Below are 185,901 nucleotides of genomic sequence, written 5' to 3'. Positions count from 1 at the left end.
ATAAAGAGATAAAGAGATAACTTTAACTAGAAAGGTCAGTGGGATTGAGAGAGTAGAGTCAGCAATAACAACCTAGTTAGCGGAAAGCCGCGATGTGAAATGCAAATGACTAGGTCTGTCTTGGTGTTGCTGCTACGAATGAAACGTGGCGATGTTTCTAGTGGAGGAGCGTTTGTGCTCTAGAGGACTGTGAAATGTCCTAGCTTCTGTCCACTTTCTGAGATTATGGTTCCGATACTCTCTCTTTCGTTAAACTCAAAGTCGATGAGATAACTGTTGTGTTGCAGCCTTGGCAATATGTGGCGATGCAAAATGTCACTGTTTAATTGTCGTATCTCGGTGACCCAAGAGATATTTTCTTTCAATAAGTCTATTTGGATTTTGAGCATTTATGGCCTCTAAATTTGTTGAGCGATTTCTCGCGTGATAGTTGGTACCAATGGATTTGTCGTGTTGTTCTTTTAGACATAATGTGCCTCGTGTTTATTACAATAATATTGAGATTAACCAGATAGCTTTGCGGCGATCAATGGATCCGTAGTGCAAAACCAAATGGGGTGTTGGGACAAAAAATGACGCTATTGAATGACTATCGAAGTAAAGCTGACGCAGAGATGGTGTAACGATGTATCGTGAACTGTCTTTGTGGGAACTTGGACTGGGATGTTGCATTAACAGCTCATGTTTTGAGCCAGGTGGCGTAATATACGCCTCGTTTTTTAATTTTCAAGCATTATTTCGATTATTTTCAAAATAAATGTTCTGTTTTTCCTATGCAACGGTGTTGAGAGCACGTTTCGCATAATTATTATTTGTTCGACACAGCAAACCAGCCAGTAATTTCTATACTGATCATTAAGTTATCGATACGACTAACTCAGTTAAGTGATTAAGGATGATTGAATGAAATGGATTGGCACATTTATAGCTGCTAGCTGCTCATTGAGTGCGTGGGCGAATGTCGAGCACTTTGTACGTTACCAATATCAAGATCAAGTGAGTTACGGTCAGCTCAAGGGCGAGACTATTACGCCCATCAAGGGTGGCCTTTTCGCACAGCATAGTCTATCTGACAAAACAGTCGCGCTTGCGGATGTTGAAATACTGCTTCCGACTCAGCCAGAGAAGGTTTTTGCCGTCGGTATGAACTTTCGTAGTCATGCTGCCTCACACCCTGATCTACCTCCACCGATGTTCTTGAAGCTGCCTTCTTCTCTTGTTCTGTCTGGGCAACCAGTACATGCGCCTTTTGATGCACGTAATGTGCACTTTGAAGGTGAATTGGTGCTGGTGATAGGGAAAACACTGCATAAAGCGGATCAAGAAGAAGCAGAAGCAGGCATCTTTGGTGTTACTGTGGGTAATGATCTCACGGAGCGTTCTTGGCAGGGCAGTGACTTGCAATGGCTAAGAGCCAAAGCCTCTGACGGCTTTGGACCTATCGGTAAGACGATTGCTAGAGGTGTTGATTACAACGATGTCGAGTTAACCACGCGATTAAATGGTTCTATCGTCCAACAAGAAAACACCACCTTTATGATCCACAGCCCGAAGAAAGTCGTCAGTTATTTAAGCCACTACTTCACCTTGAAACCCGGTGATTTGATCTTTATGGGGACGCCTGGAAAAACTAAAGCGCTTAAAGATGGCGACATGATCTCTGTGAGTATTAAAGGAGTAGGGGAAGTCACCAATACGATCTATTTCTAACCGATTGACAATCAAACGGTTAGAGTGGATTTACAATGTAAATTGTTACTAATTGTTCAAATGGTGTACATGTTGTTCTGGGTGTCATAGAACTGTAACACAATTGGTGAATGCTAAGCGCCATGGATATTCTGACCGTTTTTACTCTCTATTTGCTGTATGGCTTAGCGTTTTTCGCTATCGGTTTTTCTATTATTTTTAGGAACTACAAAAACAGCCAAATCAGCATATCAAAACTCCTGCCTATTCTGGCCGCGTTTGGCTTTATCCATGGTATACACGAATGGTCAGAACTCTATTTTATTTTGATAGAGCACAAACAGTATGAGACTCAAAATGTAGAGCTTTTTAAAGTCGTTAAACTGTGGCTCTCTTACCTACTGCTTGGTGCGTTCGGTTGGAAGATGTTTGATCTGATTGATCGACCTTGGGTTAAGTGGGCAAAGCTTGCCATTATCGCTCTACTGTTGATGTTTATTAACAGCCTTATCGATCGCTATGACGAGCAAGCCTTCATTGTCTATATCACGACCAGTTCACAGCACGTAAGGCTATTATTTGGTCTTGGTTCTGGTGTATTAGCAGGGATGATGCTGATCATCTATGCCAAACAATTCTATGATGCAGACCACCAAGCGGCTACGCCTTTTGTGTACACAGGTGCCGCTGTGATCTTCTATGGTATTACATCCGGATGGCTGTCGTCTGAATTTGGTGTTTGGGTGATCTTTGCGCGAACACTCTGCGCCATCGCGATTCTGTTTTTCCTATGGAAGGCACTGCGAATATTCGACAGAGAGCGAGAGCAGCAAATTGAGTCGATGCTGCATGATTCCTATCAAGATGCCAAAATGAAAGAGTTGGGTGAGCTAACATCCGCGGTCGCGCACGAAGTGAAAACACCACTCAGCAGTGCGTTGATGAGCTGTGATCTATTACAGGCCCGTTTGCCAGACAATGAAGACGTTAACCGACAACTGGTTCGTATTCGTGGCGGGATTGAAAAAGCCGCTCACATTAGTCACGAAGTGTTGAACTATGCTCATCATAGAGAAATGAAAAGAGAACCAGTTAATGTTTCGCAGTTATGCCAATCGGCGTTGTCGCTGGTTGAGTATCGCTTGTCGGATTTTATGGTCTCTTGCCAAATACCAGACAGGCTGCATGTCCTTGGCGATAAAGTGTATCTCGAAGAGGTGTTGGTAAATGTGTTGGTGAATGCGATTGATGCTTCTGAAGATTTCAAATCGATTACCATTAGTGCCAAAGAGCTTGGAACCAACATTGTTATTGAGCTTGAAGACTCAGGCAAGGGCATAGCCGAAGAGCTATTAGACAAGGTATATCAGCCTTTCTACACCACAAAACCGGTTGGAAAAGGCACAGGGATGGGGCTGTCTATCTCTAAGCAGATCATCTTACAACACCATGGTCAGCTGATATTAAAGAACACCAATTTTGGCTTGCAGGTGCAAGTGATTTTACCAAAGGCGATGAAATGACATTGAAACTCTTGCTCGCAGAAGATGATCAGCAGTTACGAGAAGTATTAGAGGAAGCGCTGGCTTTGGAAGGTTTCGAAGTCGTCTCCTTTGATAATGCAGAAGACGCCTTAGACTGCGCAACGGAGCAATATTTTGACCTAGCATTGTTTGATGTTGTGATGGGCGGGATGACGGGTATCGAAGCTTTATCTAACCTGCGCAGAACTCACCCAAAGATGGGTGTGGTGATTACAACGGCTTTTGCAACGGTTGATTTAGCCGTCGATGCCATGAAGAAGGGCGCGGATGAGTTTTTGACTAAGCCATTTAATTTGGCCACGCTCTCTGTGACCCTAAAGCGTGTTCATGCGAGTAAGGCTCCACAAACGCCAGTCGAAGAACGCAGTAATGACCAAGTTTTCAGTGCGCTCGCCAATCCGATTCGCCGTGCCGTGCTCAACCACCTTGGTATTCACAAGAAACTCAAATTTATGGACCTTTGTCGTGTTGTTGGCGTAGAAGACCATACTAAGTTTAACTTTCACCTTAGACAATTAGTGAAAAGTGGCTTAGTGAAAAAGGGCGAGGGGAAGATCTATTCACTGACTCAGAGTGGTAAGGAAGTCCAAGCCAACATGCTGCAATAGCACACGTTTCAAACGTACTGCACTTCAACCCCTTCTATCGTTCGAACCTTTCAACCATTTCCTTGCCAAGGAATTGTGTTATCTAACCGACGCAATTCCTTCCTCAATATCGTGCTATATGAGTATTTTTCGATCCTAAGTGGTGACCTAAAACCATGACACAACGGGCATTATTCTCTTTTGTAATACTCATTTTTACATTTCTAAATGACAAAGTTGTTGCACAGCAAACTTCCCGAGAATATTATTGATAATAATTCTCAGTTGCGTTACAAATTTGTTGTCAGATTAATGACATACTTTAAATAATCGTTATCTCGCAGTTGTTCGGTTGGCCTCACGTCAATCGCTTTCGTGTGTTTCATGGAAACCGAAATAACAGCAAAGGAATAGAAATGAACAAAATACTTAATTCAGCTCGTAAGCTAATGAGTGGCTTGGTACTGGTTTTAGCTTCGTCTGTACTTATGACAGCACACGCAAAAACAGTGACAGTAGAACACATTAAAGGCACAACCGAGGTATCGGGCGTACCACAGCGTGTTGTCGTTCTTGGTCACGGTAGCTTAGACGTATTGGATCAAATCGGTGTCGCTCCAGTTGGCGCGTCACACATGCTAATGCCTGATTACCTGCAGTCTTACCAAAAGACAACTCAAAACACGGGTTCTCTAAGCGAGCCAGACTTCGAAGCTATCTACATGCTTAAACCGGATCTGATCATCGCAGAAAACCGTATGCTAAAGGTTTACGACCAACTGGCAAAAATTGCTCCAACGATCATGTTCTACGTAGAAGGTGACAAGTACTGGGCAGATACGCAAAGAAACTGGCGCACACTAGGCGACATTTTTGAAAAGCAGTCTGAAGTTGAAGCTCTGATTGAAAAAACACAGCAACAAATCACTGCTGTGAACCAAAAAGTCACTCAAGATGAAACAACGGCAATGATGCTAATGAACAACGGCAGCAACATCGCGATGTTTAACAAAGGCAGCCGCTTCTCAATCATCTTTGATGACTTTGGATTTGTTGAGTCTAAGAGTGCAAAAGTAGCACCGATAAAAGGCAGCCACGGTAACCTTATCTCTTTTGAGTACATTGCAGATGCAAAACCGGAAGTGATTTATGTGCTAGACCGCGAACAAGCGATTGGTCGTTCAGAAGGCCGTGCAAAGCAGTTGTTTGACAATGCGCTAGTGGCTCAAACGCCAGCGGCAAAGCTAGATAACATCGTATTCATCGATTCAAGTGCATGGTACTTGGCAGGTGGTGGTGTAACAGCGACTCAACGTATGCTGAATGACATCGACCGCACAGTTAAGCAGTAAGTCATTATCAAAATACTGGGCTTATAAGTTCTTGCTTATAAGCCCTTTTTGACTGTTTATTACCTTTTAACTTTCTAGAACCTATGTCATTTTTTAGAACCTATGTCATTTTCTAGAGCTTTGGTAATTATTTAGATCCTTTGTAAGTTTCTATCACGGGACACTCCCAACTTTTCCTTAGTAATTATTTATGTTTAAACCCATTGCAGCCGCTGTTTTCCTCGTTGTTTTATGCGTTGCTTCCTTGATGATCGGTGTCGCTGAAATCAGCTTCAGTGATTTCTTCAACGGCAACGATCACGCCAACTCCATTTATGTTGTCAGCCGAATCCCTCGACTCCTTGCTATTGTGTTAGCCGGTGCCGGATTGAGTGTATCAGGGCTTATCATGCAGCAGATCGTGCAGAACAAGTTTGCTGCGCCATCCACTATGGGCACCATTGATTGTGCGATGCTTGGCTATATTGTTGGCTTGGTTGTATTGGGCAGCGCAGCGCAGTGGCACTACTTAGGGTTCATCTTCTCATTTGCTGTTTTGGGTACCATGATATTGGTGCGCTTCCTACAGCATTTGAAATTCAAAAATGCCGTACTAGTACCGCTGATCGGTATCATGTATGGCAACGTTATTTCGTCTCTGACCACCTTTATTGCTTACAAATATGACCTTGTGCAGACCATGTCCGCTTGGACAATGGCGAATTTCGCGAGTGTGCTGCAGGGTAGCTATGAAATCCTATACCTTGCTGTGCCGGCTTGTATCTTGGCATACATTTTCGCAAGCCAATTTAGCGCAGCCAGTATCGGTGAAAGCTTTGCTCGTAACATTGGTCTGAACTACCAAAAAATTGTGTTTATCGGCGTTGCGCTGGTGGCGGTGTGTGCGTCATCTGTGGTGATGATCGTGGGAGTTATCCCATTCCTTGGCTTGATTGTGCCAAATATTGTTTCGCTGATGATGGGCGACAATATGAAAAAGATCCTACCTTGGACCGCTTATTGGGGCGTGATCTTAGTATTAGCGTGTGACTTGCTCGCAAGGGTGATTATTTTCCCTTATGAAATTCCGATTTCTATGGTTATCAGTATTTTTGGTGGCTTGATCTTTATTTACCTAATCCTGAGAGACAAGTCTAATGCGTGATTCTTTAAAAATGGCTCTTTTGGCCGTTGTCTGTTTTGTCATGATCGGCGTGTTTATCGGGCAGGGGCTGACGTGGGATAACTACGAGTTCTTCTTATCGCTGCGTGCACCTAAGATCCTGTCGATTGTATTGGCGGCGATTGCGATTTCTACGTCGTCGTTGGTGTTCCAAACCATCACCAATAACCGAATCTTGACTCCGTCGATCCTTGGTTTCGATAGCCTATATCTGTTGGTTCAAGTCTCGCTCCTGTTCGTGTTTGGTGGTTTGAGCTTCTGGGTGATCGATGCGGTAGCAAACTTTGCCCTGTCAGTGGGCATCATGGTGTTGTTCTCGTTCGGACTGTTCCATTTTTACTTCAAGAGTAAACGAAATAACGTCTTCACTTTGCTGTTGATTGGTATTGTGTGTGGCAGTGTCTTTGGCAGCCTATCCAACTTCTTAGGCATGCTGATTGATCCGAATGAATTTGCGGTGCTGCAGAATGTAATGTTTGCGAGCTTTAACAATGTCAAAGGTCAATTGGTTTACTTGAGTATGATTCCACTGGGTCTGACGTTACTGGCTCTTTGGGTCATGGCACCCAAACTCGATGTGCTATGGCTTGGCGTTGATAACGCTACCAGCTTGGGCGTAAACACCAAGCGTTTGACGCAATTCACGCTGGTGATCGTTTCGATCATGGTCGCTGTGTCAACTGCTCTTGTTGGCCCAGTTCTGTTCTTTGGATTGATCACGGTGAGTTTGGCTCGTCAAATCTTCCAGTCTTATCAACACCGCGTACTTATCGTAGCGAGCAGTTTACTTGCGGTGGCGCTGTTGGTCTCTGGCCAATGGTTCGTGGAAAAGGTAATGAATTTTGAAACCACGGTCAGCGTTATCATCAACCTCGTCGGCGGTTTGTATTTTATGTTCTTGTTGTTACGCACCAGAATTCAATAAAGGTAGTGAGAAGTGATTAAATTAACAGGTTTAAGTAAGAAGTATGGCAAGACAACCGTTGTTGATGACGCCAGTGCACTGTTTCCGAAAGGTGAAGTAACTTCCATTATTGGTCCAAATGGTGCTGGTAAAAGTACGTTACTCTCAATGGCAAGTCGCCTTACTGACAGCGACGCGGGCGAAGTTCTTATTGGCGATAAGTTACTGGCTGAGTGGGACACAAAAGAGCTGGCGAAACACCTTGCGGTATTAAGACAGTCGAACAACATCAACATGCGCTTTACCGTGCGTGAATTGGTCTGCTTTGGCCGTTTCCCGCACTCACAAGGTCGAATGCAGGATAATGACCACAAGGTGGTTGATACAGCTTTAGAGCACTTAGGTATTACGGATATTCAGGACAAGTATCTTGACCAACTCAGTGGCGGTCAGCGTCAGATGGCGTTTATCGCGATGGTTGTTGCACAAGATACTGACTATGTTTTTCTCGATGAGCCGCTGAATAACCTCGATATTAAGCACTCAGTCGAAATCATGCAGACACTGCGCCGTTTAGCTCACGAGTTTAATAAAGCCGTTGTGATTGTGATTCATGACATCAACTTTGCATCCAGCTATTCAGACAACATTGTGGCGATGAAGCGCGGGCAGGTGATCAAAGCAGGAAAAGTGGAAGAGGTTGTCGATAAAGAAGTGATGGAGTCTATCTACGAGATTCCGTTTGAGATTCGCGAGTTCGACGGCGTGAAGATCTGTATGTACTACTCAGGTCGTTAATCGGTTCTTTATCAAAACTTAAAATTTACTAAAGATTAAAATACAAGAAGAGCGCCTAATTGGCGCTCTTCTTATTGGTAAGTGTTAGTGAGTGACTCGTACTTATGTGAGTGAGAAAGGCTTAACCGAAGTCGCCTGAGATGTAACGTTGCGTGCGGTCGTTCTTTGGCGCTTTGAAGATCTGTTCAGTCTCACCAAACTCAATCAACTCACCAAGGTACATAAAGCCTGTGTAGTCTGAGATACGCATTGCTTGTTGCATGTTATGAGTCACGATAACGATGGTGTACTTTTCTCTTAGCTCGGTAATCAGCTCTTCGATAGCTGCCGTTGCGATAGGGTCAAGCGCTGACGTCGGTTCATCCATCAGAATCACTTCTGGTTGTAGTGCGATAGTACGCGCGATACATAGACGCTGTTGTTGACCACCTGACAAGCCCATCGCGTCAGCATGTAGCTTATCCTTCACCTCTTCCCAAAGATGTGCGCGTTTCAGTGCCTTTTCGATTTGAGTGTCGATCTCTTGCTTGCTGAAACCGCCTTTTAGCTTAAGGCCAAACGCCATGTTCTCGTAAATAGACATTGGGAACGGCGTTGGTTTTTGGAAAACCATCCCCACCTTTGAGCGCAGTTCGTTTAGGTCAATCGAGCCAAGGATACTCTCATCATCAAGCAGGATATCACCCTCTGCATATTGAGTGCGGTAAAGGTCGTAGATGCGGTTCATTGTGCGCAGCAGAGTCGATTTACCACAACCTGATGGGCCAATTAGCGCTGTTACCTTGTTGTTGTAGATTGGCATCGTAATGCCCTTAAGCGCCGCAGGTAAGCTCTTGTTGTAGAAAAAGCTTAAGTCTTCTATTTGCATGCGGCATGACATTGCTTGGTCATTGGCAGCAGGGATAGACATAGGATCAACGTTTGGAGTGACAACGTTCTCGTTTACTACTGTGTTAGTCATGGCAGTCATTATGCTTTTCTCGCTTTCAATAATTTAGGCAAGCTTGTCGCTAGTACGTTTACAAATAAAATAAAGGATGTGATCAGCAGGGCACCAGCCCATGCCAGTTCTTGCCATGATGCGTAAGGGCTCATCGCAAATTGATAAATGGTTACAGGTAAGTTCGCCATTGGCGCGCCCATGTCTGTGGTCATGAAGCTGCTGTTTAGTGCTGTAAAGAGCAGTGGTGCAGTCTCACCTGAGATACGAGCAATCGAGAGCAAGATCGCGGTGATGATCCCTGGACCTGCTGCGCGGTAGCTCAGTTTGGTGATAACGCGCCATTTAGGAGCTCCAAGACCACTGCCAGCTTCTTTAAGTGTTGGTGGAACTAGGCGAAGCATCTCTTCAGTTGAGGAGATGATTACAGGCAACGCAAGGATGGCTAGCGCAATTGAGCCTGCCCACGCTGAGTATGAACCCATAGGCACCACAATCACGGCGTAGATGAACAGACCGACTAGGATTGAAGGTGCACTAACTAGCATTCCATTAAGGAAGCGCAGGGTTTCAGCGGTCTTATTCTCTTTTGGTGCTTCCGACAACCAAGTACCCGCCAGAACGCCAAGTGGTGCAGCGATAAGAATACCCATCCCCGTTAGGACAAGGCTTCCGTAGATAGCGTTCTTTAAGCCACCTTCACTGCCCGGCGCAGGAGTGAGCTCTGTGAATAAGCTCCACTTCATGCCCTTGATACCTTCACCAACCAGTGTGTAAAGGATACTAGAAAGCACGATGATACCCGTTGCAGTCGCGCCGATACACAATGCGTAGAAGAGTGCATTCTTTATTTTTCTTAGGTTCATGATTTACCTCGGTTTACTAGGTATCGAGCTGCACCCATTACGATGAATGTGATAGCAAATAACACTAGGCCTAGTGCGATCAGCGAAGAGATGTGAACTTCATTGGTCGCTTCATTAAACTGCTGTGCAATCGTCGAAGAGATCGAGCTTGCTGGCATAAACAGTGATGTTTCGATGCGGTTTGCACCACCGATGACAAAAGCCACCGCCATCGTTTCACCAAGCGCACGCCCAAGGCCGAGAATGCCGGCACTTGCCACAGCACTTTTTACTTTAGGAAGTAGTACCTTAGTAATCACTTCAAAAGGGGTTGCACCTACGCCATACGCAGCTTCGCGTAGTACGTCTGGAATTGAACGTAAGGCATCGCGAGTTAAAGCCGTCATGATAGGTAGAATCATGAAAGAGAGAATGATTCCTGCGCTCAGAAGGCCGATCCCGATAGGCGGGCCACTAAACCAAGTGCCGATAATTGGCAGTCCGGATAAGTTAGTCAGTGCCCACATTTGGAACCCTTCAGAGAACCAAGGTGCAAAGACGAACAGGCCCCACATACCGTAGATGATGCTTGGAATAGCAGCAAGAAGCTCAATAGCTTTACTTACGGGCGTGCTAATCCATTTAGGAGCAAGCTCTGCTAGGAAAATAGCAGTGCCGAGTGCGACAGGAACCGCGATACAGATAGCAATAAAAGAGGTGACTAGCGTACCGTAGATAGCGGAAGCTGCACCAAAGTTGCTATTGATCGGATCCCAAACATTGTTAAATACGAAGCCTGGACCAAATTCAGAAAAAGCCTTCCAACCACCATCAATTAAAGAAAGGATGATACCGGTTAGGGCAAAAAATATAAGAATAGAAGAGGTGAAGCTCAGTTTTTCAAATATTGAATCACCGTCTATTCTTTTAAAGTTCATTGTATTATTCATAAGCATGATAAGTACCGCCGACTTGTTATTCCTCGCTGTAAATTAAATGCCTATAGGGGGCCTAACTACGGTCGATGAAATAATAAGTGGCGGTATGAGTTCTCAATTAAAAGTTACTATCTGTTAAATTAAATAATCTATCGATTAATTAAGAATGGCTTTGCCGTTTGTAGTGAGTTCTTCAGACCAAGTTGCATTAACCATTTGGCTAACTGCTTTTGGCATTGGAATGTAATCTAACTCTTCCGCAGCATCAGCACCGTTCTCGTAGCTCCAGTTAAAGAACTTGAGGATCTCTTTGGCTTTTTCTGAGTCTTTCTGATCTTTATGCATCAAGATGAAAGTTGCTGCAGTCATAGGCCAAGAGTCGGCACCAGGCTGGTTATTCAGTAGCAGGTGGTAGCCAGGCGCATTCGCCCAGTCGCCGTTTGCTGCTGCAGATTGGAAAGTCTCCATAGTAGGTTGCAAGAACTTACCTTCAGCGCTGTCCATCTGTGTGTGAGTTAGGTCGTTTTGCTTCGCAAACGCATATTCAACGTAGCCGATCGCACCACGAGTACGGCTTACGAAGTTTGCTACGCCAGCATTGCCGTTACCGCCAATAGTGGTTGCTTCACGTGGCCAAGTAATGTCTTTACCGACACCGACTTGGCTATTCCAATCTTCATTAACCTGCGCAAGGTATTCTGTGAAGTTGAATGTTGTGCCTGAGCCATCTGAGCGGTGGACAACATAAATTGGTTGAGAAGGAATCGATAGGTCACCGTTTAGTGCGACGATTGCTTCATTGTTCCAATTTTTAATTTTGCCAAGGTAGATATCCGCTAGGATTTCACCTGTTAGTTTCATTTCACCTGCTTCGATGCCAGGAATGTTTACAACCGGTACGATTGCACCCATTACCATTGGAAATTGAATCATCTCTTCTTTGTTGAGCTCTTCAATTGTTAACGGTGCATCTGTTGCGCCGAAATCAACGGTTTTAGCTGTGATTTGACGAATGCCACCACCTGAACCAATCGCTTGGTAGTTGATTTGCACACCAGTAGCTTGCTGGTACTGCTCAGCCCACTTCGCGTAGATTGGATGAGGAAAAGTTGCACCTGCACCATTAATCGTCGTATTCGCAGAAACATTAAATGTTGCCGCAACAAGTAGAGACGACAATAGTGTAGTTTTAATCAATTTCACGGTATATCTCCAGTTAATCCATTATTCTTCAGAATAATATCGGTGTTTGAATAAGTGTGACGTTCTAGTGTTCAAGTAAAACATTGTGATTATTCAAGCTCAGTAAAATATGACTAGACTTATTAAGTTGTCGAAGGGGAGGTTATAAATCGAATATTTCACTTTTATTAAAGTCGATTTTGATTGGGTATTTATTGAAAAGGTTTATCTACAACAAAAAAATCTGATAAGAAAACTTCACAGAATATGGGTGTGTAAACGAGATTGGAGAGGAAATTGAAGAAAGAGTATGACGGTGAAATTGGGTGGTTGAGTCTTTAAGCCAGTCAAGAAAGACTCATCTGTGATGTTAGTGAGAGCAAAGTCATATTAGCGAGATATTCATATAGATGCATTTATCTGTCGCGATATACTGTCCCTTTTTGTAATGGTTAGGTTGCTGCTGTAGGACTCAATGTGGCTTCCAACATACTTGGCAGGGACAATGGAATGCCTCTATCAAAATTTGATCAGTTTTTAGTCGACTTAAAAGGCAGTGAGCGAGTGATAGTTCAGGCTCATGACTTTCCTGATCATGATGCTATCGCTTCGGCATTTGCATTGGCTTATCTACTTAAAAAGAAGGGTTTTGCCCCTTTTCTTTCATATCAGGGTTTTATCGACCGAGTATCACTCAATAATCTAATCGGTTGGCTAGACATTCCAATCGTTAAATCACACCAGTTAGACCTAAAACCGAGCGACAAAATCATTGTGGTCGATGGTTGTATTGGCGAAGCGAATGTAACGGACTTACCGGGATTAGAAGTCGCTGTGATTGACCATCATCAGGTCAAGGTACCGAGCTATGTTTGGTATGCAGATGTAAGGCCCGACTATGGTTCGACCGCGACAATCATGGTTGAGTACTTTAACTACTACAAGATACCGATTCCAAAGCGAATCGCGACGGCTCTGCTGGTGGGCTTAACGTTTGATACGGCAAGCTTTACTCGGTCGGTAAGCGAGGCGGATATTAAGGCACTGTTTCAATTGCAGCGCCTTGCTGACATGGTGACCGTTAATGGCATCTGTCGAAATCAGATCGAATATCAAGAGCTTCAATATTTTGATTCTATGTTGACCTCAATGAAACGTGACAAGAATAGTGCGTTTGCTATTTTGCCTGAAGGGTGCCCAAAGAACATGCTAGGGGTTCTTGGAGACTTTCTATTGACGGTTGATGAGATTGACATCGTGGTGTTGAGCGCGAGATCGTATCAGAGGACGTTTGTTTCTCTCCGTTCAGAGTGTGAAGATAATGACGTCGCTGAAGTTGTGCGAGGGGCACTCAATGATCGAGGCCTTGGTTATGGTGGCGGGCACGCTCATATGGCAGGTGGTGTGATTAATCAACGCTTCAAAATGGCCGATGAACTTGCCTATCTTTATGAGTTAATTCGACCTCGATTAACACTCAGTTAGTGTCATCAATACAAGATAAAAATGCCCTATATTCATAGCGAAATAGGGCATTGTTATTTTAAAAGTTAGAGGTGTACTGTGCGTTAGTCGTACATCAGTTTTTTGGCTTTCTCTTCATCAAACTCTTTAAGGTGTTTTCTTGCAAGGTGTCTAAACGGCAGCGCCTTGACCATCTCTTCGAAAGGTTGAACCGCAAATGCCCAGAAAATAGAGCCATCGAAGCCGAAAATGATCAAAGCACATAGTGGAATCGAGACGATCCATTGACCGGTGAAGTTAATCTTAAATACTGCCGTGGTTTGACCTAATGCTCTCAATACGTGGCCGTGAACCGTGTTGTAGCCACGGACAAGCGGAAGAAAGATATAGAGCGGCGCAATCACCGTTAGAGCGTCATAGGTGGCGCTATCCAGATCGGGGTAGATATCACCCATGAAGAAACTCAGTGCGATAAAGAAGAACATCGACAGAATCGAGATGATCACCGCGATATCGATACTGGCATCAACATTCTTTCTTAGATCGGTCATCTGCTTTGAGCCAATCGCTTGGCTGATTGTGATAGCAGACGAGTGAGCCCAAGCGGTAATAAACTGGGTCCCAGCGCGAATCCAAGGCATGACCAAGGTAATCGCTACATAAGCGTTGATATTAAGCTGCGTGTAAAGCAGTTGGTAAATGGTCGCGCCAATCGACAGCATGGTCACATTCGCAGCGACGGGGAATATCTCTTTAAAGTGATTAACGACATTGCGTGAAAAGTCAGAGCCGAAAGCGTTCAGCGACACTTCAATGCAGTTCTCAAATCGAATACACAAATAGAGATAGACCGCACGAATCATTATCGCAACTAAACTGCCTATCGCTGCTCCTTGTACCCCTAATCCTTCAAAGCTCGACCAACCATGGATGAACACGTAGCTCACCAAAACGTTCACAGGCAGTTCGATTAAATAGCCTCTAAACGGCACCTTGGTTTTACCTAAGCCGTTAAACAGCGCGATGATCACTTGGGTTATTGCTGTGAACAAGACAATGTATTTGGAGAAGCTGAGGTAGACGGCAATCTCATCATGCAGCGAAACATCATCGGTAAGCGTGCTGATCAGTGAGTTATCAAAGAAGGTTAGGGCAAGGAAGAATAGAAAAGCCGTACCAAAATTAATCAGCATCCCGGCTAAAAATGCTCGGGAGAGTGAGGCTTGAACGCCTGAACCTACTGCGCGACTCAGTACAAGTTGAGTACCGTTGGCGAGCGCCATTTGAATGCCGAGAATAAAGGCGATAACCGTGGTCGCGATACCCATGGCCGCTAAGGAGACTTCGCCAAGTGGTGAAACCAACAAGGTATCGATCATCAGCATGGACTGCATCAACAGGGCGTTGAGTGCTAACGGCCAGGCAAGGGAAAGGTTCTTTTTGACGTAAGATTGAGATGCCACAATGACCTCTTAAAGAGCAAACTCATGATATAAGTGGTTTATATCATGAGTATTTTAATCGAATGTTGTAGTTGAAGAGACGTGACTTATCGATTAAGCCATTGCCGCGACCTTTAAAGGTACCTTAGATAGCTTTTGATTGTCGTCGTTCAACAGGCTTTGAGAAGCCATCCGTGCTCCTTCGCTATTCCCTGACATAATGGCGTCGTAAATGGCTTTGTGTTCTGCAAGACAGAAACGCCCACCTTCTGCCGAGTGATCAATAAACTGTCGGAAAATCGCCGACAAAATGTTGCCAAACGGAATGTAGAACTGGTTACCCGTCGAAAGGAAAATCGTGCGGTGGAACAGATGGTCATTGACCGTCCAGCTTCCATAATCAAAGCTCTCTGCGGCGAGTGTCATCTTTTGAAATAGAACGGAGAGCTCTTTACGTTGCTCGACAGTTGCATTGCGAGCTGCGAGCGCGCACGCTTCCGGTTCAATCGCTTTGCGAAGTCCTAAGAATTGGGCCAAAAACGGCTTAGTGTCTTCAAGATCTTGAATCCAATCGAGGAGTTGAGGATCTAAAAAGTGCCAGTTAGAACGCGGCATAATGCGAGTCCCCACTTTAGGCTTGGATTCAATAAGTCCTTTTGCAGAGAGCAGTTTGGTTGATTCTCTTAACGCAGTTCGACTGACGCCAAAGATCTCACAAAGCTCCATCTCACTGGGTAGCTTTTCTTCTTCTTTTAATTCGCCAGATAAGATCTTACGGGCAACTTGTCTTGCCACTTGAACATGAATGCGGCGGCTAGAATCTTCCACCAGCGTGAATACGGACATGTAAACCACCTATATATAAAGGGTCAAAGCCAGAATGAACTGGCTTTGGGTTGGCAGTGTTACGTTGTCAGTGCTAGGCAGGGTAATCAGGATAAGACGTGATAAAGAGAGTTAGCTCAACCAAATTCACCATTTCAATATGCTGCTGACCACCTGTCGAACTCGATGTGAGTGTTTAGACGTACCACTGCAAATTAGTGAGATGCGATAGTGTCATCTCATTGATGGTCCATAAAATGAACCGACGTTGTTGTATAAACTATTGGCCGACTTTCAATAAAGGCATTGAGAAACCGTAGCCACGATCATAAAGGTGACTATTAGATGAAATTGACGATATAAGAAATCTGCCGTTAATTAATAATACAATAGCATGTAATTGAATCAAGCAGTACAGCATCAAAATCCACTATATGCGGCTATAATTAGAGAGAAAGATACATATATGTGACATTAGTCGTACAAAACAAACACCCAAATACAAGTGAGAATTATTATTAAGCCATTAGTTGATGGGCAATTTTGAGCGTATTATTTGTGTAATCTAATTTATACAATTAGTTTTGTTTAAATCTGGGACGGAGCGCAGTAACGATATTTGGTAGTTGAATATATAAGTGATATAGTGGGGATTAAATAATACATTAATAACAACAAGTGAACATATGGTCGGAACATTCAATTCAATCGCAGGTTCAAAACGTAGCCTACACGTGCAAGTTGCTCGTGAAATTGCTCGTAGTATCCTGTCAGGTGAGCTAGCTCAAGGTTCTATTATCCCTGGTGAGATGGCGCTTTGTGAGCAATTTGGTATCAGTCGTACAGCACTGCGTGAAGCGGTGAAATTGCTGACGTCAAAAGGTCTTTTAGAGTCTCGTCCAAAAGTAGGTACTCGTGTTGTTAATCGCGCGTATTGGAACTTCCTAGATCCTCAGCTTATCGGTTGGATGGACGGCCTAGCGGATACCGACGAATTCTGCTTCCAGTTTCTAGGCTTACGTCGTGCGATTGAGCCTGAAGCGTGCGCACTAGCAGCGAAAAACGCGTCAGCTGAACAGCGTATTGAGCTTTCAGAAACATTCCAAGAGATGGTTGAAGTCTCTGAAGCTGAAGTGTTCGACCAAGAGCGTTGGACAGATGTAGACATGCGATTCCATAGCCTTATCTTTAACGCGACGGGTAACGATTTCTATCTTCCATTTGGCAATATTTTAACAACGATGTTCGTTAACTTTATTGTTCACTCTTCGGAAGAGGGCAGTACTTGTATCAATGAACACCGCCAGATCTACGATGCGATCATGGCTGGTAACAGCGAAAAAGCGCGTTCTGCTTCTGCAAACCACCTGCAAGAATCAAATCACAGATTACCAGCAGCTAGCTAATTTAAGCTTTCTGTCTGAATCAAATAGCAATAATAAAGCCAGCATACATATGCTGGCTTTTTTGTTGTTTTCTATAGCTTTTGCGGATTACGAGCTTCGAGCAGATTAGAAGCTGTAGGTAATACCAACACGGCTACGTAGTTGACGGTCACGGCTGTCTTGTACGTTACCGAACTCAACGTATGGACGCCAGCTCCAGTCAGCCTCTTTGTAACCTACTTTTAGGTTGTAGTCCCATTCGTAGTCAGCACCGCCGCCGCCAGTCCACTCATTGTTGGCAAAGTCTTCTGCATAGTTCGCTTCAAAACCAAATTGGAAAGCATTCCAGTTGTAATCTAGGTTACCAGTGATTTTACTGCGGTTTCTGTTGTCATTCGACGAATCAGAGTTGTAATCGCGGAACTCATGACGGTAGCGTAGTTTCGCTTTTAGACCAGAATCAAACGAGTATTGAACACGTACTTGTGGTTTGTAAGTTACGCTGTCAGAACCAAAGGTGACAGGCATACTTGGTTGGATCATCCATTGATCATTCAATTTGAAACGGTAGCCATATTCGAACTCATTGTCCGCCGCTTCCCACTCCGAGAATGGCTTACCTTTTTGCTTCATCTCAGCACCAAAGAAATGGTTGTCAACTGACCCACTCATTTTGATACGGCTTGCCCACTCTTCTGAACCATGTTTGTACTCTTGGCGCGCATCAAGTGATGCAGCTGAAACACTGCCAGCAAAAAGAGTTGCTGTAATAGCTAAAGCAATTTTATTTTTAGAAATCATAATGTTGTTCCACTGTAATTAAAAGTTATGAAGGGTGGGCTTTTATTCACCCACCCGTAGGGGATTTATAGTTTTGGGTAAAGCAATTCGATGTCACGCTGTGCCCAAACCTCTGCAAGGTTCTTCTTCACCGTAAATTCGCTAAAATCGGTTTCTGTCGCGAGCTGGACCCACTCAGGCTTGTCCATCGCCACACCCGCTTTTAGGTAAAGCGGCGTCATGCGCTCGATACGGCGACGCTCATCTTTTTGGGTGTAAGGCCACTCTTTACTAAGGTCGTGGTAAGTCGCCATAAGCTGAATACCTGTCTCTAAAGAGCCGCCTTTCTTATTGGTGTAGTTCCAAAGGTCGACGTCTACCTTTTCGCCGATCTGCGCCATGCCAACCAATGGATCTAAGCTGAAGTAGTGGTAGTGATAAGCTCGAGTGCGCTCAATTTCATGCGGCTGAGAGCCATCCTTTTCGAACTGAGTATCGATACGCATCTTGCCTTTCTGAACCATCTGTTTTGCCAGTGGTTCGTTACCGATAAAGTAGGCAATACTTGCGACTTGATAGTCATACCAAGTACCGTGGTTGTTCTCAGCGTAAGCCTCACCTTTAGGGCCTCCTGACAGGTCATCGACAATCAGCCAATCTAGGTAGTCGCTGTACCATTGCTTAATCTGTTCTTCGTCTTTTTCTGTCCAAGAAGGTGATTGAGAAAGCATGGCGATTGAATCAAGCATGCGATCAGCCAAGGTACGAGTATCAATGATTCCGCCACGACGTCCTTCTGCAACACCTGGAACACCTTGACCGTAATTCACATTAGGGTTCATCTTAGTTTCTTCATTGATGAACCAAGTTCTAATGTATTCAATACCTTGCTGAGCATACTTTTCGTCTTGGCTAAAATAGTAAGCGATAGCTAATGCACGAACTGAGCGGGTGAAGTGCCCAATTCGCTTAGAATCTGTTTCATCTGTTTTAGAGGCTGGATTGGTTTTACCGTCGTGGCGAACCCACGGTAGACCGTCTTCTTTTGATTTATCAGGCCACCAATATGGGCTGATACTCATGTAGTCATTCTTATTGCCACTCGGGGGAGTCATGCCTTTATCAGCGACACTGAATGGGCCGTCTTGCATTGCGAGTTCTGCTTCTTCCAATAGTCGGTCATAAGTGACTTTCATTGTTGAAGGTGCTTGCTCAGATTGAAGTAAAGTGCGGTTAGCTTCTAGGGTTGCTTCATCCAAGAAGACGAAGTCAGCTGCAATCACATTGGAGCCAAAAGTGATGGCTCCAATACAAGCCGCAAGGTGTAGGGGACGTAGGGCTTTCATAAAATGCCTTTTATTATTGAGTTAAGATAATACAAATATGCTATCTCAATATTTTCATGTTGATCTGTGAATTGGATCTACTTGTGATGACAAAATTGGTGGTAACAAAGCGTTACATCTTGAAATATATATGCTAAGGCTATGTTTTATATGGCTTTGTAGGTTTATAAGAAAGTAGGCAAAAAATTAGACGTTCAAGAATTGTGCTCTAAATCAAGGTATTCAGAATATTCGCTTTATTTTTATTTGTAATACATTAATATTATTAACAGCTGGCGCGGACAAGCATTTTGATGACAGTATGTTGCAAACTGATTGATTCGCTCTGGTTATCGGATCTTAGGCATTGATTGAAGTGCCTTACACCGGTATTTCTATTCTTGCTCCCAACTATACTAATGATGTCTTCTGTCGCACTGCGTTGAGATAGAAGGAGGCGGTGGAAACACTGCCTTTGCGCCCATGTTGATACAGGCAACATGGGCGTTTTTTTATCTGCGCTTTTTACTTTCCCAATTACAGTCACTCATTTTGTTCTTGCTTTTGACCGTTCTCGTTGCATCAATCTCTTTGTTTTAAGACTGATACTAGCGACGATATACAAGAGGGATTTGATAACCTTCTTAGATAATTAGTATTACTTTTTACTTGTCGTTGATGGAGAAAACTCAGGCGGATAACTGTGGTGCACTAGAACTTAGTGATTAAGCACGCAATATGTGATGACTTTATCTCTAGCTATTAAGCGATAATATTCCTCCAAATTATCTGTTTTTCTTTAGTATTCATGTCTTTTCTCACCATTTAGCAGCTTTTCAGGCTTTTATTTATTCTATTGATTTATGATTTTGAGCTCGATCACTCCATACGTTTTTCGTCATCAAAATTTAAGATTTGAATCACGCAATTGAGTTATTGTAGTACAAATAATTTCCATCACTATTTATAGTCGAGACAACAAAAAAACAAATAAAAGGTCTCTACGATGGAACTCAATACCCTGATAGTAGGCATCTACTTCCTATTCTTAATTGCAATAGGGTGGATGTTTAGAACATTTACCAGCACAACCAGCGACTACTTCCGAGGCGGCGGTAGCATGCTTTGGTGGATGGTTGGTGCAACAGCATTTATGACACAATTTAGTGCCTGGACATTCACTGGGGCGGCCGGTAAGGCATTTACTGATGGCTTTGCCGTTGCGATTATCTTTATCGCGAATGCGTTCGGCTACCTAATGAACTACTTATATTTTGCACCGAAATTCAGACAGTTACGTGTTGTGACGGTTATCGAAGCGATTCGTATGCGTTTTGGTAAAGTCAACGAGCAGGTCTTTACTTGGTCTGGCATGCCAAACAGCGTTATTTCAGCAGGTATCTGGCTTAACGGTCTGGCTATTATTGCCTCTGGTATCTTTGGCTTCGATATGACGACAACCATCATTCTGACTGGTCTTGTGGTTCTGGTCATGTCAGTAACAGGTGGCTCTTGGGCGGTTATCGCTTCTGACTTCATGCAGATGGTTATCATCATGGCGGTAACGGTGACGTGTGCCGTAGTGGCGATGTATCACGGTGGTGGCGTAACTAATATCGTCAACAACTTCCCAACGGATTCGTTCATTACAGGTGACAACCTCAACTACCTAAGCATCTTTAGCATTTGGGCTGTGTTTATCTTCCTAAAGCAGTTCAGCATCACCAACAACATGTTGAACTCTTACCGTTACCTTGCGGCAAAAGATTCAAACAACGCGCGTAAAGCTGCTCTACTGGCTTGTGTACTCATGACGCTTGGTCCAATCATCTGGTTCATGCCTTCTTGGTTTATCGCGGGTCAAGGCGTTGATCTTGCTTCTCAATACCCAGAGGCGGGCAGCAAAGCCGCTGACTTCGCTTACCTTTACTTCGTACAAGAGTACATGCCGGTAGGTATGGTGGGTCTATTGATTGCCGCGATGTTCGCAGCGACGATGTCTTCTATGGATTCAGGTCTAAACCGTAACTCTGGTATCTTTGTTAAGAACTTCTACGAGCCGATTTTACGTCCGAATGCGAACGAGAAAGAGCTGGTAATCGTGTCTAAACTCACGTCTACCTTCTTCGGTATCTCGATCATCCTTGTGGCACTGTTCATCAACTCTCTAAAAGGTCTAAGCCTATTTGATACCATGATGTATGTCGGCGCCTTGATTGGCTTCCCTATGACAATCCCAGCGTTCTGCGGTTTCTTCATCCGTAAGACGCCAGACTGGGCAGGTTGGGGGACGCTAGTTGTTGGTGGCTTTGTATCATACTTTGTTGGTTTCGTTATCACTGCCGAAATGATTGAAGGTTGGTTTGGTCTGAATGAGCTAACAGGCCGTGAGTGGGCTGATCTTAAAGTTGCTATTGGTCTGATTGGACACATCGTATTTACGGCTGGCTTCTTTGTTCTATCAACTCTGTTCTACAAACCATTGCCAGAGCACCGTGAGAAGGACGTTGATACCTTCTTTGGTAACCTAGCAACGCCATTAGTTGCGGAAAGTACAGAGCAGAAGAAGCTAGATAACAAACAACGTCGCATGCTGGGTTCATTGATTGCGGTAGCAGGTGTTGGTGTGATGGCGATGTTTGTCCTACCAAACCCAATGTGGGGACGTTTAGTGTTCGTATTGTGTGGACTGATTGTATTCTCTGTGGGCCTGCTTCTAGTGAAAGCGGTGGATGATAAAGTCGAAGGCGTACAAGAAGAGACGACGGCATAAAACGACTGTCGATTAAAGTAAAACGATAACACCAAAGGCTGCTCTGATGAGCGGCCTTTTTGTTGCTTGTAAACATATTAAAGGTGGAATATACATTACGCATCTGTGCGCAAGGAAGGGATTTAGCAAATTTTTTACTTTGTTCTGTTGAGGACGCCAAATTGCGACCTACACTTGGTAAATAACTAATTGATTTATATATGGGGTAGTAATGAGTAGTAAACCGACGGTTCTCGTGGTAGACGATACGCCCAGCAACTTAGATGTACTCACCGGAATACTCAAAGACACGTACCAAGTCAAAGTGGCGATTAATGGTCACGTCGGTCTAAAAATTGCAAAAACGATGCCCCAACCAGATCTTATTCTTCTCGATATTATGATGCCGGACATTGACGGCTTTGAAGTGTGTCGTCAGCTGAAATCGCAGCCGAACACTGCGCATATCCCGATTATATTTGTGACCGCGAAGATTGACCCAGAAGATGAAGTCAAAGGCTTGAGTTTAGGTGCGGTGGATTACATTACTAAGCCTATCACGCCCGAGATTGCTCGCCAGCGCGTTAAAACCCACATTGCACTCTACGACCAAAAACGTGTCCTCGATGAGCAAGTTCAAGAGAAGACCGAAGAGATCAAACTCGGGCTCCTAGAAACAATCAAGATTCTAGGCCGCGCCGCTGAGTTTAAAGACAACGAAACGGGTATGCATGTCCTTAGAATGAGTCATTACTGCTATGTGTTGGCCGTCGCTGCAGGTATGCCGAAAGAAGATGCTGAGACATTCAGAGACGCCGCGCCAATGCATGACATTGGTAAGATTGGTATTCCAGACGCGATCCTTCTTAAGCCGGGCAAGTTGAATGATCAAGAATGGAATGTAATGCGACAGCATGTTGAGTTTGGTATCGAGATCTTAGGGAATCATAGCGACTCTAAGTTGATGAAGATGGCGGTAGAGGTCGCTCAGTATCATCATGAAAAGTGGGATGGGACGGGGTATCCGAATCAACTCAGTGGTGATGATATTCCTTTAGTGGGGCGCATTGCTGCGGTTGCCGATGTATTTGATGCGCTTACAGCAGACAGACCCTACAAGAAAGCCTGGAGCATTGAAGAAACCCTAGCACTGTTTGAGAGGGAAAAAGGCAAACACTTCGACCCTATGGTGGTTGATTTGCTGATACAAAACCTAGATCAGATACTGAGCGTCAAAGAGCAGTTTAAAGATGAGTAAGCCAAGCGCACTTATGCTTGGAAGCGAGAGGCTTCGAAGCGGGCAGCCAATATCAGCTTGGTTTTTCAGAGTCGTTTTATCAGTAGGATTACTGACATCGTTCGCCCTCGTTACGTCAGTTCATGCGGAAACGGAAAAACCTAATTATCCTGAAACTAAAGCGGTGTCGGATGCTGAACTTCAATCTTGGCTTAGCCTTGAACCGACCATTACCTACGTGGTTTTAGCTGGGCATTACCCATACTCTTTTATTGATGATAACGGCAACGTTTCTGGGCTTGTGCGTGATTATGCGCGTGACCTTGAGCAGCGTTATTTCGTTAATACCCAATTCTTAGTCGTGAATTCATACATTGAAGCTAAACGAGCGCTGGAAGATGGCCGGGCAGATGTGTTCCCATTCCAACAATTTGAAGTTCCAGAAGGCTCGGACTTCATTGCAACCGACCCTTATATTCCCTATCAGATTGCATTGATTGTGCCGACAAATAGTCAGCAGGAGTCTGGCTCTGCTCAACAAGCCAACTCTGATCAACAAGCTAATTCGGAACAGCAAGCGAATAAGAAGATCGCCATGGTCAAGGACTCAATTGACGCTGAGCGAGCAGGATTTCAACTCAACTTAATGACACAAACCACCGTTGATAATGTGATTGATGGTATTCGAGCACTGGAAGATGGACTGGTTGATGGGTTATTGGCGGAGCCGATCAGTACCATGGACTTAGCATTTAAAAGCGGCGTCTATGATCTGGGAGTGAATTATGTTTTGGATCGTTGGCGAGATATGGAAGCGTCAATGGTTTTGAAGTCGGGTAATCCTATCTTACTCGCACTCTTGAACGATCAAATTAATACCATGGAGATTGAAAAGAAGAACAGTATTCTGAGTAAATGGCTCAATGAATCACCGTATCGAGTCGCCCTGAAAGGGGTGTTTGGCTTTGGTAATCCTCCGTATCTTTATCCTGATAGTGCATCGGTGGGGATGGAGCACGCGATTCTTCAGCGCGCATTTAATGAGATGGGTTATCAGATTGGTGACGTTGTCACACTGCCACCTGCGGCGGCGAGAACGGCGATGGAGACCAATCGCTCTATGGCGTTTGTTTCAAGTAAGCAGATTGAAGATGAAACAACAGGGTATTTGAGTGATGAGATACTCAATGTGGAATTTGTGCCTATCTCATTGTCCCGTCGCAATGTTTCTATTCAGTCTCGTACGCCCTTATCTTTGGGGGCACTGTTGTACGACGAGACTTCACCTATTGTAAAAGCGGTCGAACAGCTAGAGCAGAGTCTGTTTATTGAAAAGGTCGAGGACTTCGATAGCCTAGAATCTGCGTTCTCGCAGCTCAGAGCACAGAATGTGGATCTGTTATTAGTCGAAAGGCGTGTGCTTGATTGGTTTATTGCCAACACTCGCTTCATAGAAATGGAAGAGCTTACTCTACATACAGACAACAGCATTAATTATCCTATCTATGTTGATTTTAGAGACCAAGACATCCGTGACAGTTTCAACGTAGCGATTAACAAGCTGAAAAATAGTGACCACGGTCTTGCGCAAATCATCGATTCTCATATCCATCACGACTTGTCGAGTGTCTTAAAAAAAGCCGACATCATGGCACAGGTCTCCGCTTACTTTATCGTTAATGATCGTATTCAAGAGTTACCAGAGTTGTTTGAAATCTTTGATGCAGACAGCTCATTCAGCGTGATCACGGCTCAAACAGACAACAGTACTCGTCCGATTGAGGCTTGGTACTTAGGTGATGTGGATGTGGGGCTGTTGAAGACTCGCGATACTTCCCACCTTTCTTCAGTAACCAAGAAAACGGCTTACTGGACCAAGGGGGGAACGACAAACGCCGGTAGTATGACTTTCTACTTCGATGTCGATCGGATCCTGAAGAACTATGCTTTTTATCCATCCATTGACCGCTTTGAAAGCTACGGAACGGGAGCCAAGCGTTACATCAGTGAGATCTACCAAAAGAACAATCTGACGGGTGAAATTCTTAACCTGACCCAAAATGAGCGCGATTGGATCAAAGTGAATCGCGATATTAAGGTGGGTATTGACCCAGATGCGCTTCCCTATGAGGCACTCAGTGATAACCAAGAGTACATTGGGATCATTGATGATTATCTCACGCTTATCCAACAGAAAACCGGTCTGAAAATCGAGCATGTGGACGTTGAAACTTGGGAGGAGACACGTCGCCTTGTTGATCATCATGCTGTGGATCTGGTTTCTGCTGCGGTGGAAAACCATGCGTTAGGCGAGAACGTGAAGCCAGCCAAGAGTTTTTTTTCTAGCCGATTGGCCATTGCCTCAATTAAAGACGTGAACAGTTTGCTGCTTAGCGAAGCGATAGGGTGGAAGATCGGGATTGTTAAAGGGGCTGCCAATACGGAGAGCATAGTCGAGCAACACCCACAGGTTGAATGGGTTTTGCTGCAATCAACCAGTGAAGGGCTCAGCCAAGTCAGCGAGGGTTTGTTGGATGCAACCATTGATACTATCGATGTTCTTAATTACCAGATCAACTCGTTTGGGTATCAAGGCATTGGCATTATAGGCAGGCTCGACTTTTTTGTGTCGCCGACGCTGCATGTTTTAAAATCAGAGCCGTTACTTTTGTCGATTGTGAACAAAGCAATCAACAGTATCTCAGCGGAAGAGCATCAGAAGATCTCCGCAAAGTGGGCGGCACCGAGGCAGATAGAAACCATTGATTATGAGTTGGTGTACACGATCTCGGGTTTCTCGATCCTGATTTTTATTCTTATCGTATTTTGGAACCGAAAACTGACACGTCAGGTGATCATCGCCAATAATGCGACCGAGGCATACAAACGTGCGCAAGCTCAACTCTATTCGATGCTCAACACCTCTCCGATTGCCGCAGCCGTTGTCTTTGGAGATGAGGTTCGTTATGCCAATGAAAGGGCGAAACACTTGTTTGGTGTAGACCATGAAGACCTTTCTTTGATAGCCCCTGATGCGATCCATGAATCTTTGGAAGATAGGAAAGCGATCTATGAGGAGTTGGCTAAATATGGTCAGGTAGAGAATCGTGAGTTAAAGCTGCGAACATTGGGTGGCGAGCCGCTGGTGGCCTTGGTGAGTTACTACCAGTTTGAACTGGATGGCGAACTTGCGGTGTTGTTTTGGGCGTTTGATATTTCGATTATGAAGCAGCTTAACCAGCGGCTTGCAGAAGAGAAACGACGGGCCGATGACGCCAGCCAAGCGAAATCTGAGTTTCTAGCCAATATGAGCCATGAGATCCGCACCCCAATGAATGCGATTCTTGGGCTCTCTCATCTAGCGATTGGAGAGATACAGAACCCTGTTGCTAAAAACTACATTGAGAAAGTCCACCGCTCTGGACAATCTCTGCTCGCAATCATTAATGACATTCTAGATTTCTCTAAGATAGAAGCCGGTGAGTTGGGGATTGATAGTATTCCTTTTAGTCCAACTCAACCTCTCAATGAGGTAGTGGAGTTAATGGAAGCCAAGGCCAGAGAGAAACAACTGTCGCTGCTATCGGATATTGATATCCCCGCAGAACTCGCACTGGTTGGCGATCCTTTGAGGCTGTTTCAGGTTTTGCTCAATCTTGTAGGTAACGCGATTAAGTTTACGGAGCAGGGGAATGTCACCATCCATTGCCGCATCGCAAATGAATCGATAAACACAGCGACTTTAAGTATCTCGGTGATCGATACCGGGATTGGTATCTCTCCAGAACATAAGAAGTATCTATTTGAAGCTTTCCGACAGGCAGACAGCACGACAACAAGGCGTTTTGGTGGTACAGGGCTCGGGCTCAATATTAGCCAGAAGCTGGTAAAAGCAATGGGAAGTGAAATCCATATTGAGAGCGAGCTTGGCGAGGGCAGCTGCTTTTACTTTGAGCTGAAACTGCCTAAAGCCTCTCAAGTGGAAGTAGCTAAGTTCAGAACCAAAGAAGCGTTCAGTACCCAAACTATTTTCTTTGAGGGTGAGCGAGTTCTATTGGTTGAAGACAACGAGCTCAATCAAGACTTGGCGATGGCATTTTTGAAGAGAATGAATCTCTCGGTCGATCTGGCGGAGAACGGCCAGCAGGCTATAGAGTGCGTGAAAGCGAACGACTACAAATTGATTTTGATGGACTTGCAAATGCCGATCATGGATGGCTATGAAGCCACACGACATGTGAAGCAGCTAAAGGCCGATATACCGATTATTGCGATGTCAGCTAATGCCTTCTCTGAAGCAAAGGAGCGGGCGATAGAAGCTGGCGTGGATGATTTCCTAGACAAGCCGATTGTGTTGGATAAAGCGATGGCGATGATTGCGCACTATATCGGCTCGGGTGTAGCGAAAACCAATCAAGGTGTGAGTCAGAGAGAAGGTGTAAGTCAGAGAGAGCGAGAAACGCTACAAGAAGCTCCTGAAGAGCAGCATGAATTATTTTCAGAGCAAGCTCTTGAACGCGCGACTCAGGGGGACGAGTTGTTAAAGCAGAAGTTGCTGATGCGTTTTACGGCACAAGCTCAGCCGATGCTGATTCATTCTCGTGAGCTACTGAACAATAGGGCGTGGCAGGAGCTAGAGCGAGAGGTTCATACCTTGAAGAGCATGTGTGGAGCGATAGGAGGTTTAAGCGCTCAGGCTTTCTTAGCCAATTGCGAGGGTAAGGCAAAAGATCACTGCTTAACCAGTGTTGATCTAGATGAAGCTTCTAAAAGATTGAATAAATTATTGGATGCTATTCAACCGCAACGGGTAACCAATGAAGGCACAGTGGCTGATGCGGTATCAGCCAACGAGGAAAACAGTGCGGATAGTGGACTCAGTCATGAACAAAAACAGAGGCTGGTCGAGCTTATCGCCAACTATGATAGCGAAGCACTCGACTACGTGAATGAACTGCTGTCGAGTACCAATATGCCATTGCTGCTGCAGGTGCATAAAGCGCTTGAACAATATGACTTCGATACAGCCTTGCAGCATGCTAATAATATCGAGTGATTAGCGAGTATAGGCTTACAACGAAATGTAAGCCTATTGCTCTAAACTGCTCGCAAAGGTCTGTTTAATGAGGTCGATGACGGTGTCATAACGGCGCGGCAGTGTGCGATTTCTCTTTTGAACCAAGTAGAGCGCTTCCTCAACTTTCACTTTCGGTGGCACGATATGAAGTTGGTCTTTGCCTGGGAAGTTCTCGACTGCGCCCTCTGGCAATACCGTAAAACCAAGCCCTTTAGAGACAGGTAGTAGAATCTGATGAAGCTGATTGATGTAGCCTGTTTTTGGTAACTCATTGATATTGAGCTTTTTCAGCGCTTCATCCCCACACAGATCGAAATAGAGCGATAGGTAGTGCGTTGAATCAGGGTGAGCAATCAAACCCAGCTGGTGGAGCTTCTCTGGTGTGATGTCGACGTCTTTGAGGCTCTTATGTGTGATTAGACACAGCGCTTCCTTACCAATCATCTCTGTTTGATAAACTCGGTCATTTGGTAGCTGAGTAACGATCCCCACATCAATCGTACCTTGTAACACGTCGTTGAAGATTCGTTGATTGGGTGAAGCCTCGACGTGGATGCTAAGCTCTGAATGCTCAGCTTGCAGTTCGAGAAAATCCGGATATAACTGAAGAGCAAGGGTACCAGAGCACGAGAGGTTACATTGACCTGCGAAAGGGTTGTCAAAGCGCAACGATTCAAACAACTCTTGTTGCTCTTTGTTGAGCTTTAGCGCGTAGCGATAAATTATTCGACCCTGTTCCGTCAGCTCAAAGGTCTTGTTCTCGCGAGACAGCAGTGAACAGTTGCAAGCTTGCTCAAGCTTTTTAATGTGCTGACTCACACCGGGTTGTGTCATGTAGAGCTTTTCAGCGGTCTGAGTAAAGTGGCCCACTTCCACCAGTGTCTTAAAGGTGTTAAGCCAAAGAGGGTTAATCATTTTGGTTCCTAATATAACAAAATATTATCACTTCCTTTGATTAGCATAACCCAAAGTAGTCAGGATGGATAAATATATCGTCATAAATGTCAGCTATTAAAGGGTTGCAAGTTTGTTGTCGATTTGTTGTAGTTGCTACCCAGTGCATAAAAGGTGGCAAAATGAACAGGAACGTTTGGATACTCTCCCTCTGTCAGGCTCTATTGATGACCGGCAACATTCTTTTGATTTCGGTAATCGGGCTGATTGGTAAACAAATAGCACCAAGCCAAAGTATGATCACCTTGCCTGTCGCACTTCAATTTCTGGGTTTGATGACTGCAACCATTCCTGCCTCACTTATCTCAGGTAAGCTTGGGCGCAAGCGCGGTTTTAGTATTGGTAATCTGGTTGGAATATCAGGTGCGAGCCTCGCCACTTTTGCTCTCTCTACTCAACAATTTTATCTGTTCTGTTTCGCCACCTTTTTATTGGGTATCGGTATTGGCTTTGGCACGCTCTATCGTTTCGCAGCAATTGAAGTCTGTAGTGAAGATGCACGTCATCGAGCTATATCGATTTCGATGGCGGGTGGAGTTTTAGCCGCTGTGTTAGGACCTAATCTCGCGGTGATGTCTCAGCAATGGTCACAAGACGGTTTGTACATCGGTGCATTCGCATCCTTGATTGGCCTTAACGTGCTTGCCCTTATTATTCTACAGACGGTTCAGTTTCCTAAGTTCAATCTGGCGACTCAACAGCTAAAGACTGATCCTATAAGTACTATGATCAAGGCACCCAATTTTGTAGGTGCAGTGTTTGCGGCGATGGTGGCTTACGCAGTAATGAATATCCTAATGACGGCAACACCGCTTGCAATGATTGGCTGTGGCTTTGATTTTACGAAAGCTGCCGGTGTCATTGAGTGGCATGTATTGGGGATGTTTGTACCGGCGTTCTTTACGGGTGGTTTGATTGAAAAGTTTGGTGCTAAGCGAATGATTTTGGCGGGCGCGGTGTTGTTCTTATTGTGTATTGCTATCAACATTCATGGCGAGTCAATTTGGCACTTTAGGTCTGCACTTGTGCTGCTTGGTGTCGGTTGGAACTTTATGTTTATTGCAGCCACCGGACTGTTTAGTCAATCGTATCAAGCGAAAAACAAGTCGAAGGCACAAGCGTTGAACGAGTTTGTTGTGTTTAGTTGTGTCAGTGTGACAGCGCTGCTCTCTGGTTGGCTTGAATCCATGGTTGGGTGGCAGAAACTTAATCTGTATGTGTTGCCGTTTGTTTTGCTAGTTATCATGGTGTTTGCTTTTAGTGCAAAGAAGGCAGCTCAACCATCTGTGACAGAATAGAACTGTGACAGAATGGAAACCATTAAGCTCCCATAATCCTCTCTAAAGTAAGTGCTCTAACGTTATTCTAGGGCACTTTAGTCTGAATGTTATGTTGTTAAATGTTTGATAAATAGTTAAAAAGTTCAATGAGACTGACTATTTTATTGGCTTTATTGATTAAAGTCCCAATACCAACCACTTTTTTGCATAGCTTTATTCAATCAATACATTTTTTTCATGTTAGATATGTATAATTGCGCCGCTTTTATTCTAGGAGGCGTAATGAAAGTTGTAGAACGTCCACAATTAACCTTGTCTTTGTTTTCACCTAAGTACTGGTGTGTTTGGTTTGGCTTTGGTTTTTTAGCACTATTAGTCAATATTCTTCCCTATCGGCTACTCGTCTTGTTAGGGGAGGGAATAGGACAACTTGCTAAGTCGATATTAGGTCGCCGTGCGAAAGTAGCACGACGTAACTTTGAACTGGCTTTTCCTGACTTGTCGGAGAAAGAGCTCGATAAGTTAGTCGCAAGAAACTTTGATTATGCTGGCATGGCTTTGATTGAGACTGGCATGGCGTGGTTTTGGCCAGACTGGCGTGTGAAGCGTCACATGCGCGTTATTGGCAAAGAACTTATTCTTGAACAAGAGGCCAATGGCAGAGGTGTGTTGGTCGCGTGTGGTCACTTCCTCAATCTTGAGATGACAGCACGTATCTTTAGCTTGTTTGCGCCGGGTTATGGTGTGTATCGTCCACACAGCAATGCGGCATATGAGTTTATTCAGCACCACGGTAGAACGCGTAAAGGTCATAAAATGATCGACCGTTCGGATCTCAAAGGCATGCTGAAGGTGCTTAAATCTGGCAATCGACTTTGGTACCTACCGGACCACGACTACGGTGCGAAAGCGTCAGTATTTGTTCCTTTCTTTGGCGTCGAGAAAGCTTCGACCACTGCGGGCACTGGCTTTTTGATTGATGCGACGAAATGTGCCGTGATGTCGGGCGTTAGTGTCAGAAAAGGTGGCGTTTACGAACTTGAGATCAGTGAAGATTTTAGCGAAAAGTTTCCACGCAAGCAGCCTGAAGTTGCGGCCCAAGTGATGAACCAAGAGATCGAACGTTTGATCCTAAAAGATATTAGCGCTTGGATGTGGTTACACAGAAGGTATAAAACCCTACCCGAGGATCACATTGGTCCTTGTCGTTATGCTTAATCAAACGACTTAGTGTATTCCTGTTCATAATTTTCTTTAAGCCTTGGATGTCAATCCGAGGCTTTGTTGTATTTGTGACCTATTGCGATAAGAAACGAACAAAGTACCGTCATTTGCGTAAAATGTGAGGTTCATATTTTGTCATAATTTCAATTATTGTATATATTCGCCTGCTAAAACTATAAATACCAATAAGCAACGAATAATGACTGCCAGCCTATCTTCTCAACGACGTGAAACACTCTTAAACGATACGGATCAACTTGTGTCGACCACTGACCTTAAAGGCGTGATTACTTACAGTAATGATGCGTTTTGTCGAATTGCCGAATACGAACAAGAAGAACTGTTGGGTCAAAACCACAACATTGTTCGTCATGATGACATGCCTAAAGCGGCTTTTGCTGATATGTGGGTTAATCTCCGAAAGGGCAAAGCTTGGCGCGGTATTGTAAAGAACAAGACCAAATCTGGTGGTTACTACTGGGTTGATGCTTATGTGACGCCTATTTATGACAATGGTGCTATCAGCGGCTATCAGTCAGTGCGTGTTAAGCCAAAAGCTCAATGGGTTCAGGTGGCAGACAAAGCGTATCAAGGACTGCTAAAAGCAGAGAAGAGTGGTCGCCAATGGTCGCTGAAAATCAGTGATAGTGTTCGTTACGCGATTCTTTTAGGTTCACTTTCTGCGCCAGTATTGTCCAATATGATGGATATGGGGCAGGCCGCGCAATGGCTATGTAGCTTATTGCCAGTCTCGGCGCTTGCACTATTGTTCAGACAAGAGCTTATCGACACGCCACGCGAGCTCAAAAAGCTTCAGTCTAAGTTTGATAGTGTCAGTCGTTTAGTTTATTCAGGTAACAGTCAGTTCTCTGTCGCCGATTTCCATTTGAAGCTATTGTCTGCGCGCATTCGCACTGTGTTGGGTCGAATGACAGACTCAGCGAAGCCAATTCAAGATCTAGCGGATAACTTGAGTGCAACCTCTTACCAAGTGACCGAAGCGCTGGACCAGCAAACCAAAGATATTCTTGAAGTCCGTGAGGCGACAGGCGAAGTGGAAGTGACTGCGAATGAAGTCTCTTCAACAACGCAAGAAGCGCATCAAATTGTCGATATCACCTTTAAGACGTGTGCGAGTGCGAAACAGAGCATCGAACAAACACACGACAACCTTGATAGCTTGACCCAACAAGCGGAAAAGGCGACTCAAACCACATACCAGTTAAGCGACCAAGCTCAGAACGTCAGCAAAATGATGGAAGAGATCGGTGGCATTGCTGAGCAAACTAACTTACTAGCATTGAACGCAGCGATCGAAGCGGCACGTGCAGGTGAACAAGGTCGTGGCTTTGCTGTAGTTGCCGATGAGGTTCGTGCTCTGTCTGGCCGTACTTCAAAAGCGACAGTACAGATCAAAGAAAGCATTGAAGCCATGCTTCACACTATAGAAGGGTGGCAACGTGACATCCTAGACAACCGTGAGCAGACCGCGAAGTGTGGTGAATCGGCGCAAGTGAGCTCTGAGCGATTGTCTGAGGTTGAGTCTCTGATGCAACAGATGAATCAACTGATGCAATCGGTAGAAAATGCTGCGAATCAACAGCGCCAATTGACCAGTGATGTGAATCTTCATATCCAGTCTATTGCTTCGACGGCAGAGCAAAACCTAGCAGCAACGCATTCAGTAAAAGAACACTCCAATGACCTTAAGAATCAGGTCGGAGAGTTCTATTTGCTAGCTCAGCGATTCGAAGAGAAGTAGATATTACTTATCTCAGCTATATAGACATTAAAGCCCCGCACTCGCGGGGCTTCTGTTTAGCTTCTTAGCCTATCTGGTTGATAGGCTATCAGTTTTCACATCTACATTATTTTTCAATGAGTTAGCTCGTTAGGCTCTTATAGAGATACTTTTCGCAGGTAGCGTCACTGATACGTTTGAGCACATGAGATATCAAAGCAACCACGATTAAGCCAAACAGCAAACGACCCCAAAAGATGGTGATTGAATCATCACCTATCAATAAGAATTTAATATAAAAATTCACATATTTTTGATTAAATAAGTTACCATTTTATTCGCACTGATGCTTATTGGTATCAATGCGTTAATAATATAAGGACAATATTAAAATGAAAAATATGGCAAAAACGTCATTAGCAGTGGCTCTATCGTTGGCAGCATTCTCTGCTAGTTCGGCTAATATAATCGCGGATGGCCGCGGTAATGGTATGGGTAACACGGGCGTAACGTCTGCAGACTTTCTCCTCGCTCCCTTCTATAACCCTGCGCTTGTGGCGGTTCATAGAGAAGAAGATGACTTTGGCTTGTTACTGCCTTCTATTGGAGCGACAGCCAAAGATACCGATGAGACAATATCATTAATCGAAGACTTACAAGATGCCATCGACAGAAACCCTGGTAGTGTCAATGATCCTGAAGTTGATCGTCTGTTGAATGAAATCAAAGGGAACTCTCCAGTAGCGGTAACTGCGGGGGCGGGCTTAGCTGTTGCTTTCCCAATCAACGCTCTTTCTGCCAACCTATTTACCCGTGGCTATGCTGAGGTAATCGCGGTGCCGGATGTCGATACTTCGGGCAGCACCACAGCCGATAATGTAGCAGCTTCAGAAGTTCACATGGTAGCGTTTGGCTATTCCGAATTTGGCTTAGCACTAGCGAAACGAGTTAATCTCTCTGGCTATGATGTTTCTTTTGGTATCACGCCAAAATACCAGAAGCTCATGACTTACCAAGAGACCGCAAACATCAATGATTTTGATCTAGAAGACTACGATCAAAGTGAAGTAAGCGAGACGGCATTCAATGTCGACTTAGGAGCGGTACTTATGCACAATAATTATCGTCTAGGCATCGCAATTAAAGATCTGTTGGCACAAGAGGTAAAAACCTATGATGGTGGTGATACCTATAATCTAGATACTCAAGTGACGCTTTCTGGCGCCTATGCAATGGAGTTGTTTACAGCGACTGTAGATTGGGATGTAACCAAACAAGAGCGATTTGCTAACTTAGCTGACGATACTCAGTTTTTGCGTTTTGGTGTTGAAGGCAATGCATGGGGTTGGGTGCAGCTTCGCGCAGGTTATGAGATTGACCTAGAAGATACACTAGACAGCTCAATGACAGCGGGTATCGGGATCAGTCCTGGAGATTTAGTAAGTCTTGATATTGCAGGAAGCTATGCTGGTGATAACCAGTTTGGTGTCGGTGGTAATCTAGCCTTTACCTTCTAGTTGTTATTGATAGTTCATAAAGCCCCGCACTCGCGGGGCTTTTGTTTAGTCTATTAGCCGGTTCGATTGCTAGGCTATCAGTTTTTACATCTACATTATTTTCCAATTAGTTAGCTCGTTAGGCTTTTATAGAGATACTTTTCGCAGGTAGCATCACTGATACGTTTGAGCGCATGAGATATCAATGCGACCACGATTAATCCAAACAACAAACGACCCCAAAAGATGGTGATGAAGTCGGCACCTATCAGCATGATAAGTATCGTGTCTTCAATCATGCTGTGAACCAAATTTAACAGCATGATAGCAGTGAAGATATCTCGAGCTGGAATATGTCCTTTGTTGGCTTCGTTGATCAATAGGCCACCTCCAAAAGAGATCCCGAGAGTCATGCCGACGATGGTCATGTTGGTTGCTTCTGGGCTAATACCAAGGATTTTTAGCACTGGACGCAGCGCAATGGCGATCAGTTTTTCGATACCTAACATCTTTAGCACTTTAAGCGTAAACAGTAGTACAGATATGATTATGAAAATCATGAATAGGCTTTCGACTTGGCTCCAAGTCCACTCAAGATAAGTCTGCTGGTTGTTTAAGTCTGGTGCCCATATCACCTGTGCCGTTTGTTCTAGTAGACCGCCCCATGTATAGGTTTGGTGAAGTATCCAAGCAAACAATAGACCACCACCGAGCCTCAATACCATGGTTGCCAAGACGCTCACGCCCGCTCGTTTAGCAACAGCAGCTTCAATCGGCAGTGAGTGTGCTATCAACATTAATGACCCTAGAATCGAAACCTGAGCAACGCTGAGCTCGGCATTGGTATTCATAAACACCAATAAACCAGCATAGATGTTGGTTAACAGGGTAGTCGCCCAAACGAGACCCATCTCATCCGGTAAACCAACAAAGCTCATCAGAGGGCTTAGCCATTCACTCAGTAGCGCAACACCGCCAAGCTCCTCAATGACCTTAATCACGATAATAATCGGTATCATTAGTTTGTAGAGCGTCCATGTGACATCAAAAATTTCTTGCCACAGCTCTGTGAAGAAATTTGAGAGCTTTCTCATTGCGTCATCCTTTTCATTACAATTGATAGAGAGAATGTTAAGGTATTTATAAGAAATATGATTAATGAAATTGGCTTGTTTATCAGGTTAGATTTCTTGTTTGATGAAAATGCTAATTAAAATTTCTTATTTTTTGCTTTTGAGGAAATAAATGGAACTAGACCGAATTGACAGACGTATCTTAGCTATTTTGCAGAAGAACAATCGTATCCCTAATGTCGATCTAGCAGAGGAAGTGGGGCTCTCTGCTCCGGCTTGTCTTAAAAGGGTCAAACGGCTTAGAGAAGAGAAGGTGATTGTCGGTGATGTCTCTTTGATCAACCCTGCATTGGCTGGCAATAAGGTGACCTTGATTGTCTCAGTAGAGATGGAGCGCGATAGGGGAGATATCTACAGTGTCTTTCGAAACTCTGTCGAGCAAGCGCCAGAGGTGACTCAGTGCTATCAAATAACCGGTGGCTACGATTTTCTGATTGTCTTGTCTGTGCCAGATATTCAAGCCTATGAACGCTTTATTGAACGAGTTCTTCATCAGGATAGGAACATTAGGAAGTTCCACACGTCGGTGTCGACCAAAACTGTTAAATTCAGCACGGAAGTGAATATTGAAGAGATACAATAAAAAATGCCCCGCTTTAGTAGCGGGGCATTTTAGTATCGAGACGCAGAGATTAAGCTAGAAGCTCTTTCGCTGTGTTTACTACGTTTTCTGTAGTGAAACCGAACATCTTGAATAGCTCACCTGCAGGTGCAGATTCGCCGAACGTTGTCATACCGATGATCTTGCCACCGAAGCCAACGTACTTGTACCAGAAGTCAGCGATGCCAGCTTCTACAGCGATACGAGCTGTTACGTCAGATGGAAGTACAGATTCGCGGTACTCAGCGTCTTGCTTGTCGAATGCATCAGTTGCAGGCATAGATACTACGCGTACCTTCTTACCTTCAGCAGTCAGTTCAGCCGCAGCGTTAACCGCTAGTTCAACTTCAGAACCTGTAGCGATTAGGATTAGCTCTGGCTTGCCTTCACAATCTTTCAGGATGTAACCACCCTTCGCGATGTTAGCTACTTGCTCTTCGCTACGCTCTTGCTGTGCAAGGTTTTGACGAGAGAAGATTAGAGACGTTGGACCGTCTTTGCGTTCGATAGCCAGTTTCCAAGCGACTGCAGACTCAACTTGGTCACATGGACGCCATGTGCTCATGTTTGGCGTTAGACGTAGAGAAGCCATTTGCTCAACTGGTTGGTGAGTTGGGCCATCTTCGCCAAGACCGATAGAGTCGTGGGTGTAAACTTGGATGTTCTGAACTTTCATCAGAGCAGCCATACGCATTGCGTTACGAGCGTATTCCATGAACATTAGGAATGTTGCACCGTATGGTACGAAACCACCGTGAAGCGCAATACCGTTCATGATCGCAGTCATACCGAATTCACGTACACCGTAGTGAATGTAGTTACCCGCTGGATCTTCAGCAGAAACAGACTTAGAACCAGACCACATAGTTAGGTTAGAAGGTGCAAGGTCAGCAGAGCCGCCTAGGAATTCAGGTAGCATAGCACCGAATGCTTCTAGTGCGTTTTGAGACGCTTTACGTGATGCGATGTTCGCTGGGTTAGCTTGAAGATCAGCAATGATTTGGTTCGCTTTCTCTTCCCACTGTGCAGGTAGTTCGCCGTTTACTCGTCTCTTAAACTCAGCCGCCAACTCGGGGTGTGCTGCTTCATAAGCAGAAAGTTTCTCGTTCCACGCTGCTTCCTTAGCTGCGCCTGCTTCTTTCGCATCCCACTCTGCGTAGACTTCCGACGGAATTTCAAAAGGACCGTGCTCCCAACCAAGTTGTTTACGTGTCGCTGCAATTTCTTCAGCGCCTAGTGGTGCACCGTGACAGTCGTGTGAACCAGATTTGTTTGGAGAACCAAAACCGATGATAGTCTTAGTACAGATTAGAGTAGGGCGTGGGTCAGCTTTCGCTGCAACGATAGCTGCGTTGATAGCTTCTGCATCGTGGCCATCTACTGCTGGGATTACGTGCCAGCCGTACGCTTCAAAACGCTTAGGCGTGTCGTCAGAGAACCAACCTTCAACTTCACCATCGATAGAGATGCCGTTGTCATCCCAGAAAGCGATAAGCTTACCAAGACCTAGCGTACCAGCTAGAGAACATGCTTCGTGAGAGATACCTTCCATCAGACAGCCGTCACCCATGAATGCATAAGTGAAGTGGTCAACGATGTCGTGGCCTTCTTTGTTGAATTGTGCTGCTAGAGTTTTCTCAGCAAGCGCCATACCAACAGCGTTCGTGATACCTTGACCTAGTGGGCCAGTTGTTGTTTCGATACCCGGTGCGTAACCGTACTCAGGGTGACCTGGAGTCTTAGAGTGCAGTTGACGGAAGTTCTTAAGATCTTCGATTGATAGCTCGTAGCCTGCTAGGTGAAGCAGAGAGTAAATCAGCATAGAGCCGTGGCCGTTTGAAAGAACAAAACGGTCGCGGTCAGCCCACTCTGGGTTTGACGGGTTGTGGTTTAGGTGATCACGCCAAAGAACTTCAGCGATGTCAGCCATACCCATAGGTGCGCCTGGGTGGCCAGAGTTTGCTTGTTGTACGCCGTCCATGCTTAGAGCACGAATAGCATTAGCTAAATGTTTACGATCCATAATAACTACCAGTGTTTAAATATTGGAATTGGAAATTGAAAGGGGAACGCAAACGTTCCCCTTTTTTAATTCTGTGTGATTACAGCTTAGCTGCGATCATGTCTTCTAGTTTGCCTTGGTCAACTGCGAAGTTGCGGATACCTTCTGCAACTTTCTCAACTGCCATTGCGTCTAGGTTGTGCTCCCATAGGAACTCAGCGTGAGTCATTGGAGCAGGGCGCTCTTTAGAGCCTTTAGAGTCAACTAGCTTTTCTACCACTTCACCTTCAGCTGCTTCTAGTTCAGCTAGAAGAGCAGGAGCGATAGTTAGGCGGTCACAACCAGCAAGTTCTAGGATCTCGCCGATGTTACGGAAGCTTGCGCCCATAACTACAGTGTTGTAGCCGTGCTCTTTGTAGTAGTTGTAGATGTCAGTTACTGAGATTACGCCTGGATCTTCAGAAGCTTCGAAGTCACGACCTTCTTTCGCTTTGTACCAGTCCATGATACGACCAACGAATGGAGAGATTAGGAATACGCCAGCTTCAGCACATGCACGAGCTTGTGCGAAAGAGAATAGAAGCGTTAGGTTACAGTTGATGCCTTCTTTCTCTAGGATTTCAGCAGCGCGGATACCTTCCCAAGTTGAAGCTAGTTTGATTAGGATGCGATCGTTAGTGATGCCTGCGTCGTTGTACATTTTTACAAGCTGACGAGCTTTAGCAACGCTGCCTTCTGTGTCGTAAGAAAGACGAGCATCTACTTCAGTAGAGATACGGCCAGGGATTGTTTTTAGGATTTCTTTACCGATGTTTACTGCAAGCATGTCACAAGTGTCTTGAACTTGTTGAGCTTTATCAGCGCTTTGCGCTTTAGCGTATTCGATTGAAGCATCGATAAGTGGCGCATACTCTTCGATTTGAGCCGCTTTAAGAATCAGAGAAGGGTTAGTTGTTGCGTCTTCTGGCTGGTACTTTTTGATTGCATCAATTTCACCAGTGTCTGCTACTACTGTCGTTAGTTTACGAAGTTGCTCTAATTTGTTGCTCATTTTTGATCATCCTATCTATCGCATTACATCTCGTGTGAAGAGAGATGTGGGCATTTGCAAGCTAGCTAATAAACTTCTCATCCCCAAATCATTGGTTCAGTTGTTCATTAATTTTAAAATTTCGAGCTGACGAACATTTGCTTCGAACATATGTTCGTTGGCTGAGTAAATGATGTAGCCATATTTATCCTATCTGACGGCAAAGTCAATGGTGAATAGTGCAGTAAAGTGACTTTAATCAAATATAATTTACTCCAGTAAACACGGGCTCTGAAAGCAAACGTTTAATGGTTGCGTATTAACCAGTTCCATTACACTTTAGTGACAAGGTATGGTGTGAGCATTTGTTTTGTATCATTACATATGTTCATGGTGTAAACTTATGCGACAGTTGCTTTGCTATCGGGCAATTGCTGCTTATTTAGGTGAATAAATTGTTAAATACTTGTTGGGTGCTATATGAGTAAGAATATTCAAGATGTGTCGGAAGAAAATACTGATCTTCTCACAGAAGTGGCGGTTGCCTACTATCAAGACGGTGCGACGCAAGAAGAGATATCGAAAAAGTTCTCAATCTCTCGTGCAAAGGTTGGTCGAATGCTCAAGCAAGCGAGAGACGAAGGTATTGTAGAGATAACGGTCAAGTACCACCCCGTGTTTAGTGCCAAAATTGAACAACGCCTGATTGAACGCTTTGGCGTTAAGCGTGCACTGGTCGCGCTAGATCAACCTAATGAAGAGCAGCAGCGCCAACAAGTAGCCGGCCTCGTTTCAAACTATCTTACCAGCACGCTTAAAAACGGAATGGTCGTCACCGTTGGGCAGGGACGGAACGTGTCCTCGGTAGCGCACCATACAGGTGTAATCACACCGCGCGATTGTAAGTTCGTTTGTGGTATCGGTGGTATTCACCCTCGTGGTGGTATGTTTAATGCTGACCACATCTGTCGTCAATTGGCGAAAAAGTATGGCGGCACATCTGAAACCTTGTACGCGCCTGCGTATGCCGAAAACAAAGCGCAAAAAACCGCTTTCATGGAAAACAGTACCGTTAAGCAGACCCTAGACTTAGCGCGAAAAGCGGATGTCGCCTTAGTGGGTATCGGTGATATGAGCGAAAACAGTTATATGGTTGACCTCGGTTGGTTTACCGCAGGCGAGGTGGTTCAATCTCGTTTACTACAAGGGGTAGTCGGTGACTTCGCCGGTTACGACTTTTTTGATGTGCATGGTAAAGCCGCCAACACTGTCATGAGCGACCGAGTGATAGGTTTAGGGTTAGAAGAGTTCCGCCCGATTGCAGAGGTGATTGCCATTGCTGCAGAGAACAGTAAACCGCTTGCGCTACTCGGTGCACTTCGTACTGGTGTCGTCGATGTGATTGCGACCAGTGTAAGCAACGCATTGACCGTTCTTAACTTGGATGAGCAGATGAAATATGCCGAAAAAGGTGAGAGCGCCAAATAACTGATTCGCCAATGAGTTTAGCTAACTGGCAACATTCGGTTGGATTAGCCGGGAAATGAGATAAAAAATGGAAGCACACGCTTCCATTTTTTATGCTTCACACTCTTCTTCAACTGAAGGTGTGTAGTGCTTTAGGTATTGGCTGAGTTCCTCATACGGTATTGGACGAGAGAAGTAATAGCCCTGCATTAAGTCACAGTGACAAGCTTTCAAAACATCAAAGTGCTCTTTCGTCTCGACACCTTCCGCGAGTACCACCATGCCAAAGTTTTTACCAATGGCAATGATGTTCTGAACCATGGTCAGCGACTGAACATCACAGTTGATGTTCTCGATAAAGCTTTTGTCTATCTTTAACTCATAAATAGGTAGAGCTTTCAGCATGCTCAAAGATGAGTAACCCGTACCAAAGTCATCCAACGAGATCTTGATTCCTCTATCATTGAGAGATTCAAAGATAGGGCGAACCTGCTGAACATCTTCAATAAATAGGTTTTCGGTGATCTCCAATGTTAGATAATCACTTGGGAACTGGTATTTTTCCAATGTTGCCAATAAGTGGTCAGTAAACGACGCATGCATGAACTGGCGAACCGAAATGTTGATTGATAGTCCCAGCTTAAACATCTCGATGCGATGCAAGTGAGCAATCTGCTGAACGCTAGACTCAATGATGAATGCGCCGAGCCTAGGCATTAAACCTGTCTTCTCGGCAATAGGTATAAATATGTCAGGTGGCACAAACCCAAGCTCGTCATCAATCCAACGCACCAGTGCTTCGACACCGTGAATGCTACCATCAGCGCGCAACAGTGGTTGAAACACCATAAACAGCGTTTGCTTTTCTACGGCAACTCTCAGCTTTTGTTCCACCTTCATCTTATAAAGGTGCTTTTCCTGCATTTCAGCGGTAAACATGCTGTAGGAGCTCTGCTGCTGTTTGGCTTTGTACATTGAGATATCAGCTGAACGCAGAAGACTATCCAGATCTTTACCGTGGTGCGGAAACTGTGCAATGCCGATACTGCAGCTTAGTAGGAACTGTGCTTCGTCTACGTCGTAAGGCTTCGACAGCACCTCAATGATTCGCTCGGCCAAGCGGTGTAACTCGCTTTCATTAGTGAGTGGTGTTAAAAACAAGAACTCGTCACTTGAATCTCTGATTACCAAGCTAAGGCGTGATTGGAAGCGACTTAGGCGCAGCGCGATCTGTTTTAAGATCTTATCACCGAAGTCATGACCATGGGTGTCGTTGACGCTCTTAAAGTTATCGATATCGATAAACAGTAAAGTAAACGGATGCTTCTCGTCATCAAGCCATTTGCTGATGTTTTGGCGCATATAGAAGCGATTCGGTAACGAGGTCAGCGGATCGTGGTTTGCTTGGTAGATAAGCTGCGTGCGGGTACGAAGCTCGCTCTTCGAAATAGACTTAACCAGAGCGTAGAAGCCTGCGTGCAGCAATAGGAACACAGCAATATAAATGCTGAATTCTTTCCAAAATACTTGGTCAACGTAGGGAAGGTCGGTGCTCGCGATCACCCACAACTTGTAGTCTTTAAGATAAGTTGTCGTGACGATGCAGTTTTGTCCTGAGTCATCGATGATCGCTGAGTAGATCTTTTCGCTGTTTTTCGCATCTTGAATATCGATTTTATAGGTCTGTGCAAAACTATCCGCGATGCGTTGAACCATATCCCTATCAACGGGCGTCGAATACGCTCTCAGCGAAACCACATCCTTTGAATAGAATTGTCGATAAAGATCGTCGCGCAGTAGGCTCAAGCTATTGTATTCAGCCGTGTTTACGTTTTTCTTAAACAGAATCGTACTATTGAGTTTTAATCCGGCGGTCATCACGGCTGCCACATCTTTACCGTTAGTAGAAATTGATTTTCTAATCGGGATGATCAAGGTGCCCAATGAATCCTGGAAGTAGGTTCTGCCCAACACCATTTTTTGGCTTTCAATCGCTTCTAAAAACGAATCACGAGTGTAATCGTAGTCGAGAAGGTTACGCTGTTCGCCCAACATCAAGTTCGAGCTAACAGCAAGGTACTCGCCTTGAGGGTTGAGTAAGCCAAAGGCGGCGATAGCGGGGTGGGTGTCGAGCAGCTTGTCTAGAATAGGACGAATTTGAATAGCCGCAGTTCGAGTAAAATCCGACTGCTGAATCATTTGGTGACCGACAACTTCAAGTAGCGCTTCTTGGCTAGTTAGCAGGGAATCGACAGAGTTAGAGAACAACTCCAACTGCATATGTTGCTGGCGCGTGAAGTCATCACGATTGGTTTGCCATTTGATAAGGCCAAACGCAGAAAAAAGTATCGCAGTCAGCAGTACGATCAATACGTACAACGTCCAGATATTTTTTTTGAATACAGCCATACAACGCCCTTGGGTCTAGATAACATTCATGTAACGGCTGATTTTGAGAAACCTTGAATCGAAAAGATATAAGTACGCCGTTTTTTTGGTGTTGTATAGTAACAAACTGCATAGCAACTCAGTATCTTTTCGATCAAAATTATTTGTTATGCGTCCCCGTCATTTATGGTTCATATCCATTAGTGTGATATTCCTGCCGATTATGCCTTTCGATCATGCTATGCCTGCGTCACTTCTATTGGCAGAGATTCATTCGCTCCCCATTCGGTCCAGGAACCATCGTAAACACTCATTGGGTTGGTAAAGCCTGCCAGTCTCGCTGCTAGCAAGATAATACAAGCAGTTACACCTGAACCACAGCTAAAGATCATTGGTAAACCTTGCTCCAGGCTTACGGTGTTGAAGATGGCTTTCAGCTCTTCAGCAGGCTTAATACGACCGTTGTCCATGACCTGAGCAAATGGCAAACACACCGAATTTGGAATGTGTCCGCTTCTTAGACCTGGGCGAGGCTCTGGTACTTTAGAATCAAAACGAGCTTGAGAACGCGCATCAAGAATATTGGCTTGTTGAGATGAGGAGCTCTCGTTAACGCGGTTTGCATCAATGAAATGCTCGCTTTCCAGCTTGCCCTCAAAGTTACCCAATACTTCAACCGATTTGTACTCCGACACCGTCTCAAAGCCACTTTCTACCCATGCTGGTAAACCACCATCCAGAATCAGAGTGTTGGTGTGTCCCATTGCGTGGAACATCCACCAAGCGCGTGGTGAAGAGAAAGTACCCGCATTGTCATAGACAACGACTGTGCTTGTTTTGTTAATTCCGAGCGCTTGAGCACGTTGATTAAAGTGCTTTTCAGTTGGGAACATATGTGGAAGTAAAGTGTGCTTATGACAAAAGTCTTTGTCGTAGTCGAATTTAACCGAACCAGGAATAAATTGGTCGGTGATTTTTGGCGATTCACCTGGGATTTGAAATTCGATACTGGCATCTAGAAGGATAATATCTTGTTGTAGCAGTAGTTCGTTCAACTGAGCGGGTGTAATAAGAGGTTGAGTCATGGGGCTCCACTTCCTGTGTTATTTTTGTTGTTTGAATTGAAATATCTAAAGCTGTTGTCACTGACGAGCTATTGGGTGTTATCTGCTGCGATACAGCGTTGATATTTATAGCTGTAATGCTCAGATGTTTGATTCAATAATGCATCAACAATGACGATGGAATCAATGGGGCAATCAAGAGAGGCAGGGACAGAAAGTCTAAAGGTTGGCTCATCATCAAGTTTTACTGTTAGGTAGCGTCGGTGACCATCAAGAGATTGAGTTAAGGTATTGCTCAGCACTACGCCACGCTTTTCGACGGGCGATGAGTCCGGCGTTGTTATTTGAATTAACGTAATAAGGACGATGACGCCAATGCCAAGGATGAGAAATGCAGACTTTATCTGTTTCATAGAGATAGTAATTTATATACCCATGTTTGAAGATTATCTAATCTAAAAGATACGTCAGTTAACACCGATTGCGAATAGAGTGAGAAAAGTTCGTGAGGCAATTAACAACAAAAAGCGAGCTCTAATGAACTCGCTTTATCGGTGGTTTACCTAATGAGTGTTAGGCTCAAATCAAACCACCTAAGGTTTCCATTACCATGTTACTTGCAAGGTATCCGAAGAGATGACTTGCTGTAGAGGTTCTTGGCCGTCATAGAACCAGATTTCGATAAGTAGGTTCTCCTCACTGATAGGCGCAGTAAACGAAGAACTGAACTGTCCGTTGGTCAGTGAACCCGCTAATAGTCGACTTGAATAGTCTGGCTTTAGGCTGGAATCACTGCGTTCAGAGTAACGGCTATATACTGAGACAAATGAACGACTTGTTGAGATATGGCTGATATCAATATCAAGGTCATGCTGGTCCACAGGGTTATAATCAAAGCCATCGGGTACGGTTAAGTCTGACATGGTACTCGCCACTGCTGGAGCGGGTGCCGCAGTTGAACCACCACCTCCGCCACCGCCTCCACAACCGAAGAGTAGTGTGGTACTGGCGAGTAGGGTAATCAGTGAAGCTTGTTTAACCATGGCTCTGCTTCCTTGTGTTAGAGGGCTGCGCTGTGTAAGAAGACCCTGCTGTGCCGATGACTCTAGGTTTTGGTTGTTCGTTTGTGTCTTTGAGGTTTTTATTTGCGTATTCATCATGATTACTCCTCAGACGATAGGTCGTAGCATTGACCCGCTTCTGGCGATTGGAACCAAGTTTCTGCGTCTTCACCACCTGATTCTGCGAAGGTTTTGAATTGTGGGTAAGCCGTAACGATGTCTACACGCTCTTGTGGCCATTCCCACTCGGTTGTTGATGTAATCATCAGTGCCCACGGATGGTTCTCTGCTGTTTTGAAGTACTTGCCTTCACTTGGGCTACTGTCATCCACACCAAGACCGGTTTCAAACAAGTTGGCACTGTCAAACGCCTCGGTCGGTGCTTGGTCGGCTAGGTGCACCTCCCAGCTGCGACCCGGATGTAGAGGTAAGTTTGGACCGTGGTAATGTCCCGGTGTTGCGAAGATGAACGGGTCGTATGGCATATCAGTCCACTCGCTGGTGTCGATACCATCACCATCCAGAGTGATACCGATTTGGAAAGCAAACTGTTCATCGTCTTTACAGCTGTTTTGCGTACGGTAGAAATCACAGTTGGAAGTCGTCTTCTCTGTTAGATTCTCTGCGACAATAAAGATAGCTTCGCTACGACCGCTTTCCATATCAAGAGTGGTGAACGCGTCATTCTCTTTCATGTATGAGTTAGCCGTGTTAACTGAACTCGGTGCAAGATTAGGCAGACGAACCGCAAATCCGTTGAGGTAGTCAGCGCCTACCGCCACTAAGCGACCATCAATCGTTGATTTAACGACTTTTCCGTCTTTAAGAATCTCAGTAATACGGTAGCGAAGAACTGCGTCATTCATGTCGTAGTCGGCTTTGTAAGGCCAATTATCTTCGAATGCTAACGTCGCATAACCCGATGCACTTGGGAAATAGCGAGCAGTTGCGCCATCGTTGAGAACATCGACTTGGATATCAACAACCTCACCAGATGTTGAACCGCCATAGTATTCAAGGTTGGTTTGTTGACTGAAACGGAATCGCGCCCAAGTCGTACCAGTTAATGCGTTAACATCGACGTTGAGGAAAAGTTCGTTTTCGCCGGCATCAAGTTGATAATCAGAGAAGACTTTCTCGTTCTCGCCATCGAAGCTGCCGTCTTGGTTCCAGTCTATCCATGCTGATAAGTAACCTGTGGTAGAGGCTTCTATCATTACTTTGGAATCCAAACCTGCTTCGAGTGCGGTGACAAATCCGATACCACCGTTAGTCCACTCGTCGTCGACACCTGTTGTCTCATCAGACTGAGGAGACACAAAGCCATCCTGTTCGCCATCTGGGGCTTCGCTACCTAGCCAAGTCACGCCATCAAGTTCATGTCGAGGACCGTTACTGTTAAGCAGTGTTAGATAACTGTCTGGTGCATCACCAAAATCGATATTCGAGTCTTCATCAATGACAGGAGCGTTTGCGCAACGTGCGCCGTCATTTTGGTTTGAGCTTGGGCCATTAGAGACAAACTCAACTGCAGGGACGATACCTGCAGCGATATTGGCTGAGTTATCTGGAGATAGGTTCACTCGGTAGATTTTGCCGTCTTGGTTACGCGACACGTAGTAGTTACCATTCACGTCGAAGTAGCCCGCACCAAATGTTCCCGTTTCTCCGGTATCACCAATTGACGTCGTAGCGCCGGTGTCAGGGTCGAAGGAGTAGAGCACACCAGAGTTATTGTCGATACCGTAAAGCTTGCCATCACTCGGGTGGAACGCAAAATCGGTCAGTTTTACTGTGGCTATATCAGAAACTTTAACGACAGGTAAAACAGCATTCGGATCTGTCGCGAGTGGCGTCAAATCAATAGTAAATAAGCCTTTTCCAGTTCGGTACAGGTAGTAGGTACTGTTATAAACATCACCGACATAAAAGGTGTGGTCGGTCGGTAGACCACTGGTGTTGACCACTTCAGCTTGGAAATCCGACCCGAGTCTTACGATTCTTTTGTTTGTGGTGTCATAACCATAGATATAGCGGTCATCAAAGCTAAAGCCGACACCATTAATATTGGCGTTCATACCTGTGTCTGACTGCAATAACGTAGTAGAACCAGTGACTAGGTTAACGCCATATACTTGCACTGGCGTAGATTGGAATAGGTATGCCTTGCTTGGGCAAGTGTCGAATGGGGCAGCTTGTGCTAGAAGCGGTGCACCGAGTAGCAAACTTAACGTTGGGATTCTCATGTCAACATCCTTGTAGTGGAAGATAATGTATGAGTATCAATTCTTATGCCAGTTTTAAGTTGTTGTATTTGTTGGTTTTATATTTTTGTTTTTAGTTTTTCTCAAAATGAGAATTGAATTGGAATCGAAATAACTTGAGTAGCGTAGAGAGTTTTCAAAATGAAAATAAGTGGAAGTGGATAGGAAAAAGAGCCTCAATCCAAGGAGTGAGGCTCTTAAGAGTAAACGTGTTTTAGGGCTGGACAGTATTTTAGGACGAGACAGTTAAAGTGCGATGCTTATTTAGATTCGCCACATACTGGACAGCTAGGCATTTTCATCAATTTCATTTCTCGCCAGCTGTGCGACATCGCATCCAAGATAAGCAGTTTGCCCTCTTTGGGAGAGCCGAACTGAGCAATAACCTTGATCGCTTCAAGCGCTTGCGCCGCACCTACCATACCTACCACGGGTGCCATAACGCCAGCTTCGACACAGCTTAGTGCTGAAGAGCCAAATAGGGCGCTCAGACATTGATAACACGGAGCGTTTTCGTCTTGGTAGGTAAATACGCTGATTTGCCCCTCCATACGAATCGCAGCGCCAGAAACCAATGGAGTCTTTGCTTGGTAACATAAGCGGTTAAGCTGATTACGTGTTTCTACGTTATCACACGCATCCAAAACCAGAGAATGAGAGCGCACAAGAGCACTTAGATCTTCGTCTGACAAACGTCGGTCGATGGTCTCAACGGTTAAGTGAGGGTTGAGCAACTGGAGTGTCTCAGCCGCTGATTGCACCTTTTTCTTCCCGATATCGGCGTCTGTATGCAGCACTTGCCTTTGTAGGTTTGATAACTCAACCACATCATCGTCAATAAGGGTCAGTTTGCCCACACCGGCAGTAGCGAGGTACTGCGCGGCTGCGCAACCAAGACCGCCAGCACCCAATACAAGGATTGAGCTCTGCTTTAGAGCCTCTTGCCCATCAAAATCGAACTGCTTGAGAATGATCTGGCGGTTATAGCGAAGCATTTCCGCATCAGACAAAATTTCCATTAACAAGCCCCGTTAGTAGAGTGTTGAGTTGAACAGCTGGATTTGCACGGTTTCGCCCGCTTCGACGCGTCCACGTTCACGTTCAAGAACGACAAAGCAGTTTGCAAGGCTCATCGAGCGGAATGCGCCAGAACTTTGGTTACCGGTTGTTTCTACCACAAACTGACCATTTTCGATGGTGTAGATACCACGTTGATAGTCGGTACGACCCGGTGCTTTTTTGAATGCTGAACGCGTTGTCGCTGGAATAGATTCAGGTGCCTTCCACGCTGTGTTGCCGGCTAGCTTCGCGAGCATAGGTTGTACAAGTACGTACATGGTTAGAACTGCAGATACTGGATTGCCCGGAAGGCCACAGAACCAAGCGTTCTCTAATTCACCAAACGCAAAAGGTTTGCCCGGTTTAATCGCGAGTTTCCAAAAGCCAATTTGTCCTAACTCTTCAAGGATGTCTTTGGTGTAGTCCGCTTCGCCAACACTAACGCCACCAGAAGTGACCACTACATCTGCTATTTCTTGTGCTTTTTCAAAAGTCTGTTTTAGCGTCGCAGGGCAATCAGGGATGATACCCAGATCAATCGCTTCGCAGCCAAATGCTTCGATGAGAGGCTTGATACCGTAGCGGTTGCTGTCGTAGATCTGACCATCTTCAAGAGGCTGACCAAGTGGCTTCAGTTCGTCGCCAGTAGAGAAGAACGCGACCTTAGGTTTGCGCAACACTTGAATGTGACTAATACCTAGAGACGCGATCATTGGAATATCACGAGGTGTTAGACGTTCGCCTTTACTCAGTACAACGTCGCCTTGCTTGATGTCGTCACCCGTTGGACGAATGTTGTTGTTCGGCTTGATGTCAGTTTGCTGAATCTCGATGCCGTTTTCGGTTTCACGCGTATTCTCTTGCATGATGACCGCATCGCAACCTTCTGGAATCTTAGCGCCAGTCATAATGCGCACACAGGTGTTTTGTGGCCATTCACCTTCAAAAGGTTGGCCGGCAAAGGATTTGCCCGCTAATGGAAGGGTGTATCCATTCTCGAGGTCCGCTAGGCGAAGGGCATAACCATCCATTGCTGAATTATCAAAAGGAGGAACAAAAATCGGTGAGAGAACATCTTCAGCGAGAACGTAGCCTAGAGCATCCGCTAATGGCAGTGACAGTGTGTCTTGAATCGGTGTGATTGGTGATAGCAGCTTATCAAGTGCTTCTTCAATTGGCATTAAGCCCGGAGCGTCGCAACAGCCCATAATTGAATTCCTTTGATCGTTATTATTTTGATTTGTTTGTTGGTACACGGGTATCAACGAAATTGATTCCACTTTAGCATAGTTTAAGGCCCGTAAATAATGACCTCCCTTAAAATATGGGTGTAATTATTCAAAATTCCGAGTATCCTTGTCTGCCATCCAAAAGGGGTAATAGGAGAGGAAGTTCAATGTCAGGTCTTAGCGAATCAGCGAAGTTGGTTAAAGATGCGCTAGCGAGCCGCGGGTTAGAAACACCAATGAGCCCGAATCAGGTAAGCCGTGAAGAGAAAAAAGAACGAATTGAGCACCATATGCGTGAAATTCTGACTCTTCTAGAACTTGATTTAACCGATGATAGCTTAGAAGAAACGCCACATCGCATTGCAAAAATGTACGTTGATGAGATCTTCTCAGGCTTAGATTACGCCAATTTCCCTAAAATTACGGTTATCGAAAATAAGATGGGCGTACGTGAAATGGTTCGCGTGAAAGACATCACAGTAACCAGCACGTGTGAGCACCATCTAGTGACTATCGATGGTAAAACAGCCGTCGCTTATATCCCGCGTGGAAAGATCATTGGTCTGTCTAAGATCAACCGTATTGTTCGCTTCTTTGCCCAGCGTCCTCAAGTTCAAGAACGCATGACTCAGCAAATCTTGGTCGCATTGCAAACTCTGCTAGAAACCGATGATGTTGCAGTAACAATGGACGCCGTTCACTACTGTGTGAAGTCTCGCGGCGTGATGGATGCAACCAGTGAAACAACGACGACTGCACTGGGTGGTATCTTTAAGTCAAACCCAGCAACTCGCCATGAGTTCCTACACGGTTTGCGCTAATCCACGATTGATGAGTTAAGTACGATTTCGCTTATGTAAGTCGACAAGAAATTTTCGAAGCCTCGCACTCAGCGGGGCTTTTTTGTATCTGACTTTCATCACTCCCTAGCGTGAGGAACGAGTGTAGTAGGGAGTCTCTTGAGGAGGCAATGAATGAGAATAAAAGCGCTCTACAGGTAGCAAAGCGCAATATTTATCAGAATTTGAAGCGATTAAGGCAGGTTAAACAAACGCTTAAAGCTATGAATCAAGCCCGATGGCTTATTGTGTGCTTGGTAGATGTTCAAGCCATCATAAAAGCTCGCCATGAACTCGACTCGGACTTCATCTTCAGTGCTTTTTGAAAAGCGTGACAACAAGTTAGCGGTAGCTTCTGCATGATCGTTGGCTAGGCTGTAGTCCATACCCATACGGCCTTGAACAAATAGCCAAAGGTGAGTAACGAATTGCAGTTTCTTCGAACTTGAGTGATTAAACTTCTGGCTGTGCTCTTGGCCTACCGTCTCTTCTAGTACCTGCAACATGGCTTCGCTAGCGTCTTTGTCGGCACTGAATTCGTAAGTTGCATCAATGTGCGTCTTCGTCAGCAGGCCCAATAGCGTTTGAATGCTCGAATTTTCAGGCTTGTTTTCACATGCGTGCTTAAACAAAGCCTTATTGTGTTGAACAAAGTCTTTGTGCTCTTGCTCAAACCCGATTTTTAACGCCTGAATCTGCTCGAAACCCGCTTCTGATAGGCAGTGTTCTAGTTTGCTCATAGTGCTGATGTTATTCGTTGCTTTGCAGTTCTTCCCAAGTCACTTCTGCAGACTTGGTATCGCTGTTCACAAACGCAGAGTTGCCAGTCAGCATCACTGAAAGATCCATTGTACGCTCAGTCATTTCTGCCATTTGTTCAATGCCTTCATTGCTTAGGCGAACAATTTGAGCGTTTAGGTAACCGAACTTACCGCGGTTCTGTTCCCACCAAACATTTGATTTGGTATTAAAGCTGAATACTTTGACAGACTTGGCTAAGCGCGTTGCCTTTTTAACGCGTTCAGGATCTGGCTCTCCGACATCGATCCACTCTAAGATTTGATCGTCAAGAGACTTTTGCCATAGATCAGGCTCTTCGATAGTCGACAACCCTTTAGTGAACTGCAGTTCTGGCGATGCGTTGATACAAAACGCCATAATACGCGCCATCATGCGTTGTTCTGTTTCTGAAGGGTGCTGAGCGATAGTGAGGTTGAACGAGTCGTAGTAATCTCGGTTCATGTCGGTGAGTGAGATACGGAATTTGTAGATTGTAGGTTTAAGAGCCATTAGCGCTGTCTTGTATTATAAATTGACCTTTATCTTACCTTAAATGGATGAATTTTGGGTAAAAAAATAGCCAGCAGAGGCTGGCTATTTCAGAAATGCTTTGAAGCAATCGATTAGATTACTTTGATGCTATCCGCTTGAGGACCTTTTTGACCTTGAGATACTACGAACTCAACTTTTTGGCCTTCAGCAAGAGTTTTAAAGCCGTCACCAACGATTGCAGAGAAGTGTGCAAATACGTCTGGACCGTTCTCTTGTTGGATGAAACCGAAACCTTTAGTTTCGTTGAACCATTTTACTGTACCAGTAACTGTGTTAGACATGATGATATCCTAAATTATTTTTTATTTGAGCCTATTGCGGCACCGATAGCGTGGAAAAGTTTATTGCTATTGCGTACAACACAACGGGGGGTTACTAGTAATCCGACGATATGTTTATATACAAAGAACTTTCTTTCTAGCCGAAATCGAGTCTAAATCAAACAGGGTCGGTGTCAATGGGATATAGTGCTAAAGGTTGCAGAAGTTTGGAGGCAGTCAAACTTTCCATTCCTTAGATATCATGGAGTTACAATGGTATGGTGTTTTGTTGTACTTTTTGTGAAAGATAGGTGTGTTTTTTTATAAAAAACTGGAGTCAAAGCACTAATTCAACAGTTATAAATATCAATAATGGCTATGAAATGTGAGGCGAAAAACAGAATTCTATGAGTCTCAAACCAATGCACTTACCTTATTATTACTTCTGTATATATCCAATATCGACACATTGATATTGCATCTATAACAACATCAATTTAGGCCAAGTAGAGTAAACGACTACCCATAACTTGGCCTCATCGTCTAGTTTGATAGAGTGATTGCCAGCCCCTTAAATCAAGCCTAATCTAATGCTTCAGTCGGTATAAGTTCCCGTTGTCGGTACTAAAGTAGATGTCACCCTCAGGCGTCACTTCAATATCTCGAATTCTTTCGCCCATATCTTCAAACAGCCGCTCTTCTGCCGTGGCTTGGTTTTTCTTGTTCAGTGAAATCACATTAATGTGGGCGAGTTTTAAGGCACCCGCTAACAGCTTGCCATCAAGCTCAGGGAATTTCTCTCCTCGGTAGAGCACTAAACTGCCGGGAGCAATCGAGGGAACGTAGACTTTGACTGGCGACTCAATACCTTTCTTCGTCTCGGCTTCGCCAACCTTAATTGGTCCCCAATACTCCTTACCATGAGACGTCACTGGCCAGCCGTAGTTTGCACCTTTCTTAATTAGGTTGATCTCGTCGCCACCTCTCGGACCATGCTCTATCGACCAAAGCTTCTTGGTTTTTTGGTCGTAGAAAAGCCCTTGTGGATTGCGGTGGCCGTAGCTCCAAATTTCATCGAGTACCTTACTGTCTTTTACGAATGGGTTGTCTTTGGGTGCTTGACCGTCAGGCGTCAGCCTCAATATCGAACCAGCGTGAGTTTGGGTATTCTGACCATTGTCGCGTTCACCTCGGTCACCAATTGAAAAGTAGAGGCTGTTTTTGTCGAAAGTAATACGGCTGCCAAAATGGCGGCCTGTGTCAGTAAGAGATTGAGTCACGAACACATCTTGCCAATCACTAATTTGTTCACCGTTATAGTTGGCACTCGCGAGCGCCGTTACCGCATCGCCTTGCTGCTTTTTACTGTAGGTAACGTAAATCTTATTATCTTCAAAAGGGGAGAGTGCAATATCCAATGCACCACCTTGTCCTTTGGCCCATACATCGGGTAAACGGAAAAGGGTTTGTTGTTCACCAGTCTTTAAGTCAACCTGTTTGATCACACCTTCACGCTCTGTCACCAGCATTTTACTGTCGTCGACGTAGGCCAGTCCCCAAGGTATCAACAACCCATCGGTGATCTTTTCGACCTGAAGTGCTTGGCTAGGCGCGGTGAAAGCGATTGTCAAAGTGGCAGTAATACAATGACTTAATTTCATATTGTCTCTCCAAATAGTCCCTTGCCTTTAGTGTAGCGTTACAATTGATTGTGAAAAGTGACTATTTCGAAAATAAATGTAAATACTATTGTATGCATAAACCATGTGGCGTATGTTATGCCGTCTTTTTCTCGAATGCTGAGTAATAACACCGCAAGGTTGTTTGTGTACTGAGCGTTGTTTCTTTTTGTTCCCACTTACGCTTATCAAAGTTAGGTTGTGCAGCCATGAAGTCCGGTTTTGAATTTAAAACGATCTTACTCGCTTGTCTGATCATCAGTGTTGGCCAGCTCAGCATGGGCTTGGTATTTCCATCACTGCCGTGGATAGCGAAAGACTTCGATATTTCACTAGAACAAGCGCAACTGCTGGTGAGTGTCTACCTGCTAGGGTTTGGACCTTCTCAATTCTTATATGGTCCTATCTCGGACGCGTTAGGGCGCAAAAAAGTGTTACTGACGGGTTTACTGATCGCCCTTATGGGTTTGTTAGTCATCATCTTTTTGAGCCATTCATTTTCAAACATGGTGCTTGGTCGTTTCCTACAAGGGCTAGGTACTGGCTGCTGTGCTGTTTTGGCAAGGGCGTCAACCCGAGATAGGTATACCGGGGCAGAGCTGCCAATTGCCATGTCTTACATCGCAATGGTGGCTTCAATCACGCCATTAATTGCTCCTGTTATCGGTGGCTTTATTAACTTCCACTTTGGGTGGAGCATGGTGTTTATTTCGCTGTTAGGGTATGTGAGCTTGGTGTGGTTTGTGATCGCATTTCGCTTCAAGGAAACGGTCAGCCAATTCTCATCGATTCCATCACCAAAAAGAATGGCATTGCAATACAAAGAGCTGCTGAGTTCACGATACTTTTTGAGCTTTGCCAGTATCGGTTGGCTTAACTTCAGCTTGATGATCACCACAGTCTCGGTGATGCCCTTCATTATGCAAAACCAAATCGGTATGACTTCGGATCAATATGCGATGTGGGCGGTGATACCTGCACTGGGTATGCTCGGAGGTACCAGCCTTTGCAGCCGACTTCGCCCGTTACTAGGTAGCAAAAAGACGCTGTTAATTACGCCAGCTTTGCATATTAGCGCAGCTCTTTGGCTATTTTTCTGTCCGTTAGAGCCATTGTATCTGATGTTAGGACAGTTATTGATGATTCTTGGAAACGGTATTGCGCTGCCATGTGCTCAAGCTTTGGTGATGCTGCCATATAAGAAGAATGCGGGCGCTGCTGCGGCAATGTCTGGAGGCGGACAAATGGTGGTGTCGTCTTTAGTCAGTATGGGCTTAGTGCAGATTGGTTTAGGCGAAGCGTGGCATTTGTCGATCGTGATCTCGGTGTTCGCTCTGATCACTTTGATCAACATTACTCGTGGTTTTAACAGCCCTGAGGCGCAACAAGCGAATGCTTAGCTTGTTGTGCGCTTCAATAAAAATATGAGTTGAACGTATTACTCACAAACGACGGCCACTTTCTGGCTAGCGAGCGTGTTCGCTGGAACAGGGTGATCGATCAGTTTGATTGGCGACTCGTACAAATCTGACAGCGTTTTTTCATCCAATAGCTTATCTGTGCCGCCTTCAAAAGCGATCTCACCCTTCTTTAGTGCAATAATATGGGTTGCATAGCGCAGCGCTAAATTGAGATCATGCAGGATCACAATAATCCCGACACCCTCGTTTTTATTCAGTTCAGAGAGCAAGCTCATGAGCTGAAACTGATGATGAACATCGAGCGCAGAAGTGGGCTCATCTAGAATCAGTAACGGCGACTGTTGGGCTAGCAGCATAGACACCCAAGCTCGCTGCCTTTCACCACCCGAAAGCTCATCGGCGAGCGCTTGCGAAAACTGTGACACACCAGTACGTGCCATCGCTTTTTCAATAATAGATGCGTCTTCTTGGTTCCAACGTCCAAAGGCACCGCGCCAAGGAAAACGGCCAAGCCTGACTAATTCAGACACTGTCAGCCCAGCAGAAGTAGGGAGCTTTTGAGGCAGGTAGGCGATTCGTTTAGCGAGTTCTTTGCTTTTTAGTGAGCTTAGCGCAGTAGAATCGAGCTGGATATCACCATGTTCGGCATCCATCTGCCCAGAGAGCAAATTAACTAAGGTCGATTTACCGGAACCATTGTGCCCCAATACGACAGTCAGTTTATCGGTGGGAATGGTTAAGTTGGGAACCTTTAAAATAGTCCTGTCGTCACGTATCACTTCAATATTAGAGAGCTTGAACATAAATAACCTGTGTTGGATGGAAGACTCGACGCCGTCTACTATTTAGCGGCTTTGGCTGCTTGGCCTTTGTTGTCTGGATGGCGGGGGCAATCACCGCAGATTTTTCGTGAATCACACTTATAGACGAGACAACAACTGGTCCTGATTAGCTTCAACATACCACCGTTGTCTGGATCAACCTTCAGGCTGTTTAGGTGACGAGCTGGCAGCTCACACGCCTCAAGCCACAACTTAGCCTGTTCGAGAATGAACTCATTGGTAAACTCATTATGATGACGCTGAACCTTAATCAACGCGGCTAATAGGTGATCTGCCATTAGATGTTGAGTAAAACCCGGACGGATACGTGTCCATGTGTTGATTTGAGCTCGGTAGAATTCGGCCAAAGCCAACAGCGCTTTGCCAGCTTCGGGGATTAGAGTCTCTGGAGTACCATGCTGGTGGTCATCGGAACCAAATCGGTAGCCAGTGATAAAACCTTTTAGGCGTGACTGACCAATATTTTGGATATCAGGCAGTGAATGCAGCGCATAAATGGAGATGAAGGTGACGTAAATCGGTTGCCAACACAGCAGATCCCAAGTACGCGTTAACCAATATGGATTACCCGCTTCCGGATGGCTTTTTGCCAAGCTATCATAAACACGTTTAATTTCTTTATGACTGTTTGGGTTGCTGATCACTATGCTTCTGCTGTAAATCGGCCCATAGCTACCTTTTAAGAAAGGTGTGACTTCTTTAGAAAGTGAGAATACTTTTTGATGAAGGGGTGGAGCTTTTTTACGAGTAACAATATCGTGAATCTGAGCCAGCATAAGAATGGTATAAATGATAATCAATTTCGTTATCATAACCAAACTATCAGCGCTTCACCATACAAATTGGGGCATTAGCTTGTAGGTTGAAGAAATATATAGACCGAACGGCAAACGGAGCGTGACCCCAATCAGTGTTAATGATACTAATATTTGTATTGTGAATGTGACGTTTTGTTCTATTAATCAGCGAAGACGAAGAAGTAATCACCTTGAATAGAAACACCCCTGCATTTGACCGAATTAGTAAGGTCCTGAGCTTTATTCATAGCAACTTGAGCAGCCCTCTCTCTTTGGAAGAGATTGCGACTCAGAGTTGTTGGTCTCGTTGGCAGTTACAGCGTGTCTTCCAGTCTGAAACCGGCATGACAGTGGCGAACTACGTTCGTGAACTTAAGTTAAGCAGAGCAGCGGAGCTACTTCTTGATGATGACCAACGAGTGATCGACATTGCCATTGCATTAGGTTTCAACTCAGAAATCAGTTTCAGCCGTTCATTTAAGCAGATGTTTGATATAAGTCCGAGCCAATACCGCAAGAGTGGAAAAAGAGTAGGTTTAAAAAAGCCGATTGAGGTCTCTGATTTTTCGGTTGCGGTTGAACAGCAGGGAAGGGCACGTTTTGTTGAAGTGAGAATCGATGAGAGTGATGCTTTCTTGATTAAGGGGATGAGCACAGAGATCAGTGGCCTGTTTTCTCTTACCCAAGACTTTGCTCAAAAGGTGCCACAACTTTGGGCGCGCTTAGAACATGATGTGGTATTGCCTAAAGAACAAGACCTGAGCTTTATTGGGGTCGTTGATATCACTCAGGCCAATTTTGACGGTACCAATCTAAAATACTGGGCGGGTGTGATTTTAGATGATGAAGTTTCTATCCCATTGTTGCCGAGTGTGGTGTCAGAAAAGCTAGAAGTGCTTACCGTACCAAAGCAAACCTATGCTGTGGTTAAGCATAAAGGGCCTATCCAAGGGCTACCTCAGACTCTGTCATGGTTTGTTCTAAACTGGTTGCCAACATCGGGTTACCGAGGCATAGACGGTTATGAACTTGAAGTTTATCCAAAGGCGTATCAATCGCAGTCTGATAACGCTGAGATGGAATACTGGATTCCAATCGTAAAAGTATAATCAACCACGCTCAATACATGGGTAATCTATAATTTGACCATATTAAAATAAGGGTCAATTGCTTTTTTCGTAAGCAATTGGCCCTTTTTTATGGATGTTTGCACCAAATTGTTAATTATCGAGACGTCAGATACATACAATGCAAATGAGATTTATTATTATTTAACTATAGCATTGGTATCTGAGGGACTCATGAACACCCACACTCAATTCAAGTATTCAGCACTCGCCGTCGCGCTCGTTAGTGCGTTATCAGCTCAAGCATACGCAGAAGAAACGAAGACCGACTCTGACCAAAACCTAGAAACAGTGACGATTCTAGGTAAGGCTTATCGTAATACTGCGACCAAATCTGCATTGGAGCCGGAAGAGACTCCACAAGGCATTACAGTCATTGAAGGTGAGCAACTTGAACAGCGTGGTGTGAAGTCCCTAAATCAAGCGCTTCGTTATGCGCCCGGTGTCGTGACTGAGCAGAAGGGTGCGTCAGTAACAATGTACGACACTTTCTCGATTCGAGGTTTCACCAATAACCAAAGTTACTACGACGGTTTAGTACTGCCATTTTTGACTGGCTGGAACCTACAGCCACAGATTGATCCGATTGCAATTCAACAAGTCGAGGTTTTTAAGGGACCAACGTCGGTTCTGTATGGTGCAATGCCACCCGGTGGAATGGTCAATATGATTGCGAAAACACCACAAAGTGATGGCTCTACTAAGGTTGGTGTTGCGACAGGCTCAAGAAACCTAATGGAAGCATCGATTGACACAACTGGGCAGATTGGTGACAGCGACCTTTCATACCGCTTGATAGCTTTGGCACGTAAACAAGATAGCCAAGTAGATAACGCGGAAGAAGAGCGTTATGTAATTGCTCCTTCTTTAGATTGGCAAGCATCTGATAATACGCTGATTAATTTCAACCTCTACTATCAAAATGATCCAGCAATGGGTACTAACTCTGCGATGCCTTTGGAAGCGATTAAATATCATGATCCATCGGTATCAATGGGTGACAAGAATTGGAGTACTTTCGAGCGTGAAGTACTTATGGTGGGTTACAAAATTAATCACCAATTTAACGACAACTGGTCATTTTTGCAGAATGCTCGTTATACAGACGCTTCTCTGTATCAAGAGAACACATATCACCGTTCGACAAACTTCGATCCTGCTACTGGGTCGATGCTTAGAAATGTATACAGTACTGATGAAGAGTCACAAAGCTTTGTAATTGACAACCAAGTCTCAGGTACTGTTTTGGCTGGTGGATTAGAACATAACCTTCTTTTCGGTGTTGATTACATCAAATTGGATGGTGACTCTCTTTACAAAGAGTACACCGCTAACGCTGGTTTCTACGGCTTCAATGTTTATAACCCAAATAATGATCTTTTGGATCGAGACAGCCTTCAAGAAAATTACCGTGAAACCCATGATATCTCGACTGAGCAACTTGGTTTCTATTTCCAAGATCAAGTTCGTTACGACGCCTTAGTTTTACTCGCTGGTGGTCGTTATGACATGTTTAAAGCAATGGACGACAAGCGTAGTGACCTACCAACTTATGATGGTAAAGATGAAGCCGATCATAACCAGTTCTCATATCGTGTAGGGGCGCTATACGAATTAAGCAATGGCTTGTCACCATTTGTAAGTTATGCAACAAGTTTTGAGCCAGCTGCTGGTACAGATATTAATGGTAAATCTTTGAAGCCTCAGCTAGGTGAACAAGTAGAAGTCGGTGTGAAATACCTGTCTCCAGATATGGACAAGCAGTTCACGGCATCTTATTTCCATATCACTAAACAAGATTCCATTGTTGCTGACCCTTCAGATCCTTCATACAGAGCTAAAATTCAGCTGGGTGAAGTTCGTTCTCAAGGTCTGGAACTTGAAGGGCGTTGGTTTGTTACTGAAGAGCTAGATATTCAGGCAAGTTACACCTACTTGGATATGGAAGTGACTGAAGATGTAAACCCAGATCTTGAAGGAACCACTCCTATTTATGTGCCTGAGCATGCGGCAACACTGTGGGGGAACTACAACGTTTATAGTGGCGTCTTAGCGGGAACACGCTTTAGTGCTGGTGCTCGATACATGGGTGAGATGCAAATGGATGCTTCGAATACTCAAGGTATGGTGCCATCTTACACAGTTGTTGATCTATCTATTGGCTACGATTTAGGCATGATGTCCGATTCTCTGTCGGGTGCATCTGCAAACTTCTTGGTTAACAATCTGTTTAATGAAGAGTACTACACCTGTTACGACAACAGTAATTGTTGGTTCGGTGAAGAGCAGTCAGTGGAGCTGAGTGTTAACTACGAGTTCTGAAGGGTTCAAGCAACCTAAATAATAAGCAGCCTGAGAAGGCTGCTTTTGTCGTTTAAAAAATAACAAAACCGATAGGGAATAATATGGATTTAATCAACAAAGGCTCGCGACTTTCCAAGGTGGGAATGAGTCTGTCAATCTTGGCTTGTGCTTGGTCAGCGCAGGTATTTGCTGAATTTCAGGTACAAGATAGTGAGGGAAGCAAAACCTTGCCTTCTGAACCTGTGCGTATTGCCGCCCTCAACTGGGATATTGCCGAACAGGTGATTGAATTGGGTGTAACTCCGATTGCTGTTCCTGATATCGCGGGCTACAACGAATGGGTTGTTCAGCCGCCTGTACCAGAAGGTGCACAAGATGTAGGTACGCGAACGGAACCTAACTTTTCGGTACTTAAACAGTTAAAACCGGATGTCATCATGATCGCTTCACCGCAGAAAGATCTTGAGGCGCGTTTATCTGAAATTGCTCCGGTGCTTTACTATCAGACATACAGTGAGAGTCATGACAACGCACAAGCGGCGATCGATAACTTTAAAAAGATTGGTCATGTACTGGGTAAAGAAGAGCTAGCTAACCAGAAGCTAGATGCAATGAATGAGCGTCTTTCGGAACTCAAAGCCATGCTTGATAAAGCTTACCCAGAAGAAAAACCTAAGGTTACTTCGTTCCGATTTGCTAGCACAAACTCTGTGTTTATCTATGGCGATAACTCGATTCCTCAATATGCGCTGCAACAGCTCGGCTTTGAAAACGCTATGCATCTTCCTGCGAGCCAGTGGGGGATCACCCAGAAACGAATCACTGAGCTGAAATACGTCAAAGATGGTATCGCACTCTATTTTGAACCTTTCCCATATACCGCTAAATTGAATCGTTCTCCAGTGTGGAAAAGCATGCCATTTGTGAAGAACAATCAAGTGGGCTCAGTGGCGCCAAGTTGGAGTTATGGTGGTGCAATGTCAATTCTCTACAATGCAGAGGCAATGGCTGAATCAATGCTGGAGCTAGCTGAGAAGTAATGAGACGTAACGGGTTAATTGTGGTGGCTGCATTGTGTTTGGCAGCCACAATCCATCTATGGCTAGGGCAGAGTGATTTTGGGCCTATTCCGCTATTAGTTGGGCAGGTATCAGAAGCCGGCAGTTGGGCTGATATACAAGCACTGTACGCAGAATCTTTTGAGCTCATGGGCTTTGTTGATGTTAACTTGCCTCGGCTAATGATGGCGTTGCTGGTTGGCGGAACGCTTGGAACCATTGGTAGTCTGTTTCAGCAATTAACTCAGAATAGAATGATGTCTCCATTGACCTTGGGGACATCTGCCGGTGCTTGGCTTGGCCTAGTGTTGCTAAATGTACTTGCGCCAATGCTGGTTGGCCAGTTTTCGGTATTTTTTGCGTTGCTGGGTGCGCTCGTTGCAATGGGGCTGATTGTCGCCATCGTTGGCCTGAAAAATATGAGTGGCTTGCCAATAGTGTTGGCCGGTATGGCGGTCAATTTACTGCTTGGTGCGTTCGCGACCGCAATCATTCTATTGAATGACCAATATGCGCAGAATCTATTTATTTGGGGAGCGGGGGATTTAGGACAGAATGGTTGGGAGCAAGTTGAATGGCTGCTGCCGAGGCTTCTGCCTATTTTAGCTATCTTCCTATTTGCACCACGTGTGTTAACGCTTCTCTCCATTGGGACAGAAGGCGCAGCCGCTCGCGGTTTGAATATCGGCACAACCTTTTTCCTTCTGATGTTTGTTGGTGTTTGGCTGGTGTCGGTCTCTATTACGACGGTAGGTGTGATCAGCTTTATTGGTTTGATTGCACCGAACATTGCGCGTTACCTTGGAGCGATCAAAGCCAAACATGAGCTATACGCCAGTGGAGTATTGGGTGCGTTACTGCTGTGTATGACGGATAGCTTGGCGATCTTTATCGGTCAGTGGTCTTTTGATCTCATTCCTACTGGCACGGCGACCGCAGTGATCGGTGCTCCGGCGCTGATTCTGATTGCTCGTAAACAGCTTACTGCTCAAGATCAGATGTTCTTCTCGATGCCAAAAGGTGCCAGAGAGACGAGTTCACGCATCTACTTGATGATTGGCGCAATCATGCTCGGTTTAATCGGACTCAGTACATTTTCACATCCGCTCTCTGCCGATCACTATTTCCAATTCCCTGATGCATTTGAATGGTCGATTCGTTGGCCACGCATGTTAACTGCAGCCTTTGCTGGTGGCGGTTTGGCTGTCGCCGGCGTGATCTTACAGAGATTGGTGTATAACCCACTAGCAAGTCCAGACATTCTAGGGGTTTCATCGGGAGCAGTGTTGGCATTAATTCTGAGTAGTTTGATTTTCGGGCATTCCATTCATACCCTAAGCCCTTGGGTGGCTTTCTTAGGCAGTTTAGGTGCGCTGGCGCTGTTACTTGTTTTGGGTAAGAAGCACCAATATGCCCCTTCGATTTTGATCCTGACTGGGATCTCCTTAACAGCCGTATTGGAAGCGCTGGTTCAGTTTTCACTAACGCGAGTGGGAGAGGGTAAATACACGCTACTGGCATGGCTAGCAGGTTCGACTTACCGAGTTAAGCCAGAATCGGCATTGATTCTAGCTGCAGCAATTACCGTTGTAGTAACAATGGCACTGCTCTTGAGTCGATGGGTAACTTTGATAGGTTCAGGGCGTCAGTTTGCTTCTGCTCGCGGTTTGAATATTTCTACGGCTTATCTCTGTTTGCTCTGTTTAGTTGCCGTGCTATGTGGCGTGGTGACAACCACAATGGGACCTGTAGCCTTTGTTGGCTTACTTGGCCCGCATATCGCAGCGATTGTTGGGGCTCGGACGGTCAAAGAGCAAATTGTGTTGTCGATGTTTATCGGTGCTACTTTAATGCTGTTTGCTGATTGGCTGGGACAAGTTGTGGTATTTCCAGCGCAGTTAGCTGCCGGAACCTTGGTCTCGATTATTGGGGGAAGCTACTTCATCTTCTTGCTATTGAAAGCAAGGCGCGGCTAAATCGTGGCATCGCATTTAATTTAGATATCTTAAAATCAGCAGTACTTCGGTACTGCTTTTTTGTATGAAACCAAATCAATACATCGACGACCTATCAAATTTACTTCCAGACATTTGAGTATGTTAATAAAATGTTTACTCTAAAAGTAAGCCCATGACATCGGATGTCTTACATTATGCCTAATCAAGATCGTGTAACTTGCACCATAGATGACAACAATATCGCGACAGTAACCCTCAATCGACCAGATAAACTCAATGCGATTGATATAGATATGTTTATTGCTGTTAACCAACTCACGCGAACATTAAAGCGTAATCGAACCATACGAGCAGTGATCGTCACCGGTAGCGGCAGTGATTTTTGCTCAGGGTTGGATGTGAAGTCGCTACTGACCAGTAAAATGGGGGCGATCAAGTTGTTGTTCAAATGGTGGCCGACTCAGGCGAATGCCGCTCAGCGTTTCTCGACAGGTTGGAGAGACATACCGTGTCCGGTGATTTTTGCGATTCATGGTAAGTGCTGGGGCGGTGGTCTCCAACTGGCTTGTGGTGGTGATTTCCGTATCGCAAGCTACGACTCAAATTTCTCAATCATGGAAGGGAAGTGGGGGCTGATCCCTGATATGGGTGGATCACTTGCGTTTCGAGAAGTGATGCGTCAAGACCACACCTTAGAGATGGCGATGACCGCCAAAGTGATCGACAGCCAAACAGCCAAGAGCTACGGCTTGGTTACTCGACTCTCATCCGATCCTTATACGGAAGCGTACAATTTGGCGTTAGAGTGCGCCAATCGAAGCCCCGACGCGATAGCTGCTAACAAGAAGCTCTATCAAAAAACGTGGTGGAGCAGCCCTGGCAAAGCACTCATGTTAGAGACTTGGTATCAAATTAAAGTGGGCATGAGTAAGAACAGAATTATTGCTGGTCAGCGAGAGAGAAACCAAGACGAGCCAAGGGCGTTCGAGGTAAGGCAGTTTAAATAGCCCTTGGCTAGTAATACGCGTTATTCCATTTGTTTATAGAGGTTTGAGATACCCTACGGCTAGTCGAATTATCAATTAGCTAAATGAGCCTCTTTTAATGAAAAACAATTTTAAATTCTCTATAGCTGCTGCCGCCATAGTGGCAAGCCTCAATGTTTCTGCGAGTGGTATCTTCCTTCAAGAAGCGGTGATTGCGAACGCAGGTACTGCTGGCGCAGGTGATGGTGTTTATACTCGCTCCGCTGCGGCGATGTGGACAAACCCAGCGACAATGTCTTACATGGGTGAAAGTAAAACCACCATCAATGCTATGGTGTTCGATCTTGAAATGGACTACCAAGATAACAGCTCTGCAGGTGATGGGCGTGGTCACTCTGTTCTGCCTTCAGCGGGTGCGTTCCATGCACATCAAATCACAGACAAACTTCATTTCGGTATCGCGTTGGGCGCTGCAGGTGGCTCGAGTTTAGATTACGGCAGTGATTGGGCTGGCGCAGCTTTGCTTGAAGACATTACGCTGACTGCAATGCAGGTTAACCCTGCGTTAAGCTATCAAGTGAATGAGCAGCTATCTATTGGTGCCGGTGTTCAGCTCGGCTGGGCAGCGTTCCAACAAACCACCTCAATGTTGACAGCAAAACAAGATACTGACTGGGCATATGGCTACAACTTGGGTGTCATGTACACGCCAACCGAGCAACTTAAGCTGGGCATGAGCTATCGTTCTAAATTAGAGCATGAGTTTAATAATGATGTAAAAGGTCTCGGGCCACTAGATTCGATGTCTACCGGTATCGCGTTGCCTGAGATTGTTGATGTTAGTGCAAGCTATTCAGTGACCGAACGTCTAGATCTGTTAACCAGCGTTCAGCTTCACCGTTGGAGCGCTTGGGATGAGACAGTTCTAGATTTTGGTTTGGCAAGTGGTGTGCCAATCAAGCGAGATTGGGATGACGTTTGGAAGTTGGCAGTAGGTGCAGATTATCAACTGAATTCGGATTGGCGATTAAAAGCGGGCTTCTCATATGAAAGCTCTCCGCAAGACGACCCTTCGATGCAATGGGTAGATGTACCTGTTGGTGAGCAGTACCGTTACTCTGTGGGTGCTTCAACCTATTGGGACGATATTTTGATTGATGTGTTCTATGAATACGCGGATTTTGGGTCTGTTGATATGGACAGAGCGAATGTAAACATGGATGGCACATTCGACGGGCGCATCCACTTCGTTGGCATTAGTGCGACCTTCTAATGAAAACAAACTCAAAGTTACTCATTGCAATACTCGCTTTCGGCTGTTCTGCGTCGCTTTACGCTGAAGAGAAACATCATGAAGATCCGACAAAGATCGTCACCAAAGCAGGTATCGCATACAACGAAGAACTCAAGTTCTCTGGCTCGATTGGGCTTGATGAAGCTCGTATGATTAACGCTCGAATCAATGCTGATGGCGATGAGTGGCGAGTTGGAGGCTCATGGTTGTTGCCGCTTGGTATCGTGAACTTTAACTTCAGTCGCTCAGAATACGACAACGACGCCTATAAGAATAACTACAGCATTGGTACTTTCGTGCCGCTCAGTTACTTTGGCATCGAACCTTATGGGTGGCAGCTATTTCCTATGGCGGGCTACAGCTATAACGATGGCGAAGTCGCGTATTTTGATGACACCAGCGTTGATAGTGATTACGTATTAATGCCGACTTCGACACACGGTGGTTATTTGGGTGCGTTTGGCTTGAAGCCGATCAATGACCAGTGGTCACTATTAGCATTCGGCGGCGGATCTATGGGTTCAGACGACTATTCCGGTTATTGGGCTGGGTTAGGTGCGAGCTTTAAGATCTCAGAGGCGCAGTCATTTAATCTGTTCAGCATTTTCGCAGAAGATGACTTTGGAGAGAACAACAGTGTAGGTATCTCTTACACATACGAATTCAACTAGACTCGAATGTCGTTGATTTTGTCTTGATTAAGGCTGACTGGTTAAGTCAGCCTTTTTTATAATCGTTGAACAGCATATTTTAATTTTGAAAATACGAATGATTTTCATTTTATTGATCTGCATATAAGAAAGAATAAGACAACTTCGCTAACATGACCGTATATTCAACTGTTTAGAGGTCTGTATGAAAACTGTCGCGATTTGGGGAGCTGCGAGTGGCTTGGGTGCTGCTATGGTCGAACAATTTCACCAAAGTGGTTTTAATGTTATCGCTATTGCTCGAAATCCAAGTAAGAACCCTCGCTTGGGTGAGCTTAAACTGCAAACATTAAGCTGTGATGCCACTCAGCAAGATCAAGTAGACGCTACAGTAGAGGCGTTACCTCAAGACTGTTTGGTTGTGTCTAGCATGGGTAGTTTTAGAGCCGAAGTTCCAGTCGACTATATCGGACATCGTTATTTGATTGACGCTCTACAGAAGCGTGAGATTAAGCGCTTTTTATTGGTGACATCATTAGGATGTGGCGATTCGTGGCAATATTTATCGGAGCGTGCGAGACAAGGGTTTGGCGCTGCAGTTAGAGAGAAGAGTCTTGCTGAAGCTTGGCTTGCGTCGAGTGATCTGGACTTTACGATTCTAAGACCGGGTGGACTGATTGATGGAGAAGTTACTAATCAGGGAGAAGTATCTCAATCTGGCGAGATTCATGGTGTGATTTACCGTCAAGAGGTGGCGCGTATCGTAGAGAGCTTGGTGACCAACGATGCGTGTATCGGTGAGATATACCAATGTGTCGATCCAACGGTGAAATACGGTTAGTCGCAGGTATTATTTCCTTTAAGGCTAGCTATCACTTGGCTAAGCCTCCGTTTCCCTAAAAGGAAGCATTAACCTTAATCTAGATTAAGTTCTGGCTTGCGATTAGTCGTTACTATGCGTGTCATTCACGACATCGTTCGCTTTGAACAGTGAAGAGCAATCCTCGATAGTATATCGGTGATTGCTCTTTTTCGTTTGTCGACATCGAAAACAGATCTAGAGGGTTTCACTTGAGTACTTTGTTCACCGAAAATCGCCTTGGCAACATGGTTCTAAAGAATCGATTCATGCGTAGCGCGACGTGGGAAAATATGGCGACAGAAGATGGCCATATGACGGATAAGCTCTATGCGATTTATGAAGAGCTTGCACAAGGACAAGTGGGACTGATTGTCACGGGTTATGCGAACATTGTCGCAGAAGAAAAACCAAATGCGGGAATGATGGGGATCTACGATGATTCGTTCATCGAAGAGTACCAAAGGCTTACCCAACTAGTGCAAAGCTATGGTTCGAAGATTGTTATGCAGCTTGCTTACGGTGGCACAAAAACCACTTACAACCTTGGTGAACGTGTCATTTTTGCACCGAGTGATGTTCCAGAGATGGGCACTAAAACGCAAGGCAAAGCGATGTCGAAGCAAGACATCGACTACATTGTTGATGCCTTCGCTGCTGCGAGCCTAAGAGCAAAACAATCTGGCTTTGATGGTGTAGAAATTCACGCTGCACATACCTACCTTATCAACCAGTTTCTAAGTCCTTACTACAACCAACGTCGAGATGAGTATGGTGGTAGCTTAGAAAATCGTATGCGCTTTTTGGTCGAAATCTTCAACAAGACACGTGAACTGGTGGGAGAGGATTATCCAATCTTCGTTAAACTAACAGCGACTGAGTTTTTTGAGGGTGGTTTAACTTTCGAAGAGACTAGAAAAATCTGCCAGCGTCTTGATCAACTGGGTGTAGACGGCATCATCATGTCGGGTAACGTACATGGTAAAGCCAATACTATGGTGGGTGATTGTTACGATGGCTACACCGTGCAAGAAGAGGGCTATTTTCATGAGTATGGTGATATTGTCAGCCGTGAGATTAAGGCTCCTGTGATTACAGTTGGCGGACTTACCGATATCGCGGCTATTGAAAATATCGCAAACAACACAGGTATTGAGTATTTTGCTTTGTCGCGTCCTCTGCTTTCTGAGCCCAAACTCATCAAACGTTGGCAAGAAGGTGACCGTGCTCCAGTAGAGTGCGAACGCTGCTCTAAGTGCCGAACCAAACGTGGTAATTTCTGCGTTGTTAACAAAGACCGAAAAGCTCAGTTAGCGGCTATATAACCATATATCCTCGTTTAGTGATAGCTGTGTTGTTGCTTGTGTAACTCTTTGAAAAACAGTCCGATTGGGCTGTTTTTCTGTATTCTTGTCGCCCGTCTCACAAAATAACCCACTCTTGAGCCCAATTGGTTCCTTAACGCGTTTGGTTTGCTAATTTATAAAGCTGATGCGTCTGTTAATAAGCAAAGAAACGATATGTCAGGAACACAATCCATTATTAAAGAGTTGAAAAAGCAGCTCAAACTTCATGATATCCACTATCAAGACATCGCGATTAAGCTCGACTTAAGTGAAGGCTCGGTGAAAAGGCTGCTTGCAGACGGCAATAACATCAGCTTGGCGAGGCTAAGTGCGATTTGCGAACTGATCAGCATGGATATATGTGAACTAGTTAAGCTAGCTGCAAACGCAGAGAAAAACCTCCAGAGCTTAACGTTTGAACAAGAACAACAGATAGTGTCAGACAAAGCGCTATTGATGGTATCGGTTTGCGTCTTGAATGGATTTCAACTTAACGAGATCATCGAACGCTACAACATCAATAAACAGCTGCTGATGCAAAAGCTGATTGAGCTCGACAGGATAGGGGTATTGGAGTTGATGCCTGACAACCGTATTAGGTTATTGTTGTCGCCCAACTTTGATTGGATAGCAGGAGGCCCTATTCAAACCTTCTTTTTAACTCAAGTGCTACCAGAGTTTTTTCAAAGTCACTTTAGTCGACAAGATGAAAAGTTACTAATGTCGACCGGTTTAATGTCACCGCACACCAATCAGAAGTTCCAACTTCGTTTACAGAAGTTAGTTGAAGAGTTCTATAGCGCTTGTCATGGTGACAATGAGCTTGATATGAGTGATCGAAATGGAACGTCTTTGATTATTGCCTTAAGGCGCTGGCACTTTGATATGTTTGATAATATTGATTATATCAATCCTAAGTAACATTTTATAAGACTTGGAGTGTCATTATAAGTGACTTGATTGATTTTGGTTTTAATATCTGACTTATGAATGCATCCTTAAATCCAGTGGTACGAGGAGTGGTTGATAGTGTTATCCCCTCGCGAATATCGGACTCAGATTTAAGGACAAAACAATGAAAATCAAAAACAAAATTCTAGTAGCTATGGTTGGTCTTATCTCAATGACGGGATGTACCGCAACACAACAACTTTCCAGAGTAAAAGTGCCTGTTCCTACCAAGAGCATTAACATCGCACCAACTATGATTACTCTTGCAAGGGTAACGAAAGCCTTAACTCCAGTGGTTCTTAACTTAGCGCAACCCATTGTTATTTCGCCAAGAATTGTCGTAGGGCCTTAAATAGAAACTACGCAATAATTGAAAGCCCAGCAGATGATGCAGGGCTTTGTTGGTTTCAGACTTTCGCTCAGGGTCATTATTTTAAGCTGGAGTCATTAGTCATTCGCTATTAGCCGTGACGCAATGCGGCAGAACGTCCAAGAATCGAGAGCGTGGTGCCATTGTGGAGTAGGGCACTCATCGCAGGGCTCAGATATCCGAGAGCTGCTGCGAGCATAATGCCACTGTTGACGTACTCTGCGAGCTTGATGTTGGAATGGATGACACCCATCGCGATATTTGCCAGCTCACGAGCATCAGACAGGGCGGACAGTTTGTCATGTAGCAGGACAACATCAGCTACTTGTCTCGCAAGTTCAGTCCCCTGAGACATCGCAACACCCACATCAGAAGCAGTAAGTGCAGGCGCATCGTTCACGCCATCACCAACAAACATCACTCTTTTACCTTGTCGCTGCAGAGACTCAACAATCGACGACTTAGTCGATGGGACGGCTTCTGCGAAGATTTGATCAAGCTTCAATTCGTCACCCAAGATCTGAGCTTTAAACTGGCTGTCACCCGTGATCATGATGAGTTCGTTTATGCCTAAACCTCGAAGGCTCTCTAAGGTTGCTTTTGCATCTTCACGCAGGTGGTCTCTGAGCCCTAGCATGCCAATGAGCTTGCCTTGGTAGGAGACGAAGATCAGGTGTCGACCGAGCGCTTCGTATTGGCGAATGGTCTCTTCATATTCACTAAAGTCGACCTGTTCATGCACTTCAAGAAAATGACGGCTACCCATGACGAGTTGCTCATTATTAAGCGTGGTTTTTAGACCATGGGCAATCACATATTCCACTTCACCGTGGTCAATGTGGGGCAGTTCGTGTTGTTTTGCTGCATTGACCACCGCCTGTGAAAGAGGGTGGTTACTGTGCTCTTCCACGGAGGCTGCCATTGCCAGTAAATCGCGGGCACTGTTGTGATTACAAAGCGGGATTACATCAGTCACTTCCATATCGCCATGAGTAAGCGTACCGGTCTTATCAAACACACAAGTATCGATGTTAACCAGTTTCTCAATGGCAGAGCCGCCTTTGAATAAGATGCCTTGTGATGCTGCTCGATACATGATCGATTTAAACGTCACTGGTGTACTTAGCTTAAGCGCACAAGAGTAATCAACAAGAAAAACGGAGGCGACACGGTTGATGTCTTGGGTTAAAGCAAAGACAGCCGCACCGATACCCAAGGTTATTTTTACACGGCGATTCGCCATATCTTGTGTGACTTGCTGTGTCTCACTTTTCTCACTGAGTGAATCGTAAATCAGTTTCGCGATCTTGGCGGTGGTAGCTTCACTCCCTACCTTATCAACGCGCACTTGAATAGTGCCATCATGGACGCTGGTGCCAGAGTAAACGACGGCATCTTGTTCTCGCCTTACAGGCACATTTTCTCCAGTAAGCGAAGATTGGTTAACCAAGGCCGTGCCTTTCAGGATGGTGCCATCAATTGGGATTGCGACACCGGGGCCTAACTCAATCACATCGTCAGGCTTGAGTTCAGATGAGTGAACCTGAATGCGCTCTTTATCGGACACTAACCAAACCGTGCTTTCTTGAGGGCGCATAAGATCGGCAAGTAGCTCGTCGCTATTGCGGCTCGTCTTCTGCTCCATGTATTCACCTAAGCTAATCAAACTTTGAGTCATCATGGCCGTGCTATAATCACCGCGCCAAGCAGAAAGTCCAACCGCTATGGCATCCAGCACTTCTACGGAGATATCTTTATTACTAAGGTCACCTACGCCTTCAAACAGTGTGGGTGCTATCAGAGTTGCAGTGCTGATTGCAGCCCACTTATTTGGCAACAATGCGGCAGCAATGGTGCCGATGACATTCATCGCGATATCACCACGTGTGTACTCGTGCTCCGCCTCAGACTGCTCTGCGAGGGCAAAGTCTAATTGAGTCAGTCGAGCTTCAACGTTTGAGGCGTTGATCAGTTCAGCATCATATACAATGGTAATCGAGTACGCGTCTTCATTGACTCGCACATCTCGAATACCCTGAATAGCAAGCAGGCTCGTCTTGACCCAACTTCCAACGTCTGAGTACTGCTTTAACGCTGGGACTTTAAATCTGACTCGACCAGGGAAGTGGTGCTTAACCTGGAGTCCAATCATTCGTCGCCTTTGTGTAGATTTCGGTAGTATTCGAGTTCTGCTTGTGTGTCTTCTAAGCGCTCTTTCAGCTCTTCTACTTCGCCGCGTACCGCAGACCAAGCTTTTTCACCAGTTGCCGTTACACCTTGCTTAAATTTCTTGTTGGTTAGCAGGTAGGCGACAGCAGCCCCTGCAGCAACACCCATCGCGAAATGTGTTTTGCTGTTTTGTTGCTTGTATTGTTGCGGTTGCTCAGTGGTAGGTTGAGCAGGTTGCTGATAACCGTAGTACGGGTAACCGTAAGGATTGTTATTGTTCATTTTTATGTTCCGATGTTTGGTCAAGTAGGTAGAGGCCGGCAGCACCCACGCTTAGAATGGTCATCAGAGAAAGCGCAGGGCGTCCTGCCATTTTTTCTGCAACATAAGTCGTTGAACCTGCGATAGCACCTGCTTTAATTGCGTCTTTAGCCGCTTCGGCAGCCAGAGTATTCGTATCTAACTGACCTGATTTATGTTGCTGCCAATGTTTAGCCAACGAAGCACTACCACCCGCAATCGCGCCCACGAGCATGGCTCGATTTGCAGTGCTTAGCTTGTTGGTTGCATTGCTCATGATTACTGCTCTTGAATTGCAGGTGTGTCAGCATCAGTAGTCGGTGCAGTCGGTTCTTGCCCCGGCTTCAGTGGCTTGATGACTGGCTCAGCTTTATGTTTTTGTACTGAATCTTGATAGCCTTGCTTGCCCGCTTGGTAAGTGTCTTTGAAGATCTCACTGCCAGTAGATACGTTCTCTTTGACACTGCTTGCGGTGTTGGCTGCGCTGTCACGCACGGCTTCTCCACCATTTTTAAGCATGTCACCAGCACCAGAAACCAGTCCCATTAGCTTTCCACGAACGTTGTCGTTGCTTAGGATCAAAGCCGCCGCTGCGCCGACCATAGCGCCTTTCCAGAATTCTTTATCACTCATACCAAAACTTCCTAATATCTCTTTGAATGTATTTGCTTCTTCCCCTAGTGCACCATCGAGCATCGCTTGTGCTTGTTCAAAGAGGGCATTGTTTTCCTCTTCTGGTTGAGGCGTTTGAGGGGCGTTTGCCTGATTGTATTGAGGTGGCATACCAGGATGTGCCATATGTGGTGGCATCATTCCTGGGTGCATAAACTGAGGATGCATCGGTTGACCGTGCATCATAAAGGGTGGCATTCCCATTGGGGGAGGCATATTAGGATCCCACTGACCATTCTGCTGGGCAGCGAAATAGGCATTTGCCATCTCCTTTTGCATATCCAACATTGCGTTGTAATACGCTTGATAGGGGTTGTTCGTCTCATTACTCAAGGTGTTCACTCCTTAGAGGTTTAGCTGCTCGGCGAGCGAGTAACATGCCTGCTCAGCATCTGCAGCAGAGTCGGAAAATAGAGCGTCTATGGTGCTAGGTTGAATACATGACGGGTCATATTCGATAACGATGCTGCCGGTCGCAGTGTTGATCTTGTAGTTTTTAAATGCCGGAACAGATGCAATCGCTTGTTCTATCTCGTCGCTACGATAACTCGCCAGTTGAGCAACGATCCCTAGTTTGTACTTAAGACGAACTCGTCCTGGGATATGATGGCCAATCGATACCCACTTCCTTAACTTTAAGGCCTTGTTTATATGTTGTTTCATACACTTGAGTATAATAGGCACAAAAAATACATGGGTACTAAAAGTTAACATTTGGCCATTTTAAATAGAGATGTTTTGCGCTGAATCAAGTTTAATGATATGTTGCTATTGAGATTGGTTATCATTAAGGTTCTTTCTAAGATGAACACTTACATTCACAAGACAAATCAAAGACTTAGAGTTCGTTCGGACTATATTAAAGATCACCCATCAGAGGTTGAGAAACTGATCAATCAGCTGAATGATATTGATGCAGTCTTTGAGATTAAGCACAAAAAATATGCTGGTTCTGTGGCGATTCAGTTTGATAAGAACGAGTTGGATTGTGAAAGCTTGTTGGAGATATTAGAAAGCCACCACTGGACTCAAAGCAGTGACAAACCTTCTTTTGTTGAACAGGCGATGGTTTCAGGAACCAAGACGCTTGTGAAAGGAGCAACGACGATTGCATTAAATCGTTTACTGGGACCAACGGTTAGCCGTATGGTCATGAGCATCGCGTAACATCGCTGAATCGATCTATTGAACATGAAAAAGCAGCCTTATTTGGCTGCTTTTTTTGTGGGCGTTGTTAAGTGCCGAGAATAGCCTACCGAGATAAAGCTATGCTGAGAGTTGAAACTTCTTCGCGGCACACTTGCATAAACCGTTTTGCAGAGCAGGGCAGCGTTTACAAGGTGGTGACTTAAGTGGAAGTCGTCCAATAGAAGAAACATTGCTCAGTGTTTGGTTGGGTTTTACTGGACTTAAACTTGACGTATTGGCAGCAGAACGTTGAGAGGTTGAGATATCAAAACCAACGGGTGCATCGTTTAACCAAGATATGACTGGACTAAGTGGTTTAGCTAATTCAGAGACGGCGCTGATGGCAACTTGTTCAGCAAGCTCTTGGAGTTCCTTTGATGACGAATCAATGCGTGATGGTTGCGGCCCAGAATTCAGCGAAGAGTCGGTTTTTTTCTTGAGCTGTTTTAACAGTTGTGCGGAAGCTGAAGGCGATTTTTTGTTCGCCTTCTTATACAGTTTTTTTAATGCCTTTTTTGCTTTCATCTCAATGCCTCCGCTAACGATGTAATTATACTATCAATTATACGGTTGCAAATAAATCTCATTTACCTACAAATGCAGAGTGAAAGCTGACGCATTACTGAAGCAGGATAGCAGCCTCAAGAACATGGTGTGCATCGCCACGAAGGTGCGGCATTTCGTTCATGATCTTTTTCAGTTTATCGTCGATAGACTCTGCCTCGCTCAAGGCTTGGAAATTCATAATTGCTTGCGCGGGTTGCTGTTCTACATACCCTTTTAGTGAACTGAGCTCTATCTTGTTGGCATTCTCGACCTTAGTCAGAGCCATTGTAATGGTATCTATGCTTAAGTTTTTGTTTTTTAACATTTTTATTATTACGACATTGCTTCTAATGCGCGAACACTAACACAAAGCCAAAAGCGAGATATTGATTAAGATTATGAAATGGTTTTGAAGAGTATGAGTTTTCGAAGCTTGTGAGCATTCCTCATATGAGTTTGTTACTATTGATGGAAAAGTAATTTAGAACCGTTGAGTGAGTAATGTTGCAGAGTTATTTTTTGCATGGTTTGGGAGTATTGGAGCGTGCAGCGGGAATCGAACCCGCATCATCAGCTTGGAAGGCTGAGGTAATAGCCATTATACGATGCACGCTTATTGTCTTATTGAGAAAGACTAAGCAGGATTAAAACTTGGAGCGTGCAGCGGGAATCGAACCCGCATCATCAGCTTGGAAGGCTGAGGTAATAGCCATTATACGATGCACGCACATCGTCTTAACGAGATCGATAATGCCACATCTAACTGAAAACGAAACCTTTTTTTCCCTATTTTTATGCTAAGTGGTCGCATAATCACCGTTGCGCTATTTTTTTGTTCGTTATGGCCTTTTAAGGGACTATTCTGCGTGAGCAAAGTCTCACTTATGGTTGGGATTGGTTTGTGAATGATTCAGGCGTCTATATGGCATTGATATGATTGATAACTATAAAGAGGTATGTCGTGCGATATTATTTTTGTTGTGCGAAAAAAAGTAGAGAAATGAGTAACTAATTCACCCAAATTACTCGTCAATTTGGCTCACGTTTGTTACATTTGCCGCATATTTTTTCACCTCTATAACGTCCATGCCTTCCCAGTATCGAATTAACAAAATTGTTGAAATCGGCGACACTCTGCATCGCAGTGGCTGTGCTCCTTACAAGCTCGAAAAATACACACAACACTATGCGAAAAAGCATGGTGTGGATGTGATGATCCAAGCGACACCAACGGCGATTAACTACCAATTTCCTGATGACAACAATGCGGTTATTTTGAAGCGTCTAAAACCTGCTTCAATTAACTTGAGTCTGTTAGCGAATACGATCATCCGTATTAACCAACCGAGTAGTGAACCGGTCCCGGAGCCCGTTGGTTATTCGAAGTTTGTGACTGCTTTAGCGAACATGGGTATACCACCGGCATACTTAATGTTGGTTGGTAGCACTTTGGAGGCCGTAGGTTTTTCTGTCCTGTTGGGACTAATGGTGTGGTTATGTCAGCAGGTTTGTCATGGGCGACGTGCTATTGCCGTTGAATTCATTGCTGCTTTAATCACCGGTATTTTTGTAGCCTTCCTTGCCAGCACTGGCTTACCAGTTCCTGTATGGGCCTTGTGTATCGCTTCGATTGTTCTGTTTGTGCCCGGATTGTCGATCGCTAACTCGTTAGAATGTCTGGCGTTTAACGATCTGGTCTCGGGGACAAGCTTACTCGGGCAGAGCGCACTTACCCTGATTAAACTCTTTGTCGGTATTGTTATGGGGTTAAACATTGGTGAGGCGTTATGGGGGCAGGCGGTCTCTATCTCTTATACCAATGAAGTACCGACGTGGATGCACGTATCGGGTCTTGTACTGATCTCGGTTTCGATTGGTGTGATGTTTAATGCCCGACCAAAAGATATTTTGCTAGGTTTGCCTGTCGCTGTACTGGGTATGTGGGGACCATTCTACTTAGGTTTTGATAGCGGCTGGGTTGTCGGCACTTGGGTGACAACCGTATTGATTACCCTATACGGTACTTGGATTGCTAAGAAGATGGACCTCACGGGTTCAATCTATATTGTCCAAGGTATCATTATTTTGGTTCCGGGTAGCCGCGTGTTGGTGAGTGCCAGTCAGTCGGTATTTGAGCAGTCCATTCTTCCAATTCCAAGTATTGGTTTATCGGCATTGTTCATGTTCTCGGCCATCGTGGCGGGTCAAATTACTGCATACTCTATCTACTCACCAAAAGTAGAGCGGTAGTTATTATTGGTGGTGCTTGTTGATTGGCTGGCACCACTCGCTTCTTTGTCTCCTTTCTGTTTACACTCCCGCGTCACCAAAACGTTAACGCAATCTCTGTCCTGCGACCCTTGGGTCGGTGTGCGCCTGAGTGCTCAGCCAATTTGCTCATTTCCTATTACACTTAAACAGCGGCGAATAGGGAGTATCGCAATGAGCTATTATCCAACATCAGAGATAGTCACTGAGCAAAGGTTCGGGTTCGGACCTAGGCTTGGTCAGGATCGTTTCTACACGTTATCAGAACAACTATTGCGTTCGGCTTATACGCATCCGAGGCTTAAAACATTGCCGAGTACAGAGGTGATACTGACTCAGTTGGGCGAGCAGGGAAGTAAGCGAAATGCTGCGAAGAAAGATCCCGACCAAATGAAGATGATAAAAGATCAAACTAAGCAGTTTTTCCGAACCAATTATCGCCAGCAAGTCGAAGCCCGTTATCAGCAAAGTATTCATACGCCTTTGGGCTTTCAAGAGAGATTGATCCAATTTTGGAGCAACCATTTCGCTATTTCAGTCGACAATCGCAGGTTATTACCTTTGGCGGCACATATCGAAAATGATGTTATTCGTTCCTCTTGGAATGGCGGGTTTAATGAGATGCTGCAGGGTGTGACTAAGCATCCGGCAATGCTCATCTATCTCGATAACCAACAGTCTATTGGTCCTAATTCCAAAGTGGGAAAACGCAGAGGGAAAGGGCTGAATGAAAACCTAGCTCGAGAGATTTTGGAACTGCACACACTTGGCGTAGGCAGTGGTTATACCCAGCAAGATGTCTCAGAGCTTGCTAAGGCAATATCGGGTTGGGGCGTAAAAATGAAATCGCCTAATGTGGGGTTTCGCTTTTCAGAGTCGACCCATGAGCCCGGTAGCGTGAATCTGTTGGGGCGGCGTTACAGTCAATCAGGGATTAAGCAAGGCGAGCGGTGTCTTGCAGACTTAGCGATTCATACCAATACGGCGCAGCACCTCTCGCGAAAACTCTGTCTTCATTTCTTGGGGAGTGTTCCAGAAGCGCTAGCGGACGAGATGGCTCAAGCGTTTGTCCGTGCGAAAGGGCAGCTCATGCCGATGTATCAAGTTCTGATTGATAGTGAGAAGATACAGGTTACGTCGCCCGTGCGTTTTCGTACGCCCAAAGAGTGGTTATTTGCGGTGGTGAGAAGCGGTAATATCACACTGACCGAGAAACAAGCGCTTAATACTTTAAACGCCTTGGGGCAGCCGCCTTATAAACCGGGCTCTCCAGCTGGTTGGTCGGATCGAGACAGTGATTACAATAGCCCTTCAGCCTTGACCCAAAGAATGCAGGTCGCTAATCGACTGGCTAATTTGGCAGTGAAGTCGGCCAAACAATCCAACATCAAACCACAAAAGCTACTGCAAGAAGTCACTCAGACCTTGTACCCCAATGCGCTTGATGAACATACGGCGATTGCAATGTCAAAAGCCGATGGTGTGCCGATGAAGCTTGCTTTGCTTTGGCTTAGCCCACAATTTCAGTACCGATAGGAGGCGTTATGAGTATAAATCGTTATAACCGACGCGAGTTCTTAACCATTGCGACTGCCTGTAGCGTCACTGCTTTGTGTCCTTTTCCACTATTTGCACAAACTCACTCTAAGAACATCTTTGTTTGGATCACCTTGCGCGGCGCAATGGATGGTTTGAATGTCGCTGTGCCTTATGGAGATAAAGACTACCTTGCACTGAGACCCAACATTGGCTTGAAGAAACAGCAACTATTGCTACTTGATGACTTCTTTGGTCTTCACCCAGCAATGACACAATCTCATAAATGGTTCAAAGCGGGTGAGTTTAGTGTGGTTCAAGCTTGTTCTACGCCATATCGTTCTCGCTCTCATTTTGATGGACAAAAGGTGCTTGAAAATGGCACGGATGATCCTTTCCACACTGATGGTTGGCTGAACCGCTTGATTGCATTAGATGACTCAAAAAATGAAGGGATCGCGATCGATTCAGGCTTGCCTTTGATTATGCAAGGTGGGTCTAAGGTAGCGAGTTGGTATCCGAATAAGCTCAAAACGCGAGATAAGCAGACAGAGTTACTTGCAGAAATGTTCCAGAGTGACGAAATGTTATCTGCCAACTTTGATAGCGTTATGAAGGTCGATCAGCTAGTTGGGGATGAAAGCGTTGGCAAGCAGTTTAAATCCCTGATGGATAAGACTGGCGATATATTGGCAGCAAGCGATGCACCAAATATTGCGGCGCTGGAACTTGGTGGATGGGATACCCACGCAAACCAAGGTGCCGAGAAGGGTCGGCTAGCTAATCAGTTGAGAGCGTTAGATACAGGTTTAGCCTCACTAAGAAGCTCTCTTGGCAGCAGTTGGAATAGAACTGTCATTATGGTTGCCAGTGAGTTCGGCAGAACTGCAGCTGAAAATGGTACAAAAGGGACGGATCACGGTACGGGCAATGCGATGTTTATTGCTGGCGGAGCTATCAAGGGGGGGCAGGTACATACCCAATGGCCCGGTTTATCAAGCAGTCAGCTGTATCAGCAAAGAGATTTGCAACCGACAACAGACATGAGATCCGTGATAAAAGGTACGCTTGCCGCACACTTGTCGCTAACCTCAGTACAGTTAAACCAAGTCTTTCCTAATAGTGATGACCTTCCTCTGTTTTCCTTCAGCTAAGAAGTTAAGAAGCTAAGAAATAAAGAAAGTAGCAACTGTTGATTGACTGGAAGATCAAGCGATGACCAGCTTTGGCAAATGTACTATTGCTAAAGCTGGTCATCGTCAAACTTGTCATCGCCTAGATTTGTCGTGACTCGTTTTACTTTATGTTTAAGTGCTTATGACTTCGGTGCTTATGACTTCAATGCAAGCGCAGAACCGAACAGCACTAAACCTGCTCCACAAACCTGATTCAGACGCTGCTTGAAGCGATTTAACCAACCTTGTAACAGAGGTGATGTAAAGAGAATCGCCACTAGCGCAAACCATGCCATGTGCAGTGCCATCATATAGACACCGTAACCCAGTGCGAATGCGTTATCTGTTGGGTTATTGGTGATCAGCTGACTAAAAATACTTAAGAAAAACAGCATTGTTTTTGGGTTTAGCACGTTGCAGAAAAAGCCTTGAGCTATATAGCGCTGCTTAGTTTTTTCAGTTTGATTAATATCTGGCGAAGCTTGTTCTTTGGCAAAGATCCCTTTCAGCCCTAAATAGATCAAGTAGCCTGCGCCTAGGTAACGAATAGCATGGAAAAGCGCTTCATTTTGTGAGATTAGGTAACTGATCCCTAACATCGAATAGCTAATATGAACACCAATCGCAAGGCTGATACCTACAGCGGTCAGTATTCCCGCTCTTCTACCGAGATTGATACTGTTCTTTAATACTAAAACAAAGTCAGCACCGGGGCTTATGACGATTAAAATACCTAAGATAGCTAGACTGATTAGTTCCATATGAATTGACTCTTATTGTGATAGAGGCGCTATTGTATGCGGGCTTTTGGCTGACTATAATCGAAAAGAATTCTAATAATATGTGAGAAAAATTCACAGATGAGACACCTAAAAGCCTTTCAAGTGTTCAATGTGGCGGCCAACGTTGGGAGCTACAGCGAAGCCGCAATACAACTCAACATTACTCACGGTGCTGTCAGTAAGCAGATAAGAGTCTTGGAAGAGCACTTAGCGTGCCCATTGTTTTATAAGCAGGGACGTGGGGTGAGTTTAACCACAGAGGGTGAGTTACTTAAAGGCTATACCGAACAAGCATTCTCAACACTGCAAGCGGGCATTAACGTGTTGAGCCAACAGAGTAATAATGTATTAGAAGTGTCTTGTGAGCCAACGTTGACCATGCGCTGGTTAATGCCGAGAATATCGGATTTCTTTGCATCGTCGGGTATTGATGTTCGTTTATCTACGGCTGGTGGACCTGTTGTGTTGGGGGCGTCCGGACTCTCATTAGCCATTCGTCGAGACGATTTTGCTACCGTGCACAACTATCAAAAACGATGCTTAGTTGAAGAGTGGGTTGGGCCCGTGTGTTCTCCGCAGTACTGGGAAGAAATCTCACACTCGTCGTCGGGGCTGATCAGTTTGGAAAGTGGGTTTAAATGTTTGCACAGTGAGACTCGTCCCGAGGCTTGGAGGAATTGGCTTACGCATTTCGACAAAACATCAGTCGGTCTGCACCAAGACATAGATACTGACCTTTGCCTCGAGAAGTTTGAGGTCGCCCTAAAACAAACATCCTCTTGTCATACGATGGGGCATTTCTATTTCTGCTTGCAGGCGGCTGTCGATGGGCTAGGCATAGCGATTGGTTCATACCCGTTAGTGCAAGATGATTTGAAACGAGGTAATTTGATTGCGCCGTTTGGTTTTGTGCAGTCTGGTTTTAACTATGTATTGCTTGCAGAGCAGGGGACATTGTCCAATAAAGAGGAACAGTTCAGCCAGTGGCTCACCTCTGAATTGGCTAAATCAATCCCGTGTTAGATTACGGTATGTTTAAGCCATTATTTTCTTCAATACGAGCTAGGCCCGCACAGTAACCTCATGGGGTGGCATACCAAAGGTCTTTTTAAAGGCGTTGGTAAAGTTTGATGGGTGTTGATAGCCCGCTTCGTAAGCAGCTTCAGTAATGGATACAAGACCTCTTTCCAAATGCTGGCGCGCGATTTCAAGGCGCCTAAAACGAATGTAGCCATTGATGGTCATGTTATAAGATTGCTTGAAGCGCCTTTGAATGTTAGAGACACTCATAGAGAACTGTTTAGCAAGCAGCTCTAGGCTTAAATCTTGATCCAAGTGCACCTCAATAAAGCTGATCATTTCCTCAATGCGCTCATCATTACTCTTGTTTTGCATATCACCTTCATTTTTCGATAGGGTGATTTTCTTGCGATCATTATGACACACCTGACAACAAGAGAGAGGGAGCTGAGAGAGTGAGTTCGCCAAGAGTTGCTGGGTTAAAGTTTCGATATGCAGTTTTTGGTGGAAGTCGTCAGGAGTCGAACTGGTGGTAAGTTGCTGCGCAAGAGCCAGTATTTGATCCGTGATGTTTAGGTAGTAATTAGCGGTGTGAGTTTTAATAAAATTACGACTTGTACACGCTTCGTTCATACGTGCTTCAAACCACGACTGCTTAACTAAGATGTTGATTTTATTTAGGTGGTTGTTGGCGATCATCGCACGACGAAAGTTGGCTGGCTTTGCGAGATTCACAACAACACCTTGCGGTTTCTCGGATGCATCGAGGTTAAATTCGAGGTCGTCGTAGCCAAACGACAGCTTACCTTCTAATAGAATGGTTACTAAGACGGCTGCATGTGCGGTCGATACAATTTTAGTATCGACCAACTCTACACATCGCCCACCATGGACAAAAATCTGGTCATTATATTGATAAGAGAGGAACTTACCTTCGGCAAGTGAAGTCTGTTTAGGCTGACCTTGTGTCACAATGATCTGCTTTTCTGTCTGCTCAAGCTTTTTGGTCAGAGTAACTTTGCCCATTTTAGCTCGTTTTGAAACCACTTCACCCATTTGACCTTTCCTCATAACACCTGTGCGATTTTGCATAAGTGAATCGCCTGTCCATTTATAAACTCGACTCATATTATACATGAGAATTATTATCATTTATATCTAGGAACAGAATTTATGGAAAGCCCAATCCATTTGACCATTAAGCGCTCAACATTATGCCTCGCAATTGGCGCGGCTATCGCTAGCCCAGCCTTTGCCGACGATACGACTTCACACTTCGAAGAGGTGGTTGTATGGGGGACTAAGGTATCGAGTAACTCAGAGTCTATGGTGTCTGAGGACATGTCACTAAAACAGGCGGATCATATGTCAGATCTGCTGCGTGACATTCCCGGTGTGGATGTGGGGGGAACTCACTCAGTAAACCAACGTATTACGATTCGTGGTTTGAGTGAGACAGATCTAGACATTCGTTTAGATGGAGCGTCGCAACACGCGAACATGTTCCACCACATTGGTAACTTGACGCTGAACCCAGATATCTTGAAGTCTGCTGACATTCAGGTGGGTAACAACTCTGTGACGCAAAATGGTCTAGGTGGTGCGGTTTACTTTGAAACAAAAGACGCAAAAGATCTACTTCGTTACGATGAACAGTTTGGTGCGCGAGTATACGGCGGTTACGCGACCAATGACAGCCAGCAAGGCTCACTAACCGTATATGGCACCCCGACGGATACTATTGACCTGATGGTTTATGGTAACTTCGTTAGCCGTGACGATTTTGAAGATGGCGATGGTAATCAGACCTTTGGTGCTGCGGGTGACGTCTACAACATTCTTGGTAAAATTGGTTACGAGCCAAGTGATCTGCACCGTTTTGAATTAGCTTACGACCTATATCGTGACAGCGGCGATTACAGCCCACGTCCTGATATGTCAGGTGGTGCAAACGAAGGCTTGTCGAGTGATAAGCTGATCCCAACGGATTATGACCGTGACACCGTCACTCTAAGCTATGAAATGCGTGGCGATACACACCAAGCAGATGTCACACTTTATAACACCATGACAGAGATCGTGCGTGATGAATCTGTGATGGCTCCTGCGTGGCCGGGTAATCGTCAGTCGAAGAACAAAGCGAAAAACCAAAACTTTGGCCTAACGGCGAAAGTGCAATCTGACTTCACCATCGCGAGCTTTGAGAATCGAGCAACCTATGGCTTCGACTACATGGATAAGACATCTAGCGCTTACTATGGCAGCAGCAAGTTCATGGATGAATCTGCGATTTCTACGGCTTTGTTTGTTGAAGACCAATTCTACTTTACCGATAACTTTTCTGTGACTGCTGGCCTGCGCTTTGATGACTATCAACGTAAAGCGGAAACCGGTACCGATGATTTCGATGACGTAACATGGGCATTGGCGACGGAGTGGGATGTCACGCAAGATTGGACGCTGTTCGCAAGTGCGCGTTCTCTGTTCAAAGGCCCTGAGCTTCTTGAAAGCTTTATCGCGTACCAAGATGTTGCCTACCTAGCAGACGACATCAAACCAGAAACAGGCTTGAACACACAAGGTGGTGTTCGATTCAACAAGTACATTGACGATCATTTCTTGGGCGCAAATGTGACGGTCTTCCAAACGGATATTGATGACTACATTGTGGAGGCATACCAAGGTGCTACCCAGACTTACCTTATCTACAATCTAGGCGATGTTGAAATCAAAGGCTTCGAGGCTAGCGTGTCTTACGGCTACGACATGTTCAACAGTAAGCTTTCTTACTCTCGTTCAGACACCACCAATAAAGAGACGGGCGGTTATGTACCGGGTGGTAACGGTCGCAGTATCGATATGGGTGACAGCATCGCGCTAACACTGGATTACCAAGCGGAGTCGCTAGATACGATCTTTGGTTGGACTTCTATCTTAGTGAAAGATGAAACTAACGTTGCTGATGGTGCTCCAATCAAAGAAGGTTACGACGTACATAACCTATATGCGCAATGGGTACCAAATAATATTGAGGGTTTATCGGTTACGTTCGGTATAGATAATGTATTTGACGAACTTTACACGTCTCATGCGTCTCGCTCAGGTACTGCTCGTGGCTTTGTGCTAGACGACTATGAACCAGGTCGTAACTACAAATTGTCTGCCGCATACCAGTTCTAATAGTGTGTTTACTTCGCAACAGGTGTGTGTATCTGATAGATAGCAACTAATATCAAAGATGCATGCAAGGAGGCTAACGCTCATTCAATACTTATTTATCCCCATAAGTATCGGTATTGAATTGGCTTGGGCGCTAAACGAACGTTAGCTTTCTTTGTTGCGAAATGGCCTTAAGCGATCTGCTTAAGGCCATTTTTTTATCTAGCGATTGAGATAGACGCGAGAGCGCAATTCAATCCATTTGAATAGGCGAGATAGGGCGAAGCATAGGGCAAAATAGACAGCGCCTACAATCAGCCAAATTTCAAAGATGAGCCCCGATGAGTTTGCCATTTCTGTTCCTACAAACGTCATCTCTTGAATCGAGATCAAAGAGACGATGGAGGTATCTTTGACAAGAGAGATTGCTTGCCCTGCAAGAGGTGGGGTAATTGCTGTGAGTACTTGTGGACCAATCACGAAACGGTATTTAGAAAAGCTTGATAACCCTAATGAATCCGCTGCTTCCCATTGTCCTTTCGGGACACTCTCTAACCCTGCTCGAATCACTTCTGCGATATAGGCAGACGAGAGCAAACCGATACAGATAACACCCGAGGCTAGATTCTCCCAAAGGTTAGCGGGGCCGAATAGGAAGCTCTGCAGAGCGTTTATCTCGCCGTTGTGATCGCGTAATAGGCTTTCTAGCCCCAGTAAGGGAATGAGCTGATTAGAAATAAAAAAGTAGAAAATGAACACGAACACTAAAGGTGGAATATTACGAACCAGTTGAATAAACAACAATGCAGATGTTCGGAAAACGGTAATGGATGAGTGACGTGCCACGCCGAGCACTATCCCCACAGAGAGTGCTAACACCATACTCCATAGACTCAGGCGCAACGTCGCTATTAAGCCTTGAAAGAAATACGGAATGCTGCCTTCAGACGGTGGAATGAAGATGAGGTTAAACGCATCTTCCCAGCGCCAATGATAGTTGATACCAACAGAAGAACGATAGTAAAGCCAACCAGAAAAAAGGCCGACAAGAAGAAGCAGTACGCCATCAAGAAGATTAAGACGTTGGTACCAAGCTTTGCTTTGCGGGCTAGGTTTGGTTGCTATGAGAGGGCTTGTATCCGTCACTGGTAACCTATGTGTAGATTCATACATGATAATTTTTGTTTCGAAGTAGGCTCACAGAACCCACTTTGAAACTCAATTATGTAGCGGCCAGACAACTAACTGGCCGCTGTGTTTGTCTTTCTTAGAGCTTAGAGCTTAGAGCTTAGAGCTTAGAGTTTGCTCAGAGCGCTAATTCTGATTACTGACCTTGAGCGATCTGATCTTGCCAATCTAGCGTTGAGAACCAGTACTCGTAACGCTCTTGTAGCCAGCCATCTTCAGTGCGCGCTTGGATCCATTTGTTGAAGAATTCCGCTTTGTCGGTTTCACCTAGGCGTACAGCAAAGGCCTCGTTACCTTTTGAAAGGCGCTCTGTGAACGGAATAAACAGAGTGTCTGAGTTTTTAATGCTCTCATGTTCAGGTTTTGGGCTCGAAGCAATAACAGCATGCGCGTTACCATTTAGCACTTCTTGGAATGCTTGAGCATCGTCATCGAACTGAAGAACTTTTGCTTTCGGGAAGGTTTCACGAGCAACTTGAACGGTGAATGCACCACGGCGAGCTGCAATTTTTACGCGGCGAGAGTCAAAGTCAGAGATTTGAGAGAAACCTTTCGCCAATTCCTTGTTAGCAGCAAGCTGAACGCCAGAGTGAGAATAAGGTTCTGTGAAAAGAACACTCTTAGCACGCGCTTCAGTGATCGACATACCGCCGATGATCACATCAAACTTTTTAGAAAGCAGAGAAGGAATAATGCCGTCCCAAGCTGTTGGAACAAACTCAACCTTCCAACCTGAATCTTCTGCGAGACGCTTAGCCACATCAATCTCAAAGCCCACAAGATCGCCTTGCTTGTTTCGCATTGCCCACGGAACGAAGGTCGACATGCCCACGCGCAGTGAACCACGATCGTTGATCTTATCGAGGTTTGGTGTTTCAGAAGCCAACGTCGGCAAACTGACGGCTAACGCTAAAAGCGCGGTAATGGCTGATTTAAATAGCTTCATGCTGATATTTCCTTATTGTGTGCGCCAATTAGCTCCGAGCTTATGCTCAAGCCAAGCAGCGATGGCAGAAAGTGAAAGAGTTAACGCAAGATAAATAAGTGCCACAGAGAACCAAATCTCAAACGGCATGGCAGTTTCAGAGACAATGTTACGCGCCTCTGTTGTGAGATCGAAAATCGCCATCACACTCACGATAGAAGAGTTCTTGATTAGAGAAATCACTTCATTGGTCAGCGGTGGCAAAGTTCTTTGGATAACTTGTGGCAGTACCACATCCCAAAAGGTAAACGTCCTAGATAGGCCTAATGATTGCGCCGCCTCGAACTGACCTTTAGCGATGCCGTTTAGGCCTGCACGGAAAATCTCGGCGGTGTAAGCACCTTGAAACAATGCAAGAGCAAGAACCGCCGTACTAAAGCGATCTAACCCTATGACGGGGCCAAATACAAAGTAGAGTAGGTAGATCTGTACTAGAAGTGGTGTGTTACGAATTAACTCAACATAGCCACCTGCTATGGCTCGACCTACGATCGAATTCGAGTTTCGAAGGAGCGCTGTGGTTAAACCAATCAATAAGGTCGCGATGAGAGCTAATAAGGATATCTTGATGGTGACGAACAAGCCTTCAATTAGCTCTGCAGGCCACCATTCACCATCTTCATAGAATGCAATGTAGTCCGGCACTCGCTCCCACTGCCAGCGGTAGCCCATGGCTTGCGCGCCAGAATCTAGAATCCAGCTTACAGCAGCAACGAGCACGATGATCTGCAATAGGGCTGAGAGCGTTGGTTTTAAAATTCGAATGATCATCAATAACTAAGTATCTGGTTTAAGAAGGCTTGAGTACGCTGATGCTTAGGATTTTCAAACAACTCAATCGGCGTGTTGGATTCCACAATTTCACCCTCATCCATGAAAATCACTCGGTCAGCGACTTTCTTAGCAAACCCCATTTCATGGGTAACACACACCATGGTGATGCCTTCCTCAGCCAGCTCAACCATTACGTCGAGTACTTCGTTGATCATTTCAGGATCGAGCGCTGATGTCGGCTCATCAAACAGCAGTAAATCTGGCTTCATGCATAGGGAGCGTGCAATAGCGACGCGCTGTTGTTGTCCACCGGATAATTGAACAGGGTACTTATGTGCCTGCTCTGCGATATGAACGCGCTCTAAATAGTGCATCGCCAAGGCTTCCGCATCAGATTGGCTCATTTTCAATGTTCGAATCGGTGATAAAGTAAGGTTTTCAAGTACAGTAAGGTGTGGAAAGAGGTGGAAGTGCTGAAAAACCATTCCAACTTGACCGGGAGTTTTGAACTTACAAGGTAGTGTTTGGTTGACGACACTGAGTTCACCGGAGTCAAAAGGCTCTAATTGGTTAATACAGCGAATTAGTGTCGATTTACCCGAACCAGAAGGGCCGCAAACCACCACAATTTCACCTTGCTGGATACTCAAATCAATGTCTTTCAGGGCATGGTAATCACCATACCACTTGTTAAGTGACGTAAACTTAACCATCTTCGAAGTTGCGTTCAAATTGAAGTACATCTTTAGTTACGGAATGAATTACCTTAACAATATAGAAATATGATTGCACATAAAATTAAGAGCTTATGAGAATTTCGTTATATCGTTTGGACAAATAAAAAGCAGCGCCCGAAATGGACGCTGCTCCTTGATTACGAAAGAACAAAGCAATGGGTTCAATCTGTTATGAAAAAAGTCGTTTGGAGGCATTGTTTACAAATGACCAAGTGGTTTACTAACCTTTAAGCAATTCACTAACGTTCAAGCGATTTACCAATCATCTAACAGTTTGAAAACCTACCACTTATCTAACGACCTATTTTTCAGACTGAGTAACTCGTTTTGGCTTAGCCTTACATCTTTATTGAATAGCTGATTCTAGAATTTCACGTGTCTTTTCTGGCGTGATAGCTTGGTTCTCACCCAGCTGTACATAACCGTGAGATTCTAGTTGAGCGATAACACTATCAATTGCGTTCTCTTTACTTGCTTCATAGCCGTCGAATTGAGTGGCGACATCTAGGCTGTGGTAAAACGCTTCGATTGCATCAATGGTACGCTCAGCTAAGTCAGCACCTGCGTCAAGACCAAATACGTTGCGACCCATTTGCTCTAGCTTGCCGCGCTTCACTTCAATCTGGTTACGAAGTAGTGAAGGTTGAACAATCGCTAGAGAGCGAGCATGGTCTACATGCCATAGTGCTGTGAATTCGTGGCCAATCATGTGTGTTGCCCAGTCTTGAGGAACACCAGTACCGATCAGACCATTCAGCGCTTGGTTTGCCGTCCACATTAGGTTTGCACGCCATGCGTCGTTATCACGCTCGTCGTATTGCCCACCCAGAACAAGTAGGTTCTTTAGTAGCGTTTCTGCATAGCCGTCTTGTACCATCGCGTCTGTTGGCATAGTGATGTACTGCTCACAAACGTGTACCCAAGCATCGACAAGACCATTGATTAGCTGACGCTCTGGTAGAGACTTCATGACGTCTGGGTCCATGACTGCAAATTTAGGTTGAACTGCAGGGTGCATAAACGCCAGCTTTTCTTGAGTCTCTTTACGGGTGATTACCGCGCCCATGTTTGACTCTGAACCCGTTGCCGGAAGAGTCAAAACTGCGCCGATTGGTGTTGCTTCGGTAACTTGGTGCTTGCCTGCTAGGATATCCCAACCGTCACCGTCGTATTTTGCTGCTGCAGCAACGTATTTCGAACCATCGATTACTGAGCCGCCACCAACGGCGATAATGAATTCAACGTTTTGCTCTTTAACAATGGCAACCGCTTTATCTAGCGTTTCTTTAGTTGGGTTGGCTTCGACACCTGAGAATTCAATCCAAGAGTGATCTTTCAGAGACTCAACAACTTGGTCGTAAACACCGTTCTTTTTGATGGAGCCGCCACCGTAGATAACCAGTACTTTTTTAGAAGTATCAACCGCTTGGCTGATAGCCTTGATTTGGCCTTTACCAAAATGAATAACAGTAGGGTTAACGTAAGTAAATTGCATCATAGTTTCCTTGTGTAAAGCTGAATTTATTATTTGGATTCATTGCTCAATTTCTATATTTGCATATTAGTACACTGAATGGGGTTCATGAAGGACTATTCCTCCAAATAAATTGCCTATTTCTCCAATCTTGTTATTCTCTAATCGCTTTCGACTCGTAATTCGCACGGAAAATAACCACTTATGAAGACACTCGCACAGTTACTACAATCTTATGTTGAATATAAAGGTTGGGATGATCTAGAAGGGATCAGAGAAACGGGTATTGAAGGTGTCTGGCTGTACAGAAGTAGTCGTGGTAACCATCGTCAGCCTTTTACCTATCAGTCTGGCATCATCATGCTAGGGCAAGGTAAGAAGAACATCTACATTGGCGAAAGGCCAGTAACCTATGCGGCAGGTGATTATCTGGTTGTTGGTGTACCGATGCCATTGGAGTGCGAAGCATTGCCTGTTGATGGAGAGCCGCTGCTAGGGTTATCGATTGATATTGGTTCACAGCGCTTACATACCTTAGTCAAAAAGCTTGAAGACCAAGGCTTTCTTGAGAGTTACTGCAATAAGGATAAACAGAATGCGAGCGGCCTAGAATCAACACCAATGGAAGAGCCGATGCTAGAAAGCTTTAAGCGATTGGTAAAAATGCTCCATTGCGACATCGAAGCGAACATTTTAGGCGAGGCGATTGTGACTGAAATTGTCTATCGAGCGCTGACTGGCTCAGAAGGGCGTGTTCTTTTTGACCTCGCACATCATGATGGGCACTATGCGCGCGTAGCAAAAGCCTTATCAAAGGTACACGAAGAGTACGATCAAACCATTACGGTTCAATCACTGGCTGAAGAAGCAAACATGAGCGTGTCTGCGTTTCACAGCGCTTTTCGTAGCGTTACCTTTGAATCACCCCTTCAATACCTAAAGAAAGTGCGACTCAACAAAGCCAAAGAGCTGATTCAACTTGAAGGGTTGCGAATCAGTGATGCCGCGCGTCGAGTGGGTTATTCAAGTCCATCTCAATTTAGTCGTGAGTTCAAGCGCCACTTCAATACCACACCAAGAGCGGTGTAAATCGTCGCATAATTCCATTTCCCTCTATGCTTGTCTCCAATCAGGAGTGATTTCCCCATGAAGCTCGGCTGGAAATGAATACCTGATATGGAAAAACCGCCCAAATTTGTAATACAAGTTTGGGCGGAATGTGGTTTTCCTAGATCACGTTAAGACAGGTTGTTTACCGACTTGTCTTTGCTCTTTCCTTTTAATTTATGAGTGAACATTGAACGCTGGTTTAATTGCTTTCTGATCTGACTTCTCTCTACTGCAACTCATCTCAAGTGTAGGCAAAGCATTGGTCTGAATGAAAGGAAATGTTTATCGATGGGCGTAATTATTGAGATTTTGCATATCAAATCATCCATTCAGTTAGGCGGTTTCTGTTGCCAATAATTCAACTCTAAAACTGCAAGATCGCTGTCACGCATTTAAATTATTGTAGTACAAATCAGCTCGTCATCTATCTATATTGTTCTCAAAAAGAAGCAGCAATAAATAGCCACAAGAGCAGTGTAAATAGAACGACCACCCATTTAGGTGGCGGTTAATTTGATAATCCATTATTTAATGTGAGAAGTAAGATGAAGAAAAAACTGATTTCGGTAAGCATTGTTAGCGCGTTTACGTTAGCTTTCGCGACGGGCTGTACAACTCAAGACAACTCAGCTCCAGAGGTTACAGCGGTTGAGCAAGCGACGCCTGCAATTAGTGATATCGATCGCAGCTACCTTTTAAGCAGCGACCGTTTAACTGAGATTGATGGCGACACGTTAGCAGTGGCCTCTGAAGAGCAAGTCGCTGCTCTGAAGGCGCAATTTGAAAACCTACAAGATGGCGACGAAGTGGTTATCCCTAACGGTAAATACGCCAACTTGGGTCAAGTGACGATCACAGCAAACGACATTACTATCAGATCGGAGCAAGCGGGCTCTGCGTGGCTTACAGGTTTGATTCAATTCGAGTTAAAGGGTGACGACATTACGCTCGATGGCTTAGTGTTTACTGAAGGTGGTCCAAACGAGCGCTTCGGTGCAGTTCGTATGATGGGTAACGGCAATACGCTTCAAAACTCGACCTTCTACTACTTCAACCACGACTACACTTACGAGCCAGATGAGCGCCGCTCTGAGTACCCTAAGTACCTATGGGTTTCACTGTGGGGCAAAGACGGTAAAGTGATCAACAACCGTTTCGAAGGTAAGCAAAAGCGCGGTACCTTGATCGGTGTCCAAAAAGACGATACGTCAGATAACCACCTGATCGCGAACAACATCTTTATGGATCAAAAGCCAAACCAGTTTAATGAGTTCGATATCAAAGAAGCGATTCGCTACAACGGTAACAGCTGGGAAGCGATTCGTATTGGTGATTCAAAATCTTCACAGTGGGATTCAAGCTCGAAATTTGTCAATAACCTGATGATCGACATGGATGGTGAGCGTGAGCTTATCTCGATTAAATCGGGCGACAACACCATTGCAGGCAATACTATCTTCCAAAGCGCAGCGTTGATTTCACTGCGTCACGGTAAAGGCAACACAGTTGAGAACAACATGATTTTGGGTAACGAGAAGCGCCTAACGGGTGGTGTTCGTATCTACGATGAAGATCATGTGATTCGCAACAACTACATCGCGAATACGCGTGGTCGTGATGGTGTGATTGAAGGCAATGCGGACTTGCGTGGTGGTATTGTAATTAATACTGGCATTATTGATGTTGCGAACGGCGAGCAGCTTGATCAATCAGTGAAGGGCAAAGAGCTTAACAAGCAGTGGACTCCGAAAAATATCACGATTGAGAACAACTCTCTGGTCGACACTGAGTGGGGCATTGTTTACGGCAATCAAAGTCACCGCGTGAGCCTATTTAACAACGCAGAAGTAGAAGGCATCTATGCGGGTGTTGATATCGCGTTTAATAACAACGTGGTAGATAACTCTAAAACGCCTGAGTTTGTGAGTGTTCGAGCGACACAAGACTTCCCATTAGTCGGCGCAACATACAGCGATGAAACCTATGTTGGACAAGTCACTGAATCTGAACTGATTGGAAGCTACTCGGTTGAGCTACCAAAAGTAACGGTTGAGAATGGCGTTAACGCTTATCAAGGTGAAGGCGCAGATGTCTCTAAGTTAGCCATTGTGACAGCTGAAACCGCTGGTCCAGACTACGTGCTTGAGAACACGACTAAGTAATCTTTCTTTTGAAGGCGTGAACGTTAAATTAACGTCGCGTTAGTAGTCTGAAGACTAGAAACTAAAATAGCCTCAGCAAGGTCAACTTGTTGGGGCTTTCTCGATCTAATGGGGTATTTAGAGTATCTATTAACATAAGTTCATAAAACCGTCGCCTAAGCATTGTAAATCCGCTCTGGTGAACAAACATATAGTAAGAGCGCTAATGCGATTGTATGAATCGTCGCGCTATGTCCCCAATCTCAATACTAAGTGAGAACTAGCCTAACTATGTTTGAGCAGATTAAAGATTTCATCAACCCGAGCAAGAACCCTGACCTTACTCAGGCGCACGAGTATCAACGCAAGCATTTACCGACTTTGTGGTTGTTGGGAAAAACGGGTGCAGGTAAGTCTTCGTTTATTCAAGCGCTCACGGGTGATTCTTCGGTAGAAGTGGGCAATGGTTTTGCGCCATGCACAATGACAGCAATGTCGTACGTGTTTCCCCAAGACAAGCCGATAATGCGCTTTCTTGATACTCGTGGTTTGGGTGAAGCGGACTATGATCCTACAGAGGATCTGAAAGAAATCGGCCATGCGGGGAATGCGTTAGTCGTCGTGATGAAAGCCGATGAACCTGAACAATCGGCTGTGCTGTCTGCTCTGAAACAGATCAAGAAGCAAAACAAGATTAAGCACTTGCTGCTTGTTCACACGGCAGTGTTGTCTTCTAAAGAAATAGATCGCACACGACAAATTCAATTCAACAGTCAACAAATCGAAAAGGTTTGGAGCAAGGGTTTTGAATCTGTGGCGGTTGATTTCGAGACAAATGACGGTGATGTCTATAACCACGACATCTTGTTAGAAAAACTGACCAGCATTCTTCCGGTAATCGGAATGATGGTGCAAAACAAAGAGCATTCAACCCAAGAAGAAGCCAATTTTGACCAAGTTGAAAGTGAAGTGCTTTGGTATTCGGGAAGTGCTGCGGCCAGCGATCTGATTCCGGGTGTAGGCTTAGTGTCCGTGCCTGCCATTCAAGCGAAAATGCTGCATAGCTTAGCCAATCAATATGGGGTGGAGTGGAATAAGCGAATCTTCAGTGAGTTGACGGGGACTCTCGGCAGCAGCTTTGCGTTGCAATACGGAATGAAACTTGGCACTCGACAACTGGTGAAGTTGATTCCTGTGTATGGACAAACGATTGGCGCTGTCGCAGCCGCGGCTATGAGTTTTGGTACCACCTATGGCCTTGGCAGAGCGGCGTGCTACTACTTTTATCATAAGAACAAAGGCGAAGACGTCTCTGATCAAGAATTGCAAGCAATCTATAAAGAATCCCTGAAAAAAGGAAAGGCGGCGTCGGGCTATGAAGAAAATTAGAAACTTATTTCGACTACTTTCTGCGTTGTCGAGTGGTCGTTGGGGCATCGCTCTGATTTCGGCGATTTTCCCGAGCCTTATCATGATGGGCTTTGGTCTGTTTCTAGCGATCAAATATGGCTACCTATTGGAAATGTCGATAGCTATTGCCGTAAGTACTTTGCTATTTACGATTCCGTTATACATCTCTAGTCGCGCTTCTCATCATTCGACCAATAGTAAGCAGTCAGAAAAAACGACAGATGAAGCCAGAGAAGAAACCACAATTGAGCCATCGAATCACAACACCGATGATGCGTTGGTCAAAGCGTCGATTGAATGGTCTCAAGCTGAGCTGTTGATTTGGAATGACTCGAAATATTACGTTCGCCAACAATTAGCTGATGATATTGAGTGGGGTAATCTAGACCAAACTGGTTTGCAGGTACTGGAGTTCGTCGCCAAAAAGTTTGGTAAGAAGTCGCTCGACTTTTCGATTCCAGAGGGACTCAAGCTGTTTGAAGAGGTAAGTCGTCGATACAAAGTGGTGGTAAAAGGGCACATTCCGGGTATTGAATACTTGAAGGTTTCTTACATCAAAGCGGGCTATGAGGCCTATGACAAATATGGGGAATTGGGGCAGAAGATCTTCAAAGCGGCGATTTGGGGCAATCATCTTAAAAACCTCTATTTGAACCCATTGAAGGTTATTTCCGATTTAGGCCGTGAGCAAGCGACGGCCTCGATGACAAAGGGCGTTGTGGATGACATGCAATATGCTGCTAAACAAGCCTTGCTCGACGAAGTGGCAGCTGTTGCGATTGATTTGTACAGTGGTCGTTTCAGTATTGAAGATGAATCGCTGAGAGCCTCAGAGGTTTCAGAAGCTGACGAGAAACGTTTTGCACCTGAATTAGAGCCGGTGAGAATTGTGCTAGTGGGGCAAACCAGTTCTGGTAAATCATCGCTTATCAATGCTCTCAAAGAGGAAATGGTCGCAGAGGTAGACGTCCTACCATCAACGGACAGCTCTACGGTTTATAATGCGTTTGTTGATGACAATGACGTGAGAGTAGTTGATCTTCAAGGGTTGGATGGAAACGCTAAAACCGAAGCTGTGATGCTTAAAGAGATGACTCAAGCTGATGTGGTGTTATGGGTACTTAAAGCGAATCAGTCTGCTCGGGAACTGGATAAGCAGCTTAAAGATAAGTTTGATGCGTTTTATGATGATCCAAAGAACATCTCGCGCAAGCAGCCGATAGTGGTCACCGTCGTTAACCAAGTCGATCAGTTAAAGCCGGTGGAAGAGTGGCAGCCACCTTACGGTTTGGATAATCCAACTTCGGCAAAAGCAAAGATCATTGCTCAGGCTCTCGATTACAACCAAGCGCTTTTGAAACCAGATATAGCATTACCCTTGGCGATTGCACCTGATAAGCCGCAGTTTGGTTTAGAAGCACTGAAGCAAACGCTGATAGAACACATCGCAGACGCCAATAATGTACAAAGAAATCGCCAACGCCTCGAAGCAATCAACAGAGGAACATCGGTTAAGGGGCAATTAAACAAAGCCGTGAAGGCAGGCAAGAAGGTTGCACCGAGTGCTTTAAAAGCGGCCTCACCGAAGTTAGCTGATATGGTGATAAAACAAGTCACTAAGAGAAAGTGAAAGACATAGTCAAAGTAATAATACTCAAGGCGTAATATTGCTTTGGCGAGCGTTCGATTCGTATTTATCTGTACTAAGCTACCTACTGTTCTCCTTTCAACCTTATTCTCAATAAAGAATCAATGAACTAGTGTAATAGTGCGTTAAGTTGTTTTAGTGAGAGTTATATAAACATTTAGATCATAACTGTTTGATTATGAATATTGATCACATTTATACTTTGTTGATCTTTATTTATAGCCTAATTGTACTATATTTATATTTCGGATCATCTTGATTTCAACGTAGGGATATATTGTGAACATGTATCTGAAATGGCAATCAACAACATGGCTAACCTTGTTAGCTTGGTATACTTTAGATCACCAACTCTCGTTCCACCTTTCTTCAGAGTAGTACCCTCTAGGCGTCACACGCCAGCAGAGCACTTGAGCTTTGCCAATCCTGTTAATTTTGTTTCTAAGACATGACGTAACTTGTGCACTAACTATTTTTCATGCACGTGGCGTTTTATTGCTTGGTTATTATCACACCTAGTCATTATTACACTTGGTCATATTAATGGGATCTTAATCAATATCTTATTGATTCAATAATCTATTTCTAGCTATTAATTTGTATTGTGACAATCACGTGTTTGATGATGCATAAATAAATTCAATAGTGACGAATTGTGACATCTAAAATAATGGATTCAGACTTTTATCTAATGCTTGTTCATTGGTGAAAAACTGAATTTGTTGAAAGGTACTATTATGGAAAACTTCAAACATCTACCTGAACCATTTCGCATCCGCGTTGTAGAGCCAGTAAAAAGAACCACCTACGCTTACCGCAAACAAGCTATTGTCGAGGCGGGCATGAACCCGTTTCTGCTGGACAGTGATGACGTGTTCATCGACTTGCTGACAGACAGCGGTACCGGTTCTATCACCCAACGTATGCAAGCGGCGATGTTAATGGGCGATGAAGCTTACAGCGGCAGCCGCAGTTACTATGCACTGTCGAATGCGGTGAAAGACATCTTCGGCTATGAGTTAACCATTCCGACTCACCAAGGTCGCGGCGCAGAACAGATTTACATTCCGGTACTGATTAAAAAGCGCGAGATGGAGAAAGGGCTGAATCGCAGCAAAATGGTCGCCTTGTCGAATTACTTCTTCGACACCACCCAAGGCCATACGCAAGTGAACTGTTGCGTGGCGAAGAACGTCTACACCAAAGAAGCGTTCGATACCTCTGTGAATGCTGATTTTAAAGGTAACTTCGATATCGAAAAGCTAGAACAAGCGATTCTAGAAGCCGGCGCAGCCAATGTCCCTTACATCGTGAGTACCATTACCTGTAACTCGGCTGGTGGGCAGCCTGTCTCTATTGCCAACCTGAAAGCTGTGTATGAAATCGCGCAGAAATACGATATTCCGGTGATTATGGACTCTGCACGTTACGCGGAAAATGCTTATTTTATACAGCAACGTGAACCGGGTTATCAAGATTGGACTATTGAGCAAATTACTCGTGAATCCTATAAATACGCAGACGGCTTAGCCATGTCCGCTAAGAAAGACTCGATGGTACAAATGGGTGGTTTGTTGTGCTTTAAAGATGACTCCTTCATGGATGTGTACACAGAGTGTCGCACCTTGTGTGTCGTGCAAGAGGGCTTCCCAACTTATGGTGGCTTAGAGGGCGGGGCAATGGAGCGTCTTGCGGTTGGTCTATACGACGGCATGCGTCAAGATTGGTTGGAGTACCGCATTGGTCAAGTTCAATATCTTGTTGATGGGTTAGAAGCCATCGGTGTTGTGTGCCAACAAGCGGGTGGTCATGCTGCGTTTGTCGATGCAGGCAAATTGCTCCCACATATTCCTGCTGGTCAGTTTCCAGCTCATGCGTTAGCTTGCGAACTGTACAAAGTAGCGGGTATCAGAGCGGTTGAGATCGGCTCATTGTTGCAAGGCCGTGATCCAGTAACAGGCGAACAGCATCCATGTCCTGCTGAGTTGTTACGCTTGACCATACCACGCGCTACTTACACGCAAACACATATGGATTTCATTATTGAAGCGTTTGAGAAAGTAAAAGCGAACGCAAGCAAGGTGAAAGGTCTCGATTTTACCTATGAACCGCCGGTGCTAAGACACTTTACCGCGCGTTTAAAAGAGGTTGAAACACATGAGACTCAACCTGAAAAAAAGAGTCAACAAGAGCTCGAAGAAGCATTTTAAAAAATAAAACAAGCGAATAGTCATCAGAACCATAATTAAAGGCTCCTTTGGAGCCTTTCCTTCTTAGAGTAGCACTGATTTAATGACTCCAGCTGGAGTAGGCTTTGTGGTTCAACTGGAAAGTAGCGTTCGACTAGTTTGCTGGCTGATATAGCACTTCAGTCACTCTACTTGTTCTGTACTCTGGGATCGACCAATCTTTAAGGTCCACTTGTTAGCCTTCATTGGTAAGAACTATGTTGACTAAGTTACAAGAGGCGTAATCGGCCTGGAGTTCAGCACAAGCGATGCCGTTCTCTTTGCCATAGTTAGTGACGATCTCGAATGACATATCCAAATTGTTGGTGAGCTTATCCACTTGCGTTTGTGTGGGGTTGTGAGAAGGGGTTCCACACCCAGACAGGGCAGTGAAACAGTAAATAGCCAACAGTAATTTTTTTAACATGGTGATTCCAATGGGAAGAAAATTTCGGCGGTATTATGCAAGCGAGAAACGGCTGCTTGAGGAACGTTAGACTCACTTCTATTGCCGCCAAAAAGCGATATAGGATTACTCTATATCTACTATAGTTTCGGCCGTATTTCGGAAGAGAGAGTTTTCGGTATAATTCGACTCCCTCAATCACTAGCGCTATGAGATGATTTGCGCACTACGTTATTTTTACGATCAATCTACTCCTCACTGAAAAACGTTACGGCGACTTCCTCTCGTTAAACACTTCCTATATTGCATAAGTATTACTGAGGTTTTTGGCTTTATTGCATTAGAAATAGCGCTATAGGAATACTGCATATGACGAACTTTAAAGGCGCTTCACGCTTATCAAAGGCATTGATCTTTATCTCTATTCTTTCTAAGTCCGCTTTCGGTCTAGAAGTGCCAGATAACGCACTTGAATCCTATGTTGGTGATTTCTCGGCTTTGAAAGAGAAAGGCGTAGTACGTGTTTTAGTCTCTGGTGACATCGGTTTCTATCATATTGAAAATGGTAAACCAAAAGGGATTTTAGCGGAGCAAATCTATTACTTTGATCAGGCCCTTAAGCTGAGTGACCCACTGCTGCGCGTCAAGGTGATTCCGGTGGAACGAAGCGAATTACTTGAAGCTTTAAATCAAGGGTGGGGTGACATTGCTATCGCGAACCTTACGGTAACCGAAGAGCGTCAAAGGCTGGTGGATTTCAGCATACCTATTCGCCGCGATATCGATGAGGTGTTAGTGACAAGCCTATCTAAGCCTTCAATCAGCAATGTCACACAACTACAGGGAAAAGAAGTGTGGCTTAAGCAGGACTCTAGCTACATCAGTAGTGTTCAAAAATTGAATCAGCAGTTTGAGAAAAAAGGGATGGAGCCCATCTATATTCACTTGCTCAACGCGAACCTCCAAGACCTTGAACTCCTCGAGCTGATTAAGAGTGAGAAGATCACAGCAACCATTGTTGATAGCCATAAGTTGGAGTTGTGGGACAGTTTAGACAAGGGCATTAAGATCCATGAGGAAATCACCTTTAGAGAAGATGCAGATATCGCATGGGCCATTCGTAAGAACAGTCCTCAACTGAAAGCCCAAATAGACCAGTATTTGCAAGAATCGAAGCAGGGCACGTTACTCGGGAACGTGATTGATAATCGGTATTTAGACAGTGTTTCATGGATGAGTCGCGCCTCTAACCCACAGCAAAACCGACAACGAGACAAACTAGAAGCTTTATTTGTCTCGTATGGTGAGAAGTACGATATCGACTGGTTCATTCTTCTAGCGATGGCTTTTCAAGAATCAGGGCTCGATCATTCGAAAGTATCTCACCGTGGTGCCGTGGGTATTATGCAAGTGATGCCTAAAACGGCGCGGGATTGGTATGTGGATATTGATAATGTGCACGATTTGGAAAGTAACATTCATGCTGGAAGCAAGTATTTACGCTTTATTCATGATAGGTACTTTGATAAGCCTGAAATATCTGACATCGATAAGATTTACTTTAGCTTAGCTGCCTATAATGCTGGACCAGCTAAAATACGAAGAATGCGAAAATTAGCGGCGAAGCAAAGGTATAACCCAAATAAATGGTTTAATCATGTTGAGATTGTCGCAAGAGAGAACATAAGCCAAGAACCAGTAAAGTATGTCGCTAATATAAGTCGTTATTTTACGATTTATCAGCGCCTTGACGAATTTCAAGACACGCGAGAAGAGCAGTTAGGTAATATGACAAGGCAATTGAATATCAAGCGACTGTCTGACTATTTTGCTTATTAACAAGTGCCTGATTAATATAATGAATCAAAAAAGAGGTAGCGTTCTGCTACCCTTTTTCGTGTTATAAGCACTAACAATTGCTAGTTATTTTAATCACTCAATATGAGCTTATGATTGCTCCGCAGAAGCCATGTACATCTGCATCTCTTCTAAACTGGTTTTTGCGATAACTTGGTTATCAAGAGAGTAGTGGACTTCATCGCCAAAACGGTGACCAGTTAGTGTTGCACGTGTTCCGTCGTTGTACGTGAGTTCGACAGCAACTTCATCTTGATTGATAACTTTCATCTCACTGTGATCAATGACGTGCTTAGCCAATGGGTCGATAGGCGCGTCGGTTAAGCTTTCATCTAATTGGTCGTTAATGTCGATGTAAGTATCAACTTTAGTATCAAAAATGTGCGGCTTTTTATTGATTGGGTTTTTGCCTGTCCAGAATTCTAGTGAGTTAAACACAATGTAATCGGCAGCAACCGTGATACCGTAGGCAGGGGCTAGAAGCATGTTTAAGCCACCACGAGCATAACGGTTATCGACGGCTTTTACGTTGAATTCCATCAATTTACCCGTTACGGCATTACTACCTACGCAACCAAATAAGGTAACAAGGCTCGCTGATATAATTATCGGTTTTACAAATCGGTTCATCATTCTTTATTTCTATAGACGTATATTAAGGAGCCGATAATTATGTCAAAGTCATCAATCTTCTAATATAAAGCGTCGCCTATACTAGATATCAGGAAAACCTATATCTTTATATAAACCAAAGAACTAGCGCCGGCATTTGTGGAGTTTATCTGTCATTTTGGTGGTGGGCTAAGTCATATTCGTTAGCAGGTTTTAACAAAGCTCTGTCATAACCCTAACTGAAGTATGGAGTTAGGTTGGGATAATAACGAGTCAGTTAAACGAAATTACTTTCTACGTTTATTCATTTAAATGACTGCTTGAAGAGCCCGAATGAAACGATTTAACCTAAACCTCATCTATTACTTTATTGCGATATATGAAGAAGGAAACTTAACGTACGCAGCAGAAAGGCTCAATATATCTCAGCCTAGCCTCAGTGCTCATTTAAAGCAGCTTCGAGATGAATATCGTGATCTGCTGTTCGTAAGAAAGTCGTACACGCTTGAGCCGACGCCAGTCGCTAATGACTTGTATCCTATCTTTAAGCAAGCGCACAAGCTTGTCTCTCATTCACTGCCTGAAACGCATGATTTTGAACCGAAAGAGTGCAGTTACACGTTTAGAATTGCGGCGATGAGTATCTCAAGCAGTGTGATCTTGCCTCAAATACTAGACAGGATTCAGGAAGAAGCACCAGAGTGCGTTATCGAAGTTGTGAATATCAAAGAAGATATGGCAACCGACATTCGAGAAAAGAAGATCGATCTTGTGGTTGATTTAACCAACGCGCATCCAACCTTATTGAGCCAGGAAATTTGGGGCGACGAGTTGTGTATGGTCTGCAGCCAAAACCACTCTCAGATAAACGAGCAAGTGACTCTTGAACAGTATCTTTCAACAAAGCATGTCATGCTCACACACGATAACTACCGAGTGAACCAGTTAACTGAATTTCACAGTCCGATCTTTGCAGATCGTAAAGTGGCAAGAAAGCTCAATTCAATCGCAGACTTCTCAGACACCATCTACAACAGTGATTGGATAGCCACTTTCCCCAAAGGTGTCGCGAACGCCTATTTTGATAAAGACAAAATTAAGCTTCTAGAGCTTCCTTTTGAATACATCAAGCCTTCACTCAGTGTTTATTGGCACAGCAATCGGAATGATGACATCGTCAATCAATGGTTAAGAGAGTTGTTTACCAGCGAAGTTTTAACCTTGAGTTCCGAAACATAAGAAAAAATAGTCAACAAGAGCTCGAAGAAGCATTTTAAAAAAATAAAACAAGCGAATAGTCACTAGTGTAAAAAGCGTATAGGTTTAGGCCTATGCGCTTTTTTGTATGGTTGAATGACCAACGCGAATTACGGAAACCTAATTTAAATATTTGTTATTTATAGAAAATAGTCACAGGATGTGTTGCATATAAAGCAGGAGCGGCATACTCTGCCTATTACTCGTGATGCAATAAGGACAGTACGCAATGATCATCAACACAGATAGACTCACCATGGCTCAAATCACTACCGAAGACTGGGCCCTTTTTCAGTCTTTAAATCGTGAGCCAGAGGTCATCCGACTGTGCTTTGACGAACCATCACCTTCCGATATTAAAGAAGCTTTCGAATCTCGATTGCCTGCTTGGGATAAAGATTCAACACATTGGCTGTGTCTTACTATCACAAACAAAGAGACTGGCGATAAGATTGGGGTGACGGGCTTTCGTATGGTCGAAGGCGTTGCAGAAGTCGGTTATCTGATTTTACCAAAGTTTCATGGCTTCGGCTTTGGTACGGAGTCTTTAAAGGCTCTTATTAGCTGGGCAACCAAACAGCAAGGGATCACTTCATTTCAAGCTATTGTAACAGAGGGCAATATTGGGTCTGAGAAAGTGCTATTGAAAAGTGGTTTTTCACTCAAAGAGGTCGTTCCAGACGCTTACACCATTGGTGGCAAGCTCTACGCTGATCATATTTACACCCGCTAAAATCAATACTTAATCTTCAAAACCGTATTGTTTCCTTAAGCAAAACACGCCCGTTTTGAGCTTTTCACTTTTTGACAAGGACTGAAGTATATGGACGTCATGGAACATGCCGTTATTTCTGAGTTTGCTACACCATCTGAGTTTACCGACCTCACCAGTATTAAGTTGGACATCAAGCAAGTGCCAAATGATGTCGAGGGAATCTGTCAGTTTGTACAAGGAAACCTTATCCATGCTTATTGGTTAGAGCATTATGGCGTGGAGATAGACATTTCTATTCAGCGCACTGAAATGCAGACGCGATATGCGAAGGATTTGCTGTCGTTAGCCATGTCGAAATCAGGGCAAGCTGCACATGTCATCAAAGCGCCGAATCATAGGGTGGTCAGTATTTGCCGAGACTTCTCCCTTTTGGTGTGTTCTATCTTCAGGATGAAAGGAGTGCCTGCTCGTATAAGAAGTGGTTTCGCAGTGTATCTAGGGCCAGATCATTTCGAAGATCACTGGGTTTGTGAATATTGGAATGGTCATCGTTGGGTATCGGTTGATGCACAGCTCGATGGCGTTCATCAACGCATTCTGAAGTTTGAATTCGATCCGTGTGATGTTCCGTCATCTCAATTCTTAGTTGCGGGTCAGGCTTGGAAACTCGCTCGTGAAAACTCAGTACCAGCTGGGAAGTTCGGTTTTGCCGATTTTAAAGGGCTAGCCTTTATTAAAGCGAGCCTGATTCGCGACCTGTTCGCGCTGTCTAAATATGAAATGCACACATGGGATATAGGTTGGGGGATCTTGCCTCACTTTATGGCCCCAGTTTCTAATGATGATGAACTTCACTTACTCGATGAACTTGCCAAAGTGAGTTGTTCTGGGGACGCGACGCAGGCGCGCAAGTTGGTGGACTCGTGTGAAGCGATCAGGCTTCCTAGTGATTGGAACACCTTAAGGTTCCCAACATTGAGTGAGCTTTATGCTTCTTTGTAGCTTTTAGCCCAAATGTCACTGAACGAAAATCGAGTTCGATAAGGAAAAATATGCCAGCTCCAAGAATACTCAAAGCTCAAGTCATCGACATTGAATGTGGTGAGAACGTAACTATTATTGAGCCAGTAAACATTTATGGTTGTGAACTTAAGAACGACGTGTTTGTCGGTCCGTTTGCCGAGATTCAAAAGAACACGGTGATCGGTGAGCGTACTAAAATCCAATCACACACTTTTATTTGTGAATACGTGACGATTGGCAATGACTGCTTTGTTGGGCACGGCGTGATGTTTGCTAATGACCTGTTTAAGGAAGGTCAGCCAGATCCTAACCCAGAGAGTTGGGGGCGTACTGTGATAGCGGATAATGTCACGATTGGATCGAACGCAACGGTACTAGCCGTTACTATTTGTGAAGGGGTAGTGATAGGTGCCGGTAGCGTCGTTACAAAAGACATTACTGAAAAGGGTGTTTATGCAGGCAATCCAGCCAAAAAGTTAAGGGATTTGCTTTAGTATTTAAAGGATAAAGAAGTTTCCCAAGGACAAAGAAGCTGTTTATGATTCATAATAGATGGTATCAAAAACGGTCGTTAGAACAGAGAGTTACTTATGAACATCGTGACAGTCTACAGTGGTAATCAGCAGGTATATGCGAATTTGTATCAAGGATATGCGGCTGAGTTTTCAAAGATTATTGGAGACAAGCCAGACGAGTATGGCTTGTTTGAGATATACCCGACGCTTGGCGATAGCGTGACGGGGTATCTACTCTACATTGATGGTGTTCCTGCTGCTCTAACAGCGATTGAGACCAAAGCGCCAAACGAATTTGAGATTTGTGATTTTTACGTGGTGCCTTACTTCCGTAAAAACAAAGTAGGGAAACGGTTTATAACCGAGCTGTTTGAGCATCTAAAAGGCAGCTGGGAGATTAAGCAAGTATTGGGTGCAGACCATGCTGTGAAGTTCTGGAGAGAGGTGGTAAATGACTACACGTCAGGTAATTACGTTGAAGATCAGTACCAAGATGAGAAGTGGGGTTTGGTAACGAGACAGTGCTTTAATCACGATTAGTTGCAGAGGAAAAGTGCATTGAAGTTAACGAATAAACTTGTACGTTACCCGCACATAGATGTTGATCGTGCGTTTGAAAAAGAAGATGAGCTACTGCAGCAAATTCAATCTGGTGAGATTGGACAAGCCTTGTTGTTGTGGCAAGCAAAAGCGCCGACACTCGTTTTGCCTTCAGGTAAAAAGTGGCCAGTAACCTTAGAGTCTCGAAAACAACTTGAGGCGCAAGGTTGGCAACTCTCTTCGCGAAAAACAGGTGGCGCTCCCGTCCCCCAGTTGCCGGGGATTATTAACCTATCGCATATTTATCATTGGCCTAGTAATGAAGCCTACGACATCAAAAAAGCGTATCTACATCTATGCAATGTCTTAACTCTGTTTTTTAAAGACTTGGGCGTCGATGTGGATGTGCATGCGACTCCCGGCTCTTATTGTGATGGCGACTACAACCTCAATATCAACAAACAGAAAATAGTAGGTACGGCTCAGCGTGTTTTGCTTAAACGCGGTGGCGGTCAAATAGTCCTTTCGCAAGCCTGTATTTTGTTAGATGTCGACTTAGAGAGCAGTGTTGCGCCCGTTAATTTTTATAATCAAATCTGCGGTAATCCAACCGTAGTAGACCCACATGTTCATACTCTGTTGTCTGAGCATGTGAAGCCTCTGCCTAGCGTAGACTCACTTTTTCAGCAGTTAACTCAAGCCTTCATTAAGTATGCTTAGTACTAGTTTCTGACGCTGAAACAATGGAACCAATACAAAAAAGCCACTCAGGTGAATCACTTGAGTGGCTTTTTTATTCGAGACAATAAGCTTAAATAAATTGGCTTCGGTATTAAGCGATACCTTGCTCTTTTGCCATCTGTGTCGCGATCTTAGGTGCATGCCATAAACATGGTAGTAAGATGAATGATACAGGAACGGCAGTAATAACAATGAACGACTGTAGCGCAGATATACCGCCAGAGCCCATTGAGATAAGCGCAATGGCTACGGCACCCATGATGATGCCCCAGAAGGTGCGTACCGCTGCGTTTGGTTCTGTGGTGCCTGTCATAACCACACTGATGGTGTAGGTCATTGAGTCACCTGTCGTTACGATGAACGTGGTGGTCAGGATAAGGAACAGTATCGCAATCAGAGTCGGAAATGGCAGTTGTGCAGTGATAGCCAGTAATACAGCCGGAAGATTAAAGCCTTCAAACGCACTAGAAATCACACCAGGGTTTTCCAACTCAAACGCTAAACCGCTACCACCAACGATACTGAACCAAAAGCAGGTTACCAATGGAGCAACGATACTGATAGACACGATCATTTGGCGAATAGTGCGACCACGGGAAATGCGAGCAATGAAAATCGCCATCATCGGGCCATAACCTAAGAACCAACCCCAGAAGAATACTGTCCAGCCACCTAACCACGCTGTATCTTGGCGATAAAGCGCCATAGGGATGAAGTTATCAATCATTTCGCCCATACCTTGCAGGTAACCGTCGACGATGAAGCGCGTTGGGCCCACAACAAGGATGTAGCCAATTAAGCATACAGACAAGATGATGTTGTAACGGCTGACTAGTTGGATGCCCTTACTGACGCCACTTAATGCAGACAGTGTATACATCGCGATAGCAAACAGGATAACCACGCTTTGTGTCGCAAAGTTGTCGGCAAACCCGAACAATTCGCTCAGTGCGTAGCTAATTTGAAGTCCAAGGAAACCGATAGGGCCAATCGTACCAGCAGCTACTGCAACAATACTGCACGCGTCAACCACGTTACCAATCCACCCGTTAATGGCTTTATCACCCAGAACTGGGTAAAGCAGAGTACGAGGTTTTAGAGGCAGCCCTTTGTCGTAATGTAAGTGCATCAATACGATAGAAGATAAACCGCCTAAGATCGCCCAAGCAAGAAAACCCCAGTGCATGAAAGACTGTGAAAGTGCGTTAAACGCCATTGCTTGTGGATCAGCTTCACCGTACAAAGGCGGAGCAGAGACGAAGTGGGCGATAGGTTCAGCAGCAGCCCAGAATACGCCACCACCGGCGAGTAGGGTACAAAGAACAATCGACATCCACTTGAATGTAGACATTTCTGGTAGGGCAAGCTGTCCTAAACGAACCTGACCTGTACGGCCCAATGCTAACACTAAACCGAGAATAAAGTTGAGCAGCAATAGCACTTGCCAGTAAGCACCGAACCATTGAGTTGAGTAGCTAAAACCGATGTTAACCAGTTCAGATAAGGCTGAAGTGTTGGTAAAAGCGAGAACGACAAAGAGAGTTAAAAAACTGCCGCTGAGCCAGAACACTGGATTTCCAAGTTCTAGCTTTTCACCCAGAGATTGGGCTTTAGTGAAATTGATAGAAGTAGATTCTGCGTTGATGTTTTCGTTGGCGACTTGCGTCAAGTTAGACATTATTTCTTCGCTATATTTGGCCGTGAAGCCCGTGTATTTCCCGCACATCTCCCTTTGAAAATGTGAGGTTCGTCAAAAAAGTCGCAGATACTAACACATCTATCACCAGAAAGTCGGCGAATTCCAAAAAGAAATCCATTCAATCTATAAATCTCTACTTTTTGGTTACTTTAGGGGCATCTTGTCCTTGTAGGTAGTATGGGTAAAGTGTGTTTTGACTGTCTATTTTTTAGCTTTCCGAAATAAATTTAATATTAGTTGTCGGTGCAAAATAAGTGTCGAGTGGTTGCATAGTGTCAGCAAATAAATGCGAGTCATTTTATAAATAGGGAATGTTTAGGGTGCGAAATTGTCTTTGTTACCTACAGTTGTTTTGCGAAGAGATTTAAGTGGTCGTGATCTTGCGACTTGAATTAAATAACTTGAAACAACAACTTAAGGGATAGCAAACATGCACCTAAACCAAGGAAGAGTGGCCAAGAAGGTTTTTACACTCAGTACCCTCACCGCATCGTGTCTTATGGCATTTAACAGTTATGCGGCTGTCGATTGTTCCACACTAGAAAAGTGGGATTCAGCAACGGTTTATACTGGCGGTGATCAAGTCGCTCATGCCGGTAGCGCGTACAAAGCAAACTATTGGAATCAGAACAACAACCCAAGCGAGTTTGAAGGTGACTTCGCGCAATGGAAGGAAGTCGATGTGTGCAGCGGCTCTGGGGGCGGTACACCAAATGAAGCGCCGACAGCTTCGTTAACAGCACCTACTGCATCGGACGTGATCGTTGAGGGTGATGATGTCGTGTTAAGTGCAACGGCACTTGATGCTGATGGCAGTGTTGCTTCAGTAGAATTCTTTGTCGATGGTTCTTCGGTTGCAGTAGTGACAGCGGCACCATTTGAAGCGGCTTGGGCTGCAACATCGGGTAACCATCAGGTATCGGTTGTCGCGACAGACAATGAAGGCGCAGCGAGTGTCGCAAGTGCGGTATCCATTTCTGTTGATTCATTGCAACCTGGTAATGAAGCACCAACGGTATCAGTCGCACTTTCTGCGGCCTCTGTTGATGTGGGTGGCTTGGTAACACTCACTGCAACGGCTGCCGACAGTGATGGTACGGTTGATAAAGTCGATTTTTATGTGGCCGGTTCTTTAGTTGGAACGGCTGCAACAAGCCCGTACACGCTTGACTACACAACCACTCAAGCGGGTACTTTGTCTGTTTACGCCAAAGCGACCGACGATCAAGGTGCAACAACGGATTCAGCGTTGGCTTCTTTGAAGGTGAATGGTGCTCCAACGGTGAGTACATGTCGTCCTGATGGCTTGTATCAAACGCAAGGTGTCGATGTTCCTTACTGTACGATCTACGACGATGAAGGCCGTGAGAAAATGGGCGCGGATCACCCTCGTCGTGTGATTGGTTACTTCACCAGCTGGCGTGCAGGAGACGACCCTCAAGCGGCTTACTTAGTGAATGACATTCCTTGGGAACAACTCACACACATTAACTATGCGTTCGTGAGCATCGGTTCGGATGGCAAAGTGAACGTTGGTGATGTTAATGATCCAAATAATGCTGCGGTAGGGAAAGAGTGGCCGGGCGTAGAGGTTGACCCTGCGTTAGGCTTTAAAGGTCACTTTGGTGCGCTCGCTACAGCCAAGAAAAAACACGGTGTTAAAACACTAATCTCAATTGGTGGTTGGGCTGAGACTGGTGGTCACTTTGCAACAGACGGCAGCCGTGTAGCTGATGGTGGTTTCTACACGATGACGACCAATGCTGATGGCTCTATTAACCATCAAGGCATCGAAACATTCGCGACGTCAGCGGTTGAAATGCTGCGTAAGTATCAATTCGATGGCCTAGATATCGATTATGAGTACCCAACCTCAATGGCTGGTGCGGGTAACCCGTACGACAAAGACTTTATGGAACCACGTCGTCAGTACCTATGGGCTTCATACCAAGTACTGATGAAAGTACTGCGTGAGAAGCTTGATGTGGCGTCTGCTGAAGATGGCAATCACTACATGTTAACTATCGCGGCACCTTCTTCTGGTTACCTGTTGCGCGGTATGGAAACATTCGATGTCACTCAATATCTTGATTACGTGAACATCATGTCTTACGACCTTCACGGTGCTTGGAACGACCACGTTGGTCATAACGCTGCCTTGTTCGATACAGGTAAAGATTCAGAGCTAGCACAGTGGAATGTATACGATACAGCGGCGTATGGCGGTATTGGCTACTTGAATACGGATTGGGCTTACCATTACTTCCGAGGTTCAATGCCAGCGGGTCGTATTAACATCGGTGTGCCGTACTACACGCGTGGTTGGCAGGGTGTAACGGGTGGTGAAAATGGTCTTTGGGGCCGAGCTGCACTGCCTAACCAATCTGAATGTGCCGCTGGTACAGGTGAAGGCGAGAAGAACAACTGTGGTCACGGTGCGATTGGTATCGATAACATGTGGCATGATACCGACCCTAAAGGAAACGAAATGGGCGCAGGTTCGAACCCAATGTGGCATGCGAAGAACCTAGAGAAAGGCATTTGGGGTTCTTATGCGGATGCTTACAAGCTTGATCCTGTCAACGATCCAACGGATGTTTTAAGAGGGACTTACACGCGTAACTACGACAGCGTGGCGGTTGCACCTTGGTTATGGAATGCTGAAAAAGGCGTGTTCCTTTCTACGGAAGATAAAGAATCAATCAATGTGAAAGCGGACTACGTTATCGATAAGGAAATCGGCGGCATCATGTTCTGGGAACTGGCTGGCGACTACAACTGTTATGTACTTGATGCAGGTGATAACCGCACAACGGTTGATACCACAGAGCAAGCGTGTAACAGCGGTAATGGTGAGTTCCATATGGGTAACACAATGACTAAAGCTATCTACGATAAGTTTAAGTCAGCAACGCCATATGGAAACAAAGTCGCGACTGGCGCAATTCCTACAGAAGCGCTCGACATTGCAGTTTCGGTTGGTGGTTTTAAAGTCGGTGACCAAAACTACCCAATTAACCCTAAGATCACGTTCACGAACAACACGGGTCAAGCACTGCCCGGCGGTACTGAGTTCCAGTTCGATATTCCAGTATCTGCACCAGACAACGCGAAAGATCAATCTGGTGGTGGTTTGACCGTGATTGCTTCGGGTCATACTCGTGCGGATAACATCGGTGGATTAGACGGTACTATGCACCGCGTGGCCTTTACATTACCTGCATGGAAAGAGCTGCCTGCTGGTGGTGTGTATGAGCTGGATATGGTGTATTACTTACCAATTTCAGGCCCTGCAAACTATGCCGTTAACGTAGGTGGTGTCGATTATGCCTTCAGCTTTGAACAACCAGATTTACCTTTAGGTGATATCAGTTCTGGTGGCGGTAACCCAGGCGATGGTGGCACAACCCCTGGTACTTGTGATACTGCAGGCTTAACAGTGTACCCAGATCTGCCACAGAAAGATTGGGCCGGTAACCCAAGCCATGCAAACACGGGTGACCAAGTGGTACACAACGGCAGCATTTACCAAGCTAACTGGTGGACAAGTTCTGAGCCGGGCAGTGACGGCAGCTGGACTGTCGTCTGTCAATAAAGTGTGATGTTAGTTCTCGAATTTGAGAAAAAATAGTTACCAAGCATATATTTATAAAATAATAATTCGCCACGCTGATATTATCAGTGTGGCGTTTTTGGTCTTGGTCACATATCGATGAACCAAACGTTTTCGTAGGTAATCCCGTAATACATACCCCCTACTGTTTATGATATAAAACACGCTGCTTATAACGTAAAACGACACTGCTGGTAGTGAGGGCGTATGGGGTAGCTTTGAAAGTCAGACGCAAATACATTCTTAATGTTTCAATTGGACTCGCCATGGTCTCTTTGGTGTTGTCTGCAATTCAGTTTAATCGCACTAAAGAAGCGCTATTAGAATCAAACCAAGTCTTTTTTAATACTATCGTTAACGCAAGTTATGACATTGTCGATACGACAGTAAACGAAGCGATTAAAACCTACCTGAAAGGAGTTATTGATACTGCTCATTCCTACGTTGAAAGTCATAATCAGTTGCCGGAACATGAACAACTGGCCGATTTAGCCAATACATTAAAAGTGGGGCAGTCCGGCTATCTCTATTTGATCTCTCCTGAAGGCGTTCACCTATATCATCCATTTTTACAAGGTCAGGACAGGTCACAAATAGCGCATATCCAGCGACAGTTGGAGCTTAAAGAAGGGATTTCGCAGTATTACCATGCCAACCCTCATGAAGCTGGATTAAGGGCGAAAGTGGCGTATTCAAGAAAACTCCCTAGTGGTAATACCTTAGTTGCTTCCACTTATAAAGATGAACTCATGTTTCTTGTTGATCAGGTTCAATTGAAAGAGAAGTTGAGCAAATACGCGTACGGGGAGAGCGGCTACATCTATATTGTCGACCTTCATGGCCAGCGTATCCTTCAAAACAAGTTCGATAATCGTGCCTTCGATTCCGTTGTTGAGTCGACGTCTAAGAGCTTTATTGAACAAGTTCTGAATAAACGAGAAGGACACGTCAAGTTTGATCTGCAAAACGAATCTGGCGTAGCAACTAAGAATATCTTCTACAAGTTCTACCCTTATCTGAATTGGGTTATCGTCGCTGGTATTTCTGAACAAGAGTTAAAAAAGAATCACAGCTTGCTGTTTGTGAGTCTTCTGGCTCTGTTTGTCAGTTTGCTAGCCATCATTTCCGTGTTGGTTCTATATCTAAAGAATCGGCACCAGAAAATGCTTGAGCTAGCGAGCCTTGATTATCTGACCGGAATCAACAGTCGTCGAAGCTTTATGGAGCAGTTCAAAGCGAGAGTACAAAACGATCAGGTATCTATTGCGAATCTTGGGGCTATCTTGCTTGATATCGATCATTTCAAGCGTGTTAACGATGATTTTGGTCATGTTCAAGGCGATAAGGTGATTCAAGCCGTTGCGCTGAAGTTGAAAGAGTTTGAGACGGCAAACCGATTGATTGCACGCTACGGTGGTGAAGAGTTTGTTGTGGTAACTTTCGACTGTAATGAATCACAACTCGTGGCATTAGCAGAGGCGATAAGGATTGATGTAGCTAAGGTTCAAGGCTTGTGTAGAGAGATCACCATCAGTGCTGGATGTTGCCACGCACCATTAGAGCAAGGGATAGAAAATATCATAGAGAAAGCGGATGCTGCGCTTTATCAAGCTAAGGAAGCAGGGAGAAACAATACTCAGTGTTACGTAAGCGCTGACCCTGAATGTTTGTCTCACGTTAAACACTGTATATGAAAAAAGCCCGAACAATGCGAATTGCTCGGGCTTTTTATCAGATTCGGGTGCTAGGCTTTAGCAGCTTTTAACGCTTCCGTTTTTTTTTCCTTTTGCATTTTAGCAAGGAAATAAACGTTTACGATTGCGATGAAACCATTGGTCGCTACTACAGGCCATGCGTCAATCATTACACCGTAAGCAGTGAAGAGAGCACAACCAATAAAGTTAAGAACACGTAAGCGAACGATGTCTTTCATAGTTAATGAAATCGCAACCATAATAGATGCTGCGTAACCTAAAATTTCAACCATATTAAATTCCATTGTTGGACCCTCTTAGTTTTGCCGATACAGTGTCGGTACCAATCCTTCTCTTCATGAGATTATTGAGGAAGCTCCGTGCCTCGAATGGTCTGGTTTTGTTTAACTGGTGCTGACTATAGCAAGCCTTTTTTTGTGATAAAAGCCCCAAAACGAGCGAAAGTGAAGGTTAGCGATTACGCAAACGTTTAAAAGGTTTTTTGTTAATATAATTACTGAATGTGTTGGTGTGGAATTCAATCGTAGAACATATATCGAAAAGGAAGCGACAAATGAAATATAAAACTCTAAGCAAATTTTTGGTGAGTGCTATTTTGGCTGTTGGCTTGGTGGGATGTACAACTGAACCTGTACCGTTAAAGCATGATTATGGTGTGGTGACGAGTGGTGATTTTACCTTTATGAATCAGGGCGTACAGACGTATTTATGGCACCCAAGTTCTGAGCAAGCATACCTTTCGAAAAACTACGATAAGACGGAAGTGACCGATATTGTTCGTTCCGCCATAGAAAATCATCTTGCAAAAAAGGGTTATCAATTGGCGTCCAACGGTGTGCAAGGTGACGTGGTGATTGGCTTTGGATTAGCAGAAGAATCGGAGCTTAGTGATCAATCTATTTTGAATAAATTGAACCTATCAACGGGTGTTCCTTTTTACAATGAACAAGGCAAAAAGGCGGAGAAAGGGTCGTTATATGTGGTCTTCTTGTTGCCAAATAGCGCGGTAATACAGTGGCAAGCACTCGCACAATCTGGGATTCAAGGTGGCTTAACGCATTCCCAAATGGATCAGCGTATTTCGAGTTTTATCGATATGTTATTTAGAGATATACCTAATCGATAAAAGTATTTCTCTAATCAATAATATTGACTCAATATTCGAGCACAAATCGAGTTATTCGTTGAAATTTGTAACTAAAGGTTCATTTGAGTAAAGCAACGTAAAGTTTCAGCGTCTTTCTTGTGTATTTAGCTATACTGAACAAAACGTTAACTCAGGTTTAGTCTAATGAAATTGTTCGCTAAATATTCACTTTCTCTTTTTGGTTTATTGGCTGCGAGTAATGCTGTAATGGCAGCGCCAACGATTGTTCCTTCTCCCCCTAGTTTAGGCGCAAAAGGCTATGTCTTAATGGACTTCAACTCAGGTGAAGTCTTAGTTGAAAATAACGCTCATACGAAATTAAACCCAGCGAGTTTAACCAAGTTGATGACCAGCTATGTGGCTGGGCAAGAGATGAAACGCGGCAACATCTCAGCGGATGATAAAGTGAGAATCAGCGAGAATGCGTGGGCAAAGAAATTCCCAGATTCTTCGAAGATGTTCATCGAGGTCAACACTGATGTTGCGATGATGGATCTCTACCGCGGTTTGATTATTCAATCGGGTAACGATGCCAGCGTTGCTATCGCAGAACATGTCGCGGGCTCTCAAGACGCATTTGTCGATTTGATGAACTCATGGGCGGCGTCTCTTAAGTTAGAGAACACGCACTTTGCCAATGCCCACGGTCTAGATGCGGAAGATCTTTACTCAACCCCTTATGATATTGCGCTGCTAGGCCGTGCGATTATCCGAGACTTACCGGAAGTATACGGCTTATACAGCGAACGCTCGTTCAGCTACAACGGCATTACCCAACACAACCGTAATGGCTTGCTTCGTGATAGAAGCTTGAACGTCGATGGTATGAAAACGGGTTACACCTCTGGAGCGGGCTACAGCTTGGCAAGCTCTGCGACACAAGGCGAGATGCGTTTGATTGCGGTGGTGATGGGCGCTAGCAGCATTAAAGGTCGTGAGTCCGACAGCAAACAGCTACTAAGTTACGGTTTCCGATTCTTCGATACGCTAAACCCACATCAAAGTGGCGATCAGATTTCAGAAGAAAAACTGTGGTTTGGTGAGAAAGACACGCTAAAGTTGGGTGTTGATCAAGATACATACATTACTTTGCCTAAAGCCGATGGTAAGAAATTATCAGCATCGGTTGAGCTAACTTCGGATCTGAAAGCACCGATTGAAAAGGGTCAAACACTGGGTGTGGTTCACTACACTGTAGACGGTGAAGATATCCAAACTCAGCCTTTGGTGGCGCTTGAGTCCGTGGAACAAGGCAGCTTCTTTAAGCGCATTCTTGACCACATCAAGTTGTTCTTCGCGAGCCTTTTCTAAGTTTCACTGGTCTGACGCTCTGATTTGCTAGCGGTGTGAAGTAAGCGAGTGAAGTAAGAAAGCGCAGACAGCAATAGAAATTTGAACAGTTAACGGGCGGTATTCACTCTATATCCAGAGTTGATACCGCCCGTTTTTTATGACCTCAGTATAGCCTTGCTATTTTCACAGGGAGGAGTGTTCTGCGAAGTAGTCTGAGAGAAAGTCAATCAATGTCCTCAGTCTAAGCGGTAGGTAATCGCTCGGATGGTAGAGCAGGTACATAGGGAGTTTTTGTCGGCTCCAAGGTGTTAATACTTCAACCAAATCCCCTTGTTGGACTGACTCTTCTCCCATCCAACTTGGCAGTGCGCAAATCCCCAATCCCAATTTTGTCATGGTCAGTAGCGTTTCTGGGCTGTCTGAAGAGAAGTATTCATTAACTCGGATCTTGTTCTCTTGTCCCGATTTATCTTTAAAATACCAATCGTGTGATGGCTTCATCAGCGAATAAGTCAGGCATTGGTGAGCAGCTAAGTCGTTCGGTGTTTGGGGCGCGCCGAATTTATCAATGTAGTTTGGCGCAGTGTAATAGCGGACGCGGTTTTCAAAAAGCAGCTTGGCTTTTAGATTAGAGTCACTGAGTCTTGAAGCTCTGATCGCTAGATCCACGGTATGATCATTCAAGTTAATAAGGTTGTCGTTAACGCTTAGGTTGATACGAATCTTAGGATGACGCTCGATAAAGGCTTTTAACGGATGGACCAAGACTTGATTTGAAAAGGCCGAAGGTGCGGAGAGCTTGAGTTCACCCTCAACAGACTGTGATTCTCTGGTTAATTGCGCCTCAAAGCTGGTCATTTCATCGAGAAATCGCAAACAGTACGTTTGATAGTCACGGCCAACAGGTGTCAAAGCGATTTTGCGACTGTTGCGCTGAAACAGAGTGAGTTTTAGATTTTCTTCTAGCCACGCGATCTTTTTGCTGACAGCGCTTTGAGTCGTGCCCAATTCATTGGCCGCAAGCGTGAAACTATTGAGCCGCGCTGTGACCACAAATACCTTGATACAGTCGATTTTATCCATTTTCACATTCTAATTTGGAATTTATGCTATCTAAAAATTAGCATTTATCGGTCGAAAGTTGAATGGTTAAATATCCTCACTTTCTAGAGAAATAAAGGGTGATGAAGATGACTATTACGATTGTTGCAAGTTGGGTATTGGTTCTGTTTTTTGTATTAGCAAGCTCGATCAAAACACTGGCATGGCATCAAAAGGTATTTGAAACACAGCTAACCTTCTTTAAAAGCTATGGGTTAAATCGACAGATCATGTTCTTGGTGGGTGTTTTGGAGTTTTCAGGTGCGGTAATGCTAGTGTTGGGATTACTTGGTTGGGCACCAATGCTGTTTTCGATGATAGGTGCAACTTTGCTCGCCTTTGTCTCTGTTGGCGCACTCTATTTCCATGTACGTTTTGATACATGGCAGGCTGGTGTACCTGCCATGATAACTCTTTTATTGTCTAGCTATGTCGCGTCGCCAATTCTAGGTTTGTTGTAGGGTGAACTCTCAAACACGTTTATCAAACCAGAATTTGGAGTCAATGATTTAGCTAAAACTCACTTGGAACTTCGAACTCCATCCACTCCTCAGTAGTCGGATGGATGAGTTTAAGGTAACCCGCATGCAAGTGGAGACGGTCGCGTTTATATCCGTACAGGTCATCGCCAGTGATGGGCGTGCCTAAGCCTTCAGGGTGAGCACAATGTACACGAAGTTGGTGAGTGCGACCTGTTTTAGGGTAAAGGTGAACTTTAGTTTTGTCCTCGTTACGACGTACTACCTGCCAGCGTGTTTCCGCCTTTTTACCATGTGCTTGGCAAACCAGCTGCCTCGGTCGGTCTGTGATGTCTCCACGCAAAGGTAGGCTGATTTCACCACCTTCACCTTTAACGTCGCCATCCAACAGGGCGGTATAGCGCTTTTCTACCGTGCGTTCGATAAACTGCTTTTGGATGTGTCGGTTTGACTCTGCATTCAGAGCCAGAATCAACAAGCCTGAGGTCGACATATCTAGGCGATGGATGATCAGAGGTCCAGTGGCATCAGGGTAACGTTGTTTTATTCGTGAATAGACAGAGTCCTCGATAAACTTACCCGGAACCGACAGGAACTCGGCTGGCTTGTTTACCACCACAATATCGTTGTCTTCATAAACGATATCAAATTGTTTACCAACGGCAGGGTTGACGATCAATGGATTGTCTTCAAGTTCAATCCTTTCAAGTTGGTGCTCGAGTATCTCAAAGCTGCGACTCTGGCAGACAGGGTATAAGTTGCCATGCTGACGCACTTCTTGTTGTGGTGGGCGACCCCACCAAAATTCAGCCAAAGCTAAAGGTTTTAAGCCATGCTTGAAAGCAAAGTTGAGTAACTTGGGTAAGCAACAATCGCCAGAACCCACTAGCGCTTCTTTCCCATCCAATAACTCAAGCAGCGTTTTTCCCTGACGACCTTGGTTGAGAAATACATAGTTAGATAAACGCTGAGTTTCTAATTCCGCGGCAAGCTCAGCGTGTTGTTTACGCTGTTCGTGCAGTGTGGAATTAATGTGGTCGATCTCGGACTGCAGTAGAGCTATCGATTGTTTCCAGCGCACTCTTAGGTTTTTAAGATCGCGCTTTTCTTGACTGCTCTGAGCGCCGAGTTGCTTTATCACGTCAACGCTTGGTTCTTCTTGGCTCTGCGCATCAGGTGCGTTGTTTTTAGAGACTTCATAAGCAGCACGAATCGCATCACGCTCTGCTTTGTTGCCAGCCATCTGTTTTTGAAACGCTTCGATTTCTTGTGCTGATTGCAGTTTGGTTGCCTCTAGCTTAGTAGAGAGCTCATCAAGATTATGTTGTTGTTCAAATGTCAATATAGCTTTGGCTTGGTTGTCGACTTGTTGAATCAAGTCGCGACAGGTTTGATCGAAGTTTGCTTGGTTGAAAGCGGATGGCACAAAGTCGATCGAAGACAAGGCGTCTTTTAAACTGCTATCAGGTTTAAGACCAGAGTGTGCACTCAAATAACCGAGCTCGCCAGTCGCGGTATCTTGGGTCAGTAAAACAGCGTAAAGCTGCCCAATAGAGGCGTTATCAATACCTGCTTTGATTAAGCGTGCCTGCAAATCTGCCATTGCGAATTCACTCATTTTGCTCGGCGTATAGTAATACGGAAAGGTAAAACGGGTCGGCAGTGTCTGATTAAACGTAGACTCTGAAGCGAGTGGGGTGAATTGCAAGAAGCGTTGTGGCATGGGGCGAACTCATTGTCGATCGTTAGAGCTCGGTATTGTTGACGAAATGAGAGCAAATGAGAAGTCAAAGCTGATTAAAAGCGGCTTTGACTTCACTAGACCTAACTATTAGTTATGTTTTTGTTCAAGTTGTTCAGCTTTTTGATAGCTTGCATGTGACTTGAGACGTTCAGCATAGGCGACAAGATTAGGGTACGGAGCTGACACGCCAAAGTTCTCCATCGCTTCAACGATGAACGACATCATGAAGTCAGCACCAGTCAGTGTCTCTTCGACAAGGTAGGTTTTGCCTTCTAGAGACTGATCTAGATATGCCATGATTTTATTGTTTTCATCATCGGCGTACTGCGCTAAAAAGTTGGTTTCACAACCGTCTTTGGCGACAAAGATCTTTAGCAGTAATGGTAGAACGCCCGAGCTTTCTGCAAAGTGAAGCCACTGATTGTATTCGAGGTGCTCTTTGGTTCCTCTTTGTGGCGCGAAACGACCATTGCCATAGGTCTCGATCAAGTAATCTGTGATCGCACCTGACTCGGTAATCACGATACCTTGATCTTCAATAACTGGTGATTTGCCCAACGGGTGAACAGACTGAAGTTCTGGTGGTGCTAGGAATGAAACTGAATCACGTTGGTACGGCTTAATTTGATATTCAACGCCCAGCTCTTCTAGTAGCCAGATGATTCGCTTTGAGCGAGATTTATTTAGGTGGTGTAGAGTGATCATAGTTATTGCCTACTTTGCTTGATTAGTTTTGATGACGAGTTTTCCGAAGTTCTCACCTTTTAGGAGTCCCATAAAGGCGTTAGGCGCGTTTTCTAAGCCATCGACGACTTGTTCTTTGTATTGAATCTTGCCCTCAGAAAGCCACTTGGTCATCTGGCTGGCAAATTCGTTGTAGCGATGGGCATAGTCATCAAAAATAATGAACCCTTGCATCTTGATACGTTTTACAAGCAACATCCCCATCAATGCCGACATGCGATCAGGGCCGTCTGGAAGTGATGTCGCGTTGTATTGAGAAATAAGGCCACAAACTGGCACGCGTGCACCTGTGTTTAGCAATGGCATAACCGCATCGAAGACTTTTCCGCCCACATTTTCGAAGTAGACATCAATGCCTTTGTCGCACGCTGCGGCTAGCTGTTCAGCAAAATCATCCGCTTTATGATCGATACATTCATCAAAACCAAGTACTTCTTTTGCGTGACGACACTTCTCTTCTCCGCCAGCGACACCAATCACTCGACAACCTTTTAGCTTGCCAATTTGACCCACGGTTGCGCCAACGGGGCCAGTTGCTGCGGCAACAACTAATGTGTCCCCTTGTTTAGGCTGACCGATATCCAACAAACCCATGTAAGCAGTAAAGCCCGGCATACCCATAACGCCCAAAGCAAAAGAAGGGTGACTAGGGTTCATGCCAAGTTTCACTAAGCCTTCGCCATTAGATACGCCATAATCTTGCCAACCCGTGTACGCCAATACCCATTCGCCGACTTGGTAGTCTGAATGTTGTGATTGCTCGACTTGGCAAACTGTTGCGCCGACCATCACATCGTCAATTGCGACTGGATCTGCGTAAGATTTTGCGTCATTCATACGGCCACGCATGTACGGGTCAAGTGATAGGTAGATCGAGCGTAATAAGACTTCACCGCTATTAATACTTGGTTTAGTCACAGTCTCTAATCGGAAGTTCTGTTCTGTTGGTGCACCGACAGGGCGGGAGGCGAGTACGATTCTTCTGTTGTCAGTCATTGGATATCCTTAATGATGTCTGTTTATATTAGACCAGTCGTCTAGTGTTTGTTTCTAAAAATCCCGCCTATCTTATTGAGGCGGGAAAGTTATTGTTATGTTCGTGTCATTCGAGTGGCTAAGCTAGCGCGATGATACGTTTTGTTTCGTCAAAAGCGCTGTCTAGGGTATCTGGATTTTGGCTCAACTTACTTAACAGACTCGCGCCTAACCAGAGTGAATAAAGGTTTTTAGCGACTTGCTGGTGGTCTAATGAAGCAATCGACCCTTCTTTAACACCATTTTCTAAACACGTTGCCATTTGCTGAACCACACTGTCAGCACCTTTTTGCAAAGCGAGTCGCATTGAATCAGAAAGATCAGATACCTCTGCTGAGAGCTTTACAACCAAACATTTGTGAGCGTTGCAGACACCGTTTTGTGTGTCACGCCAGCGAGAGAGGTAATCTAACAGGCGCTCTGCATGATCGCCTTGCCCATGTACTAAGATAGACTCAATTCTTGTTAAGTAACTATCAAAGTAGTGCTCGATCAATGCCTCACCAAAAGCTTCTTTGGATTTGAAGTAGTGGTAGAAGGATCCTTTTGGAACATCGGCGGCTTTAAGAAGCTGTGAAAGACCAACAGCAGTAAAGCCTTGGTTGACGATAAGTTCGTAGCCAACATTTAAAATATGCAGGCGTGTGTCGTTTGTTTTCTGATTCATTGGGTCACTATAGTTAAAATTAGACCAGTCGTCTAGTGGGTAAATAAAAGGATCTGCATTCAGGTCGTTAGGTATAAGGTATTGAACGATAATGTGTTTAGAAGAGGTGAGCTTCTAGGTAAATGGATTGGGATAGATAACTAGATAGAGATGAGTAACTTGATAGAGATAGACAAGAAGATAGAGACAGGCGAAGTGAACAGAATAAAAGTATGGTAACAAAAAGCCCCGCCGTATTTGGGCAGGGCTTGTCGTTCAATTGATGTTGTTACTTAATAGCCAGTAACTCTACATCAAAGATCAATGTTGCTGATGGTGGGATTGGACCTGTGCCACCTTTGCCGTAACCAAGAGTGCTAGGAATGAACAGGCGAACCTTCTGGCCTTCAACCATATAAGTTAGACCTTCTTGCCAACCTTTGATTACTTGCTTAAGTGCGAAAGTGATTGGCTCACCACGCTCTACTGAGCTATCGAATACCGTGCCGTCAATCAGCGTACCGTGGTAGTGAACAGTGACTTGGCTGTTTTTAGTTGGGTGTTCTGTACCCGTACCTTCTTCAAGAACGAGGTATTGCAAGCCACTCTCTGTGGTTACAACGCCTTCTTTTTTACCATTTTCAATTAAGAACTGTTGGCCTTGTTCGAAGTTCTCTGAACCCGCTTTGTGGTTAGTCCAGGTACGGTAGATCATGAAACCAGCCATGATAAATACAATAATTGGAATGATAAATTTAGACATAGTTAAACCTGCTTATACACGTATTCTGTTATTAAAATGAAACCATTAAGGCTGAGTCAAAAGGTAGTTGATGGTTTTACCAATACCAGCAAGATCTTGGTGACCCGCGGTCAATACTTGGTATTTACCATTTACGATAAAGGTCGGCACTGAGTTGATTTGACCTTTAACTGAAATCTCTTCCGCTTTTTGAACGTATTCGAACAATGCTGCTTGTTGCTCTTTGTCTAGTTGGTATGGGCTCACCAAACCACGAGAGGTAAACGCAGTCTCTAGTGCTTGCTGACGAGCTTCCGGTGTTGCGTCGCCACCCATTTGAACAGCGCCAAACAGTTCATCCATAAATGCATGATCGGGTGTGTCGTTGAGTTGCATTACCGCAGTGTAAAAGATCATCGCACTGATTTGTGCGCTTTCGTTAAACGTTACGTGCACCTTACCAATTTTTTGGTTAGTCAGTGCCTCGATCTCTGGAATGGCTGTCTCCATGGTACGACAGTGACCACAGTTAAGAGAGAAGATTTCAGTAACTGGAGAAAGATTGTATTCGGTCAGCGCGGCAGGAAGCGCTTCGTATTGAACGCCGGCTTGCGGCTCATTGCTTTCGCTACAGCCTGCTAGGGCTACTACAGCGATAAGAGCAACAAAGAATTGGGTAAATGGCTTGAACATATAATTTACTCTAGCGTTAAAAAGTCGGTGAATTCTAACTATTTAGTGGGAATAGGAAAACAATTATAAAGTAATTAAATGCAAACAGGTCGACGTGTTGAGCGGCTTGTGTTCAATTCGCTGCTAACTGTGATCTAAAGCACCTTTAATCTCCAACCTTGAAGGTGCAGTCGAATACTCAGGTTTCATAGCCAGATGCTATCAATTCCAGATGCTTCAATATCTAGATTCCGTAACCGCCAGATACAATGGTTTAGGGTTTCGCACTAAGTATCGCAAGTTTGGGCTAAAGTTATAGCAAAGCCGCCGATATAGAGTTTGGTAGAAGCAATACGTTTGAGTGGTGGATGAATTAATGAAGTATTTAGCACTGATTTTCAGCTTGGCATTGGTAGGTTGTGAGACAACGAACTCAATGGCAATGCTTGGCGGTAATATGTTGGAAACCGCACCACAAACTGATTACGATGTGATGCATCCAGAGTGGGGCGTTGTGCAAGAGACTCGCGTGGTGACGAATTACCAACAGGCGAAACGCTCAACTCAAACGACTATCACAACCAACTATGGTGTCGGTATTTCTACCGATGATCCACTTGAAGTTTTCCTTAGACAGAACCGTATCGATTATGAAGTGCTGCCGGGTAACCATGTGATGGTGAAGCTGAATCATCATGTGAACTTCAAAACAGGTTCTGCGACACCTGCGCCTGTTAATGATCTTTGGCTAGATACATTAGGTAGCTATCTGTCTCAACGTTCCGATATCGACATTGTGATTGAAGGTCATACCGATAATACGGGCAACGATCAGATTAACGATCCGTTGTCAGAGAAGCGAGCAAAAGAGGTTAAGGCGAGACTAGAGCGTAATTACGTTTCGAGCCAGTCTATCTATACTCGTGGTTTTGGTGAGTATGTTCCCGCTTGTACCAATAACTCCTCTCAGGGCAAGGCGTGCAATCGTCGCGTTGAACTCATGTTGATCGTCGCGAAATAGTCACTTTCCAAGAAGAATAAGCCAAGACGAACAAGATGGCTTGCAACAGACATAAAAAATCCCTCAACAGTGAGGGATTTTTTGCATTTGGATGGAGCTAAATTTTTTGAAAAAGAGGAATCGCTTAAGCGAAGTTCTTTTCTAAGTACGCGACGATATCTGAAGATTCGTACATCCACTCAGTTTTGCCGTCTTTCTCAATACGAAGGCAAGGTACTTTAACTCGACCGCCACCCGCTTCAAGCTCTGCGCGATGTTGGTCATTGTTTTTAGCATCACGAAGTTCAATATTTACAGATTGACGCTTCATCGCACGGCGCACTTTTACGCAGAATGGGCATGCTTCGAATTGATACAAAGCGTAGCTTTTTGCTTGCTCATCAACTTTAGTTTGATCTTCTGTTGAGCGCTTAACGCCACGCGGCGTAAATACAAAGTTAAGTAGCAGAATGATGCGGCCTAGGAACCAACGGATAAACTTCATAATTATCTCTATATTTTCACAATTAGGATTACAATTCGCAGCATTATATACACAAGTCTAGAAAGATGCTCGTAACAATTGTGAAACTCTATTTCGTCCGTTCAATGCTGTGAGACTTAGCGACATTAAGTCCTAGGCGCTTGGCTAATCGAGTTAAGTTCGCTCTATCCGTTTTCAATGTTCTGCCGGCTTGTGCCCAGTTGAAATTCGCTTGTTCAAGAACATCCGTGATAACGGTTCTTTGGAAATCTTCTGTCGCACCACGTAACCCTTCAGATAGATCAACCTCAGGAGCCGTCATAGTGCCTTGAGCTTGAGAACTAGTCGCTGCAGCGTGAAGTGACAGCTCTTGATCAAGTGGACCACAATCTTCTTTCGTAATGGTCACTAGGCGTTTGTTGGTACTTCTTGCCAGTGCCTTGAGAGCAGAACGGCTAATTACATGCTCAAGCTCACGCACATTACCCGGCCAGCTATAACGATTAAGGAACACGAGCACATCTGAGCGGAACTTGATTTGGTTAATGCCAAGCTTACGTCGAGCTTGTTCTAGGAAGAAACCAGCGAGTAGGCTTGTGTCATCACCACGCTCTCTAAGTGCTGGTACTGCAATCGGGTAAACACTTAAACGGTGATAAAGGTCGGCACGGAAGTTACCTTCTTCGACTTCTTGCTTTAAATCTCGGTTGGTTGCTGCGAGAACACGCACATCAATGGTTTGAATGTTGTCTTGACCAACAGGCTGGATCTCATTGTTCTGTAGTGCACGAAGTAGCTTACTTTGTGCTGCCAGCGGCAATTCGCCAATCTCATCTAAGAACAGAGTACCACCATCGGCCAGAGCAAATTTACCTGAACGGTTTTTGTCTGCACCTGTAAACGCACCACGCACGTGGCCGAATAGCTCACTTTCAACTAAGTTTTCAGGTATAGCCGCGCAGTTTACGTAGACCAGAGGTTTGCGTTTGCGAGCAGATTGATGATGAAGTGTACGAGCTACCAGCTCTTTACCCACACCAGTCTCACCATGAATAAGAATATTGAATTCAGAAGGCGCAACCACAGCGATATCATTTTTAAGAGCCATCATGGTGTCGCTTTTACCAATCAGTTCGCCGCCTTCACGTTCCCAAGCTTCTTCATTCAGCTCTTCTAACAATTGTTTAGATTGCTTAGCTTGATTCTCTAGCTGTGAGAAGGTGAGGGCCATCTGCATGGTTGACGCGGCAATCGCAGCCAAAACTTCTAGGCTGCGTGCTGGAATGTTAGCAAAAACATCCGGTGTCAAGCTGTCTAAGGTGAGTACACCAAGCAGTTTGTCGCCAAACAAGAGTGGGATGCCCATACAAGCGTGCATAGGAAGATCGCCATCATGATCGATAAGTAAGCCGTCAAAGGGATCTGGAAGTGTGCTGTCAGAATCGAAGCGCACAGGTGTCTTCGACGCACAGATAGCATCAAAACGTGGGTGCTCTGAAATGATGAAACGTCGACCAAAGGTGTCTCTACTGAGGCCCTGCATTGCGATAGGGACGAGCGTATCACCTTGAAGGCTCAATAAAGCCACACAGTCACAGGTGATCGTTTTGCGAATAGCGTCGATAAGACGGTTGAATCTGTCTTGGTCGTTGACACCGCTGGCGAGTCCAATGGTCATTTCCATGAGGGTTGATGCTGAGATATCTTGCATAAGTCACTCTAACTGTGTGGGTATATATACATGATAGAGTCTTAATGACTCAAATAAAAGGTCTTTTTGACATTTTTATAAAGTGTGTTTTTGCTTGAAAGCTAATGATGGCGGGAGTTGGAGAAGTTGGCATTGAATGTGCAATAGAGACATCGAAAGCTAATTATACCAATGATTTATTGATGTATTTTTGATCTCAATCAATCGATGTTGATTAATTGGTTTTTGTGATTTTTTGAAATAAAAACAAGTCAAAATAACTTAGATCTCAGAAAGTCGAACAGTCATTCTTATTTTTTAAAGGTAGTCAAAGTGACACACATGTCACAAGGCTCAGTGTTCGGAGTAAATCCATGCTTAACAATGTACATATCGAAATCATCAAGTCTACGATCCCACTGCTTGAGAGTGCAGGCCCAGCGTTAACAACACACTTTTATCAACGTATGTTTTCTCATAACCCCGAGTTGAAAGACATTTTCAATATGACTCACCAACAAACGGGTCGCCAAGGTGTTGCGCTGTTTGAAGCGATCGCTGCATATGCAAAGAACATTGAAAACCTAGCTGCGCTACAGGGCGCTGTTGAGCGTATTGCTCAAAAACACACCAGTTTCAACATTCAACCAGAACACTACCAAATTGTCGGTCATCACCTAATTGAGACCTTGCGTGAGTTAGCAACAGAAGCATTCACACCTGAAGTCGAAGAGGCTTGGACAGCAGCTTACCTATTCCTTGCTCAAATCTTTATTGATCGTGAAGGAGAGCTTTACCTGCAGCGCAAACTAGCTGTTGGTGGCTGGGAAGCTGCACGAACCTTCGTCGTAGAACAAAAGATTGTAGAATCCGATTTGGTTAAGAGCTTTGTATTCAAACCAAAAGATAATGGCCCAGTATTGGATTACGTTCCGGGTCAATACATCGGTATTGAAGTGAAACCTGATGGTGCGTCAAACAACGAGATTCGTCAGTACTCGCTTTCAGATATGCCGAACGGTGAGACTTATCGTATTTCTGTTAAACGTGAAGGTGAGGGCGGCCAGCTCTCAGGTCTAGTTTCTAACCACCTACACAATTCTGTAGAAGTAGGTGATGAAGTGAAGCTTTACGCTCCAGCAGGTGATTTCTTCTACCAAGAGCGCCAAAAGCCAGTAACCTTGATCTCAGCAGGTGTGGGCGTAACGCCGATGCAATCAATGCTGGAGTACTTGAGTAAGCAGCAGAAGCAAGAGCCTGTACTTTACCTTCACGCTTGTGAAAAAGCGGAACAACACTCATTTACTCAGCGCGTATCAGATATTGTGACAGACAAGGGTTGGTCTGCGAAAACATGGTATATGAACAAACCTTCAACGGAATGCGAAAACGTGTTGGAAGGGCAGATGAACTTATCGCAAGTGAGCGAAGCTGCGGGCTTCGAAGACAGCGATTTCTACATTTGTGGCCCAGTGGGTTTCATGAAGAATATCGTTGAACAGTTAGACGCGCTGAACATTGATCGTTCTCGTGTTCACTACGAGGTATTTGGTCCTCACTCTCAATTCTAATTTAGATAGTTTCTTGTCCAAGGCCTCACTCGTGTGAGGCCTTTTTTATTGCTTTGGCTTTCTCGCGCATGATTTCCTAAATATCTGCAATCACTGTGGCATACGAAGCTCTTATGAATCGTCGTTTGCCATCTTCAGCATGTTTACTTGTTCTTTGGGGCAAAAGGTAGACATGGGCGACCAATATTTGAGATATATGGTATGGAATACAGGTTGCTTTGAATTTATACTGGCGGCTAACCGTATATCAAACTATTAATATCTCGAGGCATCCATTGAGCATTGAAAGTCGTATGAAGTGGCACCACTCTATTGAAAGACGTTTGGTACTCATTTTTGTGTTTGCTATGACGCTTACCTTCGGTGTTATGACGACCTTATCACTCTATGCTGGGTTTCAAGAGAAAAAGGGTACGGAAGAAAGGCGCGTTGAAAAGTCGATGATGATTGGCCTTAATTTACTAGGTGCTCATATTGACGATATAGAGCACTTGGCAATGGATTATGCCTATTGGGACGACACGTACCGCTTTGTCGACAACCCAACCATCGAATTTGTGAAGAGTTCTTTGGACATGGACACCTTAAACATCGCTCATCTCAATGGGTTAATTGTTCATGACGCCAAAGGAAAACCACTTTATCGAATCAGTAATTACGATTTTATCACCGACTCTCAACTCTGGAATGAATTCAAAGATGGCACCATGCTTCAAGGCAAAAAGGTTCAACGGGGAAGTGTTTTCTTAAAAGGACGGATTTTAGCCTTTGTATCCCATGAGGTCAGTGACAACTCCGGGAATCAACCAAGCAATGGACGAGTAACGGTCTTCCGCGAAATTGACCAGAGAATGCTGGATAAAATCAGCAGTGATATCGGTGAGTCCTTTAACCTCGTCAATATGAGCCAACCTGATGAGATAACGACCATTGTGTTTCGTGATGCGTGGCGCGTTAAAAAATCAGAGGTTGTTTTTCGAGATGATGCTATTAAGGGAACCTACAGTTTATTTCTCTCAGGCGAGTTAACCCTGCCGGTACTTGCAGAGGTTGAAATCGAACGCGATCCTTTCTTGATGGCAAGCTTATGGCGCTGGTTGATACCAGAAATCATCTTATTGGTGTTACTTACTTTTACTCTGCTCATGATCTTGCGCGCGACGATCACGCGACCAATCAAGGGGCTAGTTGATTGGCTTAATCAAGTCGACGGATCCCAATTAGCAGAAGATCTTAAACCTTACTCCTATTCGCAACATGGAGAGATAGGCGTTCTTAGCGAAAAATTCAGCGAGATCTACAACAACCTCTATCAACAGCACCAATTTAGCCAACTACTCCTGTACTCGATCAGTGACTTTATCTTTACCGTTGATGCGCAAGGGAAGGTAGATTATTGCAACCCAGCAGCCGCTGAGTGGTTGAAGATTGATTCAAAAGAGCTCTATCAACAAGATTTCGAACTGTTGTTTGCAAGCGTCGATGATGATGCACCAAGCGTAGCCAACTGGCTCTACCGAGCTTTGGAGACTTACAGCGAATTCAGTGGTCAGCTTAACATCCGCAAATTGAGTGAACCGGATAAAACCTACTTCCTTGAAATTCAAGTGAGCCCAATCTTGTACAATGATACCGACCATAAAGGCGCCATGATTGTATTGAGGCTAAAAGGTTAGTCTCTAACCCTGTAGCAATAATGGACGTTGCTTGGGAGCTCAGAATTTAAGTGCGTTTCGCTCTCTTAATCATTTGCCTGGGGTTAAATAACTCGGGCCAGTACATTTTGACGTAACCACCTGATACCCAAATGACCAGAATCGTAGCGATGGTCAGCTCAAAGAAGCCAAAGTTGTGTAACCAATACCATTGTGGGTATTCAGCGCCGAAAAACTCGGTGAGTCGGTGCATCGCTACCGCACTGATAACCGAAGGGAAAGTGACTGCGGCAATTGATGGCTGAAACTTCAATCGCATTAAGCGGATGTAGCACAGGTAGATAAGCAGCGTCATTGTGATAGCGATGCCAGCTAAAGCACCCGTTAGAATAGGGTCTGGATGATCGAAGTTAACCAAGTAAGCCGCGAGCGATAAATTTACTGGCGCTGCCATGATTGCCAGTGTAGGTCGTGCTCTGCGAGGCAAGTTTCCCTCAAACACCAAGCGATACAGCACCACAGGAAGTAAGAAGAAGTAGATACCTATACAGGTCGTTGCGAGTGTTTCTGAAAATACGGTGTGACCAAACTGTGTGCCCGCCAACGAACTACTAATCAAACCTACTGGGTATAAGAACCAGCTTGGAACGATGTTTGACATTTTAAAGTTGATGATCTGAAAACTGAAGAACAACACCATCATAGTAAAGTGAAGCAATAAGGCACAGAACCAGATAGGGTAGGCGACTATCGGTGATATTTCGGCTAAATAGTCACACAGGATCAACAGTGCCATGCTCATAGGAGCCATCAAGCTTCCACTTAACGGGTGGCGAATGTCGTTGATGAAGGTATTAAAACTGGTTAGGTAACGAAGTAAAACTGGTAGCAACAGTAGTGCGCCAAGCGAAGCTAGGTAAGGGCGAATGGCTTCACCAACCCCTGGAATATATAAAGCCCATGCTTGTCCCAATCCAATAACACCAAGTGCTAAAGACGCCTGAGATGGCGGCACATTTTTTACTTGGGTTAATCTTCTCCAGTTCAACGACTTGCTCCAACTTAGTTACTTATTATTAAAGATTAGGTTTATTGCTCTATTAAGAGCGTGCAGTTATGCCTTCAATAGATGTTGAGGGCACTCAAATAATTTTGAGTGGATGATACCAATTTTAACGTTTGCTTTTTAGATTTTGATGCGAAATCGGGACATTAAGCACGTTGAATGTGTGCTTTTGATTCATGAGTCATTTGTTATTAGCGCACTTCCTCTTGCTGAGGGAGATCTTGTTGTCTTAATTTCTCGTTTTTTAATGTGCGGTTTAGTAGTTGACTGTATATCGGCTGACCACCCAGCACCTGAGCAATGATTACGGCACCTAGACAAGTGATGATCAAGGGTAAGATAAGGTAGTAGTTATTCGTCATTTCGATAACCAGTAAAATTCCTGTTATCGGTGCGCGCACAGTTGCGGCGAATAGTGCCCCCATACCTGCAATCGCAAACATCCCCGGTTCTATAGTCAGCTCAGGAAAGAGTGCTGCAGCGATAAGTCCAAATGCGTAACCAAAGAGTGTTCCGAGTGCAAGCATAGGGGCAAAGATACCACCCGGTGCGCCAGAGCCAAAACAGAGTAGCGTGGTAAGCACACGTCCTAAAAAGATAAGTAGTAAAATGTTGGTACTGTAATTACCGTTGGTGACATTTGGGATGATGCCAATACCACCACCCGTTAACTCGGGAATATAGAGAAGCAATAAGCCAAAGCAGCCACCAAGCAGCGTACCTGTAATCAGGTAGCGTTTACGGTCGTTTTTGTGTATTGCGACAAACATGTCTTGTGAAAGGGTGATCAATTTATTGAAAATGACGCCAAACAACCCGAACAATACGCCGAGTAGTAAGAACAGCCAAAGCGCACTCAGCTCAGGTTCCTGATACTGAGGCATGGTGATAACAGCCGACTGTCCGTTAATAGAGCGAAATACGATGTTGGCAGAAACGGCCGAAATGATGACGGCCTTGATCGAAATAAGTGAGTAACGAAACTGCGGTCGCATCTCTTCAACAACGAACATGATCCCAGCTAGTGGCGCGTTGAATGCAGCGGCTAAACCACCTGCTGCGCCCGAGGCAAGTAAAGAGTGGCGGCTATCATCATCTTTTACACGAAAGATGTCAGTAACCATGCGACCGATGCTGCCGCCCATCTGTACCGTCGGACCTTCACGACCTAACACCATACCAGAACCGAGTGCGCCCATACCGCCAAAGAACTTTACAGGTAGAACTCGCCACCAACGAACCGGACGCATCCCGTCCATTGCGCCCTCAATTTCAGGAATACCTGACCCTGCGGCTTCAGGAGCAAAGCGGTGAACGAGGAAATAGCCGATAAAGGCGAATGCAGCACTAATAAGAAAGGCCGCTAGCCAGAGTGGTAAGTAGCCGCCAATTTCGTCTTTTAGCCAATCGGTACGAGTTTCTGTGATGAAATGAACGGCAACTTCGAAGTAAGTTCCAACTAAACCAGCAAGGATACCGACAATACAAGAGAGAATTAGAACAGATACAGGGGTTTTGTCTCTAGAGAGAAATTGGTTGATAGCATCCCTTGGCATTTTTGCTAAAAAGGACTGCTTTATTTTCTCTCTATTGGTCATTGAAACTGGGCTCCAGAGTTGGTTTTGTGGGGGTGTCGTAAATTATACGCCTCCCTTGTTTATCCTATAGCAACAAAGATGCAAAGTTGAATTTCATTTATGAAAGTAGTCTATTAGATAGATAAGAGCTATGAACAATATAGTGGAATCACCGTCACAATTTTGCTCGTTTCTCTAGTGGTAACTTGAATTACTGTAAAAATGAACCATAGTTAAAGCGTAAAGCAACATAACGAACCGCAAGGAGAAGTGAGGTTTTACACACAATTTGGATGGATTCAAAAGAAAATTATCTAGTTCCTCGTTAACTGTTCAGGTCGATGTTACGACTTCCTGATTCGCGAACTCACGATTGAGTAACGAGGGTAAGGCGCGCTACCGAAGTGCGCCTTTAGTCTATTTGGAGCATCGGAAATTTTTCATCTAACCCTATCGTTGGCTTTCACGTAAAGCTTCAATAAGCCTCTCTAACCTAACCCTTAGACAACTCTCTCTTCCTATCGTGTGCTATGAATCCATTGCGGACAAACCTTTGATAATCGTTATATACTCCTTAAAAAAGGAGAATGGACTATGACGAACAGAGTTCCTACCAATATTATTACTGGCTTTCTCGGTGTGGGTAAAACAACCGCGATTTTAAACTTGCTGAAAAACAAACCAGAAAATGAAAACTGGGCGGTATTGGTTAACGAATTTGGTGAAATTGGTATTGATGGCGCCTTAATGACTGACCAAGGTGCGATGATTAAAGAAGTACCTGGCGGGTGTATGTGTTGTACTGCGGGTGTTCCTATGTCGGTTGGCATCAATGCACTATTGCGTCAAAAACCTGATCGCCTTTTAATCGAGCCTACCGGGCTGGGCCACCCAAAACAAGTGATTGCGACACTGACATCAGAGCAGTACGCACCTTATGTTGATTTGAAAGCGACATTAGGTCTGGTTGATCCACGCTACTTATCAGATGAGAAGTACACCTCGAATCAAAACTTCAATGATCAACTGGACAGTGCAGACGTTATCTTAGGGACTAAGGTCGATCTTGTTCACTCTGAAGATATCGATACGTTTAATGATTGGGTAACCAATCAAGAGCCCGCGAAGGTGTTCCACAAACTGATTCACGATGGCGAAGTACCATTAGAGGTGCTCGATATTGAGCGAGTTCACGGTAGCGCATCATCTAGCATTGAAGCGCATCATCATGAACATGCTGAGCAAGAGCCTCAGTTTGAGTTACCACCGGGTGAAGCCTTTATCCGCAAAGAGAACAAAGGTCAGGGCTACTTTAGCTGTGGTTGGTTGTTTGGCGCAGAGCATAAGTTCGACTTTGACGAGCTGTTTTCAATGTTCTCTGCACTGCAAGCTGAAAGGGTGAAAGCTGTAGTCAATACCGATCAGGGTTGTTACGCATTTAACGTTGCCAATCAGGTCGTTTCTGTCCATGAAATCACGCTAGACGGCTTTGAATCTCGTTTGGAAGTGATTGATTCACAACTCATGCCTTGGGCAGACCTTGAACAGGTATTGCTCAAACTGTGCGGCTTGAAGTAAGCAATAATGGCACTTGTTGGGCTCTATTCTCAATAAGTGCCAATTAGAGTGATAAAATTTGCGTTATATCACGATAAATGTGAGATAAATCACTCTAATTACTTTATAGTGCTCGGCTGAAATAAAAATGTAGGCTGTCTGCTTAAGGAACTCGTAACAATGTCATTTTCCTCTCAAGGTTTTGCTCCTGAACTCGTAAAAGCGCTGACTGAGTGTGGTTATGAAAAACTCACACCTATTCAACAAAAAGCGATCCCAATGGCGCGTAAAGGCCATGATATTTTTGCTACGGCACAAACGGGTACGGGCAAAACAGCTGCGTTTTCATTACCTGTTATTCAGCACTTGTTGAACAGCGGCAACAAGGCGTCACGTGGTACTGCTCGTGCGTTGATTCTTGCTCCAACACGTGAATTGGCTGCGCAAATCGCGCAAAACATCAAAGATTACGTTAAGTACACCGAGCTAAGTGTTGCGGCTGTATACGGCGGTAATAAGATGTCATCACAGGTTCGCCAACTAGATCTTGGTGTTGATATCCTTGTGGCAACGCCGGGTCGTCTAGAAGAGCACCTAGAAGAGGGCAATCTCTCTATTTCGAACCTTGAGTTCCTTGTTTTTGATGAAGCAGACCGTATTCTAGATATGGGTTTTATCAATGCAGTACGTAAGATCATGCTAGACGTTGAGACGTCACCTCAAATCATGATGTTCTCAGCAACAACATCGACTCAACTTAACCAGCTTTCTGTTGATATTCTGCGTAAGCCTAAGCGCATCAGTGTTGAGCGTGAAAACTCGACGGCAGCAACCGTTGGTCACGTGGTTTACCCAGTGGATCAAGAGCGCAAAACTGAACTGCTTTCTGAGCTGATTGGCCGTAAGAACTGGCGTCAAGTTCTGGTATTTGTGAACTACAAAGAAACCGCGAATGAAGTGGTTAAAGAGCTGAAACTTGACGGTATCAAAGCGGTACTGTGTCACGGTGATAAAGCACAAAGCGCTCGTCGTCGTGCCTTGGATGATTTTAAAGAAGGTAAAGCCCGTGTGATGGTAGCAACGGACGTTGCGGCGCGTGGTCTAGATATCGAAGACCTACCACACGTAATCAACTACGACATGCCATTCCTAGCAGAAGACTATGTTCACCGAATTGGCCGTACTGGTCGTGCAGGTAAACAAGGTCATGCGGTTTCTTTTGTAAATCGTGAAGAAGAACTGACGGTTGTGCAAGTAGAGAAACTGATTCAACAACGTATTCGTCGTGTTGAACAGCCAGGCTATGAACCGAAGAAACGTGATGCTTACATTGAGAAGCTAAACACAAAATCGGCTTATAAGAACCGCCAAGGCCGTAAGAACAATGCGAACGAAGAGAAGCCAGACCAAGCGAACGCTGAGCGTCGTCTTGCTATGATGAAGCGCATCAAAAACCGTCGTAAGTAGTGCGGTTGTTCTAATGAAAGCGAAAGAGCCACATCATGTGGCTCTTTTTTCCTCTATAGGTGATGAGAAAGCTCACCTCGTCCGCGTAAGTAAGGTAGTACTATGGATAGCGCACTGTTATTAGCATTTATCCCAACATTCTTTTTTGTCTCAATCACCCCGGGTATGTGTATGACGCTAGCGTTAACGCTAGGGATGAGCATCGGCTATCGTCGTACATTATGGATGATGGCGGGCGAACTGGTTGGCGTTGGTGTGGTATCAGTGGCAGCGGTCTTAGGTATCGCGTCTATCATGCTTAACTACCCTTGGTTATTCACTGGGTTTAAGTTTGTCGGTGCTGCGTATCTGTTTTACCTCGGTGTTCAAATGTGGCGCTCGAAAGGTAAACTCGCGATCAGTACCGATAATCAGAATCAAGCGACAGGCAATGATTGGGATCTCGTTGTACAAGGCTTCGTGACAGCAATCGCGAACCCAAAAGGCTGGGCATTTATGATTTCTCTGCTGCCGCCATTCATTAATAGCTCTAAGGCGTTAGTGCCTCAGTTGTCTATTCTGGTTTCTATTATCTTGGTATCAGAGTTTGTCTGTATGACGCTATACGCGACAGGTGGTAAGAGCTTGAAGCATTTGCTAGGACAAGCAGACAACGTTCGTCTAATGAACCGTATCGCTGGCACATTGATGATGGGCGTTGGTGTGTGGCTGTTTGTGAGCTGATATTGTAGATTTCATAATTAGAAAGGGCGATGGATTCGATATCCATCGCCCTTTTGCTTTTAGGTGGACTACGTAGTTTTAAACCGCGATTTCACCGCCATCTTCACGACGAATAACTACTGTTGCAGCTCTTGGGCGAACACTGCCTTTGGTTTCTGCGGTTGCATCATCCGACATTGGCCAGTTCGCTGGGTGTTGGATATTTACAAACAGAGATTTGTAATCAGGGCTGATAGTGAATCCCGTTACTTCACAACCGTTAGGGCCAACAAAGAAGCGCTTTAATTCGCTTTGGTTTTCCGCACCTATCACTGCGTGGTCGCCATTGTCGTCCGTCAGTTGAGTTGGAACGACCGCTAGCATCTGGTCATTGGTGTATTGAGTCACTTCATCTGCGCCATTATCGGTTTGAATCCACAGAATACCGCGACCATCGAACGCCAATCCGTCTGGGCTAGCAAATTGGTTGATGTCGTTTAGGCCTGAACGGTTGATCTTAGGATCGGAAACCGCTGGTGAGCCAAACACAAAGATATCCCATTGGAACGCGTCTGCGGTTTTGCCTTCATCCCAACGAATGACATGACCAAACTTGTTGTTAATGCGAGGGTTCGCAGAGTTTGGCTCTTTGCGCTTAGTGTTGTTAGTAAGCGTGAGGTAAGCTGTACCCGTCATTGGGTCAACTGCACACCACTCAGGGCGATCCATCGGTGTTGCGCCAACAAGGTCAGCGGCGCCAGCAGTATTTACAATCAACTCAGCTTGAGAATTAAATGTGTCAGACAGCTTGCCACCTTTCGCAGCCATGCTGTTTAGCGTCAACGGTAACCAAGAACCTGTACCATCTTCGTTGAATCGAGCCACATAGAGCGTGCCTTTGTCCATGTACTTATCACCAGCAACAAGTCGGTTTTCTGGCTTCGCATCTTTTGGATCCCACTTCGCATCTGAAACAAACTTGTAAAGGTATTCAAAACGCGAGTCGTGACCAGAATAGAACACCACTGGCTGACCTTCGGTTAATTTACCAAAGGTACAACCTTCGTGACGGAAACAGCCCAATGCAGTACGCTTTTTCGCACGTGAGTTCGCCGTGTATGGGTCGATTTCTACAATGTATCCATGACCATGCGCTTCGTTACGATAGTCGTCTTTCGCTGATTTTCCATTAGGTGTGACGTCGAAACGAGAGAACTCATCCAGTCTCTCTTCAGAATTGTCTGCAAGCGTATCCCAGCCGTAGCGTGTTTTGTCTGTCGCAATGCCGATGCGTTCTTGTGCCGTCGTGGTTTGACCCTTATTGACGAAATAGCCTGGCCAGTTTTCTTCACATGTTAGGTAAGTGCCCCAAGGCGTGTAGCCATTACCACAGTTGTTGAGTGTGCCGCGAGCTTGGCTTCCGTCAGGTGAGTATTTGGTTTTCACTAGGTCGGTGTAAGCAACCGGACCTGCAAGATCCATCGTTGTTGCACCCGTGTAGCGACGGTTCAATGGATCGTTGTCGACCATAACCCACTGATTACCCTCTAGCTTAACGCGCACAACACTCACACCGTGTGCATTTATCTCTTTGCGAACTTCATCAATGCTAGTACGAGCGCCATCTTGGTAGGTAGGACCATTCGGGTGTAATGCTTTTTGGTCAATGTATTCATGGTTGATCACAAGCAGACCATCGTTACTGTTGCCATCAAGTGGGAAGAAGTGCATGCCATCGTGGTGCATGCCGAGTGCGTTAGCTTGGTCATCACCACTGTTTTTGCCATCTGCACGCCATGCGTTGCCTTGTGCATTAAGTGGCGTTCCCCATGGAACCAGTACTTGAGCCACATAGCCTTTAGGGACGACAACACTGTCCGTTAGCGAACCTTTTACCGATTCAAATGCGAGTTGAGCTGTGCTTTTTGCTGGTGATGAAGCCGAAGAGGCTGCAGCTGGAGCGCTGTGACCGGCAAGGCCGAAAGCACCAAATGCAGTCATTGCACTGATACCCAAGCCGCCTTTAAGAATACTACGACGTGATAGGCTTGCTTCTAGCACCTCTTCAAAAGGCTTGTTATCGCTATTATTAAAGCGGCGGCTATCGAATGTTTCCTTGCTCATGAGTTTGCTTCCTATTGAGATTGATCTGGTTATTAGAGTAATAGTTTCAATATGGAGCTAATCCTGATGGAAGTAAGTGACACATTTTTATAAATTATATTAAGGTTTTGTTGCTGTAGCACGAATATTACGCTTTTGGGCTCAATGCCTTATAAATCTCTTTGGAATTAGTCTGCTAGTGTGTATAAATGCTTATATCCCCAAGATAAATGGGTGACTCAATGAAAGAGAGATTGCTATGAAATTAGATAAGATCGAAAACAAGAACCGTCGTCTACGTAAAAAGCTTTACCTAGGTGAGTTCGCCATTTTAGGTTTTGAAGTAAGCTGCACAACATCTATCACTGACTTTGATCAGTACGATGTGTTTATCGATGAGTTTATTGATTTTATCGATGGCATTGGCCTGTGCTTTGGCGGCGGTGGTCTTGAACTATTTGAAGGCTTCGTATGTGCGACAGAGCGTTACCGTTCAGTAACAGAAGCAGAGCAGCTACAAGTTGCTCAGTGGCTTGAAGCGCGCGCAGAAGTAAGCAAAGTAGAAGTCAGCGAATTGGTAGACGCAAACTACCTATAACTCCCACCAACGGCTTATATAGTTGGTGAGGAAAGCACTTAGCTAGAGTTAATGACTTTGCTAATACAGTGACTCACTCTAGCAATACCGTGAATAGCCGAAGGCTCAGTGAATCAATCACTGAGCCTTTTTTATTGGCGCTTGGTATATGAGCAGGTTAAGCCGGTAGATAAAGCGCGTGAGATACAACATAGAAACTTGTGAGATTTTTATGAGAATTGAATGAAGAGGCTGATAGATCTCCTCGCCATCCTAATTATCAACACCACGGTCGAAGACCATTTTTTGATAAAGGCATAACCCGCTCAATGAGCGAAACTAGGATGGAATCATTATGAACAAGCAAAAAGTTTTCGCACTCACATTTTCTACGCTTGCACTCTCTATGTCCGCTTCAACGCTTAATGCCGCTGAACTGGATATTTCAATCACCAATGCAACCAAAGGGATTTACTTTACACCGATCCTTGTTGCGGCACATGACTCGAGCTTATTCATGTTCCGAACGGGTGAGTCCGCCAGTGCAGAGCTGGAGTCTATGGCGGAAGGTGGCGATATTTCTGGGCTTTCAAGTGTCATCTCTAATGCTGGTGGTGTGGTGTCAGAAAACCCTGCCAGCGGAATTCTAAACCCGGGTGTCAGTACCTCGCTCACAATCAATACCGGTGATTTGAAATACCTATCGCTTGGCGCAATGTTGTTGCCGACCAATGATGGATTTGTCGGTCTTGATAGCTGGAAGATCCCTGAAGAAGCGGGAACCTATAAAGTCTCCTTAAACGGCTACGATGCTGGTACGGAAGCAAATGACGAGCTTGCTGGCAGTATGCCGACCCCGGGGTTCATCACGTTTGGCGCTAACGGTACTGGCGTTGAAACAACAGTATCGAACGATAAGGTTCATATCCATCCCGGAAACATTGGTGATGACAACGCGACTGGCGGGATAAGCGATCTTGATAACAGTAGCCACCGTTGGTTAAACCCTGTGGCGACCATCACAATTGAAGTGAAATAGGAGGCGGTTATGAAATTACGTATTCTAGCCATAGCGGCTTCCGTTGGGGTACTCGCTGGCTGTCCTAGTGATGATAACGAGCAGTACTATCGTTATAGCGTGACGGTAACCAACCTAACGCCAAGTCAACCCATGTCACCACTGGCCATATTAACTCACGACGGCAATTATGATCTATTTCAGATCGGCTCTAGCGCTTCGACAGAGCTTGAGTATTTGGCGGAAGGGGGAAGTAATTCACAGCTAATTGATCTCATGAACAGCGATAGCAGTGTCTATCAGGGAGTGTCAGGTAATGGCCTTATCTTACCGGGTGAGGGTGACACCGTCACGTTAACCTTAAATTATAAGCAGGCAAAGTACCTCTCGTTAGCGTCTATGTTAGTTAATACCAATGATGCGTTTATTGGTGAGTCGGGCATTAATATCAAAACCTTGTCTGTAGGCCAGTCTTTTACCATGAATATGGACGTTTGGGACTCTGGTACTGAAGCGAACAGTGAATCAGCAGCTACTATTCCGGGTCCTGCTGGTGGTGGTGAAGGCTTTAATGCTGCGCGAGATGATTCTGATGCAGTCTCGTTCCATTCCGGTGTCATAAGCCAAGATGATGGGTTAACAAGCTCAGCGTTGAGCGCGACACATCGTTTCTTAAACCCGGGCGCACGTCTAACGATTACTCGCCTCGAATAAATATTGAGCAACATAATGAAATAATTCCTTCCATGTTCCGGTCGAATAGAATTGAACGACACTGGAGCATGGTTTGAATTATGGACACAACAGCAAACAACATGACAGCGCAGATACTTTTGGTTGAGGATGATGACGATCTCGCCGAATTGGTCACTATGCACCTCCGTTTTCAAGGGCAAGAGGTGTGCAGAGTGGCGAGCATCCAAGAAGCACAGCATATCTACAAGGAGAATCATTTTGACCTTGTGGTGCTGGATCGCGGACTGCCTGATGGCGATGGTGTTGAGTTTTGCCGCTCAGTGAGAAAAAGGAAAGATTGGACACCGATGCTGATGCTCACTGCACGAGACAGCGAGATGGACAAAGTCTCTGGGCTAGAAGCCGGGCTTGATGACTACATAACCAAGCCATTTAGCGTACTAGAGTTTCAAGCACGAGTGCGTAATGTGATTCGGAGAATCAACCATGAAGAGCCGTCACCGCAAAACTCCAGTGAAGATGACAGTGCCATGTCTTTTGGTCCATTGGTCATAGATACGGGCCTTCACCAAGTGTTGCTTGATGGTCGAGAAGTTCCTTTAACGGCAATGGAGTTTGCTTTGTTGTCCTTTTTAGCGACCAAGCCCGGACGCGTGTATAGCAAAGATCAACTCTTGGATCATGTGTGGAATACCCATCATGCTGGATACCATCACACCGTGTGTAGCACCGTCAACCGTCTGCGCAGCAAGTTAGTGACTCAGAATGGTGAGCAGAACTATATCCAAACAGTTTGGGGCGTTGGTTATAAGTTTCACTCTAAGTATTAGCCTGTTTGTACACACATCCTTTGGTCACGCAAAATCTGTGGTTTTCAGTCGTTTCACAAAGGGAAAAGGAGGTCATGTGATGAGCTTTAAATCGAGACTGGTCGCGTTCACCAGTATTTGGTTTTTGTTAGCCAGTGTGGCGATTGGATTTACCTATCATTGGCAAAAACAGACGATTGAGCAAAGAACCAAACAGAGCCTGCATAAAGACCTTGCTCATCATATGCGTGACGATAACCCGCTCATGGTGGGTACCGACTATAATCCTGTTGCGCTCAAAAGTATTTTCCACACCTTGATGCTGATCGGCCCCGATTTTGAGATCTACTTTCTCGATGCTCAAGGTAAGATCACCACGCATGCCGCGCCAGAGGGCACTCAGCTGCAAGAGTATGTAGATCTCGAACCGATACATCGATTTTTATCCAATGAGGCATACCCAATATTGGGCGAAGATCCTCGCACGCCAGAAGATCCTAAAGTGTTCTCAGTCGCTGCTATACAAGAGTTAGGCTCTACCGTTGGGTATTTATACGTTCTGATTGGCAGTAATCGACATGCGGTAATCGCTGATGCGCAAGTGGACTCATCGTACATCGCTCTGGCTGCTCTGGTTTTAATCTCTATTTTGGGCTTTGCGATTGGTGCTTATATGCTCGTCAAACGAAGCTTACTTAATCCAATTCAGCAAGTGACAGATAAATTGCAGCAACAGGCGGAACATGACTTTAGGTTGGAGCCGGACTTTACTAAGCAGGTTCCTGAACTGGTGCCCGTTGCAAGATCATATGAATTGATGGCGAAACACATACAGCAGCAATTTCTACACCTAGAGTACCAATCTTCTCAGCGTCGCCAGACATTGATTCAGTTGAGTCACGATTTAAAGACACCGCTATCAAGTGTGTTAGGGTATTTGGAAACGTGGCAGTTACAACATCCTGAGTCTGATCCACTTATCGATGTCGCCTATCGAAATAGTAATAAACTGTTTGAGCAACTCAACTCATTGTTAGATACCGCCAAGCAAGAGAAAGGATTGCCAACCTATGAATATCGAACCATTGATTTCAATCACTTGCTGACACTGTGTGAGGAGACGTTCAAGAATCAGTTAACCACAAAACGCATTATGCTGAATGTGAAAGCTGAAGATTCGGTTTCGATTGTGGGTGAGCAAAATCTGATAGAGCGTTTGATGTTTAACTTGATGGAAAATGCGATTCGACATGCTCCACAAGATAGCGAGCTCAATATCGTGGTGGAGCAGGGCGCACAGGATAAACGAATTAGAGTGACGATTGAAAATCAAGTCGATAACTCTGCTGCGAAAGGTTCACTTGGTATTGGTACGCGTATAGTACAATCGATACTTATGCTTCATCACAGTGTGTTAGAAACAACAAAGGCAGATAATACCTTTAAACAAAGTTTCTATCTGCCCTCGGCGCACATTGTGGGCTAACTGGTTGTAGGGTTATCCATAAAGTGAAACCCTACCTCAAACAATACAGTTATTTTTCTTCGTTTTGCTCATTCACTTTCGCGTAGAAGTGCAGCAGCTCAGTCAGTTCTTTCACCCATCCAAAGGCATCTTTCGGCGCATTTTTCAGAATCGATTCAACTTTTTCACAATGAACCTCAATCGCAATCGCTTCTTCTAGGTTGAATGAGATTGAGTAGAAATGCCAAAGCAGTAGACGAGTCATTCGATCAATGTTCTGTTGAGCGTTTTCAGATTCAGAGAATGCTAGGTTAACCTCACCCAGTGCAATTGCGGTCATGCGCAACATCGCGTCAAATTTAGCTGACTGCATACGCTCTTCACTGGTCACTTCTTCTTGTTCGAAGGTGAACAGTTCATTCATAGCATCTTCTGGTACCAGACGATGGATCATTCTTAGGCTGAACTCTTCTAGCTCGTGACGTGGCATTGTGATCAGGCAGTTGAGTGTGTAATCGCGTTGCATGACTTTCTCTTCTTTGCAAAAAGGTGCACCAGTTTAAATGAGAAACTACCTGATCAAAAGTGAATTATTACTGTATTCGCTATTGTGCTTGATGTGCTTGATGTGCTTGATGTGCTGGTGGCTGGTAATCGAGTGAGGTGTCTTTTTTTAGAAACATGTTACTCGCGAGTAAGCTGCCACTGCATATCAGTGCAAGAGAACCCCAATTACTGATGCTAGGAACTTCATGAAAAATTGGGATGGCCAGTAGGGTAGCGATTACAGGTGTTGAACTTCCAAATGCAGCAGAGCGCTCAGCGCCAAGCGTCTGCACCGCGTATAAGTAAGAGGCTGCTGCAATGATCCCAGCTCCCACGCCCTGAATTGCACTGTGCGTAAGTAGTTCGTTCACTGGCCACTGGGTCATCGGTTGTTCATATAGATAGCTAGGAAGCACTCCTGCGACGATTAAAGCTATTAATAGGATGCTCGACATCAAACTGACTAAGCCCGCGACAACGAGGGCATTCAGATTCGCAACTCGCGCTGAAATTGTGAATATTGCCCACATTAAACTGGCAAACAGAAATAGCAATTGGCCCAATGTCTCAGAGCCAATTAATGAGTCACTAGTGTGTCCTTCATGCATAGTTAAGCTAGTGAATAAAAAGATAACAATACCAGTGATCACAAGCGCGAAACCGATAATACGATGATGGCTCAGTGGCTGCTTAAAAAAGAGCACTGCGATCATGGTAACGAACAGTGGCAACGTGCCTGGTACGAGTGCACTGCCTTGAGCAACAGGCACATACTGCATAGCTGAACTCGTAACCAGTAAGTAGGGCAGTCCGCAACCGATGAACATACCGATTAGGTAGATTTTAGGTACCGATGCGATCTTATGACGCGCTTTATACACCAAAGGAAAAAGAAGGAGTGACGGGATTAAAAAGCGAGTCAGTGCGATGTCTGCTGAGGTTAATACCGAAATGGCTCCTCCTTTTAATGACAAAAAGAACCCTGCCCAAATCAGTAATGTAATGGCGATTGAAGCGTACCCGAGTAGCATTGTGTTTTCCTATCCTTGATTTATAGCACATTATGAATCACGCTGCGGGGTGAAAGTTGGCAATATTCCCTTGATATATTTCATTTATTAATCGAAATCGCTAATATTTATTTATAAATTAACAAAATTTACCAATAGTTGAGTATGAGCGATGGATCGTATCGATAAACACTTATTAGAGCTTCTCCAGCGAGATGGACGTTTGACTATCGCAGAGCTTGCCGACCTAGTTGGCTTATCACCTTCACCATGTGCACGTCGTATCAAGCGCTTGGAGCAAAATGGCGTTATTGATAACTATCGTGTGACCTTATCCAGAAGCCATGTTGGCATAGCAATGAGTGTTTTTGTTGAAGTGAGCTTGAGCAATCACCAAGAAAAGTCCATTAACGAATTTGAGCATGCCATCGTGGAAATGGAAGAGGTGATCAGTTGTCATGTTGTGTCTGGAGCGTATGACTATTTATTAGAAGTGGTAAGCGAGGATTTAGGCGCTTATGAGTCTTTTACACGCAAACTGCAACGCTTGGAAAATGTAAAGGACATCCACACCCATTTAGCGATCAGGCAAGTAAAAGGGAATACGCCGTTACCAATTTACAAAGCTTAGGCGCTTTTGTCCGGGAAAAATTACGATGGTCTGTGACGTCTAATGATGGCTTAAAGAAGTTACTTGTATTGAAACTCGGCCGGCAAAACAAAAGGGAGAATGAGAGGGGTTAAGCTAAGATTCGAGCTGTAGAAGTAAAGTTATGAGCTATAAACGAAAAACGGAGCACATAAATGTACTCCGAATCCAAAATCAGGCGCTAATTTTAGTGATATTTGAAATTGGAAATTGAACAATCTCCAGTTTTCTTGTCAATTCTGAATGAGAAAGCGTGTGAATGGTAATCAACGCCGTCATTCCAAATTGTCTCGCCAAATATCTTGCATAGCTCTAGCTCACTTACTGAACCGAACTCTTCCATGTGTTTTACTACTGATAAAAGCTTAGCTCTTATCTCCGCAGTCCATTCCGTGTTACTCAAGCAGTTTAAAGCCATCGATTTTTGCATATTACCTAGCCAATATATTACTTGTTATTAAGTTATATGAATGGCCATCATAGCAATTTTTGAGAGTTTGTAAATCTTTTTTGTGATGAGTGTCGCAGATAACTTTGCGTTTCGATGTTGTTTTAACCGATGTTGTTGAAATGAATAAAATTAACGTTACAAGTTATTGATAGTGTGAGTTTTTATAAAATAGTATGAAAAAACAGCACTCGGTTTATCTAATACGGCGCGGCGCGTTTGCGTGTATTGTTCAATGTTTCAGCTTCAGATTGGTACTTCTCGGCCAATTTTCGAGTTTTCTTAAACAGAGCTTCGAAGTCGAGAGCAAGCGATTTCGAACTGATGAAGTGCAACTGAGCATTATGTGATTGGTTTGATAGGTTTAGTTCGGAACAGGCGTCATGCATTGACTGCCAAGATTCAGTTAATCCTTGTGCTGAGACTAATTCCATTTTTGATAGATACGCCTGTTTCAACAGTAAGCTAGACGCTTGGTAGGCGCTGGCCATGTGTTGTTTGAGCCTTTTAGTAAACTTCGGGTCATCTTTGCTCCAGAGCTCAACTAGTTGATACTCACTGTAGCGTTTTGAAAATAGCAGTTGTGAGTCATAGGTGGCGAGGATCTGGTTGAATTCTTCCGAGTATTGGTTGTATTGATCTTCAGTGCGCATTTGCAAATTAAGCAATCCATTCCAATTCTCTTTGTTACATTCAGAAAGCGCAGGGAAGCTAATCAGGAGACTGGTTGCTGCCATCCAAAACGAAAATCCCTTCATAGTAACCTCAAATTGCCTAACATATTGAATAGAGTATAGATGAGCATCAGTATGAGTTGTTGTACACTGAAGTTTATCGTTTGAAAGTGAGTAACATTTGTCATGAAGAAAGTAATCATAGCGTTGGTGATATTGTGTCTATTGGGAGGTGGCGGGGCCGCCTATTACTTTTTAGTCATGAAAAAAGACGATGTTGCTCAATCTGAAGAACAAGCCAAGCCTATTGACCAGGTTTCAGAAGAGCCTAAAGAGGAACTTAAGCCGATACTGGATCTTGCAGCATTGCCGGAACAGACTGACTTTTATGTCTCCGAGAGAAAGATAGCCGTGTTTGACGCGCCTGATGTTGATGCGTTAATCAAAGACTATCTCTACAAAGGCGACCACATAGAGATTTTAGAGAAATCCAACGGCTGGGGTCGTATCAGTGATTACATAGTTTTGCGCGAAGGTGGGCCAGAAATGGCTGAATGGGTTGAGATGTCGAAATTAAGCGAAGATGAGGTCATCATATCGCCGGATGAACATGTTGAGATTCTAGATTCATACTTGGTGAAGTCTGATGATCTAAAAACCTACCGCAAGCCTTTTAGAGTTGCCATTGACAGTTTGATCGAGAATGGGACCTGTGAGCCAGGAGACTTTGAAGAACTTGGTGGTTGGGTTAAGTCCGTTAAGTACTCAAGCCGTAACGTATATTTTATTTATTGTGGCGGTTTAAAACTGGAAAACAAAATCTATCTAGACGCTGATACAGGTGAAATATTTTCGCTATAAAATAATCACTTAACTGACATAAATTTGAAAAGAATATTATCAGTAAAGAATAAATATTTTTAAATAATAAAAAGCTCATCATTTATGGTGAGCTTTTTTATTTTTCAAATATTAATCATTAAGCTGAATAATGGATCTTTCAACGTGCTCATATCACCATTTATCAAGCGTTAGTAAAGTAACCCAACCAGTAATTATTACAGTGAATACGACGAAAATCTCACTTTGCACTTATTTTGCAATAACGGCGAACATAATACTAATCTCAAGTAATTCAGAAGCTTACGTTATGAGTTGATAAATTTATTTTTAATAAACTCATTTATTATCAATGGATTACATCAATTTACAAGCTGATAACATTTCATAAAGACTGGGATCTAGGTCAAAATTTGGTCAATAAATATGAAATTAGTTTAGTTTGTAATAAAAGTTTTTAGTCCGAGGATGTAGGGTTTAATTAAAGCGTTGGTCACGGAATTAATAAGACACGCTAAGCATTCTTCTTAATAGTATTGTTATTTGCTTGTATCGGATGGAGTTATCAATGAAAAAACTTGCTTTAATTACAGGTTCGAAAGGTGGTATTGGTTCAGCAATTTCTTCTAAGTTAGTCGATCAGGGCTATCGTGTAATTGCGACTTATTTTACTGGTAATCACCAGTGTGCAGTAGATTGGTTTAATGAGAAAAAGTTCACGTCTGAGCAAGTGAGATTATTTGAACTTGATGTGACCAATACCGATGAATGCGCGCAGCGCCTAAGCAAGTTATTGGAAGAAGAAGGCACGATTGATGTCTTGGTAAACAACGCTGGAATTACACGAGACAGTGTCTTCAAAAAAATGGATGCAGCAGCGTGGCGTGATGTTATCGATACTAACTTGAATAGCTTGTTCAATGTTACACAGCCACTCTTTGCACCAATGTGCGAAAAAGGAAACTGCCGTGTCATCAATATCTCTTCAGTCAATGGATTGAAAGGCCAATTTGGACAAGCGAATTACTCGGCGGCAAAAGCAGGCATGATTGGGTTTTCAAAAGCACTGGCAGCAGAAGGTGCTCGTAGTGGTGTGACAGTCAATGTGATTGCACCGGGCTACACAGCAACGCCTATGGTTGAGCAAATGAAGTCAGAAGTGCTTGAATCCATCAAGGGTCAAATCCCAATGAAGCGCCTTGCGACACCGAATGAAATTGCGGACGCTGTTGGCTTCCTCGCTGGTGATTCAGGCGCGTACATTACAGGCGAGACACTGTCTGTAAATGGCGGCCTATACATGAACTAAGGACTGGCGAGGATTGAATGATGGAAAAGATATTTATTGTTGCAGCAAAAAGAACCCCTATTGGTGCATTTACCGGTGCTCTAAAAGACACATCTGCGGGCGAACTAGCGGGCGTCGCGATTAAAGGGGCGTTGGAAGCGGCGCAATTAAACCCTGCCAATGTCGATGAAGTTATCGTAGGCAACGTAATTTCAGCAGGACAAGGTATGGGTGTTGCGAGACAAGCCTCTTTGTTCGCTGGTGTTCCGCAGGAAGTTCCGGCGTATGCGGTCAACATGATCTGTGGCAGTGGCATGAAGTCTGTGATGGACGCTGCAGCCCACATTAAAGCTCAAGATGCAGACGTTGTTGTTGCGGCAGGGGTAGAAGTGATGTCGCAAATACCTTTTGTTGTGCCTGCTTCAGTGCGTAATGGCCACAAGATGGGCAACATCGCGATGACAGATCTCTTAATTGGTGATGGACTGACAGATGCCTTCAATCAGTACCACATGGGTGTCACAGCAGAGAACATCGCAAAAGAACTGAACATTTCTCGCTTAGCACAAGACAACTATGCGCTAGAGAGTCAACAGAAAGCGGTAGCGGCCATCGAAGCGGGCAAATTTGTCGACCAGATTGTGCCTGTTGAGGTGAAACAGCGTCGTCAAACCGTCGTGTTCGATACCGATGAGTACCCTAAGTCAGATGCGACATTTGAAGGCTTACAAAAGTTACGACCTGCGTTTGACCGTGAAGGCAGCGTAACAGCAGGTAATGCATCGGGCATCAATGATGGCGCAAGTGCGGTTATTGTTGCTTCAGAAAGTGCAGTTAAACGACTCGGTTTAACACCGCTAATGGAGATTCAAAGTTACGCACAGTCTGGTCTGGATCCAAAAATTATGGGTTTAGGTCCAGTTGAAGCTGTCACACAAGCCTTGTCAAAAGCGGATTCGCAACTTAAAGACATTGAAGTGTTTGAGTTGAACGAGGCGTTCGCTGCACAAGCACTGGGCGTGATGTACCAATTAGCAGAAGAACACGACCTCCCTTTAGAAGCGTTTAAGCACAAGGTTAACGTAAATGGTGGTGCAATTGCATTAGGCCACCCACTTGGCGCTTCAGGCAACCGAATCATCGTCTCGCTAGTACACGAAATGCTATCGAGCAATGCGAAGTCTGGCGTGGCTTCACTGTGTGTCGGTGGCGGCATGGGAACGGCCGTTTTACTAAAAAGCGTCAACGAGTAACTTCAGTAGCGGCAGGGCGAACACCGTTTAGCCGCTATTGGTCAACCTCTAGAAACAAGCTACACGAATTGTAATTCAATCTTTGAAATCTTTAGGAGTTATGTATGTACACGGATATTTTTAAATCAATGACAGACCAAACAGAAAAGCAATTTGAACCTTACTTCAAGTTCAACAAGCTGATTGCTAAGAATGTAGAGGTTATGACTGAGCTGCAAATGAACGCGATGAAGACTTATACCGATATGGGTCTAGCGCAAATGAAAGCAGTAACAGATATCAAAGACGTAAACGGTCTTGCTGCATTTAACAGCCAACAACTTGCTGTACTAAGCCAACTGTCACAGCAAATGATGACGGACAGCAATAAATTCCAAGCTGCGGCGAAGGAGTTTAAAGAAGATGTTGAAACGTTGACGACGGAAAACCTAAACACAACATCTGCCTAAATTAAGTCGCCACTGGGTCATACGTGTAGTCTTTATCGATTATTTTGGTATGAGTCAGTGGCGATTTTCCGATCATTGGAGTTAGATTATGTTTCAACACTTCTTTTCGGACTACCTTGTAAAACTTCAACAAACAAACCAGCAATGGTGGGAGAACTTTGAACAAAGCAAGGAAGCCGCACATTCACCTCTCAACAAAGCGATGCAAGAAATTAACTTTGAAGACGCATCGAAGATCTTTGAGCAAGCCATCAATCAACCTGCAGATATGCTGAAGCTACAGTCGCAATGGTGGGAGCAACAACTGCAAATTTGGCAGAATACAGTATTAATGGGTAACACCAGTTCCATTGTCTCTGAAGAGCGTGATGACAAGCGTTTTATCGATGACGCATGGAAAAACGACCCTTTCTACAACTTCATTAAGCAATCTTATTTGCTGTTCAGCAAAAGCTATTTAGAGACGATTGAGTCGATGGAAGGCATTGACGAGAAAACGAAAGAGCGTGTTGCTTTCTTCTCACGTCAGGCAATTAATGCGCTTTCGCCAACGAACTTCATCGCGACTAACCCTGAGTTAATGAAGCTCACTCTAGAGCGGAATGGTGAGAACCTTGTTGATGGTCTAGAGCAACTTCGAGCAGACATTGAATCGAGTGCTGATATTCTCAAGATCCGTATGACTAACAACAATGCCTTTAGACTTGGGCAAGATGTTGCGAACACGGAAGGGGATGTGGTGTTCAAAAACGAACTGTTTGAGTTGATCCAGTATCATCCGAAGACAGAGCAAGTCAACGCGACACCAATGTTGATTGTGCCGCCATTCATCAACAAGTACTACATTCTTGATCTTAGAGAAAAGAATTCGATGGTTCGTTGGTTGCTAGAGCAAGGTCATAGTGTGTTTATGATGTCTTGGCGTAACCCAGGTGAAGCTCAAAAAGACCTCGAGTTTGGTGACTATGTCACTGAAGGAGTGGTTAAAGCTGTCGCAGCGATTGAAGATATTACTGGCAAAGAGCAAATCAATGCGGCGGGTTACTGCATTGGTGGCACGGTGTTGGCTTCAACGGTGGCTTACTACGCAGCTAAGCGCATGAAGAAGCGAATCAAGACGGCTACCTTCTTCACAACTCTGCTTGATTTCTCTCAACCGGGTGAAGTGGGTGCCTATATCAACGACACCATCATAAGTGCTATCGAGAAGCAGAACGATATGAAAGGCTTTATGGACGGTCGTTCATTGAGTGTTACATTCAGTCTGCTTAGAGAAAACAGCCTCTACTGGAACTACTACATCGATAACTATTTGAAAGGTAGCAGTCCGATGGAGTTTGATCTCCTGTATTGGAATAGTGATAGCACTAACGTCGCCGCTAAATGTCACAACTTCTTGCTAAGAGAGCTCTATTTAGAGAATAAATTAGTTCAAGATAAAGGCGTGAAAATCGGTGGTGTTTGGATTGATCTTAATAAGATCAAGATTCCAAGCTACTTTATCTCGACCAAAGATGACCACATTGCTTTATGGCAGGGGACGTATCGCGGTGCACTTAACACTGGTGGTAACAAAACCTTTGTCTTGGGTGAATCGGGTCATATCGCAGGTATCGTTAACCATCCAAGTAAGAACAAGTATGGTTACTGGTTGAATGACAATCTCGATGATTCTGCTCAAGAGTGGCTAGCGAATGCGAAACACAACGAAGGCTCTTGGTGGGTACACTGGAATCAATGGTTAGGGGGCTTTGAAAGTGATGAACCGAGAGAACCGTTTAATCGAGGCTCCGAGCTTCATCCTGTGATTGGAACCGCACCGGGTGACTATGTGAAACAGGTATTGCCAATCGTAGACGCAGAGAGCTAGACGCGGAGAGTCAGACGCAAAGAGCTAATTACGGATTAGCCTCTGTTTTGAAAAAGTGTAAATAATAAAAAAGCCACTGTAATCAGTGGCTTTTTAGTATCAACTAAATAGGCAAAAAGTTGATGTTAATTATTCGACTTCTTTATCTTTACCGAATGAAAGAATCCAGATAGAGATAGCAGCAACAACTGCGAAGCCTGAAAGAATGATGAATGGCATCGCGCTGTAACCAAGGATATGCCAAATTACTGATTCTAAAGTACTCATTGCTTATCCTCTTATTGCCAGCCTTCAACACCGTGCATGTCAGGCAGTTTGTGTGCGATACCTTTGTGGCAATCTACACATGTTTTTTCGCCCGAAGCCAGTGCTGTTGAGTGCTGCTTAGCACTGCGTGAACTCTGCTCAGAGAAGTCCATAAACTCAAATTGGTGACAGTTACGACATTCTAGAGAGTCATTCTTCTTCAAACGAGCCCACTCACGTTCTGCTAGGTGATGACGACGCTCTTTGAATTTCTCAGGCGTGTCGATTGTCTTAGCAATGAAGTGTGCGTATAGCTCTTTTGATGCTTGAACTTTACGAACGATCTTATCAGTCCACTCATGCGGTACGTGACAGTCTGAACAGATTGCACGAACACCTGAACGGTTTGAGTAGTGGATCGTCTCTTGGATCTCTTCAACGATAGGAGCGTGACAGCCAGAACAGAATTCTTCTGTGTTGGTTGCTTCCATCCCCGTGTTGAATGCACCCCAGAAAAGGAGACCACCTGCAAAGCCCATGAACAACAGAACACCTGCTGCAGCTTTACTTGGCGTCGATAGCCTTTTCCAAAACGTTTTTAATAGTTTCATAAATTCGCCTCTTCTCAGGTACGGATTAGCGAAGAGATTCTACGCGCTGGTATTCATTCTCAATCAATGGTTTTGCATTTGCTTGAGGTACGTGACACTGAAGACAGAAGTAACGACGAGGTGATACGTCTGCAAGTACAGCATCTTCACGGTTCATGTAGTGAGTAACACTGATCTTAGTCGCACCCATCTCTTTTGCGTTTTTCCAGCTGTGGCATGACAGACATTTGTTCGCGTTAAGAGACACTTCGTAGCTACGAGTTGAGTGTGGGATCAACGGTGGCTGATAAACGAAGTCACTTTCTAGTACTTGTTCACGAGGGAACTTTTTAAAATCATCCGCAGGACGAGTTGTTTCAAGTTCGCTAGCACCACGTAGTGATTCCACGCCACCGATACCACCTGGGTTTTCAAGCTCAGCTTGAGCAACACCAGCGATCATTGCACCAACAGATAACAGTGTGATGAGTAATTTTTTCATTATTTATTCTCCGCCGAATGGCTAAATTCTTATAGCGGGCTGCACAAAGGCTGCAGCCCTGACATTCTTAACTAATTAAGCGACTTTTGTGATTTTAACTGGACACTTCTTGAAGTCTGTTTGCTTCGATAGTGGATCAGTTGCATCTAGAATCAGCTTGTTGATTAGAATGCGCGCATCAAAGAATGGTACGAATACCAAGCCTTGTGGTGGACGGTTACGACCGCGAGTTTCAACACGAACTCGTACTTCACCGCGCTTATTAGAAATAAGAACTTCTTCACCACGACGAACGCCGCGAGCTTTCGCATCAGCAGGGTGCATGTAACACACTGCATCAGGAACTGCTTTGTAAAGCTCAGGAACACGACGAGTCATAGTACCTGTGTGCCAGTGCTCAAGAACACGGCCAGTACATAGCCACATGTCGAACTCAGAATCTGGTGCTTCTGGTGGCGCTTCGTACGGTGCAGAGATGATCAATGCTTTGCCATCTGGCTTACCGTAGAAGTCCCAACCTGAGCCTTCTTTCGCATATGGATCTGAACCTTCTTTGTAACGCCAAAGTGTCTCTTTGCCGTCAACAACAGGCCAACGTAGACCACGTACAGTGTGGTAAACATCGTATGGTGCTAAATCGTGTCCGTGGTCACGACCAAACGCTGCGTACTCTTCGAAAAGACCTTTCTGGATGTAGAAACCAGCTGCTTTTGCGTCGTCGTTCAGCTCTTGAGCTTCAGATAGAGGGAACTTGTTCACTTTGCCGTTTTGGAAAAGCATGTCGTACATTGACTTGCCACGCCATTGTGGAGCTAGAGCCAGTTGCTCTTCAGTCCAGATCTCTTCCATCTTGAAGCGTTTAGTGAACTCCATGATTTGCCATAGATCCGACTTCGCGCCTTCAACTGCAGGAACTTGTTGGTACCAAGCTTGTGTACGACGCTCTGCGTTACCGTAGGCACCTTCTTTCTCGATCCACATTGCTGTAGGAAGAATCAGGTCGGCTGCTTGAGCTGTTGCTGTTGGGTATGGGTCAGAACATACAATGAAGTTCTCTGGGTTACGGTAGCCCGGTAGACGTTCGTTGTTGATGTTTGGACCAGCTTGCATGTTGTTGTTACACATTACCCAGTAAGCGTTTAGCTTGCCGTCGTTAAGCATACGGTCTTGAAGTACCGCGTGGTAACCTGGTTTTGGTGGGATAACGCCAGTAGGGATGTCCCAAATTTTCTCTGCGTACTCACGGTGCTTAGGATTCATTACCACCATGTCTGCTGGTAGACGGTGTGCAAATGTACCTACTTCACGAGCAGTACCACATGCAGATGGTTGACCTGTTAGTGAGAATGGGCTGTTACCTGGAGTCGCAATCTTACCTACAAGTAGGTGAATGTTGTAAACAAGGCTGTTCATCCATACACCACGAGTATGTTGGTTCATACCCATAGTCCATAGAGACATTACTTTCGTGTTTGGATCCGCGTATTGCTTCGCAAGCTCGATTAGCTTCTCTGGTTCAACACCTGAGATTTCAGACGCTTTCTCAACTGTGTATGGCGCAACAGACTTCTTGTACTCCTCGAAAGAGATAGATGTCATTTTGCCTGAGTTAGGATTCGCCGCAGCTTGCTGTAGTGGATCTTCATCACGTAGACCGTAACCGATATCAGTATCTGCTTGCTTGAAGTTCGTGTGCTTGTTAACGAAGTCCCAGTTAACTGCATCGTTTTCGATGATGTAGTTAGCGATGAAGTTTGCAATCGCAAGGTCAGATTGTGGGTTAAAGATGTAACCTTGGTCTGCTAGCTCAAAAGAACGGTGGTAGTAAGTAGACAGTACGTTTACTTTAACATGTGGGTGGCTTAAGCGACGGTCAGTAATACGAGTCCAAAGGATAGGGTGCATCTCTGCCATGTTTGAACCCCACAGAACGAAAGAGTCTGCGTGTTCGAAGTCATCGTAACAACCCATTGGCTCATCGATACCGAAAGTACGCATGAAACCAACTACAGCAGAAGCCATACAGTGACGAGCGTTTGGATCGATGTTGTTAGAACGGAAACCTGCTTTCATCATTTTTGCTGCAGCGTAACCTTCCATAACTGTCCATTGGCCTGAACCGAACATACCAACAGAAGTAGGGCCTTTCTTAGCAAGTGCTTCTTTCCACTTTTCAGCCATTACGTCGAAAGCTTGATCCCAAGATACTGGTGCGAAATCACCGTCTTTATGGAATTTGCCATCTTTCATACGAAGTAGCGGCGTGTCTAGACGATCCTTACCGTACATAATTTTTGAAAGGAAGTAGCCTTTGATACAGTTAAGGCCTTTGTTTACTGGTGCTTCTGGGTCGCCTTGTGTAGCAACCACTTTACCATTTTGAGTACCTACTAGTACTGAACAACCCGTACCACAAAAACGACAAGGCGCTTTATCCCACGTGATTTTTGTTTCGTCTGAGCTAGCGATCAGGTTAGCTGCTGTTGCTGGTAGAGTTACACCTGCAACGGCTGCTGCTGATGCAGCCGCGTTTGCTTTCACAAACGCACGTCTTGTCATTTTCATACTTCACCCTCGATTTGAGAATTATTGCTTCCAGTGTCTAATTCTGATTCGTCTAGGCCTGTTTCTACTTGGTGGTAAACCAAAGCGGTGCCTAGAACGTTCTGTATATTGTTAATTGCTTCTATTGTGTCAGTTACGAAACCTTGGTTTTCTGTTTCCAACACGACGATGATTTTGCCTTCAGGGCTGTCTCCGTAAATCTCTGCATTATCGAACTTTTCGATCTCGGCTTTGATTTCGGAAAGGTGCTCTGGGCTCACATGCACGACTAAACTCGAGATATGAACTTCGTTTAGCGACATAAATTGCTCTCGTTATTTTTATTTATGCATTACTCACAAGAATAGCTGAAGTGGGGCAAACTGCTACGCAAGCACCGCATCCGCTACACTCATCTAAATCGATTTTGGGTAGAGCCACACCACCGGCTCTGAGTTGAAATTGAATGGCCATTGGCTCACACATATCACCGCAGCTGCGGCATTCAACGTTGTTTTGGGCTAAGCATTTGTCTGAAATCGACGCTTTTGCTTGCCAAGGTGTCTCTTGCTCTTGTTTAAATATTGGTTCTGGACAAACATCCGCACATTGGTAACAAAATGTGCATTCATCTATTGAGAAGTCGACAGTAGGAAAACCGCCATCTCCTAAAATGATGATGCCCGTTTCACACTTATCAATGCACTTTCCACAGCGAGTACAGTCGTCAGTAAAGTTACTTAGCTCTTTAATCCAAGGTAATCGGATTTGGCTTAAGTCCACTTTTTTGCGTGAAAACAGACGCCGTTTTGATAAATCTAGCACACGCTCACCTTAAATGTTGCTAAGATGTTGTAATTGTAGAGCGTTTTTACATTAATATCTTGTAATTTATTCTCACATACAGTGTAGTTTTAGAAACATTTGCATAAATACCCCCTAAGGGCTAATTAGGGTTGTATATTGTCTTAGATCAATAAATTACGTGTGGTTCGGTCACATATTGGTTGGAGCTATGAATTTCGATATGTGACAATAATCGCCGTTAAGCTACAGGCGCATGATTGGGAATTTCTTTTGCTTATAAAACCAGTTTCATCTCTCACCAGTACCATCGCTAAGTCACTACTTTTAATCCTCCTTTTATCAGTGGCGACGACTGGATTTGCGATCTTCACTTTGGCGTCGAGTCTGAATGATGCCGAGGCAGTGAACGTCGCGGGCTCTATGCGTATGCAGAGCTATCGTTTAGCTCATGATATACAAGTTCAATCAATGGATTACGACGAGCATATTCGAGAATTCGAAGCGTCGCTCTATTCGGAGTCGATGTCTGACCTAGTAGGTTGGGAAGTTCCGACGCATATCACAGAAGACTACTATTTGATCATTGGTCGATGGCATGAATTGAAGCAAGTTCTGAATAGTTCAGACAGGCAGCATTATCTTGTTCTGGTCGAAAATTTTGTCTCTGAAATCGATGGCTTCGTATTTAAGCTCCAAGAATTTTCTGAAAACAAGCTCATCAAATTGGCGTGGGCTGGTGGTATTGGACTGGGTGGGATTCTAGTCATATCTCTTTTTGTTGTTCACTTTGTACGTAAACAAGTTGTTAAACCGTTACATGCCTTGGTTGCAGCCAGCCATAGAATCAAAAACAGTGATTTTGAAGTGCATTTAGAGGTGACCAATAACAACGAGCTTGGGATATTAACCAAGACCTTTAACTCGATGACGCGAGATCTGGGCGCGCTTTATCGAAACCTGGAAGATGTCGTTGATGCGAAAACGAAAGAGTTGCAGAGTGCGAACCAATCTTTGCAAGCGCTCTATAATTCATCTCAAGAATTGCGTGTCACCCGCGTTTCTCCAGAAAACTTTAGGGCTATTCTGCAGCATTTGGTGAGCTTGGAAGATATAGAGTCCCTGAGGTTAGAAATACTCGACAGTTCTGGACGCTCATTTGTTCTCGATGAAGGGTACGATGAGAATTCGCACTACGAAAAATTTGAGATGAAGCTGGATGATAGTGAAATCACGCTTGGCTATTTGTATTGTTGCTACCACCATGGGCACTCTACAAAAGCACTAATCGATAACTTTATTCGTCTACTTTCACGTGCGGTATACTATAACATTGCACAGAAACAGGCAGAGCAGCTGATCATTATGGAAGAGCGTGCAACGATTGCACGTGAGCTTCATGACTCGCTAGCTCAGTCACTGTCTTATTTGAAAATTCAAGTTACTCTCTTAAAACGAGTTATAGGTAAGCTTCCTGAACATAAACATAGGGAGCAGTCAGAACAGATCGCCCTAGAGTTGGGGAATGGCCTTGCTGATGCTTATACTCAATTAAGAGAGTTATTGACGACCTTTAGGCTGTCAATTAAAGAAGGGAACTTCGGGGATGCTCTGAGCACCATGCTTGAGCAACTCAGTGAAAGAACGGATGGCACGATTAATTTAACCAATAATCTGTCATCAATCGAACTTGATGCGCATAGCCAAGTTCATTTGCTTCAATTGATTCGTGAAGCAACCGTAAATGCAATAAAACACGCCAATGCCGATTTAATCGATGTACGCTGTAATGATGAAAATGGCGAAGTATTAGTCGTGATAAAGGATAACGGAGATGGTTTTGACCATAGTGCTTCTAAGGTAAATCACTATGGCATGAGTATAATGCAGGAGCGCGCGGCAAGGCTGAATGGCGAATTAACGATTGAAACAGCGAAAGGTAAGGGCTGTACAGTCATTCTAAAGTATAAAAGTTTGAAGGAAGTTAATCTTGACGATTTGTAAAGTAATGTTGGTCGATGACCACCCGTTGATGCGCCGTGGTATCAGTCAGCTACTCAGTTTTGAAGATGAGTTTGAAGTAGTCGGAGAAGCAAGCAACGGTACAGATGCAGTCGCAATGGCTCATGAGGAAGATCCTGATCTAATTCTATTGGATCTTAACATGAAGGGCATGTCTGGATTGGACACCTTGAAAGCTCTTCGCACTGATGGCTCGAATGCAAACATTGTGATTCTAACCGTATCGGATAGCCCAGCAGATATTGAAGCTATCGTAAAAGCAGGTGCTGATGGTTATCTTCTAAAAGACACAGAGCCTGATGAACTGATTGAGCTTCTTAAACAAGCACACAGCGGCGACAAAGCGTACAGCAGTGTAGTAGCCCGTTACCTAAGCGATGCAGCGAGTCGCGAAGACATTTTTGACCAGCTGACTGAACGTGAAATGCAGATCCTTCAAGAGGTTGCTAAAGGTTACCGTAACAAGCAAATTGCCGATCATCTGTTTATTTCTGAATCGACAGTTAAGGTACATATGAAGAGCTTGCTTAAAAAGTTACAAGTTGCATCTAGAACCGCTGCAACCGTTCTTTACCTAGAACGCTACGGTGAGATGAAGTAGTTTCATTTTTAAGAGCTTCTTCTCTTGTCTCGAAGAGCACAAACAAAAACGCCAAACTTATTGAGTTTGGCGTTTTTTGTATGATTGCGAATCTTTAGATTATGCAGCCATTGGTACAAGTACTAGCGTACCGAAGATAACCGTAATTAGACCACAAATAACAGGAACTGAAGTACGTTTTACCACTTCGAACGGGCTGATTTTACCCATACCAGAGGTTGCTACAACAACGCCTGATACTGGAGAAATCGTACGACCTAGGTTCGAAGCTTGCAGCATTGGGATGATTAGGAATGCTGGGTTTAGCCCCATTTTCGCTGCCAATGATGGTGCAAGTTCAACGAACGCGTAGAAAGGTGCATTACCTGAACCGGTAGCAATCGCAGCTGCAACAGTTAGACCCGTTAGGATAAGCATTAGTGCAATACCGCCGGCGCCAGCAGCTTCAGCTAGGCCGATTAGGTTGTCGATTGCACCGATAGACATCAGGCCTTGTGCGAATACGCCAGCCGCAACCAACAGCATCACCACGCCTTTAAATGCTTCTGCCATGCCTTGGTAGCAAGAGTCTAGGTCTTCCAGTGTTTTCTCACCGTCAAACTTCTTCACTGCGTAATCAACCAGTGCACCAACAAAAATAGAACCCACTACGATGGTGTAGATATCGAGTTGAAGGCCTGGAATAGTGCGGCCGTTGAAAAGGAATACACCGATGATAGGTAGGAAAGGCAGTGCTGCGTAGAAAGCAGGAGCGTTCGCTTCGATTTCAGACACATCAATTTTTTCCATTGGTGTGTTTTCTTTCTGATCTAAGTATTTATTCCAGAAGAAAGCCGCAGCAGCCATTACGATGATTGCACAAATAGAAACAGGAAGAACCGTTTGAACCGCAAACACATCTAGCGCTAAGCCTGATTTTTCTGCAGCGATGACAACGTCACCTGATGTAGGAGAAAGAATGATTGCAGCAGGAGACGCACACACAGCAACAGCAGCAGGGCGAGAGATGCCCATTGCAGTCATCATTGGGAATAGCGTCGCCATTAATAGCACACCAAGTCCCGTAGCAGAGCTTACTGCTAGAGACATTAGACACGCAACAATGTATGCCGCAACCAACAGTGCATAAGGAGATTTGATAACAGAAAGTGGTTTAGAGAACTGCTTTACTACCACGTTGTTTGCACCGATGTGCGTCATGTAAGAAGCAAAACCACATAGAAGCATGATTTGCATGCCCAAGCCGCCTCCACGGTATTGAAGCATGTACTTAACGAATTCAAGTGCGTCGGTAACCATGTTACCTGTTGAAGCGACTTTAGCGGGTAGGACTGTGTGCCCGATAATCCCAGTGATGAGAAGTAGGGCGATACCTGCGGTAAGAAGCACACCTGCCGCCTTGTAGCCTTTAACAATGAAATAGCCAACAGCTATGGTTACCACTAATCCAATTAAGAGTTCTAACATAGAAATCTCCAATAAGTTTTAAAAAATATAAGAAACTGTTTCAGAATATGTCATTGAATGTACAGAAAAGTACTCTGTGGCACGAGTTCAAGTTGAAGTTCGCATGATCTAAAACAAAAAATTTTTTTGATGTTAATTTCAGCAATTAATAGTGATTAAATACTGTTGTTTAGATGTTAATAAAAGAAATCTAGCAGCTGCTAGAACATCGGGCGGATCACTTTGTATTGAGTATGTTGCGCATAAGTTGATTTTGTAAGTGATATTGACTGTGAGGTGGGCTTACCGCGTTATGTGTATAGGGTGGTTGTTTTATGTACAAAAAAGGGGCCGGCGGCCCCTAATCGAGTATTGTTACCTGTGTTTTCTCTCTAAAGATTATTCTTGAGGGTCGACAACCTTGGGTACTTCATTTTCATAATGTGGAAGATCTTGGCAAGTAACAGACTTACACAGGTGAAGCATTGAGTTAGGTGTGATTAGCAATACCTCATCTTTAGCAATTGGAATATACGGCATAAAATCAGATGAAAGCACAGACCCTTCACTAATCATCACCTTTTCATAGAAATCTAGTTCGCGTTCAGGAATTATCTGCTGGTGTTGTTCTTCGTCTAATGAAATATGTTTACCGGTAATGCTATAAGTTCCAGATGAAGTAAAACCAACCTCTCTATCGGTGACATAAAGAAGGTCATAGCTGTTGTTTTGTTTGAATTCGATATTAATGGATGACGAATTATAGATAACATCATTCGGCGGCATAATCACGTTGACAGGATTAGCTAAATAATGACCTTCTAATTTTGAGCTCGTAAATATTGTCGCAAGCCAACCCAAAGCGATACCTAATATTGCTACGAACACAATCAGTGCGTTATTTTTACTCACACTCTACTCCTGTAAATTCGTTAGGGAAGCTAAGTGACTTACCTGTATGGTCAATAATGATGTTTCGATTTTCGTACTGATACATGGTGACGTTATAAAGCTCTTTATACTTAATATGGTCGCTAGTAATTCTACAGGTTAAATAATGGGTAGTGGTTACGAGTTTAGAAACAGACACTTTCTCAAAATAAGTAAAGCCTAAATAGGAGAGAACTGTACTCATAATTAATACTAAGGTGATTGGAATCAACTTTAGTGGAGTGGATTTAGGCGTTTCTTCTTGTTCTGGCTCGTCAATAGCTTCAGGCGTTTCATCGAGCACAACTGCGATTTTCCCTTCGATAACACGTCCCGAGAAGCGGTAGCCCTTACCGCGTTCAGTCACAATCAGCAATCCGGCTTTGTCTTCTAGTGCTTTTCGGCACAAGGAGATGGTTTGCATCAAACTGCCGTCTTCTACATAGATTCCTTTTGATTCCCAAACTTGCTCAATGAGCGCTTGGCGGGTGATCACTTGGTTGGGATTTTTAAAGAAAAACTTGAGTAACTCAGCTTCATTTGAGCCCAAGGTAAAGGTTCGCCCTGTCTTGGGATGGTGAACTTCGTACTCTTTTAAATCAACTTGGATTTCTTCGTTGATGGTGAATTCAGCGGACATATTCTATCTCATTTAATAAACGCCTTTACTGAAATATAACAAAATACCGCACATTTATAAACACACCTCATTTGCACGTTCTAAAACGCCAAGTTACCGATAAAACGAATAAATATCTCTGATTGATGTTCTCTGATAAACATTTTTGACCTTGTTTGAGGCTGTTTAAGGTGCCTAAAAAGGAGGCGTGTTGGATCATTTGGATGTGAAGCTGATTTAGTGGGTGTGATTGAGTGTTCAAGGCTCTTACGTAGTTTCTTCGGCGTTGCATATGAATGGCGAGTTTGTATCTATCGCTAAGGAGTGCTCCTAAACAAAAAGGAGTTTCTGTAGCGAAAGATTTGGCTTAACCAAACATAGCTAACCAACAAATAGGAGAGCTGATTTCAGCTCCGAGTTAAACACGAACCGACTTATCGGCACCGAGCACGAAGATGCTTAAATGAGGAGATGCTTTGTCTAAATTCAAAAAATCACATCTATGCGGGTTAATCGCACTGGCGCTAATTGGCTGTCAATCTGACGAGAGCACCACACAAGAACCAGTCTCTGTTTTTGTTCCATACAATGTTCAAGGGTTGCCGAAGCCAAATGATGGTTATGGCTACGACAATGACGGCACTATTACAGGCAGCGGTGAAAGAAGAGAACTATTGGCTTTAAACAGCGAAGAGTATTACCAAGATTACAATAATTCGTACTCAGCTCTTGATGGCTGGGGCTTATGTGCAGAGCCGATTTTAATTCCTCTACAGAGCGTTAATTCTGATAAGCGATTCCCATTAGATGCGAATAGCTTACAAGGTAACGTGGTATTAATGGATGATTCTGGTAAAGAAATTGGCACACAAATATCAGCAGATGGAAGCAACATTAAAATAGAGTGTGAGGCGAGCTTAAAACCGAACCAATTATATTATGTTGTCGTAACTGACGCTGTGAAAACAGAATTTGGTGAACCGCTACAAGCCGACGACAGTTTTACAGATATTCTTTATGGCTTAGAACCAAAACACTCAAATATAAATCAAGATCTTCAAGAGCAAATATTAAAGGCCATCTCTCTATACAGCGGGGAGGGTAACCCTGTTTATGCGGCACAATTTAAAACCCAAAGCGCATATTCGACGTTAGATGCAATGCGAGATCATCATAGTTCTGTTGGAACTGAGCTTAAGGATGGTTTGGAGATTGTTGAAGATAATAATACAAAATATGACTTGTATAAGACTGAGTTGAGTATTCCATTTTACTTACCATTTACCGAATCTAGAGAGGTGGAGTGTTCGATTAACGAATATGAACCTATTGAGTCTTGTCCACCGTTATATGAGTGGATGAAAACATCTACGGGTGGTTTTCCTACAGTTGCTGACCCATTACCTGAAATGGTGGAGTTCCAAACTATAACTGTAGATGTATACACACCTCCGCGTTGGAAGAGTTCGACTACGTTAGAAGCATCAACTCCGTTACCAACGGTTGTGTTCATTCATGGTGTAACCGCAGATAAATCTGCCGCTTCTTTGATGGCACGTGACTATACAGAAAAAGGTTATGCCGTTGTTGCTATTGACATGCCGTACCATGGGGAACGTGTTCGCTTTGATACAGAAAATAACGAAATTAGTGCGCGTGCAAACAAGTCTTTCTTCATCAATATCGATTCGCCATTAGCATTGCGTTCCAACTTGCAACAATCAGTCTCGGATTTCCTAGGATTGCGATATGCATTGAACGATGCCCCATGGGTCGACAAAGACCAAATCCACCTAGTTGGACATTCTCTTGGTGGGATTATGTCGGTGATGGTAAGCGAATTCAGCCAGGTTAGTGCAAACTTTCATGACAACTCAGACTTTGCTTTTAATACCGTGAACTTTGTTGTTCCGGGCCAAGGGTTAACCAACCTTGTGCTCTCTTCTCAGACTTTAGGCCCGGAGATGTCTGAAGCAGTGAAGAAGTCACCAGACGTACAACGCAGTATTGCAGAAACCGTTATTCCAGATGTGTGTACTCCAGAAGCAAGCAACCAAGTTTGTATTGAAGCGTTAAGAGAGTTTGTCGCTGCATCTGAAGAGAACGCGATTACGGTGAGTCAGTTAGAAGATGACATCTTTGATTTGATCGTGACTGATCTTAAGCAAGGCGTTCAAATGACTATCGATGCTTCAGATCCTGCGAGCTTCACATCAAGACAAGTCGAAAACCAACAGCCAACTCTACTCATGGCCGCTGTGGGTAGCTGCGGTGAAACCTGCGATGTTGGCGAAGATTATGTTCCTGACAGTGTTGTTCCGAACTCTGCCCCAGACAATATTCGCACAGGTACAGATCCACTGATTGAAGCGCTTGGTTTAAGTCAGATTACCGGTACAACAGGGGCTCCACTTGGTGGTGATAACTATTCCAACGATCAAACTCGTGGTGTCATTCGTGCAACCACAGGTGGGCACGGAACATATCTTTTTCCTTATGAAGGCACTATGAACGAATCGGGGCTACCGGGCTTACCTGAGTCAGACGAATTGTCATACGTGTGGGATGCGACCAACACTCAGCAAGTGGCCGTGGCATCTATGGTTGTGACAGACGGTCACGCTATCGAAATCGACAACGATGAGCACATCGAAACGGAGGTAGCCGACAATGAATAATCGAATTCTCATTACATCAACTGTTGCGCTACTTCCTTGTGTGTCACAAGCCGCTGGCTTTCAACTGAACGCACAGTCCGCTACTGGCTTAGGCAGAGCCTTTGCCGGTGATGCAGTTATCGCTGACAGCGCGGCTGTTGTATCAAAAAACAGTGCAGCGATGGCGTATATAGATGATCCAATGTTGTCCGTTGGCGCTGTGTATATCGACAGCCAGATTGATGTTTCGAACGTGAGTTACACACCAATTGTTGGTGACACCGAAACACTCGATGACCAATCGCTTGGTCAAGGTACCTTGGTTCCTAACTTTCATTATGTTCATCCGCTAGAGAACAGCAAGGTGACGCTTGGAGCGACCGTACACTCAAACTTCGGTACCGATGTTGAGTTTGATGATTCGTTTAGTGCAAGCGAATTTGGCGGAAAGACGACATTAACAAGCGTCAACTTTGGTCTTGCGATTGCGTATGAGTTATCAGACAAAATCAATATAGGCGGTGGCCTTGATGTTATCTATGGCGAGGGTGAAATCTACCGTCAAGGGTTACTTAACATAGATGGTAACGGCGTAGGTATTGGTGCCAACCTTGGTGTGACTTATCAGGTGAATGAAAATCATCGCTTTGGTCTCGCTTATCGCTACAGCCCAGATATCGAGGTAGAGGGCACTATCACCAAAGGGGGTGTACCTGCGGACAAAATGAATGTGCCATTGCCAGACACACTCGAGTTTTCTGGATGGCACAAGCTCACCGAATCATGGGCGGCGCACTACAGCATTCAATGGGTTAACTGGTCCGAATTCGACTCTTTGACCTCACCATCTTACGAGGACTCGATCAAAGAGTACCAATGGCAAGATGCAGGGCATATTTCAGTCGGTGCGACTTACACCGCTTCAAGCAAGCTGACTTTGCGAACGGGTTATATGTATGACGCATCTCCTACGGACAATCTGACTTCGTTGTCGATTCCTGATGTAAACCGTCATTGGTTAACAGTTGGAGGAAGCTACGCGATGAGCCGTCACAGCACGATCGATGTCGGTGTCGGAGTGGTGATGGGCGAAAGCGATTATGTCGATGAAAGTCTCACCACGATTCCCGGTTCTCAAAGCAATATTACGGCAGATGTCAGCGCCGATGCGTTGTTAGTGGGAGTTCAATATCAATACCGCTTTTAACTTACGGTCAAACAATCGTATTTAAATAAGTGAAATACAGCAGGGCTCAATAGTGACGTTGAGCCTATTTCTCTACAACTGGCTGTTATTAGCATTGAATTCAATAGCAGGAAGCTTGTTCAGTTAAAGATAGCCGATACCAATCGTAGTAAGTAACTGTGATTGGTATAACAATTAGCGCCTTCAAAATTGAGAGCGCTCTATGGTTACTGTAATGAAATTTACCCTTATTAGTAAAACAATCGCCTTAACACTTCTTTCGCTCAGTGCGCCTTCTGTATTCGCTGAGAATACCGAGCATGTACCGGTGACAGTGGAACAGGCGATGACTCAAACGTTCACTTCGTCAATCAGCGAAGTCGGAAAAATCCGCGCAACTGATTCTGCGGCTCTTACATTTAGCGCATCTGAAAAAATTCTCAAAACGCACTTCAAGGATGGAGATTTTGTCAAAAAGGGTGACCTTATCGCCCAGCTAGACGACACCACCGCTAAGGCGGACTTAGACAAAGCGAAAAGCTCTTTGGCTTTAGCAAAGTCCAAACTAAAACGAGTACAGGAACTTCTTAAGAAACAACCTGATTCAATGTCTCAACAGGACGTTGAAGAGCTGAAAGAACAGGCGAACCTAGCTGCAGCTGACTTCCGTCAAAAAGAAGCGCTGATGAACAATTATCTATTGGTGGCGCCGTTCGATGGTCAGTTGACTAATTTTAGCCACTCTGTGGGTAGTCGAATTGATAGCTCAACGGTTTTGGTTAGCTTGATCAAGCTCGATCCTGTTGAGGTTCAATACTCGATTGGTCAGTCTGACTTAGGTTCTGCAAAGCTTGGCCAAGATGTTTCCATTGAAGTGGATGCGTTTGTTGGTGAGACCTTCAAAGGTGTGGTTGACTACATCGCACCAGCGGTAGACGAAAGCTCTGGCCGCGTTGAAATTCATGCCCACGTTAAGAACCCAGAGCACCGTTTAGTGCCGGGAATGTTCGCGAAGCTGAGCCAAGTGACCAGCGACGAGTCACCTGAATTAGTTGTGTCACAAAATGCGGTGTTAGCTAAGGACAACACCCGTTTCGTTTGGGTTGTGAATGGAGAGACGATTGAACAGCGCGTGGTAGAGCTCGGTGTGAATACCAATGATGGGCATGTTGTGGTTGAGGAAGGCTTGCAGCAAGGTGAGAAAATAGTCGTTACAGGCCAGCAAAACCTTAAAAAGAGCTCATTGGTTAAAGTGATGAACACCGTACCAACGGAATCAACAACCTTAAAAGATGAAAATGGTGAGGAGCAAGCTTACCTGCCTCATGAGCCTGCAAGTGCAGCGTCGTTAGAAGTTGGTGTTGATGGTAATACGTCAGACGCCAAGCAATCGCAAACAGAAGAATCAGTGGTATTAGATTCGCAAAACGCAAATTCACAAAACCTCAACTCACAAAATAAAGGCACGGAAGCTAAGCAAGTAGGAGTGAACAATGAAGCTTCCTGAGATTTGTATTAAGCATCCGGTGTTCGCATCGGTGCTCAGCATCGCCATTGTATTGATAGGTTTACTCTCATTTCAAAAGCTATCAATTCAATATTTCCCAGAGCACAAAACACCTTCAGCGACGGTTACCGCAGCGATTAATGGCGCGAGCGCTGAGTTTATGTCTCGCAATGTTGCAGACAAACTCATTACTGCTGCAACGGGGCTCGATAGTGTGAAGACCATGACCACAGACTGCCAAGAGGGGACCTGTAGTCTAAAGATCTTGTTTGAAGATGATGTTGATGAGGTCGAATACACGGGCTTAATGAACAACCTTCGAAGCAGTGTTGAAGCGATTGGTGATTTTCCTCCAAGCATGACTGATCAGCCAACTGTAACGGACGACTCTTCTGATACCAGCATGCCGAGTAACGTGATCACCTTTGTCAACTCGGGCAACATGTCAAAGCAAGAGATGTTTGATTACATTAATCAGCAAGTTGTGCCTCAGTTTAAGCATCTTCAAGGCGTTGGTGGCGTTTGGGGGCCTTATGGAGGCAGCTCGAAAGCTGTGCGTGTCTGGCTACAACCCGACCGTATGATGGCGCTCAACATCAGTGCTTCTGACGTTGTAGGAACGCTGAGCTCTTACAATGCCACCTTTACCGCCGGTACGATTAAAGGGCAGGTACGTGATTTCTCAATTAACCCAGTCAATCAAGTCACCAGCGTCGAGGATGTGCGTGATCTGGTGATTCGTGTAGATAACGGAAAGATCATCCGTGTGGGCGATATTGCTGAGGTCAAAATGGGCGAGGAGAGTCTGACGCCGAGTATTCTTCGCGTCGATGACAAGCTCGCTATGTCCATCCAAGTACTACCGCTCAAGAGTGAAAACCCGGTCACGGTTGCTGATAAGGTAAAACAGCAGATTGAAGAGATTCAGCCTCAGTTGCCAGAAGGCATTGAGATGGAGATGGTGTACAACCAAGCTGACTTTATTAAAGCGGCGATCGACCAAGGCTTTATGACATTGGTCGAAGCGGTTGTGCTTGTGTCTGCGGTTGTGGTGCTGTTTTTAGGCTCGTTCCGCGTAGCGTCGATTCCAATCATCACTATTCCTGTATGTGTAATAGGTGTATTTGCGGTGATGTCAGCACTAGGCTTTAGCATCAATGTTCTGACGATCCTTGCGATTATCCTTGCGATTGGTTTAGTGGTTGATGATGCGATTGTGGTTGCAGAGAACTGTTACCGTCATATTGAAGAAGGTGAGACACCTCTCAATGCCGCATTAAAAGGCTGTCGTGAGATAGTATTCCCTGTCATTGCGATGACGCTAACTCTCGCCGTGGTTTACCTACCGATTGGTTTGATGGCGGGATTAACTGCGGACCTGTTTAGACAGTTTGCGTTTACGTTAGCGGCGGCTGTAATCATCTCGGGTTTTGTGGCGTTAACTCTGTCGCCAATGATGAGTGCATACTTGATGAAGCCGGTTTCTAAGCCAGCGAAATGGTATGCCGTAGTTGATGCCAAGCTTAACAAACTGTCTGATCGCTACAGCGAGGAACTCGGTAAGTGGTTTGAGCGTAAAGCACTAATGACTGGAATTGCGTTGGTCATGGTGGCTTTATCTGCTGTTGCTGTATGGAAGATGCCTCAAGTACTGCTTCCAACCGAAGATACGGGCTTTGTTGAGGTAACATCGACACCGCCAACAGGGGTGGGTAGACAATATCACTTAGATAACAACGCGCAATTAAACCAAGTATTTGATGGCAATGAGTCTGTCGAAGCCAACCTCTCTTACATTGAGGGAACACCGACTAACCATGTGCTACTGAAACCTTGGGGTGAAAGAGAGAAATCAGCAGATGAGTTACTGAATGAGTTTATTGCAACCGCTAAAAGCAGTGTGTCGGCATATGGGATGTCATTTAAGGTTCGCACCGCCGATAACTTAAACATCGCGACTAACATGGTTTTGGAACTAACAACGGTGAATCGCGACACAGATGCTCTGTCCGAGACGGCACATAAAGTGGTTGAGGCTTTAGAGAACTACGAAGGCGTGACTAACATCAATAACTCTATGCTGCGTGACCAATTGCGTTATGACTTGTCGATAGACCGAAATGCCATCGTGTTATCTGGTGTAGATTACGGCAATGTAACCAATGCGCTCTCTACCTTCTTAGGTTCAGTCAAAGCGGCGGACTTGCAAGCGGATGACGGTTATACCTATCCAATTCAAGTACAGGTTAACCGCAATGCACTGGGTGATTTTAAGGTGCTGGATAAACTGTATGTTGATTCGGAATCTGGTCAGCGACTACCACTGTCTCAATTTGTTTCTATTGAACAAGTGACGTCCGAGTCGAGCTTCAAAACCTTTATGGGGCAAGACAGTGCAGAGATCACGGCAGATCTGATGCCTGGTTTTACGCCAAGTGATGTTAAAGCCTACGTAGATCAAGCGGTACCTCAATTGCTCGATGATTCTCAAAGCTACGAATTCAATGGCATTGTGAAAGATCTGGTTGATTCAAGTGCCGGTGCTCAAGTGTTGTTTGTCTTAGCACTGGTATTCATATTCCTAATCTTGGCGGCGCAGTTCGAAAGCTTTGTAGACCCTATGATCATTCTGTTGACGGTACCTCTGTGTATTGTTGGTGCCGTGCTGACTCTGTCGGTATTTGGTCAAAGCTTAAATATCTACTCAAAGATTGGTCTACTGACCTTGGTTGGATTGGTGACAAAGCACGGTATTTTGCTGGTGGAATTTGCGAACGAGCAGCGTAAAAAAGGGGCAACAGCCAAAGAAGCTGCAATGACCAGTGCGCGCTCTCGATTACGCCCGATTCTAATGACCGCGTTGACCATGATTCTAGGTTCGTTGCCACTGGCATTAGCGGAAGGGCCGGGATCGTTAGGGCGAGTCAATATTGGACTGGTGTTAGTCGGTGGCTTGACGGTGGGCACGTTCTTCTCATTGTTTTTGGTCCCAGTGGCTTACGTAGCAATGGCAAACCTAAAACAGATGGACGTGTTAACCAAACTTCGAGCCAAAGCGGTCTAGAGGATATGCGTAGCATGAATGCAATGTCTTGCAATGTATAACGTGTTTAGTCAGGTGTAACGTGCTGACAGCCAAGAGCACGTTTGTTTGAGCTTTCTATCTGTCTCAATTCACCTAGCGCCGATGTTACTCGTTTTAACATCGGCGTTTTTTTGTAACGTCCTTTTTATTTATAAACAATGTATCAAAGTTGAGAATTGGGTACCTAAATAGCCAACTCTACTTAATTAATACACCAATTCGGTATACATTGCCTAAATGTCATAAAACTGTAGCAAACCTCCTGTATCTCATAGCTCCCGATTACTCCATCAAATGGTTTAGTTATATGAGCTCACATCTTTATAACATTTAACTTTGTGCTCCCAATCTCATTTATATAGGCATTTTATTGATAGAGTGGTTAATAAGAGTTTTTTATACCCAATTTTTGCATATGAATATTAAAAAGAAATTATTTTCACTCGGGTTCTTCTCAATTTTGGGAATGATCTCCGTGCTATTTACGACCTCCCACTTTTCCGATACCAGTGCAAAGCTGAGTGAAGCGACGCTGCTGACTAAGGAGCTTGAGGTACGATTGCTTAACTTACGACGAAACGAAAAAGACTTTCTGTTGCGTAGTAACTCTAAGTATTTAGATAAGTTTGAGGGCAATTACAGCCTGTTCCTAGAGTCGGAAACAAAGCTAGCGTCCATCTTAACTGAGTTGGATTTAGCGAGCACGGCTCAACTTAGACAGGACATTACTGCTTATCACAAAAGCTTCGTTGAATTGGTTAAGGCATTTCAGGTCTATGGCTTGTCTGAATCAGAAGGTTTGATTGGTGAATTTAACAGCCAAATCGCGAGCAACTACGATGTTTCGCCTGATAGCGTTCGTATCGCACTGCTCAAATACAGCGAACTTGTTGAACAAGGTGAGCTAGATAACAGCTTGCTACCACTTCAATCTTCTCAGTTGATCAACTCCGCACAACAAGCGGTCGACCAGAAACGCCTGATTGGCTTGAAGCATGATGAAGGGCTATTAGGAGCGACTCGTTCTGCCTCGCATACTGTTGAGACCCAGTTTAAGTCGTTTTCTAAATTATTGGCAGATGCAACGCAGAGCCAGCTATCGGCGCTGAACACAATTAACAATGTACTGAGTGGCACGATCCTAGTGCTGATCATTGGTCTTATTTGGGTCATTGTTCGCTCTATCGTTGGACGTATTGAATCACTACTCTCGGTTATTCGCAGCATTGCGGAATCGAATGATGTTTCTATTCGTTCAAACCTAAAAGGTCATGACGAACTGGGCACGCTAGGTGAATACTTCAATCAGTTGCTTGATCAACTTGAAGGGTTAATTGCGACTTCACAGAAAAAGTCTCAAGAGCTAACGGCGAGCACGTCGAACATGCATAACGAACTGGAGTCAGTGATACAGCAGTTCGACGTTCAAGCCAACCATACCGGTGAAATGACGGTGTCTGTGCAAGAGATGGTGTCGACGATCGGAGAGATCTCAGAAAGTACTGCGATTGCCGCTGAGGGTGTTCAAAAAGCTCGTCAGAATGCGGACAAAGGTCGTGAGGTTGTCGTAGAGACAATTAATAACATCACACAACTGTCTGAGCGTCTATCGAGCAGCCAAGATTCGATAAGTTCGTTGAATCATCATGTCGACCAGATTGGCGATGCAGTAAACATCATCCAAGGTATCGCAGAGCAGACCAACCTGCTAGCACTGAATGCAGCGATTGAAGCAGCGCGTGCCGGTGAACAAGGTCGAGGCTTTGCCGTTGTTGCGGATGAAGTTCGAGCACTAGCTAGCCGCACGCACCAATCCACGACTGAAATCACCAACGTAGTATCGGCCATTCAAAGCCAGATGGAAGCGTCTATGGCAGAGATTGGTGAGTGTAACTCTCAAGGTCAAAGAACGCTGAGTGATTCTGAGTCACTCGATGCGAGCCTACAACTGATTCTAAGTGATATGGAAGACATTCAAGGTAACTCTGAGCGCATCGCGTCTGCGATTGAAGAGCAGGGGGCTGTAATGGCACAGGTAAGTGACTCTATAACTGAACTAAGCACCATCTCAAATCAAAATACGGCATCAGCCCAACACTGTTTGGTTGAAGTAGATAAGGTTGCTGCCCAAGCAAATGATATGGATAGTGCGGTTGCTCAATTCAAAACATCATAGGTTTGTATGTTCTTAATGAACGTTTGATTAAGTGAAAGGCGTATCATGAGGTACGCCTTTTTTGTCGCTTAATTTTAAGATTGGCGTATAGAACAATGGAAAGCTTAGAAGTCGTAATTGAGGTTCATAGAGCTGTAGATCTCTGTGTTACTTTGGTCTGAGGCAACGGTTGTGTTGTAGATATACTCGGTATCAAAAGTGAGGGCGAGATTCCCCATCAGGATGTTCTTCAAATACCCTTTTAAGTTGTAATTAGTGTTCTCTTCACCGTAGGCAACGCTTGCGTTCCCACCGATAGAAAAACTATCAGTAAACTGGACTGTACCTTCAAGGGATCCACTGGCAATCAGCTCGTAGTTCATCTGCGAAGGAAACTCCTCATCAAAGGGTTGTCTTTCTGTTATCCGGTAACCGGGACCCACTGAACCTTGCAGAGTGATGTGGTTCGTTTCATAGAAGTGTCGACCAAGCCCCGTCATCGCGATCCACTGCTCACGATAGGTACCGTATTGATCATGTTCGAATCGAATTCCTGCAACCGTATAGGTTCTTGAGTTGATGTCGTAGGTGATCCCGTAGTTTGTGGTGTAGCGGTTGGTACCGTCCTCGCCGTTTTCGGCATCGGTGTAGTAAGTATCGAACTGAAATCTATGTCCCCATGTATCACCTTTGTAGCCAAGTGAAACGCCAGAGTTAATAGACAGTGATGTACTGGTATTCTGTGAGTAGATGAATCCCAGTTTCGTGAGCCTTGTGTAGGGCGATTCATCAATCTCTTCTTCAATCTCATCAGAACCAAAGACTTGTGGGCTAATAACAAGGGCAGTACTTACGAGTAATGCCATGTAATGACGTTTATTCATGGTTGATTTACAGCAAGATAAGTAGGCGAAAACAAATAACAAGTAGGTGGTGAGCCTGACCTGAATGAAGCCTTTGATTCTACGTATCGAGCCTGAAAACTAATCTGATTTGAGACTGATTGATTTTCAACAAGGGTTGTTTAGGCGTTTTTAGACGAAAAGGGAGGAGGATGAGTAGCTGGCCTACTTTTTAACAAACAACAACAAACAATAAAAAAACAAAAGAGCCCTCGAATAGATCGAGAGCTCATTATTCAGAAGACAAACTTTACTATGTTTGACGCTGTCTCTTCGCAACTAGTGTGAAGCGACGGTTACCTCTGAAGGACAAAACATCACATTGAAACCGGGAGAGTCGGTTTTTGTGAGTAATAATTCAAGTGTTTACCAATATCAAGGGAATGGTATCTTGGCTCGTGCTTTCAACTAGTGCCCCCGTGCTATTTAGAAAGCAAAAAGATATCAGAGCGTTATTCAGTCATAGTTGACGCTCAATATTGGTTTGATGGTTGCTAGAGAACTGTAAAAGCAGTCATAAAGTTTGACCATACCCGCCCATAGTAGGCGGTTTTTTTCGTTGTGACTTAGGAAATCACAAGCCCTCAAAATGACAAAACCCCGTCATAGGAACGGGGTCTAAAGTCGTGAGGGATGATGTGTTTAAGCGATGTGAGTCATTTTGTTGATAATAAATGATTCAACCGAACCTTCCGTCGCTGCAAGGTAATCTGCAATGTGTTGGCTCCCCAAATGCTTCTCTAGCAGAGCTTCTGATTCCCAATTCTCGTGAAAAACGAAGTGAGCAGGGTTGTTATTGTCTTGGTGTAGATCGTAATTGATACAACCACCTTCTAAGCGAGTAGGTTCGATTAACTTGATCAGTTCAGATTTAACAAGATCGATGCTGTCTTGTTTAGCGACGATAGTGGCAATAATAGTTAGCTTGCTCATTCTTTATTCCTTGGTGTTCCGCTCAGTAAGTGCAAGTAATATAAGCAGTTAACAGAAAGGGTTAAAGAGTGCCTAAATCCAATAACTATGGAAATTTACGTCCATAATAGAGGTAAACCCTAAAGATAGAGGAAAGAGAGGAAGTAGGGGAAGCGAACGGGTAGTTGAAATAAGAATGCCCAACACGAAGGTCGGGCATTAGATAGATCAATTACTGAAACGTATTAGTTGTGGATTTCAGCTTTAATCCAAACCATACGGTGATCAGAAGAGATATCTTTACCGTTGCCGTAGTCACCTACACGTTCGTCATTCATCAATAGACGACCGTCTTCGAACGTTGCTGGCCAGTACACGCCAGAATCTGAAATCGTTAGGTTTTCTGATGGTACAACGTGATCAAGGCGCAAACCGCTCGTGCTAGTTACTTGGTCTGGGTAAGGCGTATCCCAGTTTTCCGCGCGACACTCACCAAGAGCTAAACACTCAGGACCACCGTAGCTTGCTGGCGCTAAAGGACCGAACGTCGCTAAGTGGTTTACTTTAGCATGCTTCATCAAGTCGTTGATGGCAGTCAGATCACCGTCACCTTTCATTGGATCCGCGTTCAAATCTCCCATTACGACAAATTTAGCGTCAGTCTTTAAACCACCGAACGTGTTTGTGTCATCGTAGATGTAGCTTTCACCGTTGATGTAATCTACCCAAAAATCGATTTCCGCGCGGTTGTGAATTCTATTGTGCATAGCCGCATTGTTAAAGATTGGTGGCGTAGGGTGAGACATCAGAAGATGAATTGTCTCAGTCGAACCATCTTCTTGTGGGATCAAAATAGGTGCGTCTACGTGGTTTTTAGATGATAGAGGGAAGTTGTTCCAAGCATCATCAGAATACCACTCACAACGTTCGACACTGTCGTCACAACCGACGATCTTAGGGTTTGTTTCACCGGGCATGTCTTTCCATTTAAAGTTCTGGAAAGTTCGAGTGTTGTCATGATCGATTTCGTACATTGACAGCAGAGCGAATGCATACTTACCGTGGTATTCACCAAATCCCCATGAGTCATCAGCATATGTGAAACTACCTTCGTCAGCTTCTGTAGCAACTACACCGTCGTTGTTAAGGTCATAACCACTCAGCTTACCGGTGTTAGTAGCGTAGTTTGCGAAGTACTGAAAAGAGATCGGCTTTAATTGAATACCGTCTTGGTCAAAACTATTAGAGTTTTGAGAAACTGCAAGGTAGTTCAAACGGAAACCAATAATAGCGTCATTGTTTTCAGCAGTACCGTCGTTGTTGAACTCTGCCATCATAATAACAGCTGGGCGCTCAGTCTGGATGATTGCGGCTACGTTACGAATCTGGATTACTTTAAGTGCTGTATCGTTGTCTTCATCAGACAGCGTTTTATCTTGCCAGCCTTTAACCAGTGCATCTTGCTCTGGCTTAGTCAGTTTCATTTCAGCCACAAGATCTTCGTATGTATAACGATCGAAAGATAGGTTAAATACTGCGATACGTCCTTTGCTGTCTACAGGCGTCGGTTGTGGAACTTCAGGTTGAGGAACCTCTGGGTAGTAATTGTTTGTTGTTTCGTCACCGCAGCCGAATAAAAGGGTAGTAGAGATTGCTAGCGCTAGTGATGATTTTAACATTTTCATAAAATGATTCGCTTTTGTTGTCCGTGGAACAGGAGGGCGCGCATTCTATGTTACAAAATGAAATTCCGTAAGTGATGTCGATCACAAGTAGCAATGTAAGCAAACGTTTTCTTACATTGTAAGTGTGATATTAGATGTTGGTTCAGATTTGATTAGAGTTTTTATTCAACTAAAATCATAAACAGGGTCACAAACCAAAAAAGCGCCGAGGCTGATTTAGCCTAGGCGCTTGATAATAAACAGAATATGTTACTAAAAAGTTAAGCGTATTGCTCCACCGTTTGAGTCCAACTGCGCTTCTGTTGTTCGAAATTCATCTTGATCTGTTGGTAACGGACTTTAAGTAGTGAATGTTCATATTTCTTCACAACATCGTCTCGTTTGCTTTCTAACAGCTGCTTTTTAACTGCATAGTACTCGTTCATGTTCGATACTAAAGAGTCAAATTCTGCTTGCAGCTTTTCTGCGATTTGAATGTTATCGGCACGGTGCATGATTTTCTGCTGAGTACGTTTTAACTGCATCGCTGCTTCAGCTTTTTCAATACGAGCTTGTGGTGTCTTTTTGAGTTTCGACGTCAAGCCGCAAAGTGATGCGCCTTTAATGATCCATTTTGTTGGATCGTATTGCCACCAGTAAATGCCATTGCGGTAATCATTCTCAAAGATGTGGTGGAAGTTGTGGTAACCCTCACCAAAAGTCAGAACCGCAAGAATGCCGTTATCGCGCGCTGTGTTTTTATCTGTAAAAGGCTGGCTTCCCCAGATGTGTGCAAGTGAATTTATGAAGAAAGTCGTGTGGTGGTTAAGTACCAATCGAACCGCACCTACCATCAATAGCATACCAATCACGTCACCATAGATGACACCGAGAGCAATCGGCACACCGAAGTTCATGATCAAAGCGAGCAAGATGTAGTGTTTGTGCTGCCACATCACAATTTTGTCTTTTTTAAGATCACGGCAATTTTCATAATCTTTATAAATTGACGTGTTGTAATTGCGGATCATCCAGCCGATATGCGAGTACCAAAAGCCACGCTTAGCGGAGTAAGGGTCTTTATCGTTGTTATCAACATGCTTGTGGTGAACACGGTGATCAGAAGACCAATGAAGCGCACTGTTTTGCAGCGCGAACGCACCACCCAGTGCAAAAAGGAATCGTAAGCTTGAATGGGCTTCAAAGGCTTTGTGTGACCATAAACGGTGGTAACCCGTTGTAATTGATAAGTTACAGAAACTAAAACAGATCGCTAGCCAGACCCAATGCTCTGCACCATAGCCGTTGTAGTAACCATAAAGTGGGGCGGCAACCAATGCCAAGAGCATACTAAAAGAGAAGATAAAAACGTTTAGCCAAATTAAAGGAGGCTTCTTATTTGGCGTTTCATTAGCGGTTGTCATTAGCATATTCCATTGAGCTTACATATGTGCGCTAGAATATCAGCGTACACGTGTAAGTCAAGAATCAAAGTGTAAGGACCTATTAGCTGTCGGGTTTTAATAGTATGTTTTGCTTTAATTTTGTGGGTAAGTAGTATTAAATGTAGAAGTTGTAAATAAATGGAAGTGACAAGGGCTAATAAATGGAAATTAGAGTAGCTGAATATAAAGATTACGAGCGTATCGCACAGTTACACGCAGACAGCTGGAAAAATTACTACCGAGGCATTCTTGCCGATCAATACCTAGACCAGGATGTTCTAGAAGACAGATCTGTCATTTGGCAAACAAGACTTATCAACCCACCATTCAATCAGCACGTTCTTCTTTTGGAAGAGGGCGGCTTACTTGTGGGCTTTGTGTGTGCATTTGGCAACCACAACTTCGATCGTGGGACTTTTATCGATGCATTGCATGTTGATAATAATTATCGCGGTCGTGGTGTTGGAAAGCGTCTATTATCAGAGCTGTCAGAAAGGCTTGAGCAATACTACGCAGACAGCGGGTTGTACTTAGAAGTCATGTCTAAGAACAAGCAGGCGATCGCTTTCTATGAATCTATTGGTGGCAAAGAAGAGCTAGAGCAGATCTGGGATGCGCCTTGTGGCAGCAAAGTGAAAGAGAAGGTCTATTCTTGGCCTTCACCTGCGAACCTTGCAGAGAGAACGCAACCTACACCGGCATGTTAATTCAGTAGGAAGCAACATAGAGTCAGTTACTGGTGTTAACTGTGAATCGACGGCCCTGAGATTAGTCTCGGGGCTTTTTTGTCTCTGAGTATTGTAAGATGAGCTAGTAATAACCTCAGTTACTAAGCTATCGAGGCACTAAGCGACTTGGCACCAAGAAATACAGTTACGACCATTCTTCTTCGATTGATAGAGTGCTCTGTCGGCATCTTCTATCAACTGTTCTACCGAACCAATAGCGCGCTCAATATGCTTCACTCCCACAGACACCGTCACATCCAGTGTTACTGCATCAGGTGAGCTTAGTAAATCATCTGCCAGTTGTTGTGCTTGTTTGACATCCAAACCCTGAGACACAATTAGGAACTCTTCGCCGCCATAACGGAATAGGTTGCTAGATTGAGGCAGTTTAGCTTGAATTGCATGTGCTATGTCTTTAATAACCATATCGCCCGTTTGGTGGCCGTATGTATCGTTTATTGATTTAAAGTGGTCGATGTCGATCATAATCGTCGTCATGGATTGGCGACGGTTAATGTTTGGCTCGATAACTTGGTGTAAGTAAAGTCGGTTGTAGCAGCCTGTTAACGCATCTTGGTATGAGAGCGCTTCGAAAAGGCTCGATTGCTTCCTAAGTTGTATCGCTTGTTTGCGCAGTTGTTCAGACTGAGAGAAACGTTTGTGAACTTCTAACTCTCTTCTCAAACACGCGGCAGCGACCAAGACATAGGTTGAAAGGTAAATTGAGATGATCTCGAGCTCGTGTGCTGGTTCTGCAGCATACAGCAACGGTGATAGACCAATAAGGTAGCTAGCGAGTATGCAGGTTAGGGTAATCAAACTGTATCGTGCAGACAGGCGAGAGAAAGTCCCGATATAGATCATGACCAGAATGACGCCACCCTGGTAGTCATAATTTCCAAACCCTATTGCGATTCTTCCCACAACAACGAGAAAAAGTGCGCTCGTGATCAGCGTTACACTCTCTAATTGTTGAAGTACATTTGGTCGATGATTTATGCAGTAGTAAGCGGCTCCTGCCATCATTCCAGCAAGAACGACACGCAGAAGAATTGGCATAATGCACTGGTCACCAAAATGAATGAAATCGGTGATGACAAAGGCGAGAAAAATGGTGATTGGTAGGTAGATGAAATTCACATACGGTAGGTATATTTCATTATCAAAATAGGTTTTGAAACGCTGGTTTTGAAAACCGGGATATGAACGCATCTTAAAATTCGCAACAGGATCACAAAATAGTGCGTCAGTATGTCTATGAAACTCAGTAATGTAAATTTTAGATTTTATTTATGTGACAGGGTGTTAGTTCTATCAGTGAAGCGTTTAGTGACAATGTCACGCTCTAGATGCGAGTTCTAGAGCGTGAGGGCTAAGTTTCTAAAACATGTGAGCTTCAGTTTCTAGAACGAGTTAGCTCCGGTTTCTAGAGCATGAAAGCTCATTAATAGATAGTAGAACCCGCGAGTCAGAATTAGCGCTTATTCTTTAGGTAACGCTTACGGCGTTCTTCTTTCTTCTTCGCTTTTTCTTCTGCCTTACGTAACGCTTCCTCTTCTACTTCGATCAGCTCTTTTGTGATCATCTCTGGTAGTTCAAGCGTTACTTGGCCAAGTGTACCGTTACGAAGTTCGTGTAAAAGAATCTCTGAACACTTGTGCAGGTCGATGTGACCACCTGCGCGCAGTGCTCCACGCTTGCGGCCAATCTCTTCCATTAGCTCAATGTCTGACTCTGGAAGTTCTTCGATTTGGTAACGCTCTTTCAATAGGTGAGGGTATTGCTTCGCTAAGTACTCGACTGTGTAGAATGCCACTTCATCGTATTCCATCGCTGTATCTTTCACTGCTCCTGTCGCAGCTAGGCGGAAACCACTGTGTGGGTTTTCTACTTTTGGCCATAGAATCCCCGGAGTGTCTGACAGAACAACACCATTTTGTAGGTTGATACGCTGTTGGCGACGCGTTACTGCAGGTTGGTTACCCGTTACAGCAATAGTGCGACCAGCCAAACAGTTGATGATGGTAGATTTACCCACGTTTGGGATACCCATGATCATCGTACGAATGTTTTTACCAATTTCTTCACGGTGCGGTGCCAGTTTACGCACTAACTCCATGATGTGATTGACTTCTTCTTTATTGCTGGTGGTAATCGCGATCGCTTTAACGCCTTGCTCTTTCTCAAAGTGTTCGATCCACATTTGAGTAAGCTCAGGATCGGCTAAGTCACGCTTGTTGAGTACTTTAACGACTGGTTTACCTGCTTTGATCTCCGCAATCATTGGGTTTTCAGAACTGAAAGGGATTCGTGCATCCAGAACTTCAATGATTACGTCAACTTTAGGGATAACTTCTTCGATTTCTTTGCGGGCTTTGTGCATGTGGCCCGGAAACCATTGGATAGACATAGAGATAAACCTTGTAAAAATATTTTGAGCACATTGTAAGGGTTCAATAGGGCGTGTAAAGCTATATAGGCTTTGCACCGCTATATATCGCCAGAAAAACAATCAACGGCTTAGGTTTAGTGAGTTTAGCACAGGGTTATGCAGGCTAACTTTTGTATGGTTGGTGGGTAGGGAGTAACTAGGAAGGTAAAAATAAACCCTATGTTGTGACTAACTACATAGGGTTTGAGGTTTTCTGCTAATTGGTTTAGCGGTGGCTAACTAAAGTGCGGCCTTTAATTCCACTAAAAAGCGAGCGATGTCTTCGCTAGAGATATCACGGTGTGTCACAAAGCGAATCGGGTTGCTTGGTGTAATAGTGATCTCTTTTGCTGCCAACTTATTCGCGATTGCTGCGATGTCGACACTGTGGTCTAGCTTGGCGAACACAATGTTAGTTTCAACAAAGTCTGGGTTCACTGAGAAACCCGGTAGCTCGCTGAGGCCAATCGCGAGGTCTTTCGCGTTTTTGTGGTCTGCTTTTAGTTGTTCAACGTTTTCCGTTAGCGCCATTTTACCTGCTGCCGCTAAGATGCCTGCTTGGCGCATACCGCCACCAACCATTTTCCTCAGTCGACGCGCCTTTGCAATGTACTCTTTGCTTCCTAGAAGCAGTGAGCCAACCGGAGCGCCTAACCCTTTAGATAAACAGATGGTCATTGAATCAAAGTGTTGTGCAATTTCTTTGACGTGCACATCAAGAGCAGCGGCTGCGTTGTATACACGAGCGCCATCAAGGTGCAGCTTCAAGCCATGTTTATTGGTGAACGCACGAGCTTCAGTTAAGTAAGAGAGAGGGAGAACTTTACCGTTGATGGTGTTTTCTAGGCTCAATAGAGTTGTGCGTGCAAAGTGGCTGTCGTCTGGTTTGATCGCACTTTCTAGTTTTCCAAAGTCGAGTGTGCCGTCTGGGTTATTTTCGATAGGTTGAGGTTGAATGGAACCGAGCACCGCGGCACCGCCAGCTTCATATTTATAGTTGTGGGCTTGTTGACCACATAGGTATTCATCACCACGGCCACAGTGTGCCATCAAGCCTAAAAGGTTGGCTTGCGTGCCTGAAGACGTAAACATAGCCGCTTCGAAGCCTGTTTCCTTCGCTGCCCACTGTTCTAAATCGTTAACGGTAGGGTCATCACCATATACATCATCACCGACCTCGGCATTCGCCATAACGTCGCGCATTGCCTGACTTGGTTTCGTTACAGTATCAGAACGGAAATCCATTTTTCTCTCCTATAGGTAGCCACAAAGTTGGGCTTTACTTAAACACGCGATCGTTTTGGTATCAGTAATTTGATCGTTTCTTATTTTTTGTTGAAGCTCTTCAATCGTCAGCTCAAGAACTTCAATCACTTCATCCTCATCACAACTGCAGCGAGTCGTTAGATTAAGGTCTGACGCGACGAAGAGGTGTTGAATCTCATCACAAAAGCCGGCGAGAGGAGTCACTTGGCCTAAACTCTGAAATTGTTGTGCGCTGTAGCCCGTCTCTTCTTCTAGTTCTCGCTGGGCACAATCTAACGGCGTTTCGCCGGCTTCCATTGTTCCTGCTGGAAGCTCTAGGATCCATTTTTTAAGAGAAGGTCGAAATTGGTTAATTAGAATGACCTTTCCTTCGGACGTGATTGGGAGTATGACGGCTGCGCCGGGATGTTGGATTGTGGTATGGGTTATCGAAGCCCCGGTAGGTAATGTAACACTCTCTTCTACAAGTGAGATGCTCTTCCATTTGTGGATTATTGTTTTCATGCAGTGGTAGCCACTTTCCTTGCCAATTGTCGGATATATAAGACGTCGACCACCTTAACGCCAAACATGTCGAAAATAAAAGAAAATTTCCGAATGGGTTCACACTCACTCATCACACATTGTGACTCTATTCTCAAATTTGGAATCTTTGATTACACCAAAATTACCAACCTAACCATCTGATATAAATGCGACTCAACAAAAAAATACACTTGTAACAAAGTGCTAACAAATGTATAAAAACATATCTACAATCATAATTATCTTGAACGTTTCCGGAGTTTTGCTGTGATGAACCCTTCTGTATCTTCCCATGCTGACAAAGCATTGCTCTCCGAACGAATCAATAAGCTTGCTCAGGCTTTATCTGACGGTGTTTACGAACGTGAAGACACCATCAAACTTTGTTTATTAGCTGCACTCGCAGGGGAGAGTGTTTTCTTGCTTGGTCCTCCTGGTATCGCGAAAAGTCTAATCGCGAAACGTTTAATACAAGCTTTTGATAACAGCAGCTACTTCGAATACCTCATGACGCGATTCTCAACACCGGAAGAAGTTTTCGGTCCTTTGAGTATCCAAGAATTAAAAGATAACGGTCGTTACGTGCGCTTGACTGACGGTTACTTACCGACGGCTCAAGTGGTTTTCCTTGACGAGATCTGGAAAGCCGGCCCAGCAATCCTTAATACACTACTGACTGTTGTTAACGAAAAGACCTTTAAAAACGGCAGCGACATCGAGCGCGTGCCAATGCGTCTGCTTGTCTCTGCCTCGAATGAATTGCCAGATGAAGACAGCGGCCTAGAAGCACTTTACGACCGTATGTTGGTTCGCGTGTTTGTAAATCGCATTCAAAACAAACAGAACTTCAAGTCGATGTTGACGACAGGTACGCCTCAAGAAGCGACGATCCCACCGGGTCTTGCTATCACGGATATTGAATATCACCAATGGCAGAAAGAGCTGGATCGCTTAGAACTGAATGACAATGCATTCGATAAGCTTTACGAGCTGAAAACCATGCTTGAAGAGACGGTTAAGAAGCAAGGTTCTGGCTTGTCAGAATCTGACCTGTACGTGTCTGACCGTCGTTGGAAGAAAGCGGTGAAGCTGTTGAAAGCGAGTGCCTTCTTTAGTGGTCGAGATACCGTCAATCCACTGGATATCTTGCTGCTGCAAGACTGTTTATGGCATAGCCCAGAGTCTCGTGACGTAGTGCGCGGCGTAGTTAAAGAGTTCGCATTGAACCGTGCGTTTGATCAGCAAGAATCTAAGCACCAAATCGAAATAGCGCGTGAAGAGCTTGAAGACATTCAAGAAGACGTAGAAAACACGCTTTCAGTTTCATTGTCTATGGAAACCAGTAGTGGCTTACTGCGCAAAGACATTTACCAACACGATATTAAGAATGCCAAGATGTACAGCGTAGGCAGTGCATACAACTTAGTGAAATTGGTATTGCTGCAGAGCAACATGTCTGTATCTGAATCAGAAAAAGGCGATAGCCGTTGGGTTTATGTGGCGAAGGACGACTTTGATCGAGTAATCAAAGAAGGTCATGGCGATATTTACGGTTATGTAAATGAAAACAAAAACCTGTGCCGTCTAAAACTGGATCTTGACGCTTCTAACCAACTTGTTATCAAAGACATTGCGAATCGCTCTGTACTGGTTAGCGTCGTGACCTCTGATGGTTTAGACAAAGAACTTTACGATAAATGGTTAACGGGCGCAGAGGCGGCTCTGAAACAACTGCAAGATGCAGAATTCAACCTGAAGAAGGTACGCTCAGATTTCCACGGCGCGTTACCGCACAACTTTATTGACCCTGAACTGCCAAAATCGATGGAAGCAAGCCTGCAAGCCATCACTCAGGATCTTGAAACCACTCAGGTTAAAAGCAGTAAGATCGTTCAGCGTATCAAATTCATGAGCCAATACTTCGAGTAAGGGGAACCTCTATGTTAGGAGCAGACGGATTAAATCTGGCTTTAATGGTGGCAGACTCTGGCATCATTGATACTGCAATGAATGACTTATTGGCTCGTTCTCAGGTGATGATGGCCGCTGAGAACAAAGGGGTAAAAACCTCGGTTAAGAACCACTTAGTAAAATGGCGCGGTAAGGTGAAAAAGCGCGTGACTAAAGTGTGTGAGACCGACCGTTTTCAGCAAGAAATTGCGCTTTATCAGGAAGTAATTCACTGGAATGAAGAGCAGTTTTTTGAAGAGATTGACGACGTTATTAAAAAGCTAGAGTGGCACTCAGCCTTCTATCTACAAGCACGCCGCCTTATTGAACACAATAAAGGCGTGTATAACGCGATGTTCCCACATTACTTCTGCGATCAGTGGTACCAATCCCTGTCAGAAGCGATCAAACAGGCTCAAGTGACCGAACTTGAAGCGAGCAAAGAGAAAGTGCTTGCAGACCTTTACCAGCGCATGGAAACCATGAAGAACATGGACAAAGTGACGGAGTCTGGAGATGAAGGCAGCGTAGGGCGTTTGTGGGACATGGCATCAGCCAAGCTGAGCAAAACTGACCTTACAGTAATGAAGCGCCATGCAGAGTTTCTTAACAAGCACAAAGGGCTTCAAGAGATCGCCGAGAAGCTGGGTCGTATGGCTGGCTTAGAAGATGATCCTTCACTACACAAAGCACCGGTCGAAGAGCTTCAAATGGTGGAAGAGAAAGCAGATGAAGCGGTCGATGATATTGTTGGGATTCATGAAAGTGATGATCTCAACAAGATGCTACCAAACGAAACCATGTTCTTGGCTTATCCTGAACTGGAAGTGATTTTCTATAAGCATCTAGCAGATAAACGTCTTCTGAGTTATCGCTCTCAAGGTAAATCTCGCACGCTGCGTAAAGTTAAAGCGCAGAAGCCAGATGCCAAGAGTGTTGATATCGAAAAAGGTCCGTTTATCGTTTGTGTGGACGCTTCTGGATCTATGAGTGGTTTCCCTGAACAATCAGCCAAAGCGATGGCTTATGCGTTGATGCAGATAGCACTGGCTGAAGAGCGTGATTGTTATGTGATTCTATTCTCTTCAGAGCAGATCACCTACGAATTGACGCGTCAGGATGGGTTACGTGAAGCGAGTGACTTCTTGAGCTACTCATTCCACGGCGGTACAGATTTAGAGCCTGTGCTTATGAAGTCCATTGATTTGATGATGGGCGATAAATACAAGAATGCCGATTTAGTCGTGCTTTCTGATTTTATCGCACCTAAGCAATCGGATGAGATGATCGCTCAGGTAGAGAAACTAAAGCAACATAAGAACCGCTTCCATGCGGTCAGCCTCTCTAAGTATGGAAACCCGCAATTAATGAGCATGTTTGATCATTGTTGGTCCTACCATCCAAGCCTTGTTGGTCGCTTAATGAAAAAATGGTGATGCAAATTGCTGTATGTTTTCTGTGTTATTAGACCGAACGTGCAGCAATTTGATTTAAATGTCAGCAAACGGAATTTAAATGCACATTTTTATTTGACTATCCTTTCTCAATCCGTAAAGTAAGCACCCGAACACAACGGGACAACATCCTAACGTGTTGAAATAAAAAGGCGCCTTGGCAGAG

158 protein-coding genes, 2 tRNA genes and 1 pseudogene are annotated in these 185,901 nt (G+C 44.6%); 82 read left to right on the top strand and 79 right to left on the bottom strand.

All coding sequences use genetic code 11. The annotated features are described in order from the left end of the window. Positions 1 to 179: 179 nt before the first annotated feature. On the bottom strand, positions 180 to 389 hold the full coding sequence (locus tag KI655_RS14670; protein WP_285406373.1) for a hypothetical protein: 210 nt from the start codon (positions 387 to 389) through the stop codon (positions 180 to 182). A 514-nt stretch (positions 390 to 903) separates the two neighbouring features. Between KI655_RS14670 and KI655_RS14665 the strand changes: the two genes are divergently transcribed. The 7 genes from KI655_RS14665 to KI655_RS14635 all read left to right on the top strand — a co-directional run bounded on the left by KI655_RS14665 (position 904) and on the right by KI655_RS14635 (position 8,036). Next, positions 904 to 1,710 carry a fumarylacetoacetate hydrolase family protein gene (locus KI655_RS14665; RefSeq protein WP_285406372.1) on the top strand — a complete coding sequence of 269 codons (807 nt, stop codon included), beginning with the start codon at positions 904 to 906 and terminating at the stop codon, positions 1,708 to 1,710. A gap of 122 nt (positions 1,711 to 1,832) precedes the next feature. Next, positions 1,833 to 3,212 (top strand): sensor histidine kinase, encoded by a 1,380-nt coding sequence (locus tag KI655_RS14660; RefSeq protein WP_285406370.1) that lies wholly within the window; start codon positions 1,833 to 1,835, stop codon positions 3,210 to 3,212. Further along, positions 3,209 to 3,841 carry a response regulator gene (locus KI655_RS14655; protein WP_285406367.1) on the top strand — a complete coding sequence of 211 codons (633 nt, stop codon included), beginning with the start codon at positions 3,209 to 3,211 and terminating at the stop codon, positions 3,839 to 3,841. Before KI655_RS14660 ends, KI655_RS14655 begins: the two co-directional genes overlap by 4 nt. Before the next feature lie 395 nt (positions 3,842 to 4,236). Next, the gene (locus KI655_RS14650; protein ID WP_285406364.1) at positions 4,237 to 5,172 is read left to right on the top strand and encodes a siderophore ABC transporter substrate-binding protein; all 936 of its coding nucleotides are present in this window, start codon (positions 4,237 to 4,239) and stop codon (positions 5,170 to 5,172) included. 190 nt (positions 5,173 to 5,362) lie between these two features. After that, positions 5,363 to 6,316, top strand: a complete 954-nt coding sequence (locus tag KI655_RS14645; protein ID WP_285406362.1) for an ABC transporter permease — start codon at positions 5,363 to 5,365, stop codon at positions 6,314 to 6,316. Further along, positions 6,309 to 7,259, top strand: a complete 951-nt coding sequence (locus KI655_RS14640; protein WP_285406361.1) for an iron chelate uptake ABC transporter family permease subunit — start codon at positions 6,309 to 6,311, stop codon at positions 7,257 to 7,259. The genes KI655_RS14645 and KI655_RS14640 overlap by 8 nt, the downstream gene beginning before the upstream one ends. 12 nt (positions 7,260 to 7,271) lie before the next feature. Next, complete coding sequence (locus tag KI655_RS14635; RefSeq protein ID WP_285406359.1) at positions 7,272 to 8,036, top strand: ATP-binding cassette domain-containing protein; 765 nt, start codon at positions 7,272 to 7,274, stop codon at positions 8,034 to 8,036. Positions 8,037 to 8,157: 121 nt separating this feature from the next. On the opposite strand, the gene pstB is transcribed toward KI655_RS14635, so the two are convergent. The 4 genes from pstB to pstS form a co-directional block, all read right to left on the bottom strand. Continuing rightward, entirely contained in the window at positions 8,158 to 8,946 is a 789-nt protein-coding gene (gene pstB / locus KI655_RS14630) for a phosphate ABC transporter ATP-binding protein PstB (protein WP_285406388.1), read from the bottom strand. A gap of 59 nt (positions 8,947 to 9,005) precedes the next feature. Next, on the bottom strand, positions 9,006 to 9,842 hold the full coding sequence (gene pstA / locus KI655_RS14625; protein WP_285406357.1) for a phosphate ABC transporter permease PstA: 837 nt from the start codon (positions 9,840 to 9,842) through the stop codon (positions 9,006 to 9,008). Next, a complete protein-coding gene (gene pstC, locus KI655_RS14620) occupies positions 9,839 to 10,759 on the bottom strand; it encodes a phosphate ABC transporter permease subunit PstC (protein WP_285406355.1) in 921 nt (306 codons plus the stop codon). The genes pstA and pstC overlap by 4 nt, the downstream gene beginning before the upstream one ends. A gap of 156 nt (positions 10,760 to 10,915) precedes the next feature. After that, positions 10,916 to 11,962, bottom strand: a complete 1,047-nt coding sequence (pstS, locus tag KI655_RS14615) for a phosphate ABC transporter substrate-binding protein PstS (RefSeq protein WP_285406353.1) — start codon at positions 11,960 to 11,962, stop codon at positions 10,916 to 10,918. A gap of 489 nt (positions 11,963 to 12,451) precedes the next feature. Here pstS and KI655_RS14610 point away from each other — a divergent pair, with 489 nt between their 5' ends. Beyond that, on the top strand, positions 12,452 to 13,426 hold the full coding sequence (locus KI655_RS14610; protein ID WP_285406350.1) for a bifunctional oligoribonuclease/PAP phosphatase NrnA: 975 nt from the start codon (positions 12,452 to 12,454) through the stop codon (positions 13,424 to 13,426). Between the two features lie 83 nt (positions 13,427 to 13,509). Here KI655_RS14610 and KI655_RS14605 read toward each other — a convergent pair whose 3' ends face one another. Both KI655_RS14605 and KI655_RS14600 read right to left on the bottom strand, forming a co-directional pair. Beyond that, positions 13,510 to 14,799, bottom strand: coding sequence for an MATE family efflux transporter (locus KI655_RS14605; RefSeq protein WP_373417262.1), 1,290 nt, complete (start codon positions 14,797 to 14,799; stop codon positions 13,510 to 13,512). A 162-nt stretch (positions 14,800 to 14,961) separates the two neighbouring features. Further along, positions 14,962 to 15,693, bottom strand: coding sequence for a FadR/GntR family transcriptional regulator (locus KI655_RS14600; protein ID WP_285406346.1), 732 nt, complete (start codon positions 15,691 to 15,693; stop codon positions 14,962 to 14,964). Positions 15,694 to 16,358: 665 nt separating this feature from the next. On the opposite strand from KI655_RS14600, the gene KI655_RS14595 reads away from it, so the two are divergent. Then, entirely contained in the window at positions 16,359 to 17,078 is a 720-nt protein-coding gene (locus tag KI655_RS14595; RefSeq protein ID WP_285406344.1) for a FadR/GntR family transcriptional regulator, read from the top strand. A gap of 105 nt (positions 17,079 to 17,183) precedes the next feature. Here KI655_RS14595 and KI655_RS14590 read toward each other — a convergent pair whose 3' ends face one another. Further along, entirely contained in the window at positions 17,184 to 17,858 is a 675-nt protein-coding gene (locus tag KI655_RS14590; RefSeq protein WP_285406342.1) for an oligogalacturonate-specific porin KdgM family protein, read from the bottom strand. A gap of 65 nt (positions 17,859 to 17,923) precedes the next feature. After that, entirely contained in the window at positions 17,924 to 19,183 is a 1,260-nt protein-coding gene (locus KI655_RS14585) for an alginate lyase family protein (RefSeq protein WP_285406340.1), read from the bottom strand. 985 nt (positions 19,184 to 20,168) lie between these two features. Between KI655_RS14585 and KI655_RS14580 the strand changes: the two genes are divergently transcribed. The 3 genes from KI655_RS14580 to KI655_RS14570 all read left to right on the top strand — a co-directional run bounded on the left by KI655_RS14580 (position 20,169) and on the right by KI655_RS14570 (position 28,207). Further along, on the top strand, positions 20,169 to 21,935 hold the full coding sequence (locus KI655_RS14580; RefSeq protein ID WP_285406338.1) for a transporter: 1,767 nt from the start codon (positions 20,169 to 20,171) through the stop codon (positions 21,933 to 21,935). 211 nt (positions 21,936 to 22,146) lie between these two features. After that, positions 22,147 to 23,172 carry an HD-GYP domain-containing protein gene (locus KI655_RS14575; protein WP_285406336.1) on the top strand — a complete coding sequence of 342 codons (1,026 nt, stop codon included), beginning with the start codon at positions 22,147 to 22,149 and terminating at the stop codon, positions 23,170 to 23,172. Beyond that, positions 23,165 to 28,207 carry an ATP-binding protein gene (locus KI655_RS14570; RefSeq protein WP_306416275.1) on the top strand — a complete coding sequence of 1,681 codons (5,043 nt, stop codon included), beginning with the start codon at positions 23,165 to 23,167 and terminating at the stop codon, positions 28,205 to 28,207. The genes KI655_RS14575 and KI655_RS14570 overlap by 8 nt, the downstream gene beginning before the upstream one ends. Before the next feature lie 33 nt (positions 28,208 to 28,240). Here KI655_RS14570 and KI655_RS14565 read toward each other — a convergent pair whose 3' ends face one another. Beyond that, complete coding sequence (locus KI655_RS14565; protein ID WP_285406335.1) at positions 28,241 to 29,143, bottom strand: LysR family transcriptional regulator; 903 nt, start codon at positions 29,141 to 29,143, stop codon at positions 28,241 to 28,243. A 161-nt stretch (positions 29,144 to 29,304) separates the two neighbouring features. Here KI655_RS14565 and KI655_RS14560 point away from each other — a divergent pair, with 161 nt between their 5' ends. From KI655_RS14560 to KI655_RS14545, 4 genes are all read left to right on the top strand, one after another. Further along, entirely contained in the window at positions 29,305 to 30,480 is a 1,176-nt protein-coding gene (locus KI655_RS14560; protein ID WP_285406332.1) for an MFS transporter, read from the top strand. A 264-nt stretch (positions 30,481 to 30,744) separates the two neighbouring features. Next, entirely contained in the window at positions 30,745 to 31,680 is a 936-nt protein-coding gene (gene lpxL, locus KI655_RS14555; RefSeq protein ID WP_285406329.1) for an LpxL/LpxP family Kdo(2)-lipid IV(A) lauroyl/palmitoleoyl acyltransferase, read from the top strand. A 205-nt stretch (positions 31,681 to 31,885) separates the two neighbouring features. Beyond that, the gene (locus KI655_RS14550; RefSeq protein ID WP_285406328.1) at positions 31,886 to 33,448 is read left to right on the top strand and encodes a PAS domain-containing methyl-accepting chemotaxis protein; all 1,563 of its coding nucleotides are present in this window, start codon (positions 31,886 to 31,888) and stop codon (positions 33,446 to 33,448) included. Between the two features lie 371 nt (positions 33,449 to 33,819). Then, a complete protein-coding gene (locus KI655_RS14545) occupies positions 33,820 to 34,944 on the top strand; it encodes a conjugal transfer protein TraF (protein ID WP_285406327.1) in 1,125 nt (374 codons plus the stop codon). A gap of 110 nt (positions 34,945 to 35,054) precedes the next feature. Here KI655_RS14545 and KI655_RS14540 read toward each other — a convergent pair whose 3' ends face one another. Then, complete coding sequence (locus KI655_RS14540) at positions 35,055 to 36,017, bottom strand: hypothetical protein (RefSeq protein WP_285406324.1); 963 nt, start codon at positions 36,015 to 36,017, stop codon at positions 35,055 to 35,057. A gap of 151 nt (positions 36,018 to 36,168) precedes the next feature. Here KI655_RS14540 and KI655_RS14535 point away from each other — a divergent pair, with 151 nt between their 5' ends. After that, positions 36,169 to 36,639 (top strand): Lrp/AsnC family transcriptional regulator, encoded by a 471-nt coding sequence (locus KI655_RS14535; protein ID WP_285406323.1) that lies wholly within the window; start codon positions 36,169 to 36,171, stop codon positions 36,637 to 36,639. Positions 36,640 to 36,688: 49 nt separating this feature from the next. Here the strand turns inward: KI655_RS14535 and tkt are convergent, their stop codons facing one another. Both tkt and tal read right to left on the bottom strand, forming a co-directional pair. Then, complete coding sequence (gene tkt, locus KI655_RS14530) at positions 36,689 to 38,680, bottom strand: transketolase (protein WP_285406321.1); 1,992 nt, start codon at positions 38,678 to 38,680, stop codon at positions 36,689 to 36,691. A 79-nt stretch (positions 38,681 to 38,759) separates the two neighbouring features. Continuing rightward, complete coding sequence (gene tal / locus KI655_RS14525; RefSeq protein WP_032552749.1) at positions 38,760 to 39,710, bottom strand: transaldolase; 951 nt, start codon at positions 39,708 to 39,710, stop codon at positions 38,760 to 38,762. A gap of 459 nt (positions 39,711 to 40,169) precedes the next feature. On the opposite strand from tal, the gene KI655_RS14520 reads away from it, so the two are divergent. Further along, positions 40,170 to 41,177, top strand: a complete 1,008-nt coding sequence (locus KI655_RS14520; RefSeq protein ID WP_285406296.1) for a sugar-binding transcriptional regulator — start codon at positions 40,170 to 40,172, stop codon at positions 41,175 to 41,177. A gap of 90 nt (positions 41,178 to 41,267) precedes the next feature. On the opposite strand, the gene KI655_RS14515 is transcribed toward KI655_RS14520, so the two are convergent. From KI655_RS14515 to moeA, 7 genes are all read right to left on the bottom strand, one after another. Beyond that, positions 41,268 to 43,565 carry a bifunctional diguanylate cyclase/phosphodiesterase gene (locus tag KI655_RS14515; protein WP_285406295.1) on the bottom strand — a complete coding sequence of 766 codons (2,298 nt, stop codon included), beginning with the start codon at positions 43,563 to 43,565 and terminating at the stop codon, positions 41,268 to 41,270. A 218-nt stretch (positions 43,566 to 43,783) separates the two neighbouring features. Next, positions 43,784 to 44,629 carry a sulfurtransferase gene (locus KI655_RS14510; RefSeq protein WP_285406293.1) on the bottom strand — a complete coding sequence of 282 codons (846 nt, stop codon included), beginning with the start codon at positions 44,627 to 44,629 and terminating at the stop codon, positions 43,784 to 43,786. 68 nt (positions 44,630 to 44,697) lie between these two features. Then, positions 44,698 to 45,021, bottom strand: coding sequence for a hypothetical protein (locus KI655_RS14505; protein ID WP_285406290.1), 324 nt, complete (start codon positions 45,019 to 45,021; stop codon positions 44,698 to 44,700). A gap of 192 nt (positions 45,022 to 45,213) precedes the next feature. Continuing rightward, a complete protein-coding gene (locus KI655_RS14500) occupies positions 45,214 to 45,765 on the bottom strand; it encodes a hypothetical protein (RefSeq protein ID WP_373417263.1) in 552 nt (183 codons plus the stop codon). Positions 45,766 to 45,770: 5 nt separating this feature from the next. After that, a complete protein-coding gene (locus KI655_RS14495) occupies positions 45,771 to 47,915 on the bottom strand; it encodes an LruC domain-containing protein (protein WP_285406284.1) in 2,145 nt (714 codons plus the stop codon). Positions 47,916 to 48,193: 278 nt separating this feature from the next. Further along, entirely contained in the window at positions 48,194 to 48,952 is a 759-nt protein-coding gene (gene moeB / locus KI655_RS14490) for a molybdopterin-synthase adenylyltransferase MoeB (RefSeq protein ID WP_285406282.1), read from the bottom strand. 12 nt (positions 48,953 to 48,964) lie between these two features. Continuing rightward, a complete protein-coding gene (gene moeA, locus KI655_RS14485) occupies positions 48,965 to 50,200 on the bottom strand; it encodes a molybdopterin molybdotransferase MoeA (protein ID WP_285406280.1) in 1,236 nt (411 codons plus the stop codon). A 188-nt stretch (positions 50,201 to 50,388) separates the two neighbouring features. On the opposite strand from moeA, the gene folE reads away from it, so the two are divergent. Next, positions 50,389 to 51,042, top strand: a complete 654-nt coding sequence (gene folE / locus KI655_RS14480; protein ID WP_150870299.1) for a GTP cyclohydrolase I FolE — start codon at positions 50,389 to 50,391, stop codon at positions 51,040 to 51,042. A gap of 212 nt (positions 51,043 to 51,254) precedes the next feature. Here folE and KI655_RS14475 read toward each other — a convergent pair whose 3' ends face one another. From KI655_RS14475 to KI655_RS14460, 4 genes are all read right to left on the bottom strand, one after another. Next, positions 51,255 to 51,800, bottom strand: coding sequence for a hypothetical protein (locus tag KI655_RS14475; RefSeq protein ID WP_285406278.1), 546 nt, complete (start codon positions 51,798 to 51,800; stop codon positions 51,255 to 51,257). 10 nt (positions 51,801 to 51,810) lie between these two features. After that, positions 51,811 to 52,350, bottom strand: coding sequence for a YaeQ family protein (locus KI655_RS14470; protein WP_255231968.1), 540 nt, complete (start codon positions 52,348 to 52,350; stop codon positions 51,811 to 51,813). Between the two features lie 113 nt (positions 52,351 to 52,463). Next, positions 52,464 to 52,673 (bottom strand): cold-shock protein, encoded by a 210-nt coding sequence (locus KI655_RS14465; protein ID WP_032552737.1) that lies wholly within the window; start codon positions 52,671 to 52,673, stop codon positions 52,464 to 52,466. A 566-nt stretch (positions 52,674 to 53,239) separates the two neighbouring features. After that, on the bottom strand, positions 53,240 to 54,313 hold the full coding sequence (locus KI655_RS14460) for a PQQ-dependent sugar dehydrogenase (protein WP_285406273.1): 1,074 nt from the start codon (positions 54,311 to 54,313) through the stop codon (positions 53,240 to 53,242). A gap of 227 nt (positions 54,314 to 54,540) precedes the next feature. On the opposite strand from KI655_RS14460, the gene KI655_RS14455 reads away from it, so the two are divergent. Then, complete coding sequence (locus KI655_RS14455; RefSeq protein ID WP_285406270.1) at positions 54,541 to 55,731, top strand: multidrug effflux MFS transporter; 1,191 nt, start codon at positions 54,541 to 54,543, stop codon at positions 55,729 to 55,731. Between the two features lie 38 nt (positions 55,732 to 55,769). Here KI655_RS14455 and KI655_RS14450 read toward each other — a convergent pair whose 3' ends face one another. Both KI655_RS14450 and KI655_RS14445 read right to left on the bottom strand, forming a co-directional pair. Next, complete coding sequence (locus tag KI655_RS14450; RefSeq protein ID WP_285406267.1) at positions 55,770 to 56,555, bottom strand: ABC transporter ATP-binding protein; 786 nt, start codon at positions 56,553 to 56,555, stop codon at positions 55,770 to 55,772. A 38-nt stretch (positions 56,556 to 56,593) separates the two neighbouring features. After that, positions 56,594 to 57,370, bottom strand: a complete 777-nt coding sequence (locus KI655_RS14445) for a siderophore ferric iron reductase (RefSeq protein ID WP_285406384.1) — start codon at positions 57,368 to 57,370, stop codon at positions 56,594 to 56,596. 212 nt (positions 57,371 to 57,582) lie between these two features. On the opposite strand from KI655_RS14445, the gene KI655_RS14440 reads away from it, so the two are divergent. The 11 genes from KI655_RS14440 (at position 57,583) to KI655_RS14390 (ending at position 70,276) form a co-directional block, all read left to right on the top strand. After that, entirely contained in the window at positions 57,583 to 58,500 is a 918-nt protein-coding gene (locus tag KI655_RS14440; RefSeq protein WP_285406263.1) for an AraC family transcriptional regulator, read from the top strand. Positions 58,501 to 58,692: 192 nt separating this feature from the next. Further along, complete coding sequence (locus KI655_RS14435; RefSeq protein WP_285406261.1) at positions 58,693 to 60,840, top strand: TonB-dependent siderophore receptor; 2,148 nt, start codon at positions 58,693 to 58,695, stop codon at positions 60,838 to 60,840. Positions 60,841 to 60,923: 83 nt separating this feature from the next. After that, entirely contained in the window at positions 60,924 to 61,862 is a 939-nt protein-coding gene (locus tag KI655_RS14430) for an iron-siderophore ABC transporter substrate-binding protein (RefSeq protein ID WP_285406258.1), read from the top strand. Then, the gene (fhuB, locus tag KI655_RS14425; protein ID WP_285406256.1) at positions 61,862 to 63,856 is read left to right on the top strand and encodes a Fe(3+)-hydroxamate ABC transporter permease FhuB; all 1,995 of its coding nucleotides are present in this window, start codon (positions 61,862 to 61,864) and stop codon (positions 63,854 to 63,856) included. The genes KI655_RS14430 and fhuB overlap by 1 nt, the downstream gene beginning before the upstream one ends. 176 nt (positions 63,857 to 64,032) lie before the next feature. After that, positions 64,033 to 64,845: a crotonase/enoyl-CoA hydratase family protein gene (locus KI655_RS14420; RefSeq protein WP_285406253.1), complete on the top strand. Its 813-nt coding sequence runs from the start codon at positions 64,033 to 64,035 to the stop codon at positions 64,843 to 64,845. Between the two features lie 97 nt (positions 64,846 to 64,942). Continuing rightward, entirely contained in the window at positions 64,943 to 66,097 is a 1,155-nt protein-coding gene (locus KI655_RS14415; RefSeq protein WP_285406251.1) for an OmpP1/FadL family transporter, read from the top strand. Continuing rightward, a complete protein-coding gene (locus KI655_RS14410) occupies positions 66,097 to 66,789 on the top strand; it encodes a hypothetical protein (RefSeq protein WP_285406249.1) in 693 nt (230 codons plus the stop codon). Before KI655_RS14415 ends, KI655_RS14410 begins: the two co-directional genes overlap by 1 nt. A gap of 184 nt (positions 66,790 to 66,973) precedes the next feature. After that, complete coding sequence (locus KI655_RS14405; RefSeq protein WP_285406247.1) at positions 66,974 to 67,609, top strand: SDR family NAD(P)-dependent oxidoreductase; 636 nt, start codon at positions 66,974 to 66,976, stop codon at positions 67,607 to 67,609. Positions 67,610 to 67,839: 230 nt separating this feature from the next. Further along, a complete protein-coding gene (locus KI655_RS14400; RefSeq protein WP_285406245.1) occupies positions 67,840 to 68,952 on the top strand; it encodes an NADH:flavin oxidoreductase in 1,113 nt (370 codons plus the stop codon). Positions 68,953 to 69,147: 195 nt separating this feature from the next. After that, positions 69,148 to 69,894, top strand: a complete 747-nt coding sequence (locus tag KI655_RS14395) for a helix-turn-helix domain-containing protein (protein ID WP_285406242.1) — start codon at positions 69,148 to 69,150, stop codon at positions 69,892 to 69,894. A 154-nt stretch (positions 69,895 to 70,048) separates the two neighbouring features. Then, entirely contained in the window at positions 70,049 to 70,276 is a 228-nt protein-coding gene (locus KI655_RS14390; RefSeq protein WP_285406240.1) for a hypothetical protein, read from the top strand. A gap of 109 nt (positions 70,277 to 70,385) precedes the next feature. Here the strand turns inward: KI655_RS14390 and KI655_RS14385 are convergent, their stop codons facing one another. From KI655_RS14385 to KI655_RS14365, 5 genes are read right to left on the bottom strand one after another with little or no spacing between them, the layout of a single operon-like run. After that, positions 70,386 to 72,446 (bottom strand): heavy metal translocating P-type ATPase, encoded by a 2,061-nt coding sequence (locus tag KI655_RS14385; protein ID WP_285406238.1) that lies wholly within the window; start codon positions 72,444 to 72,446, stop codon positions 70,386 to 70,388. After that, positions 72,443 to 72,745: a YtxH domain-containing protein gene (locus KI655_RS14380; protein ID WP_285406235.1), complete on the bottom strand. Its 303-nt coding sequence runs from the start codon at positions 72,743 to 72,745 to the stop codon at positions 72,443 to 72,445. The genes KI655_RS14385 and KI655_RS14380 overlap by 4 nt, the downstream gene beginning before the upstream one ends. Next, positions 72,735 to 73,040, bottom strand: coding sequence for a hypothetical protein (locus tag KI655_RS14375; RefSeq protein WP_285406233.1), 306 nt, complete (start codon positions 73,038 to 73,040; stop codon positions 72,735 to 72,737). Before KI655_RS14375 ends, KI655_RS14380 begins: the two co-directional genes overlap by 11 nt. A 2-nt stretch (positions 73,041 to 73,042) precedes the next feature. After that, positions 73,043 to 73,768, bottom strand: coding sequence for a YtxH domain-containing protein (locus tag KI655_RS14370; protein ID WP_285406231.1), 726 nt, complete (start codon positions 73,766 to 73,768; stop codon positions 73,043 to 73,045). A gap of 12 nt (positions 73,769 to 73,780) precedes the next feature. Beyond that, on the bottom strand, positions 73,781 to 74,098 hold the full coding sequence (locus KI655_RS14365) for an HMA2 domain-containing protein (RefSeq protein WP_285406229.1): 318 nt from the start codon (positions 74,096 to 74,098) through the stop codon (positions 73,781 to 73,783). 141 nt (positions 74,099 to 74,239) lie between these two features. Between KI655_RS14365 and KI655_RS14360 the strand changes: the two genes are divergently transcribed. Beyond that, complete coding sequence (locus KI655_RS14360; protein ID WP_285406227.1) at positions 74,240 to 74,602, top strand: HMA2 domain-containing protein; 363 nt, start codon at positions 74,240 to 74,242, stop codon at positions 74,600 to 74,602. A gap of 99 nt (positions 74,603 to 74,701) precedes the next feature. On the opposite strand, the gene KI655_RS14355 is transcribed toward KI655_RS14360, so the two are convergent. From KI655_RS14355 to KI655_RS14340, 4 genes are all read right to left on the bottom strand, one after another. Further along, positions 74,702 to 75,148, bottom strand: coding sequence for a hypothetical protein (locus KI655_RS14355; RefSeq protein WP_285406224.1), 447 nt, complete (start codon positions 75,146 to 75,148; stop codon positions 74,702 to 74,704). Positions 75,149 to 75,242: 94 nt separating this feature from the next. Beyond that, positions 75,243 to 75,494: a hypothetical protein gene (locus tag KI655_RS14350; RefSeq protein ID WP_306416276.1), complete on the bottom strand. Its 252-nt coding sequence runs from the start codon at positions 75,492 to 75,494 to the stop codon at positions 75,243 to 75,245. A 213-nt stretch (positions 75,495 to 75,707) separates the two neighbouring features. Further along, positions 75,708 to 75,782, bottom strand: a tRNA-Gly gene (locus KI655_RS14345). A gap of 39 nt (positions 75,783 to 75,821) precedes the next feature. Beyond that, positions 75,822 to 75,896 (bottom strand) — tRNA-Gly (locus tag KI655_RS14340). A 359-nt stretch (positions 75,897 to 76,255) separates the two neighbouring features. Here KI655_RS14340 and KI655_RS14335 point away from each other — a divergent pair. From KI655_RS14335 to KI655_RS14325, 3 genes are all read left to right on the top strand, one after another. Further along, complete coding sequence (locus KI655_RS14335; RefSeq protein ID WP_285406219.1) at positions 76,256 to 77,419, top strand: threonine/serine exporter family protein; 1,164 nt, start codon at positions 76,256 to 76,258, stop codon at positions 77,417 to 77,419. Positions 77,420 to 77,611: 192 nt separating this feature from the next. Further along, entirely contained in the window at positions 77,612 to 78,973 is a 1,362-nt protein-coding gene (locus KI655_RS14330; RefSeq protein ID WP_285406217.1) for a DUF1800 family protein, read from the top strand. A gap of 8 nt (positions 78,974 to 78,981) precedes the next feature. After that, positions 78,982 to 80,127, top strand: coding sequence for a DUF1501 domain-containing protein (locus tag KI655_RS14325; protein WP_285406215.1), 1,146 nt, complete (start codon positions 78,982 to 78,984; stop codon positions 80,125 to 80,127). A 176-nt stretch (positions 80,128 to 80,303) separates the two neighbouring features. Here the strand turns inward: KI655_RS14325 and KI655_RS14320 are convergent, their stop codons facing one another. Further along, positions 80,304 to 80,909, bottom strand: a complete 606-nt coding sequence (locus tag KI655_RS14320) for a LysE family translocator (RefSeq protein ID WP_285406212.1) — start codon at positions 80,907 to 80,909, stop codon at positions 80,304 to 80,306. 99 nt (positions 80,910 to 81,008) lie between these two features. Between KI655_RS14320 and KI655_RS14315 the strand changes: the two genes are divergently transcribed. After that, positions 81,009 to 81,953: a LysR family transcriptional regulator gene (locus KI655_RS14315; protein WP_285406210.1), complete on the top strand. Its 945-nt coding sequence runs from the start codon at positions 81,009 to 81,011 to the stop codon at positions 81,951 to 81,953. A gap of 39 nt (positions 81,954 to 81,992) precedes the next feature. Here KI655_RS14315 and KI655_RS14310 read toward each other — a convergent pair whose 3' ends face one another. Continuing rightward, the gene (locus KI655_RS14310) at positions 81,993 to 83,102 is read right to left on the bottom strand and encodes an AraC family transcriptional regulator (RefSeq protein WP_285406207.1); all 1,110 of its coding nucleotides are present in this window, start codon (positions 83,100 to 83,102) and stop codon (positions 81,993 to 81,995) included. A 21-nt stretch (positions 83,103 to 83,123) separates the two neighbouring features. Here KI655_RS14310 and KI655_RS14305 point away from each other — a divergent pair, with 21 nt between their 5' ends. Further along, positions 83,124 to 85,130 (top strand): TonB-dependent siderophore receptor, encoded by a 2,007-nt coding sequence (locus KI655_RS14305; RefSeq protein WP_285406204.1) that lies wholly within the window; start codon positions 83,124 to 83,126, stop codon positions 85,128 to 85,130. A 201-nt stretch (positions 85,131 to 85,331) separates the two neighbouring features. On the opposite strand, the gene KI655_RS14300 is transcribed toward KI655_RS14305, so the two are convergent. The 5 genes from KI655_RS14300 to KI655_RS14280 form a co-directional block, all read right to left on the bottom strand. Then, positions 85,332 to 86,255, bottom strand: a complete 924-nt coding sequence (locus KI655_RS14300; protein WP_285406202.1) for an amino acid ABC transporter permease — start codon at positions 86,253 to 86,255, stop codon at positions 85,332 to 85,334. Between the two features lie 178 nt (positions 86,256 to 86,433). Further along, positions 86,434 to 87,243 carry a transporter substrate-binding domain-containing protein gene (locus KI655_RS14295; protein WP_285406200.1) on the bottom strand — a complete coding sequence of 270 codons (810 nt, stop codon included), beginning with the start codon at positions 87,241 to 87,243 and terminating at the stop codon, positions 86,434 to 86,436. A 12-nt stretch (positions 87,244 to 87,255) separates the two neighbouring features. Continuing rightward, positions 87,256 to 88,053, bottom strand: coding sequence for an amino acid ABC transporter permease (locus tag KI655_RS14290; RefSeq protein ID WP_285406198.1), 798 nt, complete (start codon positions 88,051 to 88,053; stop codon positions 87,256 to 87,258). Further along, positions 88,053 to 88,769 (bottom strand): amino acid ABC transporter ATP-binding protein, encoded by a 717-nt coding sequence (locus KI655_RS14285; RefSeq protein ID WP_285406380.1) that lies wholly within the window; start codon positions 88,767 to 88,769, stop codon positions 88,053 to 88,055. The genes KI655_RS14290 and KI655_RS14285 overlap by 1 nt, the downstream gene beginning before the upstream one ends. 370 nt (positions 88,770 to 89,139) lie before the next feature. Beyond that, a complete protein-coding gene (locus KI655_RS14280; RefSeq protein ID WP_285406197.1) occupies positions 89,140 to 90,288 on the bottom strand; it encodes an iron-containing alcohol dehydrogenase in 1,149 nt (382 codons plus the stop codon). A 183-nt stretch (positions 90,289 to 90,471) separates the two neighbouring features. On the opposite strand from KI655_RS14280, the gene KI655_RS14275 reads away from it, so the two are divergent. From KI655_RS14275 to tnaA, 5 genes are all read left to right on the top strand, one after another. Then, positions 90,472 to 91,356, top strand: a complete 885-nt coding sequence (locus KI655_RS14275; RefSeq protein WP_285406195.1) for an AraC family transcriptional regulator — start codon at positions 90,472 to 90,474, stop codon at positions 91,354 to 91,356. A gap of 566 nt (positions 91,357 to 91,922) precedes the next feature. Further along, positions 91,923 to 93,539 carry a polysaccharide lyase 6 family protein gene (locus KI655_RS14270; RefSeq protein WP_285406192.1) on the top strand — a complete coding sequence of 539 codons (1,617 nt, stop codon included), beginning with the start codon at positions 91,923 to 91,925 and terminating at the stop codon, positions 93,537 to 93,539. A gap of 270 nt (positions 93,540 to 93,809) precedes the next feature. Further along, positions 93,810 to 94,907, top strand: coding sequence for a YcjF family protein (locus KI655_RS14265; RefSeq protein ID WP_285406190.1), 1,098 nt, complete (start codon positions 93,810 to 93,812; stop codon positions 94,905 to 94,907). Further along, positions 94,894 to 96,558, top strand: coding sequence for a GTPase family protein (locus KI655_RS14260; protein ID WP_285406187.1), 1,665 nt, complete (start codon positions 94,894 to 94,896; stop codon positions 96,556 to 96,558). The genes KI655_RS14265 and KI655_RS14260 overlap by 14 nt, the downstream gene beginning before the upstream one ends. 755 nt (positions 96,559 to 97,313) lie before the next feature. Beyond that, positions 97,314 to 98,786, top strand: coding sequence for a tryptophanase (gene tnaA / locus KI655_RS14255; protein WP_285406184.1), 1,473 nt, complete (start codon positions 97,314 to 97,316; stop codon positions 98,784 to 98,786). Between the two features lie 214 nt (positions 98,787 to 99,000). Here tnaA and KI655_RS14250 read toward each other — a convergent pair whose 3' ends face one another. Further along, entirely contained in the window at positions 99,001 to 99,231 is a 231-nt protein-coding gene (locus tag KI655_RS14250) for a carbohydate-binding domain-containing protein (RefSeq protein ID WP_285406183.1), read from the bottom strand. Positions 99,232 to 99,579: 348 nt separating this feature from the next. On the opposite strand from KI655_RS14250, the gene KI655_RS14245 reads away from it, so the two are divergent. Then, positions 99,580 to 101,049, top strand: coding sequence for a transglycosylase SLT domain-containing protein (locus KI655_RS14245; protein WP_285406180.1), 1,470 nt, complete (start codon positions 99,580 to 99,582; stop codon positions 101,047 to 101,049). Positions 101,050 to 101,157: 108 nt separating this feature from the next. On the opposite strand, the gene KI655_RS14240 is transcribed toward KI655_RS14245, so the two are convergent. Next, positions 101,158 to 101,700 carry a DUF3332 family protein gene (locus tag KI655_RS14240; RefSeq protein ID WP_285406178.1) on the bottom strand — a complete coding sequence of 181 codons (543 nt, stop codon included), beginning with the start codon at positions 101,698 to 101,700 and terminating at the stop codon, positions 101,158 to 101,160. A 312-nt stretch (positions 101,701 to 102,012) separates the two neighbouring features. Between KI655_RS14240 and KI655_RS14235 the strand changes: the two genes are divergently transcribed. The 6 genes from KI655_RS14235 to KI655_RS14210 all read left to right on the top strand — a co-directional run bounded on the left by KI655_RS14235 (position 102,013) and on the right by KI655_RS14210 (position 106,449). Then, positions 102,013 to 102,918: a LysR family transcriptional regulator gene (locus tag KI655_RS14235; protein ID WP_285406177.1), complete on the top strand. Its 906-nt coding sequence runs from the start codon at positions 102,013 to 102,015 to the stop codon at positions 102,916 to 102,918. A gap of 247 nt (positions 102,919 to 103,165) precedes the next feature. Then, entirely contained in the window at positions 103,166 to 103,669 is a 504-nt protein-coding gene (locus KI655_RS14230; protein WP_285406175.1) for a GNAT family N-acetyltransferase, read from the top strand. A gap of 90 nt (positions 103,670 to 103,759) precedes the next feature. Next, positions 103,760 to 104,653, top strand: a complete 894-nt coding sequence (locus tag KI655_RS14225) for a transglutaminase-like domain-containing protein (RefSeq protein ID WP_285406172.1) — start codon at positions 103,760 to 103,762, stop codon at positions 104,651 to 104,653. Between the two features lie 50 nt (positions 104,654 to 104,703). Continuing rightward, the gene (locus tag KI655_RS14220; RefSeq protein WP_285406169.1) at positions 104,704 to 105,168 is read left to right on the top strand and encodes an acyltransferase; all 465 of its coding nucleotides are present in this window, start codon (positions 104,704 to 104,706) and stop codon (positions 105,166 to 105,168) included. 96 nt (positions 105,169 to 105,264) lie between these two features. Then, positions 105,265 to 105,729, top strand: coding sequence for a GNAT family N-acetyltransferase (locus KI655_RS14215; RefSeq protein ID WP_261904220.1), 465 nt, complete (start codon positions 105,265 to 105,267; stop codon positions 105,727 to 105,729). Positions 105,730 to 105,747: 18 nt separating this feature from the next. Continuing rightward, positions 105,748 to 106,449, top strand: coding sequence for a lipoate--protein ligase (locus tag KI655_RS14210; RefSeq protein ID WP_285406163.1), 702 nt, complete (start codon positions 105,748 to 105,750; stop codon positions 106,447 to 106,449). Positions 106,450 to 106,561: 112 nt separating this feature from the next. On the opposite strand, the gene KI655_RS14205 is transcribed toward KI655_RS14210, so the two are convergent. Next, the gene (locus tag KI655_RS14205) at positions 106,562 to 108,148 is read right to left on the bottom strand and encodes a BCCT family transporter (RefSeq protein ID WP_285406159.1); all 1,587 of its coding nucleotides are present in this window, start codon (positions 108,146 to 108,148) and stop codon (positions 106,562 to 106,564) included. Between the two features lie 451 nt (positions 108,149 to 108,599). Between KI655_RS14205 and KI655_RS14200 the strand changes: the two genes are divergently transcribed. Beyond that, positions 108,600 to 111,764, top strand: a complete 3,165-nt coding sequence (locus KI655_RS14200; RefSeq protein ID WP_285406156.1) for a chitinase C-terminal domain-containing protein — start codon at positions 108,600 to 108,602, stop codon at positions 111,762 to 111,764. A gap of 236 nt (positions 111,765 to 112,000) precedes the next feature. Further along, positions 112,001 to 113,476: a sensor domain-containing diguanylate cyclase gene (locus KI655_RS14195; protein ID WP_285406154.1), complete on the top strand. Its 1,476-nt coding sequence runs from the start codon at positions 112,001 to 112,003 to the stop codon at positions 113,474 to 113,476. Between the two features lie 50 nt (positions 113,477 to 113,526). Here KI655_RS14195 and KI655_RS14190 read toward each other — a convergent pair whose 3' ends face one another. Continuing rightward, positions 113,527 to 113,781, bottom strand: a complete 255-nt coding sequence (locus KI655_RS14190) for a YgjV family protein (RefSeq protein ID WP_032552699.1) — start codon at positions 113,779 to 113,781, stop codon at positions 113,527 to 113,529. Positions 113,782 to 114,050: 269 nt separating this feature from the next. On the opposite strand from KI655_RS14190, the gene KI655_RS14185 reads away from it, so the two are divergent. Both KI655_RS14185 and KI655_RS14180 read left to right on the top strand, forming a co-directional pair. Further along, positions 114,051 to 114,623, top strand: coding sequence for a DUF4136 domain-containing protein (locus KI655_RS14185; RefSeq protein ID WP_285406150.1), 573 nt, complete (start codon positions 114,051 to 114,053; stop codon positions 114,621 to 114,623). A 165-nt stretch (positions 114,624 to 114,788) separates the two neighbouring features. Next, positions 114,789 to 115,955 carry a D-alanyl-D-alanine carboxypeptidase family protein gene (locus tag KI655_RS14180; protein WP_285406146.1) on the top strand — a complete coding sequence of 389 codons (1,167 nt, stop codon included), beginning with the start codon at positions 114,789 to 114,791 and terminating at the stop codon, positions 115,953 to 115,955. A gap of 165 nt (positions 115,956 to 116,120) precedes the next feature. Here KI655_RS14180 and KI655_RS14175 read toward each other — a convergent pair whose 3' ends face one another. Beyond that, entirely contained in the window at positions 116,121 to 117,020 is a 900-nt protein-coding gene (locus tag KI655_RS14175) for a LysR family transcriptional regulator (RefSeq protein ID WP_285406144.1), read from the bottom strand. Positions 117,021 to 117,127: 107 nt separating this feature from the next. On the opposite strand from KI655_RS14175, the gene KI655_RS14170 reads away from it, so the two are divergent. Then, positions 117,128 to 117,499, top strand: a complete 372-nt coding sequence (locus tag KI655_RS14170) for a DoxX family protein (protein ID WP_285406143.1) — start codon at positions 117,128 to 117,130, stop codon at positions 117,497 to 117,499. A 52-nt stretch (positions 117,500 to 117,551) separates the two neighbouring features. Here KI655_RS14170 and KI655_RS14165 read toward each other — a convergent pair whose 3' ends face one another. From KI655_RS14165 to KI655_RS14140, 6 genes are all read right to left on the bottom strand, one after another. After that, on the bottom strand, positions 117,552 to 119,240 hold the full coding sequence (locus KI655_RS14165) for an RluA family pseudouridine synthase (protein WP_285406142.1): 1,689 nt from the start codon (positions 119,238 to 119,240) through the stop codon (positions 117,552 to 117,554). A 108-nt stretch (positions 119,241 to 119,348) separates the two neighbouring features. Further along, the gene (locus tag KI655_RS14160) at positions 119,349 to 119,966 is read right to left on the bottom strand and encodes a glutathione S-transferase family protein (RefSeq protein WP_285406141.1); all 618 of its coding nucleotides are present in this window, start codon (positions 119,964 to 119,966) and stop codon (positions 119,349 to 119,351) included. Positions 119,967 to 119,975: 9 nt separating this feature from the next. Continuing rightward, entirely contained in the window at positions 119,976 to 121,001 is a 1,026-nt protein-coding gene (locus KI655_RS14155; RefSeq protein ID WP_285406139.1) for an NADP-dependent oxidoreductase, read from the bottom strand. A 118-nt stretch (positions 121,002 to 121,119) separates the two neighbouring features. Beyond that, the gene (locus KI655_RS14150; RefSeq protein WP_285406137.1) at positions 121,120 to 121,707 is read right to left on the bottom strand and encodes a TetR/AcrR family transcriptional regulator; all 588 of its coding nucleotides are present in this window, start codon (positions 121,705 to 121,707) and stop codon (positions 121,120 to 121,122) included. A gap of 268 nt (positions 121,708 to 121,975) precedes the next feature. Further along, entirely contained in the window at positions 121,976 to 122,449 is a 474-nt protein-coding gene (locus KI655_RS14145; RefSeq protein ID WP_285406134.1) for an FKBP-type peptidyl-prolyl cis-trans isomerase, read from the bottom strand. A 45-nt stretch (positions 122,450 to 122,494) separates the two neighbouring features. Beyond that, complete coding sequence (locus KI655_RS14140; RefSeq protein ID WP_285406131.1) at positions 122,495 to 123,121, bottom strand: thiol:disulfide interchange protein DsbA/DsbL; 627 nt, start codon at positions 123,119 to 123,121, stop codon at positions 122,495 to 122,497. 355 nt (positions 123,122 to 123,476) lie between these two features. On the opposite strand from KI655_RS14140, the gene KI655_RS14135 reads away from it, so the two are divergent. After that, a complete protein-coding gene (locus tag KI655_RS14135) occupies positions 123,477 to 124,121 on the top strand; it encodes an OmpA family protein (RefSeq protein WP_285406128.1) in 645 nt (214 codons plus the stop codon). A 124-nt stretch (positions 124,122 to 124,245) separates the two neighbouring features. Here KI655_RS14135 and KI655_RS14130 read toward each other — a convergent pair whose 3' ends face one another. Then, positions 124,246 to 124,605 carry a glutaredoxin gene (locus tag KI655_RS14130; protein WP_285406126.1) on the bottom strand — a complete coding sequence of 120 codons (360 nt, stop codon included), beginning with the start codon at positions 124,603 to 124,605 and terminating at the stop codon, positions 124,246 to 124,248. A gap of 88 nt (positions 124,606 to 124,693) precedes the next feature. Continuing rightward, positions 124,694 to 126,295 (bottom strand): nitric oxide reductase transcriptional regulator NorR, encoded by a 1,602-nt coding sequence (gene norR / locus KI655_RS14125; RefSeq protein WP_285406124.1) that lies wholly within the window; start codon positions 126,293 to 126,295, stop codon positions 124,694 to 124,696. 353 nt (positions 126,296 to 126,648) lie between these two features. Between norR and hmpA the strand changes: the two genes are divergently transcribed. Both hmpA and KI655_RS14115 read left to right on the top strand, forming a co-directional pair. After that, entirely contained in the window at positions 126,649 to 127,845 is a 1,197-nt protein-coding gene (gene hmpA, locus KI655_RS14120) for an NO-inducible flavohemoprotein (protein WP_285406121.1), read from the top strand. A gap of 293 nt (positions 127,846 to 128,138) precedes the next feature. Further along, the gene (locus KI655_RS14115; protein ID WP_285406117.1) at positions 128,139 to 129,521 is read left to right on the top strand and encodes a CHASE4 domain-containing protein; all 1,383 of its coding nucleotides are present in this window, start codon (positions 128,139 to 128,141) and stop codon (positions 129,519 to 129,521) included. A gap of 46 nt (positions 129,522 to 129,567) precedes the next feature. Here the strand turns inward: KI655_RS14115 and KI655_RS14110 are convergent, their stop codons facing one another. Both KI655_RS14110 and clcA read right to left on the bottom strand, forming a co-directional pair. Then, a complete protein-coding gene (locus tag KI655_RS14110) occupies positions 129,568 to 130,548 on the bottom strand; it encodes a TDT family transporter (RefSeq protein WP_285406115.1) in 981 nt (326 codons plus the stop codon). Between the two features lie 209 nt (positions 130,549 to 130,757). Then, positions 130,758 to 132,164: a H(+)/Cl(-) exchange transporter ClcA gene (clcA, locus tag KI655_RS14105; protein WP_285406114.1), complete on the bottom strand. Its 1,407-nt coding sequence runs from the start codon at positions 132,162 to 132,164 to the stop codon at positions 130,758 to 130,760. 573 nt (positions 132,165 to 132,737) lie between these two features. Here clcA and KI655_RS14100 point away from each other — a divergent pair. The 3 genes from KI655_RS14100 (at position 132,738) to KI655_RS14090 (ending at position 135,890) form a co-directional block, all read left to right on the top strand. Beyond that, on the top strand, positions 132,738 to 133,721 hold the full coding sequence (locus KI655_RS14100; protein ID WP_285406111.1) for a GTP-binding protein: 984 nt from the start codon (positions 132,738 to 132,740) through the stop codon (positions 133,719 to 133,721). Positions 133,722 to 133,880: 159 nt separating this feature from the next. After that, entirely contained in the window at positions 133,881 to 135,167 is a 1,287-nt protein-coding gene (locus KI655_RS14095) for a DEAD/DEAH box helicase (RefSeq protein WP_285406108.1), read from the top strand. Between the two features lie 102 nt (positions 135,168 to 135,269). Then, the gene (locus KI655_RS14090; RefSeq protein ID WP_150869687.1) at positions 135,270 to 135,890 is read left to right on the top strand and encodes a LysE family translocator; all 621 of its coding nucleotides are present in this window, start codon (positions 135,270 to 135,272) and stop codon (positions 135,888 to 135,890) included. A gap of 78 nt (positions 135,891 to 135,968) precedes the next feature. On the opposite strand, the gene KI655_RS14085 is transcribed toward KI655_RS14090, so the two are convergent. Continuing rightward, entirely contained in the window at positions 135,969 to 137,993 is a 2,025-nt protein-coding gene (locus tag KI655_RS14085; RefSeq protein WP_285406104.1) for a PhoX family phosphatase, read from the bottom strand. Between the two features lie 238 nt (positions 137,994 to 138,231). Here KI655_RS14085 and KI655_RS14080 point away from each other — a divergent pair, with 238 nt between their 5' ends. The 5 genes from KI655_RS14080 to KI655_RS14060 all read left to right on the top strand — a co-directional run bounded on the left by KI655_RS14080 (position 138,232) and on the right by KI655_RS14060 (position 142,558). Beyond that, positions 138,232 to 138,570, top strand: a complete 339-nt coding sequence (locus KI655_RS14080; RefSeq protein ID WP_032552676.1) for a YggL family protein — start codon at positions 138,232 to 138,234, stop codon at positions 138,568 to 138,570. Positions 138,571 to 138,904: 334 nt separating this feature from the next. Next, a complete protein-coding gene (locus KI655_RS14075) occupies positions 138,905 to 139,588 on the top strand; it encodes a spondin domain-containing protein (RefSeq protein WP_285406098.1) in 684 nt (227 codons plus the stop codon). A gap of 9 nt (positions 139,589 to 139,597) precedes the next feature. Next, positions 139,598 to 140,281 carry a spondin domain-containing protein gene (locus KI655_RS14070; RefSeq protein WP_285406096.1) on the top strand — a complete coding sequence of 228 codons (684 nt, stop codon included), beginning with the start codon at positions 139,598 to 139,600 and terminating at the stop codon, positions 140,279 to 140,281. Positions 140,282 to 140,361: 80 nt separating this feature from the next. Continuing rightward, positions 140,362 to 141,093 (top strand): response regulator transcription factor, encoded by a 732-nt coding sequence (locus KI655_RS14065; protein WP_285406093.1) that lies wholly within the window; start codon positions 140,362 to 140,364, stop codon positions 141,091 to 141,093. Between the two features lie 79 nt (positions 141,094 to 141,172). Beyond that, positions 141,173 to 142,558 carry a HAMP domain-containing sensor histidine kinase gene (locus tag KI655_RS14060; RefSeq protein ID WP_285406090.1) on the top strand — a complete coding sequence of 462 codons (1,386 nt, stop codon included), beginning with the start codon at positions 141,173 to 141,175 and terminating at the stop codon, positions 142,556 to 142,558. Positions 142,559 to 142,607: 49 nt separating this feature from the next. On the opposite strand, the gene KI655_RS14055 is transcribed toward KI655_RS14060, so the two are convergent. Then, complete coding sequence (locus tag KI655_RS14055; protein WP_285406088.1) at positions 142,608 to 143,063, bottom strand: exoribonuclease R; 456 nt, start codon at positions 143,061 to 143,063, stop codon at positions 142,608 to 142,610. A gap of 79 nt (positions 143,064 to 143,142) precedes the next feature. Beyond that, positions 143,143 to 144,114 carry a DMT family transporter gene (locus KI655_RS14050; protein ID WP_285406085.1) on the bottom strand — a complete coding sequence of 324 codons (972 nt, stop codon included), beginning with the start codon at positions 144,112 to 144,114 and terminating at the stop codon, positions 143,143 to 143,145. Positions 144,115 to 144,265: 151 nt separating this feature from the next. On the opposite strand from KI655_RS14050, the gene KI655_RS14045 reads away from it, so the two are divergent. Continuing rightward, positions 144,266 to 144,724, top strand: a complete 459-nt coding sequence (locus tag KI655_RS14045) for an Lrp/AsnC family transcriptional regulator (RefSeq protein WP_285406083.1) — start codon at positions 144,266 to 144,268, stop codon at positions 144,722 to 144,724. A 205-nt stretch (positions 144,725 to 144,929) separates the two neighbouring features. Here KI655_RS14045 and KI655_RS14040 read toward each other — a convergent pair whose 3' ends face one another. Continuing rightward, the gene (locus KI655_RS14040; protein ID WP_285406081.1) at positions 144,930 to 145,172 is read right to left on the bottom strand and encodes a hypothetical protein; all 243 of its coding nucleotides are present in this window, start codon (positions 145,170 to 145,172) and stop codon (positions 144,930 to 144,932) included. A 218-nt stretch (positions 145,173 to 145,390) separates the two neighbouring features. Continuing rightward, a complete protein-coding gene (locus KI655_RS14035) occupies positions 145,391 to 145,927 on the bottom strand; it encodes a hypothetical protein (RefSeq protein ID WP_285406079.1) in 537 nt (178 codons plus the stop codon). 123 nt (positions 145,928 to 146,050) lie between these two features. Between KI655_RS14035 and KI655_RS14030 the strand changes: the two genes are divergently transcribed. From KI655_RS14030 to phaC, 5 genes are all read left to right on the top strand, one after another. Then, positions 146,051 to 146,725 (top strand): hypothetical protein, encoded by a 675-nt coding sequence (locus KI655_RS14030; RefSeq protein WP_285406077.1) that lies wholly within the window; start codon positions 146,051 to 146,053, stop codon positions 146,723 to 146,725. A gap of 547 nt (positions 146,726 to 147,272) precedes the next feature. Beyond that, positions 147,273 to 148,013: an SDR family oxidoreductase gene (locus tag KI655_RS14025; RefSeq protein WP_285406075.1), complete on the top strand. Its 741-nt coding sequence runs from the start codon at positions 147,273 to 147,275 to the stop codon at positions 148,011 to 148,013. A 20-nt stretch (positions 148,014 to 148,033) separates the two neighbouring features. After that, positions 148,034 to 149,245: an acetyl-CoA C-acetyltransferase gene (locus tag KI655_RS14020; protein ID WP_285406072.1), complete on the top strand. Its 1,212-nt coding sequence runs from the start codon at positions 148,034 to 148,036 to the stop codon at positions 149,243 to 149,245. 104 nt (positions 149,246 to 149,349) lie between these two features. Then, positions 149,350 to 149,694 (top strand): phasin family protein, encoded by a 345-nt coding sequence (locus KI655_RS14015; protein ID WP_285406069.1) that lies wholly within the window; start codon positions 149,350 to 149,352, stop codon positions 149,692 to 149,694. An 88-nt stretch (positions 149,695 to 149,782) separates the two neighbouring features. Further along, a complete protein-coding gene (phaC, locus tag KI655_RS14010; protein WP_285406066.1) occupies positions 149,783 to 151,564 on the top strand; it encodes a class I poly(R)-hydroxyalkanoic acid synthase in 1,782 nt (593 codons plus the stop codon). A gap of 129 nt (positions 151,565 to 151,693) precedes the next feature. Here phaC and KI655_RS14005 read toward each other — a convergent pair whose 3' ends face one another. The 6 genes from KI655_RS14005 to napF all read right to left on the bottom strand — a co-directional run bounded on the left by KI655_RS14005 (position 151,694) and on the right by napF (position 156,271). After that, on the bottom strand, positions 151,694 to 151,831 hold the full coding sequence (locus KI655_RS14005; protein WP_239839876.1) for a TIGR02808 family protein: 138 nt from the start codon (positions 151,829 to 151,831) through the stop codon (positions 151,694 to 151,696). An 11-nt stretch (positions 151,832 to 151,842) separates the two neighbouring features. Further along, the gene (locus KI655_RS14000; RefSeq protein WP_150869674.1) at positions 151,843 to 152,421 is read right to left on the bottom strand and encodes a NapC/NirT family cytochrome c; all 579 of its coding nucleotides are present in this window, start codon (positions 152,419 to 152,421) and stop codon (positions 151,843 to 151,845) included. A 25-nt stretch (positions 152,422 to 152,446) separates the two neighbouring features. Next, positions 152,447 to 152,902 carry a nitrate reductase cytochrome c-type subunit gene (locus KI655_RS13995; protein ID WP_285406060.1) on the bottom strand — a complete coding sequence of 152 codons (456 nt, stop codon included), beginning with the start codon at positions 152,900 to 152,902 and terminating at the stop codon, positions 152,447 to 152,449. A gap of 75 nt (positions 152,903 to 152,977) precedes the next feature. Next, on the bottom strand, positions 152,978 to 155,467 hold the full coding sequence (gene napA, locus KI655_RS13990) for a periplasmic nitrate reductase subunit alpha (RefSeq protein WP_285406058.1): 2,490 nt from the start codon (positions 155,465 to 155,467) through the stop codon (positions 152,978 to 152,980). After that, positions 155,464 to 155,769: a chaperone NapD gene (locus tag KI655_RS13985; RefSeq protein WP_285406056.1), complete on the bottom strand. Its 306-nt coding sequence runs from the start codon at positions 155,767 to 155,769 to the stop codon at positions 155,464 to 155,466. The genes napA and KI655_RS13985 overlap by 4 nt, the downstream gene beginning before the upstream one ends. 22 nt (positions 155,770 to 155,791) lie before the next feature. Beyond that, positions 155,792 to 156,271: a ferredoxin-type protein NapF gene (gene napF, locus KI655_RS13980; protein ID WP_285406053.1), complete on the bottom strand. Its 480-nt coding sequence runs from the start codon at positions 156,269 to 156,271 to the stop codon at positions 155,792 to 155,794. Positions 156,272 to 156,523: 252 nt separating this feature from the next. On the opposite strand from napF, the gene narQ reads away from it, so the two are divergent. After that, positions 156,524 to 158,254 carry a nitrate/nitrite two-component system sensor histidine kinase NarQ gene (narQ, locus tag KI655_RS13975; protein ID WP_285406050.1) on the top strand — a complete coding sequence of 577 codons (1,731 nt, stop codon included), beginning with the start codon at positions 156,524 to 156,526 and terminating at the stop codon, positions 158,252 to 158,254. Then, positions 158,241 to 158,873 carry a response regulator gene (locus KI655_RS13970; RefSeq protein ID WP_285406048.1) on the top strand — a complete coding sequence of 211 codons (633 nt, stop codon included), beginning with the start codon at positions 158,241 to 158,243 and terminating at the stop codon, positions 158,871 to 158,873. The genes narQ and KI655_RS13970 overlap by 14 nt, the downstream gene beginning before the upstream one ends. Before the next feature lie 99 nt (positions 158,874 to 158,972). Here the strand turns inward: KI655_RS13970 and dcuC are convergent, their stop codons facing one another. The 3 genes from dcuC to KI655_RS13955 form a co-directional block, all read right to left on the bottom strand. Further along, positions 158,973 to 160,340, bottom strand: coding sequence for an anaerobic C4-dicarboxylate transporter DcuC (dcuC, locus tag KI655_RS13965; protein WP_285406047.1), 1,368 nt, complete (start codon positions 160,338 to 160,340; stop codon positions 158,973 to 158,975). A gap of 378 nt (positions 160,341 to 160,718) precedes the next feature. Further along, a complete protein-coding gene (locus KI655_RS13960) occupies positions 160,719 to 161,231 on the bottom strand; it encodes a hypothetical protein (RefSeq protein WP_285406044.1) in 513 nt (170 codons plus the stop codon). After that, entirely contained in the window at positions 161,224 to 161,889 is a 666-nt protein-coding gene (locus KI655_RS13955) for a winged helix-turn-helix domain-containing protein (protein WP_285406042.1), read from the bottom strand. The genes KI655_RS13960 and KI655_RS13955 overlap by 8 nt, the downstream gene beginning before the upstream one ends. Positions 161,890 to 162,344: 455 nt before the next feature. On the opposite strand from KI655_RS13955, the gene KI655_RS13950 reads away from it, so the two are divergent. The 5 genes from KI655_RS13950 to KI655_RS13930 all read left to right on the top strand — a co-directional run bounded on the left by KI655_RS13950 (position 162,345) and on the right by KI655_RS13930 (position 172,479). Further along, positions 162,345 to 164,546 (top strand): alpha/beta fold hydrolase, encoded by a 2,202-nt coding sequence (locus tag KI655_RS13950; RefSeq protein ID WP_285406040.1) that lies wholly within the window; start codon positions 162,345 to 162,347, stop codon positions 164,544 to 164,546. Further along, positions 164,539 to 165,732, top strand: a complete 1,194-nt coding sequence (locus tag KI655_RS13945) for an OmpP1/FadL family transporter (protein WP_285406038.1) — start codon at positions 164,539 to 164,541, stop codon at positions 165,730 to 165,732. The genes KI655_RS13950 and KI655_RS13945 overlap by 8 nt, the downstream gene beginning before the upstream one ends. Before the next feature lie 214 nt (positions 165,733 to 165,946). Beyond that, the gene (locus KI655_RS13940; RefSeq protein ID WP_285406037.1) at positions 165,947 to 167,218 is read left to right on the top strand and encodes an efflux RND transporter periplasmic adaptor subunit; all 1,272 of its coding nucleotides are present in this window, start codon (positions 165,947 to 165,949) and stop codon (positions 167,216 to 167,218) included. Then, the gene (locus tag KI655_RS13935; RefSeq protein WP_285406035.1) at positions 167,205 to 170,282 is read left to right on the top strand and encodes an efflux RND transporter permease subunit; all 3,078 of its coding nucleotides are present in this window, start codon (positions 167,205 to 167,207) and stop codon (positions 170,280 to 170,282) included. The genes KI655_RS13940 and KI655_RS13935 overlap by 14 nt, the downstream gene beginning before the upstream one ends. A gap of 487 nt (positions 170,283 to 170,769) precedes the next feature. Further along, entirely contained in the window at positions 170,770 to 172,479 is a 1,710-nt protein-coding gene (locus tag KI655_RS13930; protein ID WP_285406378.1) for a methyl-accepting chemotaxis protein, read from the top strand. 104 nt (positions 172,480 to 172,583) lie between these two features. On the opposite strand, the gene KI655_RS13925 is transcribed toward KI655_RS13930, so the two are convergent. Further along, the gene (locus KI655_RS13925; protein ID WP_285406377.1) at positions 172,584 to 173,324 is read right to left on the bottom strand and encodes a DUF481 domain-containing protein; all 741 of its coding nucleotides are present in this window, start codon (positions 173,322 to 173,324) and stop codon (positions 172,584 to 172,586) included. Positions 173,325 to 173,646: 322 nt separating this feature from the next. On the opposite strand from KI655_RS13925, the pseudogene KI655_RS13920 reads away from it, so the two are divergent. Further along, positions 173,647 to 173,772, top strand: a pseudogene (locus KI655_RS13920) (mannose-6-phosphate isomerase); the annotation flags it as partial. 230 nt (positions 173,773 to 174,002) lie between these two features. Here the strand turns inward: KI655_RS13920 and KI655_RS13915 are convergent. The 3 genes from KI655_RS13915 to KI655_RS13905 form a co-directional block, all read right to left on the bottom strand. Beyond that, positions 174,003 to 174,293 carry a putative quinol monooxygenase gene (locus KI655_RS13915; RefSeq protein ID WP_285406032.1) on the bottom strand — a complete coding sequence of 97 codons (291 nt, stop codon included), beginning with the start codon at positions 174,291 to 174,293 and terminating at the stop codon, positions 174,003 to 174,005. Between the two features lie 224 nt (positions 174,294 to 174,517). Continuing rightward, the gene (locus KI655_RS13910) at positions 174,518 to 175,957 is read right to left on the bottom strand and encodes an endonuclease/exonuclease/phosphatase family protein (protein ID WP_285406031.1); all 1,440 of its coding nucleotides are present in this window, start codon (positions 175,955 to 175,957) and stop codon (positions 174,518 to 174,520) included. Between the two features lie 260 nt (positions 175,958 to 176,217). Then, positions 176,218 to 177,360 carry a fatty acid desaturase gene (locus KI655_RS13905; RefSeq protein WP_285406029.1) on the bottom strand — a complete coding sequence of 381 codons (1,143 nt, stop codon included), beginning with the start codon at positions 177,358 to 177,360 and terminating at the stop codon, positions 176,218 to 176,220. A gap of 182 nt (positions 177,361 to 177,542) precedes the next feature. Between KI655_RS13905 and KI655_RS13900 the strand changes: the two genes are divergently transcribed. Next, positions 177,543 to 178,088, top strand: a complete 546-nt coding sequence (locus KI655_RS13900; RefSeq protein ID WP_285406027.1) for an N-acetyltransferase — start codon at positions 177,543 to 177,545, stop codon at positions 178,086 to 178,088. Between the two features lie 138 nt (positions 178,089 to 178,226). Here KI655_RS13900 and KI655_RS13895 read toward each other — a convergent pair whose 3' ends face one another. From KI655_RS13895 to KI655_RS13880, 4 genes are all read right to left on the bottom strand, one after another. Then, complete coding sequence (locus KI655_RS13895; protein WP_285406025.1) at positions 178,227 to 179,321, bottom strand: diguanylate cyclase; 1,095 nt, start codon at positions 179,319 to 179,321, stop codon at positions 178,227 to 178,229. 262 nt (positions 179,322 to 179,583) lie between these two features. Further along, a complete protein-coding gene (ylqF, locus tag KI655_RS13890; RefSeq protein WP_285406023.1) occupies positions 179,584 to 180,519 on the bottom strand; it encodes a ribosome biogenesis GTPase YlqF in 936 nt (311 codons plus the stop codon). Positions 180,520 to 180,780: 261 nt separating this feature from the next. Next, on the bottom strand, positions 180,781 to 181,785 hold the full coding sequence (gene ltaE / locus KI655_RS13885; protein WP_285406021.1) for a low-specificity L-threonine aldolase: 1,005 nt from the start codon (positions 181,783 to 181,785) through the stop codon (positions 180,781 to 180,783). Positions 181,786 to 181,794: 9 nt separating this feature from the next. Continuing rightward, positions 181,795 to 182,310, bottom strand: a complete 516-nt coding sequence (locus KI655_RS13880; protein ID WP_285406019.1) for an NUDIX hydrolase — start codon at positions 182,308 to 182,310, stop codon at positions 181,795 to 181,797. Between the two features lie 291 nt (positions 182,311 to 182,601). Here KI655_RS13880 and KI655_RS13875 point away from each other — a divergent pair, with 291 nt between their 5' ends. Beyond that, the gene (locus KI655_RS13875; protein ID WP_285406374.1) at positions 182,602 to 184,260 is read left to right on the top strand and encodes an ATPase RavA domain-containing protein; all 1,659 of its coding nucleotides are present in this window, start codon (positions 182,602 to 182,604) and stop codon (positions 184,258 to 184,260) included. 11 nt (positions 184,261 to 184,271) lie between these two features. Further along, a complete protein-coding gene (gene viaA / locus KI655_RS13870; RefSeq protein WP_285406017.1) occupies positions 184,272 to 185,717 on the top strand; it encodes an ATPase RavA stimulator ViaA in 1,446 nt (481 codons plus the stop codon). The last annotated feature ends 184 nt before the right edge of the window (positions 185,718 to 185,901 follow it).

This window comes from Vibrio sp. D404a (assembly GCF_030248535.1).
In the GTDB taxonomy this organism is placed as follows: Bacteria; Pseudomonadota; Gammaproteobacteria; order Enterobacterales; family Vibrionaceae; genus Vibrio.
This window is presented reverse-complemented; position numbering and strand designations above follow the sequence as displayed.

Excerpts from the sequence above, each read along its gene's own strand:
- KI655_RS14085 (WP_285406104.1), bottom strand. The coding sequence starts at position 137,993 with ATGAGCAAGGAAACATTCGATAGCCGCCGCTTTAATAATAGCGATAAC.
- KI655_RS14335 (WP_285406219.1), top strand. The coding sequence starts at position 76,256 with ATGCCTTCCCAGTATCGAATTAACAAAATTGTTGAAATCGGCGACACT.
- hmpA (WP_285406121.1), top strand. The coding sequence starts at position 126,649 with ATGCTTAACAATGTACATATCGAAATCATCAAGTCTACGATCCCACTG.
- KI655_RS14405 (WP_285406247.1), top strand. The coding sequence starts at position 66,974 with ATGAAAACTGTCGCGATTTGGGGAGCTGCGAGTGGCTTGGGTGCTGCT.
- KI655_RS14260 (WP_285406187.1), top strand. The coding sequence starts at position 94,894 with ATGAAGAAAATTAGAAACTTATTTCGACTACTTTCTGCGTTGTCGAGT.
- KI655_RS14050 (WP_285406085.1), bottom strand. The coding sequence starts at position 144,114 with ATGCTACTCGGGTACGCTTCAATCGCCATTACATTACTGATTTGGGCA.
- KI655_RS14070 (WP_285406096.1), top strand. The coding sequence starts at position 139,598 with ATGAAATTACGTATTCTAGCCATAGCGGCTTCCGTTGGGGTACTCGCT.
- KI655_RS14410 (WP_285406249.1), top strand. The coding sequence starts at position 66,097 with ATGAAAACAAACTCAAAGTTACTCATTGCAATACTCGCTTTCGGCTGT.
- KI655_RS14080 (WP_032552676.1), top strand. The coding sequence starts at position 138,232 with ATGAAATTAGATAAGATCGAAAACAAGAACCGTCGTCTACGTAAAAAG.
- KI655_RS13955 (WP_285406042.1), bottom strand. The coding sequence starts at position 161,889 with ATGTCCGCTGAATTCACCATCAACGAAGAAATCCAAGTTGATTTAAAA.
- KI655_RS14585 (WP_285406340.1), bottom strand. The coding sequence starts at position 19,183 with ATGAAAGCCCTACGTCCCCTACACCTTGCGGCTTGTATTGGAGCCATC.
- KI655_RS14365 (WP_285406229.1), bottom strand. The coding sequence starts at position 74,098 with ATGAAACAACATATAAACAAGGCCTTAAAGTTAAGGAAGTGGGTATCG.
- KI655_RS14540 (WP_285406324.1), bottom strand. The coding sequence starts at position 36,017 with ATGAGAAAGCTCTCAAATTTCTTCACAGAGCTGTGGCAAGAAATTTTT.
- KI655_RS14600 (WP_285406346.1), bottom strand. The coding sequence starts at position 15,693 with ATGTCCGTATTCACGCTGGTGGAAGATTCTAGCCGCCGCATTCATGTT.
- KI655_RS14545 (WP_285406327.1), top strand. The coding sequence starts at position 33,820 with ATGAAAAATATGGCAAAAACGTCATTAGCAGTGGCTCTATCGTTGGCA.
- KI655_RS14605 (WP_373417262.1), bottom strand. The coding sequence starts at position 14,799 with ATGCAGTCCATGCTGATGATCGATACCTTGTTGGTTTCACCACTTGGC.
- KI655_RS14130 (WP_285406126.1), bottom strand. The coding sequence starts at position 124,605 with ATGAAGTTTATCCGTTGGTTCCTAGGCCGCATCATTCTGCTACTTAAC.
- KI655_RS14610 (WP_285406350.1), top strand. The coding sequence starts at position 12,452 with ATGCCTCTATCAAAATTTGATCAGTTTTTAGTCGACTTAAAAGGCAGT.
- tal (WP_032552749.1), bottom strand. The coding sequence starts at position 39,710 with ATGAGCAACAAATTAGAGCAACTTCGTAAACTAACGACAGTAGTAGCA.
- KI655_RS14225 (WP_285406172.1), top strand. The coding sequence starts at position 103,760 with ATGGACGTCATGGAACATGCCGTTATTTCTGAGTTTGCTACACCATCT.
- KI655_RS14245 (WP_285406180.1), top strand. The coding sequence starts at position 99,580 with ATGACGAACTTTAAAGGCGCTTCACGCTTATCAAAGGCATTGATCTTT.
- KI655_RS14655 (WP_285406367.1), top strand. The coding sequence starts at position 3,209 with ATGACATTGAAACTCTTGCTCGCAGAAGATGATCAGCAGTTACGAGAA.
- KI655_RS14250 (WP_285406183.1), bottom strand. The coding sequence starts at position 99,231 with ATGTTAAAAAAATTACTGTTGGCTATTTACTGTTTCACTGCCCTGTCT.
- KI655_RS14385 (WP_285406238.1), bottom strand. The coding sequence starts at position 72,446 with ATGATTGGACTCCAGGTTAAGCACCACTTCCCTGGTCGAGTCAGATTT.
- KI655_RS14310 (WP_285406207.1), bottom strand. The coding sequence starts at position 83,102 with ATGATAATAATTCTCATGTATAATATGAGTCGAGTTTATAAATGGACA.
- KI655_RS14360 (WP_285406227.1), top strand. The coding sequence starts at position 74,240 with ATGAACACTTACATTCACAAGACAAATCAAAGACTTAGAGTTCGTTCG.
- tnaA (WP_285406184.1), top strand. The coding sequence starts at position 97,314 with ATGGAAAACTTCAAACATCTACCTGAACCATTTCGCATCCGCGTTGTA.
- KI655_RS14020 (WP_285406072.1), top strand. The coding sequence starts at position 148,034 with ATGGAAAAGATATTTATTGTTGCAGCAAAAAGAACCCCTATTGGTGCA.
- KI655_RS14100 (WP_285406111.1), top strand. The coding sequence starts at position 132,738 with ATGACGAACAGAGTTCCTACCAATATTATTACTGGCTTTCTCGGTGTG.
- KI655_RS14505 (WP_285406290.1), bottom strand. The coding sequence starts at position 45,021 with ATGAAACAGATAAAGTCTGCATTTCTCATCCTTGGCATTGGCGTCATC.
- KI655_RS14175 (WP_285406144.1), bottom strand. The coding sequence starts at position 117,020 with ATGGATAAAATCGACTGTATCAAGGTATTTGTGGTCACAGCGCGGCTC.
- KI655_RS14005 (WP_239839876.1), bottom strand. The coding sequence starts at position 151,831 with ATGAGTACTTTAGAATCAGTAATTTGGCATATCCTTGGTTACAGCGCG.
- viaA (WP_285406017.1), top strand. The coding sequence starts at position 184,272 with ATGTTAGGAGCAGACGGATTAAATCTGGCTTTAATGGTGGCAGACTCT.
- KI655_RS14055 (WP_285406088.1), bottom strand. The coding sequence starts at position 143,063 with ATGCAACGCGATTACACACTCAACTGCCTGATCACAATGCCACGTCAC.
- KI655_RS14135 (WP_285406128.1), top strand. The coding sequence starts at position 123,477 with ATGAAGTATTTAGCACTGATTTTCAGCTTGGCATTGGTAGGTTGTGAG.
- KI655_RS14640 (WP_285406361.1), top strand. The coding sequence starts at position 6,309 with ATGCGTGATTCTTTAAAAATGGCTCTTTTGGCCGTTGTCTGTTTTGTC.
- KI655_RS14275 (WP_285406195.1), top strand. The coding sequence starts at position 90,472 with ATGAAGACACTCGCACAGTTACTACAATCTTATGTTGAATATAAAGGT.
- KI655_RS14160 (WP_285406141.1), bottom strand. The coding sequence starts at position 119,966 with ATGATCACTCTACACCACCTAAATAAATCTCGCTCAAAGCGAATCATC.
- KI655_RS14045 (WP_285406083.1), top strand. The coding sequence starts at position 144,266 with ATGGATCGTATCGATAAACACTTATTAGAGCTTCTCCAGCGAGATGGA.
- KI655_RS13930 (WP_285406378.1), top strand. The coding sequence starts at position 170,770 with ATGATCTCCGTGCTATTTACGACCTCCCACTTTTCCGATACCAGTGCA.
- KI655_RS14575 (WP_285406336.1), top strand. The coding sequence starts at position 22,147 with ATGAGTAGTAAACCGACGGTTCTCGTGGTAGACGATACGCCCAGCAAC.
- ltaE (WP_285406021.1), bottom strand. The coding sequence starts at position 181,785 with ATGGATTTCCGTTCTGATACTGTAACGAAACCAAGTCAGGCAATGCGC.
- KI655_RS14450 (WP_285406267.1), bottom strand. The coding sequence starts at position 56,555 with ATGTTCAAGCTCTCTAATATTGAAGTGATACGTGACGACAGGACTATT.
- KI655_RS14030 (WP_285406077.1), top strand. The coding sequence starts at position 146,051 with ATGAAGAAAGTAATCATAGCGTTGGTGATATTGTGTCTATTGGGAGGT.
- KI655_RS14215 (WP_261904220.1), top strand. The coding sequence starts at position 105,265 with ATGAACATCGTGACAGTCTACAGTGGTAATCAGCAGGTATATGCGAAT.
- KI655_RS14580 (WP_285406338.1), top strand. The coding sequence starts at position 20,169 with ATGGAACTCAATACCCTGATAGTAGGCATCTACTTCCTATTCTTAATT.
- KI655_RS14285 (WP_285406380.1), bottom strand. The coding sequence starts at position 88,769 with ATGGTTAAGTTTACGTCACTTAACAAGTGGTATGGTGATTACCATGCC.
- KI655_RS14205 (WP_285406159.1), bottom strand. The coding sequence starts at position 108,148 with ATGTCTAACTTGACGCAAGTCGCCAACGAAAACATCAACGCAGAATCT.
- KI655_RS13895 (WP_285406025.1), bottom strand. The coding sequence starts at position 179,321 with ATGCGTTCATATCCCGGTTTTCAAAACCAGCGTTTCAAAACCTATTTT.
- KI655_RS14220 (WP_285406169.1), top strand. The coding sequence starts at position 104,704 with ATGCCAGCTCCAAGAATACTCAAAGCTCAAGTCATCGACATTGAATGT.
- KI655_RS14140 (WP_285406131.1), bottom strand. The coding sequence starts at position 123,121 with ATGTTCAAGCCATTTACCCAATTCTTTGTTGCTCTTATCGCTGTAGTA.
- KI655_RS14350 (WP_306416276.1), bottom strand. The coding sequence starts at position 75,494 with ATGTTAAAAAACAAAAACTTAAGCATAGATACCATTACAATGGCTCTG.
- KI655_RS13985 (WP_285406056.1), bottom strand. The coding sequence starts at position 155,769 with ATGTCGCTAAACGAAGTTCATATCTCGAGTTTAGTCGTGCATGTGAGC.
- KI655_RS14095 (WP_285406108.1), top strand. The coding sequence starts at position 133,881 with ATGTCATTTTCCTCTCAAGGTTTTGCTCCTGAACTCGTAAAAGCGCTG.
- phaC (WP_285406066.1), top strand. The coding sequence starts at position 149,783 with ATGTTTCAACACTTCTTTTCGGACTACCTTGTAAAACTTCAACAAACA.
- KI655_RS14500 (WP_373417263.1), bottom strand. The coding sequence starts at position 45,765 with ATGAATACGCAAATAAAAACCTCAAAGACACAAACGAACAACCAAAAC.
- KI655_RS14230 (WP_285406175.1), top strand. The coding sequence starts at position 103,166 with ATGATCATCAACACAGATAGACTCACCATGGCTCAAATCACTACCGAA.
- KI655_RS14165 (WP_285406142.1), bottom strand. The coding sequence starts at position 119,240 with ATGCCACAACGCTTCTTGCAATTCACCCCACTCGCTTCAGAGTCTACG.
- KI655_RS14595 (WP_285406344.1), top strand. The coding sequence starts at position 16,359 with ATGGTCGGAACATTCAATTCAATCGCAGGTTCAAAACGTAGCCTACAC.
- KI655_RS14475 (WP_285406278.1), bottom strand. The coding sequence starts at position 51,800 with ATGAGCAAACTAGAACACTGCCTATCAGAAGCGGGTTTCGAGCAGATT.
- KI655_RS14355 (WP_285406224.1), bottom strand. The coding sequence starts at position 75,148 with ATGAAAGCAAAAAAGGCATTAAAAAAACTGTATAAGAAGGCGAACAAA.
- folE (WP_150870299.1), top strand. The coding sequence starts at position 50,389 with ATGTCAGGTCTTAGCGAATCAGCGAAGTTGGTTAAAGATGCGCTAGCG.
- KI655_RS14660 (WP_285406370.1), top strand. The coding sequence starts at position 1,833 with ATGGATATTCTGACCGTTTTTACTCTCTATTTGCTGTATGGCTTAGCG.
- KI655_RS14590 (WP_285406342.1), bottom strand. The coding sequence starts at position 17,858 with ATGATTTCTAAAAATAAAATTGCTTTAGCTATTACAGCAACTCTTTTT.
- KI655_RS13935 (WP_285406035.1), top strand. The coding sequence starts at position 167,205 with ATGAAGCTTCCTGAGATTTGTATTAAGCATCCGGTGTTCGCATCGGTG.
- KI655_RS14415 (WP_285406251.1), top strand. The coding sequence starts at position 64,943 with ATGAAAAACAATTTTAAATTCTCTATAGCTGCTGCCGCCATAGTGGCA.
- KI655_RS14570 (WP_306416275.1), top strand. The coding sequence starts at position 23,165 with ATGAGTAAGCCAAGCGCACTTATGCTTGGAAGCGAGAGGCTTCGAAGC.
- KI655_RS14150 (WP_285406137.1), bottom strand. The coding sequence starts at position 121,707 with ATGAATCAGAAAACAAACGACACACGCCTGCATATTTTAAATGTTGGC.
- clcA (WP_285406114.1), bottom strand. The coding sequence starts at position 132,164 with ATGACCAATAGAGAGAAAATAAAGCAGTCCTTTTTAGCAAAAATGCCA.
- KI655_RS14375 (WP_285406233.1), bottom strand. The coding sequence starts at position 73,040 with ATGAGCAATGCAACCAACAAGCTAAGCACTGCAAATCGAGCCATGCTC.
- KI655_RS13940 (WP_285406037.1), top strand. The coding sequence starts at position 165,947 with ATGAAATTTACCCTTATTAGTAAAACAATCGCCTTAACACTTCTTTCG.
- KI655_RS14670 (WP_285406373.1), bottom strand. The coding sequence starts at position 389 with ATGCTCAAAATCCAAATAGACTTATTGAAAGAAAATATCTCTTGGGTC.
- KI655_RS14330 (WP_285406217.1), top strand. The coding sequence starts at position 77,612 with ATGAGCTATTATCCAACATCAGAGATAGTCACTGAGCAAAGGTTCGGG.
- KI655_RS13910 (WP_285406031.1), bottom strand. The coding sequence starts at position 175,957 with ATGAAAATGTTAAAATCATCACTAGCGCTAGCAATCTCTACTACCCTT.
- KI655_RS14115 (WP_285406117.1), top strand. The coding sequence starts at position 128,139 with ATGAAGTGGCACCACTCTATTGAAAGACGTTTGGTACTCATTTTTGTG.
- KI655_RS13875 (WP_285406374.1), top strand. The coding sequence starts at position 182,602 with ATGAACCCTTCTGTATCTTCCCATGCTGACAAAGCATTGCTCTCCGAA.
- KI655_RS14170 (WP_285406143.1), top strand. The coding sequence starts at position 117,128 with ATGACTATTACGATTGTTGCAAGTTGGGTATTGGTTCTGTTTTTTGTA.
- pstB (WP_285406388.1), bottom strand. The coding sequence starts at position 8,946 with ATGTCTATCCCTGCTGCCAATGACCAAGCAATGTCATGCCGCATGCAA.
- KI655_RS14180 (WP_285406146.1), top strand. The coding sequence starts at position 114,789 with ATGAAATTGTTCGCTAAATATTCACTTTCTCTTTTTGGTTTATTGGCT.
- KI655_RS14550 (WP_285406328.1), top strand. The coding sequence starts at position 31,886 with ATGACTGCCAGCCTATCTTCTCAACGACGTGAAACACTCTTAAACGAT.
- KI655_RS14460 (WP_285406273.1), bottom strand. The coding sequence starts at position 54,313 with ATGAAATTAAGTCATTGTATTACTGCCACTTTGACAATCGCTTTCACC.
- KI655_RS14060 (WP_285406090.1), top strand. The coding sequence starts at position 141,173 with ATGAGCTTTAAATCGAGACTGGTCGCGTTCACCAGTATTTGGTTTTTG.
- KI655_RS14025 (WP_285406075.1), top strand. The coding sequence starts at position 147,273 with ATGAAAAAACTTGCTTTAATTACAGGTTCGAAAGGTGGTATTGGTTCA.
- KI655_RS14325 (WP_285406215.1), top strand. The coding sequence starts at position 78,982 with ATGAGTATAAATCGTTATAACCGACGCGAGTTCTTAACCATTGCGACT.
- KI655_RS14240 (WP_285406178.1), bottom strand. The coding sequence starts at position 101,700 with ATGATGAACCGATTTGTAAAACCGATAATTATATCAGCGAGCCTTGTT.
- KI655_RS14380 (WP_285406235.1), bottom strand. The coding sequence starts at position 72,745 with ATGAACAATAACAATCCTTACGGTTACCCGTACTACGGTTATCAGCAA.
- KI655_RS14075 (WP_285406098.1), top strand. The coding sequence starts at position 138,905 with ATGAACAAGCAAAAAGTTTTCGCACTCACATTTTCTACGCTTGCACTC.
- KI655_RS14000 (WP_150869674.1), bottom strand. The coding sequence starts at position 152,421 with ATGAAACTATTAAAAACGTTTTGGAAAAGGCTATCGACGCCAAGTAAA.
- KI655_RS14155 (WP_285406139.1), bottom strand. The coding sequence starts at position 121,001 with ATGACTGACAACAGAAGAATCGTACTCGCCTCCCGCCCTGTCGGTGCA.
- KI655_RS13900 (WP_285406027.1), top strand. The coding sequence starts at position 177,543 with ATGGAAATTAGAGTAGCTGAATATAAAGATTACGAGCGTATCGCACAG.
- KI655_RS14320 (WP_285406212.1), bottom strand. The coding sequence starts at position 80,909 with ATGGAACTAATCAGTCTAGCTATCTTAGGTATTTTAATCGTCATAAGC.
- KI655_RS14290 (WP_285406198.1), bottom strand. The coding sequence starts at position 88,053 with ATGATCATTCGAATTTTAAAACCAACGCTCTCAGCCCTATTGCAGATC.
- norR (WP_285406124.1), bottom strand. The coding sequence starts at position 126,295 with ATGCAAGATATCTCAGCATCAACCCTCATGGAAATGACCATTGGACTC.
- KI655_RS13995 (WP_285406060.1), bottom strand. The coding sequence starts at position 152,902 with ATGAAAAAATTACTCATCACACTGTTATCTGTTGGTGCAATGATCGCT.
- KI655_RS14390 (WP_285406240.1), top strand. The coding sequence starts at position 70,049 with ATGAAAATCAAAAACAAAATTCTAGTAGCTATGGTTGGTCTTATCTCA.
- KI655_RS14650 (WP_285406364.1), top strand. The coding sequence starts at position 4,237 with ATGAACAAAATACTTAATTCAGCTCGTAAGCTAATGAGTGGCTTGGTA.
- KI655_RS14270 (WP_285406192.1), top strand. The coding sequence starts at position 91,923 with ATGAAGAAAAAACTGATTTCGGTAAGCATTGTTAGCGCGTTTACGTTA.
- moeB (WP_285406282.1), bottom strand. The coding sequence starts at position 48,952 with ATGGAAATTTTGTCTGATGCGGAAATGCTTCGCTATAACCGCCAGATC.
- KI655_RS14470 (WP_255231968.1), bottom strand. The coding sequence starts at position 52,350 with ATGGCTCTTAAACCTACAATCTACAAATTCCGTATCTCACTCACCGAC.
- KI655_RS14665 (WP_285406372.1), top strand. The coding sequence starts at position 904 with ATGAAATGGATTGGCACATTTATAGCTGCTAGCTGCTCATTGAGTGCG.
- KI655_RS14265 (WP_285406190.1), top strand. The coding sequence starts at position 93,810 with ATGTTTGAGCAGATTAAAGATTTCATCAACCCGAGCAAGAACCCTGAC.
- KI655_RS13945 (WP_285406038.1), top strand. The coding sequence starts at position 164,539 with ATGAATAATCGAATTCTCATTACATCAACTGTTGCGCTACTTCCTTGT.
- KI655_RS14520 (WP_285406296.1), top strand. The coding sequence starts at position 40,170 with ATGAGTAAGAATATTCAAGATGTGTCGGAAGAAAATACTGATCTTCTC.
- KI655_RS14420 (WP_285406253.1), top strand. The coding sequence starts at position 64,033 with ATGCCTAATCAAGATCGTGTAACTTGCACCATAGATGACAACAATATC.
- KI655_RS14295 (WP_285406200.1), bottom strand. The coding sequence starts at position 87,243 with ATGAAGCTATTTAAATCAGCCATTACCGCGCTTTTAGCGTTAGCCGTC.
- KI655_RS14445 (WP_285406384.1), bottom strand. The coding sequence starts at position 57,370 with ATGCTGGCTCAGATTCACGATATTGTTACTCGTAAAAAAGCTCCACCC.
- KI655_RS14145 (WP_285406134.1), bottom strand. The coding sequence starts at position 122,449 with ATGTCTAAATTTATCATTCCAATTATTGTATTTATCATGGCTGGTTTC.
- KI655_RS14305 (WP_285406204.1), top strand. The coding sequence starts at position 83,124 with ATGGAAAGCCCAATCCATTTGACCATTAAGCGCTCAACATTATGCCTC.
- KI655_RS13925 (WP_285406377.1), bottom strand. The coding sequence starts at position 173,324 with ATGGCATTACTCGTAAGTACTGCCCTTGTTATTAGCCCACAAGTCTTT.
- KI655_RS14090 (WP_150869687.1), top strand. The coding sequence starts at position 135,270 with ATGGATAGCGCACTGTTATTAGCATTTATCCCAACATTCTTTTTTGTC.
- KI655_RS14065 (WP_285406093.1), top strand. The coding sequence starts at position 140,362 with ATGGACACAACAGCAAACAACATGACAGCGCAGATACTTTTGGTTGAG.
- tkt (WP_285406321.1), bottom strand. The coding sequence starts at position 38,680 with ATGGATCGTAAACATTTAGCTAATGCTATTCGTGCTCTAAGCATGGAC.
- moeA (WP_285406280.1), bottom strand. The coding sequence starts at position 50,200 with ATGGGCTGTTGCGACGCTCCGGGCTTAATGCCAATTGAAGAAGCACTT.
- KI655_RS14515 (WP_285406295.1), bottom strand. The coding sequence starts at position 43,565 with ATGGCTGTATTCAAAAAAAATATCTGGACGTTGTACGTATTGATCGTA.
- dcuC (WP_285406047.1), bottom strand. The coding sequence starts at position 160,340 with ATGTTAGAACTCTTAATTGGATTAGTGGTAACCATAGCTGTTGGCTAT.
- KI655_RS14645 (WP_285406362.1), top strand. The coding sequence starts at position 5,363 with ATGTTTAAACCCATTGCAGCCGCTGTTTTCCTCGTTGTTTTATGCGTT.
- KI655_RS14430 (WP_285406258.1), top strand. The coding sequence starts at position 60,924 with ATGGATTTAATCAACAAAGGCTCGCGACTTTCCAAGGTGGGAATGAGT.
- KI655_RS14510 (WP_285406293.1), bottom strand. The coding sequence starts at position 44,629 with ATGACTCAACCTCTTATTACACCCGCTCAGTTGAACGAACTACTGCTA.
- fhuB (WP_285406256.1), top strand. The coding sequence starts at position 61,862 with ATGAGACGTAACGGGTTAATTGTGGTGGCTGCATTGTGTTTGGCAGCC.
- KI655_RS14015 (WP_285406069.1), top strand. The coding sequence starts at position 149,350 with ATGTACACGGATATTTTTAAATCAATGACAGACCAAACAGAAAAGCAA.
- KI655_RS14185 (WP_285406150.1), top strand. The coding sequence starts at position 114,051 with ATGAAATATAAAACTCTAAGCAAATTTTTGGTGAGTGCTATTTTGGCT.
- KI655_RS13915 (WP_285406032.1), bottom strand. The coding sequence starts at position 174,293 with ATGAGCAAGCTAACTATTATTGCCACTATCGTCGCTAAACAAGACAGC.
- KI655_RS14190 (WP_032552699.1), bottom strand. The coding sequence starts at position 113,781 with ATGGAATTTAATATGGTTGAAATTTTAGGTTACGCAGCATCTATTATG.
- KI655_RS14465 (WP_032552737.1), bottom strand. The coding sequence starts at position 52,673 with ATGTCTAACACAGTTACTGGTACAGTAAAATGGTTCAACGAAACTAAA.
- KI655_RS14535 (WP_285406323.1), top strand. The coding sequence starts at position 36,169 with ATGGAACTAGACCGAATTGACAGACGTATCTTAGCTATTTTGCAGAAG.
- napA (WP_285406058.1), bottom strand. The coding sequence starts at position 155,467 with ATGAAAATGACAAGACGTGCGTTTGTGAAAGCAAACGCGGCTGCATCA.
- KI655_RS14495 (WP_285406284.1), bottom strand. The coding sequence starts at position 47,915 with ATGAGAATCCCAACGTTAAGTTTGCTACTCGGTGCACCGCTTCTAGCA.
- pstA (WP_285406357.1), bottom strand. The coding sequence starts at position 9,842 with ATGAACCTAAGAAAAATAAAGAATGCACTCTTCTACGCATTGTGTATC.
- KI655_RS14435 (WP_285406261.1), top strand. The coding sequence starts at position 58,693 with ATGAACACCCACACTCAATTCAAGTATTCAGCACTCGCCGTCGCGCTC.
- KI655_RS13905 (WP_285406029.1), bottom strand. The coding sequence starts at position 177,360 with ATGACAACCGCTAATGAAACGCCAAATAAGAAGCCTCCTTTAATTTGG.
- KI655_RS14200 (WP_285406156.1), top strand. The coding sequence starts at position 108,600 with ATGCACCTAAACCAAGGAAGAGTGGCCAAGAAGGTTTTTACACTCAGT.
- lpxL (WP_285406329.1), top strand. The coding sequence starts at position 30,745 with ATGAAAGTTGTAGAACGTCCACAATTAACCTTGTCTTTGTTTTCACCT.
- KI655_RS14040 (WP_285406081.1), bottom strand. The coding sequence starts at position 145,172 with ATGCAAAAATCGATGGCTTTAAACTGCTTGAGTAACACGGAATGGACT.
- KI655_RS14395 (WP_285406242.1), top strand. The coding sequence starts at position 69,148 with ATGTCAGGAACACAATCCATTATTAAAGAGTTGAAAAAGCAGCTCAAA.
- KI655_RS14280 (WP_285406197.1), bottom strand. The coding sequence starts at position 90,288 with ATGCAATTTACTTACGTTAACCCTACTGTTATTCATTTTGGTAAAGGC.
- KI655_RS14565 (WP_285406335.1), bottom strand. The coding sequence starts at position 29,143 with ATGATTAACCCTCTTTGGCTTAACACCTTTAAGACACTGGTGGAAGTG.
- KI655_RS14560 (WP_285406332.1), top strand. The coding sequence starts at position 29,305 with ATGAACAGGAACGTTTGGATACTCTCCCTCTGTCAGGCTCTATTGATG.
- KI655_RS14035 (WP_285406079.1), bottom strand. The coding sequence starts at position 145,927 with ATGGCAGCAACCAGTCTCCTGATTAGCTTCCCTGCGCTTTCTGAATGT.
- pstC (WP_285406355.1), bottom strand. The coding sequence starts at position 10,759 with ATGAACTTTAAAAGAATAGACGGTGATTCAATATTTGAAAAACTGAGC.
- KI655_RS14455 (WP_285406270.1), top strand. The coding sequence starts at position 54,541 with ATGAAGTCCGGTTTTGAATTTAAAACGATCTTACTCGCTTGTCTGATC.
- KI655_RS14315 (WP_285406210.1), top strand. The coding sequence starts at position 81,009 with ATGAGACACCTAAAAGCCTTTCAAGTGTTCAATGTGGCGGCCAACGTT.
- ylqF (WP_285406023.1), bottom strand. The coding sequence starts at position 180,519 with ATGTCTATCCAATGGTTTCCGGGCCACATGCACAAAGCCCGCAAAGAA.
- KI655_RS13880 (WP_285406019.1), bottom strand. The coding sequence starts at position 182,310 with ATGAAAACAATAATCCACAAATGGAAGAGCATCTCACTTGTAGAAGAG.
- KI655_RS14235 (WP_285406177.1), top strand. The coding sequence starts at position 102,013 with ATGAAACGATTTAACCTAAACCTCATCTATTACTTTATTGCGATATAT.